Consider the following 230686-nt stretch of genomic DNA (forward strand, 5'->3'; position numbering starts at 1 on the left):
GCCTTCTCTACGGGACGGGATTCAGTGTCGAAGATGGCAACGGGATCCAGAAGGGTTGGGGCGGCAGATCCCGGTGAGGACCAGTGCCGACACGCCCTGCCCATACACACAATTTGGCCTATAACCCACCTCGGCGAGGGGGTACCGGTCTCCGATGTGGACCCTGAGGTCTCCGCGGCGGATCCAGTCGAAGATCTCGTCCGTGCGTGAGCGCAGCTCTGCCGGAGTACGCACATGGTCGACGACGGTCGGGCGGGTGAGGAAGAGGGAGCCGGAAGCGCTCAGGGTGTTGACGTCGACGGCTGGGACGGGACCGCTGGCGTTGCCTACGACGACGATCGTGCCTCGGGTGCGCAGGGCCTTCAGGTCTCCGTCGAATGTCGTCGCTCCGACGCCGTCGTAGATCACGGATGCTCCTCGACCGTCCGTGACCTCGAGTACACCATCAACGAAGTCGTCGTAGCCGAAGACGTGTGCGGCACCGTTGGCGCGGGCGATCTCGGCCTTCTGTTCCGTCGAGGTCGTGCCGATTACGGTGGCTCCCTTGAGCGCGGCGATCTGCGTGATCATCTGCCCGAGTCCTCCTGCCGCGGCGTGGATGACCACGATGTCGCCGGATGCGACCGGGAAGGTGTCCGTGGTCAGGTAGTGGGCGGTGATGCCCTGCATGAGGGCGGCAACAGCGGTCTCGTCATCGATGTCGTCCGGCAGCGGCACTAGCCTTGTCGGCATCGACGAGCACAGTCGCTGAGAAGCTTCCCTGGCCTCCGGTCATCCACCCAACGCGATCGCCGACGGAGAAGCCGTCGACTCCATTCCCCACAGCAGTGACCGCACCGACCCCTTCGACACCGGGTGCGAACGGCGCTGTGACCGGTGTTCCTCCCCTGCGCTGGACAACGTCGAGGAAATTCACCCCGGCCTTGCTCAGAGCGACCTGCAGTTGGCCCTCGGACGGCGCAGCGGATGCGCTGGAGTCATCAGCGGTGACCACATATTTTTCGGGGCCCCCGGGTTCGTTGACGATGATCGATGTCATTGCTGCCTCCTCGAAGTCGAGATCGATGCGGACTATAGTCCGGATATGGATGAGATTACCGGACCGCAGTCCGCTTATGGAAGAGGGAACGAGAAGGCTCTCCCCTTGGTCCCCTCTCAGGCGCCTCTGCGCGCCGATGCGCAGAGAAATCGGCAGAAGGTCCTCGATGCGGCCGCTGACATCCTCGCCGCACAAGGAGTGGACGGGCTGACGATGGACGAACTCGCTCGGAGTGCCGGAGTCGGCAAAGGAACTCTCTACCGCAATTTCACCGACAAGGCGGGGATCGCCTCCGCCTTGCTCGATGACCGCGTCAGGGACATGCACGCCAGAATGCTGCAGGGGCCGCCCCCGCTGGGGCCCGGCACCTCGGGACGCGAGCGCCTCCGAGCATTCGTCGCCGCCTACCTCGACCACATCGCGCGCAATCTCGACCTCGTGCTCCTCACCGAAAGCAGCTCCCCGAAAGGACGCTTCGACCGACAGAGCTACCCCTTCTGGCGGCGCCACGTGGAGATCCTCATCACCGACATCTGGACGAATGGGACTCCCGAGCCGGCAGACGCGAATTCGCCGGAGCCCGATCTGATCCGGACCCGCGCCGAGGCGATCCTGTCAGTTCTGTCCGCCGCGCAGATCGATCAGTGGCTCCACAGGCAGGGCCGCGCACTCGACGAGCTGATCCCTCAGCTTCAGACGATCGTCACCGCGATCGCCTCACGGCAGGGACCGACACGCCGACTCCTGCATCACTGCGACAACATATAGTGCGAATAGACTGACAGGTGTAATCCTGGTCACACTGCGAAGGGGTGGGTGTGGGCAAGTACATCCTCCGGCGTGTGCTGCTGATGATTCCGATCGTCCTCGGTGTCGCCACGCTGTCCTTCATCCTCATGAAGCTTGCCCCCGGCGATCCCGCCGCCGCTTATCTGGGGGACAAAGCCACTCCGGAGAACGTTGCTCAGCTTCGTCAGGCCTGGGGCCTCGACGAACCGATGATCATCCAATATCTCCAGTTCCTCGCAGGTCTCCTCGTCGGTGACTTCGGGCAGTCATTCATCTTCCAGACCTCCGTGCTCGAGCTGCTGAAGCTGCGGATGCCGGCGACGCTGCTGCTCATGCTCATGTCCTTGGTCTTCGCTGTCGTCATCTCCGTACCGCTGTCACTGTGGGTGGCCGCGAAGAGATCGGCTGCCTCGGCGATCGTGTCCAGAGTCTTCGCCGCCACCGTCCAAGGCATGCCGGCATTCTTCGTCGGCACTTTGCTCATCCTCGTCCTCGGCGTGAACCTGGGAGTCTTCCCGGTCGGCGGCTACGGCAGCAGCTTCGGCGAGCACCTCTATTCCCTCGTCCTCCCCGGCCTCGCAGTCGCGCTGACGATCTGCCCCGTGCTCATCCGCAGCCTCACGGCGGCCCTGAACGATTCGATGTCGGCCGAGTACACGAACTTCGCCCTGTCGAAGGGGCTGAGCCGGAAGCGGACAGTCATCGACTATGCCTTCCGCAACGCCGGAATCACGGGCGTCTCGATCCTCGGCATCCAGGTCGGCCACCTCGTCGGCGGTGCCCTCGTCGTCGAGAACGTGTTCGCGATCCCCGGAGTCGGCTCACTCCTCATGGAGGCCGTCCTCGCCCGCGACTACGACGTCGTGCAGGCGCTGACCGTGATCTTCGGCGTGCTCGTCGTCCTCGTCTACCTGCTCACCGACGTCGTCTACAGCATCGTCGACCCACGAGTGCGGCTGGGGGCATGATGAGCGAACCGATGACGTCCCCCGCGACCGGTACCGGTGGGCCCAATGGCGGCAGACCACCTCGGACTCGCGGAGGCACTGCATCCCGGGCGACGCCGACCGCACGGTTCACGCTTCCCCTGCCCGCGTTCATGCGGCGGCACAACCTGCAGCTTTGGATCGGCGCGATCATTCTCGGTGCGATGGTGCTGCTGCTCGCCCTCGGTCCGCTCTTCGTCACCGACGACCCCAATCGGCAGGACCTGCTCAACACCTTCGCCCCGTCTTCGGTCGCGCACCCACTGGGCACCGATCAGCTCGGGCGAGATGTCCTCTCGCGCTTCCTCCACGGCGGTCGCGTCGACCTCATCGTCGCCGTCGTCGCCGTCATCGTGCCGTTCCTCCTCGGCACGGTCCTCGGTTCGCTGGCCGGATACTTCGGCCGCTGGGTCGACATCGTCATCATGCGCCTGGCCGATATCGTCTCGGCCTTCCCGTTCTACGTTCTCGTCATCGTGCTCGTCTTCGTCATGGGCAACGGCATGGGCAGCATCTTCGTCGCCATCAGCGCCGTATCCTGGGTGGCCTACGCCCGCATCGTCCGCGGCGAGGTGCTCGTCCTCAGGGAGCAGGAGTTCATCTCCGCCTGCCGCGCCTCGGGGCTGAGCACACCCCGGATCCTCACCCGACACATCATTCCGAACACCGTCAGCCAGGGCGTCATCTACGCGATGAGTGACATCGTTCTCAACATCGGCGTCGTCGTCACCCTCAGCTACTTCGGCATGGGCATCGTCCCACCCACCGCCGACTGGGGTCAGATGATGAATGACGGTCAGCAGTACATGGGCACCGGCAACTACGGCCTTATCCTGTGGCCGGGCTTCGCCGTCGTCATCGTGTCCTTCGCGCTGGCGCTCATCGGTGACGGGCTGACGAACACGCTGAAGCCGAAGAGGTGATCATGCCTATCCTCGAAGTGAACTCCCTCACCGTCGACATCGACGGAGAGGCCGGACGGCATCGGATCCTCGACGACGTGTCGATCAGCCTCGAGGCCGGCGAGCCGATGGGACTCGTCGGTGAATCGGGTTCGGGTAAGTCGATGACGCTGCGCAGCATTCTCGGCATGCTCCCGCCCGGTGCCTCCGTCGTCGACGGAGAGATCCGGTTCGACGGTCGCAACATCCTCAGCTCCGGATCAGGAGGGCGATTCGACCAGCGCATCCGCGGCACCGGCATCTCGATGGTGTTCCAGGAACCTGCCATCGCGCTCAACCCGGTGATGAAGGTCGGCCGTCAGATCACCGACGCCATCGCCGAGCACAGAGGACTGTCGAAGAAGCAGGCACACGACCTCGCCGTCGAACTCATGGACCGCGTCGGCATCACCGATCCCGACCGCAGAGCATCGAACTACCCGTTCCAGCTCTCCGGAGGGATGCGTCAGCGCGTGATGATCGCCGCCGCGCTGGCCCAGGAGCCGCAGGTTCTGCTCTGTGACGAGCCGACGACGGCGCTCGACGTGACGATTCAGGCGCAGGTGCTCGATCTCTTCCGCACCATGCAGCAGGACGAGGGCCTCGGTCTGCTCTATGTCACCCATGACCTCGCGGTCGTCGCTCAGCTGTGCTCGACGATCAGCGTGATGAAGGACGGACAGATCATCGAACACGGAGTGCTGCAGGAGGTCTTCGATGACCCCCAGGAGGAGTACACGCGTCGACTGCTGACAGCGACTCCGCGAATCGATGAGGACGTTGCCGAGGAAACGCGATGACCGAGACCGAGACTCAGCCATCAGCGGCGCCGGCACGAGGCCTTCGCGCGAAGAACGTCACTGTCACCTTCGGACGTGGTGACCGCGCCTTCACCGCGGTCGATTCCGCTGACCTGCTGGTCCGCCCCGGCGAGATCGTCGGACTCGTGGGCGAATCGGGCTCGGGAAAGTCGACGCTGTCCCGCGTCATCTGCGGACTCCAGCGTGAATATGATGGCAAGGTGAGCGTCGACGGCCGAGAGTTCGCGCAGAAGCGCACGAGCGCACAGTGGCGGATCGTACAGATGGTCTTCCAAGATCCCTTCGCCTCCCTCGACCCCCGTTACACGGTGCGGGCGACCCTCGCCGAGGTGATCCGCCACCACCGTCTCGCCTCCGGTGCCGCACTCCGTTCTCGGTGTCGCGAGCTCATGGAGATGGTACGGCTGCCCGAGGAGTTCCTCGACCGCACCCCGACCGCGATGTCGGGGGGACAGAGGCAGAGGGTGGCAATCGCCCGAGCGCTGGCCGTCGAGCCCAGCATCATCGTCGCCGATGAGGCCGTCTCCGCCCTCGACGTCAGTGTGCAGGCGGAGGTCGTCGCGCTCTTCGCTCGACTGCGCGAGGAACTCGACCTGTCGATCCTCTTCATCTCCCATGACCTGGCGGTCGTCAAGAAGCTGTGCGAGCGGATCTACGTCATCCACAACGGACGTCTCGTCGAAGAGAACTCCACCGAGGAGATCTTCACGTCCCCGCGCGACGACTACACGAAGACGCTGCTGAAGGCGATACCCACCTTCGACAGCGCCTACCTCGACCGGATCCGAAGAGGGGAAGGGTGATGGCCGCAAAATTCACTGCAGTGACTGCCGCACTCTGCGCCTGCCTCCTGGTCCTCGCCGGGTGCGGTTCGGGCGGAGAGAAGACCGCCCGGCCCGGCGGCGACCTCATCTTCGCCCGCGCCGCCGATGCCACTACTCTGCTGCCACCGACGACGACTCAGAATGAAGACATCTGGACGCTGCAGCAGGTCTACGAGACTCTCACGCTCAATAGGCCCGACGGATCCGGGGTCGAACCGGGTCTGGCAACCGATTGGGAGGAGTCGAAGGACAAGATGTCCTGGACCTTCCACCTGCGCGAGGGAGTGAAGTTCCACAGCGGCAAGACACTCGACGCCGACGACGTCGTCTTCTCCCTCAACTATGCGCGGGATCAGGAGGATGAGAACAATCTCTGGGCAGCCGAATTCGAACCGATCAAAGACGTGAAGAAGGTCGATGACCGCACGGTGCGCATTGACCTGAAGCAGCCGTGGGGTCCCCTGCCGAGCTATATGGCACTGTTCGCCGCATCGATCTACCCAGATGACTTCGGCGGACACGACGCCGACTACATGGCAGCACATGCAGACGGAACCGGACCGTTCAAGGTCGGCCGTTGGAACAAGGGCCAGAGCCTCGAACTGGTGAAGAACCCGGACTACTGGGACGAAGGAGTCCCGTCACTGGATTCCGTGACCTTCAACGTCGTCGCCGATGACAACACTCGTCGCCTGCAGCTGCAGGGCGGTCAGGCCGATATCAATCAGGAGCCTGCGCCGTTGAGCATGAGTCAGCTCTCGCGTTCTCAGGACATCAACGCCCAGGCATTCACCTCGACGAAGATCCTCTACTTCAACGTCAACAACAAGGAAAAGGGCCTCGACGATCCCAAGCTGCGACGCGCCCTGTCATACGCTGTCGACCGCAAGTCCATCGTCGATGTCGTGTACGCCGGCTATGCCGAGCCAGCGACCTCGTTCATCTCTCCCGGCCTTGCGGGTCACTCGGACGAGGTCGACAGCAGCCAGTTCGACATGGATAAAGCGAAACAGCTGGTCGAGGAGTCCGACCATCCTGACGGCATCGACATCACCATCCAGATCCCCTCGGGAGTCGCTGATCGCGAGCTGCTAGCACAGATCGCCCAACAGGCGTGGCAGGACATCGGGCTGACCGTCCACGTCCAGAAGCTCGACGATGCGACGCTGACGACGAACCGGACGAACGGTGACTTCCAAGTCCAGGTCAGCTATGCGACTTCCGACGTCTCCGACACCTCACAGATGATCAACTTCCTCGCCGTCACCGATGACTCGGGAGTCCGATCGGGCTATGCGAATCCCAATGTGGAGAAGTGGGCCGAGCAGGCCGTGGCCGAGGAGGACCCGGAGAAGCAGAACGAGCTGTACGCCCAGATCCAGCAGCAGGTCGCCGATGACGCACCGATCGTTCCCATCGCCTACCAGCGAGCGCTGTACGGGATGAGCAGGGACGTCGTCGACTTCGAGCCCTATGTCCTCGGCACCTACGGGCTGAAGGAGACGAAGCTCAAACACTGAGCCGGTTGGACCATGCGATCACGACCCCGACCAGCGCAAGTCCGGACATCACAAGGTAGCCGACGACGAAGCCCGAGCTGCCTGCGGACGAAGCCAGGACGATTCCGACCACGGCGAGCAAGGTGGTCGTGGTCATGCTCTCGGAGACCTGCAAGGATGAGCTGAATTCCCCGTGCCGCTTCTGATCCGTGATCCTCAGAGTCGCCGAGGCGATGCGCGGGTAGACAATCCCCATTCCCAGTCCCATGAGGACGCAGCCGATGACCACGCCGGCGAGAGGGAACAGCTCGGCGATATGGACGAGAACGGCTATCGGCCCGCATGCGACCAAGGGCGCGCTGGTCGCGAGCAGCAGTCCGTCGGTCGCCCCTCGGGAGTCGAATCTGCCCTGTGCCCATGAGCCGACCGCCCATCCTCCGGCACCACTGGCGACGACGAGACCAGCCGTCGTAGCTGAGTGGCCGTTGTGACTCTGGAGGAACAGCGTGAGGTGGACATCGCAGGCGGTCACCGTGGCGCCGAGGGCCCCTCGCAGCCCGATGAGCCGAGCAGCGGGGCCCCTGAGCCGCAGGGTTCCGGCCGGAAGAATGGCCCTGGCAGCGAGCACAAGGATCACACTGGCCAGCATAAGCGCAGCGACGGCGGCTCCCAGAGGGAGATGACTCGCAGAATGCAGAGCCAGGAGTGCCGCCGCGGCCACCACCGCCGAAAGAATTCGGCGGCGACCCCGCTGCGACACTGCACCGGAATGGGCCGGACCAGTCTCTGCTGTGACAATTTGTGGAGCGTCACCGCCTGACGTCGGAGAGACGGTGGTCGAAGTGAAGAGCGCGATGATCGCAGCCGCCGACCCGACGACCACGAACCAGAAGACCACGCGCCATGACGTCGCCTCAGCGAGGTAACCGGCGGCCAAGGGCCCGGCGAGCGACGGAACGAGCCAAGCAGCACTGAGCAGACCGAACATCCGCGGACGCAGGTCCTCCGGCAGCACACGAGCGATGAGCACATAGATGACAACGGAGTCGATGCCGCCGCCGAGACCTTGGACGAGACGGCCGAGCACGAACATCTGCGGATCGGTCGCCAACGCGCAGGCGACGATGCCCAGGACGAACAGAGTCCCGCCGAGGGCAAGCGGCCTCCGCACTCCATGGATGTCGATCCACGTTCCCGCGAGCACGTAGCCGACCAGTCCGGTGGTGATCGTTCCCGCGTAGGCAGCCGAATACCATGTCCGACCGTCCAGATCAGCCATCGCAACCGGCAGCACAGTCGTGACGGCGAAGGACTCGAAAGCGATGAGCGCCATGAGAGTGAGGGCACTCAATATGAACGGTGCCCTGTTCGTCGTCCACAGTGCGCCTCTTCGACTCACCGCACCGCGCCGCTTCCCCGGCCCGACTGAGGCCGATCTCATGGTTCGCCGATTCGCAGGGCGATCTTGCCTCGCCCGTGCCCGGTCTCGACGTCCCGATGCGCCTCCGCGGCTTCGTCCAATCGGAAGGTGCGCCGAATGTGGACTCTCAGTCGGCCGTCGGCAACGAGTCGAGCGAGATCGCCGAGGCGCTCGGCCGTCCTCCGACTGCGGACGATCCGACACCCCAGTTCGTCGGCCAGCGACATGTCCACGATCGTCGCGATGCGTGCTCTGTCGTCGACGAGGCCCACCGCCAGACGCAGATTCTCGTGACCGGCGGCATCGAACACGGCGTCGAAGCCGGCCACGACGTCCCTGAGCCGATCCATCTCGCCGGGACCATAGCTCACCGGGTGCGCCCCGAGAGCGCGCAGGTGATGGTGATTGACCTCCCCTGCGGTCCCGACAACCTCGGCTCCCGCGAGAACGGCCAGCTGGGTGAAGATCGTCCCCACCCCACCCGCGGCTCCGTGGACGAGTACGCGGTCACCCTGCGCGATCCCGAGATCCTCGAAGGCGGTCAGAGCGGTCTGTCCGGAAGCCGAGAGTGCCCCGGCCTCGTCCCAGGACAGCGCTTGCGGTTTGAGGATGATCTGGGAAGCAGGGACCGCGGCGTACTCCGCATAGGAACCGAGCATCGAATACCCGAGCACCTCGTCGCCGAGGTTCAAGTCCTCGACGTCGGACCCGAGTGCGACGACGATTCCGGAGAAGTCGTTGCCCGGGATCTGGGGGAAGACGATGCGGGCCCCCGGCGGAGTCCAGCCTGCCCGGATAGCGGCATCGGTCAGCTGCACTCCGGCGGAAATGATGCGGACGAGCACCTCGCCCCGTTCCGCAGAAGGGCGTTCCATCCGCCGAGTGCGCAGGACCTCAGCGGGCCCGAATTCGTCGAATGCCGCTGCCGTCATCAATGTCGCGTTCATCGTGATACCACCTTGCCGTCGAGGAATGCTGCGATGTCCTCGGCAGTCCGTGCCCCGGAGAGTGAATGGTCGCCGAGGAGGTAGGTCGGAACCGAGGGAAATCCTCGGCGGACCGCTTCGTCGTGATCGTCTCTTACCGCTTTGTCCAGTCGTGGGCTGTCGACGGCGGCTTCCACGTCCGATCTGTGCAGTCCCATCCGCCTGCCGAGTTCTGCGAGCACCTGCGGGGACGAGATGTCGAGGTTCTCGGTCAGATGTGCGGCGAAGACGATCTCCCAGGCGGCTTCAACGTTCAATGCGCGCCGCTTCGCAGCGTGGAGCAGTCGGTGCGCGGCTCGCGAGTCGACTCGCAGTGCGGTGTCGATCGAGATGTCGAGACCGACTTCTCTGCCGGCATCCCGAATCGTGGTCGAGAGTCGCGCCCACTGCTGTTCCGTCATCCCCCATTCGGATGTCGCCACCTCCGGCAGCGTCTGTCCAGTGGTCAGCGGTCCCTCCGGTTCGAGCAGGAAGCTTCGATGGCGGACGATCAGTCCTTCGCCGAGATGCGCCCTGGCCTCTTGCAGCCTGCGGTGCCCGATCCAGCACCAGGGGCATCGCACATCCGCCCACAGTCGTATGTCGATCATCGATTCGTCTCCTCTTCGTTCGGTTGGTCATGTACAGTCGACTACATGAAGTGAACTTGACGTCAAGGAGATCGTCGACGATGCCGCAGATCCATGAGGACGTGGTCTGGCTGAAGCCGGGACAGGTCGCCGAACGTGCGGGCATTGCGGTCTCGGCCCTACACTATTACGAGAGTCTGGGACTGATCCGAAGTCGGCGCACCGCCGGGAATCGACGAGAGTATCGCCGTGACACGCTCCGAGTCATCGCCTTCATTCGCGCATCCCAACGGGTCGGAATCGGGCTGGACAGGATCAAGGAGGCTCTCGACGAGTTGCCGGAAGAAGGCACTCCGACGAAGCGTGATTGGGCGCGGATCTCTCGGCGTTGGCATGATGATCTCACCGAGCGGATCGAACACCTCACTGCGCTGCGTGATACCTTTTCGAATTGCATCGGCTGCGGGTGCCTGTCCCTGAAGTCATGTCCCTACTCGAATCCCGATGACATCCTCGGCACCGATGGGCCAGGGGCACGGCGGCTTCGCGGATCCAAGAGGAGCTGATCGTCGCAGGTCGACTGCTGACTCGCTCAACTTGCCGCGAACCTGCTCACCGCTCGACAACGAGGTCAGTCAGGGGGGTCGAGCAGCAGGGCAAGAACTTTCCGGCGGCGATCTCCTTCGGCCGGATGCCTCCGGCATGCTTCATCTCGACCTCCCCGCTGATGAGCACGGACTTGCAGGTTCCACACGCCCCTTCCGAGCAGGATGAGGGCACCGACAGTCCGGCGTCCAAAGCGGAATCGAGGACGGTCGTGGACTCATCGCAGTCGACCACGCGCCCGGAGATCGCAAACTCGACGGCATGACTCACACCGGCGACGCCGGCTCCGGCAGCTTTGGCTCTCGCACCGGCTCTGGCCAAACGGTCGGCAGGTGAAGTGGCGAAGACGAACGATTCCTCATGCGTCCGAACCGACGGCACTCCCGCCTCGGCGAGGAGGGGACGCACTGCGTCCATATACGGACCTGGCCCACATACGAAGGTTTCGCGATCGGCGACGTCGGGGACCACCTCGGCGAGGGTGACCGTATCGATCCGACCACGCCGCCCCGTCCAGGTCTCCGACTCTCCGTCCCGGGAGCAGAGGATGGTGACGCTGACCCCGGCGACCTCAGCGAGCTGTTCGAGCTCGGCACGGAAGATGATGTCGGCCGGTGTGGCGGCGCTGTGGACGAACGCGATGTCCATGACCGGCCCGCCCTGCCTGGCCAGCAGGCTGCGGACCATCGCCATGATCGGAGTGATTCCCGATCCGGCCGAGAGGAACAGGTGGCGTTCGGCCGGGTGGAAGCTCGTGCTGAACAGTCCGTAGGGGCCGTCGACGTGGAGTCGATCGCCGACCCGGATCGAATCGTGCAGATAGGTCGAGACCGCTCCTCCAGGTACGCGCTTGACCGTGATTGTGAAGATGTTCGTGCCGAAGGGCGCCGAGGAGAACGAATAGCAGCGCTCGAGTCCGAGCTCGGGGATGCGCATCGTCACGTACTGGCCCGGTGCGAAGTCGACGGCGGACATCCACCCCGCCCGCAGCTCGAAGGTCTTCACGTCGTGGGTGACCTGAGTGATGCCGGTGACCTCGACGGGACCGGTGAGCAGTTCCGGGTCGAGCTGAAGTTCGGCGAACACGGGGTCAGCTGAAGCAGCGTGCACTCGGTCGACCGGTGCGGCGAGCGCGGACTCGACTGCCGCATCGACGACCGGCGGGGCGGCGGCCGCGAGTGCAAGTCGCCTGCCCCGAGTGGGCACTCGGAACGTCGCCTTGCCTACGGGAGTGGATGTTGCCTGGACGAATGTCGAATGGCGATACCTCATCGTCTCTCAACTCCTTCCAACTGCACGGTCCGCTGCTCACGATGAGCCTGGAGACGTTCGATATACCAGGTGACGAAGTCATCCACCTGCGATTCGGTCGGTGCGTAGGGTCCGGGCTCATACGCCGGCGACGAGATTCCCAGATGCCCGCGTTCGCAGAAGGTCGCGTCCTGTTCGTTCGTCTTGATCCACACCTTTGTCAGGTTGTCGAGGTCGTAGTCGACGCCTTCTTCCGCATCGGCGTGGACGAGCCAGGTTGTGCGCACGAGCGTCTTGTCCTCGGCCATCGGCAGCAGGCTGAACGTCACCACATGGTCGCCCATCGCGTGGAACCACATGTTGGGCTGAACGTGCAGCGAGGCCCGGCCCAGGACGAAGGTGTCGAGCTCGCCCAACAATTTCGCCGAGGCGGCCGATCCGTCCATCGTGTACGACTCACCCAATCCGTCGAGGGCGGCCCGTTCGATTCGGAACCCGGTGGGCCGTCCGCTCAGTTCCTCGACGAGGGCATAGGGCAGCCCGTTGCGGTCGGAGTTGGCATGCAGCTGATCTTCGGCGTCGAGGTAGCGCTGGTAGGCCGGCTGCAAACGCTTCGGAATCTCGTCAGGCTCGTAGCCGTAAGTCGGGAAGAACGTGCAGGTCAGCTCGGGGTGACCGGCTTCGCAGTGGTAGCACTCGCGGTTGTTCTCCATGACGAGCTTCCAGTTCGAGTCCTCGATGAGGTCACTCTGCGCGGCTACCTTCGTCCCGGCGATGTCATGCCCCGCCAAGTAGGGTTCGATGACCTCGGCCACCTCGTCGATGTCGTCCGGCGGGTTGGGGCTGAGGCAGATGAAGATCAGCCCGCCGATGACGCGCACGTTCACCGAGCGCAGCGAGAAGCAGGTCCGATCGAAACCGGGAGCTTGGACACCCGCGGAGATGAGCTCGCCCGAGGGGGTGTACGTCCACTGGTGGTAGCCGCACACGATATTGCCCACTGAACCGGACAGGTCGTTCAGCAGCCGAGTGCCCCGGTGGCGGCAGACATTGTGATGGGCGCGGATCTCCCCGTCGTCATCACGGATGACGATGACCGAGTAGGTGCCGATGTCGATTGTGAGGTAGTCACCGGCTTCGGGCACTTCCGCGCTTGAAGCGACGAAGATCCACGTCGAGGCGAAGATCGCCTCAACGTCGCGCGCGAAGAACTCCGGGCTGATGTAGAACGGTGCCGCCAACGAGTAGCCGGGTACGCGTTCGTCGATGAGCCGGTCGATGTCGGTTCTGCCGTGTCCGCCCGATCCTGCCGCCGTGGCCGCGCCGCTCACTCCGGAATCGGTTCTCTTCTGCTCTGGTGCCAGAGTCAATTCGTCCACCACCTCGTCGTGTCTCGGCCGCACCTGATGTCGGCCCCTTCGCCGACCGCGACCGTGGAGTTCGTGCTCCTGCCCCCAGTGTCCGCCAGAGGTTTGCTGAAGAAAAGCGAATCTTCTTCATCCGAAACGTGCAATACTATTGCATGATCGATCCGCGTCTCCACGTCCTTCGGGTCCTGGCCGAAGTCGGCACCCTCACCGAGGCGGCACACCGCCTCGGATACACTCCTTCGGCCGTCTCGCACCAGCTCAGAGGCTTGTCGAAGGATCTCGGTGTGCGCGTCGTCGAACCACGAGGCCGCGGCCTCGTCCTCACTCGCGCCGGTCAGCTCCTGCTCGAGCGATCGCAGGAGCTCTTCAACCGGTGGGAGGAGATCCGCGGTGAGCTCGACGGCCTCGGCTCCGGTCTCGATACCCACAGCAGGCGGCTGCGTCTGTGCGGGTTCTCCACTGCCGCGGCGGCTCTGCTGCCACCGACGGCTCTGACGGTGATGAAGCGGTTCCCCGGCGCCGATGTCACGATCATCGAAGCCGATCCCGAGGAGTGTTTCGACCTTCTCGTCTCCGACCATGCCGATGTCGCGGTCGTCGTGGCCACCGACCCGCTGCCGCCGCGCAGCGATCCTCGTTTCGAGCAGTCGGCTCTGTTCAGTGATCACCTCGATCTTTTGGTTCCTGTGGGGCATCGTCTCGCCGACAAATCGGCGGTGCCGTTGAGCGAAGCCGCCGAGGAGTCCTGGATCCTCGATCGGTCTGGTTCGCCGTACCACCGCCTGGTGCGCACTGCGTGTGCGGCGGCCGGCTTCCAACCGGAGCAGGCACACCAGTCACGCGAGTGGGAGACGGGGGCGTCGCTGGTCTCAGCGGGGCTCGGGGTCGCGCTCATTCCTCGTCTGGCACGCCTGCCTGACGGCTTCGATGTGGTGCGCGTGCCGCTGCGCGGTGATCCGGTGCCGTCACGGAAGATCCTCGCCGGCATCCGCCGCGGTTCGGGCGCACAGCCGATCATCGCCTCGGCGTTGGAGATCCTCCGGGAGGTTGCTGAATCTGCGGCCCGCCGAGAGGCCTGACCATCCAGACCTGCGGTCGCATTCTGCGTCGTTTTCTAGCGACGACGGTGGTGAGGACGATCCCCGCGATCAGCACCAGAACGGATGCGACGGCCACAACGAACCCGGTGGTGTAGAAGCCGGAGGCGAAATCGTCGAAGGCGTCCACGTTTCCGCCGCCCCCGAGGAGGAACAGGAACATAGGGATGACAAGAATGCACAATCCCACACCGAGCCCGAGGACTCCGGCGATCATCAGGAGGATTCCCGGAACCACGGACGGCTTCTTCTGGGGCACACCACCGGGGTGAACCATGTGCGGGCGCTGCGTCATCCGGGCCTCCTTCGTCTTCTCCGATCCTATCGGGGCGAGCACCAGCACCCTGCCTCGCGCGTAAAGTGGAGGGGCACACTCACCGATCGCACAGAGTCGGCTGTTCCCAGCCGATTCGGTCGCACCTCGAAGGACGGACACCACGATGGATGACCAGACTGCTGACGAACGGCCCGAACAGAGCAGCGCGGTCCCGACGCACGAGGACACGGCCGCCTCGGCGAAGGGTGGGAGCCTGCGAAGGACGATCGGCCTGAGCGAACTCGTGTTCTTCGGTCTCGTCTTCATCGGTCCGGCAGCCGCTGTCGGCGTGTTCGGGACTCTTGATGCCCGCTCAGGCGGTGCAGTGGCTCTGGTCTACATCGTTGCGACGATCGTCATGGCCTTCACCGCGGTCAGCTATATGCGCATGTCACGGGAGGTCCCACGCGCGGGCACGGTCTTCGCCTACGCCTCGGCGGGCATCGGGAAGACGGCCGGCTTCGTCGCCGGGTGGATGATCCTGCTCGACTATCTCTTCATCCCCTCGGTCGCCTATCTGTTCACCGGCATCGCTCTGAACTCGATCTTTCCGGCGCTGCCCGTCTGGGTGTTCGTGGCCGTGGCCGTCGTCCTCACCACCGGCCTCAACCTCGCCGGGGTCAAGATCGCCTCCCGCGTGATCACGGGAGTCGTCCTCGCCGAGTTGGCCGTCCTCGCCCTGGTCCTCATCGTCGGCATCGCCTACCTCGTCCAGAATGGGCCGACACGTGGGTGGATGACACCGCTGACCGGGGTCGATGCGTTCTCCGTGACCGCAGTGCTCGCGGCCGTGTCCGTGGCTGTGCTGTCGTATCTCGGCTTCGATTCGCTCGCGACGTTCTCCGAGGAGGCCAAGGGCGGGCCTCGCATCGTCGGCCGGGCCACGCTCATCTGTCTCGTGCTGGCCGGCGTCTTCTTCGTCGCCCAGACCTGGGTGGGCAGTCTGCTCTCGCCGCTGACGCCCGCCGATCTGCAGACCGATCCCTCCCTCGAGGGCGCCGCCTACTACAGCGCCGTCGATTCGACGCTGGGATCGTGGCTGCACTGGCTGCTCGCCTTGGCCAAGGCCGTCGGAGCGGCGTTCTCCGCGATGATCGGGCAGGCCGCCGGCTCCCGCATCCTCATGGACATGGGGCGGTCCCGGCAGGTCCCGTCCTTCCTCGCCGAGGTGGCCCCGAAGACCGGTGTTCCGTGGAAGGGGATCCTCGTGGCCGCGGGCGGCAATGTCGTCGTGGCCGGGTGGGCGGCGACCCGTGCCGATGGCCTCGATCAGCTGACCTCGATCGTCAATGTCGGGGCGCTGACGGCGTTCGTGTTCCTCCAGGCCTCTGTGGTCGGATACTTCCTTGTGAAGAAGCAGGGCAGCGAGGCTCCGAGCTGGTTCAACCACGGGCTGGTTCCCGTCGTCGGTGCGGGCCTCCTCATCGCAGTCTTCGTCAGCGCCAATCCCCTGGCGCTGGTCATCGGCAGCGTCTGGCTCGCCATCGGCATTGCGGTCTTCGCGGTCAACAACCGGCGCAAGCTCCGAGCTTGAGATCTCGATGTCCTGGCGAACCCACGGCTGCCGCCCCGGCGAGGGGGTCGTCAGTCCTGCAGTCGGGTGATCAGTCCTGCAGTCGGGTCGTTCCGTCGTGGCCGCCGGAGGTATTGAGCTGTTTGGCGTAGCAGCTGTCCGGGCCGAGTCCGTGCGATGAGCACCAGGACAGGGCATCGTCGGGGTCGTCATAGCCGATGCCGACGACGGTAACCCAGAAGTTGTCTTCCTTGAAGCTGCTGAAATCACCGGACCAGATGAGTTTCACGCGGGGAAACTCTTCGCGCAGTCCTTCGAACTCTTCGAGGATCGCTTCTTCGTCCCAGGTCTTTCCCTCGGCTTCGAGGCCCACTCTCTTCGAGCTCAGCTGAGGCACCCATTTGCCGTCGAGTTCACTCTTGGCCATCTGTCCGTCGGAGTCGGCAAGCTGCTCGAGTGCCTTCTTCGGGTCATCAGGAAGCGCAGATTCGGTATCGGTGGGTTCGGGGGATGTGCTGGCCGCAGCCGAACCGTCCTCACTGTCGGCGTTTGTCGGCTCATCGGTTGAGGCGACAGTGGCGGGGTCCTCGGAATCCTTGGAGAAGAGGGTCGCCGCACCCCATCCGATGCCCACGGCGAGGACGATGACGACCACGGCGAGGAGGGCGATCAGTCCGCCGCGCTTCTTCTGCGCCGGTGGCCCGGCCTGTTGGTACGGTCCCGGTCCATAGGCGAAGGGCTGCTGGTGCGCGGGCTGGCCGGACTGCGGCGGCATGCCTGCTTGGCCGCCGCCAGGATGGGCCTGAGCGCTCTGAGAATGAGGCGGGCCGCTCTGGTGCTGCTGGGGAGGCTGCCCGGCGCGGTGAGGCGGACCGCTCTGCGGGTGCGGGGTCTGGATATACGGGCGCTGCGGGGACTGAGCCGGCGGAGGCGGTGCGCCCCAGCCGTTGTCCGATTGAGGTCCCGGCTGCGATCCGGGCTGCGACGACCATTGGCTTCCCGACCGGTCGTTGACGTCCCATTCGTTCTCATCCCCGCGCCCGGGAGGGTTCGTACTCATCCGCAACTCCAGATCGATCACGCAGTGTTTCAGAAAAAGTCCCAATTGAGAACTTCTCTTGCATTAACAGCCTAATATAAGTTGTGAACTACACATGCTTGATCTGCTCAGTTGATTGTTTCGAGTTGAACTACATTGCGGAGCTGTCGGGCAACGGCACTTGAGGACTGGGTATGGACGACGAATCCGACGAGACGACACCGACCGCCGCCGAGGATCCGAAGGATCGCAGCGCCGAGGACTCCGTTGATCAGGCCACCGAAGTGGTGGAATCGGTCGACTCCGACGCCGAGGACTCGGAAGACACTGATTCCGCGGCCGACGATCAAACCGATTCCACCGAGGCGACTGCTCGCTGGGCACCGCCGGAAGACGGGATACCCGCAACCCCGCAGACGGTCGATCCCTATCAGCACGCAGCCGGGCCATACGCTCAAGGGCCCGGGTCCCATCCCCAAGGTTCCGGACCTGACCAACCAGGGCCCTTCCAGCCCACCCCCTCCCAACAGGGCGCCCACCCTCAGAGTTCGGGCCCCTACCACCACGGCGCCTACCCTCACAGCTCGGGGCCTCAGCAGCAGGGCCCCTATCAGCAGGGTCCGCATCAGCAGGGTCCGCATCAGCCGGATCCGTATCAACAGGGCCCCTACCAATCGGGTCCCGTGCCGTATCCCGCGCCACCGGGATACCCGGCAAACGCCCCGAAATCGAAGGTCGCCTCGGCACTGGCGAAGGGCGCCACGTGGAAAGCGGCCCTGATCCCGCCGGGGATCGCCCTCCTCGGCGGGATCATCGTCTCCATCGTCCTCACCGTCATCCTCACCTCGATGTCAGAATTCAGCTCCCTGACCGAGGAGACCGGCTTCAACCTCGACAGCCTCAGCTACGCTCTGCCGTTCATCCTCATGGCGCTGTCACTGTTCGGTTCGGCGGCGCTGCGTCTCGATATCAATGCCTCTGAGAGCTTCAACGCTCAGCTGAGCATCTTCACGACCGGAGCGCCCTTGGTGGTCACGATCGTCATCGTGGGTCTGCTGTGGTGGACGACGAAGATCAGCGAACGCCGCACCCCTGCGTCCAACCGGGTGTCCACGTGGATCCGCATCGGGGTCTCGACCCTGGCGATGACGCTCGTGCTCTTCCTCCTCCAGGTCATCTTCGCCGCCCGCTTCTCCTCCTTCGAAGAAGACGGTGCTCTCACCTTCTCTTATTCAGCGGTCACCGTCCGGTCGTTCTTCCTGCCCCTGCTCGTCATCCTCATCGCGAGCATCGCTGGTCGGGTCGCCGGGCACTTCAAAGGCACCGAAGCCATCGGCGCACCATTCCTGCGCTGGGCTGTCCCGCCGCTGTTGGTGACGTGGATCCACCTTGCCATCTGCGTCGTCGTGTTCTCGATCGTTGCGCTCTTCGTCCTGCCGCTGTCCGTCGAGATGCCGGGCCAGCTGGTGCCGCTGACGTTCATCAACATGGGTCTCATCCTCACTTCGCTGACCCACCTCGGTGGAATCAGCGCCACCGCCCAAGGCGACTTCGGCGTCTATTCGGACTCCTTCTCCGAAAGCCTCACCCTGTTCAGCCGCGACGCGCCCGGCCTGCTGTGGCTGGGACTGCTCGTCGTGGCGGTCGCGGTGCTGATCGCTGCGATCGTCGCCACCGTCACCCGGCGTCCGGCTTGGACCGTGGTCGAGCAGGACAAGCAGCAGTGGGCGAGCGCCTGGAAGCTGCCGGTGGCCTTCTGCCTCGTATGGGGTCTGCTGTCGCTGCTGGCCATTCCCGCGCACCTGTCGATGTCCGGATCCGCCGAGGCGGCCATGTACTTCGGCGGTTCCGGTGCAGCTCGTGCCGGGATCGGTCCTCTGGCCTGGACGTTCCTCATTTTCGCTGTCTGGGGTGGGGTCATCGAGGTGCTCTCGCGCACGCTCGGCCCACGGCTGGCTCTCACCTTCCCGTCCGTGGCTCGGATCGTCGCCGGACGGACCGTGCATCCGCACTGGGGGCCGTATCTGGGCATGAGCGAACCGCGTTTCGCCTTCGTCCATCCCGATCTGGCAAAGGCAGCCGCTCCGACACCGCCGCCGGTCGCTCCCGGACCCGGCGAAGTCGGACCACACGGGCCCGCTGGTCATCAGGGTCAGCCTGCATCTGCATCGCCGGAACCGTTCGGTTCCCAGGGCCGACCGCAAAGCCAACCGCAGGGCCTGCAGCAGTTCTCCGCCCCGGTCGGGCCGCCGCAGCATCCGAGCCAGCAGCCTTATTCCTACCCGCAGGGTTCCGCCGGGCAGCAGGCCCATTCGGTGCAGCAGGGCTCGGCCGGGCAGCAGGCCTACTCTGCTCCGCAGGGAATGTACCCCGCGCAGCCGAATGCAGGTCCGGCCACACCCTTCGACAAGAAGAAGACGACTCTCGTGTCGGTCGTCGCCGGTGGTGCCGTCCTCCTCCTCGTGGCCGCGCTCATCGTCGTCACCCAGGTCAATGGACACATGTTCGGACCCGAAGCGACAGTGGAGAAGTACTTCGCGGAGCTTTCCGACGGTGACGCCGAGGGCGCACTCAAGGTCGCCGATGTCGATGTTCCGCAGGAGTCACGGACCCTGCTGACGAACGACGTCCTCGGCGGATCCAAGTCCCTGCCCGACGATGTCACCGTCGAGGATGCCGAGGTCTCGGGCGACACGGCGAAGGTCGCGGTCACCTATGACGTCGGCGGATCCAAGGGCAACAGCACCCTGACCCTGCACAGGGCCGGGAAGAAGGCGCTGTTCTTCGACGACTGGGCGCTCAAGAGCCCGGATCTGCTCACCCTCACCGTCGACACTCCCGGCCTCAAGCAGGTCAAGGTCAACGGAATCGACGTCGACAGCGACGGATCGGCGCTGTCGCTGCCGGCCTTCCCCGGTCTCTACACGATCGATCTGGCTGAGAAGTCGGACCTCATCACGGCCGACGAGGTCGAGGTGCGAGCGTTCCTCGGTGATGACGCGGACATGGAGGGTGAGGACACGCCGCGGCTCTCCGCCCACCCCTCGGATGCGTTCCGCAGCGAGGTCGACAAGCAGGTCAAGACCCTCATCGACAGCTGTGCGAAGAAGACCGTCGCCCAGCCCGACGGGTGCCCGTTCGGCTCCTCGATGGCCGAAAGCTTCGATGCCACCGGCCTCACATGGTCGATCTCCTCGTATCCGACGGTGACCGTCGCCGATGACTCCATGGGCGCCGACCAGTATTCAGACCCCGCAGACGCGACCGGTCCGAACGGCGGACCCGCGTGGCTGATCTCCTCCGACACCTCCGGCGAGGCCCTCGTCACCGGCAGCTACGAGGGCTTCGACGATGATGAGCCCTTCGATGACACCGTCACCTTCGACCTCACCGGCACGGCTGAGATCGTCGACGGCAAGGTCGTCATCACTGTCACCGACGACCCCTGGGACTGGTGAGCAGCGCCGCGTGCCCCGGCCGTCACCGGGGCACGCGGCTCGGGTTCCGGAGCGTGAACCTCAGTCGACGAATATCGCCGAGGCGGCGCCGCCGATACTGCCCACCAGTCCTCGTCCTTCATCGACGTAGGCTTCCCGCTCTGCGTCGGGAACCATCGCCCCACCAGTGAGCCAGACCAGGTGGACGCCCGCCGACGCCTCAGCCGCTGCATCGCCCATCCGCCACGGAATGGTCAGTCCTGCGGTTGCCGAGGGTTCGACATCGATGCCTTCGGTCTCGTGAAGCACACCGACTCCGGCGCGGATCACCTCGTCGGGCACCGACGCGAAACCGGAGATCAGCGGCCCGATCGTCGGTCCGATGAATCGGGATGGGCGGGCGACTGCCAGCCCATCGGCGGCGGTGGCACCGGACAGCCCGATGTCCTGAACGGAGATATCGCTGTGCCGACCAGTCCGGACGCCGACGAACATCGCCGGTGCCTGGCTCGGTTCGACGAACACGCAGCGCACCGCGGCACCGAAGACTCGTTTGAGCCCGAAGGTCACTCCCCCGGGCCCGCCGCCGATTCCGCACGGCAGGTAGACGGTGAGCGGATTCTGCTCATCGATGGTCACCCCGGCGGCGTCGAACTGACGTCTGAGCCGCAGTGCGGCCACTGAGTATCCGGCGAAGAGACTCACCGAGTCCTCGTCGTCGACGAAGTGAGTGTTCTCGGCGGCCTCCGCTGAAGTCCGGCCGACTTCGACGGCCTCGACGAAGTCACCGGAGTGTTCGATGACGTCGACGCCGTGGTCGCGCAGCATCGTCTTCTTCCAGTCACGGGCGTCGGCGGACATATGCACCGAGGCGGCGAAGCCGAGGCGAGCGCCGAGGATCCCGATCGACAGCCCGAGATTGCCCGTCGAGCCGACGACGATCCGGTGGTTCGCCGCAATCTCACGGAACTGCGGGCTCGAGTAGGTGGCGGGATCATAAGCGTCGAGACCATGCTCGGCGGCGACCGCCTCGGCGAATTCGAGGACCTCGTGAAATCCTCCTCGCGCCTTGATCGACCCGCTCACCGGCAGGCTGTCGTCACGCTTGAGCCACAGCTGTCCGACCAGGTCCGATCCGAACAGACCGTCGAGGCGCCTCTGCGCCGCAGGAGCCGGGACCAGGGCCGATTCGATCATTCCGCCCGCAGCCTCGGGGAATTCCGCTGCAAGCGCGGCTGGGACGGTCGCCGTCTCCGGGAAGGTCTCAGCGAACCAGGGGGCGAAGCGGTCGAACCGGGCCGACGCGGAATCCATGATGTCCGCGAGGGCCGGGAGGGCCGCCTCGGCGAGGCTGGACCGCAGCCATGTGGTCGGTCGGCCCGCTGCCAGGGATCGGATGATCTCATCGGTGCTGAGTTCGTCAGAGAGTTCGGTCATGGACCGATCGTACCGGCGACCGTCGGGCTCACTTCTCGACGATCTCCTTCGCGCCATCGATGACATCAGCGAGTTCGCCGAGCCATTCGGCGTAGCCCTCGTAGGTGTAAGCGCGCTTATCGTCCCAGGTCCCGAGCTGTCCGGCCTTGACAGCGGGCAGGCTCGTGTACACCGGATTGTCTTCGTAGTCGGCGGACGCATCGTGTACGAGGAGGACGTCGGCGGGGTAGTCGGACATCTTCTCCCATGACACCTCCGCCCAGCTGGAGTCATCGCTGGACTCGGGGCCGACGAGGGTGATGCCGTCCTCGCTGAGCATGTCCGCGATCCCGGAGCTCTTCGAGGTGTAGTTCATCTCGGAGCTGAAGTTCGCCAGAAGCACGGTCAGCCGCCCCTTCTTCTTCGCGACGTCGCGCACGCGCTTGCGGGCGTCCTCGTAGGCCTTGCGCTGATCGGCGATCTCGCCTGTCTCGGTGTCCTTGCCGAGTGCCTTCGCGATGGCCGCGTACTGGGCGAACATCTGGTCGGGCGTCTGGTCGCCGAGCTTGACCGGAACGAATTCCACGAGTTCGGTGACTTGGTTCTTCACCTTGTCGTCCCACCAGGTCCACCCGTCGCCCTTCTCATTGCCGTAGGCGACGAGGATGTCCGGCTCGGCGACGGCGAGGGCTTCGATATCGAGTTCCATATCCGTTCCGACCACTTCGACGCCTGAGGAGTCGAAGGACTTGCCCGGCGATTCGTTCTGTCCGAAGCCGAAGACCGCGACCGGTGTGATCCCGTACTGAGCGAGACCGGCCGCTGAATAGAAGTCCGCGGCGATGCGTTCGGCGGACCTGTCGAGTTCGATCGTCAGCCCGCCATAGCCTTCGGGCGAATAGGAGAAGTTCCGTGTGGAGCCCGTGGCTGCGCCGTCCCCGCCGTCCTTGCCTGTACAGGCGACGAGGGCGAAAGGAGCGAGAACGGACAGGGCGAGGAGCTGACGACGATGCATCGAGAGCCTTTCGGTGGTCGAATGGTGGTGTCTTATGCGGATGGGGCTGTTTCGCGCCGGTGGGGTCGAGGCTGAGGGCTGAGCTGCGCCCGCGGGCTTTGCCGCAATCCTCTGCCCGGGCGGTGAAGTTGCTGGTGGCAGGGTCGGCGGTCGCGACGATCGCGGTTCGGATGTGAGCGATCTCAACACGTCCGCGATCACAGTAGCATTATTTGGAAAGGCTTGCCTTACTGATTTGGCGTAGAGTGTGGGTGGACGTTCAACGATCCCTCGACTGCTGCGCCTGAGTTCCACCGCTGGTCGTGGGACGAGCCCGAGGACCTCGGGTAGTGAAGGAGAAACTGTGTCACGAGCACCCATCGGCGGCTTCGAAGCCACGGTCATCGCCGTCGAGGACCTCAGCCCCTCGTTCCGCCGCATCACATTCGGCGGCCCCGGCCTGTCCGGCTTCGGCCCCAAGACGCACCCGCGCGATCTGCGCATCAAACTCATCATCCCCCCGGCTGGTGCCACCGCCCCCGAGTTCGACCTCCTCGGCTTCCTTGCCGAACAGGAGGAGGCCGGCGTCTCCTGGTACCAGGCCTGGCTGCAGGTCGACCCGGCCGTCCGTGGTGCGATGCGCACTTACACCGTGCGGGAGTGGCGCGATGACGAGCGCGAGCTCGTCGTCGACATGGTGATGCACACCGATGAGGCCGGGCATTCCGGTCCCGCCGCACAGTGGGCCGAAGCCGCCGAGGTCGGCCACTCACTCCATATCATCGGACCCGCCCGAGACTTCGACGGCCCGTACGGCGGCATCGAATTCGCGCCCGGTGATGCTCACCAGATCCTCCTCGCCGGCGATGAGACTGCAGTTCCCGCGATCGCCTCGATCCTCGATTCGATCAAGGACAGTCGGGCCCGAGGCAAGGCCGTTCTCGAGGTCCCGAGCGCCGAGGACATCATCGACATGACTGCTCCCGCCGGTTTCGAGATCGAGTGGCTGCCGCGCGGCAAGGCCGATTTCGGACAGCTGCTCGAACCCGCTGTCCGTGAGGCGGTGCGCTCTGAGACCCGGATCCCTGCTCAGGTGGGGGCCGGTGCTGCCGGCGGTCCGGATGGTCCGGTGGGCGAACTCGACGATGTCAACATCGACGAGGAGATCCTCTGGGATGTTCCCGCGGCCCTCACGGAGGCGGCTCAGGGCAGTTCGAGTGCGACGGAGAAGGACGACCGTCCTTTCTATGCCTGGATCGCCGGAGAGGCCGGACCGGTCAAGCGCCTGCGCCGGTACCTTGTTCAGGAGGTCGGGGTCGATCGCAAGCAGATCGCCTTCATGGGCTACTGGCGACAGGGCAAGGCCGAGGGCTGAGTCCAGCAGGGCCCGAGCCCTGACACCGCCAGCGCTCAGCCACCTCGAGGCTTCCGGCTGGACCCGATCTCAGCTCAGCGCCGTCGCAGTGAACGGATGATCTGCGGTCCGATCGCACAGCCGGCACCGGCGAGGCAGAGGACTCCGCCTGCCGCCGCCAACGGCGGCGGCACCTCGGCGAGCAGAAGCCACGCGAGAACGACGACGATCGCCGGAACCAGCAGGCTCGACGAACTGAGCAGACCGGCCGGCAGCACGCGGATGGCGTAGCCCCACAGGTTGAAGGCGATCGCGGTCGGCACCACTCCCAGATAGATCACCTGCAGAGTGATCGACAGGGGTGCGACCGTGATGTCGCCGATGAGGTTCGGGGTGAAGATCAGGCAGGCGAGGGTTCCGGCGAGGATTCCCGCCCACGTCACCGTCACGGAATCCTCGTGCGAGAGGAAGTGCTTCTGAACGAGCACGCACCCGGCGTAGAGGAGTGCAGCCGCAACGCTGAGCACCAGTCCGGCCATCGTGAAGACGCCGGTGAAGCTGGCGGCGGTGATCATCCCGATGCCGGCCAGCGAGATGAGAACACCGATGATCAGTCGCTTCGGCAGTCCCTCGCCGAGGACGAGGCCCGCGAACACCGCGACGATGAGCGGGGCGATATTGACGATCATCGAGGCGGTGCCGGCGTCCATGGAATGTTCGGCGGCGTTGAGCACGACGACATAGGCGCCGAACCACGCCACACCCCAGAGGATGACGATCAGCCATACCCGCTTCGATCGCGGGAACCGAGGACGACGGAAGAGCATCCAGAGCGAGAGGACCACGGCGGCGGACAGGCTGCGCAGGAGTGCCATCGCACCCGGGCCGAAGTGGGGTGCGGCATCTCGGATGACGACGAACGATGAGGCCCAGAAGACCATGGTCAGCAGTGCCGCCGCCCACGGGAGTGCGGAGATGCGGCTGCGGCCGGCATCGGTCCGCTGCACCGGTGAGGTTTCCAGGTCGGGGTTCGTTCTCATAACAGTGATTATTGTGCGCACAACCGTATAAGAAAAGCGCACACTATTGCACACGTGTGCGTGAAGTCCGTACAGTCGGGTGATGGACACCGTCACGCACCTCCAGTCGTTCAAGTCGGTGGCGACGACCGGCTCCGTACGCTCGGCCGCACAGCACCTCGGACTCTCGCCGTCGGCCGTGAGCCACCACATCAAACAGCTCGAGAGAGAGACCGGACTCGCGCTCTTCGCCCGACGTGGGCGAGGACTGTGCCTGACCGACACCGGTGCGTCCATCCTCGGCGAGGTCGATGCGGTGCTCGAAGCCTCGAGTCGGTTGCACCAGCGGATCTCCGAACTGCAGGAGAGCCGTATCGATCGACTCTCGATCGGATACTTCGCCTCGGCGGGCACGAGGTGGCTGCCCGAGCTCGTCGCCTATCTGGAGAACCGCTATCCGCACACCTCGGTCCAGCTCAACCTGAGCGAAGGACCGTGGGCGGAGCTGTCATCGGACATCCAGCTCGTCATCTCCTCGTCCACCGCGCTCGAATTCCCCGCCGAGGTGGACGCGTCCTTCCTTGTCGAGGATCCCTACGTCGTGGCCGTGCCCGACGATCATCCGCTCGCGCAGCGCTCGTCGGTCGGGCTCGGTGAGCTCGCCGACCACCAGTGGATCGACAACGACACCGGTGACGGACCCTGCCGGACGATTCTCTTCGACGCCTGTGCGCGTGCGGGGGTGCAGGTGAGCTTCAAGCACGAGGCTCACAGCTTCACCACGGCCCTGCACATGGTCAGCCGCGGGCTCGGCGTGACGATCCTGCCGCGCCTGGGAATCGATCCGCTGCCGGCAGGGGTGACGATCGTGCCGATCGCCTCGCCGGTGCCGATCCGATTCCTCCACGCGATCAGCGATCCCGGCCACCCTCAGCAGGCGCTCATCGCCGATGCGATCGGGGCCCTGCGGGACCTCGCCGTCGATGACGCCGCACGTGTCGCCTGAGTCCACGGCTGTTCGAGGGTCGCCTGAACCCATGGCCTAGCCTGGTGTCATGACGGAACGCGACGGCTCGGCCGGAGATGCCGACTACGGGGTCATCGGAGGCGGCTACAGGAACTACCGTCAGCCCGAACCCGCCTTCGCTGCGGCGATCACCGCGGCTCTCGGTGATGCGGCACGGGTCCTCAACGTCGGTGCCGGAGCCGGTTCGTACGAGCGGACCGACCGGGAGGTGACCGCGGTCGAACCCTCGGCGGCGATGCGCTCTCAACGGCCGGGCCACCTCGGTGAGGCCATCGATGCGACCGCCGAGTCGCTGCCGTTCGATGATGACGCCTTCGACGCGGCGCTGACGACGTTCTCCGTCCACCAGTGGAGGGATCTTGAGGCGGGCCTGGCCGAACTGCGGCGAGTGGCGAGAGGTCCGGTCGTCATCATGACGTGCGACCCGGATCTGCTCGAACGGTTCTGGCTCACCGACTACGCTCCCGAGGCGATCTCGACCGAGGCGAGGCGCTATCCGTCGATCGAGAGCATCGCTGCGGGTCTCGGCGGCTCGGTCGATGTCACACGGCTGCCGATCCCCCTGACCTGCGTCGACGGGTTCTCCGAGGCCTATTTCGGTCGACCCGAGATGCTCCTCGACCCCGGCGCGAGGAGGGCGAACTCCGCCTGGAGCTTCGTTTCAGACGAAGCGGTCGCACGCTTCGAAGCGGATCTTCGCCGCGACCTCGACGACGACACCTGGGACGCACGCTTCGGACATCTGCGGACCCAGCCGAGCTTCGAGGGTTCGCTCGTCCTCATCGTCGCCACGCCCTGACGGCAGTAAGTCAGCAGTATGACGGCGCTGGGCAGGTGGTGGGCGCTCGGCGCACGGCCGCTCCGGTCTGACGTTCGTGCGGGGTCGAGTCCGCGCCCGCTCCGGCTCAGATCTCGGCGAGCATCTTTCCCGGGTTGAGGATGCCCTGCGGGTCGAGGGCGTCCTTGACTGCCTGCTGGATCCTCCGTGAACCCTCGTCGAGTTCGTTCGGCAGCCAGGCCCGCTTGAGGAACCCGACCCCGTGTTCGCCGGTGATCGTGCCGCCGAGTTCGAGGCCCACGCGCATGATCTCTGCGAACACGTCCTCGGCCCTCCCCGTCTCGACCGCGTCCGAGGAATCGAAGAACACCGACGGGTGCATATTGCCGTCACCGGCGTGGGCAACGAGGGCGATCTCGAGTCCGGAGGAGGCCCGCAGCTCGGCCAGTCGGTCGCAGAACTCGGGTACGGCGGTGCGCGGCAGGCACACATCGTCGAGCAGCTGCCCGCCGCCGTGGGCGTTGGCGAACTTCTCGTAGGCCGGTTGGATCATTCGTCGTGCGGTGATGAGTGCCGCGGAGTCGCTGGGATCGTCGGAGTACGCAACGTCGAGGGCACCGCAGCGCTGGGCCACCTCGGTGAAGGCCGACATTGCAGCTTCCGCATCGGTCGGGTTGTCGTCGACCTGCATGATGAGCATCGAACCGGCGTCACCGTCGAGGCCGAAGTCGCCGTAGTCGTTGAGCATGCGCAGGCTTGCCCCGTCGAGGAATTCGAACAGGCTCGGCACCCCGCCGTCGGCCATGAAGTCGGCGACGGTCTGCAGTCCGCTGCGCTCATCCGGGAAGGTCGCGATCGCGGTGAACGGCTCGGGCAGGGCGGGCACGAGGCGCAGCGTCGCCTCGACGACGATGCCCAGGGTGCCTTCGGAGCCGATGAAGAGGTGACGCATATCGAGCCCGGCCACGCCCTTGGCCGTCTGCGGGCCGAGCGTGGTGATGGACCCGTCGGCCAGAACGACCTTGAGTGAGCGGACATAATCCCTGGTCACACCATATTTAACGCAGCAGAGTCCGCCGGCGTTCGTCGCGATGTTCCCACCGATCGATGACAGTGCCACCGACCCCGGATCCGGCGGGTAGGACAGTCCGAACGGGGCGAGGTGGTCCTTGAGGTCCTGGTTGATGATGCCCGGTTGGACGGTGACGAGACGTTCGGCCTCGTTGACGGCCACGACGTCCTTCATCTTCGACACGTTGAGCAGGATCGCCCCTGGTGAGGCGTTCGCGCCGCCCGAGATCCCGGACCGAGCCCCCTGCGGGACGACCGGCACCCGATGTGCGCTGGCGAACCGCATGACCTCTTGGACGTCTTCCGCCGAGGCGGCCCTGACCAGGGCGATCGCCCCTTCGCGCGGGCAGAACAGGGCTTCGTCGCTGGAGTGGGCGTCGATGACGTCGGGATCCGTCGTCAGCGCTCCGTCGCTCAGCCGTGCGGCGAGATCCTCGAGTGCCGCCGGGTCGAGGGCGGGGAAGTCGGGTGCGGTGGACGTCGGGGTCGTCAATTGTGCTCCTCGGATCGGTGGGGCGAAGGCGGACGGCGGGCGAGTACGGAACGGTCGGCCGCCTCGGCGAGGTGTGGTACCGCGAGGACCGTCACTTCTGCTTTGCGTCCAGGTTATCCGGTGCGGGAGCGGCCCTGAGGATGAGGGTGACGATGCCGGCGGCGACCATGGCTGCGCCGACGACCCACATGCCCGCATTCTGAGTGCCGGTAAGATCGGCCAGCCAGCCGGTGATGTAGGGGGCGAAGAAGCCCGCGGAGTTGCCGAGCGAGTTGATGAGCGCGAGTCCCGCTGCGGCTCCGGCTCCGGCGAGGAAGGTCTGCGGCAGCGGCCAGAAGGTCGGCAGGGCCGCGCAGATGGCCATGCAGGTGATCGTCACGGCGATCATCGTCGTGAACGGCGAGGACAGGTAGAGGGCGATCGGGATCGCCACTCCGCCGATGAACAGCGGCAGGGCGACATGCCAGACTCGTTCGCCGGTGCGGTCGCCGTGGCGGGACCAGAAGTACATGGCCAAGGCGCCGAAGATGTAGGGGATGGCCGTGATGAGGCCGATCTCGACGATCGAGTATTCGACGCCGAAGGACTCCTGGAAGCCGGCGATGATCGTGGGGAGGAAGAAGCTCATGGCGTAGAGGCCGTAGACCATGCCGAAGTAGACGAAGGACAGGGCCCACACGCGCGGCTGCAGCAGCGAGCGGCGGACCGGGTAGTGGAAGGTCTCTTCCTTGCTCCTCTCCTCGGCGTCCATCGTCGCCTGCAGCCAGTTGCGCTCTTCGGCGCTCAGCCACTTCGCATCGCGCGGACGGTCGGTGAGGTAGAAGATGCACATGATGCCGAGCAGAATCGCGGGCACACCTTCGATGATGAACATGAAGCGCCAGCCGGCGAAGTTCTCGAAGATCGCGTTGCCGCTGGAGATCAGCCACGACGACAGGGGCGACCCGACGACGCTGGAGAGCGGGATGGCGAGCATGAACAGGGCCGTGGCCCGGGCGCGCATCGAGGTCGGGAACCAGTATGTGAGGTAGAGGATGATACCGGGGAAGAAGCCGGCTTCGGCGACGCCGAGGAGGAACCGCAGGACGTAGAGCCACCCGTGGTTGGGCACGAAGGCCATGGCCGCCGCGACGATGCCCCAGCTGATGAGGATGCGGGCGAGCCAGATGCGGGCGCCGAACTTGTGCAGAGCGAGGTTCGAGGGCACCTCGAGGATGAGGTAGCCGAAGAAGAAGATGCCTGCGGCGAACCCGAACTGCGTCGCGTTCATCGCGAGGTCTTCGTTCATCCCGCCCGGCCCCGCGATGCCGATGTTCGTCCGGTCGAGGTAGTTGATGAAGTACATCGCGATGACGAACGGGATGAGGCGCATGAGGACCTTGCGGAGGGCCCTCTTCTCCAGTGCCGAATCGGCGGGGGTCTGTCCGCTGGTCGGCGGGCTCACCTCGGATGACATTCGATCTCCTTCGATCAGGTCGGGCCACGGTGGTGGCTCGAACTCGTGCCGCGTCGGCGGTTCGGTGCGGGTGCGTTATCGGGTGCGTTGGGGTACCGGTAGTCGGCATTATTCGCCAAGGTCGAGTTCCTTGCACTCCCGGGTTCTCAGCTCCGAGTATATTCCCCAGTCGGCTCGCGTGTTCGCTGAGTGACGCATCGCAGTGTTGACAGTGAATCCGGTGATGTCCGCGACGATGCTGGCTGGCAGCACCTGTACGAGGTGATCGAGTCTGGCGTGTTTGATCTCTCGAGCGTGAAGCCCGTGCTTGGCCAGATTGAACCTGACGCTGGCATCGCTTAGGTGCTGTTGCGGCATGACGCCCTCGAAGAGCCAGCCAGGTGGTGACCCTGCATAAGGCGGGCGGTCACACGTGTCGTCGAGGTAGCGCACAAGGAGCTCGGCGATCGGCGGAGGCAACACGACCGGGGTGCTGCCGAACTGGACCTTGACGTTCTCTCCGGTGAACTGGACATCGTCGCGTCTCAGCCGCACGGAGTCTCTGATCGGCTGGGCGAACACCAGTAAGAACAGACCGATGATCCGACTCGACATCGGGGTGGACTCAGTCTGGAGCAGAACATCGACCTTCTCCCAAACAGCGTCCTCAGCGATGGTGGCCGGCGATACTGTCGACTGGGCACGAGGCACGTCAAAGTGTTGAGTAATCCGGTGTCGGACCACCCAGGCAAGAAACCTCCCGATGATCAGATTCGGGTCGTGGTGAGCGAGGTAACGATCGACGGCCACCTGATTGAGTGTGGGGAGTTTCAGGTGATTCTCACCGAGCCAAGCAAGGAAGGCGGCGACCTTGCGAACCTCGGTGGCGCGGGCGTTGGCCACCCCCACGCTGATGGGTCGGTCGACCGGCCTGCGGCGCAGCTTCCGTAGCGTCTCCCAGTTGAAGAATCTCGTGATGATGATTGCGTACTCGGCTGGAAGGCCGTCGATGAGTGCTCTGCTTCGGAGCTCCAGATCGTTGAGTCGAACGTCGATCTCGGGCAAGGAGCCTGCAGCAATCAGCATCCGCCGGAAGTACCGAATACGAGTCGACCGCCCCAGCTCGTTAACTGTCTCGTGGCTGAGGGGTTTCGCACCCTGCGCCATGGCTCGAAGCGTGCGCCCAATTGGTTCAATGCGAAGCCACCGAACCGCCGAGCGTGGATCCCTAGCGCTGAGGAGGTGTTCGCGCAATGGCACGAGACGTGGATGCACACGGCCGTTGGCGTCAGCGAGGACGTCGTCGAGCCGGTCCTCGAGGCGGCAGCGCCCGCAGTGCGATCCGGTCAGATGTTCCTCGCTCCCGCATCGGTCGCATCCGAAACGCGACGGAACACCCGCGCACGCGGCGCACACGATCTGGCCGTCACCTGAGCGGAAGGCCAGAACCTTCATCTGGGCGCACGCCGGACAGGGTGCTGCGTTCCGGCGCAGGCGGGAGTAGCAGGCGTTGCAGATGCGCTGCTCGAGGATCTCGTACCTGGCCTTGACATCACGGCCACACGAATCGCATTTGCGTTTCCATCCTGGGCTCATGCCGGCGCTTTACTCATTCTGTGGGGCGGCGGAGCTTCGCAGGGATCGGCCGCAGCGTGCCAATGGAAGGCCCGGAGCTGCGCGGCTCACCGACGGCGCGAGGTACACGAGCTATAGCAACCGGTGCGACCTCGATGAGGTCGTTGGGTGTGCAGTCGAGAATGCGGCACAGCGCGGCGAGGACTTCGATGTTGAGGCGCTCCGGCGTCTTCGAAACGAGACGGTAGATCTGCTCGCGAGACAGCTGCACGCCCTGTTCGCGAAGCGGTTCAATGAGGTCGGTGGTCTGGAACATCCCCGCGGCGGCCATCACCTGCCGCAGCTGCCAGGCGATGGGACTTTGATCAGTGGTTGTCGGCATCATTTCCTCCGTAGATTCGGGCGAGTGCTCGGGTCACCATGCGGGTCGTGTAGTCATCACCGAGCGAGGTGTAGATCGCGGTGGTGGACGCGTAGGCGTGGCCTACTTGGTCCTGGACGAACTTCTCCGAGTACCCCCACTCGATGAGGTTGGTGACATAAGTATGGCGAAGCGCATGCACGCTAAGCTCCGGTGGAAGGCCCAGCTGGTCGCGGAGATCAGCGAACCTCGAGTTGATGTAGCGGACACTGACCCGGCTTCTGCGCTCCGTCGGCCAGAGCATGCCAGGCTCATCGGCGAACCGTGGCCGTGCGTGATCGACCCATTGCGCGAGCACTTCGGTCACCCAGCCTAGCTCCGGGACGGTCAGGACTGAACGCCGGCGCGGCCCTGAGCCTCGCGAGCCCTTGCCCCATCGGACCTCGACGGCGCCGAATCGGCCGAACCGAGGAGCAGCACCATTGGGGCGCAGGTCCGCGACATCGAGTCCGACGGCCTCGGCACGGCGCAGCCCGTAGGCGTAGATGGTCTTGAAAATCTGAGCATCTCGCAGTGCAGCAAGCGCACCCTTGCGTCCCTGCGTGAGGATGGTCTCGACTCGGGCATCCGCGGCGTCGAAGAACTGTTCGAGCTCGTTGTAAGTGAGCGCTCGGCGTTGCGCACGCCCTTCATAGTCGACGAGGTGCGCGGAGGTATTCCACTCGTAGCAGACCTGCTGAGGTGCCTGACCGAAGCGACGTTCACACTCGGAGGCCCACTCGTAGCGCCCGTCACACAGATAGCCGCAAAAGAGCCGGATGATCGCCTGGAAGGCACGGATGGTCGACCGCGCCGCAGCACGCGATCCCGACTTCGCGCGCGCGGTGTAGTCCTCGACGTCACCAGCTGACCACTCCCACGGATAGCGCCCTGTGAAGGTTTCGAATCGGCGGATCACGAGTACTCTGCTGTAAATCGTCGAAGCCGCAAGCCCACGACTGGACTGCTGATCGCTCCAGCCCGCGAGCATCGCGTCATAGACAAACTGCTTCTCATCCAGCGGCCGCACGTTCCCCAGCAGCCGCAGAGCAGTCGCACCGCTATTTCCAGAATTCACACCACCATTATTGCATTCAATGCATCATTGATGCACCTATATTCTGATGTCGAGGAGGCGGCATCGGACAATTGAGCGCCTCAAGCTGATCCGCGGTACCACGGGTAGTCGGGCACAGATCACTGTCGCACCTGTCGATGTTTCACTCCACAAAAGCGCAACAGCGCCGCTCAGCGGAAACCAGATCACGCCCCTGTCTGATCGAGCCGTCGACCTTGGCATGGTGGATTATGAGCTCAAGGCCGATGCGCTCCGATGAGAGCGCGTACCCGGCATCGAATGCACGTCACAACCCACCTTCGCTCTACCTTCCGTAAGGCTCGGAAACCTGCAAGCGATCGGGACATCCGCGCCATGCGAAGCGCGTAGGAGTACCAGCTCAGTTACTGGAAGTGATGTTAGACCGTGATGCGTTGCCCTTGAACAATGTCGGCAGGTGGTGCGGGAACGCGACGCTATTGTCTCCTGCCCCGTATGTCGTCGAAGCCTGTCTTGTGATCTAGTCGTTGGGGCTGATGCAAGGTTTGGTTGCATCTACGATGGCTTGCTCACAGCCCCGCGCGTAAGCGATACCGTCGGACTGATTCAAAACAGTAATACCAATTGCATCGGAGCCGCGATCTATAGCGATCGCCGAAACCACGGCTCCGATGTACGAATCTTTCTGTGCCCTAAGTTCCCCTGAGGTTAGAAACGCGAGATGATGTCATCCGCTGTAACTATCTCGGCGAACAGGCCCATCGAAGCGATCGAAGCAGAGTGCGCCCCCTCATCCGTTGAGGAACAGGCGTCTTCAACGAGAATGATCTGGTAACCGAGATCTGCCGCAGCACGCACTGTGCTCTCGACCGACACATTCGTAGCGACTCCGAAGACCACAAGAGTCTGCACGTTGCTTGCACGGAGCAGCACATCAAGTCGAGTGTTCGAAAACCCGCTAACACGCTCATGAGTAATCACGTGGTCGGAATCGGCGACAGGTATGCCCTCGAGGAACTCGGTCTGCCAAGTACCATTTGTGAGGCATCGTTGCTCTTCGACGATCTGGAGTAACGGGTAATTCGCTACTAAGTCCTCGTGGCCTGGATCCCACCCTACTCGGGTGAGGAAGACTGGGCGCCTCGAGTCATGAGCTGCGTCGATCACTTTCGCCGCTTTGGCCACAACCCCTCGCTCCGCAGCGCTGGCCGCGAAGAAGCCGGAGAACGCACCCTTGGCATGAACTACGTCATTCTGAAGATGGATACCGACTATCGCAGTATGTGCGAGATTGTTCATGTTGTACGACCCTTCCTGTTACTTGCCCGGACAGACGACGACATTGGTGAAACCACCCGCGCGGTTCTCGAGAGAGTCAAGAGCTTCGTTAACCTGCTCGAGCGGGTATACATCGTGATCGAACACGGAAAGGTCGAGCGTCCCTGCCGCGGCCATTGCGGCCATGTCTTGGCCATCGCCAACGGTGAACCAGAGCGAGGCAATGATTGTGATCTGGAAGCACATGAGCTGGAACATCGGCAAGGGCAGGTCCTCGGACATGCCCCCGATATCGGCCATGCGGCCCCCTCGACGCAGGGAGTGGATTCCGGCAAGTGTGATTTCCTTGGGGGCGCCGGGGCCGACAGCATCGACGAAGACATCGGCGCCGAGGCCACCAGTGTGTGACCGCACCCAGTCGCCGATCGGTTCGTCGCCGTGAGCGAGAGTGATCACGCGCCGGGGGTCGAAACCCCGTACTCTCTCGAGGAGTTCCCGGTTGCGTCCCATGACGAGCACCTTTGGTGCACCCATGGCGAGGGCGTTGAGCACGGCGCCGACTCCGAGCGTCCCGGTGCCTCCGTTCACGAGAACCGTGGTGCTGGATCCGGTGCCGGCTTTGCGTAGCGCGGAGTATGAAGTGCCTAGGTAGCCGAAGCGGCACGCTTGTTCGAAGCTCACCTCGTCGGGGAGGACCACGACGCCGTCGGCGGGGGCCTTCTGATATTCGCAGAGGCCACCCTCTGGATAGTCGTCAAAGATTTCTTGTGAGCCCTGACCGAAGCCGAAGTAACCCTGGAAAGTGTAGGCCGGGTCGTTGATTCGCTCACCTCGCTGAGAAGCATACGAGTCTCCCGAGTCACGGCCGGGATTGAGATAGACGCGATCGCCCACCTGGACATTACGCACCTGCTCTCCTTTATCGACAATGCTGCCAGCGGCATCAAGTCCGAAGATCGCGGGGAGCTTGGGTAGCGGGAGGAATGGGAACCATTCGGGATAGCTATTAATGACGTTGATGAGGTTGGGGACGAGGTTGCAAGCCTCGACCTTGATAATGACGTCCCGCGGTCCCGGCGTGGGCCTTTCGATCTCGTCGATGGACAACTTGCCGCCGATCTCGTGCAGGCGTGCTGCTCGCATTTTTGACATCCCTGGACTCCTTCGTCTATGTCAGATGGTCGGTGCTTCTCGACCCGGATTTACTGTGATCCGCGTCTCAGTCTATTTATTGGCATGCAAGCATGCAAGCAAATTGTTGGAAGAGTATTTCGTCGCCTGGAGGAGGCAGAACGGGAGCGGATGTACTTGCCGTCATCGACGAGCTAAGGAAGGTTCGCTGTTGCCTGCGCAAGGCAACAGCCACCACGATGTTGGCGACTACTTGGTGAGGAGTCTTTAGCAACTCTTGTTCTGGCGAGAGCGTCAAACAGACGCCGAGGTCGTATCGACAGCCAATAGATGAGGTGTTTGAGAGATTCAACGACACTGCTGATGCGGAGGAGTCGCAGGCGCCCGTGCTCAGTGAGTGACGGGACGCCTGCGAGGTGTGGTTGCACGACGCGACTTCCATTGTCCTCACACTGATCGGTCGACATCGTCAGTACGTGGGAGGATGATCACGAATACAGTGAGGATGGTTAGCTATCCAGCGGCGGTAGGTTCCTGCAAAACGCCTCTGGAAGAGCCGACGCCGGTTCTGTGAGAGCCGAAACTAGTCGTTTAGCACCCTGGCGGTGGCGAGAGCGCGCCGGCTGGTTCCGGGCAATCGCTCTCGCCGCCGCTAGCGGCCGTTACTTTCCGTTTAGATAGGGGTGACTGAGACCGGCACTGTTGGTTGTATCGCGACCGCGGCTACCGGGAGTGACGTCGATCGGGTCGCCATACCAGGTGAGACCCTCGGGGAAATCGACGGGCTTCCATTCGATAGCTTCCCAGTCTTCGTCGAAGATGAGGTAACCACCGGCGTAAAGTTCAACGCGGTGGTCCGAACCGGGATCGTGGACGTAGAGGTACATGGCCTGACCGATGCCGTGTTTGCCGGGACCGACGCCAAATGAAACATCGAGATCTCGGAGGATGTCGGCAGCGGTGAGAGCATCGGACAAGTTCTCGAGGTTGTAGGCCACATGGTGGAGTTGTCCACTCTTTTCCTGCGCGTTGGCGACAATCGCGAGGTCGTGCATCTGCGGGGTGACCGACGTCCACGAGGCCATCAGTGTCTCGGGGTGATCAGGGAGGTAGGCAAATTCCCTGCGCTTAAAGCCAAGCGTCTCTCGCACCCATGCTTCGGCTTGGTTGATAGTCGATGGCGATGTCTGCACGTTGAAGTGATCCAGACGCCTGACCCCGAGGCCGCGACGACGCGAGCTATTGGAAGGCAGCCTAGACTGAAGTTCATCAGGAGCTTCGGTCTTATCCATGTCAAAGTACAGCTCGAAGGGATGGTCGCCTCCGGGGAGCTGGAAACGGATCGCAGTGCCGCGACCGCGCTCGGTCCCAGAGGGGATTTCGAGAGTCTCTATCTCCTGACGCTGCAACTCTTTGTAGAAGAGCTCGACGTCTTCAGGCCGCTTGGTGCGGAAGCTATAAGAGTTCACGGCCGTCTCGTCCTGCTGGGTGAGAACGAGCGAGTGGTGGCGTAGCTCCTGGTAGGCGCGCAGGTAGGCGATATCTCCATCGCGCTCCACCTCTTCCATGCCGAGGATGTCGCGGAAGAACCAGAGAGATTTCTCGATGTCCTTTGTGCCGAGGTTTATGGCCCCAGCGTGCGAGATCTGAGGGCCTGGATCATACTGATCGGATAGTTTCGTCATAATGACTCCTTGATAATGTGATGCACTACTACTGGGCTGAGGCGAGGCCGTGAGAGGTGAGATACTGCGTCACGACAGCGTTGAAGTCCTCTGCGCGTTCCACCTGCGACCAATGTCCGCACTGGGAGAAGATATGAGCGTCGGCGTGTGGCACGACGTTTAAGATCTCCCAGGTACGAGACACTGGGATGACTGCGTCTTGCACCCCGTGAATGAGGAGTACAGGGATGTCGAGTTTCGAGAGCACGTCGAAGTCCAACGGCAGTTCAGTACGGTCGCGATCGCGGGCAGCGACGACCTCGGCAAGCCGATCTGAGGCCGTGTCGTTGACCGCGGACTGATAGCGCAGCTTCACGAGGTCATCGGTGATGAGAGTCTTGTCTACGACGAACAGCTCGAGGGTTTTACGAATGCCTTCCTCAGTGAGCACCGGGTTCGAGTGGCCCTTGAGTGCCGTGGTGAGCTGAGCTCCTCCGGTACCCATCGACACGATACCCAACAGGCGTTCTGGGAAATCGATAGCGAACTGGAAGGCAAGCCACCCGCCGAGGGAATTCCCGACGATCCAGGTCTTCTCAATCCCAAGTTCGTCAAGTACCCGGACCGCATGGCGCACCCACTCACGAATCCCGTACTGAGTATCGGAGGACGGGACACTTTGTCCGTACCCGATCGAATCGATCGCGATGCAACGGCCGAGTTTGCCGATCTCTGGGAGGTTAAGCCACCAGTTCGCTGCGGCAGTGACGCCCGTTCCTGAACCATGTAGAAACAGGATCGGAGTGCCCTCGCCAACCTCGTGATAATGGGTGAGCTCGCCGGGGGCGGTTTCCAACCAGTGGTCCTCAAGGCCGAAGAACGGGTCGGTGGTGTAGTCAGGAATCTTTACAGCGCTCATTAGGTGTCCTTTCGTGCGCCCGCGAGGTCGAGGGCGATATCGGTAATCATGTCTTCCTGGCCGCCGATCAGGTGGCGTCTGCCCACCTCGACAAGAATGTCGCGGGCATCGAGACCGTAGACTTCGCTTGCCTGTTCTGCATGTCGCAGGAAGCTCGAATAGGTGCCGGAGTAACCGAGGGTAAGAGTCTCTCGGTCTACCTGTACTGGTCGGTCGTGCAGTGGGCGAACGAGATCGTCAGCGGCGTCTTGCAACGCGAACAGGTCGGCAGTAACGTCCCAGCCTTGCAACTGCGCGACAGCAACGAGCGGTTCGATCGGAGTGTTCCCGGCCCCTGCACCGTGGCCGGCAAGCGATGCGTCGACCCGGTAGGCTCCTTCTTCGACCGCGGTGAGAGAGTTGGCAACTGCCAGAGACAAATTTTGGTGAGCATGGATCCCGATCTGAGTGCCCTCGTCGAGGACGTCGCGGTAGGCGTGAATGCGGTCTCGGACTCCGTCGATGGTCAGACGGCCGGCGGAGTCAGTGACGTAAACGCAGTTCGCGCCATAAGACTCCATCAGCTTCGCTTGCTGAGCGAGACTGGCGGGGTCGTTGAGATGAGACATCATCAGGAAGCCTGAAACGTCCATTCCCCATTCACGGGCAGTCTCGATATGTTGCTTCGACACATCGGCCTCGGTGCTGTGGGTAGCGATGCGCACCGAACGGACTCCCAGATTGAAAGCCTCTTTCAGATCGTGAAGCGTGCCGATGCCCGGCAGCAGCAGAGTCGTCAAAACGGCGTGCTCGACGACGTTGGCTGCAGCGGCGATCCATTCCCTGTTCGTATTCGATCCCGCACCGTACGTTAGCGAATTCCCGGACAGGCCGTCTCCGTGGGCGACCTCGATAGCGTCTACGCCTGCCTGGTCAAGGGCCTTCGCAATCTCAGCGACCTTGTCTGGGGCCATTCGGTGGCGAATTGCGTGCATGCCGTCCCGGAGGGTGACATCTTGCAGATACATCTGATGTGAGCTCATGCTGGCTGCTCCTTAGCGCGCTTCGCGGCAAGACTCTCCGCTGTGCGCAACGCGGCGGAAGTCATGATGTCAAGATTGCCTGCATAGGCGGGTAGGTACATGGCGGCACCTTCGACCTCGAGGAACACAGCCACTCGGGTGTACGCACCCGAGCGGCGCTCATCCGGGATGAGCTGGTCAAGTTCGGTCCCATCGTCGAGGAATTGGACCTGCTGTTTGAGGCGGTAGCCGGGAACATACTCGGCGACGCCTGCGACGCGGTCTTTGACTGCCTGCGAGATCGCTTCACGAGTAGCGTTGTCGGCACGGTCGATGATGACCTGCACTGTGTCGCGCATGATCACCGGCGGTTCGGCCGGGTTAAGTACAATTATCGCTTTGCCGTTGGCGGCTCCACCAACAACCTCGAGCGCGGTTGAAGTGGTTTCGGTGAATTCATCAATGTTCGCCCGTGTGCCAGGACCAGCTGAGGCTGAAGCGATCGAGGCAACGATTTCCGCGTAGTGCACCGGCACGACTGATCCCACGGCGGCAACGATGGGAATTGTTGCCTGCCCCCCGCAGGTGACCATGTTTACATTCGTCGCATCAAGATGCTCTTCGAGATTCACCGACGGCACCACGTACGGGCCGATGGCGGCGGGAGTGAGGTCGATGAGTTGCTTGTTGTAGGGGGCAAGCTTGGCGGCGTTGTGCTGGTGTGCGCCTGCGGAAGTGGCATCAAACACAATGTCGATCTCGTCGAACAGGGGGGACGCGATCAATCCGTCGACCCCCTCAGCGGTGGTCTCGAAGCCGAGTTTTTTGGCACGGGTGAGTCCGTCGGAGGTCGGGTCGATCCCCACCATGATCGCGAACTCCAGCGTCTTGCTGAGCCGCAGCACTTTGAACATGAGGTCGGTGCCGATGTTCCCTGACCCGATAATGGCCACTTTGCTGGACATGGCTACTCCTTTCCAATTGCGGTGACGGAAACCGACCCGAGAGGGCCGATCCGGGCTTCGTAGGTATTTCCTGCTTCGAGCGGAACCATGGGACCGAGCGCTCCGGAGAGCACGACCTCGCCAGCTCGCAGCGGGTCACCCAGCCGTAGCGCAGTCTCGGCAACCCAGACGAGTGCGTTGAGGGGGTCATCGAGGCAGGCGGCTCCTGTCCCGGTTGATACGGGCTCTCCCGAGGCTTGCAGCTCCATCGCAACTTCGCGAGGCTCGAACTCATCGAGTCGCAGTCGGGTGGAACCGAGGACATATCCGGCGCTCGAGGCGTTATCGGCGACGGTGTCCACGATGGAAATGTCCCAGTTCCGTATTCTGCTGTCGACAATCTCGAGAGCTGCGACGGCGTAATCAACGGCCTGTCGTACGTGTTCAGGGTCGGCATCGTTGATGTCGTGGGAGAGGACAAAGGCGACTTCGGCCTCAACGCGGGGGGCGACGAGGTGAGCCGTGTCGATGGTGCCCCCGTTGTCGGTCTCCAGTCCGGACAAGAGGACTCCGAAATCGGGTTGATCCACTCCGAGTTGCTCTTGCACCGCTGGCGAGGTCAATCCGACTTTCCGGCCTGTGCGGTAGCCGTATGTGTCTCGCAAGTTGCCGATGAGTTCCGTTTGTACTCGGTAAGCGGAATCGAGGTCGGTGCCGAGCGATTCGCGCACCGGCGCAATGGCGGTCGCAGTGGCATGCGCAGCGGAGAGAGCTACTGCTACCTGATGTTCGTGGTCGTTGAGGGGTTCTGGTGTCATCTGTGTTTCATTCCTCCTTGTGTCCGGCGGTGTGCGTTGAAACTGGGCGGGAAAGCACTTGCGCAAGGGCGTCTCGAAGTTGGGCTTGCGCGTCGGCGGCCTGCTGGGGAGCCTGGTGGGAGCGCCAGGCGACGGTGCCGTCGGGGCGAACGAGGACCGCACCGGCCTCATCGATCTCTCGGGCCTGTGCCCATTCGAGGTACAGGTCTTCCGCTCCCGGGTCGCCGACGACGATTGACTTCGCCCAGTCGTGGCCCAAGTCAGTCAGAGCATGCGCCCACGCGCGTCCGGACGGCCCGGTGAGGAGGGTGAACTGGCCCCCAGCGACGAGGTCGAGGGTGGAGACGCGACGCCCATTTTCACCGACGAGCCAGGCGTGTGGGATCTTCGCGCCGGGTCTCGTGGTGGACTGCGCATACAGCTGGGGGTCGCGCTCCCAGACTTCGGGTTCGGCTCCATCATCGGGTATGACTGCAGTGGAAACGTAGCGTTGGTTCATCTCGACGCCCTGCGCGTTGAACTCGTAGTGTTTGAGGTCGAAGGCCTTCACGAGTGCAGCTCTGGCATGGATGCCATCAGGAGTATCGCTGCGCACCTTTTCCAAGCCATGTATCCCTTCGGAGGTTTCAGGTGCAAGCGCCTGCTGGATGGGGGCGTAGTCGCGGCGGGATTGGTTCGCGCGGTCGACGATTTGTTTGCCGACCGGGGCGCGTTCGGCACTGTAGGTTGTGAGAAGTTCTTCGCCGGCGTCACCGTTTACGACGTACGCGAGCTTCCAAGCAAGGTTAAAAGCATCCTGTACGCAGGTATTGGATCCCAGCCCGCTCGATGGCGGATGCCGATGGGTGGCGTCACCGCCGCATAGGATTCGCCCATTTGAGTACTGCGAGGCGACCGCCTCGTTGACGTACCACGGATTGATCGAGAGAATCTCGGGCTCGAAGTCAAGGTCGCCAACGTAGGCGCGAATACGTTCACGAGCGGTCTCTTCGCTCAAATCAGGGCGACCCTTGCTGACGTCGAAGCCCCAACCAGCGATCCAGTGATCCCAGGGGTGCACCGCGCGCAAAAGACCCAAGCCGATTTCTCCGACGGCTGCGTCCTCGTTCACGATCCAATTAAGAATGCTCGGACGGTGCGCGACGTACTGGGAGAGGTCACCCCGGAATTGCGCGTACACGGTTCCGGCTCGGGCAAGCTCGCCTTCTACGGTAAGCCCTGCGTCATCCATTACCTTGGATTTCGCGCCGTCGGCGCCTACAACGTATCTGTAGCGGTGCACGTATTCATACCCGGTGATCCGGTCGCGAAGCGTGACCGATACCCCAGTTTCATCCTGACGGCTCGAAAGATACTCGGTGTTGAACGAAATGCTGGCGCCGGCGCGGCCCGCGGCGTTGACAAGGATCGGTTCCACCACCGTCTGCGGGATGTCGACCATGGTGCATGGGCTGGATTTGAGGTAATCGCCGTAGCGTTGATCTCCGGTGCCCCAGGTGCGCATGCGAGCGACCTCGGGTCCAGTGAGGCTGGTCGTGAAAAGAGTGTCGCCCATCCACTCCCACGGTGTAGCTTGTTGCTTCACCTCGTCCTCGATGCCCAGACTTCTCAGTACCTCCATCGCCCGTAAATTGGTGATGTGCGCGCGGGGCGTGTCTGCAAGCCACCGCTGCCGTGTGACCGCACGCACCGATACACCGTATTTAGCAAGGGCAAGGGCAGTTGTCGCGCCCATTGGTCCGAGCCCGACGACGAGAACTTCGGCGTCGTATTCCTGCTCATTTTCAGCCATGGATCTCACTTCCAGCTATGTTGTATTCGATGTGATGCCATTAGTAAGGACTGGTCATATCGACGCCGTCTCAGCAGCATGGGCGGCTTTCTGGGCATCCGCTTCCCGCTTACCCCACGGGCCGCCGACTTGCAGCAGCGAGACCACAGTGATGAGACAGATGATCGTGAGGTAGACGAAGAGCGGCACGATTGACCCTGTGGCGCCGTAAAGGGCCGCTGCGATCGTCGGTGCAAACGCGGATCCCACGATCTGGGAGATCGTGTATCCGATAGATGCGCCGGAATAGCGGACCTCAGGCTTGAACAGCAGCGAGAAAAGGGAACCGGTAGCACCGCCCGCCGGTGCCATTGCCAGCCCAAATACTGCGATCAGCGCGACCCCGAACAGTAGTGCGTTGCCGGTGTTGATCAAGAGAAGAGCAGGTCCAATTACGATTGTCATTGCCGCGGCGCCCACCATGTAGGTAGTCTTGCGTCCCCATTTGTCCGAGAGTGCACCAAATACAGCGTAGAGAACGGTTCCAATGACGCCGGCGATGAACACGGACAGCAATGCGTTGCTACGGTCAATGCCGACGACGGCGTTGCCATATTGCACGAAGTAGGACATGCAGATATAGGCGAATACGCCCTGGCTCAGGTAGATGCCAGCAACGAGGAAAATCTGTTTCGGATGTGTACGGAACGCTTCGGCCGCGGGCACTCGTACCCGTTGCTGCTGATCACGCACGCGCTTGAAGTCCGGGCTTTCGTCCACGGCGACACGGATGACCAAACCGACGACTACCAGGAGGGCGCTCACGAGGAATGGGACGCGCCAGCCCCACGAGAGGAATTCTTCATCGGGCAGACCGGCAACGACCAAGAACGCTAAGGTCGCAATTGCGACTCCTGCAGGAGCTCCCATCTGCGGGAACGCGCCGTAAAACCCTCTACGTCCAGCAGGTGCGTGCTCCACCGCCATCAACACAGCGCCGCCCCATTCGCCGCCAACGCAGAATCCTTGGAGTAAACGCAGCAACGTCAGCAAGACCGGGGCCGCGACGCCTATCATCGCGTGAGAAGGCAACATTCCCATTAAAAACGTTGCGACTCCCATCCCAGTCAGAGAGATGACGAGCATTCGTTTACGACCGATTCGGTCTCCGAAGTGTCCGAAGACCACACCGCCCAACGGGCGCGCAATGAACCCGACGCCGAGAGTGGCAAACGCGAGGAGTGTGCCCATTAACGCCGAGGAGTCTGGGAAAAAGATCTGTGGGAATACCAGCGCTGCTGCTGTTCCGTAGATGAAGAAATCGTAGTATTCGATCGTCGTACCGATAAAGCTCGCAAGAGCCACCTTCACCGGTGAACGTCGTGGTGTGTCTGTCGCCATTGACTTGCCTGTCCTTCGTCGTCGAGTGAGTCCGATCACGATATGACTGGCATGCTAGCATGCCTAAGAGATGTCGGACAAGAGAAGGGCAGCTCGAAGCCAGAGCAGAGAGGAACAGTCCTGAACTGCTAGCATTTTTGATGTATCTTGGTCGAAAGAGAAGAGAGTTTTGATGGCGTTGACACCCGTAAGAGACTCACCGCGGGCGGCGGGGGTTGTCTATGAAGAACTACGCGGGCGACTCATCTCTGGCCAGTTTCGTCAAGGGGAGAGAATCTCCGTCGAGCCACTCAAGGCAGAGTTCTCAGTTTCCAAGCAACCAATCATGGAAGCACTTCGCTTGCTCTCCGCCGATGGATTGGTCGATATCATTCCCCAGGTTGGTTCGGTTGTCGCGACCTACCCACGGAGGGAGATCGCAGACTTCTTCGACATGTTTGCCGGCTTCGAGGGTGCAATCGCAGCCGCTGCTGCGAATCGCCGATCTGTCGATCAATTAGATGAGATTGATTTGGTCTCCAGACGCCTCGAGCGGCTACTGTCCGTCCCAAACTCGCATGAGCGTTCCGTCGAGTACCTGAAACTGAACCGAGACTTTCACACGACCATTCACCGTATGTCGGGGTCTCGTATCATGGCGTCTTCAAGTCGACGGCTATGGGACCTCAGTGACTTTCTGATTAATACGTCAGGGTCAACTGATCCCCTCAGTACTGCGACAGGCAACCGGCACGGAGAGCATGAGGAGATCCGGCAGGCACTTATAGACGGCGACGCGGAGAGGGCCCGAACTGAAATGGAGCACCATATCCGCGAAACTGTTCGCGTCCTCGAGCGCGAAACACCAGCTCCTGTAGCCTCGAACACTTGAGATGGGGTTTATAGCTCACACTCTTCGTCGCGGTGCCCGAGATTCGGATTCCCCACGTGACCAGCGAAAGCCCGTTCCATCGGTGTTCCTGCTGCGTGAGTTCGACCATCCGGTCTGATGTGTAAACGCTGGTTAGACGGTTGCCTCGGGTTTGCAGATTCTCTTTAGGACGACATAGTGAAACAGCTAGTTTTCAAAGCCACCTCGATGTATGAACGAGGCGGGCGTAAAGCATCGGAAGCCCGTCTGCACGCCCTCGCGGTATTCTTGCTGACTTTGGGCCACGGTGTGTGGGCTGCGCTCACTGAACGGCACATGTACGCGGCACTCGGAATTCTCCTTGTCGGCCTGTGTACTGCGGCTTTTCTCAACCAAGTCGGGCAGGAACTTACCCGACGACGCGGGCGAGATACGAAGAAGCGAGTTCAATCCTAAGGTTGCGACGAAGTGGTGCTGTATGAAGTTCGACGTTCCGTTGCTTGGCGTTGCGCTGTGAGGTCCAGCGGACTACGTCAGAGCGCTGGAAAGTCGTCGGACACTGTTGTGCGAGTTGACGTTCTCAATGTGGCTGTCGTGCCAGTCGAGCTGATGAAACGCTTGTATGCCCCGATCGGCCTGGACCTCGGAGCCGAGACTCCACAGGAAGCGACGATCTCGATCAAGTCAGAAGTCATCCGGCGCTAGCGGCGTGGAACCGGTAGCTCTTTGAGCGAACTCGACGGTCCGGTACACCGGAAAGCAGGGGTGGCAGCTTGCCGCGGTGTGGCACGGCACATCTTTTCACCGGTTGAAGAGCATCTGCGTAGGCAACTGGCTCGCTCTTCAGCAACGGATGAGAACTCGGCTCTACTTGTTTAACTTTCTCGACAGCGCATCAGAGCCTCGCGCTGACTATGGCTCTACCCACACCGACATTCCGTATTTGTCGAGGTCCTTTGCATCGTCAATATCATCCCCCAACTGATCCCGAAGAAATCTTCTCGACTCAATGTCGCATAGGTCAGAATCGATCTGACCCAGCTACGTATAACCTCTCTGTTGCATCCGATGATTAATGCTCAGACCGGCGGCCAGCGCATCACGGCAACACATTACGACAGCGGCTCGGTCACGCCTAGAGTTCGCGGCGAAAGTACCGAATACCGGGACGCGGCTACGATGAGACCACGCCGACGAAGGGAAACCGATGCAGCCGATGACCGAGCTCGAAGCCGAGACTCTGCGCGACTACTACGGCAAGTTCGCCCGCCTCGAGGCGTCCGGAACCTCCCCGATCTATACCGCTTGGGCTGAAGGCGTGGCCGCCGATGACGAGGTCATCGCCCTGTTGCTCGAGCTTCCCCGACCGAAGCGCCAAGCCAACCTTCTCTTCGCCGCGGCCCGCCACCTCGGCGCCGGTGAGGGCACCTATGCTGACCTGCGCGCATGGCTGCTCAGGCATTGGGACGACGTTCGGGAGCTCATGCTTGCCCGGTCGACACAGACGAACGAGGCCGGTCGCTGTGCGACGCTGCTCCCCGCGCTCGCACGGATTCCCGGCCCGCTCGCGCTCATGGAGGTCGGCGCCTCGGCGGGGCTCTGCCTCTATCCCGACCGATACAGCTACCGATTCACCGTCACCGGGGCGGTCGGCGCGGAGTTCGCGCAGTCGACGACGCTCGACCCTGCGGATGGTCCGAGCGCGGTCGTGCTCGACTGCGAACTGACGAATGTCTCGGTGCCAGAGCGCCTCCCCGAGGTCGCGTGGCGCGCCGGAATCGATCTCAATCCCCTTGATATCACCGATGTTGACCAGCAGGAATGGCTGACGTCGCTGATCTGGCCCGAACATGAGGCGAGGCGGGAGCGCCTCCTCGCCGCTGCCTCGATCGCGGCCGCCGATCCCCCGCATCTCGTCCGCGGCGACCTGCTCGACACCGTCGAATCCCTGCTTGCCGAGGTGCCCGCCGGGACCCAGCCGGTCGTCTTCCACAGCGCGGTGCTGGCCTATGTCGACGCCGAGGTGCGTGCCTGCTTCGCTTCGCTCATGCGATCGCGTGATGACGTCGTGTGGATCAGCAACGAGGGAGCGGGCGTCCTGCCTGACACTCCTGCGCAGCTCGAGACGCTCGGAGTCGAAGCCGATGGGCGATTCGTCCTCAGCGTCGACGGCCGAGCTGTCGCTCTGACTGGACCGCACGGGCAGAGCTATACCGGACTGCCGTAGAGCTAGCTGAGCGCTGGTCTGCGGTCAGACGCCCTCGCTCACACCCCCTCGCGACGTCGAATCTGCGACGGCGGGCACACCCGCGGGTTCAACGTGCAGATGCCCCACGCAAATGCTGCGCAAACACACTTTGAAGCAGTTGTTGCACCGGAATCCGCAACCCGCCCGGCAGCTCACGCCCAACCGACGACGAGGCGGGCCGCCTCGGCGGGGATCATCGGATCGACTCCGGTGAGTTCGGCGAAACGGCGCAGACGATTGGCCACCGTATTGCGGTGACAGAACAGCTGACCGGCAGACGCACCGATGCTGCCCGAGGCCAGATAGGCGCGCACCGCTTCGACGAGGCGCTCCCGCTCAACCGGACCGCAGGCAGCGAGCGCCGACTCGACATCGACGAGGATCGGATTGCCGGCGGCGTTGAGCGACCGGGCCGCCAGCCGCGCCCACCCGCTGCGCCACGTCATCGCGGACGTCTCATCAGGGGTGATGACATCGGCGAGGTCACGCGCGGTCAACGCCGAACGCCGCAGGGTCCCGATCCCCTCGGCGCGCACATACCCCACCCTCGCCTCGGCGATCCTGGTGGCGAGCGCCGTCGACGGATGACCGCCACCGCCTCGTACCGACGTGGCAGGATCCCCGATCCCCCACACCTTCGTGAACGCAATGAGAACCTCGCCGAGGTGGTGCGTGAACATGGTCCCGCCCGCGCGGACATGATCGGAGATGATCACCCGCAGGGCCCGGACATCGTCCCCGGTGGCGGCGACGACGAGCAGCGGTGAGTCCACATCGAGTCCGAGGCCGGTCGCGATCCTCGACAGACGCTCACTCGTCGGATCGGGGTCGTCGAAGAGGCTCGCGATGAGTCCGGCGTGCACCGAATCCTCTTCCGCCCGCATCCGAGTGAGCTCAGCGGTATAGGCCTGTTGGACCTGGGAGACGTACTCATCGACGGTGGACAGGACGATGCCGGTGTGCCTGATGACGAGTTCAGCGTCCTCCTGGTTCGCCACTCGGGTGAGCACCTCCCAGAGCACATTGAAGTCATGGCGGATCGCGGTCATGAGCGCCTCGAGCGGGATGCCCGCACGAGCCCGCGACACTCCGACCTCGGTCGAGACTGCCACCGGTCCGTCGAAACCGCCGGCGCGCAGCCCCTCGACGAGAGTGGAGAAGGAGGCCCGACCGGTCCGCCGCAGCTCCGAGACCGGAATCGGGGCGGGATCGTAGCCGGAGACCGTGACGACCCGGGTCATGAACCGGTCGGTCAGCTCATCGAGGTCGAGGGCGTCGAGGAGTTCCAGCCACCGGCGTTCGTCCCCGGGCACCGGGCGGTCCCGCAGCTGTCGTGTGCCCGCAAAACGATCCTGTTCATCCATCACATCCTCTAGATTATGTGCATTCGCACAAGAAAAGTCCGCGTTTCGGCGACAAATGCGCCTGGATCGGGACATGCGGCACTCTGTAAGGTCGATATCTGCCGGTCGAATGCAACGATCGGCCGACGCACCACCCGCACCCGGATTCGGCCGACCAGGCCCACATCCCCGGACTCGACGGAGAGAACCATGAGCGAGCAGAACACCACGGCGTCCGCCGAGCTCAACGCCACCACGGAACTGAGCGTCAAGGACGCGAACAAGGTCGCCGCCGGCGCCCTGATCGGCACCGCCCTCGAGTGGTACGACTTCTTCCTCTTCTCGGCAGCGGCCGCCCTGGTCTTCAACGTCCAGTACTTCACGAGCGAGAACGCCACGGCCGCCGCCATGGCCTCCTTCGCCACCTTCGGTGTCGGACTGGCAGCTCGTCCCATCGGCGGTCTGATCTTCGGCCGCATGGGCGACAAGATCGGTCGGCGCAAGGTCCTGCTCATCACGATCATCGGCATCGGCATCGTCACCGGCCTCATCGGCCTCCTGCCGACCTATGCGGCGATCGGCTTCGCCGCTCCCGCCCTGCTCGTGCTCCTGCGCATCCTCCAGGGACTCTTCGTCGGCGGCGAGTGGTCGGGCGCGATGACCCTCGTCGTCGAGAACGCCCCGCTCCACCTGCGCGCCCGCTACGCGGCGATCCCGCAGATCGGCTCCCCGATCGGCACGATCCTGTCCTCCGGCGGCTTCTTCGTCATGACCCTGGTGTTCTCGCAGGACAGCTTCGACTCATTCGGCTGGAGGATCCCGTTCCTCATCGCTCTGCCGCTGCTCATCGTCGCCATCTACCTGCGCGCCCGCCTCGAGGAGTCCCCGGTCTTCCGTCAGCTCGAAGAGTCCGGCGAGGTCGAGAAGAGCCCCATCCGCACGACCTTCCGTGACTCGTGGAAGCAGATCATCATCGGCATGGCCGCGGCTCTCCTCGGCGTCGGCGGCTTCTACCTCGTCACCGCTTTCTGCGTCTGGTACGGCGTCAACGTCCTCGGCTACGACGATTCGCTCCTCCTGCTCGGCAGCATGGTCGCGGCCGCCGTCGAAATCCTCGCCCTCCTCTGGGGCGGTGCCCTGGGTACGAAGTACGGAGCCTCGAAGGTCATCCTCTGGGGCGGAGTCGCCTCGGCGGTCGTCGCGGTTCCCGCGTTCTTCATGTTCGAGTCCGGGGTTCCGGTCCTCGTCGTCATCGCCATGACCCTGGCCGTGTCCACCCTGTCCCTGCCCTACGCGGCCTCGGGCACCGTGCTCACCGGGCTGTTCCCCGCCACCACCCGCTACACGGGTGTCGGCATGGCGCAGAACGCCGCAGGTATGCTCTCCGGGTTCATTCCGCTGCTGGCCACGAGCTTCGTCGCCTCCGCCGGAGACCACTGGTGGCCGGCCGCCGCGATGCTCGTCTTCCTCTCCCTGTTCACGGCGTTCGCCGGCTTTGTCGCTCCTCGGATGAGCGTCGACCTCCCCGGCTTCAAACACTGAGAACCGCACAGCGCTGAGAACCCAGCGCAGCACCGGGCCGGGAGCCCCGGACCTCACACCGTTCGATCGTCGAAAGGACACCCCCCACCATGTCGCGTTCCGCCGGCCACCTCATCGTCGACACTCTGGAGAGCGCGGGCATCGAGCGCGTCTACGCGGTCCCCGGCGAGTCCTACCTCGACGTCCTCGACGGACTGTATGACGCGAAGATCGAAACCGTCGTGTGCCGGCAGGAGGGCGGTGCGGGGTTCATGGCGCTGGCCGAATCCCGGTTGACCGGCCGTCCGGGCATCGCCATGGTCACCCGCGGACCCGGGGCGGCGAATGCGATGATCTCTGTCCACACCGCCTGGCAGGACGCAACCGCGCTCGTCCTCTTCGTCGGCCTCGTCCCCCTCAACGATCGCTCCCGCGAATCCTTCCAGGAGTTCAGCCTGTCCGAGTGGTTCTCCTCGACGGCGAAGCGCGTGCTCACCATCGATGATGAGGACCGTGCCGGTGAGATCACCGCCGATGCCCTGCGCATCGCCGCATCCGGTCGCCCCGGCCCCGTCGTCGTCGGCCTGCCCGAGGATGTCCTCGTCCGTCTCACCGAGGCCCCCACTCCGATCCTCCCCGAGGTGGCCCCACCGACCCCTGCCCCCGCCGTCATCGATGGCTTGGCTTCCCGGATCGCGGCGGCGAAGCGTCCCGCATTCGTCCTCGGCGGGGATGGGTGGCACAACGGCTGCGGAGCCGAGCTGGCCGGTCTGGCCGCCTCGGCAGGGGTGCCGATCTTCTGCGATTGGCGCGCCTACGATGCGATTCCGCATTCCTCGCCGGCGTGGGCGGGGTGGCTCGGCTACGGTCGCGCCGATGCGGTGGCGGCCGGATTCGCCGCGGCGGACCTCATCGTCTTCGTCGGCTGCACCCGCTCCGATGTCTTAAGCGACGGGTACACGATCGGCTTCGACGCCGAGACCGTGCTCGTCTCCCTCGACATGGAGGCCGCCCAGCACGCAGGGCGCATCGACGAGCACATCATCGCCTCCCCGGACTCCTTCACTCGAGCCTTGACCAGGACCGAAGCCGGCGCGGCTCGGGATGCGAGCCAGCTGCGCGGAACCCGAACGGACGAGTGGATGCAGGGGCGAGCGGACGTGCAGTTCCGGTTCGCCGCTCATCGCCCCGACGCCGAGGCGGCACCGGAGAACGCGGACCGTGCCGGGGTCGATCTCGGGGTGGCGTTCGGGATTCTCGATGACCGCCTCGGCGGGGATGCGATCCTCACCTACGGGGCGGGCAATGCCACGATCTGGGGGCACCGGTTCATCCGGCATGAACGTCCGGCCAGTCTCGTCGGAGCCCGCAACGGGGCGATGGGTCTCGCCGTTCCCGCGGCAGTCGCGGCTTCTCTGGCGTACCCGGAGCGGCGCGCGGTCGCGATCTGCGGCGATGGGGACTTCCTCATGAACGGCCAGGAGATCGCGACGGCCTTCGCCCACAGCGGATCACCGCTGATCATCGTCATCGACAACGGCGTGTACGGCACGATCGTGTCTCACCTGGAGAATCACTATCCAGGGCGGCCCTCGGGCACGCGGATGGTCAACCCGAACTTCGCCGCGTGGATGTCGGCATTCGATCTCAGCAGCTCCGGGGCCGCCTCGGCGAGCGAGGCGGACCTGACCGCGTCCGTGTCCGGACCGACCGGGCATGGGGAGCGCGTCGAAACGACCGAGGAATTCGGGCCGGCGCTCGACCGAGCACTTGCCCACGACGGGCCGGCGCTCATCCATGTGCTCATCGACCCGGCGACGATGCCGCCGGCCGCCGACGAAACCGCCTGACACCGGCACTGCCGGCGCCGCACCCCTCCATCCCACCGTCGCAGGTCACCCCGCCGGCGACACCGTCTCGAAAGGACCCCTCATGACCGTTTCACCCTCTCTGATCAGCGCCGATCGCGAAGCAGAATTCCTCGCCGATTGGGCCGTGCATTCGCGTTTCGGTGCGGTCGAGGGCACGAACGGGGTCGACCGACAGGCGGCGAGCGCCGCCGATGGTCAGCAGCGGAAATGGTTCGAAGACCTGCTGATCAAGCACGGTTTCAGCGTCCACCGGGACGCGATCGGCAACCAGTTCGGGCTCCTCGAGCTCGTTCCCGGCGCCCCGTACGTGCTCACGGGTTCGCACATGGATTCCCAGCCGACGGCCGGGCGCTTCGACGGCGCCTATGGGGTGATGTCCTCGGCACATGCGTGCTTCGCCGTCGCCGATGAGCTGCGGGCGGACCCGTCGAAGGCGAAGTTCAACCTCGCCGTGGTCAATTGGTTCAACGAGGAGGGATCCCGGTTCAAGCCGTCGATGATGGGGTCCAATGTCTTCACCGGCAAGGCCGAGCTCGAAGCGGCCCTGACCACCCGTGATGCTGCCGGGACCACCGTCGCCGAGGCGCTCGATGCGATCGGTGAGCGCGGGGACTTCACCGTTCCCGAGATCGCCTCGTATGCGGAGATCCATGTCCAGCAGGGTCGGAGCATGGAAGAGGACGGGGTGACGATCGGCCTGGTCAACGCCACGTGGGCGGCCCACAAGTACGAGTTCAAGGTCACCGGTGCTCAAGCGCACAGCGGGTCGACTCTCATGGCCGATCGGCAGGATGCTCTGCTCGGTGCGGCGCGTCTGGTCGTGGCTGCACGTGAACTCGTCGACGACTTCGAGCCTGGTGCTCTGCACACCGCATGCGGGCAGCTCACGGTGTACCCGAATTCTCCGGTCGTCGTCGCCAGCGAGGTCAGCCTGCTGCTCGATCTGCGCTCCCCCAGCGCCGAGGTGATCGCCTCCGCCCATGAGAAGCTCATGTCCAGGATCGCCCAGGTCAGCGAGGACGACCGGGTGGAGATCGAGATCGTCGCCGAACACAGCTGGGATCAGAACCCGTACTCCGAGGACGGGGTCGAGCTGGCACGGTCGGCTGCGAATGATCTGGGACTCACCTCGGCGAAGGTGATGACCGTGGCCGGACATGATTCGACGAATATGAAGGACGAGGTGCCCACCGTCATGCTCTTCATTCCCAGCGTCGACGGGGTCTCGCACAGCCTGCAGGAATTCACGAAGGACGAAGATCTCGTCTCGGGTCTCCATCACCTCACCGAGGTGGTTCGCCGGCTCGCCGCCGGCGCCCTGGCCTGACGGTCGGAGTCAGTCGATGGCGTCGACGTCCTGGTTGTCGTCGACGAGCTTCTCGGCCAGCGGCTCCCACTTGTCGTAAGCGTCGGGGTATCCGGAGTGCTGCACTTCCTGTGCGGCGTCACCGGGTTCGATGCTCTCCCAGTTGTCGATCTGGGTCAGTCCCGGATTGTCGGTTCCGGAGTCGACGCCGTAGAAGGCTTTCGATGCGTACACGGTGTCGGAGACTTCGTCGGCCGATCCCCAGTTCATCGAGGGACGCTGCTGGAAGGCACCGGCGGAATCGCGGTCGCCTCCGTCGAGGTCGTTGAGGCTCGATTCCTGCAGCGCGGTCATCACAGCGATCGTCTGCGCCTCCTTCGACAGGTCCGCGCCCTTGCCGACGCCGATGATGGTGCGCGCGTTGTCGATCTGCTCCTCGCTCAGCTCATCGGGGTCGTCGATCCCTCCGGTCGAGCCGGCGTCGGACTTGGCTGCTTCACCCTCCTGGCTGACGCCACCGGAGATCGGGTCGGCCGAGGCCGAAGTCGCCGTTGCCAGGGAGACTCCCCCGGCGAGGACGGCTGCGGAAAGTGCAGTCACCGCAAGTGTGCGCGCACGTTTCATCTGTTCTCACTTTCTCTTGATCGGGTCCACGACCCGGTCGGCGATTCCTGGTGCGCGGCACACGTGGTGGGTTCTGCGGCATCTGCCCTGTGGTCGGCACAGGAACACCAATGCAGAAGGTGCCGTGGAATCGCCCCACACAACACTGACGGACCGATCGGCCCTGTTCAATGCAGAGAGACTTCGAGATGACTTATTCTCGCCGCAACGAATCGTCACGGATCCGGGTGCATGCGATCAGAGTTCGCTGAACGCCGCGCGGTCACCAGCAGTGCTCCCACCCGACCGTGACCGGGGTCTCGATCCGCTCGTCCGGCGGTTCGCAGGCGCGAGCCAGGGAAATTTCAGGCGCTGGCGGCGATCGATGGGGGTCGATCCTCGGCGATCCTGCACTCCGAGGTCGGCCCTGTTCCTCCGAGGCGGCCCTCCTCGTCGGACGCGTCGTCGCCGCGTCCCATGGGAGGGGCGCGGCGACGTTGTGCGCTCAGGTGCGCGGAGTACGGTCGGCGGATCGGAGCCGCCGGATCGGCATCGGATCAGTGCCGGATCACGGGCAGTTCAGATCACAGACCGTTCAGGCGGTAGGGGACGAAGCTGTCGTCCTGGTCATAGGGGTAGGAGACTTCGTGGGCGACCGAGCCGAGCGAACCGTTCTCCTCGAGGGCGTGGTAGGCGGTCTTGTCGTCATTGGCCCAGCCGTTGAAGATCACGACGTGGCCGTTGGCGCCTTCGGTGCCGGGGCCGCCCTTCATCAGGACGTCGCCGGGCTTCAGTTCGTCCTTATCGATCTTGTGGGAGACATCCGGCAGGGTCACGGTGTTGAGGCTGTCGTCGAGTCCCCAGGCCATCGAGACGAATCCCGAGCAGTCCATGCGGTACTGCTTGCCCTGTGGATCCGGATGGGTGGCGTCCCAGTTGTAGGGCACTCCCTGGTCGACCCAGGTCTGGGCGCGACTGATGATCTCGTCGCGGCGGTCATCTGACTGCGCCGAGGCGGTTCTGCCGGATTCTGCCTGTGCGGCGGAGGACTGTGCAGCGGGTGCCTGAGCGGCGGGTGTCTGGTCGGCCTGTGCCGGTGCGGTGGTCATCATGGTTCCTCCTGCGAGGATTCCCGCGGTGAGAACGGTGGTCGTGAGTGTGCGCGAAATTGTCATCTTCTCTCCTGATGCTTCTCGTGTGTGCACGTGTGATTTCAGAACAGACTTTTCGGGGACGGGTACGACCCGGATCAGCTGATCGGGGCGACGTCCTGGTTGCCCTCGACGAGCTCGGTCGCCAGGGGCTCCCACTTGTCGTACTCGGCGGGGAAGGCGGAGCCCTGCACTGCTTGAGCTGCGGCTCCCGGAACCATCGTCTCCCAGCCTTCGATCTGGATGAGGCCGAGGTTCGAGCCCTCGGGGTTGACGCCGTAGAACGACTTCGAGGCGTAGACCGGGTCGGTCACCTGAGCCAGAGTGCCCCAGCCCATGGACGGACGCTGCTGGAACAGTCCGGCGGAGTCGCGGTCTCCGCCGTCGAGGTTGTAGAGGCTCGATTCCTGCAGGGCCGTCATCACGGCGATCTTCTGTGCCTGCGTCGACAGGTCCGCGCCCTTGCCGACGGCGATGATCGTGCGCGCATTGTCGATCTGCTCCTGGGTGAGCTGAGTGGCGTCCTGAGCGCTCGGAACCTTGCCGCCGTCGAGTGCTTTGCTCGTGAACGGAGCGGCCTCCTCTGAGACTGCAGCCGGCTTTGCGGACGCGGCGGTCGCCATGGAGACTCCGCCGGCGATGACCGCCGCGGAAAGGGCTGTCACAGCGAACTTGCGTACGAGTTTCATCAGTTCCCACTTTCCAGTTGTATCGGGCGTCGGGTCCTCTCGGCTTCCTTCCACCGAGTTCAACGTGACCCTGATCTCGTGCCCGCAATCCAGGCTGTCGCTTCAGCGGATCTTGCTCAACAAACAGACAGTCAACAGCCGATCAATGGGAATTCGACGCGACTTGAACTACAAGTTTCCCTGAGCTGACTGTTCGCTCGGCGTGAGTTCGGTTGGGTTCGCTACGCTGATCCCATGTCCGCGCCGCTGCCGCCAGACGCCGCAACCGCCATCAGGTCCTACCTGCGTACCGCCGATCGGGTCCTGCCAGGCGGCATCATCGCCTGCGCCGTCACCGGATCGATCGCCCTCGGCGCCTATCGTCCGGGCCGCAGCGACATCGACCTCGTCGCGGTCATCGCCGATGAGTGGCTGGACCGTCCGGATCTCATTCGGCGACTGCGCCTGCTCCACCTCTCGCAGGTGCCCCGCCTGACGGTAGGGGCGACGCGCGGGCGAGGTGTGAGTGCGTGCTGCAATACCGTCTTCATCGCCGAATCCGAGGTCAGTCGCCCCGTCACCGAGATCCGTCCGATCGCCTCCCATACGGGTGAGATCTTCGATGCGCACGGCGCGTTCGACGTCAATCCAGTGATCTGGAAGGAGCTCGTCGACGGCGGCATCACGGTGCGGGGACGACCGATCGCTGCATGGGATCTCGATGCGCAGCCGGAGGCTCTTCAACCGTGGACCCGTACGAATCTGCGCGAGTACTGGACTCCATTGGTCGCACAGCTGCGCGACCGACCGCAGAGAACTCCACGCGCGCTCGTCCATCGTCTCCTCACGTCCCCTCTGGGACTGAGTGCCGGCACCGTCGAGTGGTGTGTGCTCGGTCCCGCGCGCATGCATCACACGCTCAGTACCGGGGAGATCATCGGCAAGGACGAAGCCGGACGTCACGTGTTGAACGCGTTTCCGCAGCATACCCCCATCACCGAGGTGGCCTTGGCCAAGGTGCGCGGCGCGCGGATCCCGTCCGCACCGTCACGTGAGCAGTGGCGAGGACTGACTGCCTCGGCGATGGAGGACATGATCACCGCATCACTCGGCTGACCGACGACCGCAGTGGGTTGAGCGGCCGCCGGGAGCTCGACGACGGTTGCTGTGGTCTTGGGGTGAGCCGAACTGCCCTTATTTCGCGATGAAGTGGAGGCGCTTATTCACGAACTCGCCCATCCCGATCGGACCCATCTCACGACCGAAACCAGACCGCTTCACCCCACCGAAGGGCAACTCAGCCGCCTCAGCAGCAATCGTGTTCACATGCGTCATCCCCACCTCAAGACGAGACGCCACACGATCAGCACGGCCCTCATCAGACGAGAACACCGATCCACCCAAACCAAGGGCACAATCATTCGCCAATTCGAGAGCCTCCTCGTCACTGCTGACCTTGAACACAGTCGCCACCGGTCCGAAGAGCTCCTCACCATACGACTCCGAGTCTCGGGGCACATCGACGAGCACCGTCGGCGCATAATAAGCCGCCGGGCCCTCACCCAACTCACCACCGATGAGCACACGAGCACCTTCAGCAACGGCCTTCTTCACCTGCGCATCAAGGGTTTCGGCAGCGGCACGACTCGACAACGGCACATACTCACCCTCACCCAGATTCAGCGGATCCCCTGGCGTCAACCCGGTCCCCAACTTCACGAGCTCGGCAACGAAGTCGTCATAGATGTCGTCCATGACAATCAGGCGCTTATTCGAGTTGCACACCTGACCGGCGTTATACGTCCGAAACTCCCACGCCTCACGCGCCACAGCTGCAACATCGTCGGCGTCGAGAACAACCATCGGATCGATGCCACCAAGCTCGAGCACAGCTTTCTTCAGGTTCTGTCCGGCCTGGGCACCGATGATCGCACCCGCCCGCTCCGACCCGGTCAACGACACTCCCTGAACCCGGGAGTCAGCGATCATCGCAGCGATCTGATCATGGTTGGCAAACAAGTGGCTATATCCGCCGGCGGGGACTCCGGCGGCGTGGAAGATCTCCTCGATCAGCAGTGCCGACCATCCACAGATATCGGCATGTTTGAGCATGATCGTATTGCCCAGCACCAGATTCGGGGCAGCGAACCGGGCCACCTGGTAGTAGGGGAAGTTCCACGGCATCACACCCAACAGAGCACCGACCGGCAACGATTCGATCCGTGCGGTACCGGGGATGGTCGATGGGATCTGGTAATCCGTGACCAGACTGGGTCCGTGGACGCCGTAGTAGTCGATGATGTCGGCAGCGAACTCGACCTCGTCAACAGACTCGGCATACGACTTGCCCATCTCCACCGAGATCGTTCTGGCAAGTTCGTCCTTGCGCTCATGGAAGATCTCCGCAGCCCTGCGCACAACCGACGCCCGCTCCTGAATATCGGTGTCCTTCCACGTCAGGTACGTGGAGTGGGCGGCAGTCACGGTGGTTTCGATCTCGGCATTCGTTGCCTCGGGGAAGGTCTCGACGATCTCGCCCGTGGCGGGATTCTGAACACGATAGTTCGACATGGTTGCTCCTTCGGAAGTCTCGGGTCGGAATCGCATCTGCGCGACCGGAGACGGTCAATGGTGAGAATTTCTGGTGGACGGTCAGTGCTGCGATCAGGGCAGCGCGCCCGGATATGGGGATCATGAGGCGATGAATGGCGTCGCTGCGGCCCCATCACCGCAGTCAGTTATCACCCATACCATCGACGGAAGCGCCCGGATCGGCGCGAACGATCATTCCGACTTGATCGTAATACAGGTCACTGAGTTTCGCCGAGGCGGCCGCCCACCGACCCGGCGATCGGTTCGTCGTCGTGGCCGCACATCCGATAATGCCGCGAGGGTCCTCAGCGCACGACTTCGCGGTGTGTGGTGTCGAGTCGGCGCGTCCAGCCCCGGCCGTCGAGATGTTCGAGGAGAGGGATGACGATGCGTCGGGTCGTCCCCAGCGCCTGCCTCGCCTGGCTCGTGGTGAAGGGCTGGGCGAGACCGGCGAGGATCCGCATCGCCTGCGCGGGAGTGCGCGGAGACACGATGATTCCGTCGCCGAGGCGCAGGATCCGTCCCGCCTTCTCGGCGACCGCGAGCTCCCGCGCTCCGAGACCGAGTTCGCGCAGGTCATCGGCTTCCGGGGCTGCGAACGGGTCGGCTGCCAGTCGCCGTTCGATCTCGGCGATACCGGCTTCGGCCGCACCGAGTCCCGCGGTATGCCCGGGCGGGCGAACCATTCCGTCGACGGCTTCGAGCCCGGCGCGAAAGATGACCTGGTTGAGCAGTCGGCGAGTCGCGGCGTCCGTGCCTTTGGGCAGGGGCAGAGTCGGCCCAGCGTGCGCTGCCGACGTGGCATCGCTCGTGGTCTTGCCACCAGGCCTTCGATCGGAGTCCGAACCTCGGCGCAGTGTCTCGGCGACGGCCTTGACGGGCACTCCCGCGACCATCGGCGAGGCGGCGAGCTCGCGGCTGACCAGGGAGTTCGTCGCCTCGACCCAAGCGGTCAGCCTCGGCGAGTGGACGAGCCAGCCGCCCACATCCTCAACGTCGGCAGGCAAGGATTCGTCGACGGGCACCTGTAGACCGAACCGGGTGAGGACGGTGCGTTCGACGGCTCCGCGACGGGCCACCTCGGCGAGGACATCGCCATTCACGGGACGTTCGGAGAGCTCCCGAGCCCGCCTGGCGCCGTCGCCTCGTCGGGACAGTTCAGGCGGATCGACATCGAGCACGAGGAGTCCTGCGAAGACGTTGCGGCTGCCCGGGGCGCGAAGCACGATCCGGTCGCTGACCTGCAGCGGAAGGGGCCGATCGAGGGTGAGCCGGGCGTGGTCGGCGTCGAAGGATCGCAGCCGGGCGGGCACGGCGGCGGTGCCGATATGGGCCATGAGTTCGTGGATGCCGGAGTCGAGGGCCTCGCCCATGGTGCGGCGCACATCGATCGCATCGACGATAGGCCAGGCCCCACTCGTGAGCAGGGCGTCGCCGCGGTGAAGGTCGTCGGCGGGGACGTCGCGGAGGTTGACGGCCACGCGGGCCTGTGGGGCCACCTCGTTGGTGGTGGAATTCCGGGATTGCAGACCGCGCACACCCACGGTCCGGTCGATGGTCGCACCGCGCAGTTCGACGGTATCGCCGGTGGTCAGGGTGCCTGCGGTGAGGGTTCCGGTGACGACGGTGCCGGCGCCCCTAATCGTGAACGCGCGGTCGACCCACAGTCGAACCCTCCCCGAGGCGGCCGGAGGCTCGGCCGTGGCCGTGACCTCGTCGAGGACGCGGATGAGTTCGGGCAGGCCCTGCCCGGTCGTGGCTGACACCGTGACGATCGGCGCTGCTTCGAGTGGTGTTCCACGCAGCTGCGCTCTGACCTGAGCCTTTGTGATCTCGACAGAGTCAGGGGCGAGGTCGGCCCGGGTGATGACGACGAGGCCGTGGGTGATGCCCAGTGCATTGATCGCATCGCGGTGGTCACTCGACTGGGCTTGCCAGCCTTTGTCGGCGGCGATGACGAAGCAGGCGATGGGGGCGGGACCGAGACCGGCGAGCATGTTCGCGAGGAACTTCTCGTGCCCGGGGACATCGACGAAAGCGAGTTCGCGCCCCGAGGGCAGGGTCGTCCAGGCGAAGCCGAGGTCGATGGTCAACCCGCGCTTCTTCTCTTCGGCCCACCGATCAGGTTCCATTCCGGTCAGGGCACCCACCAGCGTCGACTTCCCATGATCGACGTGTCCGGCGGTGGCGATGACGAAAGTGTCAGGCATTGTCAGCACGGACTCGCTTGATGGCGGTAGCGATGCGGTTGTCTTCGCTATCGGGTACGCAGCGCAGGTCGACCAAGCATCGTCCCTGGTGGACTCGGGCGACGATCGCAGGATCGCCGCGGCGCAGCGGCTCGGCGAAGACTTCGGGCAGTTCGACGGCCCACCCGGACAGGGGCACTCCGGGGGCTCCCCCGCCGCCGACTCGTCCGTCGTGGTCGACGATCGTGGCACCGACCGCCTCGGCGAGAGTTTCGGTGCGTTTCCGCAGGTGATCTGCGTCGATGTGGAGGGCGTCGTGGATCGGGTTCGCCGTGTGCGTGATCGTGGCTTCGAGTGCGGCGAGGGTGAGTTTGTCCGTGCGCAGCGCTCTGGCCAGGGGGTGTTTGGCCAGTGTCTGCACTGCTTCGGTGCGGCCGAGGATGAGGCCGGCCTGCGGGCCGCCGAGGAGTTTGTCGCCGGAGACGATGACGAGGTCGGCGCCGGCGCGCAGTGCGGTGTCGATATCGGGTTCGTCGGGCAATGCCGGGTCGGGAGTGAAGAGCCCGGAGCCGAGGTCGACGATGAGCGGCAGGTTGTGCTCGTCGGCGAGTCCGCGCAGGTCGGCCACCTCGACGGAGGAGGTGAATCCTTCGACGCGAAAGTTGCTCGTGTGCACCTTGAGCAGGCAGGACGTGTCGTCGCTGATGGCCTCGGCGTAGTCGGCCACGTGGGTGCGGTTCGTCGTGCCGACCTCGCGCAGCCTGGCGCCGGTCGTCGTCATAAGGTCGGTGAGACGGAACCCGGCACCGATTTCGATGAGTTCGCCGCGGCTGATGATGATCTCGCCGGAACCTGTGCCGCGGCCGCGCAGTGCAGTGACAGCCAGCAGCAGGGCGGCGGCTCCGTTGTTGACGACAAGGGCGTCCTCGGCCGCCGGGCAGGCCCGCAGCAGGGCGGCTTTCGCTCCGGTCCCCCGCTTGCTGCGTTTGCCGGTGCCGAGGTCCATTTCGACGTCGACGTAGCCGGCCGCCTCGGTGATGGCCTGTGTCGCCGCAGGTGAGAGCGGTGCCCGGCCGAGGTTCGTGTGGACGAGGATGCCGGTGGCGTTGAGCACCGGGGTCAGGGAGGAGGCCGAACGGGAAGCGAGCGAGGAGACAATGGCGGAGGCCACCTCGGCGACGGGGATCTCACCGGCCCGGGCGGCGTTCTGCACCTCGGAGATGATGGCCTTGATGGTCGCCTGGTTGAGGCGCTCACCTGCTGCGATGACCTCGGGAAGGGCGAGGAGATGATCCGTGCGCGGAATGGATCGACGCGGGTCGGACTCGACCATCTGACCTCCTCCTCTGTGCGGGGTCATGGCGGCGCCGCTTGGTCGGCGGAACCGCGAAACGGTTGGCGGAGGCGGACGGGAATCGAACCCGCCAGACCGAGATACTCGGTCTCACTGGTTTTGAAGACCAGGGCGCCCACCAGGACACGGACGCCTCCATAAGGAATCCTATCGCGGGTGTGAGCGAGGTGAAGCGAAGGGCCGATGCGGCCGGGGCGGCGCTCGTTTGACCAAACGAACCAGTATCGAGCGCGCCGGTACCGATCTTCCGACCGAGTTCACTCACCATTCGCTCAGGCTTCTCCGAGCGCGGCTTAAGGTGACAAGGTTCCCAGCCATCACCGCTCGAAGGTCGTCATGCCCTCTTCGCTTCATCCTGCCTGGTCACACCGCCGATCCCATCCCACCGGAGCGCGACTTTTCATCCCCGCCATCCTCGCCACACTGGCGGTCCTCGCTGCCCCTGTCGCACCCACCGGATCGCTTCCCGGTCTTCCGGGTCCCGCCTCAACGCCGGCCTATGCGGCACCGCCGAGTGATGACGACCTCAGCAGGGACGGGTCGGCACTGCGCGACGTCGAAACCAAACGCGTGGCTCCGGGACTCGACCTGACGAACTTCTCCCGTCTCGAGGACGGAGGGTGGAACAACGGCAATGTGCTCACCGCGGACCTCACCACGGACTCCCTGTCGATGGACGTCCGCGACACGGGTGAGGTCGCCGGCGCCGGTACCACCAGCGAGATCATGGCGGGCGGACCCGAAGGGAAGAAGGCCGTGGCCGCCGTCAACGGCACGTTCTTCGACATCAACCAGTCGTGGGCACCGATCTACACCTCGGTGTCTCGGGAGGGCATGCGCATCGGCTCGAAGGAGGCCAAACCGGCGCTCACGCTCGAGGACAAGAAGGCAGCCGTGTCGATGCTCTCCGCGGCGGGAACGCTGACCCATGACGGGCAGGAGACGGAACTCGGCGGATTGAACAACCCGGAGCTGAGTCCCGACACCATCGGTGTGTACAACGAGGCGTGGGGAGACCATACGCTCGACCGTCCGGTCGGCGGCCCCGATGACATAGCCGCCGAGATAGCCCGCGTCACTGTCGTCGACGGAAAGGTCACCGAAACCTCGGGCATGGTGGACGAAGCGGGCGACCCGGAAATCCCGGCAGACGGACAGGTCCTGCTCGGCCGCGATGCCGGGGCGAAGACGCTGTCGGAACTCGAAGTCGGCGACGACGTCGATGTCGAGATCGGACCGAGCGAGGATGTCGACATGGGGATCGCGGGCAGCCACCAGATCCTGGCCGACGGCTCGGTTCCCGACCTCCCCGCCGGCGACCTCGAAGACACCGAACACCCGCGCACCGCGGTGGGCATCAGCAAGGACGGTTCGGAGCTGTTCGTCACCACCATCGACGGACGCAGCGAGTCCTCGGGAGGCATGAGTCTCGAGGACATGGGCGAGTTCTTCGCTGACATCGGCGCCTACAACGCGGTCAACCTCGACGGCGGCGGGTCGACGACGATGCTCGCCCGCACAGCCGGCGCAGATGCTCCGGCACTGCAGAACGACCCGTCCGACGGTAAGCAGCGCACCGTCGCCAATGCCCTCGTCTTCTACTCAGACGCCCCCGCAGAGCAGCTGGCCGATGCGCAGATCGAACCCGAACTCGACGGACAGACCACCGTGCTCAAGGGGCTGAGTCGATCGATGAGGGGTACCGGGCTCGGTAAGAATCTCGAACCGATCGCCTCCTCCGGAACGTTCTCCGCCGACTGCGGAGTGAAGCTCGCCGACTCCGATGAGTCGAACGCCCGCGTGACCGGTGAGACCACCGGCAAGGGTCGCGTGAGCTATGCCGTCGACGGGCACACCGCGCGACAGGACCTCGATGTGCTCGGCGAACCGGTCGGACTCTGGCCGAGCGCGCGGAGCATCAACCTCGAGCACGCCCAGGACTCGCAGACGGTGTCCCTGACCGGCTTCGACTCCGAGGGCAGGCGTTCTCTCATCGAAACCGGCGACATCGACGTCGACGCCGACGAAGGGCTGACGGTCGACACCGACGGACTCGGCGAACTCGTCGTCTCCGCCGATTCGTCGACGGCTGGGAAAGGCAAGGACTCCCGCGACGACGAACCGACGTCCGGGAACGTGAAGCTCACCGTCGGAGACGTGACAACGACGATCCCGGTGACCGTCGGCACCGAAACGACCGAGGTCCTCGACTTCTCCGACACCTCGGCGTTCACCGACGGCCACGATCGGGCCACCGGCTCATTCACCGCAGGTGAGCCCAGCCCTGATGGCAAGCCGAGCATCGATCTCACATATGACTTCTCCACCTCCTCGGCGACGCGCGGCTACTACCTCATCCCGAAGGAGCCGGTGAAGCTGGAAGGCAACACGGTGGCGTTCGAGATGATGGTCCGCGGCGACGGCACCGGGGCCTGGCCGAGGCTGCAGGTGAGCACTCCCGACGGCACAGTGACGAACATCGACGGCGACCACATCACCTTCGACGGGTGGCAGAAGGTCCGCTTCACCGTCCCCGAGGGGCTCTCCCAACCGCTCACCCTCGAACGAATCCGGATGATGGAGACCCGGTCTGCCGAGAAGTACAAGGGGGACATTTCGATCTCCGACCTCCAGGCGATCTCCACGCCTGAGACCGACGATCCGGCCACCTCGGCGCGGCATGATCCGGCGCTGCTGACGACCGGGACCGTCGCTGACCGTCCGCAGAACATCGCCGTGATGAGCGACGCCCAGTTCGTCGGCACCGACCCGGATTCCGAAGCTGTCAAGGGTGCTAGGCGGACGCTCAAGGAGATCCGTGCCGCAAAGCCGGATCTGCTCGTCATCAACGGCGACCTCGTCGACGAGGCCTCTCAGGAGGATTTCGAGCTGGCGAAGACGATCATCGACGAGGAGTGGGATGAGTCGATCCCCTACATCTACGTGCCCGGCAACCACGAGATCATGGGTGGGGAGATCGACAACTTCGAGGCCGCATTCGGTTCCCCGACGGGCGAGCGCACCGTGGGGCGGACGAAGATCGTGACCCTGAATTCCTCGGACGGGACCCTCAACGGCAGCGATGATTCGCAGTTGAACATGCTCGAAGACGCCCTCGACGAGGTGGCCGAACGTGACGAGCTGACCGGCATCACCGTGTTCTTCCACCATCCCCCGCAGGATCCGCTGCCGTCGAAGACGAGCCAGCTCGGGGACCGACGGGAGGCCGCGGAACTCGAGAAGAAGCTCGGAGAGTTCCGCAAGGACAGCGGGAAGTCCGCGGCCGTGATCAACGGCCACGTAGGAGCATTCCACGGGTCCGCGATGGAGGGCGTGAGCTACCTGATCAACGGCAATTCCGGGAAGGATCCGGCCGGCACCCCGGCGACCGGCGGATTCACCGGGTGGACGATGCTCGGCATCGATCCCGGCGTCGGCGACGTCGGGGACGATCCGACCACAGCCGATAGGGTCGGCTGGCTGGCCGCGGAGACGAAGCCGCGCGTCGATTCGATCTCACTCGAGGCACCCGGCTCCCTGGCCCCGGGCCAGTCCGCGGACGTCGCGGCGTCCTTCACACAGGGTGAGCGCACCGTTCCCGTCGGGTGGCCGGCGACCGCCCAATGGGGCGGCGACGGTGTCGTGGTCGATTCCGGCGCCGAGGTGGACATGCAGCAGGCGACGGGTGCGAAGGTCAGTGCCCAGTCAGTGAAATCAGGGGTCCCCGAGGCGGCCTCCGACGTCGTCCGCGTCAACCCGGCGACGGGTCAGATCACCGCGGAGAACCCGGGAACCGCGGCCCTCGAGGTCACCGTCAACGGCAAGACCGCGAAGGCCACCGTCGAGGTGGCGGGGGAAGAACCGCCTCCGGGTCCCGGCGATGACGACGGATCGGCCGACAGCGGCGGATCCGCCGACAGTGCGGGAGCTGAGGACGGCTCCGACGCTTCCTCCACGGGAGGCGAGGACGGCTCATCGGAGGGGTCGGACGATGACGGCGCCTCGACCAAGGCCTCGGCCGGTGCCGATGAGGATTCCTCGGCGGGAAGCGGTTCGGCCGGAGCCTCGTCGAATGCCTCTTCGAGTGCCTCGTCAGGAAGCGGCGCAAACGTGGACGGATCGTCCGACGGGGGCGGATCGTCCGACGGGGGTGGGGATCTGCCACGCACCGGCGGACCGGTTCTGCTCACCGCACTGCTCGGCGCGTTGCTGGTCATCGGCGGAATCATCGCCGTCCGCGCGGCCCGCGCGCGGCGGGCCGGCCGTCCGGCGGGGAGGCACTGACCCGGGCGAACGACCGGCCGTGCGCCCGTACGGAGGTGCACGGTCGCCTCGGTGACAGAATGGAATCGGGCGTCCGTCGACGGCCTTGACCGCCGGTGTTAGTCTCGCAGTATGACTGCGATTCAGGACCGTCTGACCTCGTTCGCCCACGGTGGAGGATGCGCCTGCAAGATTCCCCCCGGCGAGCTCGAGGACGCGGTGCGCGGGCTGATCGGCCAGCCTGGTCCGGATGTCCTCGTCGGCCTCGATGACGGCGATGATGCTTCGGCGGTGCGGGTCCGAGACGACCTCGCGGTGCTCTCGACGGCGGACTTCTTCACCCCTGTCATCGACAATGCCTACGACTGGGGGCGCATCGCCGCGGCCAATGCCCTGTCCGACATCTACGCGATGGGCGGGACCCCGGTCACGGCGATCAACCTCGTCGGATGGCCGCGGGAGAAGCTGCCGATGGAGCTGCTCACCGAGGTCCTGCGCGGCGGGCTCGATGTTGCGGCGCAGGCGAACTGCCCCGTCGCCGGCGGCCATTCGATCGACGACCCCGAACCGAAGTACGGCATGGCCGTGACCGGTGTGGCGCATCCGAATGAGCTCATGCGCAACGATTCCGCCGAGGCGAGGCTGCCCCTGACACTTACCAAGCCGATCGGCGTGGGGATCCTCAACAACCGACACAAAGTCACCGGTGAGACCTTCGACGAGGCGATCGCCACGATGACCGCGCTCAACGCCGAGGCCTCACGGGCGGCTGTGGCTGCAGGCGTGCGGGCAGCCACGGATGTCACCGGTTTCGGCCTGCTCGGGCACCTGTTCAAGATGGCACGGGCCTCCGGAGTCGGAGCGGTCATCGATGCGGCTGCGGTGCCCCGCCTCGGCGGAGTCGATGAGTCAATCGCAGCCGGATACGTGTCCGGTGGGACCAGGCGAAACCTCGACTGGGTGCGGCCCCACCTCACCGCCGAGGATTCCGTGACCGAGGACGACCTGCTGCTTCTGGCCGATGCGCAGACCTCCGGCGGACTGCTCGTCGTCGGCGAACTGCCCGGCCACCCAGTCATCGGAGAGATCGTCGTCGGCTCCGGCGTGCACGTGAGGTGAGGGGCTAGGGCTGGTTTATCCCAGCCTCGATGCCGGCGATGATGAAGTCGAGACCGCGTCGGTAGAGCCGATGATTGCGCTCGGTGCCCGCAGGGTGATTCTCAATCAAACTGGTGAGCCGAGAGTCCTCTGACGCAGGAGCGAAGATCACTTGCGGCGACAGCGCATCGAGTGCGGCTCCGAAGGCAAACGCATCGAGCACCTCGATCGTCGTGAGAAGCTCGGTCTCCGGCACACCCGCATCGGCCAACACGTCGATGAGGGACTCGTAGAGAGTCAACGTCCCGGGTTCCTCGACTGTGACTCCGAGCAGGTGGATCATCACCCGTGGATGATCCGAATACAGCCGCCACAGCGAATCCACCATTGCCTTCAGGTTGTCTTTCCATGACCCCTGATCAGGGATGTTCAGGGCGTATTCGACGCTGAGAACCTCACGCATCGCGTGGATGACCCCTTCACGTCCGTCGACATGATGGTAGATCGAGGACAGACTGACCCCGAGCTTCTTGGCCAAGGGCTGGATCTTGAGCTCACCGCCGCCATCGATCATCCCAATCGCTGCGCGTCCGATCTTCTCCCGGCTCAGCAGTGGGGAACTAGGTCGTGCCATGAAGCGCTCACTTCCTCAAGGACGTCCGGACGCCCAGGCGCTTAAGGGGCCCGAAATCTGGACTAACGCTACTCGTCTACGCATTGACAAGGTCTCGGTGTACGGGCACCATTCTATATAACCGAAAACTTTTCGTTTAATTCGCGAAACTCGCACTGGCAAAGGGGCCGACCTATGAGTTCCACTTCCACCTCCGCACCGCCGACACCGGATGATCCGCGGGTCCCCCTCGGGCCGCGGAACGGATCTGCAGTCTTCCTCGTCTCTCTCGCCGGACTCATGCTTGCCAACCTCGCTCCGCTGATCATGTCGGTCTTCGAGCAGATCGGATTCGACGTCGTCGCCTCAGGCAACATCCTCACGTGGGGACTCTTCACTTCGGCTCTCATCGGGTTAGCGACCTCCCGTGCCGCAGCCGGGACCAGGAGACGCACCATCGCCGCCAGCGGACTCGGCATTGCGACTATTGCCTTTCTCGTCGCTGCGCTGGTCACCGGACCCACAGCGCTCATCGTCATCAGCTTCCTCATCGGCTCGGCGGGACTCGGCACTGCGGTATCGACCTCAGGTGCCGCGATTGCCGCACTGCGGAACCCCAACCGGGTCAGCGCATCGTCCGGAGTCGTCAACAGACTCCTCGTCATGGTCGTCCTCGCCGTCATTCCCATCCTCGGCCTGGCCCAGATCACCGTCTTCGGATCACTGGCCCTGCTATCGCTGGTCAGCTTCGCCGTGACGGTCTGGTTGCCGAGCACACCTGAAACATCGACGACCGAGGTGCTCGCCGAAACCCGAGCCGAGGCGACACCCTTATCGAGTCGACCACGCACACCGCGCACAGTCCTCCTCGCAGGAATCGGCGTGCTCATAGTATTCCCCCTGTGGGGAACCAGCGAAGATTCTGTCTGGACACTTGCCCCGACTCTTGGTGATGCGGTCGGCATGTCCGATCAGACCCTCGGCTTTGCGCTCAGCGCGGCTGCGGGCATCGGCGCCGGAGCAATGCTCGTTGTGACCCTGCTCGGCAGCCGAATCGGACGCGCCCTGCCCTTGGGCATCGCACTGGCACTCGGAGGAGCGATCAAGATCTGGATCGGTGTGGAGACGGACCCCGCAATGCTCGCCACTCTCATCATCGCGGTGAACACCATCTACGCCTTCGCCTTCACGCTCTTCATTGCCACTGCCGCCGGTCTCGATGCGCGAGGAAACTGGTCAGGACCGCTGATCGGGGCCTATATCGTCGGTTCGAGCTTTGCCCCGATCATCGGAGCCTGGATCATCGACGGTGTCGGAATTCCGACCTTCGGACTGATCGTGGGTCTCGTCAGCTTCGTCCTCATCATTCCGACGATGCTCATCGCACGCGTATCAACCCGCGTAGAGAAGACGCTCAACAGCCTCGACGAGGCCGCAGTAACCCACGAAAGGACACCATGACCACGGTCTATGAGAATGCCGTTGTCTTCACCGGAGACGAACACGCACCGATCGGCCAGGCAGTGGCGATCGACGCCGGCCGTATTCTCGCGGTCGGAGACACCTCAGCGGTCCTCGATATCGCGGGAGACTCCGCGCAGCGGATCGACCTCGAAGGCAGCCTCCTCGCTCCCGGATTTGTCGAGGGACACACGCACCTGATGATGCTCGGCCAGACGCTCGACAAAGTTCAGCTGCGGGACTGCACGAGTCTCGAGGAGATCCAAGAGCGCTTGGCGCTCAAGCGACAGGAGCAGCCCAAAGCCCCGTGCGTGCTGGGCTCGGGTTGGATGTTCGACGCCATCCCCGGCGACCGGCCCACGGCTGACATGATCGACGAGGTGGTCAGCGACGTCCCCGTGCTCCTCGACTCCAATGATGTGCATTCCGCTTGGGTGAATACAGCAGCGCTTGAGGCCATGGGCATTACAGAGGCGACATCGAACCCGCACGGCGGCGAAATCGTCCGTAATGGGCAGGGGCAGGCGACAGGGTTCCTCCTCGAAAACGCGGCGATCGAGTACGCATGGTCCTATCTCGAGTCCGTCACGACCGATGAGGATCGTGATCGGTTCCTCGACAGCGCCTTCCGCGTCTATCTGGAGAACGGAGTTACCTCGGCGACCGACATGGCGGTGGGCGAAGCAGAGGCGGCGACTTTCCGCCGTCGACTCGAGAGGGACGGACGACTGCCGTTTCCCATCACTGCTCACTGGCTGCTGCGGCCCACCGGCGATCCGGCCCGCGATCTCGCCGCTGTCGCACGAGCCGCCGAGATTCGCGACCAGTTCGCCGACCTTCCCGGCTCCGAATGGTTCCGCATCGTCGGCGTAAAGTTCATCCTCGATGGCGTCATCGATGCCTGCACTGCAGCCATGCGCGACCCCTATGTCGACGGAACGCAGGCCGGGCCGATCTGGTCGTTCGAATCGGCGGCTCCGGTCGCTGTCGCTGCCGATGCCCATGGACTCGAGCTTGCCATGCACGCCATCGGTGACCACGCCAGTGAGATCGCCCTCGACCTTGTGGCCGAATGCGTGCGCGTCAATGGACCCCGAATCCGGTCCCCGCGGATCGAACACCTCGAGTCGGTGACCGATGAGACGATCGCACGCATGGCCGGCCTCGGCGTCGTTGCATCGATGCAGCCGGTGCACTGCGATCCGGCGATCATGGGCAATTGGATGACGGTGCTCGGAGGGCAACGCGCCGAGAACGGGTTCCCGTGGCAGAAGTTCCGTGAGGCCGGAGTCCACATTGCTCTGGGCACGGATGCGCCGACGGCACCGCATCAGATGTCGCACAACCTCTTCATCGCCTTGACCACCCGCTCGGCATTAGAACCTGGGGATACCAACTATCATCCGGAGCGAGCCTTCACGCCAGCCCAAGCATTGGGTGCGCTCACGCATGCCGCGGCGCGGGCAGGGGGATTCGCCGACGGCATTGGCCGGATCACCCCAGGGGGTCGTGCCAACCTCGTCGTTCTCGACGTCGATCCCTTCTCCGATGATCAGGACCGACTACTCGAGGCTCAGGTACGCGCCACCTTCGTCGACGGTGAGGTGGTGTGGCAGAACAGAGAAGCAGTCGTAGATGGCTGACTTGGAAGAAGAGCCATTGCCCACAGTCCGTTTCTTCAAATGACGGTGCTGCGACTCGGCGTCGCTCCGATGCCTACTCAGCGCGGGGTGATGTCCTCGTCCCAGAATTGGCGGAAGCTGGCCATACAGAACCAGAAGATGACCCCCTGGACGAGTCCGAACAACAGTGTCTCCCACCAACTGAACATCCCATTGCTCAAACCAAGGAAATTCATTAGGAAGTAGATCAGCGGAAAGGCCACCGCGACCGCCACACCGAACCTAAGGCTCTGACGATCCTTGAGCAGCTTCTTCATAGGTCTCTCTCGCTACCCGACACACTTCAAATTGCAAGCTATGTTGCTGAATATGGTGTCTGGTGAGGCTGTTTTTGACGCCGATCGGCGTTCGCAGAGGGAAGTTTCGCGACGATTTCGAGCATCCCTCATCGGTGCTCGCACACCACCCCGTTGCACCGAGGTGTTTTGGCACGAAAGCCGAGGGGTTCCATAGGAACTGTAGGAAGACCCACTCGCGAGTGGGTGCTGGCACTACCGGCGCCCAGCAACACGAACGGTGAGGGATGCTCACGGTGAGGGGCGCTCGCGCTTAGCGGTGATGCCTTGCCCGCCCGTCTAGCGGCCGGTGGTGATGGAGTCGTCGGTGATGCCGGCTGCGCGACGTTCTTCGAGGCGAGCGCGCTGCGGTTCGACGACGTGACGCGGGTCCTTCGTCGATTCGATGCCGGCCTCGAGCACTCCGAAACGCGTGTACGCCGAGGCGGCAGCGAGAGCCGCACCGGAGACGACTGACAGCCCACGCAGCACGGCACGCGTCTTCCAGCTCCGTTTGGCGACTCCAACAGAGCCAGCACTTCCGACAGCCTCGGCAACTGCACCAGCCACACCCGAAGCACCAGTCGTACCGGAACCCCGTGCCAGCTTCTTCGCGAACACACGTGCCCCCACCTCGACGGCGGCGGCACCGACGGCCCCGGCGATGAGCAGCTTCTCGGCACGGTGGAGCTTGTGGCCCGGCTCGCCGTCGTCCATCGGATCGACCTCGGCCGGGTGCATGCGCTTCCTCATCGCCGACATCGCATAGGCTTCACCAGCGGTCCCGGCGAGCGCGAGCAGCCTGGCCGGTCCGGTCTCGGCGACGGGCGCCAATGCCATCGCGGCACCTCCGGCGGCCATCGACGCCGAGGACACGAAAACGTACGGCAGACCATTGCGACCAGCCGCGTTCCAGGTCGGAACGGCCGTCGCCCCCAGAAGCACGGCGGTATAGGCAGCCAGCGGTGTGGCAAAGAACGCGGACTCGATTGCGGCAGGAGTCTCCATGCCATGGAGCACCTTGCGAAGCGGGCCCAGGGGCAGCAGCTTCTCACCCGTGATTCGGTCGAGTTCGATCGCGAAGGTCACACCCGATCCGACGCCGAAGCCCGAGAGGATCCACGTGCCCAAGCTCATCGGCGACGACACTTTGACCACGCGCATCATGTTGAGGAACCGTTCGGGCCGGCCGAGGTCGGCCACGAGTGCGGCACCGCCGATGCCGGTCGCGGCGATCGCGGTCATCCGGGAGGCGATGCGCATGCCCGGCCGATCGGTCAGCTGCGCGCCGAATCCCAGCAGCGACGAACCTCCGGCCAGACCGCCGAGGAACAGGTACGTCCCGATCTCGTCGCCCCACGGTGGGGCCTTGACGATCGGTCGACCGTAATACGAGGTGAACTCGACGTCCTCGACCATCGGCATCTCACGATTGCCGTCGGCTCCGCGGTTCTTCCATCCGCCGCCGCGTCCGCCCCGTCGGCCACCGGGACCCTCAGGTCCGCCGGAACCTCCACGTCCGCCTCGGCGACGTTTTCTGCGTCCGCCTTCCGGCTCGGGTGGGCGGTAGGAATCGTATTCTGATGTGCTCATGAACGGCGGCTCCCGAGGAACGCGAGTCCGGCGGCGGCGACCATGCCCAGCGCCGCGATCCCGGCGTTGGCGTACATCTTCGGCAGGTCCTTCGTCGCGACCCGCGGGTCCGGCGGCAGGCCGTAGACCTCGGGTTCGTCGAGGAGGAGGAACACGGATCCGGTGCCGCCGACTCCGTCGTTCGGGTTCGCCCCGTACAGACGGGCCTCGGTCAGGCCCTTCGCATGGAGTTCGGCCACGCGGTCATGTGCCTGGTCGACCATGTCCGACCGGTCGCCGAACTTGATCGACTGGGTCGGGCAGGTCTGGGCGCACGCCGGTTCCTGACCCTCGACGAGGCGGTCATAGCAGAGGGTGCATTTGTTCGCCGTGCCCGCATCCGGCACGTCCATGTCAGAGGCCTTGCGATCATCCCGGTCGGTGGGGGTGTTGATCGTGCCGTCGTCGCGGCGTTCGATGACCCCGAAGGGGCAGCCGGCCACACAGGTGCCGCAGCCGTTGCAGACATCGTTCTGCACGACGACGGTGTCGAATTCGGTGCGGAAGAGCGCGCCCGTCGGGCACACGTCGAGGCAGCCGGCGTGGGTGCAGTGTTTGCACACGTCAGAGGACATCAGCCACCGGAAGTCCGCGGTGTCCGGCGGTGTCGTGTCGACGTTCGACAGGTCGGTCGGCTCCAGCGCTCCGGGGGCCAGCAGGTCGACGCCCAGCTCAGGAGTCGTCGGCAGTCCCGCACTCGTCTGCCCTTCCGCAGCGGCACCGAGGGCTCCGTCGAGCGGCTGCGCCCCGGAACTCTCATCGGTGCGCGGACGGATCGTCGGCATCCCGAGGTTGACGAGTTTGCGCCCGGATTCCCGGGCCTTCTCGATGCGTTCGGAGTCCTGTTCGATGAAGGCCACGTGCCGCCAGGTGTTCGCGCCGAGGCTGCCCGTGTTGTCGTAGGAGGAACCCAGCAGTTCGAAGGTGCCGTCCTGCGGGTTGTTGTTCCACTCCTTGCACGCGACCTCGCAGGCCTTGCAGCCGATGCAGATCGAGGTGTCGGTGAAGAAGCCCTTGCGGCTGTGGGGCGAATCGTGCCAGTGCCCGTCCGCCAGCGCGCCCCCATCGATCGTCGGTGTCGACATCAGTCGTCCTCCTCCTCGTTCTCCTGCCGTGCCCTGGCTGCGCGGGCGCGTGCTTCCGCGGCGGCCACCTCGGTGTCGGCGATCGCGCTGCCGTCGGCGTGCCGTCCGTGGTCGGGGTCGCCGTCGCTGGGGTCACCGTCGTCAGCGCGGTTGGCCACGGCCGTCTCAGTGGGTTCGGCGGGTTCGATGGTGATCCTACCGCTGCGGTCATCGGCACTGTCGACCATCGCCGCAGTGTCCGTGTCCTGATCCGATCCACTCGCCGAGGCGGCCGCGCCGTCCCCGTCGGAGGCTCCCTCCGGTGCCCCGTCCAGGGTCCTGCCCGGGGTGACTCCGACGGCCGAATCGCCGCCGCGGTGAGCGTGCCCACCTGCGCTGTGTCCCTGTCCGGCTTCATGGGAGGCCTCGACCTCCTCGGCGGAGACCGTGACCTGCTGGTTGCCCGATTCGGGGCTCAGTCCGGCCTCACGCTGGTACTTCTCGACGAAGTCGACGAGTTCGGGACCGCGCGGACGCCTGCCGGGAACGATCGTGCCCGCGACGTACTTGCTGTTCTGGATGTAGACGTTCGGATCCATCGTCACGCCGAGCAGGTCGTTGGCCGAGTCGCCCTCGACCACGGCACCCGTACCGCCCACACCCCAGTGGTAGGGCAGGCCGATCTGGTGGACCGTCTTCCCACCGATCGTCAGCGGAGTCATTCGGCGGGTCACGAGCACGCGGGCCTCGATGGCCGCCCGCGGGGAGACCAAGGTCGCCCAACCGTAGGGCTCGAGCCCCACCTCGGCGGCGAGCTCCGGTGAGATCTCACAGAACATCTCCGGCTGCAGCTCGGACAGGTACGGCAGCCAGCGGGACATTCCTCCGGCGGTGTGGTGCTCGGTGAGCCGGTAGGTCGTGAACACGTAGGGGAAGACCTCGGAACCGGGCAGCCCGGCACCGGGTGCGGACAGGTTGTCCTCTCGGCGCATGACCATCCGAGTGGGGCTGTTCTGCTGTGAGTACAGCGGGTTCGTGACCGTGGATTCCTGCGGCTCGTAGTGGGTGGGGATCGGTCCGTCGATCATGCCGCTGGGTGCGAACAGCCAGCCCTTGCCGTCGGCCTGCATGATGAATGGATCATCGCCGTCGAGGTTGGCGGGACCTCCATAGGCGGCATCTGATCGTGCGGCCGGTGCGCGGTCGATCGGGAAGTCGGGCACATCCTTGCCCGTCCACTTCCCGGTCTCTTCGTCCCACCACACGAACTTCTTCCGCTCCGACCAGGGAGTTCCGTCGGGTGCGGCCGAGGCGCGGTTGTACAGGACCCGGCGGTTCGCCGGCCACGCCCACGCCCATTCGGCGGCGGTCTCATCCTGTTCATCTCGCGGTTTGCGGCGGGCTGCCATGTTCTGACCACCCGCATAGACGCCGGCGTAGATCCAACAGCCGCCGGCGGTGGATCCGTCGGAGGCGTACTGGTTGAAATTCTCCAGCGGCTGCCCGTCGTCCTCGCCGCCGACCCGGTAGCCGTTGATCTCCTTGACCACGGCTTCGGCGTCGACTTCGCCGTCTTCGTCGACCGGATAGTCCCAGGTCATGTCGAGCAGCGGCCGATCGCGCGGATCGTCGGAGTCCTTGAGCTTCTCGCGCACCGCTTGGCCGAGTTCATAGAAGAAGTCGAGTTCGCTCTGTGCATCCCCGGGCGGGTTGACGGCCTTGTGGCGCCACTGCACGAGACGCTGGGTCTGCGTGAAGGTGCCGGCCTTCTCCGTGTGGTTGGCCGCAGGCAGGAAGAACATCTCGGTGTCGATGTCCTCGGTCTTCAGCTCCCCGGTCTCGATCTCGGGGCCGTCCTTCCACCAGGTGGCGGATTCGATGAGGCTGAAGTCGCGCACGACCATCCACTTCAGGTGGCTCATCGCCATGCGCTGCATGCGCCCGTTGGCCGATCCCACGGCCGGGTTCTGGCCGAGCAGGAAGTATCCGTCGACACCGTCATCCAGCATCCGCACCGCGGTCTGGTACGTCCCGTGAGCGCCGTTGATGCGCGGCAGGTAGTCATACGCGAAGTCGTTGTCCGCGGTGGCCGCATCGCCCCACCAGGCCTTGAGCAGACTCGTGGCGTAGGCACGGCCGTTGGCCCAATACCCCTTGTGGGTCTCCGGCGTGCCGACGGCGGCGACATAGTCGTCGAAAGTGTCGTGGACTCCCGCACTGGGCATCGGCAGGTAGCCGGGCAGCAGGTTGAACAGGGTCGGAATATCGGTCGACCCCTGGATCGTCGCGTGCCCGCGCAGCGCCATGATTCCTCCGCCCGGTCGACCCATATTGCCCAGCAGGAGCTGGAGGATCGAGGCGGTGCGGATGAATTGCGCACCGAGGCTGTGCTGAGTCCAACCGACCGCGTAGGCAAAGCACGTGGTCCGCTCCCGGCCCGAGTTCTCTGTCACCGATTCGTACAGGTAGTCGAAGTCTGCAGGTTTGATCCCGCAGTTCTCTTCGACCATTTCCGGCGTGTACCGGGAGTAGTGGTGTCTGAGGATCTGGAAGACCGTCTTCGGGTCCTCCAGGCTCGGGTCCTTGAGCGGAGCACCGTTCTCATCCGTCTGGTACGACCACGACGAGTTCTCGTACGAGTGCGTATCCCGGTCGAAGCCGGAGAACAGTCCGTCGAGGTCTTCGGTGTCGACATAGTCTTCGCTGATGAGGTTCGCGGCGTTGGTGTAGGCGCGCACGTACTCGTCGAAGTGTCGGCCCTCGGACAGCACGCGATTGATGAGCGCACCGAGCAGCACGATGTCGGAGCCGGCCCGGATGGGCACATGCCTATCGGCGATCGCGGTGGTCCGCGTGAAACGAGGATCGACGTGGATGATGCGGGCACCACGGGCCTTGGCCTCGGTCACCCACTGGAAGCCCACGGGGTGGCACTCGGCCATATTGGAACCCTGGATGATGATGCAGTCCGCATTCGCCATATCCTGGACGGGTTGTGTGGCGCCGCCGCGCCCGAACGAAGTTCCCAGACTGGGAACTGTGGCGGAGTGTCAAATGCGCGCCTGGTTCTCGATCTGTATCGCCCCGGCGGCGGTGTAGAGCTTCTTGGCGAGGTAGTTCTCTTCGTTGTCGATCGTCGCCCCGCCGAGGCTGGCGATGCCCATCGTGCGCCTGAGCGGGTGGCCCTTGTCGTCGAAGTCCTCCCAGTGGTTGCGGCGGGCTTCGAGGAACCGGTCGGCGATCATGTCGATCGCAGTCGACAGGTCGATCTTCGTCCAGTCCTTGGCCTTCGGGGCCCGGTAGAGGACGTCGGTGACGCGGCCGGGGGCGTTGACGAGCTGTTCGCTGGCCGCACCCTTCGGGCACAGGCGCCCGCGTGAGATCGGCGAATCCGGGTCGCCTTCGATCTGGACGACCTTGTCGTCCTTGACGAAGATCTTCTGTCCGCAGCCGACAGCGCAGTATGGGCACACGGATTGGACGACCTTGTCGGCCGTGACGGTGCGTGGGGTGGTGTCTCGGGTCTGCTGAGACACGACGGATTCGCCGCGTCCCGTCTTATCCGACGTGCGGAACTGCCGGAGTACCGGCCACTCGAGGAAGCTGAACCGAGCCATGGCACCAGCTTAGACCCTCAGTGGGCGGAAATGCACCTGGTGAGACCGGTGGTTCGACTCTGTCTCGGGTTGTGGGAATCACCCGTTCACCGAGGCGGCTCCGCGGTCGGTCTTGACCGCGGAGCTCTCGGTGCTGGAAACCGGAATCGGACCGTGGAGCTCAGACCCTGCGGGCCAGAAGAACGGCGTCATCGAGTTCGGCGGGTTCGCCGGACGGTGAGGTCACCTGTCGTGTCCGGGTTTCGGCGAGTTCGATCTCCCACCGGTTCGGACTGGCGCCGATGAGGAGGGCGAAGTCTCCGTTCGGGCTGACGAGTTCATGGTGGTGGTCCATGCCGTGCTCGAACTTCTCACTGTGTTCTTCCGCCCACGGCGGCATCGTCGCATGGGACACGAGCAGGAGAGCCCCGCCCGGTGCCACGTGTGCGGCGACTCGGGCCAGCAGTTCTTCTCGGGTGTCGGGCAGCCGGGTGTGGAGGAAGGAACCGGTGACGAGGTCGAAGCCGCCTCGGCGGTCGTGGTCCTCCGGTTCCCAGGTGGAGATGTCGGCGACGGTGAGTTCAGCGGAGACTGACCGGGATTCGGCCGCCTTGCGGGCACGGTCGATGGCCGTGGTCGAAAGGTCGATCCCGGTGGCGTCCCAGCCGTTCTCGGCCAGCCAGATGACGTCGGCCCCTTCACCGCAGCCGACGTCGAGGACGCGACCGGGGGTCATGGCGGAGACGATGGCCACAAGCGCCTCGTTCGGGTTTCCTGACCAGATGGTGTCGTCGGAGTCGGCGTAGCGCTCCTCCCACGCGGCCACGGAATCGGGCACGCCGGTATCGTCAGCGCTGGTGTGGTCGTTGTGGCTGCCGGTCGCGGTCACTTGTCGACGCCCGGGTCAGCCGGGATCGAATCAGGTGCGGCATCGTCCGCGTCGTCGGTCTCTGCGGCGGCTTCCTGCTTGGCCAGTTCGGCACGGACTTCGTCCATGTCGAGGCCCTCGACGGCGGTGATGACCTGTTCGAGCTGCGGAGCGGCGAGCGCACCGGGCTGGGCGAAGACGACGATGCCCTGGCGGAAGGCGACGAGCGTCGGGATCGACGAGATCGCGAAGAGTCCGGCCAGCTGCTGCTGAGCTTCGGTGTCGATCTTGCCGAAGACGATGTCGGGGTTGGCCTCGGCGGCCTGTTCGAAGACCGGGGCGAACTGTTTGCAGGGGCCGCACCAATCGGCCCAGAAGTCGAGGAGGATGATCTCGTTGTCGTTGATGGTCGACTCGAAGTTGTCTTGCGTGATTTCGATCGTAGACATGCGGCCCAGTCTAGGGGCCGACCATGAATGCTCACTGGACGGCGGTGGTCGAACGGTCGTTTCGGCCGTCCGATCGGTGGCCGGGAGCCGAGCGTCACTGCTCCGGTGCCGGCAGGACGCGGGCACCGGCGGCGATGCGGGTGCCGAGGACCGCGGTGATCGCACCGGCGAGGATGAGCGCGGCGAGCACGACGATTTGGAACTCGGCGGCTTCCAGCGGTGAGGCGCCACCGAAGAGTGCACCGACGAAGGCACCGGGCAGCGTGACCAACCCTGTGTTCTTCGTCTGATCGAGGTTCGGCAGCAGGGCTTCTCGGATGGATTCGCTGCGCAGACGCTGTACCGCCCGTCGAGGCTTTGCACCGAGGGACAGCCACGCCTCGACCTCTCCGGCCCCGGTGCGCAGGTTCGCGGCGAAGCGCCGCATCGACAGGGTCGCCACGGTCATGCAGGTGCCGGTGACGATTCCGGCGATGGCGATGACCCGCTCGAACTCACGGTCGACGAGGCCGAGGACGAGCACGAGTCCCAGAGTGGTCAGGGATCCGACGATGACCCCCACAACAGCGCCGAGGCGACCGCGCGGCATCTGCCTGGCTCGCCGCAGGGAGGTCACCGAGGCGGAGGATGATCACCGCGATGACGACGAGCACGGCGACGCCCAGCAGCAGGGGCAGGACCTCGGCGATCAACACGAGGTCAGTCTATGGTCGATCTCCTCCGCTGCTCATCGGCGAACCCACCTCAGTCGGTGATGTCGGTAATCGGCTCGTCGGCGTTGATGGCGGCGAAGACCTCGTCGGCCTGCGCGGATTTGACCACGCGATTCGGGTTCTCCGGGGCCGGCGTCCAGGGCATGATGTCGAAGGTGATGTCGTCCCTGGGCACCGCGGCCACGGTCTTGGCCAGCGAGGCCAACGACGGGACCGAATCGAGTTCATCATCGACTTCGAGCGAGGAAGTCACCGCGTCGAGGAACCCATAGAGACGGTCCGGGCGGGTGAGCACCTTGGAACTCTTCGCCCGGTCGATGATGGCCTCCATGACCATCTGCTGGTTGTCCATGCGGGAGATGTCGCTGCCGTCGCCGACGGCATGCCGGGTCCGAGCCAGCGCGAGGGCGTCGGTCCCGCCGAGAGTCTGCTCGCCGGCGGGCAGGTCGAGGTTCGCTTTCGGGTCCTGCAGCGGTTCGTCGAGGTCGACGGTGATCCCGTCGAGGGCGTCGACGATCGCAGCAAAGCCGTCGAAGTCGACGTTGATGAAGTGGTCGACGCGCACGCCGGTGAGCACCTCGGCGGCCGAGACCGAGCAGGCGGGGCCGGCGTTGAGGGCCGAGTTGATCATCCCGTGCATGGCCTCTGATGCGCCTAGTCCGGTGTCGTCGCAGGCGGGAATGTCCAGGATCGTGTCCCGCGGAATCTGCACGGCGTCGATGCGGCTTCCGTCTCCGGACACGTGGGCCAGGATCATCGCATCACTGCGCGCCCCCTCGGCGTCGCCGTACCCCGGCGCCGAGGCGGATCCCGAGTCCTGTGCGGAAGCGAGATCTCTGGTGTCGGAGCCGATGATGAGCACATTCGTCTCATCGGTGAGCTTCTCCGGAACATCGGCACCGTCATGGGCGCGGAGAGCCGATGAGGAGATGTTGGCGCCGAGGTTGTGCACCGCGATCGCGATCGTCAGCGGGGCGGCGATGACAAGGACCGCGGCTACCGCCACGAAGGTGCTTCGCCTGCGGTACTTCGCGGCCAGGCGGCGACGGCGTCGCGGTCCGATGGTCAGCGGTTCGTCTCGGTCGTCCACTATTCGGGCGGCTCCTGCGTCGGGGATAACGGCGGATTGCATACAAAATGCTTTGCATACAATCCTAAACACGAGGAGTGCGGCTTGTCAGTGATTCCACGTCACTGTGTGCCATCTCTCGACGTTGATCTCGGTCGATGTCACCGACTGCCAAAGTTTCTGTTAGGCTTAAATCGTTCTCGCACATCATCGTGCGGAGCAGGTGGTGCCTCACAGAGTAGGTAGATTCGCTCGGCACCATGTGTTTGCCCATCGGCGCGTGTCTGCCTTCCGCGCCCCTCATGATTTTCATATTTCCCATCTCAGTCGTATGACTTTCAGTCACTTGACGACTTCCATCCAGCACTTTCGAGTGCATGATCGAAACCGAGCATCCCCGCGATGTCGCCTAAGACTCACGACCTCTCACCAGAGACTCATGATCACACCGGACTCCGAGCGCTCGGTTCACCCACAGTTTTTCGTTGGACCTGGATCCAGAATTCAGTTCATCCAGCGGGAAAGCCGGATCCAGCAATGGGTTCGACCATCACGATCGCATCAGCGGTCATCAGTTAAAAAATAAGGATACAAAGATTATGGCAACAGGTACCGTGAAATGGTTCAACGCGGAAAAGGGTTTCGGATTCATCCAGCCTGACGACGGTTCGGCCGACGTTTTCACTCACTTCTCTGCGATCGAGGCCTCCGGCTACCGTGAGCTCACCGAGGGTCAGAACGTCGAGTTCGACTCGGAGATGGGCTCCAAGGGCCTGCAGGCGACTCGCGTCCGCGGCCTCTGAGACTCCCTGAGAGTCTCTCCTAGAGACTTTTCGGGTCTCATCCGAGACCTCTGAGCAACACCGGCGACCCTTCGCCCGGACAACCGTCCGATCCGGTACTCCCGGACTCGGTCGGCTACCGGGCGGAGGGTCGCCGTTTTTTGTGCCCCGATCCGCAGGCAGTCCGCGCCGTTGGCAAGGCGCGCAGCCGCCGTGTGTGGTCACTGAACAGAGCCGCGCATTGACAGGCTTCCCTGTTCTTTCTATGCTCAGCCCCACAGGCACCATGGCGACGGTCGATCGAGCAGGAGGAACGATGAGGCATTCGAAGCTCACTCGCTGGATCCTTGCCCTGATCATGTTCGCCGCCGCGTGTTTCCCACTATCCCAGACTCCTCAGCTGCAGAACTTCGCTGCTCTTCTGTGGCTCCTCGGACTCGGCCTCATGATCACTGCGCTGGTGCTCGCCGTCGTTCGCTCTCGACGACGGTCCTCCCGCACTCGCCGCTGAGACCGGTTCGCGGCCGACCGCGTCTGCGCTGAGCATTTCCGCCTTCAACGCCTCATGGCACACAGTCGAGGGTGCCGAAACAACCGAGGCCGCTGCGATCGGCCCCTGCCCTCACCCCTGTTCGAGCAGCTCGAGGAAGTCGTCGACACCGCTGAGTTCGATGTCGTCGCGCCTGCGAGTCTCCCAGGCTTCACGGGTGAGCCTCCACCGCTGGATCAGCCCGGGCTCGCCTCGGCGGATATCCCATTCGACTCCATTGCGTTCATAGCCGAGGGCCTCGGAGACGCGGTTCGACCCGACATTGTCGATGAAGGCATCGGAGGCGGCTTCTCGAGCATCGAGCCCGGCGAAGGCGAGGTGGAGCATGGCGCTGCGCATCTCGGTGCCCAGTCCACGCCCGCGCACATCTGTCGAGAGCCAGGAGAACGAGAGCACCGTACCGCACGTGTCAAACTTCTCTGCGATGAGGTCCTGCATGCCGACTGCCTCACCGTCGACGAGGACGGCGAAGGCCAACCGGAATTCTGCGGGTCCGAATCGTCCGCGGCCCCGCCACACGCTCTGCAGCCACTTGCTCACCCGTGCGCTGGGGTCCGATTCGTAGAAGGACATCGGGTCGTCATAGGGGGCAGGTTCGGCGAAGACCTTGCCATCGCGCACCAGCGGGGCGAGCGCCGCGAGCATATCGTCACCGGCACCGACGAGCTCGAGTCGGGGCGTCTTCACCCGGATCTGCAGTGGCGCGTAGCCGATCATGACTCCAACCTAAGCGAGCGCCGGATATTCCACAATGGTCCGCGGTCCGACGATCACCTGTGCCGCGAACATCGTCCACGACAGCCCGGATGTTCTGTAGCGTAGGAGTCCGAGGCCTAATACTGAACGAAAGAGACCACGTGATGCCGCAGTCCAACGACCAGACACCCACGACCGTCGTCTTCGATCTCGGAAACGTGCTCATCGGGTGGGACCAGACCGGTCCGCTCGCTCACCGGATGAGTGCCGAGCAATGGCATGCCTTCGCCGAGGAGGCCGACTTCGCCGCGCTCAACACTGCCTCGGACAGCGGCGTCCCGGTCGCCGAGGTCGTCGCTCGGGCGGCCGCATCAGATCCGCGACACGGTGAGATCGTCTCCCTCTACTACGAGCACTTCGAGAAGTCACTGACCGGTCCGATCGAGGGAATGGCCGAGATCGTCGCCGAGCTCAAGGACTCGGGTGTCAGGCTCCTCGGCCTGTCTAACTGGGCGGCGGAGACCTTTCATCACGCTCCGACAGCCGCACCCGCCGTCGACGAGCTCGAAGACGTCGTGGTCTCCGGACGGGAGAAGCTCATCAAACCCGATCCGGCGATCTTCGAGCTCCTCCTCGAGCGCTTCGATCTCGACCCGACCAAGACCCTGTTCGTCGATGACCTGCCGTCAAACATCGAGGCGGCCAGGAAACACGGCATCATCGGCCACGTGTTCACGGACGCACAGTCGCTGCGCCGGGAGCTTCTTGACCTGGGGCTGCTCGATTCGACCGATGTCTGACGCATTCGAATCCACGCTGGTAGCGTAAGTTTCGTCCGCCTCCGGCCAGGCCGGGCGCAACCGCAGCGAGGAGAAGTGATGACGACACCGGAAATCCTGGACAATATCGACTCACAGCTCGAGTGGCAACGTGATCTCTACAAGCACTTCCACCAGCATCCGGAGCTCAGCCTCGACGAGCATCAGACCGCCGAGCGCATCGAATCCGAGCTCACCGGTCTGGGACTCGACGTCACCCGCATCGGAGACACCGGCCGGGTTGCCGTCATCGAGAACGGGGAAGGGCCGACGGTGCTGGCGCGCGCCGACATCGACGCACTCCCGGTCACCGAGGACACCGGACTCGACTACGCGTCCACCGTCGACGGGGTCATGCACGCCTGCGGACACGATATGCACGCGGCTGCCCTCCTCGGCGCGGTGAGACTCCTCAGCGAGAACCGAAACGCCTGGTCGGGCACGTATATCGCACTCTTCCAGCCGGCCGAGGAGAACGCGGCCGGCGCGAAGGCGATGATCGACGACGGTCTGACGTCGGCGGTGCCGAAGCCCGATGTCGCCCTCGCTCAACACGTCATGCCGTTGCCTGCGGGACGAATCTTCACCGCCTCGGGTCCGGTGATGTCGGCCGGCGATTCGGTGAAGATCACCGTCTTCGGACGAGGTGCACACGGGTCGATGCCGCACCTGTCGGTCGATCCGGTCGTGCTCGCGGCCTCGATCGTGCTTCGTCTGCAGACGATCGTGGCGCGGGAGACCGACCCGGGCGAGTTCGCCGTCGTCACCGTCGGCGCCTCGAACGCGGGCTCGAAGTCGAACATCATTCCCGACCGCGCCGAACTCCTGCTCAATGTGCGCACCTACGACACCGCGGTGCGGCAGCGTGTGATCGACTCGATCGAGCGCATCGTCCGCGGTGAATGCGCTGCGGCCGGAACGCCTAAGGAACCGACCTTCGAATACTTCGACCAGTTCCCGCTGACGGACAACGATGAGGCCGTCAACGACACGGTCACCGAGGCGCTCACCGGCTACTTCGGCACCGAGGTGGTCCAGCTGGCCACCCCGGCGACCGCCTCAGAGGACTTCAGCGAACTGCCGAACGCCTTCGGGATCCCATACGCCTACTGGTTCGTCGGGTCCTTCGATGCCGAGAAGTATCGCGCCGCCGAAGAAGCGGGCACTGTGCTCACGGACGTACCGGCCAACCATTCGCCGTTCTTCGCACCCGAAATAGATCCGACTCTCGAGATCGCGACGAAGGCACAGGTCATCGGCGCGCTGGCCTACCTCGGCGGCTGAGCCTCTCACTCATCGATCGTGCGCACGACGTGCGCCGGTGATCCGACCACGACGGCGCGAGCGGGAACATCCCGGGTCACCACAGAGGCCGCAGCGACGATCGCGTCATCACCGATGGTGATCCCCGGCAGGACCGTCACGTTGGACCCGATCCAGACGTTGCGGCCGATGACGATGGGGTCCGGGTGCATATCGGCTCGGCGCTCTGGATCCATCCCATGGTTGAGAGTGGCGAGGACGGTGTTGTGCCCGATGAGGGAGTCGTCCCCGATCGTGATGCCGCCTTGGTCTTGGAAGCTGCACCCGGAGTTGATGAACACACGCTGGCCTACGGTGATGTTCTGCCCGAAGTCAGTGTGGAATGGTGGGAACAGCGTCACTGACTCGTCGATCGGCCGCGCGGTCAGCTCTGCCAGCAGGGCCCGAACCTCATCGGGTTCGTGATAGCTGCCGTTGATCTCGGCCGTGATGCGCAGGGCTCTCTGACTGCTGCGATGCATCACCTCGTGCAGGGGTGATCCGCCCGTGATCGTCTCTCCGGCATTGAGTGCTTTCAGCAGATCTGCTGTTTCCATGGTGTCCCTTTCCTCTGCTCGGCAGTGATGGTTTCAGGGTCGCAGCAGAACCTTGATGGCTTCGCGGCTGTCCATCGCCGCATAGGCGGCCGGGGCGTCGTCGAGGCTCATCGTCTGGTCGAAGACCTTCCCCGGGTCGATTCTCCGCTTCCAGATGAAGTCGATGAGGTCAGGCAGGTAGCGACGTACCGGAGCCGGCCCGCCGTGCAGATGAACGAGGCCGAAGAACAGCTCCCCTCCGGGCAGCTCGACGTCGTGTGAGACTCCGACATAGCCGACGTGGCCGCCAGGCCGAGTCGAGCGGATCGCCTGCATCATCGACTCCTGGGAACCGACTGCTTCGATGACGCTGTCGGCCCCGAGCCCGTCGGTGAGCTCCTTGATCTTCGCCGCACCGTCGTCGCCGCGCTTTTCGACGATGTGGGTGGCACCGAATTCTCTGGCGAGATTCTGCCGGTCGGTATGGCGGCTCATCGCGATGATCGTCTCCGCACCCATCTGCGCCGCGGCGAGGACTCCCATGAGACCGACTGCCCCGTCGCCGATGACGGCGACCGACTTGCCGGGTCCCACCTCGGCGGCGTCTGCGGCGAACCATCCGGTGCCCAGCACATCGGAGGCGGCGAGCAGCGAGGGGATGAGGTCGTCATCGGGCTGTCCCGGAGTGGCGACCAGCGTGCCGTCGGCGAAGGGGATGCGGGCGAATTCGGCCTGAGTCCCGATTCCTCCGTCGACGAATGTCCCGTTGACGCATCGCGACTGGTAGCCGGCTTCGCAGATCGGGCAGGTGTTGTCGGAGATGACGAATGATCCGACGACGAAGTCTCCGGGTTCCACGGTGCGCACCTCGCCTCCGATCTCCTCGACGATGCCGACGTATTCGTGGCCCATGAGCTGCTGATCCGGTGTGTCCGCTCCGCGGTAGGGCCAGAGGTCGGACCCGCAGACGCAGGCGGCCACGATCCTGATCACGGCATCGGTGGGCTCTTGGATCTCGGGATCGGGTCGTTCCTCGACCCGGACGTCGCCGGGTCCGTGCATGATGATTCCGCGCATAGGTGTCTCCTTGAGTGTTCAGTCTGGTCTGTTCGGGCCTGTCACAGACGGTGCGGTGGCAGTACCGGCCCGGTCAGGGTCGGTGGTAGTCCTCGGCAGCCACATGTTCGAGCCAGGTGGTCGTCTGGCTCGGGTCCTCCGCGTTCTCGAGCATCGCGATGTGCTCCATGAAGTTTTCGGGCGTCGCTCCGTGCCAGTGCTCTTCACCGGCGGGGCAGTAGACCGTCTGCCCGGGCTGAGCCTCGATGACCTGGCCGTCGCGGGTACCGAAGAGTGCGGTTCCGCTGGTCACATGCAGTGTCTGGCCTCTGGCATGGGAGTGCCAGGCGGTGTGGGCTCCCGGGGCGAAGCGGACGCGTGCGACGACCATCGCCTGCCCATCTTCCTGTGGCGAGGCGATGGGATCGACCCAGACGTCTCCGGTGAATTGTTCAGGCGGATTCTTCGCTGTGGGCGCCGAGGTGAGGATGGTGTGCGACAAGGGTCAGTTCCTTTCGTCGGTAGGTGTTTCGCTCGCCGAGGTGAGCACCGAAGTCGGTGTGGTGCTCCACGAGGCGAGCAGCTGAAGTCGCTGGTAGGAGTCCGAACCGGGTTCGGCTGTGTAGATGTAGAGAGCCAGCCCCGACTCGGCGGTTACGCTCAGTTCCTCGTAGGCGAGGTTGAGTTCGCCGACGACCGGATGGTTGAAGCGCTTCGTGCCCGACCCATGGGTGCGCACATCGTGGGCCGCCCACAGTTCGCGGAAAGTCTTCGACTGAGTGGAGAGTTCGCCGACGAGGTCTTGAATCGCTCGATCGTGCGGATCCTTCCCGGCGGCGTTGCGAAGGATCGCCACGCACATCTGGGCGAAGATCTCCCAATCGGGGTAGAAGTCCCGCGAGGCCGGATCGAGGAACTGGAATCTCGCGAGGTTCGGAGTGCGTCCGCCGTCCCCGATGATCGGCGAGTAGAAGGCTCGGCCGAGTTCGTTGATCGCCACGATGTCCTGCACATCATTGCGGACGAAGGCGACGGCGTCCTTGATCGATTCGAGCACCCAGAGGAGGGTTTCATGAGGTGGCTTCGCCGGCGAGGTCGGACGTCGGCGTCTGCCCGATGCAGGGATGCCGTCGGCGGCTCGAGCCAGATCGACCAGGTGACTGCGCTCGGTGTCGTCGAGCATCAGCGCGGTGGCGAGAGCGTCGAGGACCGAGGCGGAGGCGCCGCCGATCGCCCCTCGTTCGAGTTTTGCATAGTATTCGACGCTCAGCCCGGCGAGGGCTGCCACTTCGCTGCGCCGCAGTCCCGGAACTCTGCGGGCACCGCCGGCGGGCAGACCAACTCTCTCAGGCGTGATCTTCGCTCGGCGCGACATGAGGAATTCGCGAACCTCGGCACGGTTGTCCATGCCTTCCAGGCTAGAGCCGATTGCGCGATCGAGGGATACCCTGATGTGGCACCCCTCGCCGAGGCACTCACCAACTGCTTCGGTTCCGGGCAGTTTTCAGTACGCCTCTGGTCACCGCCGTTCGACGTCATCCTTCGCGTTCGAAGTCATCTTTCAATGCTGTGAGCGTCCGACGGATGTTCAGGCGCTGAAAGTCTGCGAAGCTCCGCCCACGTGTGACGATGTGGTCGAAGACCCAGGCCAGCGCGTCGGGCCACTTCCGCCGGTCATCGGTCCACGTCTCGGTCACTCGAGTCGCCCCACCGAGATCTTCGAACTCATACGTCCAGCTCGCATTCGCGCCTTCGAGGATCGGCGATCGGGGACCGATCCGGCGCACCGTGAAGGCGAAGCGCTTCCCAGGGGTCGAGTCGGTGACGACAGATTCGGTCACCCACGTCGCCGGTCCGCGACGATTCGTCCCCTCGAAGACGTCACCCGCGTGCAGGGGTCCCGCAGCTGAGGGTGTGCGGGCTCCGGTGTTCTCCGGGCTCCACCGAGGCATCTGCGTCGGATCGGCCACCTGCTCCCACAGCGCGGCGGCATCCGCCTTGATCACCAGACTGTCGCTGACCTGCATGATTCGTGTCATCACTGTCCCTTCGTCTCTCGTCCCAGCCTAGGGGCTCACGTCTGAAGTTCCGTGAGATGTCGATGACCGACCTCGACGACATGGCCGCAATGCTCGGCGATCCGAGAGTCATGGAGTTCTATCCGGGGCCCAAGGACCGCGACAGGGCCGCGGCATGGATCGACTGGAATGTGCGCAATTACGCGGAGCACGGTTTCGGACTGTGGGCGGTCGAGACCCATGACGGCGAGTTCATCGGCGACTGCGGCCTCACCTGGCAGACCGTGAACGGGACTCCTCATCTCGAGGTCGGGTATCACGTGAAGGCCACGGCTCAGGGGAAGGGCTTTGCCACCGAGGCGGCTCTGGCCTGCCGTGATCATGCGTGCAGGCTCGGACTCGGCCCGCTTCTCGTCGCGGTCATCCACCAGGACAATCGGCCGTCCCAGCGGGTGGCAGATAACCTCGACATGCGACGAGACCCGTCGCTGCGGCATGCCTCGCCGATCCACCAGGTGTTCTCTCTGGACCTGTCATCGACGTCTCCGTCCGAATCGGGACGCGACGGATGACCATCCGAGTCTCCGATGACGAGGTCATCGCCTTCCGGCTCGCCGCTCACAATCTCGGCGAGCGATTGAGCAGTGACGAGTTGCTGTCTGCGGCCGGCGCCTGCGGTATTCAGAACAGCCCGCCCGGCTCGGCGCTTACCGCGCTGAATGCACGGATGAAAGATGTTGATCGGGACCTCTTCGAGTCAGCAGTGAGCGAGGAGGAGACCCTGGTCCAGAGCTGGTCCATGCGCGGGGCACCGTTCTTCTTCCCGACCGCAGATCTGCCGACTTTCACCACCGGTGTGCTCCCGATGACGGAATCATCGATGCGTCACTTCGTGCTCGGAGTCGAGCGCTCGCTTGACGATCTCGGCGTCGATCTCACCGACCTCGTCGACGCTGCCCGAGCAGAGATCCGCGACGTGCTTGCGGGGCGGAGACTTCCGGTCGGTGAGCTCGGTCGCGAACTCGCCGACCGTGTTGAGACCTCACTGACGAAGGCGCAGCGAAGAACCTGGAGGAGCGAGGGACCGTACGCCAAGGGGCAGAGCCTCGGCGAGGGTGTCGCGCATTTCGGCCTGCGGATCCTCACGCTCCAGCGCGTGCTCTGCTTCGCCCCACGCGAGGGCAACACGGCTCCATTCGTCCTCCTCGACGAATGGCTGGGGAATGCGCCCGGGGGCATCGCGGTCGGTCCGGACGCGGACCCTGTCTCCGACTCCGACCGGGATCGTCACCGTGCCGAACTGCTGCGGCGCTACCTCCACTGCTATGGACCATCGACCCGCGCCGACTTCGGGGCCTGGCTCGGCATCCGGTCCACCGAGGCTCAGCCGTGGTGGGACCTGCTCGACGCGGAGATCACCGAAGTCGATCGAGGGCGGCGGGCATGGATGCTCGACGAGGACGTGGAGTCTCTCCGCTCGGCAGCAATGGCCCGCGGCGTCCGCCTCCTGCCGCCGCGTGATCCTTACACGCAGATGCGTGATCGCGAGACGATCGTGTCGAAGGAGAACCGCGCCGAGGTGTGGAAGACGGTCGGCGAACCGGGTGCCGTCCTCGTCGACGGAAGGATCGCAGGCACCTGGCGAGCAAAGAAGAGCGGGCAGCGGCTCAAGGTCGACGTGACGACATTCGCCTCCACCTCGGAGCGGGTGAAGAAGGCGATCAGAGCCGAGGCGGAGGCGATCGGTACGCTGCGCGCGGCGAGCGACGTCGATATCGGGGTCTCCTCGGACTGAGTTCGGTTCACCTGCGGCGATCGGCCTCAGATCGCCGCGAGCCGGCGAGTTCGCTGACCAGAGTGAATATAAGAGCTCCGGAAGTGCGCGACAACATCATTTGCCCCGGCCAGGCGGGAAATCTTCCATGTCGATGACGATCGGATCGTAGTCGTCGGCGCGATAGACGACTTCGACAGTCTCGGAAGTGTCCCAATTGTCATGGTTGTCTTCGAGAATGTTGCCGGCGATGATCGCGAGAGCGGCACGCTGCGCTCCCCGACGGTTTCCATGCGCGACGATTGCATCCGAGCTGTTTTCCTCGACTCGGTCTGCGAGTCCGCGAACGTCGAAGCTGAAATCGACGAGCGAACCGTCTTCATCCCGCATCGGGAAGGTCACCTCGGCCCCTCTGACCTCTACATCTCCCATGGCTCCGATCAATTCGGCCAGACGCCCGGCGAGGATATAGTCGAGGTCTCGAATCTTCTTTGTCATTCACACTTCTTTCGTGGCATCAGAAGCTGACCCCCGTGCCGAATCGGCGAGTTCGCTGACCAGGATACGGGCGAGAGCTCCGAGACGGAATCGCTCCGGGATCACGGTTCTGATTCCGCGGTCCCACAGCGGGGCCGCGGTGACATTGCCGACCGCCGCAGCGACAACACCCTCGTTGAACGCTTCGACCACCGTGGGCAACAGTCCCTGCTCCTCGGCCACGGCGAGGAAGGCCGCGGCACCAGGGGCCGAGGTGAAGGCCACGGCGTCGCACCTGCGCTGGGCAACGAGACGGACCGCGTCGACCACGGCCTCAGGGTCGGGTGCCGGTCCCCAGCGATAGATGATGAGTGAGCGTACGTCGGCGCCCGCCGCGGCAAAGGCCTCATCGAGGCCGTCGGCTCCGGCTCCGTGATGCTGCACCGCGATCCGCAGGTCGTTGACTCCCTCAGCCAACAGCATCTGTTCGATCTCGGCGCTGGTCTCGGACTCGGCGACCCAGTCGGCCGCCAGCCCGGCTGCCTGAATCGCCCCGCGCGCCTTGGGGCCGCGCGCGACAATCCGTGCTCCTGCAAGCATCTGGTGCCACTGCTCTCGCACACCGGCGGCCTCGGCGACTTCACCCCAGCCGGTGAATCCGACCCCGGTCGTGACCACAACAATATCGGGACGGTGGTCGATGAGATCGCGGGTGCGGGCAGCGAGCTCAGGATCGTCGCTGTGCGGGATGACGGACAGGCTCGGTGCGTGCACGATCTGCGCTCCGTGCCTTTCGAGAGCGGATGCGAGCTGTTCTGCCCGGCGCTGTGCGGTGAGCACGATACGCCGACCGGAGAGTTCGTCGCCGAGATTGCTGCGGGGTTGGTCCATACTCATATTCTGCCTGCGGCACGTCCTTCCAGGGCCCCGCGGCAGACGAACATCTCATCCTTCAGCGCCTGTACGAGTGCCGCAATGGCTGGCCGGCGCATCGAGTCGGGGCGCAGGACCATCCAGTACGGCAGGCGTTCGGCCACCGTATCGGGGAAGAGGCGCACGAGGTCCGGATGCAGGTCGGCCATGAAACAGGGCAGGAACCCGATGCCCGCACCCGCTCGCGTGGCTTCGACGTGGACGAAGACGTTCGTCGAGGTCAGGGCATCTTTCATGGTGGGGAAGAGCCGCCTCGGCGCGTCGAGGTCATCGACTTGGAGCATGGAGTCGACGAAGTAGACGAGGCGGTGGTCGCTCAGTTCGTCCACCGAGGCGGGAGTTTCATTGGCCTCCAGATAGTCGCGCGAAGCGTAGAGGCCGAGTTCGTAGTCACCGAGCTCGATCGCCTCCGCCCGGTGCACCCGTGGTTCGCCGACGACGACCTCGATGTCGAGACCCGAACGCTGCTGCAGAGCCTGCCGGGTGACGGTGACGATCTCGACGCTCAGCCCCGGATGCCGACGTCGCAGCTTCGCCACTGCCGGGGAGGCGATATAGGCGCTGAAGCCGTCGGTCGCGGTCATCCGCACCACTCCTGTGACCGCATCCGGTCCCTGCCCCGGGTTTCCGAGATCGGCGACCGCGGTCTCCATCTGTTCGGCCACCGCGACGGCTCGCTCCCCGAGATCGGTCAGCTCCCACCCGTCATCAGAACGGACCAGCACACGTCCGCCCAAGGATTTCTCCAAAGCGGTGATGCGGCGGGAGACAGTCGAATGGGTGAGCCCGAGGTTGTGGGCAGCCGTCGTGAACTTCGCGGTGCGGGAGACGGCGAGCAGCACGAGCAGATCGTTGGGCGTGGTGTCCATGCCTGCCATAGTAGGCACACCCGCCATCCGTTCGGCTTCTTCAGCGCACGTACTGCGGCGAAGGCGAACGCGTCCACCTGACCAGCACGACGATTCCGCAGATGAAGAACACGATCCCCGAGGTGACCAACCCGGTGACGAGGACACCGATGTCGGCCCCGAAGTCGATGTCCTCGGCAGGTTTGGTCGGTGCCTTCCCCTCCGGATCGATGAGGACAGAGATCGTATCGCCCTCGTCGAAGTCATCGAATCCGTTCTTGCCGCGGTAGATCATCGGTTCGTCGACAGGTCCGCCATCGGTGCGTTCGAGAGAGTAGGTGTGCGTGTAGACCTTTCGTGGGTGTCTGCCGTTCGGGTTGTGCTCGACCTTTACCTCGACGTCATGGTCGACAACGACCACCTCGGTGAGATCACCCGCCTGGGATAGTGCCACATCCTCGGCGAGCATCACCGTGCCGACGAGTGCAATGGCGACGAACGGTCCGGTGTACCAATACGCCCAACGGGTGCCCATGAACCGGTGCATCGCCACGGTGACGCCGACGAACACGAAGCATCCGAGGATGATGGTCACCAGCAGCACGGACGGGAACAGATACCCGATCGCGAAGACCACGCCGATGGCGATGAGGAAAGCGGCTCCCGTGATGACGATGCTCAGCGGGTTCCGGCTTCCTTGATTCCTACGGCGGTTCGTCCCGCCGCCGTCCATCCAGACGCCGCTGTATAGATGCCTTCGACTTTACACATGACTCGCCGGTGTACATTGCCCAAAACCGACTCCGCTACGATCACTGTGCAAAGTACCGGCAGAACGGTCGGTTCAGATCCTCGAGGTCACGGTGGAATTCAATGGCCCTTCTTCTGCTGTTTTCGTTGTAACTCATGATCGACCGCTTTCGGTGGATGCTCGCGCCGCTTGAAGTCGTCGACACTTCGCCGGATGAAGTTCTTCTTTTGCTCGAAGCAGTTAATCTCAAGGTAGTCACCGACGGACGACACCGGGGTCTGGGCATTCGGCCAGTACCACCACGGTGTCCTCCACCATGCCGGGTTCACCCCGCGAAAATGAACCGGAGAATGTTCACATTCTCTGCTCGTGGAGGTTGAACTCGGTGCCATATTTAACTGGCAGTTTTTATTCCAGTTCCCGGAGGCGCTGGGCGTGGGCACGCACTTTCATCCGATTCCCGCAAGTGGACATAGAGCACCACTTGGCAGTTCCCGGTCTGCTGTGGTCGAGGAGGAAGAGATTGCATTCGGTGTTCGCGCAAGCGCGCAGGCGGCCGGGGAGCTCCTGCATCACGCGCGACCAAGCCAACACCACCCTGGCGGCGAGCAGTTTATCGGCCGGAGCGTCGAGCACCCAATGAATGCCCTCATGAGTAACCTCTGGCAGCAGGGCAGTCTTATCAATAGCAGCGGCGAGGCGTTCAACGGCCTCAGGCTCCCCACGAATCATGCTTTGAAGGGCATCACGCACCTGGTGCAGGTGCTGAAATTCGGCGCCCGTGCCGGCACCCCCGAACCGGTTCACCAAGGCTGCGCCCGCCTCACTATCGAGCTGCTCAGTGGGTAGACCATCGACGACGGGGGCGCTGTTGAGCACTGCTATAAGCAGGCCTTCGTCTTCAATCAACATCTCCCTCTCCTCCATCGAAATATCCATGCTACCATCAACATAACCAGTTATTCTTTATTAGGAGGTTAGCGGTGCCATCTGTCCACCACCGCACAATATCTGTCAATGGCCTCGAGGTGTTCTACCGTGAAGCGGGACCTCGAGGCGCCCCCGTGATCCTTCTGCTCCATGGGTATCCCACGAGCTCTCACATGTTTCGCCATCTCATCCCGGCGCTCGCTGATAAATACCGCGTCATCGCTCCGGACCACATTGGCTTCGGTCGCTCCTCTGCCCCCTCCATGGATGAGTTCGCCTACACTTTCGACGCCCTTACTGATGTCACCGCGGCCTTCCTCCGCACCGTAGGGGTCTCGAAATACTCCGTGTATGTCCAGGACTACGGTGCACCGATCGCATGGCGCCTGGCCCTGGCACAGCCGGAAGCAATCGAGCGCGTAATCTCGCAGAACGGCAACGCCTACGAAGAAGGTTTCGTCCCAGAGTTCTGGGAGCCGATTTGGGCCTACGGGAAGAACCCGACGCAAGCCAACGAAGCCGCACTGCGTCCTGCCCTGGAGCAGGAGGCGGTGCAATGGCAGTACACCCACGGAGTCTCCGACCCCACCACCGTCTCCCCCGACACATGGGAATACGACATCGCCCTGCTGCAACGTCCAGGCGTGGATCGGGCGCAATTGGCTCTGTTTGCCGACTATGCCAGCAACCGCGCTCTGTACCCGAAAGTCCACGCGTGGTTGCGCGACTCCGGTGTTCCCGTGCTGGCCGTGTGGGGAAAGAAGGATGAGATCTTCGGACCAGACGGAGCCACATTGTTCCGCCGCGATGCCCATAATCCGCAGATCGAGTTGCTCGACGGCGGTCACTTCCTCTTGGAATCTCACTTGGATGAAGTCAGCCACATCATCCGTGACTGGCTCGCCAGCACACGAACACGCCAGTGAACGCATCCGACCATGAGGCAAGGAGCCACCGCTTCTCGGCAGAGACTCCACCGCATCACGCAATCAACTGGCAGCGGGCGGAGAACGCACTGATCGCAACGGCCATCGCCCTCGCCGTGGCGGCCTGGAGCTCATCATGGTGGATACTGCTACTTGCTTTCCTCGCCTTCGACCTCTCCACGCTGGGGTACCTGGTCAACCAACGGGTGGGAGCGTTCTGTTACAACCTGGTGCATAACTACACCGCCCCGGCCGTATTGATCGCTGGCTGGGCTGCGCTGCAGTTCGGTGACGTCAACGCCGACTGGATGGTGATGCTGGCTGCCTGCTGGGGCTTCCACGTCGCCGTCGACCGCGCCTTAGGCTTCGGCCTGAAACTCGGCCCGTTCACCCACACTCATCTCGGCAACATCGGAAAAGCTCGATCCGACGGCTCGTAAAGAAGCCCCTGGATACGCCGTGGGCAGCTAGAACCGCGACGCCTCGATATTCGATATCTGCACATCTTGCCGCCACTGTGCTCACGCCAACACGCATAGAACTAGAGCGTGCCTGAGAAATATGTGAAGGGTGATCAGGGAACCTGGGGAACACGTCTCGTTTTCAAAGTCTCACAGATGCCCAGCGGGAGCTGGTCGCACGTCAGCTCCCTAACCTCAATGCTTCATCGGCGTCGTGAGCGAGGATGGTCGGTGTCGTTGCTGCTATCCAGTCGCTGAATCTGGCATGCGGGCATGACGACCCGCCGCAGTCTCCGTTGCGGGCGGTCGGGCTCCACTCCCGAGAAGAGGGTGCTGCCGGTTGTAGGGACGGATGGACTCGCGAAGTCAGGTCTGTGCGACGGCAGTGTGGAGCCGGTTGACGCCGGTCAGGACGGTGAGCGCTTCCGGGGCGTGTTGGGCGAGGTGCAGAATCTTGTGGCGGGCGCGGCGCACCAGGGTCGCGGGAATCTCGAACAACCGCGCGGAGCCGCTTGGGCTCCCACTTCCTCGCGTCGAGGCTGGTGAAGGCGACGGTCTGCATCCAGGCGACTGTCTCGTAGGCGAGCTGGACGAGCTGACACCAGATCTAGTTCTGTGCGAAGCCCTGCAGCGGGAGTTTCAGCAGTCCCATATCCATGGCGCCCCGGATTCGGTCTTCGCAACGGGCGCGGCGACGGTGGCGGAGCTCGAGGACGAGCAGTTGGGCGCGCGAGATATTGGTCGCGAACGCGGTGATGCGCAGGCCTTCGTGGTCGGTGATCCGCAGCCGCGCCCCAGGATGAGGACGCTCCTTGCGCACGATCACCCGCATCCCGGCGGGCCACCCTTCAAGGTCCAGCAGCCCGGTCAGCTCCGCCACCCGTGCCCCGTCCCGGATCCCGTCGTCATCGCTGTTGTAGGCGGGAGTCCACGCCTGTGCCGTATCGGTCCGTTTCAGCATGTCAGGAATGTTGGCGGGGGGAGAATTCAAAGAGTAGGCCAGGTGCCGCGTGGTCAGCCACTGGAGAAAATCCTTGGTTCCGCCGACCCTATCAGTGCGGATCAAGATCTTCTTCCCAGTGCCCAGCAATCTTGCGATCCTCGGCCTCTTCTGGCCGCTTGGACAGCACATTCTCGGCTGTGACCTGAGCCCACGCTTCGCGACGAGTCCGAGCTCGAGGCATATGCTTGGTTCGACTCTGGTGCCATACCTGTTTGCCGTCAAGGCCACCGCGGGACTCGACGCAAAGGGCCTGGTAGATCACCTCATGAGTGATCCTCATCGTCGGGTCATCGGGAAACTCCACAGGCAGCCGTTTCAGGATCTGCTGCGGACTCCATGCCGTGACCCACTCACGGTCCCCACGGTGTGCCTTGCTGTTCCCATCCAATGCTGGCCCACCGAGGCCGATGATCTCGCCATCAGCAATGACGATGTCTCCGCTGAGCTTGCTCTGGACATACTCGCGCAGTCGTTCATTGGTTACCATTTTCGCTACCTTCGGACGTCGGGCATGGCGTTCAGCGTGCACCTGAGCAGTCGAGCCCCTGTACGACAGGCGATACCCGGCAAGAGTGATGCTGGCTTGGTTGCGCCTCATACACGAACTACCCGGCCGCCTGCCTGTCTTTGCCAACACCGAATGCAATCTCTACCTCATTGACCACAGCCACCCAGGTACTGCCAAGTAGCGCTCCATGTCGACCTACGGGCACTATATGAAAGTGCGGGCCCACGCCCGGCGCCTCTGGGATCAGGAGTAGGGCGCGTCAGTCGAGTAAAGCTTCGGCTTCCACCTCCACGAGAACATCGGGCTCGAACAAGTGATCCATACCAATGCATGACAGCGGAGGCAACGTGTGGGATCGACAGTTCCTCCACGACGCTTTCGAGGCCGGCCATGAAGCCTGCACACACCGCAGGCTCCCAGCCCGTGGCATAGAACCGGAGGCGAACGACGTCGGTGAAACTTGCACCCGCCCCTGCGGGGCCCTTCGCCGTATCGCGAAGAGTGTGGGCCAATTGACCTGCGAAGTCGCCGGGAGCGAGCTTGTTGGCATCTTCGTCGCGGGCGATCTGGCCTGCGACGTTGACATAACGGCTGCCCGTGGCCACCGAAACGTGGTGGTAGGGAACGGGTTGGAACATGCCCTGGGGGTGGAGAGTGCAACGGCCATGGGGTAATTTCCTTTCGTAGAGTCATCAGGTTTCTCATGTGTACCTGGTGTCAGAAGAGCACTTCAACGGAACCAGGCGCCATGAAGGAAACCAGTCCTGATGAGGCTGTCCACTCGCAGATCACTGGTGAGCACCGCGAACTGATTGACCAGATCCTGGATAAGTGGTCGTTGCTGGTGCTGGATAAGCTCTGCAAGAGTCCGCGGCGCTTCAATGAACTGCGCCGGGCCAGTCCAACGGCCTCGCAGAAGTCACTCACGACCTCGCTGCACCAGCTCGAACGCAACGGCATGATTGAGCGGATGGTGCTCGATACCCGACCGGTTGCCGTGGAATATCGCATCTCAGACCTCTGTGGAAACTTGCAGGATCTCAAAAATGCGCTTCTGATCTGGACCACCAATCACATGGCAGCAGTGCAGGAGTCTCATGAGATGTTCGATGCCGAGGACGACGCCTGAGCGTCTCTTGGCTCATTTCTGCAGCACGAATCCGGCGTGCGGTGCAGGGTTCCGTGGTACTGGCCGAATGACACTCCCTCTTCTTCAGCGGCGATGTGTCTGTCTCTTCGTCGACTCAATGCCCAATACGTAATGATTCATTTACGAGGCGAGGGCCCCGGCTGCCTCTCGACAATAGATGTAACGGGGCTGCCAGAGACCGAAGCGCTCTCGGTGGAGATCGCTCCAGGCGATACCGGTCCGATATTGGTATGCGATGACCACGCCGATCCGTCGGTATGTCAGCCTGAAGGTCGTCGATAAGGGAGACGCACTGTAGCCTCCGGGACCTATGAGCACTCCCGCGCCCGCCTTCTCGTCCGCTTGGCGGAACATGAGGCCCACCGGGAAGGGGTTCACAGCGTGATCACCGGCGGCCAGAATCGCTGAATCGACGATGTGTAGTAAACCCCGTCTTCGAGGGGTCACCACATACCGTCGAGTCCTGAGCGCGCCGAGCAAGCGATGGTACTCCTCAGATGAAGGGTGGATTGCTTCGATTTCTGGTGCTACCTGTGGGATAGAAGTTTGTCCGTATCGTCGAGGGCGACTGTGATACGGCTGTAGACGCGAGGGTTGAGGAGCGTGGTGCCGTCAAAGTCGCCGGATGAAGCGAACACACCGATCGGGAGAGTGTGTGCTTGGAAGGACGCGAAGAGCGGCCGGAGGGCATGGTCCAGGGCAAGTGCGTGCTTCTCGCCGCCTCCGGTGGCCAGAAGCAGGACTGGCTTCTCGGCTAGGGAGTACTGTTCGATGAGATCGAAGAAGTGCTTGAAAAGGCCGGTGTACGAGCCGCGATAAATCGGGGTCGCGGCAATGAGCAGCTCGGCCTCTTCGGCGGTGCGGAGCTCATCTTCAATCTCAGGGGTGACGTCTTCCCGGTTGTTAGCCTCGCTAAAGCCTCGGCCAAGGCGATAAACGTCGATCCGACGTGTGTCGATTTTCCTTCCTATCTGTGAGAGCCCGCTCAGAGTGGCCGTAACCAATCCCCTCGTTTTTGATTGTTCGTTTGGGCTGCCGTTGATGACTACGACACGGAGCGGTTGAGGATCAGTCATCACCGAGCTCGCTGCGGATAGCGGGGACAACCTCTGTGCCGAGGCGCTCGACTCCTGCGAGGAGGTCTTTGTGAGACATGCTGCCCATCCCGATCTGGATGATGATGCGGGTAAGTCCGTACATCTCTCGGAATCGGAGGATCTTGTCCGTGACTTCTTCGCCGTCACCGACGATATAGCTTCCCCCAGGTGAGGCTCCGGCATCGAAAGCCTCACGTGACAGGGCCATACCGCGGCCACGTTGATGGTTGTGCTCCATCATGAACGCTGCAAAGTGCGGGTACATGATGTCGCGTGCTCGTTTCGGGCTGCTGCCGACATAACCACCTACGCTCATGCTCAGGGGGAGTGAGACGGAGTCGTGCCCGGCTCTCTCGGCGGCTGCACGGTAAAGCCGCGCTGAATCTTGAAGCATGTGCATCGGTCCGAACAGGATGGCCATCGCCAGTGGCAGACCGAGTGTTCCTGTGCTGAGGGCCGAAGCGGGGGAACCGCCGGCACCTACCCAAATCGGGATAGTTTCACCGTAGGGCCGCGGCGCGATATCTGCGTTGACGATAGGAGGGCGGAGCTTCCCTGTCCATGTCAGCGGATTCTGTTCACGGATCCGCAAAAGCATATCGAGCTTCTCGCGGAAAAGCTCTGAATAATCTGCAAGGTCGTACCCGAAAAGCGGGAACGACTCTGTGTAGGAGCCTCTTCCAGCGATAATCTCCGCCCGGCCGGCAGAAAGCAAGTCGATGGTGGCGAACTGCTCCCATACGCGGACGGGATCGTCAGAGCTAAGTACGGTAACGGCGCTGGAGAGTCTGATTCGTTTAGTTGCTTCGGCTGCTGCTGCGAGCACGATGGTCGGAGCAGAACCTACGAAATCACTGCGGTGGTGCTCGCCCATGCCGAAGACATCGAGGCCAACCTCATCGGCCACGGTAGCGAGTTCGATTGTTTCCCTGGCTCGTTGATGGGGTGTACGTATCGTGCTGTTTGTGGGGTCTTGTGTGACTTCACCGAAAGTCATGATTCCGATCTCGAATGTCATTGCCTATGTCCTCTCCATAGTGGGTGTACCAAGTAAAGATGCGTGCGCACGCAAATATTCCCGGATATTGTGCACCAGGTAGATTTGATACATGGCAACGCAGCGACTGACTGAGCTCGAAGACAAGGCGTGGCGAGGTTTTCTCGTCTCACACGAGCATATTTGGCGTGAACTGGAGAGAACTTTGGCTCCGCTCAATGTGAGCATGACTGAGTACAGCGTCCTTGGGTTATTGGGGGAGGCTGGTCGGAACGGATTGCGTCTGAGTGAGTTGGCTGAGCGCAGAGGAATGTCGGGCCCAGGACTGTCGCGCCTGGCAAATCGGCTAGAGCAGCGCGGCCTCATCGAGCGCTCCCGCGCAGCCGGCGACGGGCGCGGTTACGAACTGAGGCTCACCCCGAAAGGGGAGTCACTTCTACGCAAGGCGTGGAAACTGCAGTATGACGATATCCAGCGCCTCTTCCTAGACAGGCTGAGTCACGATCAATTGAAGGCACTGGCAGGTATATGGGTCAGCCTCGCCGACCAGGGTGAGAGATGAGTTGGCACCTCCGTGTGTATCAGTCACCAAAAAGTCGGCGGCCCGGACGCACATTGATAGCCAGGAAACGTGTCCGGGAGTGCAACACAACATCAGGGATACCAGCCCTCGCCCTCCCGAATGCCCGGTTGTATCTCTAGGCAGATCTCTCGAAGCTGGGTTTTCTCCTTGATGAGCCGACTGAAGACCGGCTAGAGAATCAGTGTTGCATGTTTTGGGAGCGCGGCAGAAGTGACAGAGTCGCCTTCGTCGATGTGGCCAACCAATATGAAACGAACATCATCCGGGACAGATGAACGGCTGACTCCTTCTATCCGTTCAAGTCGCGAAACCCCGCGTCACAGCCTGGAGAGTACAATACTGGAGTAGCCGACTAGCAGGCTCATGCGGACCGCGTGATCCTCGGCAGCGGCGAGGGCGTATAGAAAGGCTGCACTCGAAATGAGTCAGTTGTGAGTCTGAATTGCTCCGAGGATGACAGAGGCAGAGAGATTCGAAGAAGGAGATTCTCTCGTGCCAGTGAAATAGACCGACGAACTCAAATCTCATCGGACAATGCGACGGATGCTCATCAACGCCTGAACCCAACGATCACTAGAATAGGCCGACCAGCGATTATGCCGGTCGGCCTTTTCGCTGTCACCGAATTGGTGGCGTGAACGCATGAATGCGTTCGCATCAATAGTGACACCTAGGCGATGTTGACTCCATCGGAGGAATTAGGGCAGAAGTGCACTGATGACAATCGCGGCTCGATGGGTATTCGGGAGTTCGTCATTCGGACACAGCAGTCCGCAGTTGGTGCTTAAGAATCTTGCCGCTGGGGTTTCGCGGGATATCCGTTGAGATGCGGACTTCGTGCGGCACTTTGTATGTCGCAACGTGCTCGCGGCAATGGTCCCGTATCGTCTCCGAATCGAGTGAGGAGCCTTCTGTCGTCGTTACGATCGCTATGATACTTTCACCATAGTCTTCGTGGGGCCGCCCGACGACAGCGGCTTCGACGATTTGGGGATGAGCTAACAGCGCATTCTCCACCTCGACTGAGTAAACATTGCGACCACCGGTGATGATGAGATCCTTCATCCGATCAACCACGGTCATGTATCCGTCGGCGTCAAGACGGGCCAGATCACCCGTGTGCAGCCAGCCATCGCGAATTGCTTCCGATGTGGCTTTGGGCTTGCCCCAGTACTTCTTCATCACGGTCTCTCCACGCAGCACAAGTTCTCCGACGGTGCCGGGTTCGGCCTTATCGCCATTCGGATCGACGACTCTCACCTCGGTTAATGGCAGCGCCTGCCGCCCCGAAGAGTCGGGGCGTTCCTTGACTTGTTCGCCGTTGCAGTAGATGCCGCCGGGTCCGGCCTCGGTCTGCCCACACAGCTGCATGAGTTCAACGTCAGGCAGTGCCTGCGAGAGCCTCTCGACTACGGTCGCCGACATCGGCGCCGCTCCGAACATTCCCGTACGCCACGCGCCGAGGTCGGCTGTTGACAACAATGATGTACGCAACATGAACTGATACATGGTCGGCACCCCGAAGAAGATCGAGACTTTCTCTCGTTCCATGACTTTGATGGCCTCGACCGGGTCGAAGCTGCTCATCACAACGTGACGAATACCGATGTGCACGCCCGGCAGCAACATGATGCACAACTGAGCGGCGTGATAGAGGGGCGCGACATGCAAACAAACATCGGATTCCCGCATGCCTGAAATGAGTGCGGAGTTCATACCGGTCCACATGACTCGGTGGTGATCGAAGAGTGCGCCCTTGGGTTTGCCGGTCGTTCCCGAGGTGTAGAGGATCAACGCATCGTCATCCTCCTGCACGTCCTGCGCCTCGGCAGTTGTTTCCCAGGGTATTGCTTCGAACCGTGCGGACTCGGCGAGAAGGTCACCCTGTCCGACCGCAGCCTCGCAGATATGCTCTCCCAGGCTCAAAGCCGTCTTGAGGGACAACGGAGGCGAGCCGAGCACAGGGGTGACAGCGGCCGCCAGTGCCGGATCGTAGACGAAGACCCGGGCTCCGGAATCCTCGAGCAGATACTCTATCTCTGGTGGCGCAGAGGCCGGGTTCACCGGCAGGACGATTGCTCCGATGCGCAACGCGGCGTAGAGAGTCACGATGAAGCGCTCCGAGTTGCCGAGCATCAGCGCCACCCGGTCGCCGTGAACCAGCCCATGGGCAGACAAAGCATGTGCTGTTCGGTCGACTTCGGCGTCGAGCTCGGAGTACGTCAAACTGAAATTTCCGCCGAGTACGGCCTCCTTATCGGGGAAGCGAGCAGCCGTGCAACGTAGTGAGAATGGCAGTGTGGCCATGATCTGTAACCTTACTGGCTCAACGTTGAGCCTGCTATCAGGAACGCATTTGGTCCCAAATGGTGCGCTTAGAGACTGCGCGCGATAAGTTCCTTCATGATCTCGTTGGTTCCTCCATAGATTCGCTGGACGCGGGCTGCCGCATACGAGCGAGCGATGGGATATTCGAGCATGTAACCGTATCCTCCGAAGATCTGCAGGCACCTGTCGATGATCTCTCCCTGCTTGTCCGTCAGCCAGTACTTGACCTGGGACGCATCTGTTGCGTCCAGCTTTCCGACCGTGTGTGCTTCGACGCACCGATCGATGAACGCACGGGCCACGTCAGCCTCGGTACGGCACTCCGCCAACACGAATCGTGTGTTCTGGAACTCAAGCAGACTGCGCCCGAACGCGTTGCGCTCCTTTGCGTAAGACACGGCATCATCGATCGCGCGTTCGATCGCTCCCATCGCGGTGGCTGCGATGATGAGCCTTTCCTGGGGCAGCTGCCGCATGAGCTGGGCAAACCCCTGACTAGGTTCACCACCGAGAATGTTCTTCGCCGGAACGCGCATCTCGTCGAAGAAGAGCTCGGCAGTATCCTGTCCTTTCATTCCGATCTTATTGAGAACTCTGCCTCGTGAGAAACCTTGAGCCTCGGTCGTGTCGACAAGGAGCAGCGAGAGTCCTTTGGCGCCCTCGCCTCCGGTTCGAGCCACCACCAGTACAAGGCCCGCATGATGGCCGTTGGTGATGAAGGTCTTCGCCCCGTTGACAACGTACTCATAACCGCCGAGCTTGGCCTTCGTCGAAATGGACTGGAGGTCCGATCCCGTTCCGGGCTCGGTCATGGCGATAGCCCCGACGACTTCACCGCTGGCCAGCTTCGGCAGCCAAGTCTTCTTCTGCTCTTCCGTACCGCAGTTGAGCAGATAGTGCGCCACGATAGGGCTGTGCACATGGTTGCCGAAGGCGAAGTCACCGGCATAGGCCTGGGCCTCCGCCAGTGCGGCTTCATGGACGAAGGTTCCGCCCCCTCCGCCGTACTCCTCAGGAATCGACACGCACAGCAGACCCGCCTCGCCCGCCTTGTTCCACAGTTCGCGATCGACGTGCTGTTGGTTTTCCCACCGTTCGGTGTGGGGCAATGACTCACGTTCGAAGAAGCCGATGGCTGCTTCGCGGAACTCGCGGAGCTCTTCGTCCATCCAGGATGTTCTCAATGTCATCACACCTCCTCAGGCACTCGTACGTCTCGAACATTCTGCTGTCCGCGCACCGCCACCACTGGCAGGTCGTGCTCGCGCCCCCAGGCTTCCCAATGGTCAGCCGTGCGCTCACGAATTCGGGCAGTGAGCTCGGATCCGCTGGGATCGAGGTCGAGCAAAGCGCACATCCGTTGCCAGAACTGCGGTTCTAGAGCAGCCACTGCCACCCATCCCTCAGCTGCCTCATGCAGCCCATATTGGGGGGCCCCACCGCCGAGTGGCCCGTCGGCGCGGGTCACTCCGAATGTCAGCGGTGTCGCGAAGTCAGCCGCAACATCGGCAATCGCGACCTGTGAGAAGACTCCCTCACCCGCGCGGGCTGCGGCGAGCATGGCGGCCGCGCCGATCCCGGCGGCACGTTCCCCTCCTGCGAGGTCCGCCAGCAGTGTGGTGGGCATGTCAGGCGGGCTGACAAGGCCCGCGACGGATTGATAGGTGAGATCATGGCCGGGCACATCGGCTGCCTCACCGGAGTGTCCGAGGATCGCGATCCAGCTCAGCTTCGGGTGCTTCGCATGTAGGCTGTCCCACTTAACTCCGAGGCGGCCCAGTGCAGTAATCCTACTGGAGGTCAGGAGCAGGTCCGCTTCAGTAAGCAGTCGGTCGAGCTCAGATCGACCTTCATCAGAGCGAAGATCGAGTGTGAGCACATGCTGCCCGGCAGCCAACTGCTCGTAGTAGGGGGGACAGGCCACGGCCAGCAGGTCTCCGGCCGGAGGTTCGATCTTGGTGACCTCCGCCCCCAACTCCTGGAGCCGATTCGCTGCGACCGGTCCGGGTAGGTTTGGGGCCAACGACACCACCTGCATGCCAGAGAGGAACCCGCTCACTGTGTAACCCCTTCGCCGGACTCCGCCCGATCGGCGAGCCATTGCGGTGGTTCGAACCGTTCGCCGTAGAGTCGAGCGAGTTCACGGGCGCGAGAAACAAAGCCAGGAAGTCCTCCTTCATACTTCTCCATGAACTGTATGACACCACCTTCATTCGGAGGGAAGCCGATGCCGAGAATTGAGCCGACATTGGCCCCCGCCGCGCTCGTGATGACTCCCTCTTCGAAGCATCGTGCCGTATCCACCGCCATGGCGAACGTCAGTCGTTCCTTCAGGCTTTCAATCGGAACATCGAGTTCGGGCTTCGTGAAGTACTCGTATAAGCCTGGCCAGAAGCGTTTGGTCCCATCGCTCGGGTAGTCGTAGAATCCCCCTCCGCCTGAGCGTCCCGTACGGCCGTGAACATTGACCATCGCCTCGAGCATGGAGATCCCGTGAGGCTCTGTCATTTCTCGGCCGGCCTCCGCAGCGGCTCTTTTGGCCTCATCATTTGCATGGATCGGTAATGAAAGTGTGACCTCGTCGAGGATAGACAGGGGCGTTCCGGGGAAACCGGCTTGATGGCTGGCGCGTTCGATAGATGACGGAGCAATTCCCTCTGCAACCATCGCCGCTCCTTCCAGGACGTAGGACAGGAAGACGCGACTGGTGTAGAAGCCACGACTGTCGTTGACGACGATCGGCACCTTGCCCATCTGCTTCACAAGGTCCATGGCACGGGCCAGTGCCTCATCGCTCGTCTTCTCGCCGACAATGAGCTCAACGAGCTTCATCCGATCTACCGGGGAAAAGAAGTGCATCCCGATGAAATCCTCCGGCCGGTCAACACTGCGTGCAAGGTCCGTGATCGGCAGAGATGACGTATTCGAGCAGAGGAGAGCGCTGTCGGGCAACGCTGCCTCCGCTTCGGCGAAGACTCGACCCTTGAGGTCGGCGTCCTCGAACACCGCTTCAATGACTGCTTCGCACTCCGAGAGATCTGAGTTCTCGGTGCTCGGGTGAATTCGGCCGAGGACTTCAGCAGCGCTTTCCTCTGTCAGACGGCCGCGCCCGACGCTTTTGCTGAGAAGCGCCTCGACCTGCTTGCGTCCCTTTTGCGCATTGTCGAGGTTGACGTCCTTGAGGACGACGCCGATGCCTCGACTGGCACAGGCGTGCGCAATTCCGGCTCCCATCATGCCAGCACCAAGCACGCCGACCTTGGTCACCTGTTGGCGGGGCAAATCAGTCGGGCGCAGTTTGTCGCTGGAGACTGTCTGCAGGTCGAAGAAGAATGCCTGGATCATCTTCTTTGCGGTCGGTGAACTCACTAGAGTAAGGAACCACCGACTCTCGATCTTGCTGGCCGCAGCGAAATCGACGTAGGTGCCTTCGACTGCCGCGCTCAGTATGGCGCGTGGAGCAGGGTGATGGGCGCCTTTGAGCTTCTTGTGGAGGAAGCTCGTCAGTGGTGAATAGCTGGCGGCAACCTTCGGGTTTGAGGGTGAGCCTCCAGGCAGGAGCCAGCCTTCCCGGTCCCAGGGAGCGGATGCGTCAGGGTTTCCATCGATCCACGTTTCGGCCGCAGGCAGCAGCGACTCAGCGTCAGTGACGAGCTCGTCCACTAGGCCCTTGTCTTTGGCGTCGGCCGCCGAGCGCTGCTGGCCCTCGATGAGCCAATCACGCAGTGCCGGTTGCACACCGAGTAGGCGTACGGTTCGGGTCACGCCACCGCCGCCGGGAAGCAGGCCGAAGCCGACCTCGGGAAAGCCGATCTTGACGCTGCGATCGTCGACCGCGATCCTATGGTGGGCGGCCAGCGCGATCTCAAGACCACCGCCGAGTGCGGCGCCGTTGATTGCGGCAACAACCGGAACACCTATGGTCTCGAGCTGTCGAAGCTGATCCTTGATTCGACTCACAAAGGTAAAAGTGTCGTCGATGTGATCGGGATCCGTCTGTGCAATCATGTCCAGGTCTCCACCAGCGAAGAAGGTCTTCTTCGCACTGGTCAGTATCACCCCGCGCAGCTCACCGGCATCATGCTTTGCCACGATTTCGCTAAGTGCCCAGTCCATGCCTTCGAGATATGACTCGTTCATCGTATTGGCCGAGGCGTTCGGTTGGTCGAACGTCAGGACGGCGATACCGTTTCGGTGGTCGATGCGCAGTGCGCGCTGCGTGGTGTCATTCTTTGTCATCACTTGTCTCCGATCCGTTCAATGATGGTAGCGATGCCCATTCCGCCGCCCACGCACAAGGTGACAAGCGCGAAGCGCTGTTCACGGCGCTCGAGTTCGTCGAGCGCTGTGCCCAGGAGCATGGCGCCGGTTGCTCCGAGCGGGTGTCCCATGGCGATGGCTCCACCGTTCACGTTGACCTTCTCATGTGGGATCGAGAACTCGTCCATCACACGCATCGGCACTATAGCGAAGGCCTCATTGACCTCCCACAGGTCGATATCAGAAGCCTCGAGCCCGGACAGCGCTAGCGCTTTGCGGCAGGCAGGAGCTGGGCCCGTGAGCATAAGCGTCGGATCGGCGCCGGAGACAGCAGCGGCGAGGATTCTCGCTCGCGGCTGCAAGCCGAGGGACTCACCGATCTTGGGCGAGCCGATCACCGTCAGCGCGGCCCCGTCGACAATGCCGGAGGAGTTACCGGGGTGATGGATGTGATCAATGGATTCAAGCCAGTGGTATCGGTCGAGAGCAACCTCGTCGAACCCGACATCAGCGCCCATCTTCGCAAACGACGGGCGCAGCTTAGACAGCGTCTCTACCGTCGTTTCAGGGCGGATGAGTTCGTCCCGGTCAAGTATGGTCAGACCATTTTGGTCGAAAACCGGCTCGATGGAGCGGGAGAATCGCCCTTCCTTCCAGGCTTGGGCGGCTCGGCGGTTGGACTCTGCAGCATACGCATCGACGTCTTCGCGACCGTACCCGTCGATAGTCGCCAGGAGGTCGGCGCTGATGCCTTGAGGGACGAATCCGGTGGCCATCGACGTCGCAGGGTCATTGGCCCAAGCACCACCCTCCGATGCGATAGTGACATGGGACATGGACTCGACTCCGCCGGCGAGAATGAGATTTTCGAATCCGGAGCGGACGCGTCCGGCCGCCTGGTTGACGGCTTCGAGACCTGAGGCGCAGAAACGATTGAGTTGGACGCCTCCCACGGTGTCGGGCAGTCCAGCGCCAATGGCTGCTATCTTCGCTAAGTCCATTCCTTGCTCGCCAATCGGCGTCACGACACCGAGCACGATGTCGTCAATGATGCTCGGATCAAGCTGGGGACAGCGTCTCTTGAGAGCATCGAGCAGTCCAACCACGAGATCGATCGGTTTTCGCTCGTGGAGAGCTCCTTTTGCCTTACCTATTCCCCTCGGCGTGCGAAACGAATCGAAAATGACAGCTTCATTGCTTTGAATCATGCGGCCTCCTGTGGTGGTGAAACCTATAACATTAGTAACAGTAACACTGTCACTGTTAGTGTCAACGCCTTGACTGGGGCACCCACGGCCGGTTGAGAATCCACCGACTCGCGATACATTCACGACAGATTGGCCTGAGTGAGGAGCTCTTTACTGCCCGTCTTACACCACCGATAGCACGCCCGGTTCTGTGCGACAATGCTGTGTATGCCTGCCTCTAGCCACACGCAATTTAGTTTGGATGAGCTTGCTGGGCGCACGGGAATCAGCTCGCGAACGATTCGCTTTTACACCTCCCGTGGCCTCATCGCACCCCCGCAGCGCCGAGGCCGTTCGGCCGCATATAACGAGGAGCATCTCGTCCGCCTCGAACTAATCCGAGAGCTCCAAGAACATGGCTTCGGACTAGCCGCGATCGAGAGCCACCTCGACCGTATTCCGCTGGACGCACCGGTGAGCTCGGTGGCTCTCCACGGCACGCTACTGGCCCCGTGGCTGGCCAACCGCCCGGAGCTGCTTAGTTCAGATGAATTGGTTGAGCGCTCGGGGCGCAGTCTGACGGATGGAGACCTGCACACGCTTGAGAGCTTCGGGGTCATCGCCCCTTCCGCCGGGGGATACAGCACTGCTACCGCCCTCCTGCCTTTGGCAATGCAGCTTATCGAGGATGGATTCGACTCGACTACTGCGCGCTCTGTCCGCGATCTATTCGAACGATACGGACGCGCAATGGCAAAGGAACTCGCTTCGATCTATAATGCTCAGATCCGTCCCGCCGCCTCGAAACGCGGAGCAACTCTTGATGAAGTATCCGAAATTGTTGATCGCTTCAAGCCAATATCGGTCGCCGCGCTAGTAGATTCATACGAACGGGCCGTAGAAGACATCCATAGCCGAGCGAAGAGCGAGGGAAGGAAGTCTGCGCCGAATAGCTAAGTCAACGTACCATCGATATTCACGACGCAGCCACTTCCGCTGGCATCTTCTTCACTCAGTATGCCGAACAGAACCAGCTTCGTAATCGTCATCCAACCTACTGACGAGCAGAGCGGAAGAGCGACGATAATCAAGAAAGGCTCACTGTCTTAATTCAACGTTGAGGTCGCGCCTGCCTAAACCTTGATCCACCGATTCGGTTGATTCTTGGCCGTTCGTTCGGGTTCGAGTGCGAACATGACGTGAGGGCAGGAAGTAGTGTCCCGGTCTCTCACCGGTCTCTTCCACAAATGTTTCCCAAGGTCTCCTCCAGACCCTGCGGCCTCGTGCTCGAGCAGGAGCGGATCGGTCAGGACAATACTGTCCTTGGTGGGCTCAACGCTGCTTGCCAGAGTCGTGCGAAGTCCGTCGCCCACGGCCACTTCGTGGGCAGGTGCAGGATCAGCTTCCTGGCCCGGTGAGCAATCCGGGCCGGGATGCTGATGATGCGTGTGCGCAGCGTCTGGGCGCGTACTTTGCTCATCCTGCCACCGATGAGTCCGGCCGCAGCCCGCATCAGGTTGTGCGTGATCGCTGCGATCGCGACCCAGGCGGCGTTGGCGTTGAACACTCCGGAGGGCATATGCGCCAGCGCCCCGTTCTTCAACTCCGCATTGATCTGCTCGATGATCGCGTGCTTGCGGTGCATCTGGTCAGCAGCGACAGTGTCGAAACGATCCCGGTCGATGGTGGTGAAGAACGCGTGGTACCGGTACAAGTCGAACAAGGGGTCCTGTCCGGCAGTGCGTTTGGTCTCGTTGAGCTCCGGGATGCGGCGGACGACCAAGCGTCCGGGGGCGTGCAGGGACTTCTTCTTCGAGGTGAATGCGGTGAACGGGACCTCGGCGACTTCAGCCTTGCTGATCCAGGCCCTGGAGTCTTCGTCGTAGATTGCTTCAGGGTATTCGATGCCAGTCCATGCGTCGTCGCTGATCGTTCCGATCGCTGCTTTGACCTTCTTATCCATACGCACGGTGATCGACACATGAGCCCCGGCATCGTGGGCGGCTTTGGCCACTTTTGAGGAGTAGTACGCCGAATCAGCCCTGACCAGGACCGGGAGGTCGGAGTTGATTCGGGCCGTGGTGGCCAAAGCGTCGGAGACGAACTTGTCAGCACCCCGGGCTGACGAGGTCGAGCCTTTGCGCAGACGCTGGCCGACGATGATCTGGCTGGAGTCGCGGGTCGAGGCTGTGGCCAACAGCGTGTTGAGTCCACGACTGCCTTGGTAGCCGAACCCGGCTCCCTGCTTCGACGCGGAGTGAACATCGATGACGGTGTCGTCGACATCGACGAAGATCATCGAAGTCTGTGCCGACTCCTGGTTGGTGGGCAGCAGTGGTGTGTGTTCGTTGAGGTTGGTCAGGAAGCGGGAGGAGATCGCGTCGAGTTGCCGAACGTGGCCGAAGGCGAACGAACGCAGAAACGAACCCAGCGTCGAAGGGGCGTAGACACGGTCGAACAGGTGTGTCATGCCGCCGTGGCGGAGAAGGTTCATGTCATCGATCGAGTCAGCCCCGGCGGCAATTCCGCCGACGAGGGTGGCGAGTTTCGCGGCTGGGTTCGCGCCTTTATCAGCGCCGGTGGTCGACACGGTCAACCTGTCGTCGGCGAGGTCTGGCAGGCCGGCTTTCTGGGCGAGGCCCATGATCGGGACCAGCCCGGTGGTCGCGGTGAGGTTCTCATCATCGAAGGAATGAGACACAGCCGTGGGCGTGTGATTGAATAGCACCTGAGAGGTGCCCCTTTCTTGGCCGGGAATGTTGACTTAGAACATCACCATTTTCCCAGCTCAGGAGGGGCATTTCCATTCCACGAACGGCTTGATCCGGCTACTTACATCGGTGGATCAAGGCTAAATTGTGACAGGATGACGCCAAGCTCATCGGCTACGATACCTCGGATCACATCGGCAGCCCGTCGGTGCGCGGCCCACACATCGACATCACGCAGAGTGAGGCGGAAGTGGCCAGCTATGCGAACTTTGCGAGAATAGAAAGAACTTTGATTACAACACCGTCGACAGCGCCCTGCGCCGCGTGAAACTTCCCCAACACGGGACACATCAAACTGCCCTCTGCCGAGTTGCGAGCTATCCGGTGTGTTCCGAGTTCAGGGACTCAGTACGGTGCTGCGCGGGCCTAAAACCATTCAGCTTCAGTGCTGGCTGACCTGGACTATGAATCGAGAGCAAATCAACAGTATGAGTCTTCGCCTTTTTGGGCGCGACTGAACTCGGTTTTCAGCACCACCTCGCTTGGATCTCTGACGGTGCCGTGAGCGCCACCGAATATTCGACTTCAGCGCCGCCTGCTTCTAGACCCCCTTATTGGCGGAGCCAATGAAGGAGACATGGCCTAACTGGCAGGCTTGGTGTAGGTCGCCGCTTCGAAACTGTGATTCAACACACCCTCAGCCCCTTGTGGGAGCCTGGGGTCCGGATTGGCCGGCATCGAAGCTGGCGGTCGACACCGACCCTGTCCACACCGGCGGATTGATCAGAAATATTGCCCAGCCTGCATGGTCGTCGTGCGAATGGCTCATGTTCCTGCAACTCATGGCTACGCGGACCGACGAACAGCTGAGAGCAAGACGCTGCGAGAGATCCGTCGATGCCTCAAGCTCTACCTCGCCCGCCACTTGTATCGATCGCTCAATGCACTGCATGCGAGTACCGAAAATGGTCATTGGCGGATATAGAAGACTCGGACCATAAGCGGCAGGGAATATCAGCCGTACCGGCACCAGCGACCAGGCCCTGTTTGGGGCCTATGCTTAAATATAGGCATCCCCCGGCATTGCACTCGCCTTCGAACCGCCGTGAATTGATCTTGGTGACTGCCAATGATCTGCTTTCCACACGAGGCTTCGAACACGTAGTCATGGGTGATGTCGCCGAGGCGGTCGCCATCGGTCCTTCGGCTCTGTACCGCACATTTCGGCCAGGCATCAGTTGTTGCTGAACGCTATCGAAGCACAAATCCGTCAGTTCTTTTCGGTGATCGAATCCGAGAACCACCGCGGCCTCGATGAGGCCTGCCGCGCAGTCATTGCGCACTGCCGGGATCACCGCGACCTGGGATTGCTGTGGCAACGTGAGGCTCGCCAGCTCGCACCAATAGACTGCGAACCCAGCTCCGCGACACTATGGACCTCGGCATCGTTCGACAGCAGTAATCGCGGCCCGGCTACGAGACCTTAATGTTTCGGCTGACGCGCGTGCGCGCTCCATCGATCCCTTCCCAGACCTGGGTGAACAGGGCGAGCCAGCCGGTACCCTCCGTTGGAACAGCAGCCGCGTGCTAGTCTTCGGATGTGTCGCCAAGCCGTTCACTGAGCGCACTTACGCATCGGTGACCTTCAAGGACATCGGAGAGGCGGCAGGAGTAGCAGTATCGAGCATCAACACTCACTTTTCCAGCAAGCTCGACATGCTCAAAGCGGCGTAACTGCGTGGCAATGCCAACCTTCAGATCAGTGTCGCGGCGGCCCTGCGACAGTCGAGTGATCCGAGCCAGGCTCTGTGGCAGATTGTGCGCTACCACGCCGAGTTCGCTGTCATCCACTTTGATCTGGTACGGATCACGATGGCCGTTGCGCGCAATCTTCCCGATCCAGAACGGGAAGTCATGGTCCAGATGCTACGCGATCACATCGATGATTGGACGCACCTGCTTCGTTAGGCGCACCCCGAGTTGGACGTCTCTGACGGACGAATGATTAGACAAGCGGTGATCATCATGATCAGTCACCTCGGGCTGACGTGTCGCCTCGGCGGTCAATCCGGCGCAGCCGCTACCCTCTCAGCTTCCACGCCGAGGCAGTCTTCGGTGTATGAAGGAACCAAGGTCCAACCTGAGGTTCTCCCCCGCGCATAATCACGCGTGTTCATCACGGTCAATCCTTCTCGTAAAGGCTTTCGATCTCCCTGGCGTAACGTTCGGCGATCACTGCACGTCTCAGTTTCATCGTTGGCGTGAGCTGTTCGCCGGGCGACCAATCCTCGGCGAGGATCTTGAATTTCTTTATTTGCTCGACTCGCGAGAGGGTCTCGTTGGCTCTGCCGATCTGCGCACGCACTAGTTCCACTAGGCCCGAGTCGTCGCTGGTTCGCCCCGCACTCGCCGCGGGCTCGACGACGACCAGGGCAACGTTATACGGCCGGCCGTCTCCGATCACGCACACATGGTCAATAAGGCTTCCCGCTGATCGCATCGCCAGCTCAATGTTGGCTGGGGACATGTTCTTACCGCCAGCGCTGATGATGAGCTCCTTCTTGCGATCGACGATCCAGATGAAACCCTCCTCGTCAATGCGAGCGATATCGCCGGTGTGCAGCCAACCGTCACGGTCGACAGTCTCGTCCGTGCGCTCAGGCAGTCCCCTGTATCCCCGCATGACCTGGGGGCTCCGGAGTAGCAGCTCACCATCTGTATCGAGCTTCACCTCGACATTCTCGAACGGTCTGCCGACACTCCCTGGTCGGAACGAGTCCGGCGTGTTTCCCGCTGGACATCCCGAGGCCTCTGACATGCCCAAAACCTCACAGACCGGCAAGCCCAGCTTCGTGAAGAAGTCCACCACCGCGGATGGGGTCGGCGCCGCACCGGTGATGAGCCACTGAGCATCATCGAGACCAAGCTTCTCCCGAACCCCGGTTGCCACGACCGGCGTCGCCGCGGCGTCTTGAGTGAGGCCCTCTCCCGGATATGATGCTTCGACCGCCGCCTTAAGCTTCTCCCACACTCGCGGCGGAGCACCGAAGATCGTTGGCCGGGTCGCGGCCAGCGCCTTAGCAAGGTTGGCAGCATCGGCGACGGTCACCAATGTGTTGCCGTAGGACATGAAGGCCGAGTAGTGCGAGCTCCACCGATCAGCGACGTGGGCGGCCGGAAGGAAGCTGAGTTGTCTCCCGCCGCCAGGAAGCGGCATGGACGCATGCACACTACGCAGCTGTGCGAGCATGCTGGCATGAGTCAGCTCGACGCCTTTGGGCGGTCCCATCGTGCCCGACGTGTAGATTAATGTCAGCAGCTCATCGGGCCGCACCTCGGCGGCGCACGCGAAGTCGAAGGTCGTCTCCTCACGTGCCAGCTCTCGAGAGAGTTCAGCGCATCCGTCGACCGGCGCGTCGATCGACACAAGTTGTGTGTTGGAATTTCCGAGTGCCTGAGCCTGGCGAACCACAGGGACGAACAAGGACTCCGCCACTACGATGTCGGCTCCTGCATCGGATAGCAAGAACTCGACCTGATCGGGCGAGGAGGTGTTGTAAACGCTGAAAGGAACTGCCCCGATGAGCATCGCGGCAGCATCGATGACATGGAACTCCGGAAGGTTGCGCATCATTAATGCCACGACGTCTCCCCGCCCCACGCCCATCGACTGCAACCGTGCTGCGACTTCGCCGATTCGCGCATGCGCTTGGGCATAGGTCCACTCCGTTCCAAATTCGTGCGAACGAAGCGCGATGTGATCCGGATTGTCGGCGACGCCCCACAGAAGGACGTCGCACATTGTCTGTGCCTCCGCGAGGCGTGTCGCGATGACTGCGGAGCTGGGTCGTTCAGTTGACATGATCGGTTCCTTCTCGGTGTTGTTGCGGGTGACATGTTTCGTCACAACCAGGGTCTCGAGCTGGTGGTTTTCATGCGCTGGATTTATCGATGTAGAACTGATCCCAAGATGGCGGAAAGTCGTTTCAGCAGGTTCACTATTTCTGGAGTCGAGTCGTTCTATCGCCTTTACGATGATTTGATGGTCTTTGGCTAATCTTGTGTATCGGCAACGGTCTGATTGAGCCAGTCGAAGAGCGCGGCATGGAATCGGTTGAGGCTTCCCGCGTTGCAGTGCTCCCCGGCTCCATCGTCTGCGGGCATCCGAATGATTTCGTAGGGGGCGTTAAGGTGTTCGGCAAGCATGTCGGGTTGGCCGCCCGCAAAATGGTCGTTATCCGCGTCGAAGACCAGAACGGGGCATTGGATGCGTTCCGCGAGTCCGTGAGACAGACTGTAGTTGCGCATCAGGCGTATATACTCTGAGGGTTTCGTTGCACCGTAGGTCCACATGCCGTTGCCAATTAGCCACCTGAGGCTAGGATTCTGCTCTGACGTCTGAATAACGGCGGCATCGACTTCGGCATCACGTCCCTGGTCCAGGAGCTCATAGGGTGAAGCCCCGGGCATCAGGTGGCCCATTGCGGCAGTGCAGTCATAGACGCCGTCCCAGGCGACGACAGCTGCAGGACGGTCGTCGAAGGCCGCTGCGCGCGGTGCGAAGTATCCGCCCTGGCTCATTCCAATCAGTGCGATGCGCGCAGTGTCGACCCCCGGAAACGTCGACACTGCGTCCAGGACGGCTGCCATGGGGGCCTCCCAGTCATGTCGGAAGGGCGTACCCTGCTCGCGAATGACCCGTCCCTGCCCAGGGCCGTCGAAGATGAGACAGTTCCAGCCGTGAGCAACAGCGACGCGACCCACGGTGAAGAACATCTCCTCGGCCGTCGAGTCGAAGCCGCCGATGGATATTAATGTGGGCCGATCCTTCGGTGTCGACGGAGTCAGCCACCATCCCGGTAGGAACGCGTCGTTGAAGGGTATGGCGAGTTCGCTGATGGCTAACTCGGTTGAGCGCGCGGCCCGAGGCTCCAATTCGATTGAGTGGGGGAGCCCTTGGTGTCCGGGGTGCAGTCGGGCGAAGTTGCGGAAGGATTCGACTGCCTGGGCGGAGGTGTCGCGAATGCGCGGGTCACCTGGATCACCGTGGAGAAAAAACTCAGCTGTGCGGTAGTAGTTCGAGGCACGCAACCAGGATGCGGCCGCCGTTGCCCACCTTTCATCTGCGGCGGCCTCGTCTCCAAGCTGGCGGATACGCTCAGCCAGGGCGTTCCACTCAGACCACCACGCATCGGGCGACGAGTCCTCGATCTTCGTGGCTGTCGTGACGATTTCCCCGATCTCCGCACCCCCCGTGGCGGTGTACCCTACGGCCCTTAGCGTCTCGTAGTCAGCGGCTCGGTCATCGAACAGAAAGCGCATCTCATCTCCCTCAAATGGGCCGGCGCAACATTTTGTTGCTTCTTATAGGCTACGTCCAACCGATCGTCGACGCAACGAAAAGTTGCTAATCTAGAAGGATGGCCCCATCGGATCCCAATGCTTCAACTGCTCGGGGGAGGATTCTCGCTTCCGCGCTGTTAGAACTCTCGCAACGTGGACCCCGGCTTTCCTATGACTTGCTCGCGGAACGGGCGCGTGTAAACAAGACGACGCTGTACCGCAACTGGCCTGACCCGATCGAACTTATTGTCGAGGCGCTCGACTCGGAAAGTGGCCGACCGGATGTCGAGCTCTCAGGCAACTCCGCTGAGCGGCTACGTGGTCTCGCGCGTGATGCACGTGCCAAGTTCACACAACGTGACGTAAGAATTGTCGCCGTCGTGATTGCCGCGGCGCAGAACGATGGCCGCGTTGCTGAGGCATTCGAACGTTACTGGCAACGACGCTTTAGTGTCGCCGGAAAGGATGCTGGCGCCGCTCAATTGCTTGCCGCTCAGACCATATTCCATGTACTCGTCCTGGGGCGGGAAATCACGGATGAAGACATCGATCGGTGGGTTGCTATTGCAATTCGATCTGCTCCTTGAGGCTACGCGTACCTCAGGACCCTGGCGTTGACTGTGCCACGTCTGTCAGCGAGCATCCTGGTCCTGCACCGACTATGAAGAAGGGTCTGCCTTGGTCTGCTTTATCGTCTCTCACGCCTTACTGATAATACCAAGGTAGGTTTGAGCGAAGGGGCCAAGTTTCAGCCCGTAACCCAGGCCGCGGTCGACAGCGATGTGGAAATTCCAGTAAGCGGCGATCGTTATCATCCAGTCTGACTCAATGTGTCCGAGGTGAAGTGCTGACCGGGCCGAAAGCAAAACCGCCGGTGGGGCATAGTCGTGTACCAGGTTGTAGAGAGACTCCTCGAGACGATAACACCGATGAAGACGCTGAGTGCGATCAGCCCATTTTCTGCACGCTGCTATGCCACCGCTCGTCGGTGAGACCATTCCTCCGCTGACATGTGGCTCCTTTCCTCTTGCTCTGGATAGCTGTGCAGTTGGGTTCAGAATGCCGAACGCTGGTTCCGAATGATCTGTACGAGGCTGTCAAGGTGGGGACTCCAATAGAAGGTGGCCGCGGTCAAGGAGTTCAATACGTGCTTGCGGGGCATTTTGCAGAAGAACTTTTACCCTGTCAGCCCGAAGTTCTCAACTTTCTGTCTCGAGGCCGCCGGCCCGAGGACGCCATAGGTGCGCAGCCAGCCATTAACCTTCGGATACAAGGCTCGATTGTTGGCAGAGTCGACGAAAAGCACGATTGAGCCCGGCGGGGCCAACAGCGCAATGTCGTGCTCCCCTACCTCGGGAGGGATAGTGGACACATCGGACACGCCGTGCGTGTACTGCCATTGGATCGCCTCACGCCCGAGCGCAGGACGCAGGGTCGCCTCAGTGACTGCTATCGGGGCGTTACCGTAAATCCAGATGGGCATCAGGATTCCGGAACGAACCCTTCCTCGTAGGCGATGCCGTTCTCCGAGATCAGGCCCTTAACAGCTGCTGGGTCTGTCAGAGCCAATCGCCAAGCAATCGGGGCCCGTGGTCCCGGACATTCATCGTTGACATGATGATGCCGATCGGCCCGAGGGAACGACGGGCTTCGAACTGATCGAGCAGTTTGGCAGGCAAGGTACCGCGATGAGGGGCGGCTGTCTACACGAATCGATCGTGTCTGGTCGCGGGCTCATGAGCGAAACGCCCGGGCATCTCCATGATGCGCCAACATAGAATGTAATCTCCTCCTAATGGGCATATCCGTCGGAAGCTTCGCCGTGGTCAGCGGCGTCGGAGTGCGGGATCAAGGAGCGCAGGTGGCATATCGTTCTTTTCCCCTGGAGCAAGATCGAGACCAGGCGGGACGATCGCATCGATCGCGTCGAGAATCTCTGACGACAAGACAATGTCAGCGGCGGCCAGCTGCGAGTCCAGGTGTTCCAAAGTGCGCGGGCCGATTAGTGCCGCGGTCACGGCCCGGTGCGTGGTGACGAAGCCCAGCGCCAGCTGAATCATAGTCAGGCCAACGCTACCGGCCAGTTCGGCCAGCTTCTCGACGGCATCGAGCTTGGCGCGATTGGCAGGCACAGTGAGATCGAAACGCGGCTGCATGAACGTTGAACGGCTGGTCGTGATCTTTTGCCCATCACGCACCGCGCCAGACAGCCACCCCGAGGCTAAAGGGCTCCACGCGAGTACGCCGAGGCCGTGTTCCTCGGTGACCGGCAGTACGTGACCCTCAATGCTGCGTTGGAGGATGGAGTAATTCGGCTGTTCGGTGACGTAGCGGCCAAGGCAGCGGTCGTGGGCGGTCCACTGTGCCTGTACGATCCGGTGTGCGGGAAAGGTAGAGCTGCCGAAGTAGCGGATCTTTCCCGCCTGCCGCAGGTCTGTCAATGCTGACAGCGTCTCCTCGTCGCTGGTGTTTGGGTCCCACCGATGCATCTGGTAGAGGTCGATGTGGTCGACGCCGAGTCGGCGCAGGCTGTTCTCGAGTGCGGTGACCAGCCACCGGCGTGAGCTCCCGCGGTGATTGCGCTCGTCTCCCATAGGTAGTGTCGCCTTGGTCGCCAGGACGACGTCGTCGCGTCGGTTACCGAGGGCCTTGCCGATCATCTCCTCGGATTCTCCGCCACTGTAGGCGTCGGCAGTGTCGATGAGATTAACCCCCGCATCGAGCGCAGAACCGACGATGGCTTCGACGTCGCTCTGGCTGGTCCGGCCGATCTGGCCGAAGTTCATTGCACCGAGTGCGAGGGTGCTGATCTGGACGCCGGTGCGTCCGAGCGTGCGGTACTGCATGTGTGAAGTTCCTTTCATCGGGCCGAGCTCCTTCGGCCAAGTGCGCTTCCTCTGGCATGATAGAAGCGGAGCAATGCTCCGAATCAATTATACGGAGCGCTGCTCCGTTTATCAATATCGTCATCAAGAGGTTCTATGGCCGACAGTCAGAAGCGATCCGCTCGGGCAAAGCGCGCGGACGCCCAGCGGAACGAAAATGCGTTGCTTGATGCGGCTGCGGCGGTGTTCGTCGCTTCGGGGGTCGATGCGCCGGTGCGCGAAGTTGCGGCGAGGGCGGGTGTTGGAATGGGCACGATCTATCGTCACTTCCCGACTCGCGCGGATCTCATCGTCGCCGTCTACCGACACCAGGTCGATGCCTGCGCAGACGCTGGCCCTGCCCTGCTGGCGGGCGGCGGTTCGCCTCATGCTGCGCTTGCCCAATGGGTCGACCTCTTCGTCGGCTTCCTCGTCACCAAGCATGGGCTCGCCGCTGCCCTGCGGAATGACCAGGCGAGCTTCGACACCCTTCACGCCGATTTCGTCGACCGCCTCGTTCCGGTATGTGCGCAGATGCTCAACGCTTCCATCAGGTCGGGCGAAATTAGAACCGATGTCGGCGCCTATGAACTTCTGCGAGGGATCGGCAATCTCTGCATCTTCGCCGATCAGGACCCCCGCTACGAGGCACGCCGACTCGCGCGCCTACTCGTGACCGGCCTGCTTCAGGCTCCCTCGACCTGATCTCACTGCGAAAGTGCAAAGATAATGAGTACGTAGTTCGCCTCACCGGCGCGGTTTCCTCTCGTTGTTGAGCGAGTGCCGATCGGGCGGCCTCTTACTTTGGTGGAAGCACGCCATTCATCGTCTTGTCCGGTCCTGGTCAACATCGTCGGCGGTGCCCCGAGAATCGAGGTCCGTGACCGTGGCGACGAGATCACGCTTCGACCCCGCCGACGGCTCATTGATGTCTAAATCGTCGATCCGGCGTCCGATTGAAGTTCTTCTTTGAGATTCTCTGGCCACTGGGCCATTGCGGTTCGCGTGTCTTCATGCATGAGGTCGGCGTTGACTGCGCCTCCGAGTGCTGAGCCCGCTCCCATGGACATGGGGACGTTGGCATAGATATTGGCGAGGTTGCCGGCGGCCCATATGCGTGGGTGGCTGGTACGCCCTGATGCGTCGACTGCTAAAAACGCTCCGTGATCGGTCACGGTTCGTTCGAGGTCCGGGGGAAGGAAATCATCTCGTGGGGTCAATGTCGTACCGAGGAAGATCGCATCCACCGCCGTGAGGCTGCCGTCCTCGGTGGTGATTTGCAGTGTTCCGTCCTGGGCTTCGGCAACCGACGCGACCCGAGAGGGGTTCACGATGGTATTCCGAGCGCGCAGTCGTTTTCGTGTGAGTTCGTCGAGGGGCTCTGCGGCGGCGGTGAATGCCGTGAGCGAATCGGTCCACTGCCGGACCAGCTGGGCCTGGTAGGGGCTCATGGTGTCGGTTGCAATGACTGCGAGGTGCTGGCCGCGAACTTCCCAGCCGTGGCAGTAGGGGCAGTGCAGCACGCGAGTGCCCCAGTGCTCGGCCAGGCCCGGGATGTCGGGAAGACCGTCCCGGACGCCGGTCGCCGCGATCACCCTTCGGGCGGAGAAGGATCGGTCAACCAGGTCGACGATAGCCGCGTCGTCGTTTGCGACAGCCCGAGTCACCCACCCATCTACGAAGGTCACGTTATAGGGCGCGAGCTCGGAGCGTCCGATGTCCCGCAGCTTCTGTGTGGGCAAGGTGTCGAGACCGAGGACGCCGTGCATCCGGTCGGCGAATCGGTTACGCGGCTCGCCCGCATCGATGACGAGTACGCTTCTCTGGGCTCGGCCGAGCATGTGAGCGGCGCTGAGGCCCGCAGGACCTGCGCCGATGACGATTGCTTCAAAATCTGTGTTCATGCCCCCACTCTCGAAGAAGCTCCTCCTTCCTTGCAAGAATTTTTGCAATACTGCAAAGCACTGGGTCTCAGACCTCAGCGACGTGGACACGTTCGCCTTGGATGCCGTAGAGAGCGATGATCTCTGCGGATCGCTCCGGGTGGGCGTTGGCGATCCAGTGCGGTGTCATAGTGTCGAACTCGGCGGCTTCGCCGGCGTAGAGCACGGTGCGCTGATCAGACAGCGCAAGGGTTACCGCACCACTGAGAACGTAGAACCACTCGCGACCGGGGTGCGTGTTGAATTTCGGCAGACGGGACTTCGAGCTCGGCGGATAAATCACCTTGAACCCTTGCAGACCTCCGGTGGGAACACCGAGAGGGATGAACGTCAGCCCATACCTGCGAACCGGTTTAAGGTGCACCCTCGGATCACCGACCCGGGGGGCTGCGACGAGGTCGTCCAAAGGCAGTCCGTAGACCCGAGCGAGGGGCAGCAGCTGTTCCAGGCTCGGCCGGACTAGGCCCCGCTCCAGACGAGAGATCGTGCTAGCGGTGATCCCACTGCGCTCAGCCAGTTCCGTCAGATTCAGTCCGAGCACCTGACGACATCCCCGGAGTCTTGGGCCCACTGCGTCAAGGACCTCGTCGTCATCCATCGTTTTCCTCCTCGCCTACAGAATCAGCAATTGCAATTCTGCAATTGCGCTAGCGTCTCTGCAAACCAGGGTGAGAGCGTAGCTCGTGTAACCAGACGACAGGAGTACCGAAGGCCATGACCGAACCAAACGAATACGGGGTGGCAGCTGGCTATCCACAGCCGAACACGCGACTGATCGAGATCGCTTCCCACTTGATACCAGGCGATGCCTTGGAGGTGGGCTGCGGCAATGGCGGCGATACGCTCTGGCTCGCCCAGCGCGGCTGGAGCGTCACTGCGGCCGACATCGCCGCGACAGCAGTGCACCGGTTGACACAGCTGGCCCAGGAGACCCACCTGGAGCACCGAATAACCTCGTTGCGCTGGGATCTCAACCAGGGTCTTCCTCCAGGTGACTTCGACCTGATCAACGCCCACTACCTTCACGCCGGGCCCGGACTGGACAGGCCCGGAATATTCAGAACTGCAGCTCACGCCCTCCGGCCCGGAGGCCACCTCGTTGTCGTTGATCACGGCTCCATCGCCCCCTGGTCGTGGGACCAGGACCCAAATGTCGGCTTCCCCAGCCCGCGTGAAGTCCACACAAATATCGAGTTGGACCCGTTGTCATCGCAACTCGTGCGATCTGACGCCCAACAGCGCGTGGCTAGCGGGCCGGATGGACGCATCGGCGAGGTCACCGACCACATTCTCATGATCCAACGCACCGGACTCTGACGACAACGAAGAACTTCACACACGACAAGGAAAGCCACCATGATCGCACCCCGACGACGCCGAGACACGCCTCCCCCGAGGACCGGAAAAGCAGAGGCCGACGTGCTGCGCGGATTCCTCGACTACCTCCGCGAATCTATTGCAACGAAGGTGGAGACTACACCGGAGCCCGACATCAGAACAGCCCAGGTGCCCACGGGAACCAGCCTCTTGGGGCTGCTCAAACACCTCGCCCATGTCGAGGAAGCGACCTTCCTCGGCCACAAAACCACCAACTGGCCATCAACGTTTCACTGCACCGCAACCGACACGCGCGACAGCATAGTTGCCCGCTATCGTACCGCGGTGAAGCGGGCCAATATGGTGCTGGATGAGAACACTGATCTCTCTGAGCCTGTTCCTTACAACAACGACCGCCCAGGGCCCACCGCACGCTGGGCACTGGCACATATGATCGAAGAGACTGGCCGTCACGCCGGACACGCAGATATCCTGCGCGAACTCATCGACGGAACTACAGGACGATAGGATGCACGCAAAAGAACGTGGTAGCCGGCACAGCTGACGGAAGCAGGAGTCCGACGAGGAGGTTGCGGATTGCGCATCCGACGAGAACAACGCCTTCCGCTGTGAGGACAACACCACAGCCATGTCGAGAACCAGGGTGTTCTCGATCGTTAGGAATTCTCGGGCTTCGGCGTCGTTGGGGTCTCGTCGGGTTCTTGTGCGTTCCGCTCGTGCAAGAGCCCGATAGCTTTTCCCAAAGCCGCGTTCGCGGCTTCGAGCTGAGCATTGCGTTCTTCGAGTTCGGCGATGCGTTTGGCTTGGTTGTCTTCGATTGCTGATTGCATCAGTTGCCTCGGATTGTGGGGGATTCTGCCGACCCTGGACCATGGGATCAGACCACGGTCAAGATCGCCGTTGAATGCTGCCAGTCGCCATTTCCTGAACTGGTCACGGGTGAACTCTTGTTCGGCTAACCATAGGGCTCTGTACCCATATGGGATCTTCTCGTATTGGTAGACGAAGTTACGGATCTCTTCGACAGTGTATCCAGGGGTGATGGCCACAGTGCTCCGGTTCCTCTCTCATCCGGAGTGGCTCACAACCAGCCTGACACAGAGGGCTGCGGCAAGGTTGACGACACGATTGCAGCCCTCATCGAGAGCAGCCAGGACGAGATAATCGATGAGCTTCGTCCGCGCGGTCATCCACCATCCGCTTCGCGCAATCGGCTGGGCCCGGGTCATAGCAAACCCTTCCTCACCAGCAAGCGCCCGTGCCAGAGGGTCTGTGAACAGCGCGTCCGGCCGATCTGATTCGATGGCTCGATAGGCTGCCACCAGCCGGGCAGTGTCGGTGACATCCGAAATCAGTGACTGTTTGCGAGTCATGGTGGAGTCCTTCTCACGTCAACGCAGTCAGGAATGACCAGAGTCGCTGTTCGGGATCGCGGGCTCCGTACTCGCGATAACCATAGGGCTGATCGATCGGTTCGTAGACGATCTCTGCGCCGTGCCGAACAGCGTGCCGATAGTGGGCATCGACGTCGTCGACGATGATTGACATCTGCGCGGTCGATGCCCCCAGCGTCTGCGGAGTCTGCAGGCCGAACTGCTCAGAAGCCTGGTGCAGCTAGATGACTCCGTCGCCGGCAGTGACCTCAGCATGGAAGATGTCTCCGTCCGGCGAGCGGGCCAGACGTCCGGGTTCGAAGCCGAAGGCGGTGGTCAAAAACTCGGCTGCTGCCTCGATGTCGTCGTAGACGAGTGTCGGTATGCGTCGTTTGATCGTGCTGGTGAGCATGGACATATCCTCCAGAATGTCGAGGAAATCGTGGATATTGAGAGCGCTGCTTCGTCGGTCAAGCGCATCGGAGACGGCAGCGAGTCGGTTGCGCAGCCGGTGTTCGACGCTCAGATGGTCGTCGATGCGTTCGAGGTGGTGACTTATTGTGGCTGGGAGATTCCACTGGGGATCGTCAAGGGCGGCAGCGATGTCGTCGAGTCCGAAGGCGAGTTGGCGCAAAGCGACAATTCGGTAGAGTCGATGCACATCCTGGGTCGAATAGAGCCGATGCCCTGCCCTTGAGCGCTCAGACGGAGTGAGCAGCCCGATCTCGTCATAGTAGTGCAGAGTGCGAACGGTCAGGCCCGTCGCGTCGGCCAACTCCCCGACCCTGACGGAGTTCTGGCCCGATAGTTCGTCGATTGCTTTCTTCATATTTCCGACACTGGGCCATGTCTCCTTTATCGGCGGAGCCATGTCAGGATCGCGCTGATCACGACTGCCGCCCGGTAGGTGGTGGGGAGCTTGTCGTATGTCGTCGCTAATCCTCGCCATTGCTTGACGTACGAAAACGAACGCTCCACCACGTTGCGGTTCCGATAGGCACCGGCGTCGAATTCCGAGGGCCGTCCACCTTTGGTGCCGCGTCTTTTCCGAGTCGCGATCTGGTCCTGCTTCTCCGGGATAACCGCCCGAATGCCATGGGAACGCAGGTATTTGCGGTTGCGTTTGGGCCCAAACTCACGATCAGCCAGAATAGCGTCTGGACAAGTGCGAGGGCGACCGCCGACGGCCCGCGGTACTCGGATGTCAGCCAGGGCCTGCGGCAGGATCACCCCGTCATGGCACTGTCCACCAGTGACTACCACTGCCAGCGGCCAGCCTTTACCGTCGACGGAATGGTGGATCTTCGTCGTCAGCCCACCACGTGAGCGACCAATGCCATGCCCGGCTGGTTCACACTCCTGATCGGGCAGATTCTTGCAATTCGACGTAGCCCCCTGTGTCCTGGTCAGGGCGCGTAGTGTTGGTCGCGTGCTGGTGGGCACGATTGATGGTGCCGTCGACGGAGATATTCCAATCGATGCCACCGGCCGCGTCGGCTTCAGAGAGCACTCGGACCAGCACACGGTCCCACGTGCCATCAGCGGCGTAGCGGTGATGGCGTTTCCATACCGTCTGCCAGAGTCCGAAGTGCTCACGAGGCAGATCGCGCCAGGCGATGCCTGCACGATATCGATAGACGATTCCTTCGACTATCCGGCGATTGTTCTCAGATGGTAGGACTCTCTTGCCGATATTCGAGGGCAGAAGAGGTTCGATTCGCGCCCACTGCTCATCAGTGAATACTCGGAGTCATTGCTGTGTCGTCACGACTCCACCGTGCCAGTGCTGGATTGGTCAATAAAGGAGACACACCCTGATGCGCGACGGACTCCAGTTCACAACCGGAGTGCCTCATGTCAAGACCCCCGGGAAATGCAGGCCGTGCCTCACACATATTTCCCCCGCCAACCGGGTCTCAGCCAGCCCGGGTGTGGTGGACCTTGATGCCCGCGGGATCCGGTAGCGCCTGAGCCTTCTCGATCTCGCGTTCAAGTCTCGCGGTCTTGCCTGCGGCGAGCTTGATCAACCGTTGTTGGATCTGGTCAATCCCGGCAGCGAGGTCGACCAAGTCCAGGCCTGCCCGGTATTTCTCAAGCTCTCGTTTCTGCTTGGCGTTGAGGATCCCGGAATCAAGCAGTCGCCGGTACGGGGTCTTCGGGGTGTCGTAGAGGCGTTTGCGTCGGCCGACACGATCGGTGGAATACCCCGTCGGTTTCTTCGTCGGGGTGAAGTAGTTGAGCCGATCATTGACCAGGGCCCATAGGCGTTTGAGCAGATCGAGTTCGGTCGGGGTGTCGTAGCGGTAGTAGAACCCGTATCGGCGCACGAGGTGGTTGTTCTTCGACTCGATCGTGGCCTGATCGTTCTTCGTATACGGCCGTCCCCGGGTGAAGAAGATCTTCCTCTCAGCGGCCCAGTCGATGAGGTTGTAGTTGATGAACTCGGACCCGTTGTCGAAGTCGAGTCCAGTCACCAGGTAGGGCACGGTATTGACGAATTGTGTGCAGGCATCGACGACGTGGGTCGCAGCGTTGTTCCTGATCGCGTGGGTATAGACCCACCCAGTGTGCATGTCGGTGTAGTTCACAGATCGGGCGAACTCACCCTTGAGCGTCGGGCCGCAGTGGGCGACGGTGTCGACTTCGAAGAAGCCGGGTTCGTCTTCGACTTCGTCACCGGCTTTGCGCACGGTGATGGAGTTGCGCAGCAGGCTTCCGGGTTTCGTTGCTGATTTCCCGCGCAGGGGGTCCTTGTCGCGGACGGGTTTGAGATACCGGTCGATGGTGGCCGGACTCATCGCCAACAGTTCCCCACGCACGATTTCGCTGTAGCGGCCTTTGCCCGGGATCAGGTGCCGGTGGGTTTCGAGGGAATCGAGGAGACCGTCCATGGCCGCGGCGAGGTACTTGCCGCAGATGCCACCGGCGATCGACCACACGTATTGCAAGATCTTGACCGCATCGTAGGAGTATTTGCGGGCTGTCAAGCCCCGGGTTTCGTAGAGGCTCCTTTTCTTGGTTTCCTAAGCAGCCGCGGGCTCTGCCGCGGACTGGTTGATCCATTCAGAATGAACCTCGGTAGGCGGTCGGTAGCCAATCGCTGAATGCAACCTGGACTGGTTGTACCAAGCCACCCACTTCGACGTCTCCGCCATCACCTCAATCAGCCCCGACCACACCTTCCGGTCGATGAGCTCTGCCTTGTAGACCGAGTTCAATGCCTCGGCCATGGCATTGTCGTACGAGTCCCCACGCGACCCCACCGACGCCACGACCTCGGATTCTGCCAGGGTCTCCCCATAGCGAATCGACCGGAATTGCACCCCGCGATCCGAGTGGTGGACGAGCCCGGAGACGTCTTCGCCGGCCCGGTATTTCGCAGCGAGAGCCATCGTCAGAGCGTCCCTGGCCAGTGACTCCCGCATATGGTTCGTCACCTGCCAACCGACGATCTCCCGGTGGAAGACATCAAGGATGAACGTCGTGTACACCCACCCAGCAGACGTCGGAACATAGGTGATGTCCGCGACCCACAAACAATTCGGTGCCGGCGCTGCGAACTCACGTTCAACCAGATCATCCGGACACTCCTCAGCCCTAGCCGAAGCCGTCTTCGGACGCTTCCTCCTGCGTCGAATACCGTCGATGCCCAGCTGGCGCATCAACCGCTCCACCGTGCAGCGGGCCACCGGCCCGAACTGATCGGCGTACTCGCGGTTGATCGCCTTCCACATCTTCCGCACCCCGTAACAGGAATAGTTCGCCTCATAGACATCCTGGATCACCACCATCAGCGCCTGGTCCCGACGGGCCCGGGCTGATAGTTGGGACTGCTGAAGGTTGAGTTGACTCCGGGGTTTATGCCGCCAGGGCGACGGCCTTGTGATGAACAAACTCGTATTCAACCGGAGTCAGTTTACCTAACCTCCGCTGTCGACGCTTCCGGTGATAGGTCCGCTCGACCCAGTGCACGATCGCTGTGCGCAACCTCGCTCGCGTGTCCCAGCGGCCCCGGTCGAGGACGTTCTTCTGCAGCACGGCGAAGAACGATTCCATCGCCGCATTATCACCAGCAGCACCGACCCGGCCCATCGATCCGACGAGCCCATAATGCCGTAAGGTCTGCTGGAACTTCCGAGAACGAAATTGCGACCCGCGGTCCGAGTGGACCACGCAGCCGGCCACGACGCCAGCCCCGCCACGACGGGCTACAGCATCGTCAATCGCTTCCACAGCCAGTCGGGATTTCATCCTCGAATCGATGGCATAGCCAACGATCCTGTTGCTGAACACATCCTTGACCGCGCACATGTACAGCTTGCCCTCACTGGTGTGATGCTCGGTAATGTCGGTCAACCATAGTTCGTTGATCCCTGTCGCTGAGAAGTCGCGTTCGACGAGGTCATCACACACCGGCGGGCCAGGCTTCTTACCGTGTTTCCGGGCCCGTTTGATCGTGTGGGAAAACAGCTCCTCCTGGGAGCACAATCGCCACACACGACGTTCTGACGCCTCGTGCCCAGACGCCTGGAGTTCATCTGCGATGAACCGGTGCCCGAATTCAGGATCGTCCATGTGCACGTCGTAGGCGGCATTGATCACGTACGCTTCGTCCCAGTCCCGGGCCGGGACCGGATTTGCACACCACTTGTAGAACCCCTGCTTTGTAAAGCCGAGCACCCGACAGGTCACTGCCACCGGCACACCGGCAGCAGCAAGGTCACGGACCAGCGGGTACATCATTTTGGGTGGTTGCCACCAAGTTTCAGATTCGCTTGCGAGAGATAGGCGGCGGCCTCGCGGAGAATCTTGTTCTCTCGTTCAAGTTCCCTGATGCGTTTCAGCGCTACCGCTTGAGCGCGTGACTCGTCGGGCTCGGTCGCGGGCTCGAGTCCGTGGTCGCGTAGCCGTGAGTCGCGGACCCAGGCTTGCAGGGCTGATTTCGAGATGCCGAGGTCGGCGCAGACCTGCTTCTGGGTCATCCCGTCGCCCAGGAGCTCGAGCGCTGACTGCTTGAACTCATCGGTGTAGATCTTTGGCATGACTTCCATCCTTCCTGGAACTTATCCAGTCGTGAAGTCAACCAAACCTTCAGCAGTCCCGTTCGCGTTTCTTGAACGCGTAATACGAGCTCACAGCAATCCGTGCCGCAGTCCCTTTCAGGGCGCGCACGATTGGCTCGACTCCGAACTCGTGGCGATTGTCGTCGATGAAGGCGACGATCACTTCGATGGGCGGTCGAGCTCCGCCGCGAAGAAAGCCGATGCTCTCTTCAGAATCTCGTTGGCCCTCTTCGCTTCGGCCAACTCAGCCCGCAGCCGACGATTCTCCGCTTCCAAGTCGACCGACTCGGCCGGGGTGGCTTTGCCGGAATCCTTGTGCTTGCGCACCCAGACTCGCAAGGTCTCTTTACTCAGACCGAGTTCGTTCGCGACGCGGGTGATTGCTCCGTTCGCGGTGTCCGGATCGGCCTGGGCATGGATGACGAGCTCGACGGCACGAGCCTTGAGTTCGTCGGTGTATTTCACTGGCAAGAGAGAAACTCCTTCTTCCAATCTCCCTGCCTCTATTATCCCCGGGGCGATTCAGGCCTTCGTCTTCCTGCCGTCGATGACCGCGACTGTCGCTTGCGCCCGTCCTTTGGGCTGTCGGGTGCGGCGGGTCAGTTGCTGGCGTGCATGGTCGCGATTCCAACCGGTGAGGTCGGTGACGGTGTCGAGGATCGCGGCTTTGCGCTTCTTCGAGGCCGTCGTGTAAGCGGTGGCGTACTTCTTTGTGATCTCGATTCTCGTGGTCATCGAAACGTCCTTGTCGGCCATGACCCCATCGTCGTCGTGCCTCGTGGCGCGGTGGAAGTGTTTCGCGGGGATATTTCTGTGAGGCACGACCCCTTGCTACGCGGGGACTTTCTACGAGTCTCGTCGACAACTACTGTTATTGCTGAAGATGCAATACGCTTGGGTTGCTGGGCGAGAGCAACTTCGTATCGACACCGGCAAGCACCACAACCCGATCAGGCTCTGACGAATGAGTAGTATGCCAGCAGGCGCCCGCGGCGATCCTGGTTGGATGATCCGAGATACCGAACTGCGCCCTCACATTACGGAACTCAATGCTTTCCGGCAAGTTTTCCAGCTTGACCCATTGGCGGAGGCAATGTCGACCCTCGCTTTCGGTTTCATCCTGCCTTCACCGATGCAGTGCAGGCACTTTCTGCCACCGGTTACAAACCTGTCAACGCAGATAGAGGTCAGAAAGACTTTCACCTACGAGGTGTTCCTTGATCGGGTCGAAAGTGATTCGATCGTAAGTTCCATTTGCCCTGGTCACAGGAAGCGTTCTCTCTATCGCCGCCGCTACAGGCCCTCCGGCATCGGTGGATTCAGGCTTAGATACTGCGCTTAGAAGCCTGTATCCGCGTGTCGGCGGGGCTACAGAGTTTGGTCACGATGCGGGCGTTTCGAACCCCTGGCACTCCATCTACTCCTGTAGCAGCGTGGGCAGATTCAACACTCTCAACCTTCAAGAACCGGAATACCTGCTGATAAGCTCACGGTCATAGGCAGAGGCGCTGAGCCTCGCGACTAACAGTAAATCAACTATTGAATTGATTCTCATGGCGCGCACTGAACTACCCTTTTCTCTGCAGCTTGACTTCTCTGGTGAGGGCACGCTAGCTAGACGGCTAGCACGATCTATCGTTCAGGCACTGGCGGAAGGTCAACTATCCGATGGAGATCGGATGCCGTCTACACGAGCGTTGGCGAAACACAAGAGAGTTTCCCGTTCTGCAGCTGTTGATGCCTATGAAGAATTGATCGCCTCCGGTTTTCTTGTTGCTCGAGCAGGAAGCGCAACAATGGTCGAGGAAGGTGCCCGGCGAGCAGCACTTTCAGGAGTAAGAACATCCTCGATGCCTCGAACTACCCCTCCTCGGGGTGGCGAGCCGTCACAGTGTGCAGATAGCCCCCGTTATAATCTATTACCCGGATTCCCAGACCCGGTCTTGCTAAACAATCAGAGCTGGAGATCCGCGTGGCGTAAAGCTGCGGCTGGGTCCACCGCTGACTGGGACGATAGCCATCCAAAAGAACATCACGCGCATCAATCGCCATATCATTTTTTCCCCGACTTGAGGTTAGCTCTGGCTGACCATATCCGCCGCACTAGAGGCATCGTCTGCGCCCCGGAAGATATTTTCATCTTCCCAGGATTCGCCGTGGCTCTGCGCATCCTAGTGCCGACGCTAGTCAACCATGCAGGTCCTATAGCGTTTGAGAATCCAGGATTTGTTAGCGGACGTCGTGCACTGGAGCAGGTCGGCTACAGGCTGAGGCCTATCACCGTCAACCATGACGGGATATCTGTGGACCACTTGAAATCCGCAGATGTTGCAGTCTATGTAACCCCTGCACATCAGTACCCACTTGGAGCACGAATGAGCGTGGATCGCCGCCGCAAGCTACTTGAATGGGCTGCCGCAGACGACAGACTCATTTTCGAAGATGATTATGATGGCGAGTTCCGATACGACGTTCCTCCGATGCCCGCACTGCGCAGCATGAACCTCGGCGGCAATCACGTTGTCTACCTCGGCACAGCTTCCAAGGTCCTATCGCGCGACCTGAGAATCGCTTGGGCAGTGGTACCAGAACGTTTTCGAGAGATTGTCCGACAGCGTGTAATCAGCCAGGGTGATTATGCGAACCCGGTGGCGGCGAGAGCTCTCACTTATATGCTGGAATCTGGATCGATGATAAGACAAATTGCTTCATCTCAGCGCACCTATGGTGCTCGACGAGCCGCCCTTACCGCTGCGCTGAACAAGCAACTACCTGAAGCGACACTTCACGGAATCGACGCCGGATTGCACCTAGTGCTCACACACCCGAGACTGCGCGACGATGTCGCAATAGTCCGCAAATTGGCCTCGCAAGGTCTCATTTGTGTTGCTCTTAGCGAGACCTATCTGAGCAACGAAGAAAGTAGGAGCGGGCTAATCTGCGGATACTCTCGGTTGCCTGAGTCCCTGGCTGCCAGTGCAGCGGGTCTACTTGCCGATGTCATCAACAACTAAGCCTGGATCCACCGATCGGGTTACGTTCGTGACAGTGCGTTAACATCGAGGATGACCCTGTGGTCAGGGTAAATGGAACTTACCGCAGCTCGTCTTCTTTCAGACCAAAAAGCATCTCTTAGATGCAACTATCTAATCGCCCCGGCGAAACGTCAGCGACCTTCTACGATCCGAATCTCGTGTCGATCGCCGGCTCGTACCTAACGACAAAAGTGCCAATCCAGGCGAAAGCGTCACTTCTCTTGTGGCCGGGATGGTCGGCGGCGCGGATTCCATTGATGACATAACCCTACTCAAACAAGACAGCACTGGCGCAGTCTTCACGAACCGACACACGCAGTCGATGCCGTCGACTCCAGGAGCCTGACCAAATTGAGCAAACAGCTCCCGCGGGCGACCAACAGCCCGGCGAGGTGGATCCAGGCTTATATGACCGGCCAGTATCATGATCTAGCTCAGTACCGGAGAGAAGCTGTGGCTATCACCGAGTCTATGAGATTGCGACTCATTCACGACCCTGTCGCGAAGGTCATCGGCGGCCAACTGCCAAGTTTAGCTTCGGAGCAATAGATTACTGGTCTGCCGTTTGTAGATCAAAGTGGATCTTCCTTAATACCACTTAGGTCTTGCAAGATTGAGGGACCAATTCGGCTTACCTGCACGGAGCAGTGCAGCTTCCGTCAGGGTCAGCCGATAGCCAAGGTCCGCTCATTGTCTTTAAATGGAGTAGCACTAAATGACATCGACACCACTTTCGAATACATCACGTACCACGATATCAAGCAAAGGGCCAAGGGAACTCCTGGCACAAACTGAACGACAAAATCTTTATGACGTGCTTGACGCTGGCTTCATCGGCAATCTTGGAGTGACGCTTGACGAGCGTCCCCTCGTGGTCCCGACTGCATATGCACGTAACGGGGACAAAATATATATGCATGGGTCAAGCGGAGCAAGCACTTTGCGTGCTGCTAATTCAGGGGCCCTAGTCTGCTTCACAGTCACGCATGTAGACGGGATTGTCTACGGACGCGCCGTTTTCAACAATGCAATGAACTATCGCAGTGCTGTAGTTTATGGAGTCGCTCGGGCATTAACGGATTCGGACGAACGCCTCGTTGCACTGCGCCACTTCAGCGAGCGACTCGCCCCAGGAAGTTGGGATACTGCACGCAAACCGAATTCGAAAGAGCTTGCACAAACAACTCTTCTGGAACTATCGCTCGAGGAAGCAAGTGTAAAGATCAGCGATCGGTTTTGCAGAGTAGCAGATCAAGATCTAGACAGAAATCAGACATGGTCGGGAGTGTTGCCAATTCCAGCACCGCAGTTCGGAGAACCCATCACGGACCCAAGTCTTGCTCACCCGGTCCCCTCGGTCCCAGAAGCGGTTTATTCGCGCAACTACCCAGAAGCGCCGCCTCGCAAATACTCGGGTACGGCACAGGCCAAAGAGAGCAGTGTAAGTCAAGTATGACTCTAGAGAGCGATTCCACAAGCGCCCCGACCGTGGCGCCTGATTTCGCGGTCCACGTCCGTAAGTTGGGTAAAAGCTTTGGTTCACAAGAAGTATTGCGGGATGTTGATATCGAGATAGCCGTGGGTGATGTCGTCACACTTATCGGACCAAGTGGCTCGGGGAAGAGCACTCTCATCCGCTGTCTGAATCTATTGGAAACACCGACTACTGGCTCAATGACAGTATTGGGCGAGTCCGTGTTGCGTAATGGGCGTGTACTACTGAGTGGGTCGAGACAGCAAGGCTACAGGGCAAAAGTTGGCATGGTATTTCAATCATTCAACCTCTTTCCAAACTTGTCCGCGCTCGAGAACGTGACACTTGCTCAAGTGCATACCCTAAAACGCAGTGCTAAAGAAGCGAAGGAACGTTCAGCACAGTTGTTGGAATCCGTGGGGCTGGGCAACCGAATGAGCCACAAGGCTAATGAGCTCTCTGGAGGACAACAGCAGCGTGTCGCGATCGCCCGGGCATTAGCTATGGATCCACAGGTTATGCTCTTCGACGAGCCGACTAGCGCGATTGATCCTGAACTTCGAATCGAAGTGTTGCGAGTGATGAAGGATCTCGCTACAGCAGGCATGACCATGGTGGTCGTGACTCACGAACTGAAGTTCGCAAGAACTATTGCTGATCATGTGATCTTCTTGGCCGACGGATCAATCGTCGAGCAAGGACCGCCTGAGCAAATCTTTGAAGCGCCAGAGAATGAACGTACACACCAGTTTATCGCGGCGCTCGAGGAGACCGAATTGTGATCTGGTTAATAGACCTGCTCAGAGTAGTACCGCTTACATTGATGCTATGGGGTGTCTCCTTCGTCACCGGGGCCATCATCGCCGTGTTTGTAGCGGCAGCAAGGATGAGTACGTACCGAATGCTGCGGGTTTCCGCAACCGTCTTCATTGAAACCCTGAGAGGGATCCCCACGCTGGTCTGGTTGTTCATCGTCTTCTTCGGGATAGTCCAGTTTGGATTTAGCCCTACCGCGACCGCATCGGCAATCATTGCCCTATCTTTATCTTGCTCGGTGTATTTAGCGGAAGTGTACCGGTCTGGCATCTCCTCAGTAGATAAGCAACAGCGGGAAGCGACCCAGGCTCTCGGCCTACCACGGTTGATATCGATGGTAAAAATCATCCTTCCGCAGGCCAGGCCTATAATTCTTGCGGGGATGGGAACGTTCGCCATCCATCTGCTTAAAGAGACCGCTTTAGTGTCTCTGCTGGGTGTTGTCGACATCATGAACATCGCGAACTATTTAGTTCAACAGGGCGAAAATGGTCTTTCCGTGTTCTTCGCAGCAGGACTAATATACATGGTTTTATGTGTGCCGATTGCCATCGTTGCTCGATTACTGGGAGATATCCAAATCAAACGTGGTGGGAAACCAGCCGTCCGAAACGATGCCGACTCAGGATCGCAAATACTAAAGACAGGTTAAAAAATGCAGTATGTATCTGACCTGCTTCCCGGATTAGCAACAACGTTCAGTCTATGGCTTTTTATTTTAGCAATTGGAGTTCCGGGGGGAATAGTTTTTGGCTATCTTCTACGCTATGGGCATTCGGTCGTCAAAATTTTTATACTTGTCCTGACAAACTTCGGTCGTGGCTTTCCCGGGTTGGCTGTTGTCTACTTGGTATACACCGGGATGCCAGGTGTCGGCATTCTGTTGTCTGGCTTTCAAGCGGTTGTGATCGCGCTGGGATTCATGACAGTTGCGTACACTGCGGAGATTTTTCGTTCCGCAATCCATAAGGTGCCCCAGTCGCAGACGGAGGCAGCGATGGCCTTGGGATTGAGCTTCTGGAAGACACAGATAAAGATCATACTCCCCCAAGCTCTTCGGTCAGTGCTTCCGAGCCTGTTGGCCTTCTCTGTGCTTGTTCTTCAGGCCACCGCGCTCGGTTATGCGGTAGGGCTTCGAGAGTTGACTGGGTTGAGCTACAACTTCGGATCCATCACTTTTCAAGCACTTCCCTACATGGTTGCTGCGGGAGTCATCTATCTTGCAGGGTGCTTGTGCATCTCGACCTTCGCAAGCCGACTGAAGCTTGAGTATAGAAGACCGAAAGGACGCTCAAGAAGAGTTGATAGAGCGTCGGCAAGTGCGTCAATCGCTTCCAACGCGTAAATTTAGAGTTAAATTTTTAGGAGAGGAAATACGATGCGTATCACCTCACGCGTGATTACCGTGTGTTGTATATCTACCATATTGTATGCTTCAGGATGTAGTGAAAGCGGGTCTTCGGTATCCACAGACGTCCCAGGCAATTGTGAGCCCAAGGCCGAGTTTAACACTGTGGTCGAAGGAACTCTCACCGTGGCCTCGATTCAACAATTACCTGGAAGTAATGTCAATGCGGCTAACGGGGAGTATTCCGGTGTCGATTCTATTTTAATGCCTCGCTTCGCTGAAGAGAACTGCCTAAAACTGGATGTCAAACCCCTAGATGGCGCCGCCGCAACTGCGTCTCTGACCGAAGAGCGAGCTGACATTGGTGGTGGCGGCTGGACCAAGACAGAAGATCGCGCAAAAATCCTTGGCTTGACGAAAGAAACTCTCTGGTATTCGCAGACGGGCATACTGGCACACCAAAAAATGGCGCCGTCAGTGGAGTCACTGCGTGGGCAGAAGGTAGGAATAATAGGCGGGTCTCTCTACGAAGAACCCTTGAGTAAATTCCTAGGTGAAGGCTCCGTGACGACCTACTCTTCTATGGATTCTATTCTCAACGATCTTGAAATTGGTCGCCTTGACGTGACATTGGCAAGCGAAGAGACGATGAAAACCACCGTTGAGAAGCGCAATGATTCTGAAGAACTCCAATTCGTGCCGTTCGATTACGATCCTGATCACGAAGCTGTGACCGCGGTACGTGAAATTGGCTACGTCTACACTGACGGAAATGACTCACTTGGTGCAGCATTGGATGACTTCATCATACGTTCCAAAGACGAAGGCCTCATTTCCAATGAGCTTGAAACCTACGGACTGAATTCTAAAACCACGTTGGAGGGACCAGATCAGTGATGCATGAACAACTTGATAGACTAACTCAACAGCAAGAGAGAACTGACAGCGATCAGCTCTATTATAAAGACGCTTCAAGTCTCTGCGATGGCTATTCCAGAGGATCTTTCACTCCTGTGGACGTGGTTAAGGCTTGCATAGATCGCATTGCAAAGCTGGACGGAACCTTGAATGCAATGGTCCATTTGGACGCAGCTCGAGCCATTCGTCTTGCAGAAGAATCGGAAGATCGATACGCTAACGGCCTCTCGCTAGGGCCGCTTGACGGTGTTCCCGTGACGTTGAAAGAAAGCGTCGCCGCCGCTGGTTGGCCAGTAAGCGTGGGGTCTGCAGCCCTCGACGCAAAAATTGTTTCTGAGAACGCGCCACTTGTCGATCGTCTGCTGGAAGCTGGAGCTGTTTTGGTGGGTACAACTAGGATGCCCGACCACGGCTGGAAAGGCGTGACCAACGGGCCCCTAGGCGCAGTACCCAGCCCGTGGGATTTGAATACCAATGCGGGGGGTTCGAGTGGTGGTGCCGCAGCAGGACTCGCTGCTGGTTACACTCCGATAGCCATTGGGTCGGATGGGGCCGGCTCGATTCGCTTTCCGGCCGCATACTGTGGGGTTGTGGGTCTAAAACCAACTTATGGACGAGTGGCAGCCTTTCCACGGGGCGCCGCCGGCACCTTGACTCATTATGGTCCTATGGCTAGGTCGGTGGGTGACGTCGAATCTTTGTTCAAAGTAGTTGCCCAACCCGATGAACGAGACTACACATGCTCGCCTGTGCCGGATAGAGAATCCCTTCCGCCACTGACAGGTAGTTTGAAAAAGTTGCGAGTCTATCAATGGGTCGCTCCAGAACTCACGGTAGAGAAAGATGTCCTTGATGCGGTCAACCACACAGCAGAGCTTCTAGAAGCGCACGGTGCGACTGTTCATAGAGGCCAGATCGACACCACTGGCATTCTGGAGGCACATACAGCTCTTTTCGCGGGGCCGATGCAGGCCATTATTGATTCTGTAGGACCTGATCGTGTTGCTGACCTCGATCCGGAGATGGTGAAGTTCTCCAGACGTGCTTCGGATATCAGCGTCGTTGACTTCATTCGGGCACAGCAGTATCGGTCAAAACTGGCTGAACAGCTCACCCATCTACAGCAACATTACGATGTGATCCTATCACCGGTCTCGACAACCTCGACTGCCCCCCTTAACGCTCCTATCCGACCGGATGCAACGCCTGATCGCTCACCGTTTGCGTTTGTTCACAATCTGACAGGGCGCCCCGCACTGACAATACCCATACAACTGTCGCAGGGGACCAGGCCGGTTGGCATTCAACTGTCCGGTCGTCGTTTTGAAGACGAACACCTACTTCAGGTGGGTCGCTGGTTGGAAAGATTCGAAGGGACCTTTCTGCAGCAAAGCTCAAACGGGAAACTACTGGATATTAATGCATGAACATACAAAACTACGGTCGACTGCACCAACTCGAAGAAGGTGCTGTGGCTTCGTTGTCTATCGTCCCTCGTGAGCCAGTCGCCACGCTGCCAGCTTATTCTGCTGGCAGCGCGGCACCTGCATCCCTAAAGTTTACCAGCTATAAGCTGTCATCCAACGAAAGTCCGCTGGGCCCGGTGCCGGCAGCCGCTATGGCCGCTTCTAGCGTCACCTCCCTGAATCGTTACCCGAACCCTGGTGCCGAATTATTGCGCGAGGCTCTGGCTGATCATCTAGCGGTACCGTTTGATGACATCGTTGCTGGGGCTGGAAGTCTCGGGGCATTGACTCAGATCGTCTCCGCATTCGCAGGGACCAATTCGAACGGAACACTTGACGAAGTTATCTACTCTTGGCGCTCTTTTGAAGCCTATCCAATCGTAGTTCGTACTGCTGGAGCCAAGCCGGTCGAAGTCCCAAACGATGAGGATGGGAGTCACGATTTAGAGGCGATGAGCAGCGCTGTCACGCAACGTACCAAGATAATTATATTGTGTACTCCGAATAATCCAACCGGACCAGCCCTGACTCACGCCGAAATCGTTGCATTCTTGGATAGTATACCGAGACATGTAGTAGTAGTAATCGACGAAGCGTACCACGAATTCGTTCGAAGCCCAGACCCTGTGGAGACGTTGAAGATCTACTTTCAACATCCGAACGTGGCTGTACTAAGAACCTTTTCCAAAGCTCACGGTCTGGCAGCCCTCAGAGTTGGATATTCCATTGCCCAGAACGAAATTACTCAGCACTTGAGGAAAACCGCCACGACCTTTGCAGTCAGTTCTGTTGCCGAATCTGCTGCGATAGCTTCGTTGGAACATTACGATCAAGTGAATGGTCACGTTTCTGAAATTGTTAAGGAGCGCAATCGTGTCACAACCGCGCTTTCAGGTGATGGTTGGGCGATTCCATCAGCACAGGGAAATTTTGTGTGGTTGCCGTTGGGGGCGAAGTCCCTTGATTTCTCTAAAGCCGCTTGGCGAGAGGGCCTGGCTGTTCGCGCGTTTGATGGCGAGGGTGTCCGAGTAACCATCGGGGAGTATGAAGCGAATAGCCGCATTATTGAGCTGTGCCGCGCGTATATGGCTCTTGACAATTGAGAGTGTAGAACTGGCGCATGTCGCAGTTCTCACTTTCATGAACTACGACCAGTAAACTCTGATCTGCGCTGAAAAGCGACAAACCGAGCGCAGTACTGATCGGGGAGGTGGATTAATCGCGTGAAGGGTGACCGCTTGCCGCATGCAGAGTGAAGTCGGTGTTGATTGTAGTGATGCGTGTTCGGAAGCGGCATTCGGTAGCACCTGTGTAACGAATGCCGCGTCCGAACACTGGGGCAGCACGACAGCAACGATCTCGGAGCCTGTGAGCCCCTCCGCCGGTTCCCGGCTCCCCTTCCAGCAGCCCCGACAGGTCGCGGGCAGTCTGCTGGTCCGTCGCATCCCCGATGCTTAACACGCAACACGTCGAGATTGTTCGGAAGTGCCATTCGGTAGCACCTGTGTAACGAAGTGGTAAGGACCCGGTAGCAGTAGAGCAGGATTGCTTTCACCCACGACAGTGAAGTCGTGATCAGCGAAAGGAATCCTGCTCATGGCCGACTACCGGCTCATTCTCTCCCTGATCGTTCAGGGATACTCCTACAGACAGATCGAGGCGATGGCTAGTTGCTCTCATCGCGCGATCGCGAAGGCTCACACGATCGTCAAGAACGAAGCGTTGACGACAACGGACCAAGTCGACGACCTCGACCGGTTCTTCACCGACGGCCGCAAAAGCACCGACGAGGACTTCGCCCCAATCGATATCGATGCCGTCATCAACGCCCGGATCGGGCGGAAAAAGCCACCCTTGAAAGTGTTGTGGGCCCGCTACCTCAACACCCCAGCACCCACCCCAACAACGCGGCATTACAGGTATGAACGGTTCTGCCAGATCATCGCCGACCACGTCCGCACCCACGACCTCACCAGCCCGATCACCCACATCCCGGAGCATACGATGCAAGTCGACTGGGCCGGAACCCCGATGTGGATCACCGACCCGATCACCCGCGCAGCTACGAAGGTTTCGATCTTCGTAGCTACACTGCCGTATTCGGGAATGATCTTCGCCTACGGGTGTCTCGATGAGAAACTCTCTGCCTGGTGCGACGCCCACAGGCGTGCCTTCGAATACTTCGGCGGTGTCGGTCAGGTCGTCATCCCCGACAAAGCTTCAACAGCGTCGAAACAGATCAGCAAGTACGACAAGACCCGTGACGTCAATGCCTCCTACACGGGGTTCCTCGAGCACTACAACAATGCGGCCGTGCCCACCCGGGCCTATAAGCCGAAGGAGAAAACCAACGTGGAATCCGGTGTCAAGATCGTCACGAACTGGATCATCCACTACCTCGCCGACCGACACTTCGCCGACATCGATGACCTGGGTGATGCTGTCGTCGACCGGGTGGATTGGATCAACGACCGCACCCCGTTCCGTAGCCAGCCGAAGTCCCGGCGGGACTGGTTCACCGCCGATGAAGCCGGCGACCTGCTCGGCCTGCCTGATCAGCCTTGGCAGGACGTGAGTTGGAAGAAGGCGAAAGCCTCTCGCGACTGGCGCATCCAGGTTGAGACCATCAAGTACTCCGTGCCCGCAGCCTTCGTCGGTACTATCGTGGATGTGCGCATCATCGGTACCCGGCTCGATATCCTCGCTGCCGGCGACATTATCGCCAGCCACCGAGTGGCTACGAAGAAGCATTCGTATGTCACCGATGCCGACCATGCCCCAGCATCTCAAGGCCAAACAACGGGGTTGTGGACTCGCAGCTACTTCCTGCGCCAAGCCGCGAAAGCGGGACCGAACACAGTCGAAGCGCTCACCCGGCTGTTGGATGCCAAGAAGATCGAAGCCCAAGGGTTCAGAGCCTGTATGAAAATCCTCTCCCTGGGCAATGGCGATAACCGTCCGTTGCTGGAACAGGCCTGCCACACATTGTGTGCCGATGAGCGTCGGCCGATTAGCTACACCGCGGTCAAGCACCAGCTGACCGCTATTCGTGCTCAAGCCAAGCAACGACCAGCAGTCACACCACCACCATCACCGGTGCCAGTCCCTGCAATGTCGAGGGATACCAGCCGGGCCCACCTGAGCGGTGTTGATCAGTTTCGGCTTCAGGCGCTGACGAACGATGAGGAAGGATCCGACCAATGAGTAATCATCTGACCACATCAAATGCCACATCGATGCTGTTAAATGACGGCACCATCCTGGACAACCGAACGTACGAGATCTTGCATCGTCGACAACCATTCAGGGCACCGCCGAGCACCCGATAACCAACGAAGATTCAAGGATGCACGAATGGAGAGACTCGCAAAAACCTGAAATACCACCCGACATCAGCACAAGACCGAGCGGTACGACGAGAAGCTAATAAAAACCCTTCATCCTGCCGAATCTCAGCGCGAGCATCCCAAACAGTGACTTCGCCTTCAGAATCAACCGACAACAGATCTGGAACATGTTCGAGGCCATCGAGCCACCTCAACCTCAACGGTTGAGAACCAAGGTGCCTCGTCGCGGGCAAACGGTCAAGTGTCAACATCAACTCGAACTCGAGCCCAGACTCGAGATCCAATGATGCACCCGCCACCTGGGAATACCCCTGAACTGGGATATGTCTCGAGTGGGCGTACGATGCCGGACTCCGAACTGCACCCAGTTGCTGAATATCCGGCGGACCCTTGGCCCAGTCCCATTCCACCATCTGAGCTTCGAGACAGAACATCCACGCCTTAACACCCGGGTCGATGGCGCCAGCGACGGCAGTGATGATCTCATCGGTCACTTCATCACGACCATTGACCAAACTGTGTTCCGTGTCACAAGACCATCGAATCGCGAACCTGGTTGGAGATCAACACTTTCCAATTTGCGTCATGTCAAGCAAAACAGGCCGTTTTCACGAAGGTAACCTTCAGAGCAGTTTGAGCAAAGTAGGACGCATCTCTACACACCGCTCATCACTGCGGCATATTGACGAACCGGGACTTCGCGCCCTGGAACGCCACGGGGATGTCCATCGTCGGTCCGGCACGGTGCTTGGCGACGATGATATCGGCCTCGCCGGCGCGTTCGTGCTCCTTGTCGTACATGTCCTCACGGTGGATGAGGAGGACCAAATCGGCGTCCTGCTCGATCGAACCGGATTCACGCAGGTCCGAGATCATCGGCCGCTTGTCGGTGCGCTGCTCGCTGCCGCGGTTGAGCTGGGACAAAGCGATGACCGGCACCTCGAGCTCCTTGGCCAGCAGCTTGAGCGAACGGGAGAACTCCGAGACCTCCTGCTGGCGAGATTCGACGCGTTTGCCCGAGGACATCAGCTGCAGGTAGTCGACGCAGACCATCTGCAGATTGTGCTGCTGCTTGAGCCGCCGGCACTTCGCACGGATCTCGGTGAGCGCCATGTTCGGAGAATCGTCGACGAACAGCGGCGCGCTGTTGATCCGAGCCTCGGTCGCGGCCAGGGTGGTCCAGTCGTGCGGGCTGAGTTCGCCGCGGCGCAGATTCTGCAGAGGGATCTCGGATTCGGCCGAGAGCAGACGCATGACGAGTTCGTTCTTTCCCATCTCGAGTGAGAAGAACACGGCGGCGGCATCGTTGTGGATCGCGGCCGATCGGATGATGTCGAGCGCCAGCGTGGACTTGCCGACACCGGGACGGGCGGCGATGACGATCATCGTGCCGGGATGCAGACCGTTGGTGAGGTTGTCGAACTCAGTGAATCCGGTGGGCACACCCGCGGTCTGACCATCGGTGTTGCCGTTGCGTTCGATCTCCTGGGCGACCTCGCCGAGGATGTCGGAGAGGATGACGTAGTCCTCGGTCGTATGCCGTTCGGTGACCTTGTAGATCTCCGCCTGCGCGGAGTTCACGACGTCATCGGTGTCGCCTTCGGCATCGTAGCCCATCTGCACGATGCGGGTTCCGGCCTCGACGAGGCGACGCAGCACGGCCTGTTCGCTGACGATCGCAGCGTAGTAGCCGGCGTTGGCGGCGGTCGGGACTGAGGAGATGAGGGTGTGGAGGTAGGCGGCACCGCCGACGCGGGCGAGGTCGCCGGTCTTCGTCAGGTAGTTCGCCACCGTCACCGAGTCGGCAGGTTCACCGCGGGAGTAGAGGTCGAGAACCGCCTCGTAGATGGTTTCGTGAGCGGGCTTGTAGAAGTCGTCACCATTCATCGTCTCGACGCAGTCGGCGATGGCGTCCTTCGACAGCAGCATCGCACCGAGCACGCTCTGCTCGGCCTCGACGTCCTGCGGAGGGGTCCTCAGACCGTCATAGCCCTGGTCGTTGCTCACTCGATTTCCTCTTTCTGATCCCTCGTCCGCGTGGTACGCGACGGCGGTCACCCGCTTTCGGCGCCCTCCAACTGTACCCGGGTGGCGGTCCTGGTCTCAGACACCAGGGTAGGAGATGCCCCTGACACAGGGACTGTTCACGACACCGCCTCGGTGACGGACCGGGACCGCCTCGGCGACGGTCCCGCCATGGGCCCGCCGAGGCGGTGGGCACTCACTCTCGAGAGCGCCCCTCTGTCGCGACGGATACGAGTATCGGCTTCGCCGCTTGGAGTCCGAGGCGAATGATGAGCACGCCGATGACGACTGCCGCGATGATCGTGAGGAAAGTGACCGGTTTGAACACGAGCGCCGCACCGGCCAGCGGCAGGACGAGTACGATTCCGAGGCCGCCCGCCAGCAGTGAGACCCAGATGACGGGACCGATCACCGCGCGCACCATGGCCCGGTGCATGGCTTCGGGATCCATCCCCGCGGCATAGAGATCCTGGAAGGTGTCCGTGCGGTCGTAGATGTCGGCAACCTGGTTGATCAGCGCGGAGACGGCGATGAGCAGGATCGAGATCCCCAGGACGAGCAGGACTCCGGTGAACACGTCCTCCATGAGGTTCATCTCGGTCTGGGACATCGGATACTCCGAATCGTTCGCCGATTCGGAGCCGACCTGCATCAGTGAGACCCCGGTGCCGCCGACGGCAGCGACGAAGGCGGTCATCGCGACTCCCGAGACTCGGCGCCAGAAGCGCTTGGGCTCGTCGGAGACCAGGCGTGCAGCGATCAGTCGGGCGGGTGTGGCCGCACGATTGCCGCTGAGATGCGCGAACCACCTCATGAGCAGACCGCCGACGAGGTCGACGACGAGGAGGCCGATGAGGAAGACGGAGAGGACCGCCGACATCATCACACCGAGCCCGAGGCTGCCCGTCTTGGCGATCTGGAGAGCGATCGGCAAGGCGATGATCAGCAGCACTGCGAGACAGACGCGGACAACGGGGAACCTTCGTTCGAGCGCCTTCGTCCGCACTCCGAGAGGTGAGACCGCGACCTTCCGCAGACCGATGAGCGCCGAGATGATGCAGACGAGGATCAGGAAGACGACGACACCGGCCACGAGCAGAGGGGGCATGAGCATATCGCCGTAGCCGATCGGCTCGCCCATGAAGTGGATCAGGCTGACGGGCACTGACAGGACGAGGTATCCGAGCACTCCGAGGACGATCCCGCAGATTGCGGGGACCAGCGGTTCGGCGACGGCGAGCGCGACGATGGACGATCGCTTGGCTCCCAACAGCGACATGGTCGACAGCCGTTCGTCCTGGCGACGCGCGGACAGGGTGGCCGACGCCGAGGCCAATGTACTGGCCGGGATGACCAGGAGCACCGTGGCCAGGCCGGCGAGGAACTTGTAGACGAAGTCGATTCCTTGGAGATCAGGATCCGTCGAGGGTGGGAGCTGGAAGAACATCCACGCTCCGGCGGCCACCGTGAGGAACAGTGTGGCGCAGGCGAAGAATGCGGCGGCCACGAGGACTGAGCTCGCCGAGGTCAGCGAGCGTCGCCCGAGGACGAGGGGGATCGTGCGAAGTGAAGTGGACATGAGTGCTCCTTTCAGGCCGGGACCGCGGTGACGCGGCGGACGAGAGGACGGGTGAACTGCAGACCCAGCCACACCATCGCCACCCCGGCGACGAGGACGATGGCGACGGTGCCGATGGTGAGCGGATCACCGAGGTCGCCGACCGACGCCATGAGAACGGCGAGTCCTCCTCCGAGCAGCAGGGAGACCACAGTGACGAGCAGGATCGGCGACATGACGGCTCGGACGGTGACCCGGTGCATCATCGTCTGCGGCATCCCGGCGGCATGGAGTTCGCGATAGGTGTCGGCCCGGTCGAGGATGTCCGCGGCCTGATTGATCGTGGCGGAGACGATGACGAGGATGAAGGCGATGGTCAGGGTGAGGATGAGTCCGGTGAAGATATCGTCGCCGAGGTATTGGTACGGACCCATGATGGCCCGTTCTTCCGCGGTGAAGTCCGCTTGACCGCCGCGCATCATCGCTGTTCCGGTCCCGCCGACGACGGCGATGAAGGTGATCATCGCCAGCCCAGCGACCCGGCGCCAGTACTGTCCGGGGGCGTCGGCGACCATTCCGGCGGCGATCACCGAGGCGGGACCGCGCGCGGTCTTCCTCGCGATTCCGGCGTGGATGCGGATGCACAGCACACCGATGACGCTGATGAGCAGGAGGGCGAGTCCGGTCGTGGCGATGCTCGAGACGATCGTGGCCGTGGTCGACAGTTCCATCTTGGTGGAGACGTAGGTGGCGATGGCCACGACGAGGACGAGCAGGATCGCCGTGATCACGCGGGCCAGTGGGAATCGCCGTTCCATGGCGCGGGTGCGCACACCCAACGGAGAGACGGTGATCCTGCGCAGGCCCAGCAGTGAGGCGAGCAGGCAGATGAGGACGAGACCGGCTGCGACTGCTGCGAGCAGCCAGGCCGGCATGACGAGCGCCTGGTAGCCCAGCGCCGCTCCGGTGAAGGTGATGAAACTGAGCGGCCAGGCGGCCAGCAGGTAGCCTCCGATGCCGGCCACGATGCCGATTGCGGCGGGGATGACGGGTTCGGCGACGGCGATGAGGCGGATCGTGCCGCGGCCGGCACCGAGCAGGGAGAGGGTGGAGAGGCGTTCGTCCTGTCGGCGGGCGCTCAATTTCGCCGAGGCGACTCCGAGGCTGACGGCGGGAACGACGAGGAACACGGTCGCGAAGATGGCGAGCAGTTGGTAGAGCTCGGCGATTTCGGAGTATCCGGGGACATCGGGACGGTCGGTGAATGCCCAGGCACCGCCGGCGACGGTGAGGAAGATCGTCGAGCATGCGAAGAAGGCGATGCCCACGAGCTTCGCAGTCGTCGAGGTCAGGGACTGTCGGGACAGGAGGATGGGAAGGATGTTCATCGCGGTGCTCACCTGTGGTTCTGGGTGGGAGCCTGCTGTGGCGATGTCGTCTGCATCCCAGGGTTCTGTATGCCCTGATTCTGTATGCCCTGGTTCTGTGCGGCAGGGTTCTGCATTGCTGAATCGGCGACGATGCGGCCGTCGGCGAGCCGGACGACTCGGGAGCAGCGGGCGGCGACGTTCTCATCGTGGGTGACGACGACGAGTGTGGATCCTCGGCCGGTCGTGGAGCCCAGCAGCTCGGTGAGGACTTCGGAGGAGGTGCGTGAGTCGAGGGCGCCGGTCGGTTCGTCGGCGAAGGTGACGACGGGCTGGGTGACCTGGGCACGGGCGATGGCCACTCTCTGGGCCTGACCGCCGGAGAGCTGCCCGATCCGTTTGTTCAAGTGCTCGGTCAGGCCGAGTCGGTCGAGCCAGGCTCGGGCGTGCGCTGTGGCATCGGCTCGGTTCATTCCGGCGAGCATGGCGGCGAGTGCGACATTGTCGACGGCGGTGAGTTCGGGCAGGAGCAGTCCCTGCTGGAAGACGAAGCCGAAGACCTCGCGGCGCAGGGCCGTGCGGCCGGATTCTTTGAGGGACGTGATCTCGGCGGCGGCGCTGCGGTCGGTGGCCGAGAGGCCGATGCGGCCGCCGTCGGGGCTGATGATTCCGGCAAGACAGTGCAGGAGGGTGGTCTTGCCCGAGCCGGAGGGACCCATGATCGCCAAGGACTCGCCGAGGCCGATCGTGAGGGCGACTCCGGCGAGCGCATACGTCTGGTTGAAGTGTTTCGAAACGTTGCCGGCGGTGATGATTGCGGGGTTCTGGTGAGCGGCCTGCTGCGCAGCATTCGGTGAAGAAGTCATGTCTCTATGATTTCTCGCGGCTTCTGCGCCGACCATGAAGTCAGCCCACGAGTGGGGGAAGGAAAACCCAACCCCTGTTGATGGAAAGCCGAAGCCGGGCACTGGGCCTGATAGTCTCCAGACTCCGCGACATCGACCGAGCCGGCGCACGACCGGAAGCTGAGGAGCCATCATGAAGGTCAACTGGACATCCATCTTCGTCACCGATCAGCAGAAAGCCCTGGCCTTCTACACGGACACTCTCGGCTTCGTGCTCAAGCACGATATCGACCTGGGTGGTCCGCGCTGGCTGACCGTGGTCTCACCGGAGGATCCCGACGGAGTCGAGATCGTCCTCGAACCCAACTCGCACCCGGCTGTCGTGCCCTTCACCGAGGCGCTCGTGGCCGACGGGATCCCGATGAATCAGTTCGCCGTCGACGATGTTCAGGCCGAATACGAGAGGCTGAGCAGCCTCGGCGTCATCTTCACTCAGGAACCCACGACGATGGGACCGATCACCACGGCTGTACTCGACGACACGGTCGGCAACCTCATTCAGCTCGTCCACCAGGACGAATGACCGGCCGAGCCTCCTGCAGCAGCTCGTCGCGAATGTCGACCTTGAGCACCTTCCCGACCTTGGACCGCGGCAGGTCCGACCAGGCTTCGATGAGCTTCGGGGTCTTCACGCTGCCGATCCGAGCCTTGACGTGAGCGCGCAGATCCTCCATCGACGCCTCACCGCCTCGGCGCAGCTGGACGACAGCGGCGACCTTCTCACCCCAGTGGTCGTCGGGAAGGCCGATGACGGCACAATCCTGCACATCCGGATGTGAGAGCAGCGCCTGCTCAACCTCGGTGGAGTAGACATTGAACCCTCCGGTGATGATCATGTCCTTGGCCCGATCGACGACAAAGAGGTAGTCATCCTCGTCGAGGTAGCCGATGTCACCGGTGTGGTGCCATCCGAAGCGTGACGCCTCCTCGGTGGCTGCGGGATTCTTATAGTAGCCGTCCATGACGAGTGAGCCGCGGACGACGATCTCCCCGCGCTCACCGCGGGGCAGGATCGAGCCGTCGACATCCATGATCGCCACCGTGCACAGCGGAGTCGGCCTGCCGGCCGAACTCAAGCGATCAGCAGCCACGGAGCCGTCGGGCAGGAAGTGGTCCCGGGGAGCCAGAGTCGAAATCATCATCGGCGCTTCGGTCTGCCCGAGCAGCTGCGCCATCACCGGACCGATCCTTGTCAGCGCCTCCTCGAGGCGCACGGGAGACATCGGAGCAGCTCCATACCAGAGGCATTCCAAAGAGCTGAGATCTGTGGAATCGAGCCCCTCCTCGGCGAGGATCATGTACACGATCGTCGGCGGGAGGAACGAATGCGTCACCGCGTGCGTTTCGACATTCGTGAGGAACTGCCCGACGTCGGCGGTGCGCATGATGACGATCTGACCACCCAGGGCGAGGATCGGAAAGCACAGCACTCCTGCGGCATGGGTGAGCGGAGCCATCGTCAGATAGACCGGCCGCCCGGTGAACGGGTAGGACATCAGAGTCAGCGCCGTCATCGTCTCGAGGCTGCGATTGGACAGCATGACCCCCTTCGGGCGGCCGGTCGTGCCGCCCGTGCCGACGACCATCGCGAGATCGTCGACCGGCTCACCCCCGACCGAAGCATCCCGTCCTCCGTCGAGGAAATCCCTCCAGGTCAATGCCCCTTCCGGTGCCTCATCGAGGCACACCCATGTGTGGACCAGCGGCAGATCTGCCCTGATCCTCTCGACCAGGTCGGCATATGCGCCTGCGAAGATGACGACTCGACAATCCGAGAGCTCCAAAAGCTCCCGATTCTCCCCGGCTTCGTTCCGCGGATTGATCGGGCACCACACTGCTCCGAGACGACTGATGCCGAACACACAGGTGAAAGCCGTGGGGTCGTTGCTCGAGATGATGGCCACCTTGTCACCGGGCTCCACCCCTCTCGCAGCAAGCGCGGCTGCGATATCGTACGACAGCGACACCACCTGTTCGTAGCTGCGTGTCTGACCATCCGTGGTCAGACACGGAGCATGAGGGTCGATCGTCGCTCCCTTGTCGAGGAAGTCCGCGAGTCTCATAATTCTCGATCCCCTGACTCAGTTCTGCACCGTGAGCACCGGTTCGGCGACGAGGCCGAACTCCCGCAGCACACCCAGGAGCTCCAGGTGTCCGAACGCCTGGCATCCCGAGGCGAATCCCACTCGCCGAGGCGGTTGTTGGATGAGGTGATACGCGAAGTAGGCCTGGAGCAGTCCGGTCTGCTGATAATTGCTGTTGCCGTGGATGACACAGTGCGCTCTGCCGAGCGGTCCGCTGGCGTGGACCGAGTCGAGTGACTTATTCACCAGTGGATTCTCCCGCGGCGGCATCTCGCTCATCACCTGTGCAGCCGTCTCGGTGAGCACCGCATCGCGTTCGTCATCGGACATGTCCTTCGTCTGTTCGAGGGCGTTGGCCACGATGACCGGTACCCCGCGCATGAGCGGTGTGTTGAAGACTCCGCCCTGGGCCTTGACGTTGGCGACCCGCGGGTCGTTCTTGAACCACACCGGGTGACTCGTCCCGCCCCAGGGAAGCGACTGAGCCAACTCATGCTGGCCGGGAACGACGAGCGGAACGAGACCCTCGTTCGGATCGAACTCGGTGTAGGCATTGCGCTCGAGGTAGTACGCCCTCGAGGTCGCTGCGTTGACGAGGATCGTCTGCGTCGAGGCGATCGTCGGACTGCCGCCCCAGAACACCGCGATGTCCAAGGTGTCGAGGCCGGGCTTGTCGAGGCAGAGGTTCGCGGCGATCTCGCCGATCGTGTACATCTGGGCCAGACCGGGAGAGAGCAGACGGTCCTTTGCGGCGAACTGCTCACCGAACTCCTCTTGGCAGGTGATCAGCCAATCCTGCTCACCCGAGGTGTCGGAGTAATGGACACCGGCGTCGAGAGCCGCCTGGACGACCGTGGGCCCGTACTTGCTGAAGGGTCCGACGGTGTTGATAACGACTTCGGCGTCGGAGAACAGCTCGGTGAGGGCGCCGAGTTCGTTGTCGACGGCTCTGACCTCGAAGTCAGCGGTCTCGATGCCGGGAACGTTCGTGGCCATCGAGTCCTTCAGTCGCTGCTCGTTGCGCCCGGCGGCGATGAACGGCACACCATACTGACGCAGGTATTCGCAGACGATCCGGCCGGTGTAGCCGCTTGCGCCGTAGACGATGACGGGTTTGCTGGATGCTGACATATCTGTCTCCTTCTTCGTTGCTGTCTTTGTCGTTTCTCTTGGGGTGGTCACATGCCCATACCTCCGTCGACTTGGAGGGCGGCGCCGTTGACGAACCGAGACTGGTCGGAGGCGAGGAACAGGAGGGCATCGGTGATGTCCTGCTCCTCGGCGAGACGACCCGACGGTGTGAGTTCGACGACTGCTGCGACCGCCGCCTCGGGGCTTTCGAAGAGACCGAGCTCCGAGACGTCGTTGGCCAGCCCCGCGCCCATCTCATTGGGAACGAGACCGGGGAAGATGCAGTTGACCCGAACTCCGTAGCCGAGCTTGCCGCTCTCCATCGCCGCGACCCTTGTGAGCCGGTCGATGGCCGATTTGGTCGCCGAGTACACGGAGATACCGGGGAATGCGATCGTGGCTGCCACCGAGGCGACGTTGATGATCGTCCCGCCGCCTTCGGCGGGACCGCCTGGCCGCATCGCGCGCAGGCCGTGCTTGAGCCCGAGAACCGTACCCAGGACGTTGACATCGAGCATCGTCTTCGCTTCGGCCGGGTCGATCTCAGTGACCAGGCTGGTGATCTCCACTCCAGCGTTGTTGATGACGATGTCCAGACCGCCCAGTGCCCCGACCGTCGATTCGATCGCTGCCTGCCAGGACGCGTCATCAGTCACGTCGAGCTTGACGAAGTGATGGCCGACGCCGAGGTCGGCAGCCACCTCCGCGCCGCGTTCCTGCAGGTCAGCGACAGCGACCTTCGCCCCTGCTGCGGATAAGGCGCGAGCGTAGGACTCTCCCAGCCCCTGCGCTCCACCGGTCACCAATGCGCGCCTTCCGGTCAGATCATAGGTAGACATTGCGGCTCCTTTGCCGTCGTTTCCATGTTGGGTGTTCAGCGTCACATTCATTCTTGACAACTGTCAAGACCATCTGTCCAAACCAATTGCCCAGGCAGAGCGGAAAAGCTACCATCGAGACGTGGCCAGTACTGAGTCTCAACAGAAGCCTGCCCGCAGCAGACGGGGCACGGGCAGCTATGACGAGCGTCGGATCAAGCTCGCGGAGTCCGCTCTGCAGACGCTCGGCGAGCTCGGCTATGCCCGGACGAGTCTGCGCGAGATCGCTGCCAATTCAGAGTTCAGCCACGGGGTCATCCACTACTACTTCCGCGACAAGACCGAGCTCATCGTCTGCTGCGTCAAGCACTATAAGACCCAGTGCATGCACCGCTACGACGCGGTCGTCGAGGAAGCTGCCACTGCCGAGGGCCTGCTCGCGGGCTTCGCCGACAAGCTCGTACAGACGCTGACGGAAGAGCCGTCGATGCATCGGCTCTGGTACGACCTGCGGTCGCAGAGCATGTTCCAGGAGGAGCTGCGGGAGGACGTCTACGACATCGACCGTGGGCTCGAGGACATGATCTGGCGCGTGGTCAGCCGGTATGCAGACCTCGCCGGAAATCGGCCACTGGTCGGATCGCGCGCGGCCTATACGATGTTCGATGGCATCTTCGAAAGCGCGCTGCGCGATCACATCGCCGGCCGCGCGGGAGCGGTGGAATGGATCAGGGAGCAGATCGCCACTCTGATACCGGCGCTGTGTTCACAGAGTGCAGAGACCAGGCCCACCTGACCTCGCAGTCACGACTGTCATTTCGAGGGAGCGAAATCGCGGCCGACCTCTTCAGCGGCGCGAACGAGTCTCTTGTCACGAGTCCACAGACGAGCGCCGTCTACGACCAACGCTGAACCGAGCAGGTGAACGTCAGCTGCGCTCAGTCCTCGGCCCCACAATGACCTCATCGATATGAAGCTCATGAGCTCCTCGTGAGCCAAATCAGGAAACCGGAACAGTGCTTCGAGGCCGTTGAGAACCTCTTCGCGAGACTTCAAAGTGCCGAGGGCCAACTCTTCGACAACAGCGGAGTGGCTTCCGACCTCATCGATCTCCAGCAGATGCTGGAGCAGAGGATCAGCGCGATGAAGATGATCGATCCACACCGAGGTGTCGACGAGGATCATGCGACTTCGTTACGTCGTCGTGGTGCGGCGGAGCTCTCCGGATCAGAACCCCCCAGAGCCGCAAGGCGACGTGCACTCTCCACCCTGACAAGCGTCTTCAGCCCTTCGCGGATCAGAGCAGAACGTTCGGTGATTCCGCTGACTTCGACGGCCTTGTCCACGAGATCATCATCGATGGTGACTGTCGTTCTCATCGCATCTCCCTCCCACGGAGCCATCGGCAACCCAAATTGCAGCTGGCTGTGAACATCAATTCTAGCATCAGTAAATTCTGGTTATGATGCTCGAATGACGACCAGGGGACTGCATCAAAGTCATCATCAGACAAATAGCCAAGATGGCCTGAACCTCACCCCGGCAGGAGCACGATGACGGTGTGGATCACGAGTCCGACGAGTGCGCCGATGACGGTGCCGTTGATGCGGATGTACTGGAGGTCGCGACCGACGTAGAGTTCGATGCGCTCGGCGGCTTCCTTCGCATCCCACCGTTCGATGGTGTCAGAGATGACGCTGGCGATCTCGGGCCCGAAACTCTCGGCCAGATCACCGGCGGTGGTGGCGATCTGGTCATCGATGCGGCGGGAGAAGTCCGAGTCGGTCTGCAGTCGTTCGGCGAATTCCCCGATGAGCTGCCAGATGCGGGCACGGACCTCTCCATCGGAGTCGATGATGGCCTCGCGCAGAAGCTGTTTGAGCGAACCCCAGATCTCGAGGACCGAGTCGACGACTCCGTCTTGGCTGAGGAGATCGTTGATGATCTCTTCGGCCCTTTGGGACAGCGACGAGTCGGATTCGAGGTCGTCGGAGAGATCGACGAGCCAGGCATCGAGGGCCTGCCGAGCTTTGTGGTACTCGTTGTCGCGGACATCGGCGACCCAGCCGAGGACTTCACGCTGCAGCCGGTTCGCCAGCTGTTCATTGACGAAATCGGGCACCCAGGACGGTGCCCGGTTGTGAACGATCTCGTCGATGACCTGCGGATTGTCACGCAGCCAGGAGTAGGCCTCGGTGACGACGAGGTCGACGAGTCTGTGGTGAGCACCGTCGAGCACGATCTGACGCAGCAGCTGCGCCAGTACCGGAGTCTTCCTTGTGGCCACCAGCCGAGGGATGATGACGTTCCTGGTCAGCGCCTTGATGGAATCGTCGTCGATGCGCGCGAGCACATACTCGAGGCCTCCTGCGGCACGGTCGACGACGATGTCACGGTTGCCGGGTTTGGCCAGCCATCCTCCGGCACGATGGGAGATCTCAGCGGATCGGATCTTCGTCGACACCGCCTCGGCGTGGAGGAAATTCGCGGCGACGAACGCCGACAGACTCGCACCGAGAGTGTCCTTCTTGCGCGGGATGATCGCGGTGTGCGGGATCGGCAGACCGAGAGGGTGGCGGAAGAGCGCGGTGACAGCGAACCAATCGGCGATCGCGCCGATCATCGCCGCCTCCGAGGCTCGGGAGACGAAGCCCCAGATCCCGGTGTTGTCGGTGAAGATGTGGGTGGAGAGGAAGATGAGCGTGGCGAGGATGAGCAGAGACAGCGCGAGCGTGCGCATCTTCCTCAGCCCGCGAGCGCGCTCTTGATCCTCCGGCGTGAGCTCTGACGGTCCGCCGGTTCCGCCTCCGGCGCCGAAGCGCGGTACGGATGGTGTCTTCTCGATCGACATCGTTACCCCCTGCTCCACGACTTTAGCGAAATCGGCGGCCTCGACCCGCATCCGCCGGCGGGTTCACAGCTGAGAATTCGGCGTGCAGTCCGGGCGCGAGATCAGCTGAACCGCAGTCAGACATCCGACACCGCACGCAACACCCCATCCCACCCGCATCCAACACCGTTGCCCTCACTCCCACTCGCAAGCGGCATCGGCCACTGTTCGCGACATAACGCCCCGGTGCACCGGGTGGCTGTGCCGCTAACTGTAGGTGTTGAACACAAAAGCACACCGCGCCAGGTTCGAGCCAGGGCCTGCCCCACACCCATCGAGCTAGAGTAGCCACCATGGCTCGCCCCCTGAGTACCCGAGAACGCAGCGTTGCGCTCTTGATGATCCGCTCGGCCACGACGTCTCCCGACGAGGCCGACTATGCGAAGTTCACTCCTGAGCAGCGTGAAGGATGGGATCCACCGGTGCCGATCACCACCGAACAGAGACGACTCTGGGAGAGCAGCCTCGGCGAGGTCCTGGTGACTAGCGAATGCGATTGCGGGACCTGCCCGAGCATCGGCATGCGTCCCCACCTTCACGTCGACGATGAATCGCGCGATGATCAGGGAGGCGACGGAGATTGGTCGAATCGCGTCGTCCTCGCCGCTGGCACCGCTGGGGCGATGCTCCTCCTCTTCATCGACGACGGCTGCCCCAGCTATCTCGAACTGGCACCGATCGATGACGATCTGAGCTTTGGGGAGTTCCCCGATCCTGCATCGGTCGAAGTCTGATGAGGAAAGGGGCCGGGAGACGTCCGGCGAATTCCCTGAAGGCCGATAGGCTCGGTGGATGGAGTACTTCGAGAATCGTGAGCGAGCGGAATCCTTCGGCGAGGTGGCCACGGACTACGACGCCTACCGACCGAAATATCCTGCCGCGCTCGTCTCGACCATGATCAACGCCGCCGAGGCGGGGGCAGGTTCACGTGTTCCGCGCATCCTCGATGTCGGTTCGGGCACGGGCATCCTCGCCGTCCAACTCGGAGAGGCCGGTGCCGACGTCCTGGCGGTCGAACCCGACGCGGGGATGGCTGACGTCGCCCGGGCCAAGGGCCTCGACGTCGAGATCTCGGGGTTCGAGACCTGGGACAGCCGCGGCCGCACTTTCGACCTCGTCAGCTTCGGCCAGTCCTTTCACTGGGTCGACCCGATGATCGCTCTGCCGAAGATCCGAGACCTGCTCGAACCGGGCGGGAGTCTGGCTCTGGCCTGGAACGATATTGAGCCGTGCGGGGAACTGCGGACCCGACTCGACGCCATCACCGCAGGCTTCCATTCCGAGGGAACCACAGCGAGCCTCGGAACTGCAGCGAGCGCGGGGTCGGCTGCAAGTGCAGAGATGACGGCAAGTGCAGAGACGGCGGGGAACCAAGGACCTGCGGGGAATTCGGCAACGACGACGTCGAAGAACAATTTCGAACCCGTCGAGCACCCGGCACTCGCCCAGCTGCGCGCCATGAACCTCACCCCGCGGGAGTCCACTTTCACCGAAGACCTGCACTATTCACGGCACGGTTGGCTGTCGATGGTGTTCACTCATTCGGCTCAGCTGACGATGGACCCGGTCAAGCGAGCAGTCATGCGCGAAGAGATGAACGCCGAAATCCCCGCAGAGGGCCTCGCGGCTCGCAACGAGGCCCTGCTCATCCTCGCTCATAAGTGAGTACCCCTCACTGTCACCGACGCTTCGCACCGTTACCAGCACACCAGACTGGTGCAAAGGGAGGTTACGCGACCACCAGGACGTTGTGCGGCCGACGGGAGGATGAGGCCCTCACAGTGCGGGACGCATAGGACCACACCGTAAGAGCTCCGCACCCGTGCTCAACCCGTGGTCCGGTTCCACGCGGCACGAGCACGACACGTAGAGTGGGAGTGTCTGGTCACCGCAGTCCTGCACGGGGGCCACGGCCCTCTGGGGACCATCATGGCCCTTCGCCGCAGCCGACGCGAGACGACCGGATCGACGCCAACCGCATCCGAGAGTCAGGAGCAGTCGTGCCAGCGACACCCGCAGAGGCCACCATCACCGAGATCACGAATCTCATCACCTTCGATACGACGAGCCGGGACACGAACCTCCCACTCATCGACCACGTCGAAGCTCGCCTCGAGGCCGCCGGAATCGAATCCCGCCGGATCCCGAACTCGGAAGGCACGAAGGCGAACCTGCTCGCGACCATCCCCGCAGCCGACGGCACCACGACCGGCGGCATCGTGCTGTCCGGCCACACCGACGTCGTCCCCGTCGACGGCCAGGATTGGGCCTCGGACCCGTTCACCCCCGAGATCCGCGACGGAAAGTACTTTGCCCGCGGCAGCGCGGACATGAAATCCTTCATCGGCGTCATCCTCTCCCGCCTCGAGACGCTCAAGTCCGCGAACCTGCGCGAACCCATCCACCTCGCCTTCTCCTATGACGAGAAGATCGGATGCGTCGGCGCCATCGACCTCGTCAAGGCCGTCACCGAGGAGGGACTGGCTCCCCGCGGATGCGTGGTCGGCGAACCCTCGAGCATGCGCGTCATCCGCGGCCACAAGTCGATGAACGTCTTCCGCGTCGACTTCCACGGCGTCGCCGCCCACTCATCGCTCACTCCCGAAGGCGTCAACGCCATCTCCTATGCCTCCGAGTTCGTCGCCTTCGTCCACGCAGTCGCCGCGGAATTCCGCACCGAAGGGCCCTTCGACGAGGCCTATGTCGTGCCCTTCACCTCGGTCACGGCGAACACCTTTAACGGCGGCATCGCCGTGAATACGATCCCCGCCGAGGCGACCGTGCAGTTCGAGTTCCGCTCACTCGGATCCGTCGACCGTGAAGCTCTCATCGCCCGTTTCCGCGACGAGGCCGATCGTCTGGGCCGCGCCATGGCCGCCGAGAACGAGGCCGCCGGTGTCGATTTCACCATCGAGGCCGCCGCCCCGGGCTGCGAGACCCCGGCCGATGCCGACATCGTGACACTCGCCGCGAACTGGGGCGGCATCGCCACCGACGACAAGGTCACCTACGGCACCGAGGCGGGACTGTTCTCCGAGGCCGGCATCCCCACCGTCGTCTGCGGCCCCGGAGACATCGCCCAGGCCCACGCGCCCGACGAGTTCATCGAACTCGACCAGATCGCCGCCTGCGAAGCCTTCATCGACGCCCTCATCACCGACCTCAGCGAAGCCTGAACCAGCACGACCGTGCAGGACTGGTCCGAACTCTGATTCGGGTCAGTCCTGCTGTCTGGGTCGCCAGGATCGCAGCTGCCGGAGTCCTGGGCCTGAGCCGATCGTGCCGGCGCAGTTCCCAATGTGCGATCTTCGTGTTTGGATGGAAGAAGTTCATCCGGCGCAGGCAGGAGGCATCATGGCACACGACTTCTTCGTCGGCGACCACGTGGGATGGAACTCGGAGGCCGGGCAGGTCTCGGGCACCATCACGAAGGTCCACACCGCCGATTTCGACTATATGGGCCACACCCGTCGCGCCTCGGCCGATGACCCGCAGTACGAGATCAAGAGCGACAAGACCGATCACATCGCGGCTCACAAGGGCAGCGCTCTGCACCTCATCGACCACGAATGACAGACAGAACTCCCGACCGAGAACCGAGCACGACCGCCCGCGCAGAAAACAGCACGGAGCCGCCCAGCCTGCCGCCGTTCCTCACCGTCGGGCACTCGAATCGTTCACTCAACGAGTTCATCGAGCTCCTCACCGACACCAGCACCGAGGTGGTCGTCGACGTCCGCAGGCTGCCCGGATCGAACAGGTATCCCCAGTTCAATGCCGACACCCTCGAGACCGACCTCGCCGAGCACGGCATCGAACTGCGTCGCCTCGACGGGCTGACCGGCCGTCGACCTGTCAGCCGCACGGTGCCCTTCGACGTCAATGCTTGGTGGCAGAACCGCAGCTTCCACAACTATGCCGACCACTGTCTGACCGACGAATTCCGCACCGACCTCGACACCCTCATCGACTGGAGTGAAGACACACGTTGCACGCTGATGTGCTCGGAGGCCGTCTGGTGGCGCTGCCACCGCCGGATCATCGCCGATCAGCTGCTCGCCCGAGACCTGCCTGTCGCACATATCCTCGGCGCGGGTCATATCGACTCTGCCGAACTGAGCGAAGGAGCACGCCTCAACACCGGTCGTGAGGCCGGTCCAGAGGGAAACAACGCCGGCCCAGTCACCTACCCAGCCGACACAGATCACCCGGACTCCTGACCATCCATCACCGTCAGCGGCACACCTCACCGATGCAACGAGAGGTTATGCCACCCCCGCGATGATCTGAGAGCAACCCCGTCTCTGCGACGGCCACGTCGATATGAGGATCCGACCGCCCACCCACACCCACCCCACAAAAAACGCCGAGGCGGCACCTGAGTTCAGGTGCCGCCTCGGCGGTGGTGCGGTGTTCGGATCAGGCCTTGCCGATGACCTCGAACTTGATCTTCGCGGTGATCTCGTCGCCGACGCGCACAACAGCGTTGTAGCTGCCGGGAGTCTTGACGTGACCGGTCAGAGCAATCTGGCGGCGATCGAAATCGCGGCCGGTGGCCGTGTGCAGGGCCTCTGCCACGAGGGCGGGGGTGACGGCGCCGAAGAGGCGACCGTTCTTGCCGGCCTTCATATCGATGCGAGCCGTGGCCGACTCGAGTTCGCCCTTGACCTTCACTGCTTCGTCGTGATCGGCGATCTGCTTGGCCTGGCGGGCCTTGCGCAGAGCCTCGATGTGCTTCTCGGCGCCAGCGGACCAGGCCGAAGCCCAGCCACGAGGCAGAAGCAGGTTGCGTGCGTATCCGGCACGAACCTCGACGACATCGCCGGCGGCACCGAGGCCGTCGACTTCCTGGTTCAGAATCACTTTGCGGTTAGGCATGTCTGTCTCCCTCCGATCAGCGAGCTGAGCTCGAGTAGGGCAGAAGTGCCATCTCGCGGGCGTTCTTGACAGCCTTTGCGATGACGCGCTGTTCCTGCACGGTCACGCCGGTGACGCGACGTGCACGGATCTTGCCGCGGTCGGAAATGAACTTACGGAGCGTAGCGGTGTCCTTGTAGTGGATGGTCGCCGCTTCGCCCTTCTTGAGCGGATTAGCCTTCTTCTTGATAGGCTTCCGGATCTCTGGCTTTGCCATGAGTATCTCCTGTTAACGAATGTCTCGAAATGTCTTCAGACGTGGATCAGAACGGTGGTTCATCGGCGCCGGGGTTGCCCCAGCCGCCGTTGCCGCTCTGCGGGTTCGATGATGCCCACGGGTCGTTGGCGGGACCGTTGTTGCCCTGACCGTATCCCTGGCGCTGACCACCCTGCTGGCCGCCCTGAGGGCCGCCCTGCTGGGGGTTGTTGCCCCATCCGGAGGACTGCTGGTTGCCGAAGCCGCCCTGCTGGCCGCCTCCGCCCTGGCTTCCGCCGAAGTTGCCGCCGCCGAAGTTTCCTCCGCCGCCGGGGCTGTTCTTCGTCACCTGGGCGGTGGCGCGTCGCAGGCTGGGGCCGACTTCGTCGACGTCCAGCTCCATGACCGTGCGCTTCTCGCCTTCCTTGGTTTCGAAGGACCGGGACTTCAGTCGGCCCTGAACGACGACCCGTGTACCGCGCTGCAGAGATTCGGCGACGTTCTCTCCCATTTCACGCCACACCGAGCAGCGCAGGAACAGGGTCTCCCCGTCCTTGAACTCGTTGGCCTGACGGTCGAAGATACGCGGCGTCGAGGCCACGGTGAAGTTTGCGACTGCCGCACCGTTCGGTGTGAAGCGCAGTTCGGGATCGCTGGTGAGGTTCCCGACGACCGTGATGACTGTTTCGCCTGCCATTGGATCTCCTTGAAGCGAGGTAGCTGAGAGGCCTTACTTGGCGTCTGGGCGGAGGATCTTCGTGCGCAGAACGGACTCGTTGAGTCCGAGCTGACGATCGAGTTCCTTGGTCGTTGCAGGCTCGGCATGGAAATCAACCACGACGTAGTAGCCTTCGGACTTCTTCTGGATCTCGTACGCGAAGCGACGACGTCCCCAGATGTCCACGTTGTCGACGGTGCCGTTCTCAGCCGGGACAACCTTGATCAGGTTGTTCACGGTGTCAGCCAGCGTCCGCTCTTCGAGGTCGTTATCAAGAATGAGCATGAGCTCGTACTTGCGCATATGTCACCCACCTCCTCTGGTCTTTGCGGCCATGGTCGGTCCATGGCAGGAGGGTATATGCCTGTCCGTCCCGAATCCGCACTGTTTACGAAATGGGAACAGACCACACTAGTCTAGTCGACCGGTGCGCACGCTGTCATGTCCGGATTCGTGCTCTTCCTTACGTCCCTCATCGTGGTGATCCCCGCCTGCGGCAACGGAATCATCCGTGGGCATGCCCCCGGGTTCTTCCCCTCGCCGAGGCGGCCCTGGCGTGGCCATGGGACCGCGGATCCGTCGCCGGTAGAGGTTCTCCCCGGCCATGATCACAACGAGGACGAGCGCCAGCAGCCGCAGCAGGGTGAACAGGGCGACGAATGTGGAGTCGAGTCCTTTGTCCGCTTCGAAGCCGGAGACATCGCCGAGCTGGACGGCGATGGCGAAGACCGCCTCGGCGAGAGTCCAGACGATGAGCACCCACCAACGGCTGATGGACAGCGCTATGAAGGGCAGCAGCCACAGGCTGTCCCAGGGCATGAGGCCCGGTGCCAGCAGCAGACAGCCCCCGATGAGCAGACAGGTGGCGACTGCCGGATCGAGGCCGGTGCGGCGGACCATGTAGAGGGAGATCGCGACGGCGAGGATGACTCCGCCGCAGGCGATGATCCACAGCGGCGCCCAGACGGAGACGTCGCCGAGTTCGGCCATGAGCAGGATCGAGGCGAAGGATCCGCCGTCGACAGCATCGGAATACCAGTGGACGATCCGGTCGATCGCCGTCAGGTCGACGACCAGCAGCAGCGCCGAGGTGATCGTGGCCGCGGCCAGCAGCATCCGCGGATCCCGCGACTTCAGTCCCCGCGCCGGGTTCGGCCCGGCCAGGGTCAGTGCCAGGAGGACGAGCAGGGCGAGCGGGTTGATGAATCCTGCGATGCCCAGCAGCACTCCGGCCAACCAGCCGCGCGGGCGCAGCGGCGGGGATCCGAAGAAGAGGAGCATCGCCCACACGGCCAGGGCGAGAGCAAGCGGATCGAGAGTCGAACCGAGTGTGAAGAGGATGAGCGGGGAGGCGAAGACCGCGACCAGCCATCCCCGGTGGCGGGCAAGGACGAGGAGTCCCGCACCGAGGGCAGCGATGCCTGCGGTGTTGAGCAGGAGCACGCCGACCATGAACAGGGAGACATCGTTGGTGAACAGGTGGAACAGGTCGACCAGGCGGGCTTCGATAGGCGCCAGTGCTGATGCTCCGCCATGGGCGCGTCCGAGCACTTCGGGGTTGGCCTCACCGACGAAGGCCGTGGACAGAGGCCCTGTACACAGCCTCGCCGAGGCGGCCGGCTGTGCATATCCCGAGCTCAGACACGGGCCCTGCAGAGCCAGGGCGAGGAAGGTCGTGACGCCGAGGACAGCAGCCAGCGCATAAGCCTGGGAGCTGCGGAACCGGCGCCCGGCGACACCCAGATGAATGCCGACCGGACCGCCGAGCAGAGGCTCGGCGATCCGGGTAGACGACTTCGAGGACATGACTCGAGGTTACTAGCCAATACTCTCGAAACTAGTCATCTTCTCCAGGGGGCTTTGGCGGCTCAATCGGGAGCCCACCTGCTGGCCCATCATCCTTCGAGGATTCATCACCTTCCGATGATCCACTTCCGCCGTCTTCGGAGTCTTTATCACCGTCTCCGCCGTTGCCGTTGTCGGAGCCGTCGTCGTCGCCGGAGCCGCCGTCGTCGCCTCCGTCATTCTCATCATTGCCTTCGGAGCCGTCCTTCGAGCCTTCTTCCCTGCCCTTCTCGTCGTCCTTGGAGTCCGAGTCCTTGTTCTTGTCTTTGTCCTCGTCGTCCTTCGGAGTCTCGACAGGTGCCTCGTCCTCGCCCCCATCGCTGCCGTCGTTGCTGCCCGACGGCGCCTTGGGCTCGGGCTTCGGAGCCGGGGCCGGGTTCGTGTTCTTCGGCTTCGGCTTATCGGGCAGTTCGCCGCGAGCCGGGAACTGTTCGACCTTCTCGCCCTGCAGCGCGTCCTGCATGTATTCAGTCCACACCTGCACGGGGAAGGATCCACCGGTGACCTCACCGCGTCCGCCGTAGGCACCGATCGACGTCTGCTTGCCGTCGACTTCACGGTAGAGGACAACCGACGTCGCGAGGTTCGGGGTGTAGCCGGAGAACCAGGCCGCGGTATTCCCGTTCGTCGTACCGGTTTTACCGGCCGCGGGGCGTCCGAGGTTCTGAGCGTAGCTGCCCGAACCGCCGTTGACGACCTGGCTCAGAGCGTAGGAGGCCTCGGCACCGACAGCTTTGTCGAAGACGCGCTTGCCCTTGCCCTCGGCCTTGTAGACTTCCTCATCCTCGGCGCCCTTCATGACCTTCTTGATCGAATGGGTCTCGTGGTGAACACCATTGGCGGCGAACGTTGCATATGCCGAAGCCATGTCGAGGGGCTTGACGCTCGGCGTACCGAGCACATTCGAGGGGTTCTTGGTCAGCTCGATCGTACAGCCGCCGGTATCGCCGGATTTCATCTGCGCTTTCGTGCAGTTCGGGCTCAGACCCGCGCGTTCGGCGACGTCGACGGTCTTCTCCGGCCCGACCTGCACATTGAGGGCAGCATAGGCAGTGTTGATCGAGGACTGCGTGGCCTTGAGCAGGCTCACGGGTCCGTAGCTGGTGTTGCCGAAGTTGTTCACCGGCCAGGGAGTGCCGTCGTTGTTCAGCGTCGTCGGGCTCGAACCCGGATAGCTGTCCGTCAGCCGCACACCGTTCTCAAACCCGGCAACCAGTGCGAAGGGCTTGAACGTCGAACCGGCCTGCACATGGCTCTGCGTCGACGCGTTGAACGCCTGGTCGAGGTAGTTCTTGCCGCCGTAGAAGGCTTCGATCCCACCGTCGTCCGGGTCGATCGAGACGAGTCCGGCCTGCATGCCTTCCGGCTGGTCCTGCGGCAGAGACTTGATGGCCTGTTCGGCGGCCTTCATCCGATCCTTGTCGAATGTGGTGACGATGTTGTAGCCGCCGCGGTCCAGCTGAGCTTCGTCGATGTCGAGCTTCTTCAGCGCCTCACGGCGGACGAAGTCCCACATGTAGCCCTTCTGACCCGACAGCGAGGACTCCTTGTTCTGCTTCCTCACATCCGGCAGCTCGACCTTGGCGGCCTGCTCCTCGGTGAGGAAGCCTTCCTCGACCATGTTCTCGACCACATAGTCGAAGCGGTCTTCATAGGCCTCGGGGTTGTCCGAGGGGTCGGCTGCACCCGGGCGCTGGATCATCGCGGCCAGCAGAGCGGACTCGCTGACGTTGAGTTCCGAAGCCGACTTGTCGAAGTAGTTCTGGGCGGCCACTTCGACACCGTAGGAGCGACGGCCGAGGTAGATGGTGTTGAGGTAGTTCGCGAGGATCTCGTCCTTCGACTGCTGCTGGTCGATCTTGAGCGAGATGAACATCTCCTTGATCTTGCGATCAAACGAGTGCTCGTTCGTGAGGTAGAAGTTCTTCACGTACTGCTGGGTGATCGTCGAACCGCCACCCGCGTATTTGTTCGTGGCCACGCCGACGACAGCGCGGGAGAGACCCTTGATCGAGATGCCGCGGTTCTCATAGAACGAGGTGTCCTCGGCGGCGATCGCGGCTTTCCGCATGGGTTCGGAGATCTCATCGATCTCCACTGACTTGCGGTCCTCGACCTTGTACTGACCGATGGGCGTCTTGCCGTCGCTGTAGTAGATCGTCGAGGTCTGACCGGTCGCCTCGAGGTTCGGCTCAGGGATGTCGGTGGCCGCATATCCGACGGCGAAAGCCACGCACAGAGCGATGACGAGGCTGAGCCCGCCGACGACGAGCACGCGGATGCTCGGCAGGAAACGAGTCCATCCGCTCACACCCGCTCTGGGGTAGTTGAGCAGGTTCTTCGTATTCCTGCCGATGTTCTTGGCTGTGTGTTGTCCCTTAGCCACCCAAGGTCCTCCAGGTCAGTCAGCCTGCCGCAATGCGTGGCGACGAGGTCCGAAAAAGGTCAAAGACGCCAATCAGTCTGGCACGCATTCTTTAGTAGAGGGTGAAAAAGTGCTGAGCCTGACACCCTGCACAGGCACCAGGTTACCGAAAGGTTCTGTGAGTAACCCAGAATTCGGCGTCTCACCAGGCATTTTAATTCATGGCCGGAGAATCAACTATGACAGGTGCGTTCTTGCTCACATTCACCTGCCGATCCGGGCTTCCGCCAGCACCTCGTTCAAGCGTACGCCCACTTTTCGGCTCCCACCGACAGTCTGCGCCCCGATCAAGCGGGAGCTCACTTTTCGGCCCGAGTAACGATCGAAAAGCGAGCTCCGGCTTGAACGAGCGCCGCTGCGCCCTCAGCTCTTGAGGTCGAAGTCCGTATCGGCGTACTCATTGCCCTCAACGGCGGGTTCGCCGCTGAAGGGGTGGAGCTGGTCTTCGCGGGCCCGCAGCTCGACGCGACGGATCTTTCCGGAGATCGTCTTCGGCAGCTCCGCGAACTCGAGTCGGCGAATGCGCTTGTACGGTGCCAGGTGCTCCCGGCAGTAGGCGAGGATCGACCGAGCGGTCTCGGCATTCGCCTCGAACTTGCTCGACACGACCACATAGGCCTTGGGCACCGCCAGCCGCACCGGATCCGGCGAAGGCACGACAGCCGCCTCAGCGACGGCCTCGTGCTCGATGAGCACGCTTTCGAGCTCGAAAGGGGAGAGGCGGTAGTCACTGGCCTTGAACACATCGTCGGCGCGACCGACATAGGTGATGTAACCGTCCTCATCGCGAGAGGCCACGTCACCGGTGTGGTAGACGCCGCCTTCGAATGCCTCAGCGGTCTTCTCCGCATTGCTCCAGTAGCCGGTGGTCAGTCCGATGGGACGAGGATCGAGGCGCAGACAGATCTCGCCCTCATCGCCTTCCTCACCGGTCGCCGGATCGATGAGCACGACATCGAATCCGGGCAGAACCTTGCCCATCGAACCGTATTTGAGTTCCTGATCAGGTGAGTTGCCGATCTGGAGGGTCGACTCGGTCTGCCCGAAGCCATCGCGGATGAGCACACCCCATTCGCTGTGAACGCGGTCGATGATCTCGGGGTTGAGCGGCTCACCGGCACCGAGGGCCTTCGTCGGGGGATTCTTCAGGTGGCCCAGGTCGGCCTGGATGAGCATGCGCCATACGGTCGGCGGGGCGCAGAAGCTCGTCACTCCCACGCGATCCATGGTCTCCATGAGGTCGTTCGCGTCGAAGCGGGAGTAGTTGTACAGGAAGACGCAGGCCTCGGCGATCCACGGGGTGAAGATGTTCGACCACGCGTGCTTGGCCCACCCTGGTGAGGCCACATTGAGGTGGACGTCGCCGGGTGTCAGTCCCATCCAGTACATCGTCGAAAGATGACCGACAGGGTAGGAGACATGGGTGTGGGCGACCATCTTCGCCTTCGAGGTGGTGCCCGAGGTGAAGTAGAGCAGCATCAGATCATCGGCGCGCGACGTGCCCTGGGGGTCGAATTCGGTGCTCTCATCATCAGCATCGGAGTAGCTGTAGTCCTGCTGGCGAGTGGGCTCTCCGCCGACGACGATGCGGACGACATCGACATCGACGTCATCGAACTTCGCGGCATCCTCGGTGCCGGCGACGACGAACTCGGCATGACCGCGCTCGGCACGGTCGGTGAGGTCGATGGGACCCAGCTGTGTGGTTGCGGGCATGAGCACGGCACCGAGCTTGATGCCGGCGAGCATCGTCTCCCACAGCTCGACCTGGTTGTTGAGCATGACCATGACGTGGTCACCGCGTTTGATCCCGGCGCGGCGGAAATGATTCGCCACCTGGTTCGAACGCGCGGAGAGCTCCGCGAAGCTCCACTTGCCCTCGGAACCGTCCTGTTCGACGATCCACAGGGCCGGATTGTCGTTGTTGACCGCGACCTTGTCGAACCAGTCGAGGGCAAAGTTGAAGTGTGTGAGACGCGGCCATTCGAACTGATCACGGGCGGCCTCGTAGTCGGTGCGAAGCTCGATCAGCTTGTCGCGGGCCGCGCGGAATTCCTCGGTCACTGTCATTGTGGTCTCCTCACCTCTCGCCGCCGTCACCGCCTGTGACGTCAGACACAAATCTAAACGATTACGAAACTATCAGCACTGATCAGTCGGTGAGTAAGCGGGGTCGGTCACTGACCGTGGGACTCCCACCAGGCTCGCAGCTCCGCTTCGGCGCGTTCGGGCCCAAGTGGTCCGTGCTCCATCCGCAGCTCGAGCAGATGCTTGTACGCCTTTCCCACCAGCGGCGATGGTTCGATATCGAGGATCGTCATGATCTGCCGACCATCGAGATCCGGCCGGATCGAATCGAGCTCCTCCTGTTTCGCCAGGGCCTCGATGCGCGTTTCCAGGTCGTCATAGGCGAACGCCAGCCGGTCGGCTTTGCGTTTGTTGCGCGTGGTCACATCCGCACGGGTGAGGATGTGCAGGCGCGAGAGCAGCCGTCCGGCGTCCGTGACGTATCGGCGCACTGCCGAATCCGTCCACCCGGCATCGCCGTAGCCGTAGAACCGCAGATGCAGTTCGACGAGGCGGCCGACCGCCTTCGTCGTGTCCTTGTCGAAGCGCAGCGCCTTCATCCGCTTGGCCGTGAGCTTCGCACCCACCGCATCGTGATGGTAGAAGGTCACGGCACCACCGGGCTGGAAGCGGCGGGTGGCGGGTTTGCCGACGTCGTGCATGAGCGCTGCGAAGCGGACGACGAAGTCCGGCACTCGCAGACGCTGCGGGTCGTCGTCGGTCATTCCGGCTTCTTCCTGAGCCGCGGCGTACCGGCTCTCGAGCTCGAGAGCCTGACGCAGCACGGTCAGAGAATGCTGGTAGACGTCCTTGTGCCGATGGTGCTCGTCGGTCTCGAGCTGCAGTCCGGACACCTCGGGAAGAACGTGATGGGCGATGCCGGTGCGCACCAGCAGGTCGATTCCGGCGACCGGATCGATGCCGGTCATGAGCTTGACGAGTTCGACCTGGACGCGCTCTGCGGAGATGATCTCGATCCGATCGGCCATCGCCGTCATCGCCTCTTCCACGTCGGAGACGGGATCGAGCCCGAGCTGAGACGTGAACCGAGCCGCGCGCATCATCCGCAGCGGATCATCGGAGAACGAGTCCGCTGCCGTCCCAGGGGTGCGGATGCGACCGGCGATGAGGTCGTCGAATCCCTGGTGCGGGTCGACGAAGGTCTTCGAGGGCAGACGCACCGCCATCGCCCCGATCGTGAAGTCACGACGGACGAGGTCGGCATCGAGCTCCGAACCGAAGGCCACCATCGGTTTGCGTGAATCCTCTTCATAGGCTTCGGCACGGTAGGTCGTGATCTCGATCTGCACACCGGATTTCACGGCCCCGATGGTGCCGAATTCGCGTCCGATGTCCCAGTGCGTGTCGACCCAGTCCGCGATCAGTCCGAGGATGTCGTCGGGGTGGGCATCAGTGGTGAAGTCGAGGTCGGGCATGGGACGACCGAGCAGCGCATCACGGACGGAACCGCCGACGAGGGCGAGTTCGAAACCGGCTGAGGAGAACCTCCGACCCAGTGGGCCGAGGATGTGCTCGAGCTCATCGAGCTTGTCGTGCAGTCGGTTGTGCGCGGTCTGCGGATCCACCGAGCTCCTTCAATTCTTAAGATTTCTGCTCTTGCCCACGGGAACTCACCTCCCGCGTCCAGGCGCAAGTTCCGGTATCCATAAGCCTACCGGGAGCCGATGACACGAAACTTCCAAGCTTCGCCTACTAAGGTAGGAGAATGACCACACCGATGCCCAAGCCGGGACCCCGCACGTCCCGCCGCACCACAGTGGAGGAGATCTCCGCCGGTGGCATCGTTGTCGACTTCTCCCATCCGCTGCTGGCCGTGGCCGTCATCGCCCGCATCAATCGCGCCGGGCGGATCGAATGGTGCCTTCCCAAGGGACATCTCGAAGGTACGGAGACCCCCGCCGAGGCGGCCCGCCGTGAGGTCGAAGAGGAGACCGGGATCGCGGGGCAGATCATCTGCCCGCTGGGAACCGTCGACTACTGGTTCACCGTGACCGGAATCCGGATCCACAAACTCGTCCACCATTTCCTGCTGCGTGCACAGTCGGGGACTCTGACCGTGGATAATGATCCTGACCAAGAAGCGATCGATGCGGCGTGGGTGCCCTTCAATGACCTGCGTTCGCGACTGTCGTTCGCCAATGAGCGCCGAATCGTCGCCGCCGCCCGACCGATGGTGTCCCGACTGGAGCAGTGAAACCCATTCCCATCCGCCGACTGCGATTCCTCACCGCCCTGCTGAGCACGCTCCTGCTGCTCGCAGGGCCGGTTTTCGCATACCCGCTGCTGACCGCCGCCCCGGCCGCTGCCAGCAACGATGCGAACAAGGACGATGTCTCGATCACCCTCGACGAAGTGACTCCCTGGATCGATGACAAAGGCACACTGACCGTCCGCGGAAAGATCTCGAACACGACGAAGAAGGCGATCGAGAAGCCGAGCCTGAGTCTGCAGATGTCGACCCGCAAGCTCGATTCAGAATCCCGTCTGAGCTCCTGGAAGCAGGGACAGGCCCAACACCGCACCGTCGCCGACCTCGAACACGATGGAACCGAAGCCAGAAAGAAGGCGGAGAAGGACAAGGAGGCCGATTCCGACGACACCTCCGGAACCAGCCTCGGCACCTCCTTCGACGACACCATCGATCCCGGCACCACCGCGGAGTTCACCTTCCGAGTGCCCGCCGATGACCTCGACCTGAGTAAGTCCTCGCCCGTGAGTTCCTGGGGCCCGCGGGGACTTGCGATCCAACTCGGCGACGACACCGGTCTGCGGGCCTCTGCCCTCGGCTTCACCACGTGGTACCCGGACCCGGATTTCGACCAGACGAAGATCAGCCTGCTCGCTCCCGTCACCCTGCCCGGCCATTCCGAGGCCGGACTCATCCCTTCCGACCGACTCGATGCCGCCATCGCCGAAGGCGGTTCGCTCGACACGATCGCGAAGCTGCTCCGACACAAGGAGCTCGCTCTGGCGATCGACCCCAGAATCATCGCCTCCTTCGAAGCTGCGATCGCCGAACCGCCCCCCGCCGACGCACCGGAGGAGACCGAAGAGTCCGACGATGACAAAGGTGAAGAGACCCAGTCGCCGCCGGTCGCGGCCCCCGACAACGATGACGCCGATTCCAGCGCCGCCGAGCTCGAAGCCGCAGAAGACCAGCGCAAACGCCTCGACTCCTGGTATCAGGACTTCGTGGAGGCAGCACAGAAGCATACGATCGTCGCTCTGCCCTATGGCGATCCCGACCTCAGTGCTCTGCGCGGAACGAAGATCGACCTGCTGAGCACCTTCGCACAGAAGCAGCGCGAGATCGTCAAGGACGTCTTTCCCGATGCCCGCACGGACATCGCCTGGCCGGTGGCCGGAAGCGCGACGAAGAACGGGCTGCGTGCCCTGAAGAAGTCCGGCAATTCCACCGCGATCATCAGCGATGGTCAGCAGCCCTCGATCACCGGCATCCACGATGATGCGCATTCGCAGACGACGGTCACCGATGACGGGGAGTCGACGATCGACACTCTCATCTCCGATTCGAAGCTCACCGACTTGAGCGCCGAAGTGATCGCTGAGGACGACCCGGCCGGACCGATGTCCGAACTCGTCGCAGAGGCCGCAGTGATCCAATCCGAGGCGCCCTATCGCACTCGCAGCCTGTTCGTACCGCTCCCACGCGCGGCCGCCTCGGCGAATTGGGAGCAGACCGTCGAGGAACTCAGCTCGGCGCCGTGGATCGCCCCCACCGGGGTCGACGAGATCCTCGACTCCGGCTCCGAGGCGCGCGGACTGCTGCGCACCGATTCCGACGCTCCGCACATCCGGAAGAAGGCCGTGGAGTCCCTGGTCGAGACCCGGACGAACCAAGAGGACTTCAACAGCGTCTTCAGCGACCGCGACAGTGCCGATGTCCGGCTCGACCGCGAGCTGCTCACCTGCACCTCGGCGGCGTGGACGCTGGGCCGGAACGCGAACATCTGCGCCGGCCAGGCCCGTGAGCAGAGCCAGAAGCTCATGGACAGCCTGCACCTGCGCAAGGGATCGTCCGTCCTCCTCGTGACCGGTGAGAAGACGACGATCCCGGTGACGATCGTCAATGATTCCCCCGCCGAGGCGACCCTGCGGATCCGGATGAGACCGAACACTCCGCAGCTGCGGGCACAGGAGACGGAGACCGTGAAGGTACCGGCCGCGGAGACGACGCGTGTCGACGTGCCCGTCGAGGGCCTCGCCAACGCCGATGTGCCCACGACGATCGAGATGGTCACCGCCGACGAGGTGGTCCTGCCCAATCACGAATCACTCATGGTTCGGGTCCGCGCCGATTGGGAGAACATCGGCACCGCTGTGATCGGATTGGCTCTGGCCGTTGTGTTCGTGATCGGCTTGGTCAAGACCATTTCGCGCGGGCGCCCGAAGATCCCGGAACAGCAGCTGGCCGATGCGATGGCCCGCGCCAAGACCGACGAGAGCGAAAAGAGGTAGCGCTTGTCCAGCTTCTCATCCCTGGCCCGGTCCTCGGCGATCATGACCGCAGGCACCATGACCTCGCGTGTGCTCGGCTTCGTCAAAGCCTCGATGCTGGCCACCGCGATCGGGGTCAACTTCGTTCAGGCCGACGCCTTCGACATCGCGAACAAGGTGCCCAACACCCTCTACATGCTGCTCGCCGGCGGTGTGGTCAATGCCGTGCTCGTCCCGCAGCTGGTGCGCGCCTCGAAACGTGAGGACGGCGGCGAGGACTACACGAACCGCCTGCTGACCTTGTCCTTCCTCATCCTCGGCGTGGTGAGCGTTATTGCGACTCTGGCGGCACCGGTGCTCGTGTGGCTCTACTCCTCGGGATGGAGCCATGAACAGCTGGCGCTGGCCACCGCTTTTGCCTTCTGGTGTCTGCCGCAGCTGTTCTTCTACGGCCTCTACACGCTGCTGGGCCAGGTCCTCAACGCGAAGTCGTCCTTCGGTCCCTATATGTGGGCACCAGTGCTCAACAACGTCGTCGCGATCGCCGGGCTCGCCGCCTTCATCCTCATCTTCGGCACGAATAAGGTGTCTCCGCACGGACTCGACACGTGGACCCCGGAGAAGATCGCTCTCATCGCCGGGACGGCGACCCTCGGCGTCGTCGCTCAGGCACTGATCCTCATCTGGCCGCTCAAGCGGATCGGCTTCAAATACAAGCCGACCTTCGGATTCCGCGGAGTCGGACTCGGCTCGGCCGGAAAGGTCGCGTTCTGGACGTTCGCCGCGATGCTCATCGGACAGATCGGCTTCCTCGTCATCTCCCGCGTCGCCTCGGGCGCGTCGATCCCCGGCGATGGGAACGCCGCAAACACGGCATACACGAACGCCTACCTCGTGTTCATGCTCCCGCATTCGCTCATAGCGGTCTCTCTGGCCACGGCGCTATTCACCTCCTTGGCCAAGAACGCGACGAACGACGATACCGAGGCCGTCGTCGGCGACTTCTCCATGGGCGTGCGGATGGTCGGAATGGTCAACGCCTTCGCCGTCGCCGCGCTCGTCGTGCTCGCTTCGCCGGTGGCGATGATCATCGCAGGCGAGGGCCGGGAGCAGGCCACGGCCATCGGTCTGGTCATCATCGCCATGGTCTTCGGCCTCATCCCCTTCAGTGCGAACTATCTCGCGCAGCGGGTGTTCTATGCCTATGGGGACGCGAAGACCCCGTTCCTCATCCAGCTGCCGCAGATCGTCTTCCAATCCCTGGCGGTGCTCTCGGCGACGATCTTCCCGAAATCGGTGACGGTGGCGATCATCGGTCTCGTCATGAGCCTCGGCTACCTGTTCGCGATGGTCCTGTCCTTCTCCCTCCTCAAGAAGCGCCTCGGCGCCATTGATCTGCGTGAGATCCTCACTTCGCATCTGAAGTTCCTCCTCGCAGCGATCGTCGCCGGCGGGGCAGGGTTCGGTCTGCTCTACTTCTTCCCGGACTTCGCCTTGGCAGGACGATTGCCGGCGTTCATCACAACGGCCATCGTCGGCACTGTGATGCTGCTGTTCTTCATCGGAGCTTGTTATTTGCTCAGAGTCAGAGAGTTGCATTCGATTATTGGCGTGGTTGCTGGAAAACTAAGAAAAACAGCCTGAGCCCTGTCAATCCCCACCGGAGGTGGTCGCCCTGATCGATATCGAACCCGGCATGGTGGTGGCCGGCCGTTATGTCGTATCGACCGTCGACCGCCGGTGGCTGCCCGAGAAGCCCGAAGTCGGTGCCGTCTGCACAGGGCTCGATGCGATCCTCGATGAACCCGTGCTCATCCTCGTCGCCGATGCCGATGGGTCCAACGACGTCCTCGAAGCCGCCCGCCGCGTATCGATCCTCGGTGACCCGCGAATCGCCCCGACGCTCGACGTCGGACATTCCAATGGGCTGGACTACATCGTCATCAAGCGCATTGCGGTGACGCCGTTCAACCAGATCCTGCCGCGTTCGCCGCTGCCGGTCGACGCTGCGTGCGCCCTCATCGGAGAGGTCGGTTCAGCACTCGTGACCTCGGCCAGGCGAGGACTGTTCCACATGTTCCTGCGGCCGAGCGTGGTCGGCCTGACCTCGAAGGGTGCGGTGGTCATCGCAGGCATCGGCATCGATGCGGCATTGGCGCTGGACACCGGGCTCGTCGAGCAGAAGGACTACACGCCGACGAAGGCCTCACGTCGAGACGCCCTGGCTCTCGTCCAGCTCTTCTATACGGCTCTGACCGGGTATTGGCCCGGTGAGGAGTCCTTCGACGGCATTCCGCCTGCGGAGAAGGAGAATGCCCGGATCGCCCGGGCCCAGGCTCTCAATCCCGAGGTCCCTGACAAACTCGATGATTTCGTCAGTGGAACCATCACGGGTTCGGACCCCGGTCCTGGCTCCGTCGCTGAGGTCCTCGGCTATATCGACAGCTGGGACCCCGAGCTTCTGCGCTACGTCAATCGTGCTCCCGCGGCGGAGAACGAGAACCTGTTCGAGCAGTCGCCCCGCAGCTTCGACGAAGCCACCAGCCTGCCAGCACCCCGCGCTAAGACCATCGGACCCGGTCCCGGCGGTTCGGCCAGTGCCAGCGAAGATCAGGTGCAGGCTGCCCTCGTGCGAATCGGCATCACTCGTCCGGGCACGCGGGGACTGGCTGCCGGAGTGGTCGGACACACCACGGGGCGCTATGCCGACCGGATGCAGATGCGCGAAGCCTCGAGCTTCCCGATCGCCAAGGAACAGCTCGACAGCGCGGCTCAGGACTGGGAGGAGTGGCAGCCCGAGCAGACGTATTCGGAGTACTCGGAGTACGCCGAGCACGAGTACGACGAGAACCTCACGACCCCGATCATGAACCGGGACGACGATTCTGATCCCGATACTCAGGCGCTCGAGATCGTGCCCGAGGACGAGGGCGATGAGAACGATACTCGCGTGATCATGGACAACGACGAGGATGAGGACGACGGTTCCTGGTTCCTCGGCGGCATGTTCGAAACCAATGAACAGCAGCGCGAGCATCAGCGGCGTGAGTATGAGCGAGAACGTCGGATCGCGAAGGCCAAGGAGGAAGAGGCGCGTAGGCGTCTTGCCGCCTTCGAAGCGAGTTCGGCCACCCGTCAGCAGGAAGCCAACGCCGCCGCACCGCCCAAGGAGATGCGTCGGCTGTCCCCGGACACCGTTGATGATCACGGCTCCGTTGATGACACCGCCGAGGAGGCTGAGAGCTCCTCATCTGTCCGTCCGGCCGAGCGCAAGGCTGGGAGACCACGCCAGCAGCACAGCGATTCGACCGATACAGCTCAGTCTTCGACTGCGCAGAAACGTTCGGCAGCCGCCGGGACAGCGGGCGTTGCCGGTGCTGCTGCAGCAGGAGCCGGAGTGAAAGCCGGGGCGAACAAGTCCGGGCGCTCGAGTGGAGCAGGCAACGGATCGAGCAGACCGGGTGGCTCTGCGAGTGCGAGTTCCGCAGCCGCGGGTGCGTCGGCCGGGCCACGAACTGCTGGCTCAGGCGCCGGCAGCGCTGCTGCGGGCGGCGCAGCCAGCGGCTCCGGTGGTTCCGGTTCCGACGAGCGTGATCCCGCGGCCACACGAAAGCCCTTCCTGTGGTTGGTTCTCGGCCTCGCGGTCGTCGCGGCCATCGTGGTCGGAATCGTCGTCATCGGCTTCAACTCAGGCGACGAGGATTCCACCCCGGTGAGCGAGACCTCGGCTCCCAGCGATCAGCCGACGAAGAAGGAAGAGAAGACTCCGAAGGCCGATCCGCCGAAGATCGAATCCGTCGAATCTCTCGATCCGGAAGGCGATGGAGAAGAACACGACAGTGAGACCGAGAACGTGATTCCCAAGACCGAAGGGTCATGGAACACCGACCGGTACAACTCGGCGAGCTTCGGCAACCTCAAAACGGGTGTCGGTCTGCTCTTCGGATTCGAGGATGAGACCACCATCAGCGAGGTGAAGGTGGCGTCGGAGAGCTCCGGAGGCAAGTTCGAGATCCGCGACGGCGACGATCCTGCGGATGCGAAGGTCATCGGCGAAGGCGTCTTCGATTCCGAAGGGGCTGTCACCGTCGAATTCGACGAGAAGGTCGAGACCGACGAGCTCATCCTCTGGGTCACTGAACTGCCGCAGACCGATGGCGGCTATAAGGCCACCATCAGCTCCGTGAAGTTCTCCTGAGCGGACCCACGCCCACGTTCGGTCGACATCATGCTGCCTCATCGCTGCGGCCAGGAGAGGGTGTCGGCCCAGATGCAGGTGCGGAATAGTCCTCGGCACCGTACCGTTATAGATACGAACGTCATTTCGCGCGGCAGTCCGTGGCGCGAGCAGCAGAGCAGATAGAAGCAGGGAACTTTTCACATGACTGATACTCAACTGGTGATCATCGGATCGGGTCCGGCCGGCTACACCGCAGCCGTCTATGCCGCCCGCGCGAACCTGGCACCGGTCGTCATCGCAGGTTCGGTGACCGCCGGCGGTGAGCTCATGAACACCACCGATGTCGAGAACTTCCCCGGATTCCCTGCCGGCGTGCAGGGCCCCGAACTCATGGAGAGCATGCGCGAGCAAGCTGAGAAGTTCGGTGCCGAGGTCATCTACGACGATGTCGAGACCCTCAAGCTCAACCCCGGTGCCCATGAGATCGAGACCGCTTTGGGCGCTCGCTATACCGCCAAGGCCGTGATCCTCGCGACCGGCTCGGCCTACCGAGAGCTGGGACTGCCCAATGAGAAGAAGCTCTCAGGTCATGGAGTCAGCTGGTGTGCCACCTGTGACGGATTCTTCTTCCGCGATCAGCACATCGCTGTCATCGGCGGCGGCGACTCCGCTCTTGAGGAGGCGACCTTCCTCACCCGTTTCGCGTCAAAGGTGACCTTGGTTCACCGTCGTCAGGAGCTGCGCGCTTCGCAGGCGATGCAGGATCGTGCGAACGCCGATGAGAAGCTCGAGTTCCTTCTCGACTCCGAAGTCGCCGAAGTCCACGGTCAAGATTCGCTCACCGGCCTGACCATCCGCAGCACCGTCACCGGAGAGACCTCTGAACTGCCCGTGACCGGAATGTTCGTGGCCATCGGTTCCGATCCACGCACGAGCCTGTTCGCTGATCAGCTCGAGATGCGCGCCGACGGATACCTCAGCGTCGATGGTCGCACCTCGAAGACCTCAGTCGAAGGCGTTTTCGCTGCCGGCGATGTCATCGACTCCGTCTACCGGCAGGCGATCACCGCGGCCGGTTCGGGATGCTCGGCAGCACTCGACGCCGAACACTACCTCGGTGATCTCGAGGCGGCTTCCAAACCGGCCATGGCGGAAGCAGCTGTTGCGGAAGCATCCATCGCTTCCTGATCTCCAATCAGCCGCATGTATGCTGCTCTCCCGCGTCGATCGGGCACAGCAGACCCATCGGGGAATGAAAGACCCAACACCACTGTTCTGGTAGAGACATTCGTTGTGAAGGAAGGTTACCCATGTCGACAGAAGTCACTGACGCAACATTCGAAGAGAACGTACTGAAGTCCGACAAGCCTGTGCTCGTCGACTTCTGGGCTCCCTGGTGTGGCCCCTGCCGTATGGTCAGCCCGATCGTTGACCAGATCGCAGAAGAGCACGCAGACAAGCTCAACGTGGTCAAGGTCAATACCGACGAGAATCTTGAGACCGCGAGCACCTACGGAATCACTTCGATTCCGGCACTCTACGTCTTCAAGGACGGCGAGGTCGCGAAGACCATCATCGGCGCGCGTCCTAAGCCTGCTCTCGAGGATGAGCTCTCCGACTTCATCTGATCGAGTTCTAAGGCGCCTGTTGTAGTATCAACAGGCGCCTTAGGCATATCTGAGCGCCACCGAACACTGACCCTCGAACCGCATCACCGAAGATTGGCACCGCATTGACGAACACGAACCTACCGCGCTACTCGCGCGGCGATATTTCTGAGATGCTGCCGAATATCAAAACTCAGATGGCCCGCCTGGGGCTCAGCGTCGGTGATACCGAAATCGCAGACTTCGATCGTGACTTCGAGCTCGGAGTCAGGCAGTTCCAGCAAGACCGTGGAATCCTCTGCGACGGCGTGCTCGGCCCTGAGACGTTATCAGAGCTCGAACAGGCAAGATATCAGCTCGGCGACCGAGTCCTCCGATTCGACCCCGTCAGGGTCCTTACAGGTGACGATGTCGTCAACCTCCAAACCAAGCTGGCAGGACTCGGCTTCTATCCGGGCCGGATCGATTCCGAGTATGCCGCTCGCACCGAGTCGGCTGTCAAAGAGCTGCAGATGAGTCTGGGAACAAAGGTCGATGGAGTGACGGGACCCCAGACCCTTCGAGGACTCACTGCCATCGACCGCAATCAGGACACAGGCAATCTCTTCGCGCTCCAGGAGCGAGCCCGCGTGGCGGCGTCGGGAACATCTCTCGTCGGCAGAACGTTTGTCATCGAAGCTGCTACTACAGTTGTAGATTTCCAGACCTTGCCGATGACTGATGAGCAGTCCGCCCTCGAACGCCAGATCACTCTTGATATAGCAAGCCGCCTTGTTGGCCGATTGGAGGCCATCGGCGCGGGTGCACTCCTTTTGGAAGGCGACGCCGTTGAAGTCAACCGGGCGGATACGCTTGATGCATCAGCCGTCATCACAGTCACAGCTGACGTGAGCAAGTCCAAGGACGCCAATGGCGTTGCAACCTTCTACTTCGGTCACGAGCGTCAGTCAGACCTCAACTCTCCGACAGGACAGAAGCTCGCGCAGCTCATCCAGGGTGAGGTCGTCGCTCGCACCGGAATGCTGGACTGTCGCACACATGCTCGTACGTGGTCATCTCTCAAGCGACTGAGAACCCCCAAAGTTCATGTCGTCAGCGGCTATCTTACGAACCAAGGGGACCGAGAAAGCCTGCAGGACCCCCATGTCAGGGATGCAATCGCTGACGGCATCGCAGCCGCCCTGCAGCGCCTCTACATCCTTGAAGACAAGGATCCGCAGACCGGCACGCTCAGCCTGGATGCCATCAAAGCTCTGAGCTGATCGACCAGTCGTCACCGGCGCCGTGCTCCGTTGTCGGAGCACGGCGCCTCTCCTGGTGCGCCGAACCAAGATTCCTATACGCTTGTTCGTCTACCGGATCGGTCCGAACAAACCTCACCGAACTCAGATCTCGGTGAATGCCCCGACTTGGTTGTCTGCACTGGTCACATTGCGAACGCTGAGCAGCAACACCGACCAGAACGCTACATCGGACGATAGCGTATAGCTCGCCTTCAGCCGGGTCAGAAACCGCAAGAGCTGCCGTTTCACGTGAAACATACTTTGAGAGCGTGTTGCTTCGCCACAGAAGTCTCGATCTAATCGAGCACGTCATAGAATGACTTGTAGGATCGAGCACTCGAATAGGAGACCGATCTGCGGACAGTCTCTACTAATGTGGACATTTCGCCAGTCACAGCCCATGCTGTTTCACGTGAAACTGCCCCTTCACCTTCCAATCCACGTGAAGGGGCGGATCTCTACCACGAAGCAGATTTCAGTGGCAGACGATGTTTCACATAAAACACGGCGCCGGCACAAAGATTGCCAGGATTCCAGCGCCTCACGTCCTGTTCTCGCCAGGACACTCCGGTGTACATCCGCTCCGGCCTCCGCGACCCTCTGAAATCGATTTGTACGTACTCTAAGGCTGGATCAGGATAACGCGATGACAGTGGCCCGCCGATTACGCAAACCAGCTCCCAACGCACGGAGTACTTCTCAACAAGTTCAATCTCAGACCGGGAGTGTCAGTCTGACTGATTCGGGAACGAGATAGGCGCGGGCACATCTACCTCGGTCAGAACCGCACCTAGAGATGGTCAATCTAACGTCCTCTGCAAGGCCATTATCAACAAGAATCCTCGACAACTACGCAGGCGGCTCCTGGGCACTCATCATTAAGATACCCTCAAATGCAGTTCACCAGGCCCGTCGACTCCCAAGTGTATGATCTGAATGGATTCAAAGCACTCACCGCGTTTCACGTGAAACGCGACCCGATCTTGCGGGTGGGAGGCACGAATCGACGCCAATGATGCACTGCCCGCTCCAACCGGTCTTTAGGCATCCTCGCTTCCGTCTTCGGCAGCTCAATAGACACGACCAACGGAGGTATTGAAGAATCTGAGTGTCGTTTCACGTGAAATATAGATCTACGGACGTTAGGCCAGACGTCGACCCCAGAGCTTAGCCGACTATGTACCCACCTGATGTTACTAACTACCCTCGGGTTGAGCTCTACAAGATAGTCCGCCAGCGGATGAATCAAACAAACACACCTGGTCACCGAGATCTTATGGTTGCCAAGACAACCTAAGTAATGTCACAAAGCGCGGTCTCTAACGGAACATGACCTAGCGTCGTTACCGTTCGGACAAGTCCATGACCAATCGCCCAATCTTCGACAACTGAAGGCACTACCCATAACCATTCCCCAGTGAGTGCCTTCTCCTCCTCGTACCTCAGCGCGTGGTTCTACCCGAGGTTTCACGTGAAACATTCGTCAGACCATGCGGTTGTCGATCCCGGTGGGGCTAACCCAAACATATATTCGAACCTATCGTGGTGAGAGCCATGTGGCTGACTGGTCGGCGCCCAAATGAGAGAATACTCGCCCGAAGCCCGGGACCGCTATGTCCTTGTCGAATCATCCTAGTCACAATAGCCTCACTGACCAGCAAACGTTGCCGGGCACCGAGCGACTACCTGTACAAGAGTAGGAACCATATACCCCGTTTCACGTGAAACGAACACGTCTTCTGTCCAATTTTCTAGAGCCGAGACGCGCGTTGCGATAACCGATCGACAGCAATAGACGGGACCACCGTTGAGCTTCTATTCACGACACCCCGCGCTCCGACGCAATCTCTCGTCCGTGGCCGGCAAAGGGGGAGAGAGACAGACGATAGACCTGTGCATCAGTGAACATTCCATATCAGGTTCTCTCACCTGCGCTACCAAACTGCTTCTAGCCAAACCGGACTCTGCCATCATCATCGAGCTATTCTCAACCGAAGGGTCGAGACTCAAACAAGGAGCGTTTCACGTGAAACGGTATCCGCCTTCCAAACATGAGCCGCGCGGCAACATACAAGCAGGAAGATTGAAGACACGACACTCGCCAGTTCCAGCACACAAGTATCAAACGAGGTACGTTCATTACCCGGATAATCCGGCGACATCATTCAGAAACCATCACTCGCGGACATACGGTGCCGCATCTGCAGGGAATAGTTTCACGTGAAACACACAATCTCAACACCGAAATCGACAGCACCGCAGACTCGTCAAAGCCTAGACAAAGATCAATGGTAGTTCGCAGGTACACCGACATATCAAACACGAGCAGTCTCTGCGAGTCCTGGTCGCTGCATAAACCAGATCAGCATAGTCATAAATACCACCCGTCAGCCAATGGACCGAAGACTATCTGATCCGCGCGTTCACGTGCAGTCTTCAACGTGCGCGAGGCTTGGTAAGCAAAGGGGCCGAAACGATGGGACGACCCGCAACCCCCTGCCGTGATGGTCTCAACCCGTTCCGCCCTTCGTGCAAACAGAGGCACGTTAACCCCAATTTAGGGGGCAGCCAACTACGAGAAGCCAGGGTGTTTCACGTGAAACGACCATCGCGCCACTGAATACAAATTGAGACTCAGCCAGATCCTGCCGAATTCGTCGGCCCACCTATGCCTGAGCCATCCAACTCGATGTATTCAGATCGGTTTGAATGCGAATGGGCCCCGCGAATACTGCAGCGGGGCCCATGCGGATAATATTGGTGCTTGGTTACAGGGCATCCTCATTGGAAATTCCGAGTAAGCCAAGAATGCGATCTAGATCCTCTTGGTTAGCAAATTCCACACTCAGCTTGCCCTTCTTCTTCCCAACCGAAATATTCACCTTGGTCTCGAGCCGATCACCCAAGCGTTCCGCCACAGCTAAGAACTCCGGTGCAACCTTCGTCGTTGCACGTGAAACATTGATCGAATCGCCCCGATTGAGGAGGACAACGGCTTCCTCGGAAGCGCGTACGGACAGTCCTTCTGCAACGATTCGCTGCGCAAGAACTTCCATGTGCTCAGGATCGCGCAACCCCAGAATCGCACGAGCGTGACCGGCCGAGATGACACCGGCGGCTACCCTTCGTTGCACCAGAGGAGGAAGGCGAAGCAGCCGCAGCGTGTTCGAGATCTGAGGTCGAGACCGTCCGATGCGCTCAGACAGTTCTTCCTGTGTGCATCCGAAGTCCTCGAGCAACTGCCCGTACGCAGCTGCTTCTTCAAGGGGATTGAGCTCTGCGCGGTGGAGATTCTCCAACAGCGCATCCCGGAGAAGATCAGTGTCTTCGACATATCGGATAATCGCCGGAATGGTCGAGAGACCGGCATCTTTTGTCGCACGAAGACGACGCTCACCCATAATGAGTTCGAAGCGCGATCGGTCGCTTGGCTTCTGCCTGACGACGACGGGCTGAAGGACACCGATCTCACGGATGCTGTGAACGAGTTCCGCGAGCAGATCTTCGTCGAAGACCGTACGAGGCTGTCTCGGGTTCGCATCGATGAGATCGACATCGATCTCCCCGAATTCCGTGTCAGGGATCGACTCGACGCCTTCGTAGTCATCTACGTCGCCTTCTTCGGAGTCCACCGGCTTTTGATCCTGGCCCTCCTCAGCGATTGCGGAAGAAGACCCGCCTTCTTCCGGAGCCTCGGATTTCATCTTGGAAGGATTCGTACTTGCCTTCGCACGGACCTCTTCGTCCTTGATCTCAGCCACGCCTGGCACTTCATCTGTAGTTCCCGGCTCGCCGGTCGTTCCCGATGCGTCCTCTTCGTCGCTGTCATCCTGGCGACCGGAGGAGGTGTAGACACCGGGATGCGTCTCACGAACATCTTCGTCAGCCGATGGAGCAGTGGCAGTGGTCGCAGCTTCAGCGCCTTTTATCGCCGACTCAGAGTCCACCGGCGGGGATTCCATCCGAATATCAGTCGTCGGCTCGTCGGACGCGTTCGCTGACTTCTCAGCAGGGGGCGAAGCGGGGGACGAAGCGGACTTCACCTTCGATGCGTTTGCCTTTGTCGTCGATGACTTTGACGAAGTCGGCGTCTTAGCAGTGGCCGCATTCTTTCCTGTGGTCGTACTCTTGCCAGTGGTCGTAGTCTCGGACGCGCTCGTTTTCGATCTCGAGGAGTTGGATCCAGAGGTCTGATGAGCAGAGGACGTGGACGCTGCCGACTTGGAGGAGGTTTCCTTCGCCGAACCTGCCTTGGCCTGCTTGGTGTTCGCCGTTCCCGCTTTCGATGCGGTCGACTTCGCAGTTCCCGATTTGGATGCGGTCGACTTCGCAGTTCCCGATTTGGACGTGGTCGACTCAGCGGAACCAGTCTTCGCGCTGGCGGCCTTGCCCTCTGCAGCCTTTTCGGAGGACGTGGTCGCCGTCTTCGTCGTACCCGCGGCCTTCGGCTTCCGTCGGCGAGAAGACTGCATAGACGCTGCCGGATCGGTGCGCGCAGCACGCGAAGTCTTCGCCTCGCCCTCACTATGTCCATCTTCCGTGTTCCCGCCGGAGAAGAAGACATCAACCGGACGATCATTCGAGTTCGCGTCGGGGATCAATGCTCCGAGCCCGCGGCCGAGGCCCCTCTTCTTGCGTTCAACCACGACTTACTCCTCGATTCGCAATTTCTTCAGCAGCTTCCCGATACGAGAGGGCACCGCTGGAATGTGGGTCATAAGAGATCACGGTCTGTCCGTAGCTCGGCGCTTCGGAGATCCTCACCGATCGAGGAATCGCCGTGCCCAGCACCTGCTCCGGGAAATGAGTGCGCACATCCTCGGCGACCTGAGCGCTGAGATTCGTGCGTGCGTCATACATCGTCAGCAGAATCGTTGTGATCGCAAGTTCAGGATTGAGATGTTTCTGAATGAGCTGAATGTTCTTCAGCAGCTGGCTGAGGCCTTCGAGAGCATAGTATTCGCACTGGATCGGGATGAGGACTTCGCGGGCGGCCACGAAGGCGTTCACGGTCAGCAGACCCAGGCTGGGCGGGCAGTCGATGATGATGTAGTCGACGCGGTCTCCCGCCGCCTCCTCTTCCTTCAGGTAGATGCCCAAGGCACGCTGGAGTCGCTGTTCACGCGCAACGAGCGATACCAACTCGATCTCCGCACCGGCAAGATCGATGGTGGCCGGCACACACTTCAGTGTTTCGAAGTCAGGACACTGAGCCACAGCCTCCCGCATCGGCACATCGTCGATGAGGACGTCGTAGATGCTCGTGACCTCGGAATAGTGGTCGATACCCAAGGCGGTGCTCGCGTTGCCCTGCGGATCGATGTCGACGAGCAGGACATTGAGCCCTTGATTGGCAAGGGCCGCAGCGATGTTCACCGCCGTCGTGGTCTTTCCGACGCCACCCTTCTGGTTCGCGATCGTGAAGATACGGGTCGAGTCCGGCCGTGGAAAGGTTGTCTGCGACAGTCGATCCGCACGCCGGTTGTCCCGTGCAATCGCGGCACCAATGGGAGACGACTCATCCATGATCGGCATAGGGCGCACTCCATCATCCATCGGTTTCACAAGACTCTGATCCAGCCTAGACCAACTCTACTTCGTACTATTTCTTGGCGATCTCGACGACACGACTCGGGACCTCGAGGAGGCCGCCTCCGTCGACGATATGAATCTTCGGCTGAGACAGTCGATATCGCTTGATCAGCTTCTTCGCCTTGACCAACTCGTCCTCGACCGAGGCTCCCTTCAGGGCGAGGATCCGGCCTCCGGGGCTGATGACCTCACGGGTCCATTCGATGAGAGTCGTCATCGCTTTGACCGCCCGTGCGGTGACGACCGTGAACATCTCCTCGTCGACGAGTTCTTCGACGCGTGCCCGAACGATTCGCACGTTGTTCAGTCCCAGATCATCGACCACCATACTCAGCCATTCGACGCGGCGCTCCATCGGCTCGATGAGGACGACCTTCGCCTCAGGGCGCATCAGTGCGATCGGGATACCCGGCAGGCCGGCCCCGCTGCCGACGTCGCCGACGACTTCGCTCTCGTCGATGTGCTCGGCGACAACGGCGCAGTTGAGGATATGGCGGGTCCACAGACGGTCGACTTCGCGAGGGCCGATGAGTCCCCACTCGATTCCGGTCGTGGCCAGGTGCCAGGCATACCGCTGGGCCGCTGGGTAGGCGGCACCGAAGTAGGCCTCGGTGCCGGCCGGAGGCGTTTCGATCTCCGCTGTCGTCGATTCGTCCGCGAGCTCGGCGTCCTTCTCAGGCTGATCAGTCATCTGCGAGCCGAATGACGACGTGGCGACCGTCGCCCTCACCCTCGGACTCCGACGCCAGACCTGCGCGAGCTGCCTGGTCATGGATGATCTTGCGCTCAAAGCTGTTCATCGGCTTGAAAGCGAACTCTTCGCCGCCGTCCTTGACTTCGTCTATCGCAGCCTTGGCCTTCTTGATGAGCTCATCGCGACGGCTGTTGCGGAAACCGTCGATATCGAGCATCAGCCATGACCGCTGACCCGTCTGCGTCTGCACGGCCAGACGGCTGAGTTCCTGCAGAGCACCGAGAGTGCGCCCTTCTCGACCGACCAGAGTGTCCAGGTTCGAGTCCTCGTTGTCTTCGCAGACGATGGACAGCTGTGCACGGCCGTCGGCGACATCGATATCGATGTCGCCATCGATATCGGCCACGTCCAACAGCTCTTCGAGGTAGTCCGCGGCGATCTCGCCCTCTTCTTCGAGGAGTTCGGCACGGCTCGGCTTCGTCGAGGTCTCCTCAGGAGTCTGTTCGGGGGTCTCGTCGATCTTCTCTTCGGTCATGTCTGTCCTCAGCGCTTCTTGTTCTTCTTACGGTTCTTGCTCACAGGCTGCTGCCGCTGGCCGCTCTTCTTCGGGGCCTCCTCGGTGACGGTCGATCCCTTGAGCTCGTCCTGCTTCACAGTCTTGCCCTTGCGAGCCTTGCGCTCAAGCATCTCCTTCTCGGCCTTCGAGCCAGGAGCGGGCATATTGCGGATGACCATGTGCTGCTGGGCCATCGTCCAGGTGTTCGAGACCAGCCAGTAGATGAGGACACCGAGCGGGAAGTAGATGCCGCCGATGCCGAAGACGAGCGGCATCACATAGAGCAGCATCTTCTGCGACTGCATCATCGGGTTGGCCATCGCCGACTCCGACATGTTCTTCGCCATCATCTGCTTCTGCGTGATGAACATGGTGCCGGCCATGACGACGATCAGCACACCGGTGAGCAGCTTGACTGCGAAGCCCGGGTCGGTGAAGACCGCCGACAGGCTGATGCCGAAGATCGAGGAGTTCTCAGCCTGGATCGCCAACTGCTGCGTGAAACCGCCGATGGCCCCGACATCACCGGACGCGACCTTCGGCATGTTGTGGATGACGCGGAAAAGGGAGAAGAAGATCGGCATCTGCACGAGCAGCGGCAGGCAGGACGCCCACGGGCTCGTCTTGTTGTCGCGGAAGAGCGACATCTGCTCTTCGGCCATCGCCTGGCGCGAGTACTGGTCCTTCTTGCCCTTGTACTTCGCCTGCAGGCGCTGGATCTCCGGCTGAAGCAGCTGCATCTTGCGCTGCGATTTGATCTGGTAGACGAAGAGAGGGATGAGGAGAGCACGGATGACCACGGTCAGTCCGGCGATCGAGAGCACCCAGGTCCAACCGCTGTCGGCGGGCAGGCCGATCGCGGTGAAGATCTCGTGGAAGATCGCGAGGATCCAAGCAACTACCCACTGCAGCGGGTAGAGCAGCTTGTCCATCCAGTCCATTCAGTTCTCCTCGTTACAACGATGCTTGCGCGTCGTTCATTTTGCCATTGTTCACAGGTCTGCGCGACACATCATGTGCCCCGAGGCAGTCCGTCTGCTCGCGTCCGCGCGCGGACGGTGAGTTCATTATGTTCAGCTGTGTGCCTGACCGCGGTGGATGGTCTTCGACCTGGCCTCCCGCGCTGAGCCCGGCACATGGTCGACACCGCCGTGCGACCACGGATTGCAACGCAGTATGCGCCACCCAGTTAACACCATGCCCTTGAGAACTCCGTGTATCTCGAACGCCTCGAGACCGTACATTGAGCAGCTGGGATAGTAGCGGCACACCTGGCCGTAGAGTGGCGAGATCGCGATCCGATAGGCCCGGATGAACCAGACGAACGGCATCCTCGGACCGATCCGGACGATCCAGCCCAGTGTGGGCCAGAAGCCGGCCGGCCGCCGGGGCACTTCGGAGACATGTTTCAGATCATGTTCGGCGTCCACGGCGATCCAATTTCTTCTCCGCCTTGAGCAGCAGCTCATCCACCTCCGCCGACAGACCGGCGAAGTCCGCCTGGCCGGCATGCGGCAGCGCCCGGATGACGAGCAGGTCTCCTGCTCTCAGCTCACCGAGGCGGGCACGTATGATCTCCCGCAAACGACGTTTGGTGCGATTGCGCACCACTGCGTTCCCGACGGCCTTGGATACGATGAAACCCACGCGCGCAGCGTGGGTATCATCGGTGTCTCTCAGGCTGTGCGCCATGAGATGCTCTGAGCGCACCCGGACCCCGGCCCTGAAGATTCGTCTGAAGTCTTCGCCGCTGCGGATCCGATGTGCCGCGTCAAGCATGCTCAGGCCGAAATGTCGGAACGTCCCTTGCGACGACGTGCGGCCAGGATCGAACGGCCCGCACGGGTGCGCATACGCAGACGGAAGCCGTGCTTCTTGGCGCGCTTGCGGTTGTTGGGCTGGAATGTACGCTTGCTCACTTCAGTCTCCGATTTCTAGGTTGCGGGTGAACGCCGGTGCGTTCTCACAAAAAACGGCGGTGAGAGTCTCGACCGCCGAGCACTCCTGTGCATAAGAGCCAAAGATGATCAGGATAATCGGATGAAGCCCGGTACACAGGACACTCCATCTTAGCGAGGTGGAATCCGAGCGGTCAAACGGGATCCCCATGTTTCACGTCACGCTCGCCCGAAATTCATCACCGTTCGCGTTCCCGCCACCGGAGCTCGTCCACAAGTCACACCCATGTAGTTTTCCACAAGCTTATCCACCAGTGTGGAGATTCACTGGGCTGAGTCGGCAAGAGTCCACATTCTGTGGAAAACTATGTGGAAGTCATGCACAGGTGTGGATCACGCCAGAACGAATTTTTTTGAAAGCTGAGGAAATGTGACGGTGTCGAATTCCAAGAATGAGCTCATCAGCCGCTGGCGCACGGTGGTCTCAACCCTGGATCAGGACCCGGAGCTCACGGCCCACCAGAAGGGATTCCTCTCTCTTGCCGTGCCCAAGGCCCTTGTCGACAACGCACTCGTCCTTCTCGCCGTGCGCGACGAACATACCCGCCGCACCATCGAGACCCGGCTGCTGGGACCGCTGACCAGGGAGTTCTCCAAGGTTCTCGGTTTCGAGGTGACCTTCGGCTTCGTCGTCGACCCTGAGCTCGACGTGCCGATCCGCTTCGAGGATCTCATCGGCGAACCGACTCCGGGACCGCAGGTTCCCATCGATCCGGTCACGTCCACCTCGGCGATGGGATCGCCTGAACCCACCCCCGCTGAGGCGGCCGAACCGGTGCGCCGGATCTCCGCCGATCACTCAGAGTCCGGTATCGGTCAACCGACTCAGGACCGGCAGCCGGCCCAGCACAGTCCGAATGCTCGGATCCCGCATGAGCAGACGTCGGCGCCCCAGGCGCCGGAGCCGCAGACCCCGCATGAGCAGACGTCCCAGTCTCCGGTCGAATCGGGGATGACCGACCGTGAGATGAAGATCGCCGAGGCGACCGCAGCCCCGATGGGACCTCCCGTCGATGCACCCGGTGTCGCTCAGCTCAACCCGAAGTACACCTTCGACACCTTCGTCATCGGCGCCTCGAACCGATTCGCCCATGCCGCGGCCTTCGCCGTCGCCGAAGCGCCGGCCAAGGCATACAACCCTCTCTTCATCTATGGGGACTCGGGACTGGGCAAGACCCACCTGCTCCATGCGATCGGCTACTACGCTACGCAGCTGTTCCCCGAGATCCGCGTGAAGTACGTCTCCAGCGAAGAGTTCGTCAACGACTTCATCAACACGATCGGCTCCTCGAAGACCTCGAATGCGCTGCGTCCGGCCTTCCAGAGACGCTACCGCGAGGTCGACATCCTCATGATCGATGACATCCAGTTCCTGCAGGGCAAGGATGCGACCGTCGAGGAGTTCTTCCATACCTTCAATGCTCTGCACAATGAGGCCAAACAGGTCGTCATCACCTCCGATCAGCCGCCGAAGATGCTCAAAGGCTTCGAAGAGCGGCTGCGATCCCGGTTCGAGTGGGGTCTGCTCACCGACGTGCAGCCGCCGGATATGGAGACCCGGTTCGCGATTCTGCGTCGCAAGGCCGCAGCCGAACAGCTCGATGTCCCCGACGATGTCCTCGAATACATCGCCTCCCGTGTGTCTTCGAACATCCGCGAGCTCGAAGGCGCCCTCATCCGCGTCACGGCCTTCGCCAATCTCAACGATCAGCAGATCGACGTCTCCCTGGCCGAGACCGTCCTCAAGGACTTCATCACCCCCGATGACACTCCTGCTGTCTCGGCCGCAGACATCATGGGGCAGACCGCTGCCTACTTCAGCCTCACCCTCGATGATCTGTGCGGGACGTCCCGATCACGGACGCTGACCACGGCCAGGCAGATCGCCATGTATCTGTGCCGTGAGCTCACCGATCTCTCCCTGCCGAAGATCGGCCAAGCATTCGGTGGACGCGATCACACCACTGTGATGCACGCGAACAAGAAGATTCGAACTCAGATGGCCGAAAGACGGGCCGTCTATACGCAGGTCACCGAACTCACAAACCGCATTAAACAACAGCACCGCTTATAGAAGACGTCATACACATCTGTGGATAACCCTGGGGACAATTGCTCACAGCTGGGGACAGAGCGGTGGACAGAACCGCCGCAGGGGTGGAAAGATGTGAACTACATGCTTGTGTTTACCCAAGCGCCCACCGACCCTCCCGTCGCGGTGCACAGGGCATCCACAAGCCCATAATCGGTTGGGACCCTTGATTACTCTAGGGTAGGCGGCACTTATCCACAGTCTCCACAAGTGCTGATACTTCTGCCAAGTGAATTCAACTCTTAAGAGGGCGACCGCCACCGACTGCTGAGGTCGGTGAGCATCCTGCTCGAGCTCGTGAGCTCAGCTCAGATTCAGCGATGGAAAATATTCGAACACAGAGTCTCGGGTGATTCTCGAATGCGAGATTCACTCTCTGGGCACCCTTTTCGGCCCGCACTCCTGAGGTGGGCACAAATCGGATAGGCTGTGTAAAGTTTTCCGAGCAGTATCGAGCCTGTGACTCGCAACCCGGAATCTTGTGCCAGATGCCCAGTGCAGGTCGGGTGGCCACCCCCGAAGGAGTAAAGTGAACGCGGAAGCATCCCCCTTGAAGTTCAAAGTCAATCGCGACGTTCTCGCTGACGCTGTTGCCTGGGCGACCAAGACTCTGCCCAACCGTCCTTCCGCTCCAGTCCTCACCGGCATCCTCATCACCGCCGAAGCCGGCGGCACAGTGCGCCTGGCGGTGTTCGACTACGAAGTCTCCTCTCGCGTCGAGATCGTCGCCGATGTCGCGTCTGCCGGAACCGTCCTCGTCTCCGGTCGTCTGCTCGCCGACATCTCCAAGGCGCTGCCGAACCAAGAGGTCACCCTCGAACAGATCGATGCGAAGGTCGACGTCACCTGCGGATCCTCACGCTTCTCGCTGATGACGATGCCGGTGGGCGAATATCCCGCACTGCCGCAGATTCCCGAGGACTCCGGCACCGTTTCCGCTGGTGAGTTCCAGAATGCGGTGTCTCAGGTCACGATCGCGACCTCGAAGGATGACACTCTGCCGATCCTCACCAGCGTCCGGGTCGAGATCGAAGGCGAGAAGGTCACGATGCTCGCCACCGACCGCTACCGTCTGGCCGTTCGCGAGTTCACCTGGAACCCGGGACGCCCCGACGTCTCCGCTGTGGCCCTGCTGCGCGGACGCACACTCTCCGACGTTTCGAAATCCCTCGGCGGCGATGTCACTATCGGTCTGAGCACCGATGCGGGCAAGGACCTCATCTCCTTCACCTCGGCGGGCCGAGTCACCACGTCGCTGCTCATCGAAGGCGAATACCCGAAGGTCCGGTCGCTGTTCCCGGATTCGGTGCCGATCCATGCCATCGTCGAAACCGCTGTCCTGCGTGAAGCCGTGCGCCGTGTCTCGCTCGTAGCGGAGCGCAACACCCCGCTGCGCTTCGAGGTCACCGACGGCATGCTCACCCTCCACGCAGGAACCGGTGACGACGCACAGGCCTCCGAAGCCGTCGAAGCGACGCTGCAGGGCGAAGAGATCACCGTCGGCTTCAACCCGCACTACATCGCCGAGGGGCTCGCCGCTGTCGAGAGCCCGTACGTCAACTTCTCCTTCACCCAGCCGATGAAACCGGTCATCATCTCCGGGCAGAAGGAGCTCGACGGTCCCGCCGACGAGTCGTATCGCTACCTGCTCATGCCCACGCGCATCTGAATGTGGATATCCCGGCTCTCCCTGCGTGACTATCGGTCGTATCCGGAACTCGACCTCGAGTTCTCACCCGGAGTCACCACATTCGTGGCCGACAACGGGACCGGGAAGACCAATATCGTCGAGGCGATCGGGTACCTCGCTCATCAGCGCTCGCACCGCGTCGCCTTCGACGCCCCACTCGTCTACGAGGGCAGACCCGCCGCGACCGTGTCCGCTCTGGTCAATCGGGATCAGCGGCACGCCACCGTCGAAGTGACCATTCAGGCCAAGGGCGCCAACCGGGCCCGGGTCAATCGCAACGCGGTCAAACTCAAGGACATCCTCGGCCTCGTGTCCTGCGTCGTCTTCGCTCCCGAGGATCTCAGCCTGGTGCGCGGTGAACCGGCCGAACGTCGGTCCTGGATCGACACCCTCGTCGTGGCGCGCAACCCCCGCTTCGCCTCGATCATCACGGACTTCGAACGCGCACTCAAACAGCGCAACGCGCTGCTCAAACGCCTCCGCGAAGACCGCGATTCCGGACTCGAGGCGACTCTCGACATCTGGAACATGGCCTATGCGGACTCCGCTGCCGAGCTCGTCTTCGGTCGGCAGCGGATCCTCGCTGACATCGTGGAACCGCTGCAGGCGAACTTCGCTTATATCGCCGCCGACGCACGGCTCGAGCGGCAGGGCGCCCATATCGCCTACGACTCGCGCATCGACTACTCGCAGGCCCAGTCGGCTGCCGAATGCAGGGAGCTGCTGCTCACAGCCCTCGATCGCCGCCGGACGACGGAGATCGAACGTGGACTGACCCTGCACGGACCGGGTCGCGATGACCTCTCCCTGATGATCGGAACCCATCCGGCGAAGGGCTACGCCTCTCACGGAGAGACCTGGTCACTGGCACTGGCCATGCAGCTGGCCGGGTGGGACCTGCTCTCCGCCGACGCCGGGAGCACCGCCGAACAGCCGATCCTCGTCCTCGACGACGTCTTCGCCGAACTCGACACAGGGCGACGGCAGCGTCTGGCCTCACGGGTGACTTCGGCCGAACAGGTCTTCATCACCGCAGCTGTCGACTCTGATCTGCCCGACGGCTTGGAAGGCACCCGGATCGATCAGTCCCGGCTCGTGGCGAGCAGCGCATCATGAGCGGCGTCGCCCGCGACTTCTCCACTCCCGTCGCCGCCCTCGAAGCCCTCGACCGAGTGCGGCGCATGGAGGTCACCGAAGCGAAGTTCGTCCGCAGCCGTCGCCGCTCCCGCCTGCGCGGTGAAGTCGTCTACTCGGGTTCGGGCAGAGACGGCCGTGACCCGAAGACTGTGTCATCCGTGCTCGGTTCGCTCATCTCCGACCGCGGCTGGTCGTCCTCCCTCGACATCGGCAAGGTCCTCGGTCGATGGCCGGATCTTGTCGGACCCCAGGTGGCCCAGCATGCGACGCCCGTCGACTTCTCTCCTCCGCTGCTCGTCATCGCCGCGGACTCGACGACCTGGGCGACGCAGCTGCGGGTGCTCAAACCGACGATTCTGCGCAAGCTCGAGGAAGGACTCGGCTCGGCGACGATCACCGAGATCGAGATCAAGGGGCCACAGGGTCGCAGCTTCAAGAGGGGCCGACGATCGGTGGCCGGACGCGGACCGCGGGACACATTCGGCTAGGTCGGGGCCGCCTCGGCGAGGTTCTGAGGTCGATGATGAGGACCAGCGAGATCCGACGAAGTCAAGAGAACACAGAAGGCGCTAAACGGCCACAGCCGCTGCCTCACCTGTCCGGGGGTACATCTGCGGCACGAAAATTCGGGAAATACGCCTTCACAGGCCGCTTACGGGCATTTCAGCGTGCAGCGCGGTAGAATGGGGAGCTGATAGCGACCATCCGAACAAGGAGTCATATGACGACCGAGGATCAGCCTCATTATGATGCCGGCGACATCACTGTGCTCGAGGGTCTCGAGGCAGTCCGGAAACGACCCGGCATGTACATCGGTTCGACCTCGGAACGTGGTCTCCACCACCTCGTTCAGGAGATCGTCGACAACTCCGTCGATGAGGCGATGGCCGGCTATTGTGATCATATCGAGGTCACCATCCTCGCCGACGGCGGCGTCCAGGTCTCCGATGACGGCCGTGGAATGCCCGTGGCCATGCACCCGACGGAGAACAAGCCGACCGTCGAGGTCATCCTCACGATCCTCCACGCCGGCGGTAAGTTCGGCGGCGGCGGATACGCCGTGGCCGGCGGCCTCCACGGTGTGGGTTCGACCGTTGTCAACGCTCTGTCCGAACGTCTCGCAGTCGAGGTCAAGCGTGACGGCCATGTGTGGACGATGGACTTCGTCCGCGGTGTGCCCACAGGTGAACTGCGGCGCGGTGAGGCGACCGAGGAGACCGGCACGACCGTGACTTTCTGGCCGGACGGCTCGATCTTCGAGACCACGGACTTCTCCTATGAATACCTGCGTGCGCGCTTCCAGCAGATGGCCTTCCTCAACAAGGGCCTGAAGATCAGTCTCACCGATGAGCGCCACAACGAGGTTGATGACGACGAGGTCCAGATCGACGAGGACGAGGCGAATGAGTGGAAGCCGCGCACCGTCACCTACCAATACGAGCATGGTCTGCTCGACTACGTCGAGTACCTCAACTCGACGAAGAAGGCCGATCTCGTCCATCCCGACGTCATCGTCTTCGAAGCCGAAGAGGGCGAACAGACTCTGGCGCTCGAGATCGCGATGCAGTGGACGACGTCGTACAACGAGTCCGTGCACACCTACGCCAATGTCATCAACACCCACGAAGGCGGCACTCACGAAGAGGGCTTCCGCACCGCACTGACCTCGCTGGTCAACGCGTATGCGAAGGATCAGAAGCTGCTGCGCGACAAGGATCCCAACCTCACCGGTGACGACATCCGCGAGGGTCTGACCGCCGTCATCTCCGTCAAGCTCGGCGATCCGCAGTTCGAGGGTCAGACGAAGACGAAACTCGGCAACTCCGAGGTCAAGGGCTTCGTCCAGCGCGTGGTCCGTGACGAACTCGGACACTGGTTCGAGTCGAACCCGGCCCAAGCGAAGGACGTCGTGCGCAAGGCCCTGCAGGCCTCCCAGGCACGTATGGCCGCCCGCAAGGCCCGTGAGGCCACGCGCCGCAAGGGTCTGCTCGAATCCTCCGGTATGCCGGGAAAGCTCAAGGACTGTCAGTCGAAGGACCCGACGATCTCCGAAGTGTTCATCGTCGAGGGTGACTCGGCCGGCGGCTCGGCGACGCAGGGCCGCAACCCGAACACTCAGGCGATCCTGCCGCTGCGCGGAAAGATCCTCAACGTCGAGAAGGCGCGACTCGACCGCGCGCTGGGCAACAATGAGGTCCAGGCGATGATCACCGCCTTCGGCACCGGCATCGGAGAGGAGTTCGACCTCGAGAAGCTGCGCTACCACAAGATCGTGCTCATGGCCGACGCCGATGTCGACGGTCAGCACATCACGACTCTGCTGCTGACATTGATCTTCCGGTACATGAAGCCGCTCATCGAACACGGCTACGTCTACCTCGCGACCCCACCGCTCTACCGCCTCAAGTGGTCGAATGCCCCGCACCAGTTCGCGTACACGGACAAGGAGCGCGACGGACTGCTCGAGACCGGGCGAGCCGCAGGAAAGCGTCTGCCCAAGGACCTTGCGATCCAGCGCTACAAAGGTCTGGGCGAGATGAACTACGAGGAGCTGTGGGAGACGACGATGGATCCCGACCATCGTCTGCTCAAGCAGGTCTCCCTCGACGATGCGATCGTCGCCGACGAGATCTTCACCGTCCTCATGGGCGACGACGTGGATTCGCGTCGCCGTTTCATCCAGGAGAACGCGAAGGACGTCCGCTTCCTCGACATCTGATCATTCACCGGCACCGAGTCACCGCCTCGGTGCCGGTGAATGTTCGGTGCCGCACCGACCTCCACTCTTTGAACTCACCAATCGCCGCCGTGCACGGCTGAGATCCAGCCGGACACGGTTCGAACACAAGGGAAGAGCCCACATTGGCCGACGAGAACGATATCGGAACAGAAATCAACCGGGTCGAACAGGTTGATCTCAACCTCGAAATGCAGAGGTCCTACCTCGATTACGCGATGAGCGTGATCGTCGGACGTGCTCTGCCCGACGTCCGTGACGGACTCAAGCCCGTCCACCGCCGCGTGCTCTACGCGATGTTCGACGGCGGCTACCGCCCCGATCGGAACTTCTCGAAGTGCTCACGCGTGGTCGGCGACGTCATGGGCCAGTACCACCCGCACGGTGACACGGCGATCTACGACGCCATGGTCCGCCTCGTGCAGCCGTGGACGATGCGCTACCCGCTGGTCGCCGGACAGGGCAACTTCGGCTCTCCCGGTGACGATGGTGCGGCCGCGCCCCGTTATACCGAGTGCAAGATGGCGCCGTTGGCCATGGAGATGGTCCGCGACATCGAAGAGGGCACCGTCGACTTCCAGGACAACTACGACGGGCGCAATCAGGAACCGATGGTTCTGCCCTCCAGATTCCCGAACCTGCTGGTCAACGGCTCGGCGGGCATTGCCGTGGGCATGGCCACAAACATTCCTCCGCACAATCTGCGCGAGGTCTCTGCCGGTGCCCAGTGGCTGCTGTCGCATCCGGAGGCGAGCAAGGAAGAGGCGCTCGAGGCGCTGCTCGGCATCATCAAGGGACCCGACTTCCCGATGGGTGCGACGATCCTCGGCCGCAAGGGCATCGAGGACACCTATCGGACCGGCCGCGGATCGATCACTCAGCGCGCGGTCGTCGAGGTCGAAGAGATCCAGGGTCGCACCTGCCTCGTCGTTACTCAGCTGCCGTACATGGTCAACCCGGACACCCTGGCCGCGAAGATCGCCTCCTATGTCAAGGACGGCAAGGTGGCCGGCATCGCGGATCTGCGTGACGAGTCCTCGGGTCGTACCGGTCAGCGCCTGGTCATCGTGCTCAAGCGCGATGCCGTGGCGAAGGTCGTGCTCAACAACCTGTACAAGCACACTTCGCTGCAGGAGAACTTCTCCGCGAACATGCTGGCCCTCGTCGACAGCGTGCCGCGCACGCTGAGCATCGACTCGTTCCTGCGGCTGTGGGTCAAGCACCAGATCGAAGTCATCGTCCGCCGCACGCAGTTCCGACTGCGCAAGGCCGAGGAACGTGCGCATATCCTGCGCGGCTACCTCAAGGCTCTCGACGCCCTCGATGAGGTCATCGCTCTGATCCGCCGCTCGCCGTCCTCGGATGAGGCGCGGACTGGTCTGATGGAGCTGCTCGAGGTCGATGAGATCCAGGCCAATGCGATCCTCGACCTGCAGCTGCGCCGACTGGCCGCCCTGGAGCGTCTGAAGATCCAGGAAGAGGCCGACAAGATCGAAACCCTTATCGCCGAGTACAACCACATCCTCGAAACCCCGTCCCGCCAGCGCGAGATCGTGTCCGAGGAACTCGACGAGCTCGTCGAACGCTACGGTGACGACCGCCGCACGAAGATCCTCGCCGGCTTCGACGGAGACGTGTCCATGGAGGACCTCATCCCCGAAGAGGAGGTCGTCGTCACGATCACCCGCGGCGGCTACGCGAAGCGGACCCAGACGAACCTCTATCGCGCCCAGCACCGAGGCGGCAAGGGCATCAAGGGTGCCGCGCTGCGCGGCGATGACATCGTCGAACAGTTCTTCGTCACCTCCACCCACAACTGGCTGCTGTTCTTCACGAACACCGGCCGCGTGTACCGGGCCAAGGCCTACGAGCTGCCCGAGGGTTCACGCGATGCCAAGGGCCAGCACGTGGCGAACCTGCTCGCCCTGCAGCCGGGTGAGTCGATCGCACAGGTGCTGTCGATCCGTGACTATGAGGAAGCCGACTTCCTCATCCTCGCCACGAAGTCCGGTGTGGTGAAGAAGACCCGCCTGAGCGAATACGACTCGAACCGCACCGGCGGTGTCATCGCGATCAACCTGCGCGAATACAAGGGTCAGCCCGATGAGCTGGTCTCGGCCCGCATCGTCGGCGCCGATGACCATCTGCTGCTGATCTCGCGCAAGGGCATGTCGATCCGCTTCGCCGCCGATGACGAGTCGATCCGCCCCCTGGGCCGGGTCACCGGAGGCGTCACCGGTATGAAGTTCAAGGACGACGATGAGCTGCTCACGATGGACGTCGTCCAGCCCGACACCTATGTCTTCGTCGTCACCGAGGCCGGCTTCGCCAAGCGCACCCCGGTCGACGAGTACCGTCTGCAGGGCCGCGGAGGTCTGGGAATCCGGGTTGCGAAGATCACCGAACAGCGCGGAGACTTGGTAGGCGGGCTCATCGTCGAAGACGGTGAGGAGGTCCTCGTGGTCATGGAGCGCGGTAAGATCGTTCGGTCGAGCATCGATGAAGTTCCGGCGAAGGGACGCAACACCATGGGTGTGGTGTTCGCGAAACCGGACAAGAAAGACCGTATTATCGCAGTGACCCGTGGGCCCGAGGCCGAGGTCGAAGACGAAGACGATGCCGAAGTCCCGGAAGATGGAGTTCCCGAAGGCGAGGTTCCCGAGGGTGGAGTTCCCGAAGGTGAGGTCGCAGAGCCTCAGACCGGCAACGAGGATGTGGAAGAGTGAGCGATAGCAAACAGCCAGGCTCAGGCAAGATCATACGCACGTCGAGCGGCTCGACCCGTCTGACGGCTGGGTCGTCGAAGGCGGACGAGAAGTCGGCCGACGCCACCGGTTCCGGCTCGAACAAACGGTCCGGTTCGGGCACCAAGCAGGGATCCGGCTCCGGCAGCGGTTCCTCGGGACCGAACAGCCAGAATGCCACCGTCGTCGCTCCTCCGGCGCCGAAGCCCAACCGGGCTCCCTCCGCCGGTTCGACACCATCTGCACAGACCGGTTCGCAGGGAACAGGTGCAGCAGCGTCCGGTTCGCAGGGCTCGGGCGCACAGACCGGTTCGCAGGGCTCGGGCTCCCAGGGAACGGGCGGCGGCAACCGCAGTGCCACCTCGGTGATGGGAAACGCCGCGAACACCGTCCGCGCCAGCTCCGGCGGCGTGAAGATGGGTGTGAAGAACATGGTCGACAGCGGCCAGGGCAAGAAGAAGAAGGGCCCCCGCACCGTCCGCCTCACCGTCTCCGCGGTCGACCCGTGGTCGGTCATGAAGATGTCGTTCCTCATGTCCGTGGCGATCGGCATTGCGACCATCGTCGCCTTCATCGTGCTGTGGGTCGTGCTGCAGGCGACCGGCGTGATGAGCGGCCTCGAATCGACGATGAGTGAGCTCGCCGGCGCGGAGTCGGCTGAGCGGATCATCGGCATCTTCGGCTTCGGCCGGGTCGTCGCCGCAGGCTTCATCATCGCGGTCATCAACATCGTGCTGATGACGGCTCTGTCGACCTTGGCGGCGTTCATCTACAACATCGGGTCCCTCATCGCCGGCGGCTTCAGCCTCACCCTCACCGACGACTGAAATTACTACCTGACGGCGGCTCAGCAACCTCGCGCAAGGTTGCAGAGCCGCCGTCAGGTAGTTCTGGGAGGGTGTGAGGGGTGTCACTGAGCATCGATTTGTGTTTGTCTGCAGTGGATGGGTATTGTTTTACTTCGGGTTCACCCGATGAGGGCCTATAGCTCAGGCGGTTAGAGCGCTTCGCTGATAACGAAGAGGTCCCTGGTTCAAGTCCAGGTAGGCCCACGTCCTGTCACAACAGGATTTCCTTTCGAGGAGGATCATGAGAAGATGGATTCTCAGCGGTCTCACTTTAGTGGGGCTGGGAGTGTTCTTCGGGTGGCGGCACCAGAACCAGAGTGTCCAGACCGAATGGTCCCAGCACACCGACTCGGTGTGAGGGTGTGAACCCGTTTCGGGGGTATGGCGCAATTGGTAGCGCATCTGCTTTGCAAGCAGAGGGTTAGGGGTTCGAGTCCCCTTACCTCCACTCGAGTAGTTTTGAGACAGCACTCGTAACACGAAGGCTCCGAACCAAAGTGGTTCGGAGCCTTCGTCGTTGCCGGCCCGCGTGAGCCCCACCGGTCCGAAACCCGCCCGTGTGAGTCCCACCGGTCCGAAACCCGCCCGCCTGGACTCCAACGCCCGATTCCGTTGTGACCTCGCCGAGGCGGGGCCAGCCGTCACCGGTGCCCGCAGTGACGAAGATCGCCGCGGTTTCGGGTTCTCCCCACTGTCGGGCGGAGATGGGAATACGTTAGTGTGAGTTGCTGTTGACTCTTTCGTCTGCGCGTCGATTCGGCATCTGCGTGCGACCTCCGCCCACACCCAGGGCCCAACAGATACATCCGAACGGAGCCCCGTCTTGTCCAGCGACAGCTCACCCGCACACGCGCAGACACATCAGCCCGAGACCATCGACCCCGCAGGTATGAAGGTCATCTGGCTGCTGCTGGTGGCCGCCTTCGTGGCCATCCTCAATGAGACCACGATGGCCATCGCCATTCCCGAACTCAATAAGGCCCTCGGCATTCCACCCGAGCTCGGTCAGTGGCTGACCAGCGCATTCATGCTCACCATGGCCGTCGTCATCCCGACGACCGGCTTCCTCCTCCAGCGATTCACGACGCGCCAGATCTTCTTGGCCGCGATGATGCTGTTCTCTGCGGGCACGCTCATCTGTCTGGTCTCGCAGGGATTCATCCTGCTCCTCATCGGTCGGATCGTCCAAGCTGCAGGCACCGGCATCATGATGCCGCTGCTGATGACCACGATGATGAACGTGGTCCCGGCGCACTCACGCGGTCGGATGATGGGTCGAGTCGGCCTCGTCATCTCACTGGCCCCGGCCATCGGACCGACGATGTCAGGCATCGTGCTCGATTCGCTGGGCTGGCGCTGGCTCTTCGGCATCATCCTGCCCATCGCGCTCATCGCACTGGCACTCGGTGCGAAGTGGATGACCAACCTCGGCGAGTCGACGCACGCCCCGATCGACGTCGCCTCCATCGTCCTGTCCGTGTTCGCCTTCGGCGGCATCGTCTACGGCCTCAGCCAGTTCGGCGGCGGCCACGGCGGTGAGGCAGGCGGCGGATCGACGAGCACCCTGGCCTGGGCGACTATCGCCGGCGGCCTCGTCTTCCTCGCCCTCTTCGTCTGGCGTCAACTCGTCCTGCAGAAGGGCGATCGCGCCCTGCTCGACCTCCGTGTGTTCAGTTCCCGCAACTACGTCTTCTCGGTCATCATCATGGCCATCGTCGCCCTGTCGATGTTCGGCACCTTCTCCCTGCTGCCGCTGTACCTGCAGAGCGTCGTCGGACTCGGCGCCACGCAGTCCGGCCTCGTCCTCCTGCCGGGTTCGGTGATCATGGGTCTGCTCGGACCGGTGATGGGACGGATCTACGACGCGCAGGGACCGAGGACGCTGCTCGTGCCCGGCACCATCATGATCGCCGCCGCGATGTTCGCCTACTCGACAGCCGGGGTCGGAACGCCGATCTGGCTGCTCATCATCGTCCAGATCATCATGTCGGTGGGCCTCGCCGCATCGTTCACCCCGCTGTTCTCCGCTTCGCTGGGATCGCTGGAGCGCCACCTGTACTCGCATGGTTCGGCTGCGCTGAACACCCTGCAGCAGGTCGCAGGTGCCGCGGGCACCGCGCTGCTCATCTCGATCTACTCCGCGGCCCTGCACTCGGGACAAGCGGAGGGCAAGTCCATCCCCGAGGCGGGTGCCCCAGGTGGCCACGCCGCGTTCCTGCTGGCGACGGTCATAGCGATCGTTCCCGTCGTCCTCGCCTTCTTCATCCGCAAGCCCGAGGACCAGGAGGACTACCCCGCCGAAGTGGTCGAACCGACCGCGGCCAGCCCCGCCGAATAGAGGGAAACGTCGCCGAACGACAGGTGCCCCCGTCAACAGACGGGGGCACCTGTCGGCTGTCAGCCGTTCCTGAGATCCGGGATTACCGGGGACTCCGGGAACATCGTGAATACGGCGGCCGCCTCGGCGATTCGAGATCTCGCCTTGGTACGGTGACCACATGACCTCATCTGTGCCCTCGGACCCGATGTCCTCACCCCAGATCCAGCCGGACGTGCGGGTCCGCGGGGCCAGGGAACACAACCTGCGCAATATCGATCTCGTCGTGCCCCGGGACGCACTCGTCGTGTTCACGGGAGTGTCCGGATCTGGAAAATCCTCCTTGGCGTTCGGCACCCTCTACGCCGAATCCCAGCGCCGGTACCTCGAATCCGTGGCCCCCTATGCGCGCCGGCTCATCGATCAGGCCGGCGTTCCGGACGTCGATTCGATCACCGGGATGCCGCCGGCCGTGGCGCTGCAGCAGCAGCGAGGCGGTCGCAGCGCCCGCTCGAGCGTCGGCAGCATCACGACAGTCTCCAGCCTCGTCCGGATGCTCTACTCCCGCGCCGGGCTCTACCCCGACGATCAGCCGATGCTGCTGGCCGAGGACTTCTCGACGAACACCGTCCAAGGAGCCTGCCCCGAATGCCACGGCATCGGCCGCGTCTATGCCGTGCCCGAAGAGCGGATGGTGCCCGACCCGAATCTCACGATCCGTGAACGGGCCATCGCCTCCTGGCCGAAGGCCTGGCACGGCCACCAGCTGCGTGATGTTCTCGTGGCGCTCGGCTATGACGTCGATGTCCCCTGGAAGGATCTGCCGCGAGAACACCGCGACTGGATCCTCTACACAGAAGAGACCCCGCACCTGCCCGTCCACTCGCGGCTCACCCTCGCCGAGGCGCGGGAGGCGATCGCCGCCGGTGAGGAGCCGACCTATTCCGGGACCTTCGTCGGCGCCCGGAAGTATGTGCTCGATACGTTCGCGAACACGAAGAGCGCCGCAATGAAACGGCGAGTTGCGGAGTTCCTCACTGCCGCGCTCTGCCCGGTCTGCCAGGGCAAACGCCTCAAACCCGAGGCCCTGTCGGTGACGATCGCCGGACTCGACATCGCCGAGTTCTCCGCTCTGCCGCTGCACGAGCTCATGACCGTCGTCGACGATGAGGTCGCCGCGGCGAAAACGGTCATGGAGACAGACCGAGACCCCGCCGATGCCGCCTCGGACACGGCAGGCGGCGATCATCCGTCGGCGGAGAAGTCGGCTGCGTTCGTCCGCCTCGGCGAGGGCCTCATCGATCGTCTGCGGCCCATCGTCGACCTCGGCCTCGGGTACCTCTCACTCGGACGGACCACTCCAACTCTGTCCGGCGGCGAACTCCAGAGACTGCGGCTGGCAACCCAGCTGACCTCGGAGCTCTTCGGCGTCGTCTACGTGCTCGACGAGCCTTCCGCCGGACTCCACCCGCAGGACATCGATGCACTGCTGGGCATCCTCGACGGGTTGAAGAAGCGCGGAAACAGCCTCTTCGTCGTCGAACACTCCGTGGACATCATGCGCCACGCCGACTGGCTCGTCGACATCGGCCCCGGTGCCGGCGAACGCGGCGGCGAAGTCCTCTTCAGCGGACCCACGGCGGGCCTGGCCGACGTCGACGAATCGGTGACCCGGGGCTATGTCTTCGGAGGGCGCGGACTCGAACCTCGCGAACCCCGCCGGCCCCGAGGCTGGATGCACCTGGAGAACATCCGCCGCAATAACCTCGACGACATCAGCCTCGACCTGCCGTTGGGCGCATTGACCGCAGTCACCGGAGTGTCGGGATCGGGAAAATCCAGCCTCGTCAGCCAGGTGCTCCCAGAGGTCGTCGGCGACCGTTTGGGAACCTCTGCCGCTGACGAACCCGCACCCGACGATGACGAACTCCTCCTGGTCGACGAATCCGAGGAACTCGAAGGCGCGGTGACCGGTGAACTCACCGGGATCCGCCGAGTCGTGAGCATCGACCAGAAACCCATCGGCCGCACACCCCGGTCGAATGTCGCCACCTACACGGGGCTGTTCGACCATGTTCGCCGCCGCTTCGCCAAGACCCCCGAGGCTCGGGAGCGCCGATACAAGCCCGGACGCTTCTCCTTCAACGTCTCCGGCGGACGCTGCCCCACCTGTGAAGGTGAAGGATCGGTGATGGTCGAGCTGCTGTTCCTGCCATCGGTCTACGCCGAATGTCCCGATTGCCACGGCACCCGCTTCCAGTCGAGCACCCTGGAGATCCTGTGGCGTGGACGCAATATCGCCGAGATCCTGGGCATGAGCGTCGAAGATGCCCACGAGTTCTTCGTCGGCGAATTCGACATCATGCGATCGCTGACCGCCCTCATCGACGTCGGACTCGGCTATCTGCGTCTGGGACAACCCGCCACCGAACTCTCCGGCGGCGAGGCCCAACGGGTCAGACTCGCCAGCGAACTCCAACGCTCTGAGCGCGGTGACACCCTCTACATCCTCGACGAACCGACCTCCGGGCTGCACTGCGCCGATGCCGATCGACTCGTCAATCACCTGCAGTCACTCGTCGATGCCGGCAACACCGTCGTCATGGTCGAACTCGATATGCGCGTCGTCGCCGTGGCCGACCACGTCGTCGAACTCGGTCCCGGAGCAGGGGAGGACGGAGGCCGGGTCGTCGCGACCGGCACGCCCGCCGACATCGTCGCCGCCGGAGTGGGGCCGTCCGCGAACTACCTGGCTGCCGCACTGCAGGAATGAGTTCGCGAGTCCAGTGATCTGAGGCACACGCCGCCATTCCGGGAGGCCATCCGATCCGCATGAGACCGCGGATCCCGAGACTTTGCGAAATTGTTGGACGCGTCTAAGTCTCAGTTGTCCGTAGACACACCCGATTGGCGGCGGGAAGTCTGGAAGACATGCCCACCGCACTCATCCGCCGAATCGTGATCTGCCTGATCATCGCCGCACCCGCCGTGGTGCTGCGCATCTCCGGCACCGAGGTGGCCCCCGTCATCGAACTGCTGACGTTCGGCGGCGCCATCGTCGCCGCCGCCTTCCTGCTCGCCTGGGCTACGGAGGCGGCGCAGAAGGACATCTCGGGAGCCCTGGCGATCGCGCTGCTGGCGCTCATCGCGGTCCTTCCCGAATACGCCGTGGACCTCTACTACGCCTTCCGATCCGGATCGGAGCCCGAGTATCTGCACTTCGCTGCGGCGAACATGACCGGGTCGAACCGACTGCTGCTCGGATTCGGCTGGCCGCTGGTGGTCATCATCGCCCTCCTCGTCGCCCGCCGGATCTCGAAGCGCACGAAAGCCCCTGTCCAGACCTCCCTGCGCCTCGGCGCAGACAGCCGCATGGACATCGGCTTCCTCATCATCCTCGGCGTGCTCGCTTTTGCCATCCCCGTCTTCGGCAGCATCCCCATCTGGTTCGGCATCGGCCTCATCCTCATCTTCGGCGCCTACCTCTGGCGTGCCGGACAGGCGGCAGGAGATGACGAAGAGGAGTTCGTCGGCGCCGCCGCACTCATCGTGTCGATGTCGACGAAGGCCCGCCGGACCACGGTGATCGCCCTCTTCGCCGTCTCCGCCGGAATCATCCTCCTCTCCGCCGAACCCTTCGCCGAGGCGCTCGTGGCCTCGGGTGAGAGTCTCGGCATCGACAGCTACTTCCTCGTCCAATGGCTGGCTCCGCTGGCGTCGGAGGCACCTGAGTTCATCATCGCCGCGATGTTCGCCGTCCGCGGCATGGGGGCGGCAGCGATCGGCACACTCATCGCCTCGAAGGTCAACCAGTGGAGCCTGCTCGTCGGATCCCTGCCGATCGCCCACCTCGCCGGCGGTGGCGGCCCCGGACTGCCGCTCGACGGGCGCCAGATCGAGGAGTTCACGCTCACGGCCACGCAGACCATCCTCGGTGTGGCGATCATTCTGGCCCTGCGCTTCCACTGGGCCCCCGCACTGGGACTCGCTGGGCTCTTCGGGCTGCAGTTCTTCGTCACGGATACGTCCGGACGCTACGTCCTCTCCGCGATCCAGGCGATCCTGGCGATCGTCTTCCTCATACTCCACCGGGGCGACATCCTCCCCACCCTCGCAGCTCCGTTCCGTCGTCCCCCGCGTGAGACCGCAGGTGAGAGCGGGACCGAAGCCCTCGCCGAGGCGGCTTCCACCGACCGCCTTTCGCACAGTCACTCTCGGGCTGGGTCCGTGAGCGCATCCGGTCCTGAGAAGGCCGATGCGTAGAATGAGGACCATGCCGCGCCCCAGTGTCACTCGCATGGTCGAGGACTATGTCACTCTCATCTGGAAAGCCTACGAATGGCCCGGCGGTCGTCCCGCCACCACCGAGATGGCCGAGCAGCTGGGAGTCACCGCCTCGACGGTATCGGCGAATCTCAAGAAGCTCGCGCGCGACGGCTATATCGACTACGAACCCTACGGCAGCATCGTCCTCACCGAGACCGGCCGCGAGATCGCTGTGGCCATCGTCCGCCGCCACCGGATCGTCGAGACTTACCTCGTCGATGCCCTCGGGCTGAGCTGGGATCAGGTCCACGAGGAGGCCGACCGCCTCGAACATGCGGTCTCCGACCTCGTACTCGAACGGATGAACGTCGTGCTCGGGCATCCGGAACGGGACCCGCACGGCGACCCCATTCCGGATACCCACGGTCATACGACTCCAGTGCCGAGCCGTCGGCTGGAGGAGACGACTCCCGGTGTCGTGGTCGAGGTGGTGCGGGTCTCGGACCGCTCGCCGGAGCTGCTGCGCTATCTCACCGAGCGGGGAATCGTCATCGGCTCTCGGCTGATCGTTGAGTCCGTGAGCTCGGCCGCCTCATCGATCGCCATCGACATCGACGGGGAGCACATCGAGCTCGCCCTCGACGCCGCCGAGGCGATCCGCGTCGAACCCCAGCCCTGATGCTGCTCGAGGTTCGGCGAACTGTCCTCACAGCACCTTGTTGAGGAAGGACTTCGTCCGCTCTGACTTCGGCGCCTTGAAGATCTGCTCAGGGGTGCCCTCCTCGACGATGACTCCGCCGTCCATGAACAGCACTCGATCGGCGACCTCGCTGGCGAAGCCCATCTCATGGGTGACGACGACCATGGTCATCCCCTCCTCAGCCAGCTGCTTCATCACGGCGAGGACCTCGCCGACGAGTTCGGGGTCGAGAGCACTGGTCGGCTCATCGAAGAGCATCATCTTCGGCTCCATCGCCAACGCTCGAGCGATCGCAACGCGCTGCTGCTGGCCGCCGGAGAGCTGAGCCGGGTAGGCGTCGGCCTTGTCTCCGAGTCCGACCTTGTCGAGCAGCTTCGATGCTCGGTCACGGACCGCCTCGGCACTGAGACTGCGGACCTTGAGCGGTGCCAGGGAGATGTTCTCGAGCACGCTCATATGCGGGAACAGGTTGAACTGCTGGAAGACCATGCCGATCTCCGTGCGCACCTCATTGATGTTCGTCTGTCTGTCGGTGAGGCTCTTGCCGTCGATGACGACCTCGCCGCTGGTGATCTCTTCGAGCATGTTCAGACAGCGCAGGAACGTTGACTTGCCGGAGCCGCTGGGGCCGATGACGCAGACGACTTCCTGAGGTTCGACATCGCAGTCGATGCCGCTGAGCACCTCGTTGTCACCGAAGGATTTGTGCAGATCGGCTACGTGGATGATCATCAGTGAGTCAGCCTCTTCTCCATGACGTTGAGGACCTTCGACAGGGTCAGCGTGATGACCAGGTAGAAGACTGCGACCGTGGTGTAGATTTCGACCGCATTGAAGTGGTTGGACGCGACGAGGCGGCCCTGGAAGATGAGCTCGGGAACGAGGATGACCGACAGCAGCGACGTGTCCTTGATGCTGATGATGAACTGGTTGCCCAGCGGCGGGATCATCCGTTTGAAGGCCTGCGGCCAGATGACATAGCGCATCGTCAGATGCTGAGAGAGCCCAAGGGATCGGCCCGCCTCCATCTGGCCCTTCTCCACGGATTGGACGGCGCCGCGGACGATCTCGGCGATATAGGCTCCCGAATTCAGCCCGATGACGATGATGCCCGCTGTCAGTGAGGGGATGTTGAAGCCGATGATGAGCGGCAGGGCGAAATAGATCCAGATGGCCTGAACCAGCACCGGGGTGCCGCGCAGCAGCTCGATATAGGCCGTCGAGATCCCGTAGACGATCTTGCTGCGCGAGATCCTCCCGAGTCCGAAGACCGCTCCGAGGACGAAGCCGATGATCAGCCCGATGACGGAGACGAGCAGAGTGTAGTAGAGGCCCTGCAGCAGGGCCGGAATGTAGTCGATGACTCCGAGCCAGTTGAATTGGGCTAATCGGGACATATCTTCCTTCCACAGGACTGCGGGCACGGGATCACTCCCCTGCCCGCAGTCCGCTGTGCACTCACATCAGAGCTGGACTCATAGCACGCGTGTGCATCTGCAGGATGTCAGTCTTCGGCCGGCGGCTCTTCGCCGAACCATTCCTTGTACATCTCTGCGTATGTGCCGTCTTCCTTGATCGTCGCCAGTGCTTCGTCGACGGCCTTGACGAGGTTCGGATTGTCCTTGGAGATGGCGATTCCGTAGTCCTGCGCTTCGAGCAGGTCGCCGACCATCTTCAGCTTGTCCTCACCTTCGGTGCGGATGTAGTAGGCGACGTTCGGCTGGTCGTACAGGACTGCGTCGGCGCTGCCGGATTCGACCGCGAGGTAGGCCTGATCGAGCTGTTCGTACGTCTTTGCCTCCGCACCTTCGATGTTGTCCTCGATATAGGCGGCACTCGTCGATCCCAGACGGGTCGCGACGGTCTTGCCGTCGAGGTCGTCGATGCTCTTGATGTCATCGTTGTCGGTGGGCACACCGAGGATGAGGCCGGACTTGTAGTACGGGTCGGAGAAGTCAATCGTCTGCTTGCGTTCGTCGGTGATGCTGATGCCGGCCACGGCCAGATCGAACGACCCGGTCTGGAGTCCGGGGATGATGCCGTCGAAGTTGGTCACTTCCTGTTTGAGTTCGAACCCGGCTTCTTCGGCGACAGCGGTGATGAGGTCGATGTCGAAGCCGACGTACTTGCCGTCCTCCTTGAACTCGAAGGGGACGAACGAGGTGTCGGTGGCGTAGGTGTAGGTATCCTCGAGCGGCGCATCTTCGTCGCTGCCGGAGGAGCAGGCCGAGAGTCCGGCCGTCAGGGCCAGGGAGGCCGCGATCGCAATTCCCGAGAAGAGCCGCTTTCTGACGTTCACATCTGCCTCACATTCAAAGAACATCCATTGGTCTTTAAGAATTTTCACAGTATGTCGAGGGGTGCAGGAGAGTCAAAGTGACTCAGGTCTCATACTACACCTGACACCTCCGTCTGCTCTGTCCTCGAGGGCCCGGGCGGTCACTGAGAAAGGGCCGTGAGGAAACCGGTCATCCGGACCATCGTTGCAGGTCATGGCCTCGAACATGGGTTGATCAGAGCGAATGTCCGCCGAGGTTGTCCACCGTTGCCGCGCCCACTTGAGAAGCGTTATACAAACGCAACTTGATGTGCCGAGCCGATCCCTGATCGATCTCACGGAGCGAAACGACGAAGGCCCGGCCGGCAGCGATGGGATCGCTGCCGACCGGGCCGACCGGTCGCCTCGGCGCCGGAGTTCTCAGGAATGAACCTGAGGTCTCACACCTGCTCAGACGCGCGGATCCGGACCGCCGGTGCAGCGGGACAGATTTGGGACCGCTCTAGGTCTGCAGCACGCTGCGGTTGTGAGGACGATCGGTTCTCGGCGGGTATTGCCACGAAGTCATATTCTCAGCTGCGAGAAGCTGCATGACTGGTGGGACCTGAGATATCAGCACGTAGGAGGATAATGGGGCTGTGGACGATTTCCGGACAGAAGCCAACCTTTCTGATGTTATGCGGGCTGTCGGTATCCTGTATCGGCGCGCGGCACGCACGTTCGCGCAGGACCGCTCCAGCTTGCCAGTCGGCATCCGCGCCGTGCTCGAACTGCTTGCGTTCACAACACCACAGACTGTGCCCCGCATTGCGGAGGCGTTGATGTTCAGTCGTCAGTTCGTACAGCGCAATGTCGACCACGGAGTCGATCTGGGCATCTTTCGGTTCCAAGACAATCCGGCTCACCGCCGATCGAGGTTGGTATTCGTCACCGCTGAAGGGCGGACGGCAATTGACCGTGTGCTGCAACGTGAGCAGCGACTCCTCGCGGCAGCCGGAGAACAGTTGACCGAGGACGAGATCTCGACATGTCTGGACGTGCTCGACACCATTCGGGAACGCACAGACTGGGGATCAGCTGCTGAGGGCGGCGGACTAGTCGGCGACGAAGGCGCGTGATCCGAGATCGACGAGCCAGGTCCGCCATTCGTCGAATGTCCAACCGCATTCAATGACGAGTGGACCAAAAGAGGCGACGCTTGCACAGGCATAGAGCAGATCGGCGACACGTTGCTGCTGAGCCTCGGGCCGTACTCCGGGAAGCTTGAGCAATCGGTCAGCGAGGGCCCGGCTGAATTTGTGGCGCTGCTCATGCAGATCTTCCAGAAGCACCGCCACCTGGGGATCTGCTGCCGCTGACTGGATCACGAAATAGATGGAAGAAACCTTCTCGGTCGCCACTGCGACTTGATCCGCGACGATCCGCCACGCATCCTCAGCAGACGGCATCTCCTCAATGCTCTGTGCCCACTCTCGGTCAAGCAGCGGACGCACATCACCGCCGCCGATCGCATAGTCATGGGCGGCTTTGAGTACTCCGACTTTTGACGTATATGCCGAGTAGATCGTCTGCACGCTGACGTTCGCCTGAGCTGCGATATCCGCGATCGTCGTTGCGACGTAGCCCTCATTGACGAATAACGCACAAGCAGCTTCGGCAATGCGTCGTCGGGCCTGTTCATCCTTCGGCCTTCCTCGCCCACTCACTGTTTCGACCTCAACAGGCGTCCGATCTGAGTTCCGAGGAATTCAGGGTCCTCGGCGTGAGCAAGATGCCCGTGACCTTCGAGCACGGTGACTTCGGCAGAAGGTATGGCTGCGGAGGCACGTTCGAAGGCAGGGCCATATGGCGATACGCCTCGGCAATATTCTCCGACAAGGAATGATGCGTCGATCGAACCCCAGTCAGCCGTGGTTGAGAAGCTGTTCAGTGCTTCGAGCTCTGCGGCCAGTGGTGCGGCCAATTCGCGAAGATGCGTCCAGGTCGGGGTTTCCCGAAGCGCAGCGATTTCGACTGCAGGCATTTTGGAGATGTCCCGATTGAGGATCACGACTCGTTCGTCGAGGTTGGCAGCGGCTAGCGCTGGAACCGCCTCACCAGCGAAGGGCGGCAGGACCGGGTCGTAGGCAATAACGGAAGTGACGCGGCTGTCGCGAGCGGCGGTTTCCAGAGCGATTGTGCCGCCCAGGCTCCACCCCACCAGAATGATCGATCCACCAACTTCGTCGATCCATGCACGCAAGTCGCCGACCTCGGTGAATAGGTCGTAATCCGTACCCTGAGGACCGCTGTCTCCGCGGCCGCGGCGGTTGACGATCAGCATCGGTCCGGCATGGCCGATCGCTTCTGCGACCGGCACGAAATCGGCTGCGTCGGCCATCGCTCCGGCGACGATGATGATCGCAGGTCCGTCGCCCGAGCGCCAGAGTGCGTGCAACCGTACGCCGGCAGAGCGGATGATGCGCGATTCCATATCTCACACATCCCTTTCCAGGTGTGGGAATGAATTTCTAGAATTATAGTATCTAAATTCGTTGTCAGCGTCGAACTGAAGTCTCACCCCTGTTGACGTCACGGACCAAGCTGGCTAGATTACTAGAAACAGATTCTAGAAAAGGATTAAATTTATTATGACGCGATTGGCAATCATCTACTATTCGTCGACAGGATCAGTGCACGATCTGGCGCAGGCATACGCTGCCGGTGCACAAGCGGCAGGAGCTGAAGTCCGACTGCGTCGCGTGGCCGAGCTCGTCCCGCGTGAGATCGTCGAGAGAAACAAAACGTGGCAGGTTCATCTTGAAGCGACAGCACACATCCCGACTGCTTCGGTTGAGGACCTGATCTGGGCAGACGGCTTTGCGCTCGGCACACCGACTCGCTTCGGCCAGCCTGCGGCGCAGCTCAAACAATTCATCGACTCCGCCAGCTCTGCGTGGAGCGCCGGTCATCTCGCGGGCAAACCAGCCTCGGGTTTCACCAGCGCCCACGAACGTCACGGTGGGCATGAGGCGACACTCCTCGCCCTCTACCACACCTTCTGTCATTGGGGTTCGCTCATCTTGCCGACCGGATACGAGAACTACGAGGTCGCGCATGCGGCTGGCGGCAACCCTTACGGTGTCAGCAGCATCGGCGGTGACGGAGCGCCAGGGTCAGCTGTGCTCGAGCAGGCTCGGCACCAGGGTCACCGCCATGCAGTGTTGGCCCGTGCAGTGCAGGACACCAGGGCCGAGGCAGCATGAGAGCCGATATGGGCTCGTCGCCTACGGACTCCGAGCCGAGTACGTCAATCAGCAAGCGTCGGTGGTGGGCTCTGAGTTTCCTCACCGGTGCGAATCTGCTGGCATTCGCATCTGTCACCATCATGAACGTGGCCCTGCCGCAAACCCAAACTCAACTGAGTATGACGGACGGCTCTGCTCACGCCGTCCTCACCGTCTACTCTCTGACATTCGGCACACTGATCCTGGTCGGTGGACGGATTGCTGACACATTGGGCCTGCGCCGGTGTCTCACAGGCGGGCTCATCGCATTCGCGCTATCTTCATTGCTCGGCGGATTCGCTGCCGTACCGGCAGTCCTTCTGGTGGCACGGGCACTGCAGGGCGGAGCCGCTGCCTTCATCGCAGCAACGGCGATTCCACTCATGTCAGTGATCTTCTCCAGCGGCCGGAATCGCAGTATCGCCTTCGGCACGCTCGGAATAGTCATGGGCATCGGCACAGCCGGGTCATTCGTGCTCGGAGGGGCCATGGCGGACATGCTGTCTTGGCGGTGGAGTCTTCTCATCAATGTACCGCTGGCTCTCCTCACCGCGGCCGGCATCCACATGACGGTTCCGAAGCACAGAAGCAGCTCGAACACAGGACTCGATCTCCGTGGAGCGGTTCTTGCAAGCCTTTCGCTCGGATTGTTGGTTTTCGGCTTGGATCGAGCGAGCGAATTGGGCTGGCAGCATTCCGGCGCTCATGCATCGCTTGCCGGTGGCATTCTCGGTATAGGACTTTTCGTCGTCTCACTTCGTCGAGCGAAACAGCCGCTCATTCCGCTGCACCTCCTAAGCAGTCGAGCGCGAGTTGCGGGCTATCTCGCTGCCTTTTTCGCAGGAATAGCGATGTTTGCGGGGATGTTCGTCCTGACGTCCTTTATGCAGAGTGCTTGGCACGTTTCGTCCCTGCTAATGGGGCTTGCGTTTCTGCCCTTTGCAGCCGGTGCCACCATCGTGACAGTGGTTCTGCCACGCATCCGTTCCTATATCGCGCCCCCGCAGGTGCTGGCTGCCGGACTGATGCTCGCTGCCGGCGGATTGGCCAGTCTGGGATTTCTCAATTCTGAATCAGGCTACAGTGGGGGAATCCTGACTGCCATGTTGCTGCTGGGCGCCGGCGGCACCGTCGTTATGGTCACAGCCGGTGATGTTGCAACTGCAGAGGCAGCAGACGATTCCGGTGTCGCGGGCGCGCTTGTGAATTCATCTCAACAGGTAGGTGCGGCTCTCGGAACCGCGGCGGTCGGAGCTGTGATCCAGTCAGCCATACAGGGAGCAGAAACCGGGGAATCAGAACCAATTGCTGCGACAGTTGCCGGCTACGCCCAAGGGGGTCTGATCGGCGCCGCCATTGTGACCGCTGCCGCGATCGCAATGTTTGCCATTCGAGCACCAGCAGTTTCTGAGGCGTCGTGACAAGAATGGTGTCATTCATGCCTGGCTTCACCCGCCTGATGAGAATGTGCTCTTCTACGCACCCATGGCACAGGGCAGGACGGAGTACAAGCAGACAGTGCCTGAGTGGGCGCCCGAATCCAACCCAAGGAGACGATCCCGCTCGTATTCGGCCACAGAACAGTGCCTCACTCAACTCTGTGCTCAAGGCAGGGCTTTTACGCGACCCGATGCTTGATGATGGTGGTGAAGACGGACTCGACCTGATTTTCAGAAGTCGGCTGAAAGCGAACCGACGCGCTGGTTTGTGATGGCAGCCGCAGACCGCTGTGAGTCGAGGGTTACGCGGTCGAGCGATCGGTCTCCTCGGCCGTGGCGTAGAAGTCGGCCATGAGCTGCCAGAATACAAGAGTCAGCGACATTTGAAAGACAACGGCCGGAACGGTCTGAGCAGCTGATTTTCGCCAAGCGCCAGCGATCGACACAGCCATCGCTGCAGTGGACACAGCGTTGACGGTCGAAGCTTTGTCAAAGCGGAGTCGCTCACTCCAAAGTTCTTCACCCAACATAGCTCGTGTCGCCCACGCACGCTCATCGCGCGGGCTTCGGAACACGATTGGATTCAGCACCATCCACGCAGCGACTGCCGCACCCGCCCGCGGGCTGCGCTTCCAAAAGGGTAGGACAACGAGTGGAACAGAGGCCCACCGGGACCACGCACTGAGCGGATTCGAGTGCCGCGCGAAGACCCAGCGTTTGAGCCGGGCCGAACCGGTGCACACGGTTGCACCCGGGCGATTTGTACTGCTATTCATAGTTTTTCGTCACTCCTGAAAGCTGATCTTCTCGGCTGTTGACGAGAAGCTGACCAGCCGGCCACGATCGGGCGCGGAACGGCTGTCAAAGTGATCCCAGCCGCAGAGTCTGCAACGTGGTGTCTGCGATGTGTCGATGACCGACAGCATTGGGGTGGGTGCTGTCGTCCATCCAAGCAGTTGGAATCTCAGTGCCGAAGCGCTGACGCCAGTGCTGGTCATGGTCGACGAGGATGGCACCTTCGACTGTGGCGATGGTCCGAATCACTTCGGCATATGCGGTGAGCCATCGCTGTCGTTGCGCAGGGGCATCCGGCATGACGAGGGCCGGGGTATGGAGGACGACCGTCGAGCGGATCCTATTGCCCCTTCGCACGATCTCAGTGAGTTGGCTATGAAAGCCGGTGAGTCCGGACTCGCCTTCCAGAGCATCGTTCGTACCGAGCGATACGCTGAGCACCTGTGGTTTGAAGCGACCGACGAGATACTCGAAATCAGCGTTGATGTCGTGGGCTGTCCAGGCGGAGACACCGGAGTTGATCACTATGTCCCGCACCCGACCGATTTCCCAGCGAATCTGCTCGCTGACCAGTTCTACCCAGGAACGAGCGCCGTGTGTGTGATAGACCCCTTGAGTGATGCTGTCGCCGGTGAATACCCAGGTGGCTTGGGAAGGGAGGTCGAATTCGAGCCCTTTCATGGCTCGGGGACCTCAGACAGCGGACCGCCGGTGGGAACAACCCGATCCAGTGTGTCGTGGCTGACCCAGATATTGGGTTCGACATACGTTGCGATGTCGTACTCAACGTCGCAGCTTACTGGAGTCAAAGCGTGCGGCACGTGGACCGGGCCCGAGGCGTCGAATGGCAGGTTCGTCCACTCCTGCCATTCGCTGATTCTCCCGGTGACGACCATGGATCGCAGCGCCACAGCTTCAATGGTTCCCCCGGCGCGAACGTGTGTGCGTAGCCATGGGTCGAGAGGAAGGCCGTCGTCGCGGGTTCGCAGGGCGTATGTCTGCATGTCCTCAAGCGGATCCCTCTTGCCGTTGGGGCGAACTGGGGCCAGGAGCTGGGAGAAACCGAGTTGTCGGGCATTGGCGCGCGCAGCCGCCAGGATTTGGGCAGAGATTCCTCTGCCTTGCGCGTCTGATCGCACTGCGATCTCCAGCGCAGAAATGGCGTTCGGTGTACTCCCGGTCAACAGACTGTGTAAACCGCGACGAATCACTCCGTCCCAGCCGTCTGCAGGAAGCTCACCGCTGGAGGGCAGTTGAAAGGGTATGGAGTGAGCTTTGGCGATGATCGTGCCGTGGTCATCCAACGCCAGCAGAGTGTAATCGGCGAGCCGGAGCAGGACGTCGGAGTTGTAAAACAGCTCGCCGAACGGATCCTGACGGATGAACTCTGGCCAGGTGTTCTCCATATTCAGCAGATCATGAAGCAACTCGGGGTGAGACTTGAGGCTTACGAATCTCAGTTCCATGCTTCCACCCTAGTGCGAGAGAATATTTTGTGCATTATAATTCTAGAAAATAATATAGAAAACTGACAAAGAGTCGTTTTGGTCGTGTCTGACAGCGAGACTGGCTGTGCCGGCGAGCTTCACTCGCGACCGCGATTCCCAACGTGATGGGCTCATTGGATCGCTTCCGGCATATGCGGGTCCTGCCGGTGCTGAAGCGCCGCTGTCCGCGCTGTGCCGAAGGGGTTGTCGATGAGATACCGCCAGAATCCGTCGTCTCCGCGGCGGGCGACGTCGGTGGCCGTGCCGCGGATATTGACCAACTCGCCTTCTGATGTAGTTCCCGAGATCGACCAGTCGACGATGAGGAGGGCTATGTCACCCGCTTCGTACAAGTGGCGAAGACGCACGTCAAGGGGTAGTCCAAGCGACTGAAACGATGCGTTCGCGGAGATTCGGTCCTGACCGAAATGCGCAGTGCCGGGGGGCGAGACAAATGTGCTGGATTCCTCGTACATGAGTTCAATCTTCAGAGGGTCTCCGCTGTTGAAGGCGCGGGCGAATGCTGCGGGATGATCGGCAGCTGTGGTCGAAAGTGATACGTCGGAGGTATCGATGAAATGGTGATCAGTCATAGGAACAGTGAAGAGTGTCGCGCTGTGACTAACCAAACGGAGAGTGACGCCGGGTGGGACGACGGCCTCGTTCCTGGAGTGATCGGGCGCACCGTCGAACCTCATCACGAGTGTCCTGTCGAAGTGGCGCTTGAAGCCGTCAAAGGACGATGGACCACGCTTGTTCTGCGGGATCTGATGCATGGAGTCAGAACGTATAGCGCACTATCGCAGGGATTGCCGAAACTGAGCGACAAAGTTCTCGTCGATGTTCTGGCTCACCTGCGCAAGCAGGGTCTGGTCTGCCGGACCGTGGTTCGGGGTTATCCAAACCGAACGCTCTATGGAATGACGGCGGACGGATGGAAACTTCGTCCACTGCTCGTCGAGCTCTATCGAACAGGTGAACGGTTGAGGCAGCGGCCCTGAGGCGTATTGTGCGACCCCGGCGGACCTGCAGCGGCAGTCCGGCTGGCAGAACTGCCTTCGGTGAGTTGGTGCGTCTGCTGCCGAGGAAGCAGGCAGCTTTCGTCGGTGTGTATCGACTGCCGCGAGGAGCCGACTCAGGAGTGTGTCACGGAGGTGACGTATCGGTCAGCGGTGGAGAGTCGGCACTGGTGGCCGTCCCTGCCGTTGGTACCGACTCAACCACAGACTTGGCAGCGCTTCTGTGTCGTCGAGGTGTGAAAAGCCGAGTGACTCATAGAGCCAGCGGGCCGGTTGGTTTTCGCGTCCAGTCGACACATCTATCGGCCCTGAGCCAAGGGAAAGGATGAGCCTACGGGCCAATCCGCGGCGGTGCCAAGATGGTGCAACAAACAGGCGATCGACTTCGAGCGAGGATCCGATGTCAGAATAGGCGATCGCCGCAACGATCGCAGTTTTTGTCCATGCGACATGCCATGTCAGGCTCTTGGCAATGAGCAACTCTGCGGACTCGCCAAGCTGAGGGATGCGGTAGTCACCGATGAGTGCCGCTTCAACGGCAAAAGCATGTCGCTGCACGTCGTTCAATTCGTGGGAGGCTTCGACAACCTCTTGGGGTGGAAGACGGGCGATGTCCACGCCATCATGCGGGCTATTCATTGGGGCGGGCTCCCGTCTGCGACGATCTCGGGGTTCGGGAGATCTGCATCGGACGAAGGGCAATATAGCCCCAGGGCGCATCGATGGTGATGGCACCCGGGATGCCGCATCACGTTCCGAGGCTCATGTGTGGAGTGCATTGCGCTGGAGGTAGCTGTGCTCAAGGTTTATGCGTATCATGACAACCAGGGTGTCAGAAGTTTGATATTCAGTTCAATCGCAGTCGGTATCAGAATTCGCTCTTCTGCGGCTCTCCTGGGCGGCGGTGCCTCACTGCTTCATTGATGAAGAGGTGGCGGCGCATGAGTCCTGGTGATCTCTTGAACGGGTGACGCGGCACTTACTATTGTAAAGTATAAATATTACTTTACTGCTGATGGGAGATATGCATGACGTACATCGCCGGCAGCACTCGCAATTGTCGTCGGGGGCGTCTCGCAGCTGTCTGGGTGCGTGAGTAGGATCGCACGCTCTCAGCTGTCGATGTCCATTTCGATCTGGTCGGCTTGTAGGAATTCCTCTTGCCTGTTCTCGACGAACCCATTCTCGCCGCGCGGTGGGTGCACCCGAATGACCACACACAGCGATGAGCGGAGACAGTCGCTGACTTCGATCATGCGGAGTCTGACATTGCTCATCATGCAGCGGCCAACGCGTGTGCCCCTGAAGTTCGCCATGCGGCGATCCTTCTTCCACTCTGCATTCAGTCGCCGTGTGGGCCGGAGCTCTCGTCGCTGTCCGAGTTTCGAATTCAGTATGAACGACACTGCGGGCAGCGAACGGAACAACGAGTTGACGATGACGGCCATTCTGTTCGGCGCCCTACCGCGGACCATGGCGGTGTCAGGTTCGAGAATGGCAACTGCCTCAATCGGTGCTGAACCCCTGATCGCTGGGGACGGCACCCCAACGGTTCCGTCAGCGATATGAATTGCCGGATTGAGCTTGCTGGTCCTGAGACATGGATGACCGTTTCCACCACGGGAGTTCATCACCGACAACGTAAGCGGTCATCCTGGTCCGGCACCACCGCTGGACCGCACACCAGCAATCTGCACCGGTGCGCGGGATCGACACAACTACGATTCGCAGAAAGACGCTATGAACGCATTCACCTATCCGGCCATCCAGCTTCGCGGACTCTCCAAGAAGTTTGGAGACGTCACAGCAGTCGATTCCATTGACCTGACCGTAGAAGCTGGCAGCTTCTTTGGCATCGTCGGACCAAACGGGGCCGGAAAGTCCACTGCTCTGTCGATGATCGCTGGTCTGTCGGCTCCGACGTCCGGCACAGTCAGCCTCGCGGGCTACGACACGCTCCGAGATCGGGAGCAGGCTCTTGGCGCCCTCGGCATCATGATGGAGGGACTGTCGTTGCCCGAGCGTCTGACAGGGGCAGAGCTGCTCGAATACACGGCCGGTCTGCGCGGCATGGACGCGGAGTGGCGGGATCGGTCGGATGATCTGCTGACGGTTCTTGAACTGAACCGCACGCCGAATACGCTCATCGTCGACTACTCCACCGGTATGCGGAAGAAGATCGGTCTTGCAGTTGCGCTGCTGCACCGCCCACCTGTACTCGTGCTCGATGAGCCGTTCGAAGCGATCGACCCGGTTTCCGCTCATTCGATCGAAGCGCTCCTTCGGCAGTACGTCAACGGGGGCGGAACTGTGTTGCTCTCCAGCCACAACATGGATGTCATCGAGCGCACATGCACGCGTGTCGCGCTCCTGAGCCGTGGCCGAATCTTGGCCGACGGAACAGTTCCCGAGGTAGCTGCCGGCAAGACTCTCAACGAGGCTTTCGTCGACTTCATCGGTGTGGCTCCCCAGCGCGAGCTGGACTGGTTGTGATGAGCATGTGGCACCGCTTTGCTTCGCTGAAAATCCGCATCCTTCGGCACGGCCCTCATGGTGACCGAGCTTTCGGGCTCATCGCCGGCTTGGTCGTAGCCGCTGCCGTGGTGACATCTGCGGCTCTCGTCAGCACCGGCACCGTCGACGACAGTTGGCTGACCGCCGCTGTGAGCATTCTCGGATTGACGTGGCTGCTCGGACCGATTCTGCTGCCCGGCGCGGTCCCAGTACTCAATCCACAGTGGTTTCGGACGTTGCCGACCCCTCCGTCTTCAATCGCTGCAGCCATGTCTCCCAGCGAGCTGCTGAGTGTAGGAACAGTCGTCACCGGTGCTTCGCTGAGCAGCTTCGTTGTCGTCGCCGCGGGGCACGACGGCATCACGATCATTGCGGCTTTTGCGGCCGCTGTTGCGCAGCTGTTCTTCTTAGTATGGTTGGGCCGCAGCGTTGGTGCCCTGGTGGCGTTCATGCTGAGGACCCGTCTCGGCGGGTGGGTCGCAGCATTCCAAATGTCTGCTCTTCTGGCAGTGTCCTTTGCCGGGTGGGTTCCGGTCGCTGCGTTCCTGATACCAGATCTGGGAAGCGGTCGCATGGCAGCCCATACGGGTTCAGTCTGGACTGAGTTGCCGGATCAGCTGGAACATGCCCTGCTGATTGCGCCGACTGGCTGGGGACTTGCAGCCGTCCGCGCCGCAATGACTTCGGGTCCCCTGGCATCGGTGCTGCTGCCGCTGGGTGGCCTCCTGGTGCTCGGCCTCTTGCTTTGGACCGTGTGGATGATGCTGACCGCAGCGGCATTGAGACAGCCCCCTGCCCAGGTCGGCAGCCGGATCGTCGTGCGAACTGGGCAGGCACGATTCAACCGGGGAGACGGAGACTCACAGCGTCCAGATCCGATGACCGCAGTTGCCAAGCGCGAACTGAAGACATGGTTGCGCGACCCCCAACGGTCGCTCGAGTTGCGCCACGCTTGGATGACACCGTTGCTCATGATGCTGCTTGTCGCTCCGACCGCCTGGTCCTGGAGCCTACCGTTTATCGGTGTCGCTGCCGCTGTTTTCGCGGCTATGGTGGCCATCAACACCTACGCACTCGACGGCACAGCAGTCTGGCAGCTATTGACGACCCCAGGCGCTGTTCACGCTGACGTGCGTGGGCGGCAGCTTGCCTGGATGCTGATGTTCGGGTTTCCGATAATCGTAGTTACCACAATACTCGGCCTGGTTGCGGATTCGTCTCTGGCATATGTCGCGATGGGCGCTGTCCTTGCTGCGGTCGGGGCGGCCTGCGCCTGCGCGCCCCTGCTGAGCGCACTCATGCCAGCGATCGGCCGCGATGCCCGTGAACGGATATCGACCGGACAGAATGCTGGAAACCCAGCAGGGGGACAGATGATGTCCTTCACTTTCGTTCTCTTTGCTTCGGCACTTCCAGGAATTCTGGCGGCGGTGTTGCAACTGGAGGACGTCTGGGCCGTCCACCTCGGCTTCGGTCTTGCCGTCTTGATGATCAGCATTGCCGCAGCCGGGCCGCTGACAGTCAAACGTCTGACCATTGCTGGACCAGAACTGTTGGCTTCAATGAAGTCTGTGTGACCAGACGGTTCACTTGTGTTGGTTCTGCCGTCGGGATCGAACCGAAATCGGCGTGTCCGCTGGAAGTCATTGTCGTCGCGATCGTGGTCGTCCGTTTCGTCAATCAGAGTCACGATAACGATATGACAGTTCAAGGGATTGATCCCGCATGCCGCTGGGACCCGACCTGTTCCTGGGCACCCATCGCACAGATCTTCGGCGCTGGAACTCGAAGCCCTTCTGAGAGCTGCGCGGACAGGGAGTCATCTCCTTCCGTTGCAGAAAGGGCATTCGTTGAACTGTGACGCTCGGAGTCCCACCAAGTCCAGGAGCACGGGGTCAGCGAACCGAACACTTCCTGAGTCCCAACAGTTTGATTCGTAGGTCCGGCCCATCAGCTGGAATCAACGCAGAAGCGGCGATCCCGCCGACAGCAAATGCTGCCGGCGGGATCGCCGCCTAGTGCGGGCTGAGGAGCTGTCTCAGACGTGGACGCGGATGAGGTGCTCATTGGTGAACGCCTGGAACGCCCACTGAGCGTTCTCGCGGCCGTAGCCAGAGCGGTTGATTCCGCCGAAGGGGTATTCCGGTCCGGACTCCATGTGGCTGTTGATCAGGGTCATTCCGGCATTGATCTTCTTGCCGAACTCCTGACCCTTCTCCAGGTCATCGGTCCACACCGAGGACATGAGACCGTATTCGGTGTCATTGGCCAGACGCAGAGCATCCTCTTCGTCCTTGGCGCGGTAGATCATCACGGCCGGTCCGAAGAGCTCGTTGCAGCCCAGGTCCGAACGCGGGTCGATGTCGGTGATCACGGCCGGGGACATGAACCAGCCCGGGCGGTCGAGCTTCTTGCCACCGGTATGCAGGGTCGCACCATCGGCCACGGCCTTCTCGATCATGCCGATGATCTCTTCGCGGGCGCCTTCGGAGGACACGGGTCCCATGCCGACCTCGGGGTCATCGAAGTCCGAGACCTTCGTGGCCTCGGCGGCCTTGACGGCTTCGGCGACGAATTCGTCGTAGAGCTCGTCGACGACGATCATGCGCTTGGGCGAGGTGCAGACCTGGCCGGCGTTCGCCAGGCGCAGTCCGACGAGCTTCTGAGCCAGAGCCGGCACGTCCTTCGAATCGAGGACGACAGCAGGGTCGTTGCCGCCGAGTTCGAGGACGGCTCGCTTGTAGTACTTCGCGGCGATTGCGGCCACAGAGGCACCCGCGCCCTCGGAGCCGGTCAGCGAGAAGCCCTTGACGCGGAAGTCCTTGAGGACCTCCTCGGCGTGGGAGGAGTCCAGGTAGATGTTCTGGTACACGCCCTTCGGCAGTCCCGCCTCGGTGAGGAGGTCCTCGAAGTACTGCGAGGATTTCGGGCAGATCGACGCCTGCTTCATCATGATCGAGTTGCCGACCATGAGGTTGGGCAGCACGAAGCGGGCGATCTGGTTGTACGGGAAGTTCCACGGCATGATGCCCAGCAGCACGCCCAGCGGCTGATGCTCGACATAGCTGCTGGCGGCCCCGGCAGCGGCCAGATGAGTGGTGGACAGATTGGTGGCGGCGTTGTCGGCCATCCAGCGGGCGGTGCGGGCGACCTTGTCGACCTCGCCGAAGCCCTGCTTCTTGATCTTGCCCATCTCGCGTCCGATGATGTCGGTCATCTCATCGGCGTTCTCATCGACGAGATCGGCGAACTTGCGCAGGATCGTCGCACGCTCATGAAGCGGTGTGTCCTTCCACGCCAGATGCGCCTCATGAGCACGATCGATGTAGTTGGGAATCTCTTCTTTCGGTACGGAGGCGAACTCCTCCTCGACCTCGCCGGTGTTGGCATTGGTGACAGCGAACTTGCTCATGGAACGTCCTTTCACGGATTGACGATCTGTGCCCTGTAACAAACTACAGTCTCGCGACATTCCGCGACACTTGAGTCCATGCCTGGGACAGTGTCAGTCGTCGACGGGAGCGATGTGGACGGTCGTGGGACGTGTGGCGGCATCGAATGCGGCAGTCGTCCCAGTGGCTCCCATCCCGCTGGCCCGCGCCGGTTCGTACGTGCGGATGCCGCCGCCACCCTGCCAACCGTTGATCCAGATGACTCCGGCGGGAATGCGTGAAGCCTCGTCGAGGTGGTCAGGGTCATGCGAGTACACGGTGGCTGCGAGGCCGAATGACGACCGGGACGCGAGTTCCACCCCCTCGGCGAAGGACGAGACGACGCTGATCGGCGCGATGGGTCCGAAGGTCTCCTCGCTCATCAGCGCCATCGATTCGTCGACGTCGGTGATGACGGTGGCCGGATAGAAGAATCCGGTTCCTTCGGGCAGTCCTCCGCCGGTGAGCACCGTGGCACCCTTGGCGACGGCGTCGACGACCTGAGCATGCACCGACCGGCGCTGTCGATCATCGACGAGCGGTCCCATCATCACACTCGGATTGAGACCGTCACCGTAATCGAACCTCTCGGTGGCCGAGACCAGCTCCTCGACGAACTCCTCGGCGATCGCCTCGTGGACGTAGATGCGCTCCATCGACGTGCAGATCTGGCCGGTGTTGACGAAGGATCCGAACGCGACTGCCTGCGCCGTGGCTGCGATATCGACATCCTCGTCGACGATGACGGGATCCTTGCCGCCCAGCTCGAGCACCGCACGGTGCAGAGCCTGCCCCGAGGCGGCTCCGACCGCGCGCCCCGCAGCGACCGACCCCGTGAAGTGGACGAGGTCGACGTCGTCGTGGGCGACCAGCGGTTCGCCGGCGTGGGCGTCGCCGAGCACGAGGTTGAGCACTCCGGCGGGCAGGTCGAGCAGTTCGACGAGCTTCACCGTCGACAGCGGTGAGCGCTCCGAGGGTTTGACCACCAGGGAGTTGCCTGCTGCCAGCAACGGGCCCAGCGCTCCGAGGACCATGGCGACGGGGAAGTTCCACGGAGTGACGACCGCCGCCACTCCCACCGGGTGCCGAATGATGAGGGTGCGCCCGCCGTCGGGATCCTCGGTTCTGGTCGTGAACGGGTAGTCGAGCGCCTCCGCGGCCGCTGCGCGCAGACCCGCGACTCCGGCGGCGATGAAGCCGCGGCCGATGCCGATCGGCTTGCCCATCTCCCGGCATTCGAGTTCGGCGAGTTCGTCGGTGTGCTCTTCGATGCGATCGGCCCAGCCGCGGATGAGGGCGACTCTGTCCTCGAGCGCGGTCGTCGCCCAGGTCGGCTGGGCCCGCTTGGCTGCGGCGATGGCCGCGTCGACGTCGGCCGGGCATCCGCGACCGAATTCGGCCTCGGCGATCTCGGTGGCGGGATTGACCACGCTGAGACGGTGCTCATCGTGAGAATCGGTCCAGGCGCCGTCGATGTGGTTCTGCAGGGTCAGCACTGTTGTTCTCACTTCCTGATGCGATCGGCCATGAGTTCGCCGACCATGATGGCTGCCAGATTGGTGTTCGCCCTCGGCACCGCCGGGAAGACGGAGGCGTCGACGACGTGGAGGCCCTCGATTCCGTGCACCCGACAATCGGCGTCGACGACGGTGGTCGGATCCTCAGCTCGGCCCATCCGGCATGTGCTCGTGCCGTGCTGCGCGTCGGCGACGGTGGCCAGCAGGTGGGCATCGAGAGCGTCGTCGTCATCGAGTGCGGCGAAGAGCTCGGGATTGCACTCCTCGACGGAGCCGCCGAGGACGGCTCGGACAGCGTCCTCGTCGAGCAGCTCCGCCAGGCGTCTGATCCCCACCCGCAGCCGCGTACGGTCGCTGTGGTCGGAGAGCATCTTCTCGGCGACTAGGGGTTGGTCGAGAGGATCGGCCGAGACCAGGCTGACGCTGCCGCGGGAGTCCGACTGATTGAGCCAGACGCCGAGGGCGCCGTATTCGGCGCCCGTGTTCGCCGTCGCCATGGAGATCACGCTCTGGTTCATCGACACGAACATGAGATCGTTGAACCTCCCGTCGCCGCTCGACCAGCGCACGCAGACATTCGTATGCCGATCATTCGGAGTCGAGACCCCCGCCGAGGCGGTGAGCGGAAGCGTGATCGACGCCATCGCGTGGTCCTGCAGGCCCTGCCCGACGGGCAGATCGGCCCGGCAGTCGATCCCGAGCGACCGGAGATGCTCGCTGGGCCCGATGCCCGAGCGCATGAGGATCGCCGGGGAATGGATGACACCGGCACTGAGCACGATCGTCGCGGCGTACCGGTCCTCGGGCACCCCGTCGACGAGGACCCGGACACCGACGGCTCTCTCGCCCTCGAAAATGACACTGTCGACGGTCGCCTCGCCGAGGATGGTCAGCGTCGGCAGCTCGCGTGCCCCTTCGAGGTAGGCGTCGTTGACGCTGACCCGGCGCGAATCGCGGGAGTTGATCGGATAGGGAGAGACCCCGGTGGCCTGCGGTGCGTTGACGTCGGCGGCCCACGGGAATCCGGCGGCCAGTGCCGAATCGGCCAGGGCGGAATCGACCGCTCCCCACTTCTCACGAGGCGCACGGTAGATGGGAGTGGGTCCGGAGTCCCCGTGATAGTCGGCCGCTCCGAACTCCTCGTCGTCCTCGAGGGCGACGAAGGCGGGAAGCACCTCGGCGCCCGACCAGCTCTCGCAGCCGGTCTGCGCCCATTCGTCGAAGTCCTCGAGCGGAGGGCGGATGGCGATCTGCCCGTTGATCGCGGAGCTTCCGCCCACTCCTCGTCCGCGCCAGTACGGTGCCGTCGGCTGTGCCTCGGTGCGGGTGGCCTCGAGATCGGTCCACATCATGCCGTCGATGGCAGCGGGGTCCATGATCGCGACCGCGGGATTCGGCGATCTCCAGGCCTCGTGCATCTGCGCTGACCGATAGTCGCGACCGGCCTCGAGGAGGAGGACGCGTTTGCCCTGCTGTGCCGAGCGCACGGCGAATGCTGCGCCGGCTGAGCCTGCTCCGACGACGATGATGTCCCAGTTGTCTTCTTTCACGTCACATCTTCCTTGAGAACGAGTAGTTTGGGAGCCAGTGGCGGATCGTTCCGCTCAGCACCTAGAATGACTGACATCACAAAGTTCAGTCAATAGTGAATGTTCATCAAGGACTGAATTGTTACGAAGGGGATCGATGTGACGGCATCCGTGCCGGAAGGCAGCCCAGACGTGGAGGAGTCGCTGGTCGAGAGCTTCGGTCGACGTGTCGGCGAGGCGATGAGCTGGCCTCCGACGGCCGGTCGTGCGGCCGGAGTCCTCATGCTCAGTGAGTCACCGCTGACCATGGCCGAGCTGCAGGAGCGGCTCGCCGCCAGTAAGGGTTCGGTTTCGGAGACCACGCGTCTGCTCATCGACAACGGAGTCATCGAGAGGTTCAAAGAGCCCGGTCAGCGGCAGTTCGTCTACCGCTGGCGAGCCGACGCCTGGGTGGGCTGTCTCGAGCACCAGCGGCAGACGACGACGCAGCTGCTCGAGTTCGCGGAATCGGCCGGACGCGCAGGCCGGGGACTTCCCCCGGTGCAGAGGGAGCGCATCGAGCAGATGAACGAGTACTACCGCTTCATGGCCGACCGCCTCGACGGGCTGCTCACGGAGTACTCGCAATCACCGACATCGGGCGTCGAGGGGCGGTAGCGGGGAGAGTCCTTTCAGCCGAGAATGCAGAATTCATTGCCCTCGGGGTCTGCGAGGACGATCCACGGTTCGTCACCGGTCTGGCCCACATCGACACGACGTGCTCCGAGCTCGAGGAGGCGGGCCACCTCGGCGGCCTGATCATCGGGGCGGAAGTCGAGGTGAAGGCGATTCTTGACGACCTTCTCCCCTCGGTCGATGCCGACGATGATGCCCGGCAGGCGATCGGGCGACTGACGGATCTCGATCTCCGTGTCGTTCTCGTCGACGATGACCCAGCCGAGCGCCCGTGCCCACCATCGCCCGAGCGTGAAGGGATCGGGCGAATCGATGACGATCTGTTCCCACGTCAGTGCCATGTGCTCAGCATAGGCCCGGGTGGCTGGACTGGGTAGATGCGCTGCACCGGCGGGGTCCGGGGCCGACCGCCCGGGACCCCGCGGTGTAAGTCGTGCAGCCGGGGCGCTTCAGCCTTCGCGGATGGTCATCCTGGTGATCTGGTCGCCGTCGAGGTCGAAGGCGAACGAGGAGCGCCCATTGGCATGAGTCGAAGCCCAATCGCCGATCACGGTGACGCGGTCGTCCTCAACCGTGACCTCTTCGGGAGAGATGGTGCCGGTAGCGCCGATGAACTCCACGTCGCTCCAGCTCTTGATGGCGGCGCGACCGACGAATTCGCGGCCCCAGTCGTCGACGACGCCCTCTGGCGCGAAGGAGTCGAGGAAGCCCTGCTCGTCATGGTCGTTGACGACTTCGATGAAGGTCGCGATCGTCGTCGGTATCTGTGGTTCTGTCATGATGACTCCTGATTCTCTGTGTCCGGTGCGGAACCTGTGTGTACGGGTGTCCGTGTGGTTCGCGGGTCTTTCGGTCGCGGCACCTTTCGGTCGCGGGGCCTCAGCGGGTGGTGTATCCGCCGTTGGCGAAGATCGTCTGGCCGGTGATCCACCAGCCGTCGGTGGCGAGGAAGCGGACGATGGGTGCGATGTCCTCGATCTGGGTGAGCTGGTTGCCCAGCGCCTGGGACTTGTGGAATTCGACGCGCTCCGGGGTCTCCTGACCATAGAAGAACGGCGTATCCATCGGCCCCGGCGCGATGGCCGTGACCGAGATGCTGCGCTCGCCGAATTCCTTTGCCGCTGCGCGGGTGAAGTGCTCGACGGGACTCTTGCCTCCGGCGTAGGTCGAATAGCCGTCGGTGAAGGCCGCAAGCAGGGCCGTGACGATGGTGATGATCTTGCCGCCGTCGGTCAGGTGCCTGCCGGCTTCCTTGATGAAGAAGTAGGCGGCCTTCGAGTTGATGTCGAACATCGAATCGTACTCGGCTTCGCTCGTCTCGGTGATCGGCTTGCGCAGGACCTTGCCCGTCGTATTCACGGCGATGTCGATCGGACCCAGAGCCGCCTCGGCGTCGGTGAAGAGCCGTTCGACCGCGGCCGCCCGGGTGAGGTCCCCGCTGAGCAGGACGCCGTTGACGCCCTGGTCCTCGATCGCGGCGAGTGTGTCCTCGGCGTCGGGGCGGGAGGATTCGGAGTTGTAGTGGATGGCGACATTCGCTCCGGCCGCGGCGGATTGGCGAGCGATGAGTCCGCCGAGGTTCTTTCCGCCGCCGGCGATGAGGATGTTCTTGTTTCGGAGTGTGCGTTCGGTCATGATCGCTCCGTTCATATCGTTGTTATATGTCTGTATATCAACAGTACACGATAATATAGCGGTATGACAGAATCCCCGACCGCTGATACACGGACTCAGCTGCTCAACGCGGCAGCCGACCTCATCGCAGAGTCTCCCGGGGAGGACTTCTCCCTGCGGGCGGTGTGTGACGCCGTCGGGGTGAAGATGCCGACGCTCTACCATTTCTTCGGCAGCAAGCAGGGGCTCATCGATGCTGTGATCACTCGCGGATTCGATATGTATCTCGGTGAGAAGTCAGCGATGGAGTCGAGCGAGGATCCGATCCATGACCTCCGCAGGGGTTGGGATGCCCATGTGGAATTCGGACTGCGGAATCCCGGCTTCTACACCCTCATGTACGGCAAGGTCCGACCCGGGCATTCTCCCGTCGATCAGTCACGCCCGAGCGAGATCCTCAGGGCTCTCACCGCCGAGGCGGCCGCACAGGGTCGATTGGTCGTCGACTCACGACAGGCTGCAGCTCACGTCCTCGCGACGAATGTCGGACTCACGCTCCGTCTGATCGTTCTCGGCCACGACGACCAGGAGCTCTCGGCCGAGATCCGTGAAGGGGTGCTCGCCTCGATCACAGGCACATCGGCATCTGAGTCGCCTGAAGCGAGGTTCGGTCATTCGGTGATCGAGTATGCGGTTGCCCATCCCGGGGTGCTCGGACCCACGGAGACCCAGCTGCTCGTGCAGTGGACCCGACGCCTCAGCGAGCACGCCGAAGGATCAGACAGGAACACCCGTTAGCGGGCACAGTCGAATCGTCGAGTCCGCAGAATCGAGTTCCACAGCCTGTGATGTCAGGCAGTCTGTGATGTCAGGCCGGTTCCACAGCCTGCGTCGTCGGGTTTCGGTCTCTCAGCCTTCGACGTCGCCGAGGTGGTGGTGGACTTCGTGCCAGCCGTAGCGTGTGAGTGAGGCGATCGTGAACTCCCGGCCGTCGGCGCGCAGTCCCGTGCGCTGCCATTGTCCGTCTTCGAGCGCAGCCAGCGAGCCGGCATAGGCGGCTGCGGCCTCCTCGAGTCCGGCAAGCACCTCGGCGGCGGGTTGGTTCCTGTAGTCGGACTCCAGGGCGACGGCGTCGCCGTCGAAGTTCGGCAGGGTCGGGGCCTCCTCGGCGAGCATGAGGAGGGTGCGTCCGCGGAACTCGGTGAGGACGTCGCGAAGGTGGGCGGCGTATTCGACGGCGGACCAACGGTCCTCGCGGGGACGGTCGGCGGCGTCAGCGCGAGTGAGGACGGGAGACCAGGAGGCGGGCGCCTCGGCGATCCGAACTCTGAGCTCGATGACATCCTCGTCCCCGGTGAAGCCGCATTGGGCGCAGCCGATGTCGAGCACCTCGGCCCAGTCCCTCGTGTCCGGTTCGATCGGACTCATCCGTGCCTCCCACTGTCGAGGGTCTTCTTGAGGACCGCAGCCTGGCTGATGTCATCGCGTTTCGACGCCGTGAGCAGGGTGAGCGTGCCCTTCGCGGCGATGTTCTTGAGCTGGTCGAGCGCCTCGGCGCGGGTATTGTCCTTGAGCTCCTCGCGATATCGGCGGGCGAACTCGTCGTACTTGTCGGGATCGTGTCCGTACCACTGGCGCAGATCGGTCGAGGGGGCAACGTCCTTGAGCCACTCGTCGAGGTGGGCGTGCTCCTTGCTCACTCCGCGCGGCCACACGCGATCGACGAGCACTCTGCTGCCGTCGGACGACTCAGGGTCGTCGTAGATGCGGCGCACCCGGATCCGGGGATCGTTCGAGGTGGTCATGGTCGTTCACTCCCTCCGCTCGCTTGGCTCCCAGTGTAGGACGAAGGACGGACTCATGGGGCGCGGTCTTGCGGGCAGGTGATGGTTCAGCCCAGGGAAGGGCCATGGTGTCGACCGTTGCCTTGGCTTCGGACCCCGAGCGTATAGTGGGGACCCTCAGCACGATGATGTGGTCTGCTGTGGGCCGATGGCGAACCTGCAACTCGAGGAGATGATGCAGTGACTGTCCAGAGTGAGGCGTTTCCCAACGGTGCGAACCCCCAGCATGTGCTCGGTCCGCCGGCCCCGTCGGCGATCTTCCTCGTCCTCTCGGTCCGCCCCGGTGCGGAGGAGACGGTGAAGGACTTCCTCGGTGACATCGCGGGAATCGTCCGGTCGGTCGGATTCCGCGCGCGGGAGGACCGCTTCAGCTGTGTGACCGGCATCGGCGCCGAATGCTGGGATCGGATGTTCCACGCTCCCCGACCGGCTCAGCTCCACCCCTTCATCGAACAGCGCGGCGACGTGCACACCGCCCCTTCGACCCCTGGTGATCTGCTGTTTCACATCCGTGCCCGGCGGCAGGATCTGTGCTTCGAACTGGCAAGGCAGCTCATCGCTTCCCTGGGAGATGCTGTCGCCGTCGTCGACGAGGTGCACGGATTCCGATACTTCGACGAGCGGGACATCATGGGCTTCGTCGACGGCACCGAGAACCCCGAGGACCAGGAGGCCGTGGACTCGGTCTTCCTCGGCCCCGAGGGTGAGGAGTTCGAAGGCAGCACCTACGTCATCGTCCAGAAATACACCCACGACCTGTCCGCATGGGAGTCGCTGCCCGTCGAAGAACAGGAGGCGGCCTTCGGTCGGCACAAACTCTCCGACATGGAGTTCCCCGACGAGGACAAGGCGCCGAACTCGCATCTCACGCTCAACTCCGTCGAAAGCCCTGATGGCACGGAACATAAGATCGTCCGCGACAACATGGTCTTCGGCTCCGTCGAATCCGGTGAGTTCGGCACCTATTTCATCGGGTACGCCGCTGACGTCTCGGTGACCGAGCAGATGCTCGAGAACATGTTCATCGGCAAACCCCGGGGGACCTACGACCGGATTCTCGACTTCTCCACAGCGGAGACCGGAGGACTGTTCTTCGTCCCCACCCAGGACTTCCTCGACGACCCCGACGGCCAACTGGGCGCTGCCGACGCGGCGGTGACCGGGGACGCCGGTCCTGAAGCGGCGGGCGTCGCCGCTCCGGGTGGACCGGCTTCCGTCGATCCCGACGATGATGCGACGGACGGCGAAGTAGGGGACGGCAGTGATCCCGCGGCAGGGACAGTCTCGTCGGGAGGGGCCGCCTCGGCGGGGGATGAGCCCGGTGAGGGAGCGGGATCCGACGAGAATCCAGCCACCACTGACGAACCACAAGTGGACGACGGCAGCCTCGGAATCGGCAGCCTGAGAAGGAGAAGACAGTGAACAACCTCTATCGCGACATTGCTCCCATCACCGGCCCTGCCTGGGCGGAGATCGAGGAGGAGGCCAGGCGCACGTTCAAGCGCAACATCGCCGGTCGGCGCGTTGTCGACGTCGAGGGGCCGACCGGCTTCGAGACCTCCTCGGTGACCACCGGACACATCCGCGACGTCCAGTCGTACTCATCGGGACTGCATATTCGGCAGCGCATCGTCCAGGAGTTCGTCGAACTGCGGGCTCCATTCACCGTCACCCGGCAGGCCATCGACGATGTCGCGCGCGGCTCCGGTGATTCGGACTGGCAGCCGGTGAAGGACGCGGCGACGACCATCGCCATGGCCGAGGACCGTGTGATCCTCCATGGACTCGACTCTGCGGGCATCGGCGGAATCGTCCCGAACTCGTCGAACGCGACCGTCACCCTGCCCGATGCGGTGGAGGACTATGCGGACGCGGTGGCGCAGGCCCTGTCGAGTCTGCGCACGGCCGGAGTCG

General features: G+C 62.4%; 208 protein-coding genes, 3 tRNA genes, 5 pseudogenes and 1 other annotated feature (1 of these 217 cut by a window edge). Of the genes and pseudogenes, 88 read left to right on the plus strand and 128 right to left on the minus strand.

All coding sequences use genetic code 11. The features are described 5' to 3' along the window. Nucleotides 1–21: 21 nt before the first annotated feature. Nucleotides 22–732, minus strand: coding sequence for a zinc-binding dehydrogenase (locus EB835_RS02310; protein ID WP_135807881.1), 711 nt, complete (start codon nucleotides 730–732; stop codon nucleotides 22–24). After that, nucleotides 692–1039, minus strand: coding sequence for an alcohol dehydrogenase catalytic domain-containing protein (locus tag EB835_RS02315; protein WP_135807882.1), 348 nt, complete (start codon nucleotides 1037–1039; stop codon nucleotides 692–694). Before EB835_RS02315 ends, EB835_RS02310 begins: the two co-directional genes overlap by 41 nt. A 45-nt stretch (nucleotides 1040–1084) precedes the next feature. Between EB835_RS02315 and EB835_RS02320 the strand changes: the two genes are divergently transcribed. Genes EB835_RS02320 through EB835_RS02345 form a run of 6 tightly spaced genes read left to right on the plus strand, consistent with a single transcriptional unit; the run spans nucleotide 1085 to nucleotide 6920 of the window. Then, nucleotides 1085–1807, plus strand: coding sequence for a TetR/AcrR family transcriptional regulator (locus EB835_RS02320; RefSeq protein ID WP_135807883.1), 723 nt, complete (start codon nucleotides 1085–1087; stop codon nucleotides 1805–1807). Between the two features lie 50 nt (nucleotides 1808–1857). Continuing rightward, entirely contained in the window at nucleotides 1858–2796 is a 939-nt protein-coding gene (locus tag EB835_RS02325) for an ABC transporter permease (RefSeq protein ID WP_135807884.1), read from the plus strand. 11 nt (nucleotides 2797–2807) lie between these two features. Beyond that, a complete protein-coding gene (locus tag EB835_RS02330; RefSeq protein WP_168216607.1) occupies nucleotides 2808–3737 on the plus strand; it encodes an ABC transporter permease in 930 nt (309 codons plus the stop codon). Between the two features lie 2 nt (nucleotides 3738–3739). Beyond that, complete coding sequence (locus EB835_RS02335) at nucleotides 3740–4555, plus strand: ABC transporter ATP-binding protein (protein WP_135807886.1); 816 nt, start codon at nucleotides 3740–3742, stop codon at nucleotides 4553–4555. Next, entirely contained in the window at nucleotides 4552–5379 is an 828-nt protein-coding gene (locus EB835_RS02340; RefSeq protein WP_135807887.1) for an ABC transporter ATP-binding protein, read from the plus strand. The genes EB835_RS02335 and EB835_RS02340 overlap by 4 nt, the downstream gene beginning before the upstream one ends. Beyond that, the gene (locus EB835_RS02345) at nucleotides 5379–6920 is read left to right on the plus strand and encodes an ABC transporter substrate-binding protein (RefSeq protein ID WP_135807888.1); all 1542 of its coding nucleotides are present in this window, start codon (nucleotides 5379–5381) and stop codon (nucleotides 6918–6920) included. The genes EB835_RS02340 and EB835_RS02345 overlap by 1 nt, the downstream gene beginning before the upstream one ends. On the opposite strand, the gene EB835_RS02350 is transcribed toward EB835_RS02345, so the two are convergent. The 3 genes from EB835_RS02350 to EB835_RS02360 form a co-directional block, all read right to left on the minus strand. Continuing rightward, nucleotides 6910–8232, minus strand: a complete 1323-nt coding sequence (locus EB835_RS02350; RefSeq protein WP_168216608.1) for an MFS transporter — start codon at nucleotides 8230–8232, stop codon at nucleotides 6910–6912. The genes EB835_RS02345 and EB835_RS02350 overlap by 11 nt on opposite strands. Before the next feature lie 104 nt (nucleotides 8233–8336). Further along, nucleotides 8337–9266 (minus strand): NADP-dependent oxidoreductase, encoded by a 930-nt coding sequence (locus tag EB835_RS02355; RefSeq protein WP_240688504.1) that lies wholly within the window; start codon nucleotides 9264–9266, stop codon nucleotides 8337–8339. After that, the gene (locus EB835_RS02360) at nucleotides 9263–9895 is read right to left on the minus strand and encodes a DsbA family oxidoreductase (protein WP_135807890.1); all 633 of its coding nucleotides are present in this window, start codon (nucleotides 9893–9895) and stop codon (nucleotides 9263–9265) included. The genes EB835_RS02355 and EB835_RS02360 overlap by 4 nt, the downstream gene beginning before the upstream one ends. A gap of 80 nt (nucleotides 9896–9975) precedes the next feature. Between EB835_RS02360 and soxR the strand changes: the two genes are divergently transcribed. Beyond that, complete coding sequence (gene soxR, locus EB835_RS02365) at nucleotides 9976–10440, plus strand: redox-sensitive transcriptional activator SoxR (protein WP_135807891.1); 465 nt, start codon at nucleotides 9976–9978, stop codon at nucleotides 10438–10440. 46 nt (nucleotides 10441–10486) lie between these two features. Here the strand turns inward: soxR and EB835_RS02370 are convergent, their stop codons facing one another. Both EB835_RS02370 and EB835_RS02375 read right to left on the minus strand, forming a co-directional pair. Then, complete coding sequence (locus tag EB835_RS02370; RefSeq protein ID WP_135807892.1) at nucleotides 10487–11752, minus strand: FAD-binding oxidoreductase; 1266 nt, start codon at nucleotides 11750–11752, stop codon at nucleotides 10487–10489. Continuing rightward, nucleotides 11749–13101 (minus strand): SRPBCC family protein, encoded by a 1353-nt coding sequence (locus tag EB835_RS02375; RefSeq protein ID WP_205749840.1) that lies wholly within the window; start codon nucleotides 13099–13101, stop codon nucleotides 11749–11751. The genes EB835_RS02370 and EB835_RS02375 overlap by 4 nt, the downstream gene beginning before the upstream one ends. 152 nt (nucleotides 13102–13253) lie before the next feature. On the opposite strand from EB835_RS02375, the gene EB835_RS02380 reads away from it, so the two are divergent. Beyond that, on the plus strand, nucleotides 13254–14180 hold the full coding sequence (locus EB835_RS02380; protein WP_135807893.1) for a LysR family transcriptional regulator: 927 nt from the start codon (nucleotides 13254–13256) through the stop codon (nucleotides 14178–14180). Here the strand turns inward: EB835_RS02380 and EB835_RS02385 are convergent. After that, a complete protein-coding gene (locus EB835_RS02385) occupies nucleotides 14116–14493 on the minus strand; it encodes a hypothetical protein (RefSeq protein WP_135807894.1) in 378 nt (125 codons plus the stop codon). The genes EB835_RS02380 and EB835_RS02385 overlap by 65 nt on opposite strands. A 145-nt stretch (nucleotides 14494–14638) precedes the next feature. On the opposite strand from EB835_RS02385, the gene EB835_RS02390 reads away from it, so the two are divergent. After that, nucleotides 14639–16048: an APC family permease gene (locus tag EB835_RS02390; RefSeq protein WP_135807895.1), complete on the plus strand. Its 1410-nt coding sequence runs from the start codon at nucleotides 14639–14641 to the stop codon at nucleotides 16046–16048. 70 nt (nucleotides 16049–16118) lie between these two features. Here EB835_RS02390 and EB835_RS20510 read toward each other — a convergent pair whose 3' ends face one another. Further along, nucleotides 16119–17087: a hypothetical protein gene (locus tag EB835_RS20510; protein ID WP_240688505.1), complete on the minus strand. Its 969-nt coding sequence runs from the start codon at nucleotides 17085–17087 to the stop codon at nucleotides 16119–16121. Between the two features lie 173 nt (nucleotides 17088–17260). On the opposite strand from EB835_RS20510, the gene EB835_RS02400 reads away from it, so the two are divergent. Next, a complete protein-coding gene (locus EB835_RS02400) occupies nucleotides 17261–20524 on the plus strand; it encodes a zinc ribbon domain-containing protein (protein WP_240688506.1) in 3264 nt (1087 codons plus the stop codon). Nucleotides 20525–20584: 60 nt separating this feature from the next. On the opposite strand, the gene EB835_RS02405 is transcribed toward EB835_RS02400, so the two are convergent. After that, on the minus strand, nucleotides 20585–21940 hold the full coding sequence (locus EB835_RS02405; protein ID WP_135807896.1) for a D-serine ammonia-lyase: 1356 nt from the start codon (nucleotides 21938–21940) through the stop codon (nucleotides 20585–20587). 28 nt (nucleotides 21941–21968) lie between these two features. Then, entirely contained in the window at nucleotides 21969–22934 is a 966-nt protein-coding gene (locus tag EB835_RS02410) for an ABC transporter substrate-binding protein (protein ID WP_168216609.1), read from the minus strand. 343 nt (nucleotides 22935–23277) lie between these two features. On the opposite strand from EB835_RS02410, the gene EB835_RS02415 reads away from it, so the two are divergent. Next, complete coding sequence (locus tag EB835_RS02415; protein ID WP_135807898.1) at nucleotides 23278–24288, plus strand: siderophore-interacting protein; 1011 nt, start codon at nucleotides 23278–23280, stop codon at nucleotides 24286–24288. Nucleotides 24289–24362: 74 nt separating this feature from the next. Here the strand turns inward: EB835_RS02415 and EB835_RS02420 are convergent, their stop codons facing one another. Next, the gene (locus tag EB835_RS02420; protein ID WP_135807899.1) at nucleotides 24363–25307 is read right to left on the minus strand and encodes a DMT family transporter; all 945 of its coding nucleotides are present in this window, start codon (nucleotides 25305–25307) and stop codon (nucleotides 24363–24365) included. Between the two features lie 82 nt (nucleotides 25308–25389). Between EB835_RS02420 and EB835_RS02425 the strand changes: the two genes are divergently transcribed. Both EB835_RS02425 and EB835_RS02430 read left to right on the plus strand, forming a co-directional pair. Then, nucleotides 25390–26292 (plus strand): LysR family transcriptional regulator, encoded by a 903-nt coding sequence (locus EB835_RS02425; protein ID WP_135807900.1) that lies wholly within the window; start codon nucleotides 25390–25392, stop codon nucleotides 26290–26292. A 49-nt stretch (nucleotides 26293–26341) separates the two neighbouring features. Beyond that, on the plus strand, nucleotides 26342–27112 hold the full coding sequence (locus EB835_RS02430; protein ID WP_135807901.1) for a class I SAM-dependent methyltransferase: 771 nt from the start codon (nucleotides 26342–26344) through the stop codon (nucleotides 27110–27112). A gap of 106 nt (nucleotides 27113–27218) precedes the next feature. On the opposite strand, the gene EB835_RS02435 is transcribed toward EB835_RS02430, so the two are convergent. The 3 genes from EB835_RS02435 to EB835_RS02445 form a co-directional block, all read right to left on the minus strand. Next, nucleotides 27219–28655 carry an FAD-binding oxidoreductase gene (locus EB835_RS02435; protein ID WP_135807902.1) on the minus strand — a complete coding sequence of 479 codons (1437 nt, stop codon included), beginning with the start codon at nucleotides 28653–28655 and terminating at the stop codon, nucleotides 27219–27221. Nucleotides 28656–28746: 91 nt separating this feature from the next. Next, nucleotides 28747–30111, minus strand: a complete 1365-nt coding sequence (locus EB835_RS02440) for an MFS transporter (protein ID WP_135807903.1) — start codon at nucleotides 30109–30111, stop codon at nucleotides 28747–28749. 108 nt (nucleotides 30112–30219) lie between these two features. Further along, a complete protein-coding gene (locus tag EB835_RS02445) occupies nucleotides 30220–31344 on the minus strand; it encodes a hypothetical protein (protein ID WP_135807904.1) in 1125 nt (374 codons plus the stop codon). A gap of 15 nt (nucleotides 31345–31359) precedes the next feature. Between EB835_RS02445 and EB835_RS20215 the strand changes: the two genes are divergently transcribed. Further along, nucleotides 31360–31524: a hypothetical protein gene (locus EB835_RS20215; protein WP_168216610.1), complete on the plus strand. Its 165-nt coding sequence runs from the start codon at nucleotides 31360–31362 to the stop codon at nucleotides 31522–31524. 175 nt (nucleotides 31525–31699) lie between these two features. Here the strand turns inward: EB835_RS20215 and EB835_RS02450 are convergent, their stop codons facing one another. From EB835_RS02450 to EB835_RS02500, 11 genes are all read right to left on the minus strand, one after another. Further along, complete coding sequence (locus EB835_RS02450; protein WP_135807905.1) at nucleotides 31700–32047, minus strand: helix-turn-helix domain-containing protein; 348 nt, start codon at nucleotides 32045–32047, stop codon at nucleotides 31700–31702. Next, the gene (locus EB835_RS02455) at nucleotides 32031–33143 is read right to left on the minus strand and encodes a tyrosine-type recombinase/integrase (RefSeq protein ID WP_240688507.1); all 1113 of its coding nucleotides are present in this window, start codon (nucleotides 33141–33143) and stop codon (nucleotides 32031–32033) included. Before EB835_RS02455 ends, EB835_RS02450 begins: the two co-directional genes overlap by 17 nt. A 687-nt stretch (nucleotides 33144–33830) precedes the next feature. Further along, on the minus strand, nucleotides 33831–34421 hold the full coding sequence (locus EB835_RS02460) for a cysteine hydrolase family protein (RefSeq protein ID WP_135807906.1): 591 nt from the start codon (nucleotides 34419–34421) through the stop codon (nucleotides 33831–33833). A gap of 18 nt (nucleotides 34422–34439) precedes the next feature. Beyond that, nucleotides 34440–35552, minus strand: coding sequence for an alcohol dehydrogenase catalytic domain-containing protein (locus EB835_RS02465; RefSeq protein WP_205749841.1), 1113 nt, complete (start codon nucleotides 35550–35552; stop codon nucleotides 34440–34442). Between the two features lie 641 nt (nucleotides 35553–36193). Continuing rightward, nucleotides 36194–37216 carry a VOC family protein gene (locus tag EB835_RS02470; protein WP_135807907.1) on the minus strand — a complete coding sequence of 341 codons (1023 nt, stop codon included), beginning with the start codon at nucleotides 37214–37216 and terminating at the stop codon, nucleotides 36194–36196. Nucleotides 37217–37244: 28 nt separating this feature from the next. Then, nucleotides 37245–38114: an alpha/beta fold hydrolase gene (locus tag EB835_RS02475; protein ID WP_135807908.1), complete on the minus strand. Its 870-nt coding sequence runs from the start codon at nucleotides 38112–38114 to the stop codon at nucleotides 37245–37247. Beyond that, entirely contained in the window at nucleotides 38114–39136 is a 1023-nt protein-coding gene (dmpG, locus tag EB835_RS02480) for a 4-hydroxy-2-oxovalerate aldolase (RefSeq protein ID WP_135807909.1), read from the minus strand. The genes EB835_RS02475 and dmpG overlap by 1 nt, the downstream gene beginning before the upstream one ends. Then, nucleotides 39133–40080 (minus strand): acetaldehyde dehydrogenase (acetylating), encoded by a 948-nt coding sequence (locus EB835_RS02485; RefSeq protein WP_135807910.1) that lies wholly within the window; start codon nucleotides 40078–40080, stop codon nucleotides 39133–39135. Before EB835_RS02485 ends, dmpG begins: the two co-directional genes overlap by 4 nt. A gap of 2 nt (nucleotides 40081–40082) precedes the next feature. Next, a complete protein-coding gene (locus EB835_RS02490; protein ID WP_135807911.1) occupies nucleotides 40083–40877 on the minus strand; it encodes a 2-keto-4-pentenoate hydratase in 795 nt (264 codons plus the stop codon). Nucleotides 40878–40884: 7 nt separating this feature from the next. Beyond that, nucleotides 40885–42669 carry an FAD-dependent monooxygenase gene (locus tag EB835_RS02495; protein WP_135807912.1) on the minus strand — a complete coding sequence of 595 codons (1785 nt, stop codon included), beginning with the start codon at nucleotides 42667–42669 and terminating at the stop codon, nucleotides 40885–40887. A 54-nt stretch (nucleotides 42670–42723) separates the two neighbouring features. Then, nucleotides 42724–44049 (minus strand): MFS transporter, encoded by a 1326-nt coding sequence (locus EB835_RS02500; protein WP_135807913.1) that lies wholly within the window; start codon nucleotides 44047–44049, stop codon nucleotides 42724–42726. Between the two features lie 172 nt (nucleotides 44050–44221). On the opposite strand from EB835_RS02500, the gene EB835_RS02505 reads away from it, so the two are divergent. The 3 genes from EB835_RS02505 (at nucleotide 44222) to EB835_RS02510 (ending at nucleotide 47126) form a co-directional block, all read left to right on the plus strand. Further along, nucleotides 44222–44920 (plus strand): GntR family transcriptional regulator, encoded by a 699-nt coding sequence (locus EB835_RS02505; RefSeq protein ID WP_135807914.1) that lies wholly within the window; start codon nucleotides 44222–44224, stop codon nucleotides 44918–44920. Between the two features lie 543 nt (nucleotides 44921–45463). Further along, nucleotides 45464–45604, plus strand: a complete 141-nt coding sequence (locus EB835_RS20805) for an XdhC family protein (RefSeq protein ID WP_346763133.1) — start codon at nucleotides 45464–45466, stop codon at nucleotides 45602–45604. A gap of 511 nt (nucleotides 45605–46115) precedes the next feature. Beyond that, complete coding sequence (locus tag EB835_RS02510) at nucleotides 46116–47126, plus strand: DUF2332 domain-containing protein (protein WP_346763134.1); 1011 nt, start codon at nucleotides 46116–46118, stop codon at nucleotides 47124–47126. A 173-nt stretch (nucleotides 47127–47299) separates the two neighbouring features. Here EB835_RS02510 and EB835_RS02515 read toward each other — a convergent pair whose 3' ends face one another. Continuing rightward, on the minus strand, nucleotides 47300–48511 hold the full coding sequence (locus EB835_RS02515; RefSeq protein WP_135807916.1) for a helix-turn-helix domain-containing protein: 1212 nt from the start codon (nucleotides 48509–48511) through the stop codon (nucleotides 47300–47302). 189 nt (nucleotides 48512–48700) lie between these two features. Between EB835_RS02515 and EB835_RS02520 the strand changes: the two genes are divergently transcribed. The 3 genes from EB835_RS02520 (at nucleotide 48701) to EB835_RS02530 (ending at nucleotide 53209) form a co-directional block, all read left to right on the plus strand. Beyond that, nucleotides 48701–50032 (plus strand): MFS transporter, encoded by a 1332-nt coding sequence (locus EB835_RS02520; RefSeq protein WP_135807917.1) that lies wholly within the window; start codon nucleotides 48701–48703, stop codon nucleotides 50030–50032. Nucleotides 50033–50121: 89 nt separating this feature from the next. After that, nucleotides 50122–51861 (plus strand): thiamine pyrophosphate-binding protein, encoded by a 1740-nt coding sequence (locus tag EB835_RS02525; protein ID WP_135807918.1) that lies wholly within the window; start codon nucleotides 50122–50124, stop codon nucleotides 51859–51861. An 82-nt stretch (nucleotides 51862–51943) separates the two neighbouring features. Further along, nucleotides 51944–53209 carry a M20 family metallo-hydrolase gene (locus EB835_RS02530; protein WP_135807919.1) on the plus strand — a complete coding sequence of 422 codons (1266 nt, stop codon included), beginning with the start codon at nucleotides 51944–51946 and terminating at the stop codon, nucleotides 53207–53209. A 9-nt stretch (nucleotides 53210–53218) separates the two neighbouring features. Here the strand turns inward: EB835_RS02530 and EB835_RS02535 are convergent, their stop codons facing one another. The 3 genes from EB835_RS02535 to EB835_RS02545 all read right to left on the minus strand — a co-directional run bounded on the left by EB835_RS02535 (nucleotide 53219) and on the right by EB835_RS02545 (nucleotide 55631). Next, a complete protein-coding gene (locus EB835_RS02535; protein ID WP_240688508.1) occupies nucleotides 53219–53788 on the minus strand; it encodes a hypothetical protein in 570 nt (189 codons plus the stop codon). 587 nt (nucleotides 53789–54375) lie between these two features. After that, entirely contained in the window at nucleotides 54376–54966 is a 591-nt protein-coding gene (locus EB835_RS02540; protein ID WP_135807921.1) for an NlpC/P60 family protein, read from the minus strand. A 74-nt stretch (nucleotides 54967–55040) separates the two neighbouring features. Then, nucleotides 55041–55631: a hypothetical protein gene (locus EB835_RS02545; RefSeq protein ID WP_135807922.1), complete on the minus strand. Its 591-nt coding sequence runs from the start codon at nucleotides 55629–55631 to the stop codon at nucleotides 55041–55043. Between the two features lie 234 nt (nucleotides 55632–55865). On the opposite strand from EB835_RS02545, the gene EB835_RS02550 reads away from it, so the two are divergent. After that, entirely contained in the window at nucleotides 55866–56726 is an 861-nt protein-coding gene (locus EB835_RS02550) for an aminoglycoside adenylyltransferase domain-containing protein (protein WP_135807923.1), read from the plus strand. A 78-nt stretch (nucleotides 56727–56804) separates the two neighbouring features. On the opposite strand, the gene EB835_RS02555 is transcribed toward EB835_RS02550, so the two are convergent. The 4 genes from EB835_RS02555 to EB835_RS02570 form a co-directional block, all read right to left on the minus strand. Beyond that, nucleotides 56805–58181: an NAD-dependent succinate-semialdehyde dehydrogenase gene (locus EB835_RS02555; RefSeq protein WP_135807924.1), complete on the minus strand. Its 1377-nt coding sequence runs from the start codon at nucleotides 58179–58181 to the stop codon at nucleotides 56805–56807. A gap of 326 nt (nucleotides 58182–58507) precedes the next feature. Continuing rightward, entirely contained in the window at nucleotides 58508–60412 is a 1905-nt protein-coding gene (gene selB / locus EB835_RS02560; RefSeq protein ID WP_135807925.1) for a selenocysteine-specific translation elongation factor, read from the minus strand. Then, complete coding sequence (selA, locus tag EB835_RS02565) at nucleotides 60405–61724, minus strand: L-seryl-tRNA(Sec) selenium transferase (protein ID WP_135807926.1); 1320 nt, start codon at nucleotides 61722–61724, stop codon at nucleotides 60405–60407. Before selA ends, selB begins: the two co-directional genes overlap by 8 nt. A gap of 63 nt (nucleotides 61725–61787) precedes the next feature. Then, a tRNA-Sec gene (locus EB835_RS02570) sits at nucleotides 61788–61882 on the minus strand. Between the two features lie 199 nt (nucleotides 61883–62081). Between EB835_RS02570 and EB835_RS02575 the strand changes: the two genes are divergently transcribed. Together EB835_RS02575 and selD are read left to right on the plus strand one after the other, a co-directional pair. Next, nucleotides 62082–66029 carry a phosphodiester glycosidase family protein gene (locus EB835_RS02575; RefSeq protein WP_135807927.1) on the plus strand — a complete coding sequence of 1316 codons (3948 nt, stop codon included), beginning with the start codon at nucleotides 62082–62084 and terminating at the stop codon, nucleotides 66027–66029. Between the two features lie 111 nt (nucleotides 66030–66140). Beyond that, nucleotides 66141–67127 (plus strand): selenide, water dikinase SelD, encoded by a 987-nt coding sequence (gene selD, locus EB835_RS02580; protein ID WP_135807928.1) that lies wholly within the window; start codon nucleotides 66141–66143, stop codon nucleotides 67125–67127. A 4-nt stretch (nucleotides 67128–67131) separates the two neighbouring features. Here selD and EB835_RS02585 read toward each other — a convergent pair whose 3' ends face one another. Next, the gene (locus EB835_RS02585; protein ID WP_135807929.1) at nucleotides 67132–67740 is read right to left on the minus strand and encodes a TetR/AcrR family transcriptional regulator; all 609 of its coding nucleotides are present in this window, start codon (nucleotides 67738–67740) and stop codon (nucleotides 67132–67134) included. A gap of 174 nt (nucleotides 67741–67914) precedes the next feature. Here EB835_RS02585 and EB835_RS02590 point away from each other — a divergent pair, with 174 nt between their 5' ends. After that, nucleotides 67915–69180, plus strand: coding sequence for an MFS transporter (locus EB835_RS02590; RefSeq protein WP_135807930.1), 1266 nt, complete (start codon nucleotides 67915–67917; stop codon nucleotides 69178–69180). After that, on the plus strand, nucleotides 69177–70823 hold the full coding sequence (locus tag EB835_RS02595) for an amidohydrolase (protein ID WP_135807931.1): 1647 nt from the start codon (nucleotides 69177–69179) through the stop codon (nucleotides 70821–70823). The genes EB835_RS02590 and EB835_RS02595 overlap by 4 nt, the downstream gene beginning before the upstream one ends. Before the next feature lie 77 nt (nucleotides 70824–70900). Here the strand turns inward: EB835_RS02595 and EB835_RS02600 are convergent, their stop codons facing one another. The 7 genes and pseudogenes from EB835_RS02600 to EB835_RS02635 form a co-directional block, all read right to left on the minus strand. After that, the gene (locus EB835_RS02600) at nucleotides 70901–71119 is read right to left on the minus strand and encodes a hypothetical protein (RefSeq protein ID WP_135807932.1); all 219 of its coding nucleotides are present in this window, start codon (nucleotides 71117–71119) and stop codon (nucleotides 70901–70903) included. 318 nt (nucleotides 71120–71437) lie between these two features. Further along, a complete protein-coding gene (gene nrfD / locus EB835_RS02605; protein WP_135807933.1) occupies nucleotides 71438–72730 on the minus strand; it encodes an NrfD/PsrC family molybdoenzyme membrane anchor subunit in 1293 nt (430 codons plus the stop codon). Then, nucleotides 72727–73854, minus strand: a complete 1128-nt coding sequence (locus EB835_RS02610; RefSeq protein ID WP_135807934.1) for a 4Fe-4S dicluster domain-containing protein — start codon at nucleotides 73852–73854, stop codon at nucleotides 72727–72729. Before EB835_RS02610 ends, nrfD begins: the two co-directional genes overlap by 4 nt. 425 nt (nucleotides 73855–74279) lie before the next feature. After that, nucleotides 74280–77450: pseudogene (gene fdnG / locus EB835_RS02615) on the minus strand (formate dehydrogenase-N subunit alpha); the annotation flags it as partial. Nucleotides 77451–77610: 160 nt separating this feature from the next. After that, complete coding sequence (locus EB835_RS02625) at nucleotides 77611–78267, minus strand: class I SAM-dependent methyltransferase (RefSeq protein WP_240688509.1); 657 nt, start codon at nucleotides 78265–78267, stop codon at nucleotides 77611–77613. A gap of 47 nt (nucleotides 78268–78314) precedes the next feature. Next, complete coding sequence (trxA, locus tag EB835_RS02630; RefSeq protein ID WP_135807938.1) at nucleotides 78315–78746, minus strand: thioredoxin; 432 nt, start codon at nucleotides 78744–78746, stop codon at nucleotides 78315–78317. Nucleotides 78747–78840: 94 nt separating this feature from the next. After that, on the minus strand, nucleotides 78841–79308 hold the full coding sequence (locus EB835_RS02635; RefSeq protein WP_240688510.1) for an ABC transporter permease: 468 nt from the start codon (nucleotides 79306–79308) through the stop codon (nucleotides 78841–78843). Here EB835_RS02635 and EB835_RS20225 point away from each other — a divergent pair. Further along, nucleotides 79298–79501 (plus strand): hypothetical protein, encoded by a 204-nt coding sequence (locus EB835_RS20225; protein ID WP_168216606.1) that lies wholly within the window; start codon nucleotides 79298–79300, stop codon nucleotides 79499–79501. The two genes, EB835_RS02635 and EB835_RS20225, sit on opposite strands and share 11 nt — an antisense overlap. On the opposite strand, the gene EB835_RS02640 is transcribed toward EB835_RS20225, so the two are convergent. Then, nucleotides 79491–80591, minus strand: coding sequence for an LCP family protein (locus tag EB835_RS02640; RefSeq protein ID WP_135807939.1), 1101 nt, complete (start codon nucleotides 80589–80591; stop codon nucleotides 79491–79493). The two genes, EB835_RS20225 and EB835_RS02640, sit on opposite strands and share 11 nt — an antisense overlap. A 536-nt stretch (nucleotides 80592–81127) precedes the next feature. Between EB835_RS02640 and EB835_RS02645 the strand changes: the two genes are divergently transcribed. Continuing rightward, a complete protein-coding gene (locus tag EB835_RS02645) occupies nucleotides 81128–81331 on the plus strand; it encodes a cold-shock protein (RefSeq protein ID WP_062240453.1) in 204 nt (67 codons plus the stop codon). Between the two features lie 295 nt (nucleotides 81332–81626). After that, entirely contained in the window at nucleotides 81627–81821 is a 195-nt protein-coding gene (locus tag EB835_RS02650) for a hypothetical protein (RefSeq protein ID WP_135807940.1), read from the plus strand. A gap of 111 nt (nucleotides 81822–81932) precedes the next feature. Here EB835_RS02650 and EB835_RS02655 read toward each other — a convergent pair whose 3' ends face one another. Beyond that, nucleotides 81933–82577 (minus strand): GNAT family N-acetyltransferase, encoded by a 645-nt coding sequence (locus EB835_RS02655; RefSeq protein WP_135807941.1) that lies wholly within the window; start codon nucleotides 82575–82577, stop codon nucleotides 81933–81935. A 143-nt stretch (nucleotides 82578–82720) separates the two neighbouring features. On the opposite strand from EB835_RS02655, the gene EB835_RS02660 reads away from it, so the two are divergent. Continuing rightward, on the plus strand, nucleotides 82721–83356 hold the full coding sequence (locus EB835_RS02660) for an HAD family hydrolase (protein ID WP_135807942.1): 636 nt from the start codon (nucleotides 82721–82723) through the stop codon (nucleotides 83354–83356). 78 nt (nucleotides 83357–83434) lie between these two features. Next, on the plus strand, nucleotides 83435–84658 hold the full coding sequence (locus EB835_RS02665; RefSeq protein ID WP_135807943.1) for an amidohydrolase: 1224 nt from the start codon (nucleotides 83435–83437) through the stop codon (nucleotides 84656–84658). Between the two features lie 5 nt (nucleotides 84659–84663). Here EB835_RS02665 and EB835_RS02670 read toward each other — a convergent pair whose 3' ends face one another. From EB835_RS02670 to EB835_RS02690, 5 genes are all read right to left on the minus strand, one after another. Next, entirely contained in the window at nucleotides 84664–85233 is a 570-nt protein-coding gene (locus EB835_RS02670; protein ID WP_135807944.1) for a sugar O-acetyltransferase, read from the minus strand. A 33-nt stretch (nucleotides 85234–85266) separates the two neighbouring features. Continuing rightward, complete coding sequence (locus tag EB835_RS02675) at nucleotides 85267–86289, minus strand: zinc-dependent alcohol dehydrogenase family protein (RefSeq protein WP_135807945.1); 1023 nt, start codon at nucleotides 86287–86289, stop codon at nucleotides 85267–85269. Between the two features lie 73 nt (nucleotides 86290–86362). Further along, nucleotides 86363–86770, minus strand: a complete 408-nt coding sequence (locus EB835_RS02680) for a (R)-mandelonitrile lyase (RefSeq protein WP_240688511.1) — start codon at nucleotides 86768–86770, stop codon at nucleotides 86363–86365. Nucleotides 86771–86773: 3 nt separating this feature from the next. Continuing rightward, nucleotides 86774–87676, minus strand: a complete 903-nt coding sequence (locus EB835_RS02685; protein ID WP_135807946.1) for a helix-turn-helix transcriptional regulator — start codon at nucleotides 87674–87676, stop codon at nucleotides 86774–86776. Nucleotides 87677–87803: 127 nt separating this feature from the next. Continuing rightward, nucleotides 87804–88307, minus strand: coding sequence for an SRPBCC family protein (locus EB835_RS02690; RefSeq protein WP_135807947.1), 504 nt, complete (start codon nucleotides 88305–88307; stop codon nucleotides 87804–87806). Here EB835_RS02690 and EB835_RS02695 point away from each other — a divergent pair. Both EB835_RS02695 and EB835_RS02700 read left to right on the plus strand, forming a co-directional pair. Continuing rightward, nucleotides 88301–88858 (plus strand): GNAT family N-acetyltransferase, encoded by a 558-nt coding sequence (locus tag EB835_RS02695; protein ID WP_346763135.1) that lies wholly within the window; start codon nucleotides 88301–88303, stop codon nucleotides 88856–88858. The two genes, EB835_RS02690 and EB835_RS02695, sit on opposite strands and share 7 nt — an antisense overlap. Then, nucleotides 88855–90081: a winged helix DNA-binding domain-containing protein gene (locus EB835_RS02700; RefSeq protein ID WP_135807949.1), complete on the plus strand. Its 1227-nt coding sequence runs from the start codon at nucleotides 88855–88857 to the stop codon at nucleotides 90079–90081. Before EB835_RS02695 ends, EB835_RS02700 begins: the two co-directional genes overlap by 4 nt. Nucleotides 90082–90177: 96 nt before the next feature. Here EB835_RS02700 and EB835_RS02705 read toward each other — a convergent pair whose 3' ends face one another. The 5 genes from EB835_RS02705 to EB835_RS02730 form a co-directional block, all read right to left on the minus strand. Continuing rightward, on the minus strand, nucleotides 90178–90558 hold the full coding sequence (locus EB835_RS02705; RefSeq protein WP_135807950.1) for a hypothetical protein: 381 nt from the start codon (nucleotides 90556–90558) through the stop codon (nucleotides 90178–90180). Beyond that, a complete protein-coding gene (locus EB835_RS02710) occupies nucleotides 90559–91428 on the minus strand; it encodes a uroporphyrinogen-III synthase (RefSeq protein ID WP_135807951.1) in 870 nt (289 codons plus the stop codon). A 2-nt stretch (nucleotides 91429–91430) separates the two neighbouring features. Next, nucleotides 91431–92339, minus strand: a complete 909-nt coding sequence (locus EB835_RS02715) for a LysR family transcriptional regulator (RefSeq protein ID WP_135807952.1) — start codon at nucleotides 92337–92339, stop codon at nucleotides 91431–91433. A 40-nt stretch (nucleotides 92340–92379) separates the two neighbouring features. Continuing rightward, nucleotides 92380–93051, minus strand: coding sequence for a hypothetical protein (locus EB835_RS02720; protein ID WP_135807953.1), 672 nt, complete (start codon nucleotides 93049–93051; stop codon nucleotides 92380–92382). 426 nt (nucleotides 93052–93477) lie between these two features. Continuing rightward, nucleotides 93478–93981: a CGNR zinc finger domain-containing protein gene (locus EB835_RS02730; protein ID WP_240688512.1), complete on the minus strand. Its 504-nt coding sequence runs from the start codon at nucleotides 93979–93981 to the stop codon at nucleotides 93478–93480. A 152-nt stretch (nucleotides 93982–94133) separates the two neighbouring features. Between EB835_RS02730 and EB835_RS02735 the strand changes: the two genes are divergently transcribed. After that, nucleotides 94134–94925, plus strand: a complete 792-nt coding sequence (locus tag EB835_RS02735) for an alpha/beta fold hydrolase (RefSeq protein WP_346763136.1) — start codon at nucleotides 94134–94136, stop codon at nucleotides 94923–94925. Beyond that, the gene (locus EB835_RS02740) at nucleotides 94922–95365 is read left to right on the plus strand and encodes a DUF4260 family protein (RefSeq protein WP_205749842.1); all 444 of its coding nucleotides are present in this window, start codon (nucleotides 94922–94924) and stop codon (nucleotides 95363–95365) included. The genes EB835_RS02735 and EB835_RS02740 overlap by 4 nt, the downstream gene beginning before the upstream one ends. A gap of 387 nt (nucleotides 95366–95752) precedes the next feature. Here EB835_RS02740 and EB835_RS20745 read toward each other — a convergent pair whose 3' ends face one another. The 4 genes and pseudogenes from EB835_RS20745 to EB835_RS02755 form a co-directional block, all read right to left on the minus strand. After that, complete coding sequence (locus EB835_RS20745) at nucleotides 95753–95884, minus strand: hypothetical protein (RefSeq protein ID WP_276605976.1); 132 nt, start codon at nucleotides 95882–95884, stop codon at nucleotides 95753–95755. Nucleotides 95885–96050: 166 nt separating this feature from the next. Beyond that, a pseudogene (locus EB835_RS02745) lies at nucleotides 96051–96464 on the minus strand (transposase); the annotation flags it as partial. Continuing rightward, nucleotides 96451–96951, minus strand: a pseudogene (locus tag EB835_RS02750) (IS30 family transposase); the annotation flags it as partial. The pseudogenes EB835_RS02745 and EB835_RS02750, both read right to left, overlap by 14 nt. Before the next feature lie 92 nt (nucleotides 96952–97043). Continuing rightward, nucleotides 97044–97535: a Rid family hydrolase gene (locus tag EB835_RS02755; RefSeq protein WP_240688513.1), complete on the minus strand. Its 492-nt coding sequence runs from the start codon at nucleotides 97533–97535 to the stop codon at nucleotides 97044–97046. A 110-nt stretch (nucleotides 97536–97645) separates the two neighbouring features. Here EB835_RS02755 and EB835_RS02760 point away from each other — a divergent pair, with 110 nt between their 5' ends. Continuing rightward, nucleotides 97646–98026, plus strand: coding sequence for a winged helix-turn-helix transcriptional regulator (locus EB835_RS02760; protein ID WP_135807956.1), 381 nt, complete (start codon nucleotides 97646–97648; stop codon nucleotides 98024–98026). A gap of 548 nt (nucleotides 98027–98574) precedes the next feature. Here EB835_RS02760 and EB835_RS02765 read toward each other — a convergent pair. Beyond that, nucleotides 98575–99123, minus strand: a complete 549-nt coding sequence (locus tag EB835_RS02765) for an NAD(P)H-dependent oxidoreductase (protein ID WP_135807957.1) — start codon at nucleotides 99121–99123, stop codon at nucleotides 98575–98577. Then, entirely contained in the window at nucleotides 99116–100162 is a 1047-nt protein-coding gene (locus tag EB835_RS02770; RefSeq protein WP_135807958.1) for an LLM class flavin-dependent oxidoreductase, read from the minus strand. Before EB835_RS02770 ends, EB835_RS02765 begins: the two co-directional genes overlap by 8 nt. A gap of 91 nt (nucleotides 100163–100253) precedes the next feature. On the opposite strand from EB835_RS02770, the gene EB835_RS02775 reads away from it, so the two are divergent. Next, nucleotides 100254–100703: a MarR family winged helix-turn-helix transcriptional regulator gene (locus EB835_RS02775; protein WP_135807959.1), complete on the plus strand. Its 450-nt coding sequence runs from the start codon at nucleotides 100254–100256 to the stop codon at nucleotides 100701–100703. 774 nt (nucleotides 100704–101477) lie between these two features. On the opposite strand, the gene EB835_RS02780 is transcribed toward EB835_RS02775, so the two are convergent. The 5 genes from EB835_RS02780 to EB835_RS02800 all read right to left on the minus strand — a co-directional run bounded on the left by EB835_RS02780 (nucleotide 101478) and on the right by EB835_RS02800 (nucleotide 108520). Next, the gene (locus tag EB835_RS02780) at nucleotides 101478–103031 is read right to left on the minus strand and encodes a class I adenylate-forming enzyme family protein (protein ID WP_135807960.1); all 1554 of its coding nucleotides are present in this window, start codon (nucleotides 103029–103031) and stop codon (nucleotides 101478–101480) included. A 68-nt stretch (nucleotides 103032–103099) separates the two neighbouring features. Continuing rightward, nucleotides 103100–104242 carry an acyl-CoA dehydrogenase family protein gene (locus EB835_RS02785; protein ID WP_135807961.1) on the minus strand — a complete coding sequence of 381 codons (1143 nt, stop codon included), beginning with the start codon at nucleotides 104240–104242 and terminating at the stop codon, nucleotides 103100–103102. Continuing rightward, complete coding sequence (locus EB835_RS02790) at nucleotides 104242–105111, minus strand: CoA transferase (RefSeq protein ID WP_240688514.1); 870 nt, start codon at nucleotides 105109–105111, stop codon at nucleotides 104242–104244. The genes EB835_RS02785 and EB835_RS02790 overlap by 1 nt, the downstream gene beginning before the upstream one ends. Further along, nucleotides 105108–107291, minus strand: a complete 2184-nt coding sequence (locus EB835_RS02795; RefSeq protein ID WP_135807963.1) for a 3-hydroxyacyl-CoA dehydrogenase NAD-binding domain-containing protein — start codon at nucleotides 107289–107291, stop codon at nucleotides 105108–105110. Before EB835_RS02795 ends, EB835_RS02790 begins: the two co-directional genes overlap by 4 nt. Then, nucleotides 107291–108520: an acetyl-CoA C-acetyltransferase gene (locus tag EB835_RS02800; protein ID WP_135807964.1), complete on the minus strand. Its 1230-nt coding sequence runs from the start codon at nucleotides 108518–108520 to the stop codon at nucleotides 107291–107293. The genes EB835_RS02795 and EB835_RS02800 overlap by 1 nt, the downstream gene beginning before the upstream one ends. Nucleotides 108521–108727: 207 nt before the next feature. Between EB835_RS02800 and EB835_RS02805 the strand changes: the two genes are divergently transcribed. After that, entirely contained in the window at nucleotides 108728–109456 is a 729-nt protein-coding gene (locus tag EB835_RS02805) for a MerR family transcriptional regulator (protein ID WP_168216612.1), read from the plus strand. 349 nt (nucleotides 109457–109805) lie between these two features. Here the strand turns inward: EB835_RS02805 and EB835_RS02810 are convergent, their stop codons facing one another. Beyond that, nucleotides 109806–111200, minus strand: coding sequence for an IS1380 family transposase (locus EB835_RS02810; protein WP_135807966.1), 1395 nt, complete (start codon nucleotides 111198–111200; stop codon nucleotides 109806–109808). Nucleotides 111201–112021: 821 nt separating this feature from the next. Here EB835_RS02810 and EB835_RS20520 point away from each other — a divergent pair. Beyond that, nucleotides 112022–112195: pseudogene (locus tag EB835_RS20520) on the plus strand (IS110 family transposase); the annotation flags it as partial. 1197 nt (nucleotides 112196–113392) lie between these two features. On the opposite strand, the gene EB835_RS02825 reads toward EB835_RS20520, so the two are convergent. Together EB835_RS02825 and EB835_RS02830 are read right to left on the minus strand one after the other, a co-directional pair. Then, on the minus strand, nucleotides 113393–115117 hold the full coding sequence (locus EB835_RS02825; protein WP_205749844.1) for an AMP-dependent synthetase/ligase: 1725 nt from the start codon (nucleotides 115115–115117) through the stop codon (nucleotides 113393–113395). 146 nt (nucleotides 115118–115263) lie between these two features. Next, the gene (locus EB835_RS02830) at nucleotides 115264–116532 is read right to left on the minus strand and encodes an alpha/beta hydrolase family protein (protein WP_135807967.1); all 1269 of its coding nucleotides are present in this window, start codon (nucleotides 116530–116532) and stop codon (nucleotides 115264–115266) included. 98 nt (nucleotides 116533–116630) lie between these two features. Here EB835_RS02830 and EB835_RS02835 point away from each other — a divergent pair, with 98 nt between their 5' ends. Further along, nucleotides 116631–117140, plus strand: coding sequence for a TetR/AcrR family transcriptional regulator (locus EB835_RS02835; RefSeq protein ID WP_135807968.1), 510 nt, complete (start codon nucleotides 116631–116633; stop codon nucleotides 117138–117140). Nucleotides 117141–117730: 590 nt separating this feature from the next. Here the strand turns inward: EB835_RS02835 and EB835_RS20390 are convergent. Beyond that, nucleotides 117731–118036, minus strand: a complete 306-nt coding sequence (locus EB835_RS20390) for a hypothetical protein (protein ID WP_205749845.1) — start codon at nucleotides 118034–118036, stop codon at nucleotides 117731–117733. Between the two features lie 343 nt (nucleotides 118037–118379). Then, nucleotides 118380–119399, minus strand: coding sequence for an aldo/keto reductase (locus EB835_RS02845; RefSeq protein WP_135807970.1), 1020 nt, complete (start codon nucleotides 119397–119399; stop codon nucleotides 118380–118382). 135 nt (nucleotides 119400–119534) lie between these two features. Between EB835_RS02845 and EB835_RS02850 the strand changes: the two genes are divergently transcribed. Next, nucleotides 119535–120122 carry a TetR/AcrR family transcriptional regulator gene (locus EB835_RS02850; protein WP_135807971.1) on the plus strand — a complete coding sequence of 196 codons (588 nt, stop codon included), beginning with the start codon at nucleotides 119535–119537 and terminating at the stop codon, nucleotides 120120–120122. Nucleotides 120123–120349: 227 nt separating this feature from the next. On the opposite strand, the gene EB835_RS02855 is transcribed toward EB835_RS02850, so the two are convergent. Further along, entirely contained in the window at nucleotides 120350–121321 is a 972-nt protein-coding gene (locus EB835_RS02855; protein WP_135807972.1) for an NAD(P)/FAD-dependent oxidoreductase, read from the minus strand. A 67-nt stretch (nucleotides 121322–121388) separates the two neighbouring features. Further along, nucleotides 121389–121958 carry a helix-turn-helix domain-containing protein gene (locus EB835_RS02860; protein WP_135807973.1) on the minus strand — a complete coding sequence of 190 codons (570 nt, stop codon included), beginning with the start codon at nucleotides 121956–121958 and terminating at the stop codon, nucleotides 121389–121391. 116 nt (nucleotides 121959–122074) lie between these two features. On the opposite strand from EB835_RS02860, the gene EB835_RS02865 reads away from it, so the two are divergent. Both EB835_RS02865 and EB835_RS02870 read left to right on the plus strand, forming a co-directional pair. Beyond that, nucleotides 122075–122677: a class I SAM-dependent methyltransferase gene (locus EB835_RS02865; protein ID WP_135807974.1), complete on the plus strand. Its 603-nt coding sequence runs from the start codon at nucleotides 122075–122077 to the stop codon at nucleotides 122675–122677. Between the two features lie 102 nt (nucleotides 122678–122779). Further along, entirely contained in the window at nucleotides 122780–123205 is a 426-nt protein-coding gene (locus tag EB835_RS02870) for a DinB family protein (protein WP_240688515.1), read from the plus strand. 149 nt (nucleotides 123206–123354) lie between these two features. On the opposite strand, the gene EB835_RS02875 is transcribed toward EB835_RS02870, so the two are convergent. The 10 genes and pseudogenes from EB835_RS02875 to EB835_RS02915 all read right to left on the minus strand — a co-directional run bounded on the left by EB835_RS02875 (nucleotide 123355) and on the right by EB835_RS02915 (nucleotide 129869). Beyond that, nucleotides 123355–123747 (minus strand): hypothetical protein, encoded by a 393-nt coding sequence (locus EB835_RS02875; protein ID WP_240688516.1) that lies wholly within the window; start codon nucleotides 123745–123747, stop codon nucleotides 123355–123357. A gap of 18 nt (nucleotides 123748–123765) precedes the next feature. After that, the gene (locus tag EB835_RS02880) at nucleotides 123766–124071 is read right to left on the minus strand and encodes a class I SAM-dependent methyltransferase (RefSeq protein ID WP_135807976.1); all 306 of its coding nucleotides are present in this window, start codon (nucleotides 124069–124071) and stop codon (nucleotides 123766–123768) included. Nucleotides 124072–124084: 13 nt separating this feature from the next. Next, complete coding sequence (locus tag EB835_RS20395) at nucleotides 124085–124246, minus strand: VOC family protein (RefSeq protein WP_205749846.1); 162 nt, start codon at nucleotides 124244–124246, stop codon at nucleotides 124085–124087. A 66-nt stretch (nucleotides 124247–124312) separates the two neighbouring features. Then, entirely contained in the window at nucleotides 124313–124900 is a 588-nt protein-coding gene (locus tag EB835_RS02885) for a MerR family transcriptional regulator (protein WP_135807977.1), read from the minus strand. A gap of 26 nt (nucleotides 124901–124926) precedes the next feature. After that, nucleotides 124927–125788, minus strand: a protein-coding gene (locus EB835_RS02890) for an IS5 family transposase (protein WP_135807978.1) whose coding sequence is annotated in 2 segments (ribosomal slippage) — nucleotides 124927–125466 and nucleotides 125468–125788 — 861 coding nt in all. Because the reading frame shifts where the segments join, the coding sequence is not laid out codon by codon here. Between the two features lie 199 nt (nucleotides 125789–125987). Continuing rightward, on the minus strand, nucleotides 125988–127058 hold the full coding sequence (locus tag EB835_RS02895; RefSeq protein WP_240688517.1) for a transposase family protein: 1071 nt from the start codon (nucleotides 127056–127058) through the stop codon (nucleotides 125988–125990). Nucleotides 127059–127094: 36 nt separating this feature from the next. Continuing rightward, nucleotides 127095–127976 carry an IS3 family transposase gene (locus EB835_RS02900; protein WP_135807979.1) on the minus strand — a complete coding sequence of 294 codons (882 nt, stop codon included), beginning with the start codon at nucleotides 127974–127976 and terminating at the stop codon, nucleotides 127095–127097. Next, a pseudogene (locus EB835_RS02905) lies at nucleotides 127930–129113 on the minus strand (IS3 family transposase). The gene EB835_RS02900 and the pseudogene EB835_RS02905 overlap by 47 nt, the downstream one beginning before the upstream one ends. Nucleotides 129114–129204: 91 nt before the next feature. Beyond that, nucleotides 129205–129333 (minus strand) — a sequence feature (AL1L pseudoknot). Further along, nucleotides 129294–129599, minus strand: a complete 306-nt coding sequence (locus EB835_RS02910) for a transposase (protein ID WP_164742795.1) — start codon at nucleotides 129597–129599, stop codon at nucleotides 129294–129296. It overlaps the preceding feature by 40 nt. A 57-nt stretch (nucleotides 129600–129656) precedes the next feature. Further along, nucleotides 129657–129869 (minus strand): hypothetical protein, encoded by a 213-nt coding sequence (locus EB835_RS02915; RefSeq protein ID WP_205749847.1) that lies wholly within the window; start codon nucleotides 129867–129869, stop codon nucleotides 129657–129659. Between the two features lie 1115 nt (nucleotides 129870–130984). Between EB835_RS02915 and EB835_RS02920 the strand changes: the two genes are divergently transcribed. The 9 genes from EB835_RS02920 to istA all read left to right on the plus strand — a co-directional run bounded on the left by EB835_RS02920 (nucleotide 130985) and on the right by istA (nucleotide 141395). Continuing rightward, nucleotides 130985–132148 carry an aminotransferase-like domain-containing protein gene (locus EB835_RS02920; RefSeq protein ID WP_240688533.1) on the plus strand — a complete coding sequence of 388 codons (1164 nt, stop codon included), beginning with the start codon at nucleotides 130985–130987 and terminating at the stop codon, nucleotides 132146–132148. Nucleotides 132149–132884: 736 nt separating this feature from the next. After that, nucleotides 132885–133625, plus strand: coding sequence for a pyridoxamine 5'-phosphate oxidase family protein (locus EB835_RS02925; protein ID WP_135807982.1), 741 nt, complete (start codon nucleotides 132885–132887; stop codon nucleotides 133623–133625). Further along, a complete protein-coding gene (locus tag EB835_RS02930) occupies nucleotides 133622–134425 on the plus strand; it encodes an amino acid ABC transporter ATP-binding protein (protein ID WP_135807983.1) in 804 nt (267 codons plus the stop codon). The genes EB835_RS02925 and EB835_RS02930 overlap by 4 nt, the downstream gene beginning before the upstream one ends. Next, nucleotides 134422–135111: an amino acid ABC transporter permease gene (locus EB835_RS02935; protein ID WP_135807984.1), complete on the plus strand. Its 690-nt coding sequence runs from the start codon at nucleotides 134422–134424 to the stop codon at nucleotides 135109–135111. The genes EB835_RS02930 and EB835_RS02935 overlap by 4 nt, the downstream gene beginning before the upstream one ends. A gap of 3 nt (nucleotides 135112–135114) precedes the next feature. Continuing rightward, nucleotides 135115–135804 carry an amino acid ABC transporter permease gene (locus tag EB835_RS02940; RefSeq protein WP_135807985.1) on the plus strand — a complete coding sequence of 230 codons (690 nt, stop codon included), beginning with the start codon at nucleotides 135115–135117 and terminating at the stop codon, nucleotides 135802–135804. 189 nt (nucleotides 135805–135993) lie between these two features. Continuing rightward, complete coding sequence (locus EB835_RS02945; RefSeq protein WP_168216616.1) at nucleotides 135994–136704, plus strand: substrate-binding periplasmic protein; 711 nt, start codon at nucleotides 135994–135996, stop codon at nucleotides 136702–136704. Continuing rightward, the gene (locus tag EB835_RS02950) at nucleotides 136704–138152 is read left to right on the plus strand and encodes an amidase (RefSeq protein WP_135807987.1); all 1449 of its coding nucleotides are present in this window, start codon (nucleotides 136704–136706) and stop codon (nucleotides 138150–138152) included. Before EB835_RS02945 ends, EB835_RS02950 begins: the two co-directional genes overlap by 1 nt. Further along, nucleotides 138149–139294 (plus strand): histidinol-phosphate transaminase, encoded by a 1146-nt coding sequence (locus EB835_RS02955; RefSeq protein WP_135807988.1) that lies wholly within the window; start codon nucleotides 138149–138151, stop codon nucleotides 139292–139294. Before EB835_RS02950 ends, EB835_RS02955 begins: the two co-directional genes overlap by 4 nt. 493 nt (nucleotides 139295–139787) lie before the next feature. Continuing rightward, entirely contained in the window at nucleotides 139788–141395 is a 1608-nt protein-coding gene (gene istA / locus EB835_RS02960; protein WP_135807989.1) for an IS21 family transposase, read from the plus strand. 136 nt (nucleotides 141396–141531) lie between these two features. On the opposite strand, the gene EB835_RS02965 is transcribed toward istA, so the two are convergent. The 5 genes from EB835_RS02965 to EB835_RS02985 form a co-directional block, all read right to left on the minus strand. Further along, nucleotides 141532–142032, minus strand: a complete 501-nt coding sequence (locus EB835_RS02965) for a hypothetical protein (RefSeq protein WP_135807990.1) — start codon at nucleotides 142030–142032, stop codon at nucleotides 141532–141534. 175 nt (nucleotides 142033–142207) lie between these two features. Then, on the minus strand, nucleotides 142208–143545 hold the full coding sequence (gene dnaB / locus EB835_RS02970; RefSeq protein WP_135807991.1) for a replicative DNA helicase: 1338 nt from the start codon (nucleotides 143543–143545) through the stop codon (nucleotides 142208–142210). A 214-nt stretch (nucleotides 143546–143759) separates the two neighbouring features. Beyond that, nucleotides 143760–145142, minus strand: a complete 1383-nt coding sequence (locus EB835_RS02975; RefSeq protein ID WP_135807992.1) for an FtsX-like permease family protein — start codon at nucleotides 145140–145142, stop codon at nucleotides 143760–143762. A gap of 11 nt (nucleotides 145143–145153) precedes the next feature. After that, entirely contained in the window at nucleotides 145154–146509 is a 1356-nt protein-coding gene (locus EB835_RS02980; protein WP_135807993.1) for an FtsX-like permease family protein, read from the minus strand. Between the two features lie 8 nt (nucleotides 146510–146517). Then, nucleotides 146518–147354, minus strand: coding sequence for an ABC transporter ATP-binding protein (locus EB835_RS02985; RefSeq protein WP_135807994.1), 837 nt, complete (start codon nucleotides 147352–147354; stop codon nucleotides 146518–146520). Between the two features lie 172 nt (nucleotides 147355–147526). On the opposite strand from EB835_RS02985, the gene EB835_RS02990 reads away from it, so the two are divergent. Further along, nucleotides 147527–147916: a VOC family protein gene (locus EB835_RS02990; RefSeq protein WP_135807995.1), complete on the plus strand. Its 390-nt coding sequence runs from the start codon at nucleotides 147527–147529 to the stop codon at nucleotides 147914–147916. Here EB835_RS02990 and EB835_RS02995 read toward each other — a convergent pair. Genes EB835_RS02995 through EB835_RS03005 form a run of 3 tightly spaced genes read right to left on the minus strand, consistent with a single transcriptional unit; the run spans nucleotide 147888 to nucleotide 151447 of the window. Next, nucleotides 147888–149456, minus strand: a complete 1569-nt coding sequence (locus tag EB835_RS02995) for an AMP-binding protein (protein ID WP_135807996.1) — start codon at nucleotides 149454–149456, stop codon at nucleotides 147888–147890. The two genes, EB835_RS02990 and EB835_RS02995, sit on opposite strands and share 29 nt — an antisense overlap. Nucleotides 149457–149474: 18 nt before the next feature. Continuing rightward, complete coding sequence (locus EB835_RS03000; RefSeq protein ID WP_135807997.1) at nucleotides 149475–150608, minus strand: DUF5938 domain-containing protein; 1134 nt, start codon at nucleotides 150606–150608, stop codon at nucleotides 149475–149477. A 47-nt stretch (nucleotides 150609–150655) separates the two neighbouring features. After that, nucleotides 150656–151447 carry an SDR family NAD(P)-dependent oxidoreductase gene (locus EB835_RS03005; RefSeq protein ID WP_135807998.1) on the minus strand — a complete coding sequence of 264 codons (792 nt, stop codon included), beginning with the start codon at nucleotides 151445–151447 and terminating at the stop codon, nucleotides 150656–150658. Between the two features lie 121 nt (nucleotides 151448–151568). Between EB835_RS03005 and EB835_RS03010 the strand changes: the two genes are divergently transcribed. Continuing rightward, nucleotides 151569–152222 (plus strand): TetR/AcrR family transcriptional regulator, encoded by a 654-nt coding sequence (locus EB835_RS03010; protein ID WP_135807999.1) that lies wholly within the window; start codon nucleotides 151569–151571, stop codon nucleotides 152220–152222. Between the two features lie 17 nt (nucleotides 152223–152239). On the opposite strand, the gene EB835_RS03015 is transcribed toward EB835_RS03010, so the two are convergent. From EB835_RS03015 to EB835_RS03025, 3 genes are all read right to left on the minus strand, one after another. Next, entirely contained in the window at nucleotides 152240–152611 is a 372-nt protein-coding gene (locus EB835_RS03015; RefSeq protein ID WP_135808000.1) for a type II toxin-antitoxin system VapC family toxin, read from the minus strand. Beyond that, the gene (locus EB835_RS03020; protein WP_135808001.1) at nucleotides 152608–152805 is read right to left on the minus strand and encodes a type II toxin-antitoxin system VapB family antitoxin; all 198 of its coding nucleotides are present in this window, start codon (nucleotides 152803–152805) and stop codon (nucleotides 152608–152610) included. The genes EB835_RS03015 and EB835_RS03020 overlap by 4 nt, the downstream gene beginning before the upstream one ends. Before the next feature lie 155 nt (nucleotides 152806–152960). Next, nucleotides 152961–154277, minus strand: coding sequence for a DUF445 domain-containing protein (locus tag EB835_RS03025; RefSeq protein ID WP_135808002.1), 1317 nt, complete (start codon nucleotides 154275–154277; stop codon nucleotides 152961–152963). A gap of 332 nt (nucleotides 154278–154609) precedes the next feature. Here EB835_RS03025 and EB835_RS03030 point away from each other — a divergent pair, with 332 nt between their 5' ends. From EB835_RS03030 to EB835_RS03050, 5 genes are all read left to right on the plus strand, one after another. After that, nucleotides 154610–155050 carry a hypothetical protein gene (locus EB835_RS03030; protein WP_135808003.1) on the plus strand — a complete coding sequence of 147 codons (441 nt, stop codon included), beginning with the start codon at nucleotides 154610–154612 and terminating at the stop codon, nucleotides 155048–155050. Between the two features lie 58 nt (nucleotides 155051–155108). Further along, a complete protein-coding gene (locus EB835_RS03035) occupies nucleotides 155109–155981 on the plus strand; it encodes a class I SAM-dependent methyltransferase (RefSeq protein WP_135808004.1) in 873 nt (290 codons plus the stop codon). Between the two features lie 335 nt (nucleotides 155982–156316). Then, on the plus strand, nucleotides 156317–157492 hold the full coding sequence (gene argE, locus EB835_RS03040; protein ID WP_240688518.1) for an acetylornithine deacetylase: 1176 nt from the start codon (nucleotides 156317–156319) through the stop codon (nucleotides 157490–157492). Between the two features lie 178 nt (nucleotides 157493–157670). Then, on the plus strand, nucleotides 157671–157889 hold the full coding sequence (locus EB835_RS03045) for a hypervirulence associated TUDOR domain-containing protein (RefSeq protein WP_135808005.1): 219 nt from the start codon (nucleotides 157671–157673) through the stop codon (nucleotides 157887–157889). Next, a complete protein-coding gene (locus tag EB835_RS03050; protein ID WP_135808006.1) occupies nucleotides 157886–158536 on the plus strand; it encodes a DUF488 domain-containing protein in 651 nt (216 codons plus the stop codon). Before EB835_RS03045 ends, EB835_RS03050 begins: the two co-directional genes overlap by 4 nt. A gap of 199 nt (nucleotides 158537–158735) precedes the next feature. On the opposite strand, the gene rplI is transcribed toward EB835_RS03050, so the two are convergent. The 8 genes from rplI to EB835_RS03090 form a co-directional block, all read right to left on the minus strand. Further along, nucleotides 158736–159194, minus strand: coding sequence for a 50S ribosomal protein L9 (rplI, locus tag EB835_RS03055; protein WP_135808007.1), 459 nt, complete (start codon nucleotides 159192–159194; stop codon nucleotides 158736–158738). Nucleotides 159195–159210: 16 nt separating this feature from the next. Then, entirely contained in the window at nucleotides 159211–159450 is a 240-nt protein-coding gene (gene rpsR / locus EB835_RS03060; protein ID WP_135537718.1) for a 30S ribosomal protein S18, read from the minus strand. Nucleotides 159451–159496: 46 nt separating this feature from the next. Beyond that, a complete protein-coding gene (locus tag EB835_RS03065; RefSeq protein WP_135808008.1) occupies nucleotides 159497–160126 on the minus strand; it encodes a single-stranded DNA-binding protein in 630 nt (209 codons plus the stop codon). Nucleotides 160127–160159: 33 nt separating this feature from the next. Continuing rightward, a complete protein-coding gene (rpsF, locus tag EB835_RS03070; protein ID WP_025779601.1) occupies nucleotides 160160–160450 on the minus strand; it encodes a 30S ribosomal protein S6 in 291 nt (96 codons plus the stop codon). 108 nt (nucleotides 160451–160558) lie between these two features. Further along, nucleotides 160559–161953, minus strand: a complete 1395-nt coding sequence (locus tag EB835_RS03075; protein ID WP_205749848.1) for a hypothetical protein — start codon at nucleotides 161951–161953, stop codon at nucleotides 160559–160561. Nucleotides 161954–161984: 31 nt separating this feature from the next. Further along, on the minus strand, nucleotides 161985–164378 hold the full coding sequence (locus tag EB835_RS03080; RefSeq protein ID WP_240688519.1) for a transglycosylase domain-containing protein: 2394 nt from the start codon (nucleotides 164376–164378) through the stop codon (nucleotides 161985–161987). Between the two features lie 402 nt (nucleotides 164379–164780). Then, complete coding sequence (locus EB835_RS03085) at nucleotides 164781–166487, minus strand: AMP-binding protein (protein ID WP_135808009.1); 1707 nt, start codon at nucleotides 166485–166487, stop codon at nucleotides 164781–164783. 107 nt (nucleotides 166488–166594) lie between these two features. Continuing rightward, complete coding sequence (locus EB835_RS03090; RefSeq protein ID WP_135808010.1) at nucleotides 166595–168070, minus strand: CCA tRNA nucleotidyltransferase; 1476 nt, start codon at nucleotides 168068–168070, stop codon at nucleotides 166595–166597. Nucleotides 168071–168210: 140 nt separating this feature from the next. Here EB835_RS03090 and EB835_RS03095 point away from each other — a divergent pair, with 140 nt between their 5' ends. The 7 genes from EB835_RS03095 to EB835_RS03125 all read left to right on the plus strand — a co-directional run bounded on the left by EB835_RS03095 (nucleotide 168211) and on the right by EB835_RS03125 (nucleotide 178012). Continuing rightward, nucleotides 168211–168699 (plus strand): NUDIX domain-containing protein, encoded by a 489-nt coding sequence (locus EB835_RS03095; RefSeq protein ID WP_135808011.1) that lies wholly within the window; start codon nucleotides 168211–168213, stop codon nucleotides 168697–168699. Further along, a complete protein-coding gene (locus tag EB835_RS03100) occupies nucleotides 168696–170984 on the plus strand; it encodes a DUF6049 family protein (RefSeq protein WP_240688520.1) in 2289 nt (762 codons plus the stop codon). The genes EB835_RS03095 and EB835_RS03100 overlap by 4 nt, the downstream gene beginning before the upstream one ends. Nucleotides 170985–170987: 3 nt before the next feature. Continuing rightward, nucleotides 170988–172607: a murein biosynthesis integral membrane protein MurJ gene (murJ, locus tag EB835_RS03105; protein WP_135808012.1), complete on the plus strand. Its 1620-nt coding sequence runs from the start codon at nucleotides 170988–170990 to the stop codon at nucleotides 172605–172607. A gap of 22 nt (nucleotides 172608–172629) precedes the next feature. Beyond that, complete coding sequence (locus EB835_RS20750; RefSeq protein ID WP_135808013.1) at nucleotides 172630–175161, plus strand: protein kinase family protein; 2532 nt, start codon at nucleotides 172630–172632, stop codon at nucleotides 175159–175161. A 183-nt stretch (nucleotides 175162–175344) separates the two neighbouring features. After that, entirely contained in the window at nucleotides 175345–176331 is a 987-nt protein-coding gene (trxB, locus tag EB835_RS03115; RefSeq protein WP_135808014.1) for a thioredoxin-disulfide reductase, read from the plus strand. A gap of 122 nt (nucleotides 176332–176453) precedes the next feature. Next, the gene (trxA, locus tag EB835_RS03120) at nucleotides 176454–176771 is read left to right on the plus strand and encodes a thioredoxin (protein ID WP_025779581.1); all 318 of its coding nucleotides are present in this window, start codon (nucleotides 176454–176456) and stop codon (nucleotides 176769–176771) included. A 104-nt stretch (nucleotides 176772–176875) separates the two neighbouring features. Then, nucleotides 176876–178012: a peptidoglycan-binding protein gene (locus EB835_RS03125; protein ID WP_240688521.1), complete on the plus strand. Its 1137-nt coding sequence runs from the start codon at nucleotides 176876–176878 to the stop codon at nucleotides 178010–178012. Between the two features lie 123 nt (nucleotides 178013–178135). Here the strand turns inward: EB835_RS03125 and EB835_RS20235 are convergent, their stop codons facing one another. Continuing rightward, on the minus strand, nucleotides 178136–178282 hold the full coding sequence (locus EB835_RS20235; RefSeq protein WP_168216617.1) for a hypothetical protein: 147 nt from the start codon (nucleotides 178280–178282) through the stop codon (nucleotides 178136–178138). A 2519-nt stretch (nucleotides 178283–180801) separates the two neighbouring features. After that, complete coding sequence (locus EB835_RS03130; protein WP_205749863.1) at nucleotides 180802–181995, minus strand: ParB/RepB/Spo0J family partition protein; 1194 nt, start codon at nucleotides 181993–181995, stop codon at nucleotides 180802–180804. Between EB835_RS03130 and EB835_RS03135 the strand changes: the two genes are divergently transcribed. After that, nucleotides 181931–182227 (plus strand): hypothetical protein, encoded by a 297-nt coding sequence (locus tag EB835_RS03135; RefSeq protein ID WP_135808015.1) that lies wholly within the window; start codon nucleotides 181931–181933, stop codon nucleotides 182225–182227. The genes EB835_RS03130 and EB835_RS03135 overlap by 65 nt on opposite strands. 444 nt (nucleotides 182228–182671) lie before the next feature. On the opposite strand, the gene EB835_RS03140 is transcribed toward EB835_RS03135, so the two are convergent. The 7 genes from EB835_RS03140 to rpmH form a co-directional block, all read right to left on the minus strand. After that, complete coding sequence (locus EB835_RS03140) at nucleotides 182672–183568, minus strand: ParA family protein (RefSeq protein WP_240688522.1); 897 nt, start codon at nucleotides 183566–183568, stop codon at nucleotides 182672–182674. A 67-nt stretch (nucleotides 183569–183635) separates the two neighbouring features. Further along, nucleotides 183636–184316 carry a 16S rRNA (guanine(527)-N(7))-methyltransferase RsmG gene (rsmG, locus tag EB835_RS03145; RefSeq protein ID WP_135808016.1) on the minus strand — a complete coding sequence of 227 codons (681 nt, stop codon included), beginning with the start codon at nucleotides 184314–184316 and terminating at the stop codon, nucleotides 183636–183638. Beyond that, nucleotides 184309–184854, minus strand: a complete 546-nt coding sequence (locus tag EB835_RS03150) for a Jag family protein (protein WP_135808017.1) — start codon at nucleotides 184852–184854, stop codon at nucleotides 184309–184311. Before EB835_RS03150 ends, rsmG begins: the two co-directional genes overlap by 8 nt. An 8-nt stretch (nucleotides 184855–184862) precedes the next feature. After that, entirely contained in the window at nucleotides 184863–185816 is a 954-nt protein-coding gene (yidC, locus tag EB835_RS03155) for a membrane protein insertase YidC (RefSeq protein ID WP_135808018.1), read from the minus strand. Between the two features lie 132 nt (nucleotides 185817–185948). Continuing rightward, entirely contained in the window at nucleotides 185949–186386 is a 438-nt protein-coding gene (yidD, locus tag EB835_RS20810; protein WP_346763137.1) for a membrane protein insertion efficiency factor YidD, read from the minus strand. Next, the gene (rnpA, locus tag EB835_RS03165) at nucleotides 186289–186654 is read right to left on the minus strand and encodes a ribonuclease P protein component (protein WP_135808019.1); all 366 of its coding nucleotides are present in this window, start codon (nucleotides 186652–186654) and stop codon (nucleotides 186289–186291) included. The genes yidD and rnpA overlap by 98 nt, the downstream gene beginning before the upstream one ends. 2 nt (nucleotides 186655–186656) lie before the next feature. Beyond that, nucleotides 186657–186794 carry a 50S ribosomal protein L34 gene (gene rpmH / locus EB835_RS03170; protein ID WP_039211706.1) on the minus strand — a complete coding sequence of 46 codons (138 nt, stop codon included), beginning with the start codon at nucleotides 186792–186794 and terminating at the stop codon, nucleotides 186657–186659. 415 nt (nucleotides 186795–187209) lie between these two features. Between rpmH and dnaA the strand changes: the two genes are divergently transcribed. The 13 genes from dnaA (at nucleotide 187210) to EB835_RS03235 (ending at nucleotide 205343) form a co-directional block, all read left to right on the plus strand. Continuing rightward, on the plus strand, nucleotides 187210–188907 hold the full coding sequence (gene dnaA, locus EB835_RS03175; protein ID WP_135808020.1) for a chromosomal replication initiator protein DnaA: 1698 nt from the start codon (nucleotides 187210–187212) through the stop codon (nucleotides 188905–188907). A 547-nt stretch (nucleotides 188908–189454) separates the two neighbouring features. Continuing rightward, nucleotides 189455–190594, plus strand: a complete 1140-nt coding sequence (gene dnaN, locus EB835_RS03180) for a DNA polymerase III subunit beta (RefSeq protein WP_205749849.1) — start codon at nucleotides 189455–189457, stop codon at nucleotides 190592–190594. Further along, nucleotides 190595–191731, plus strand: coding sequence for a DNA replication/repair protein RecF (recF, locus tag EB835_RS03185; RefSeq protein ID WP_135808021.1), 1137 nt, complete (start codon nucleotides 190595–190597; stop codon nucleotides 191729–191731). Beyond that, nucleotides 191728–192240: a DciA family protein gene (locus EB835_RS03190; RefSeq protein ID WP_135808022.1), complete on the plus strand. Its 513-nt coding sequence runs from the start codon at nucleotides 191728–191730 to the stop codon at nucleotides 192238–192240. Before recF ends, EB835_RS03190 begins: the two co-directional genes overlap by 4 nt. A 233-nt stretch (nucleotides 192241–192473) precedes the next feature. Further along, nucleotides 192474–194471 carry a DNA topoisomerase (ATP-hydrolyzing) subunit B gene (gene gyrB, locus EB835_RS03195; RefSeq protein ID WP_135808023.1) on the plus strand — a complete coding sequence of 666 codons (1998 nt, stop codon included), beginning with the start codon at nucleotides 192474–192476 and terminating at the stop codon, nucleotides 194469–194471. Nucleotides 194472–194614: 143 nt separating this feature from the next. Continuing rightward, nucleotides 194615–197215 (plus strand): DNA gyrase subunit A, encoded by a 2601-nt coding sequence (gyrA, locus tag EB835_RS03200; RefSeq protein ID WP_135808024.1) that lies wholly within the window; start codon nucleotides 194615–194617, stop codon nucleotides 197213–197215. Further along, nucleotides 197212–198060 carry a DUF3566 domain-containing protein gene (locus tag EB835_RS20530; RefSeq protein ID WP_240688523.1) on the plus strand — a complete coding sequence of 283 codons (849 nt, stop codon included), beginning with the start codon at nucleotides 197212–197214 and terminating at the stop codon, nucleotides 198058–198060. The genes gyrA and EB835_RS20530 overlap by 4 nt, the downstream gene beginning before the upstream one ends. 151 nt (nucleotides 198061–198211) lie before the next feature. Beyond that, nucleotides 198212–198285 (plus strand) — tRNA-Ile (locus EB835_RS03210). 171 nt (nucleotides 198286–198456) lie between these two features. Continuing rightward, a tRNA-Ala gene (locus tag EB835_RS03215) sits at nucleotides 198457–198529 on the plus strand. 441 nt (nucleotides 198530–198970) lie between these two features. Beyond that, a complete protein-coding gene (locus EB835_RS03220; RefSeq protein ID WP_135808197.1) occupies nucleotides 198971–200419 on the plus strand; it encodes an MDR family MFS transporter in 1449 nt (482 codons plus the stop codon). 160 nt (nucleotides 200420–200579) lie between these two features. Beyond that, a complete protein-coding gene (locus EB835_RS03225) occupies nucleotides 200580–203171 on the plus strand; it encodes an excinuclease ABC subunit UvrA (RefSeq protein ID WP_135808025.1) in 2592 nt (863 codons plus the stop codon). Between the two features lie 158 nt (nucleotides 203172–203329). Continuing rightward, nucleotides 203330–204661 (plus strand): sodium:proton exchanger, encoded by a 1332-nt coding sequence (locus EB835_RS03230; protein WP_135808026.1) that lies wholly within the window; start codon nucleotides 203330–203332, stop codon nucleotides 204659–204661. A gap of 10 nt (nucleotides 204662–204671) precedes the next feature. Then, entirely contained in the window at nucleotides 204672–205343 is a 672-nt protein-coding gene (locus tag EB835_RS03235; RefSeq protein WP_135808027.1) for a metal-dependent transcriptional regulator, read from the plus strand. A 27-nt stretch (nucleotides 205344–205370) separates the two neighbouring features. On the opposite strand, the gene EB835_RS03240 is transcribed toward EB835_RS03235, so the two are convergent. The 3 genes from EB835_RS03240 to EB835_RS03250 all read right to left on the minus strand — a co-directional run bounded on the left by EB835_RS03240 (nucleotide 205371) and on the right by EB835_RS03250 (nucleotide 207663). Next, nucleotides 205371–206096, minus strand: coding sequence for an amino acid ABC transporter ATP-binding protein (locus tag EB835_RS03240; RefSeq protein ID WP_276605977.1), 726 nt, complete (start codon nucleotides 206094–206096; stop codon nucleotides 205371–205373). After that, the gene (locus tag EB835_RS03245) at nucleotides 206096–206761 is read right to left on the minus strand and encodes an amino acid ABC transporter permease (RefSeq protein ID WP_135808028.1); all 666 of its coding nucleotides are present in this window, start codon (nucleotides 206759–206761) and stop codon (nucleotides 206096–206098) included. The genes EB835_RS03240 and EB835_RS03245 overlap by 1 nt, the downstream gene beginning before the upstream one ends. A gap of 107 nt (nucleotides 206762–206868) precedes the next feature. Next, nucleotides 206869–207663: a transporter substrate-binding domain-containing protein gene (locus EB835_RS03250; RefSeq protein ID WP_205749850.1), complete on the minus strand. Its 795-nt coding sequence runs from the start codon at nucleotides 207661–207663 to the stop codon at nucleotides 206869–206871. Nucleotides 207664–208280: 617 nt separating this feature from the next. On the opposite strand from EB835_RS03250, the gene EB835_RS03255 reads away from it, so the two are divergent. Further along, on the plus strand, nucleotides 208281–208760 hold the full coding sequence (locus tag EB835_RS03255) for a MarR family winged helix-turn-helix transcriptional regulator (RefSeq protein ID WP_205749851.1): 480 nt from the start codon (nucleotides 208281–208283) through the stop codon (nucleotides 208758–208760). Here EB835_RS03255 and EB835_RS03260 read toward each other — a convergent pair. Continuing rightward, nucleotides 208737–209348 carry a TetR/AcrR family transcriptional regulator gene (locus EB835_RS03260; RefSeq protein WP_168216618.1) on the minus strand — a complete coding sequence of 204 codons (612 nt, stop codon included), beginning with the start codon at nucleotides 209346–209348 and terminating at the stop codon, nucleotides 208737–208739. The genes EB835_RS03255 and EB835_RS03260 overlap by 24 nt on opposite strands. Continuing rightward, complete coding sequence (locus EB835_RS03265; RefSeq protein WP_135808031.1) at nucleotides 209345–210115, minus strand: alpha/beta fold hydrolase; 771 nt, start codon at nucleotides 210113–210115, stop codon at nucleotides 209345–209347. Before EB835_RS03265 ends, EB835_RS03260 begins: the two co-directional genes overlap by 4 nt. 157 nt (nucleotides 210116–210272) lie before the next feature. Here EB835_RS03265 and wrbA point away from each other — a divergent pair, with 157 nt between their 5' ends. Further along, nucleotides 210273–210887 (plus strand): NAD(P)H:quinone oxidoreductase, encoded by a 615-nt coding sequence (gene wrbA / locus EB835_RS03270; protein ID WP_205749852.1) that lies wholly within the window; start codon nucleotides 210273–210275, stop codon nucleotides 210885–210887. Next, complete coding sequence (locus tag EB835_RS03275; RefSeq protein WP_135808033.1) at nucleotides 210884–212329, plus strand: MFS transporter; 1446 nt, start codon at nucleotides 210884–210886, stop codon at nucleotides 212327–212329. The genes wrbA and EB835_RS03275 overlap by 4 nt, the downstream gene beginning before the upstream one ends. Nucleotides 212330–213208: 879 nt before the next feature. Here the strand turns inward: EB835_RS03275 and EB835_RS03285 are convergent. From EB835_RS03285 to EB835_RS03310, 5 genes are all read right to left on the minus strand, one after another. Beyond that, nucleotides 213209–213823, minus strand: coding sequence for an SGNH/GDSL hydrolase family protein (locus EB835_RS03285; protein WP_135808035.1), 615 nt, complete (start codon nucleotides 213821–213823; stop codon nucleotides 213209–213211). Next, nucleotides 213820–214608, minus strand: a complete 789-nt coding sequence (locus EB835_RS03290) for an N-acetyltransferase (protein WP_135808036.1) — start codon at nucleotides 214606–214608, stop codon at nucleotides 213820–213822. Before EB835_RS03290 ends, EB835_RS03285 begins: the two co-directional genes overlap by 4 nt. 152 nt (nucleotides 214609–214760) lie before the next feature. Continuing rightward, nucleotides 214761–215405, minus strand: a complete 645-nt coding sequence (locus tag EB835_RS03295) for a YybH family protein (RefSeq protein ID WP_240688524.1) — start codon at nucleotides 215403–215405, stop codon at nucleotides 214761–214763. A gap of 390 nt (nucleotides 215406–215795) precedes the next feature. Continuing rightward, nucleotides 215796–216266 (minus strand): GNAT family N-acetyltransferase, encoded by a 471-nt coding sequence (locus EB835_RS03305; RefSeq protein WP_168216621.1) that lies wholly within the window; start codon nucleotides 216264–216266, stop codon nucleotides 215796–215798. Nucleotides 216267–216760: 494 nt separating this feature from the next. Then, the gene (locus EB835_RS03310) at nucleotides 216761–217096 is read right to left on the minus strand and encodes a hypothetical protein (RefSeq protein WP_135808040.1); all 336 of its coding nucleotides are present in this window, start codon (nucleotides 217094–217096) and stop codon (nucleotides 216761–216763) included. 292 nt (nucleotides 217097–217388) lie between these two features. Between EB835_RS03310 and EB835_RS03315 the strand changes: the two genes are divergently transcribed. Next, nucleotides 217389–218141 carry an ABC transporter ATP-binding protein gene (locus tag EB835_RS03315; RefSeq protein WP_135808041.1) on the plus strand — a complete coding sequence of 251 codons (753 nt, stop codon included), beginning with the start codon at nucleotides 217389–217391 and terminating at the stop codon, nucleotides 218139–218141. After that, nucleotides 218141–219739: a hypothetical protein gene (locus EB835_RS03320; protein WP_135808042.1), complete on the plus strand. Its 1599-nt coding sequence runs from the start codon at nucleotides 218141–218143 to the stop codon at nucleotides 219737–219739. The genes EB835_RS03315 and EB835_RS03320 overlap by 1 nt, the downstream gene beginning before the upstream one ends. A gap of 461 nt (nucleotides 219740–220200) precedes the next feature. Here the strand turns inward: EB835_RS03320 and EB835_RS03325 are convergent, their stop codons facing one another. The 3 genes from EB835_RS03325 to EB835_RS03335 all read right to left on the minus strand — a co-directional run bounded on the left by EB835_RS03325 (nucleotide 220201) and on the right by EB835_RS03335 (nucleotide 224660). Beyond that, the gene (locus EB835_RS03325) at nucleotides 220201–221574 is read right to left on the minus strand and encodes an aldehyde dehydrogenase family protein (RefSeq protein ID WP_135808043.1); all 1374 of its coding nucleotides are present in this window, start codon (nucleotides 221572–221574) and stop codon (nucleotides 220201–220203) included. A gap of 93 nt (nucleotides 221575–221667) precedes the next feature. Then, on the minus strand, nucleotides 221668–223101 hold the full coding sequence (locus EB835_RS03330; protein WP_205749855.1) for an aldehyde dehydrogenase family protein: 1434 nt from the start codon (nucleotides 223099–223101) through the stop codon (nucleotides 221668–221670). Beyond that, nucleotides 223098–224660 (minus strand): GMC family oxidoreductase, encoded by a 1563-nt coding sequence (locus EB835_RS03335; protein WP_135808044.1) that lies wholly within the window; start codon nucleotides 224658–224660, stop codon nucleotides 223098–223100. Before EB835_RS03335 ends, EB835_RS03330 begins: the two co-directional genes overlap by 4 nt. Nucleotides 224661–224798: 138 nt before the next feature. Here EB835_RS03335 and EB835_RS03340 point away from each other — a divergent pair, with 138 nt between their 5' ends. Further along, the gene (locus EB835_RS03340) at nucleotides 224799–225296 is read left to right on the plus strand and encodes a GbsR/MarR family transcriptional regulator (RefSeq protein ID WP_205749856.1); all 498 of its coding nucleotides are present in this window, start codon (nucleotides 224799–224801) and stop codon (nucleotides 225294–225296) included. A gap of 14 nt (nucleotides 225297–225310) precedes the next feature. On the opposite strand, the gene EB835_RS03345 is transcribed toward EB835_RS03340, so the two are convergent. The 3 genes from EB835_RS03345 to EB835_RS03355 form a co-directional block, all read right to left on the minus strand. Further along, the gene (locus EB835_RS03345) at nucleotides 225311–225655 is read right to left on the minus strand and encodes a VOC family protein (protein WP_135808045.1); all 345 of its coding nucleotides are present in this window, start codon (nucleotides 225653–225655) and stop codon (nucleotides 225311–225313) included. Nucleotides 225656–225763: 108 nt separating this feature from the next. Continuing rightward, nucleotides 225764–226093, minus strand: a complete 330-nt coding sequence (locus EB835_RS03350) for a nuclear transport factor 2 family protein (protein WP_135808046.1) — start codon at nucleotides 226091–226093, stop codon at nucleotides 225764–225766. Nucleotides 226094–226193: 100 nt separating this feature from the next. Further along, the gene (locus tag EB835_RS03355) at nucleotides 226194–226949 is read right to left on the minus strand and encodes an SDR family oxidoreductase (protein ID WP_135808047.1); all 756 of its coding nucleotides are present in this window, start codon (nucleotides 226947–226949) and stop codon (nucleotides 226194–226196) included. Between the two features lie 63 nt (nucleotides 226950–227012). Between EB835_RS03355 and EB835_RS03360 the strand changes: the two genes are divergently transcribed. Continuing rightward, nucleotides 227013–227726, plus strand: coding sequence for a TetR/AcrR family transcriptional regulator (locus EB835_RS03360; RefSeq protein WP_135808048.1), 714 nt, complete (start codon nucleotides 227013–227015; stop codon nucleotides 227724–227726). Nucleotides 227727–227837: 111 nt separating this feature from the next. Here the strand turns inward: EB835_RS03360 and EB835_RS03365 are convergent, their stop codons facing one another. Together EB835_RS03365 and EB835_RS03370 are read right to left on the minus strand one after the other, a co-directional pair. Next, nucleotides 227838–228356: a DinB family protein gene (locus tag EB835_RS03365; protein WP_135808049.1), complete on the minus strand. Its 519-nt coding sequence runs from the start codon at nucleotides 228354–228356 to the stop codon at nucleotides 227838–227840. Continuing rightward, complete coding sequence (locus tag EB835_RS03370; RefSeq protein WP_135808050.1) at nucleotides 228353–228733, minus strand: DUF488 domain-containing protein; 381 nt, start codon at nucleotides 228731–228733, stop codon at nucleotides 228353–228355. The genes EB835_RS03365 and EB835_RS03370 overlap by 4 nt, the downstream gene beginning before the upstream one ends. Before the next feature lie 219 nt (nucleotides 228734–228952). Between EB835_RS03370 and EB835_RS03375 the strand changes: the two genes are divergently transcribed. Then, entirely contained in the window at nucleotides 228953–230194 is a 1242-nt protein-coding gene (locus EB835_RS03375) for a Dyp-type peroxidase (RefSeq protein WP_135808051.1), read from the plus strand. Continuing rightward, nucleotides 230191–230686 carry the 5' portion of a family 1 encapsulin nanocompartment shell protein gene (locus tag EB835_RS03380; RefSeq protein ID WP_135808052.1) on the plus strand. 326 nt of this gene lie beyond the right edge of the window, so only the first 496 of its 822 coding nucleotides appear in the window; its start codon is at nucleotides 230191–230193; the stop codon falls past the right edge of the window. The genes EB835_RS03375 and EB835_RS03380 overlap by 4 nt, the downstream gene beginning before the upstream one ends.

Origin of the sequence: Brevibacterium sp. S22, from assembly GCF_004745485.1 — a bacterium.
In the GTDB taxonomy this organism is placed as follows: domain Bacteria; phylum Actinomycetota; class Actinomycetes; order Actinomycetales; family Brevibacteriaceae; genus Brevibacterium.

Coding starts and splice junctions, on each gene's coding strand:
- EB835_RS02310 (WP_135807881.1), bottom strand. CDS start 732: ATGCCGACAAGGCTAGTGCCGCTGCCGGACGACATCGATGACGAGACC.
- EB835_RS02315 (WP_135807882.1), bottom strand. CDS start 1,039: ATGACATCGATCATCGTCAACGAACCCGGGGGCCCCGAAAAATATGTG.
- EB835_RS02320 (WP_135807883.1), top strand. CDS start 1,085: ATGGATGAGATTACCGGACCGCAGTCCGCTTATGGAAGAGGGAACGAG.
- EB835_RS02330 (WP_168216607.1), top strand. CDS start 2,808: ATGACGTCCCCCGCGACCGGTACCGGTGGGCCCAATGGCGGCAGACCA.
- EB835_RS02335 (WP_135807886.1), top strand. CDS start 3,740: ATGCCTATCCTCGAAGTGAACTCCCTCACCGTCGACATCGACGGAGAG.
- EB835_RS02340 (WP_135807887.1), top strand. CDS start 4,552: ATGACCGAGACCGAGACTCAGCCATCAGCGGCGCCGGCACGAGGCCTT.
- EB835_RS02345 (WP_135807888.1), top strand. CDS start 5,379: ATGGCCGCAAAATTCACTGCAGTGACTGCCGCACTCTGCGCCTGCCTC.
- EB835_RS02350 (WP_168216608.1), bottom strand. CDS start 8,232: ATGGCGCTCATCGCTTTCGAGTCCTTCGCCGTCACGACTGTGCTGCCG.
- EB835_RS02355 (WP_240688504.1), bottom strand. CDS start 9,266: ATGAACGCGACATTGATGACGGCAGCGGCATTCGACGAATTCGGGCCC.
- EB835_RS02360 (WP_135807890.1), bottom strand. CDS start 9,895: ATGATCGACATACGACTGTGGGCGGATGTGCGATGCCCCTGGTGCTGG.
- soxR (WP_135807891.1), top strand. CDS start 9,976: ATGCCGCAGATCCATGAGGACGTGGTCTGGCTGAAGCCGGGACAGGTC.
- EB835_RS02370 (WP_135807892.1), bottom strand. CDS start 11,752: ATGAGGTATCGCCATTCGACATTCGTCCAGGCAACATCCACTCCCGTA.
- EB835_RS02380 (WP_135807893.1), top strand. CDS start 13,254: ATGATCGATCCGCGTCTCCACGTCCTTCGGGTCCTGGCCGAAGTCGGC.
- EB835_RS02385 (WP_135807894.1), bottom strand. CDS start 14,493: ATGACGCAGCGCCCGCACATGGTTCACCCCGGTGGTGTGCCCCAGAAG.
- EB835_RS02390 (WP_135807895.1), top strand. CDS start 14,639: ATGGATGACCAGACTGCTGACGAACGGCCCGAACAGAGCAGCGCGGTC.
- EB835_RS20510 (WP_240688505.1), bottom strand. CDS start 17,087: ATGAGTACGAACCCTCCCGGGCGCGGGGATGAGAACGAATGGGACGTC.
- EB835_RS02400 (WP_240688506.1), top strand. CDS start 17,261: ATGGACGACGAATCCGACGAGACGACACCGACCGCCGCCGAGGATCCG.
- EB835_RS02405 (WP_135807896.1), bottom strand. CDS start 21,940: ATGACCGAACTCTCTGACGAACTCAGCACCGATGAGATCATCCGATCC.
- EB835_RS02410 (WP_168216609.1), bottom strand. CDS start 22,934: ATGCATCGTCGTCAGCTCCTCGCCCTGTCCGTTCTCGCTCCTTTCGCC.
- EB835_RS02420 (WP_135807899.1), bottom strand. CDS start 25,307: ATGAGAACGAACCCCGACCTGGAAACCTCACCGGTGCAGCGGACCGAT.
- EB835_RS02425 (WP_135807900.1), top strand. CDS start 25,390: ATGGACACCGTCACGCACCTCCAGTCGTTCAAGTCGGTGGCGACGACC.
- EB835_RS02430 (WP_135807901.1), top strand. CDS start 26,342: ATGACGGAACGCGACGGCTCGGCCGGAGATGCCGACTACGGGGTCATC.
- EB835_RS02440 (WP_135807903.1), bottom strand. CDS start 30,111: ATGTCATCCGAGGTGAGCCCGCCGACCAGCGGACAGACCCCCGCCGAT.
- EB835_RS20215 (WP_168216610.1), top strand. CDS start 31,360: ATGCACACGGCCGTTGGCGTCAGCGAGGACGTCGTCGAGCCGGTCCTC.
- EB835_RS02450 (WP_135807905.1), bottom strand. CDS start 32,047: ATGCCGACAACCACTGATCAAAGTCCCATCGCCTGGCAGCTGCGGCAG.
- EB835_RS02460 (WP_135807906.1), bottom strand. CDS start 34,421: ATGAACAATCTCGCACATACTGCGATAGTCGGTATCCATCTTCAGAAT.
- EB835_RS02465 (WP_205749841.1), bottom strand. CDS start 35,552: ATGTCAAAAATGCGAGCAGCACGCCTGCACGAGATCGGCGGCAAGTTG.
- EB835_RS02470 (WP_135807907.1), bottom strand. CDS start 37,216: ATGACGAAACTATCCGATCAGTATGATCCAGGCCCTCAGATCTCGCAC.
- EB835_RS02475 (WP_135807908.1), bottom strand. CDS start 38,114: ATGAGCGCTGTAAAGATTCCTGACTACACCACCGACCCGTTCTTCGGC.
- dmpG (WP_135807909.1), bottom strand. CDS start 39,136: ATGAGCTCACATCAGATGTATCTGCAAGATGTCACCCTCCGGGACGGC.
- EB835_RS02485 (WP_135807910.1), bottom strand. CDS start 40,080: ATGTCCAGCAAAGTGGCCATTATCGGGTCAGGGAACATCGGCACCGAC.
- EB835_RS02490 (WP_135807911.1), bottom strand. CDS start 40,877: ATGACACCAGAACCCCTCAACGACCACGAACATCAGGTAGCAGTAGCT.
- EB835_RS02495 (WP_135807912.1), bottom strand. CDS start 42,669: ATGGCTGAAAATGAGCAGGAATACGACGCCGAAGTTCTCGTCGTCGGG.
- EB835_RS02500 (WP_135807913.1), bottom strand. CDS start 44,049: ATGGCGACAGACACACCACGACGTTCACCGGTGAAGGTGGCTCTTGCG.
- EB835_RS02505 (WP_135807914.1), top strand. CDS start 44,222: ATGGCGTTGACACCCGTAAGAGACTCACCGCGGGCGGCGGGGGTTGTC.
- EB835_RS02510 (WP_346763134.1), top strand. CDS start 46,116: ATGACCGAGCTCGAAGCCGAGACTCTGCGCGACTACTACGGCAAGTTC.
- EB835_RS02515 (WP_135807916.1), bottom strand. CDS start 48,511: ATGGATGAACAGGATCGTTTTGCGGGCACACGACAGCTGCGGGACCGC.
- EB835_RS02520 (WP_135807917.1), top strand. CDS start 48,701: ATGAGCGAGCAGAACACCACGGCGTCCGCCGAGCTCAACGCCACCACG.
- EB835_RS02525 (WP_135807918.1), top strand. CDS start 50,122: ATGTCGCGTTCCGCCGGCCACCTCATCGTCGACACTCTGGAGAGCGCG.
- EB835_RS02530 (WP_135807919.1), top strand. CDS start 51,944: ATGACCGTTTCACCCTCTCTGATCAGCGCCGATCGCGAAGCAGAATTC.
- EB835_RS02540 (WP_135807921.1), bottom strand. CDS start 54,966: ATGACAATTTCGCGCACACTCACGACCACCGTTCTCACCGCGGGAATC.
- EB835_RS02545 (WP_135807922.1), bottom strand. CDS start 55,631: ATGAAACTCGTACGCAAGTTCGCTGTGACAGCCCTTTCCGCGGCGGTC.
- EB835_RS02550 (WP_135807923.1), top strand. CDS start 55,866: ATGTCCGCGCCGCTGCCGCCAGACGCCGCAACCGCCATCAGGTCCTAC.
- EB835_RS02555 (WP_135807924.1), bottom strand. CDS start 58,181: ATGTCGAACTATCGTGTTCAGAATCCCGCCACGGGCGAGATCGTCGAG.
- selB (WP_135807925.1), bottom strand. CDS start 60,412: ATGCCTGACACTTTCGTCATCGCCACCGCCGGACACGTCGATCATGGG.
- selA (WP_135807926.1), bottom strand. CDS start 61,724: ATGGTCGAGTCCGACCCGCGTCGATCCATTCCGCGCACGGATCATCTC.
- EB835_RS02575 (WP_135807927.1), top strand. CDS start 62,082: ATGCCCTCTTCGCTTCATCCTGCCTGGTCACACCGCCGATCCCATCCC.
- selD (WP_135807928.1), top strand. CDS start 66,141: ATGACTGCGATTCAGGACCGTCTGACCTCGTTCGCCCACGGTGGAGGA.
- EB835_RS02585 (WP_135807929.1), bottom strand. CDS start 67,740: ATGGCACGACCTAGTTCCCCACTGCTGAGCCGGGAGAAGATCGGACGC.
- EB835_RS02590 (WP_135807930.1), top strand. CDS start 67,915: ATGAGTTCCACTTCCACCTCCGCACCGCCGACACCGGATGATCCGCGG.
- EB835_RS02595 (WP_135807931.1), top strand. CDS start 69,177: ATGACCACGGTCTATGAGAATGCCGTTGTCTTCACCGGAGACGAACAC.
- EB835_RS02600 (WP_135807932.1), bottom strand. CDS start 71,119: ATGAAGAAGCTGCTCAAGGATCGTCAGAGCCTTAGGTTCGGTGTGGCG.
- nrfD (WP_135807933.1), bottom strand. CDS start 72,730: ATGAGCACATCAGAATACGATTCCTACCGCCCACCCGAGCCGGAAGGC.
- EB835_RS02610 (WP_135807934.1), bottom strand. CDS start 73,854: ATGTCGACACCGACGATCGATGGGGGCGCGCTGGCGGACGGGCACTGG.
- trxA (WP_135807938.1), bottom strand. CDS start 78,746: ATGTCTACGATCGAAATCACGCAAGACAACTTCGAGTCGACCATCAAC.
- EB835_RS20225 (WP_168216606.1), top strand. CDS start 79,298: ATGACCCCCACAACAGCGCCGAGGCGACCGCGCGGCATCTGCCTGGCT.
- EB835_RS02640 (WP_135807939.1), bottom strand. CDS start 80,591: ATGCAATCCGCCGTTATCCCCGACGCAGGAGCCGCCCGAATAGTGGAC.
- EB835_RS02645 (WP_062240453.1), top strand. CDS start 81,128: ATGGCAACAGGTACCGTGAAATGGTTCAACGCGGAAAAGGGTTTCGGA.
- EB835_RS02650 (WP_135807940.1), top strand. CDS start 81,627: ATGAGGCATTCGAAGCTCACTCGCTGGATCCTTGCCCTGATCATGTTC.
- EB835_RS02655 (WP_135807941.1), bottom strand. CDS start 82,577: ATGATCGGCTACGCGCCACTGCAGATCCGGGTGAAGACGCCCCGACTC.
- EB835_RS02660 (WP_135807942.1), top strand. CDS start 82,721: ATGCCGCAGTCCAACGACCAGACACCCACGACCGTCGTCTTCGATCTC.
- EB835_RS02665 (WP_135807943.1), top strand. CDS start 83,435: ATGACGACACCGGAAATCCTGGACAATATCGACTCACAGCTCGAGTGG.
- EB835_RS02670 (WP_135807944.1), bottom strand. CDS start 85,233: ATGGAAACAGCAGATCTGCTGAAAGCACTCAATGCCGGAGAGACGATC.
- EB835_RS02675 (WP_135807945.1), bottom strand. CDS start 86,289: ATGCGCGGAATCATCATGCACGGACCCGGCGACGTCCGGGTCGAGGAA.
- EB835_RS02685 (WP_135807946.1), bottom strand. CDS start 87,676: ATGGACAACCGTGCCGAGGTTCGCGAATTCCTCATGTCGCGCCGAGCG.
- EB835_RS02690 (WP_135807947.1), bottom strand. CDS start 88,307: ATGACACGAATCATGCAGGTCAGCGACAGTCTGGTGATCAAGGCGGAT.
- EB835_RS02700 (WP_135807949.1), top strand. CDS start 88,855: ATGACCATCCGAGTCTCCGATGACGAGGTCATCGCCTTCCGGCTCGCC.
- EB835_RS02705 (WP_135807950.1), bottom strand. CDS start 90,558: ATGACAAAGAAGATTCGAGACCTCGACTATATCCTCGCCGGGCGTCTG.
- EB835_RS02710 (WP_135807951.1), bottom strand. CDS start 91,428: ATGGACCAACCCCGCAGCAATCTCGGCGACGAACTCTCCGGTCGGCGT.
- EB835_RS02715 (WP_135807952.1), bottom strand. CDS start 92,339: ATGGACACCACGCCCAACGATCTGCTCGTGCTGCTCGCCGTCTCCCGC.
- EB835_RS02720 (WP_135807953.1), bottom strand. CDS start 93,051: ATGGACGGCGGCGGGACGAACCGCCGTAGGAATCAAGGAAGCCGGAAC.
- EB835_RS02730 (WP_240688512.1), bottom strand. CDS start 93,981: ATGTTGATTGAAGACGAAGGCCTGCTTATAGCAGTGCTCAACAGCGCC.
- EB835_RS02755 (WP_240688513.1), bottom strand. CDS start 97,535: ATGTTCCAACCCGTTCCCTACCACCACGTTTCGGTGGCCACGGGCAGC.
- EB835_RS02760 (WP_135807956.1), top strand. CDS start 97,646: ATGAAGGAAACCAGTCCTGATGAGGCTGTCCACTCGCAGATCACTGGT.
- EB835_RS02765 (WP_135807957.1), bottom strand. CDS start 99,123: ATGACTGATCCTCAACCGCTCCGTGTCGTAGTCATCAACGGCAGCCCA.
- EB835_RS02770 (WP_135807958.1), bottom strand. CDS start 100,162: ATGACATTCGAGATCGGAATCATGACTTTCGGTGAAGTCACACAAGAC.
- EB835_RS02775 (WP_135807959.1), top strand. CDS start 100,254: ATGGCAACGCAGCGACTGACTGAGCTCGAAGACAAGGCGTGGCGAGGT.
- EB835_RS02780 (WP_135807960.1), bottom strand. CDS start 103,031: ATGGCCACACTGCCATTCTCACTACGTTGCACGGCTGCTCGCTTCCCC.
- EB835_RS02785 (WP_135807961.1), bottom strand. CDS start 104,242: ATGACATTGAGAACATCCTGGATGGACGAAGAGCTCCGCGAGTTCCGC.
- EB835_RS02795 (WP_135807963.1), bottom strand. CDS start 107,291: ATGACAAAGAATGACACCACGCAGCGCGCACTGCGCATCGACCACCGA.
- EB835_RS02800 (WP_135807964.1), bottom strand. CDS start 108,520: ATGATTCAAAGCAATGAAGCTGTCATTTTCGATTCGTTTCGCACGCCG.
- EB835_RS02805 (WP_168216612.1), top strand. CDS start 108,728: ATGCCTGCCTCTAGCCACACGCAATTTAGTTTGGATGAGCTTGCTGGG.
- EB835_RS02830 (WP_135807967.1), bottom strand. CDS start 116,532: ATGCGCTTTCTGTTCGATGACCGAGCCGCTGACTACGAGACGCTAAGG.
- EB835_RS02835 (WP_135807968.1), top strand. CDS start 116,631: ATGGCCCCATCGGATCCCAATGCTTCAACTGCTCGGGGGAGGATTCTC.
- EB835_RS20390 (WP_205749845.1), bottom strand. CDS start 118,036: ATGCCCATCTGGATTTACGGTAACGCCCCGATAGCAGTCACTGAGGCG.
- EB835_RS02845 (WP_135807970.1), bottom strand. CDS start 119,399: ATGCAGTACCGCACGCTCGGACGCACCGGCGTCCAGATCAGCACCCTC.
- EB835_RS02850 (WP_135807971.1), top strand. CDS start 119,535: ATGGCCGACAGTCAGAAGCGATCCGCTCGGGCAAAGCGCGCGGACGCC.
- EB835_RS02855 (WP_135807972.1), bottom strand. CDS start 121,321: ATGAACACAGATTTTGAAGCAATCGTCATCGGCGCAGGTCCTGCGGGC.
- EB835_RS02860 (WP_135807973.1), bottom strand. CDS start 121,958: ATGGATGACGACGAGGTCCTTGACGCAGTGGGCCCAAGACTCCGGGGA.
- EB835_RS02865 (WP_135807974.1), top strand. CDS start 122,075: ATGACCGAACCAAACGAATACGGGGTGGCAGCTGGCTATCCACAGCCG.
- EB835_RS02880 (WP_135807976.1), bottom strand. CDS start 124,071: ATGACTCGCAAACAGTCACTGATTTCGGATGTCACCGACACTGCCCGG.
- EB835_RS20395 (WP_205749846.1), bottom strand. CDS start 124,246: ATGTCAATCATCGTCGACGACGTCGATGCCCACTATCGGCACGCTGTT.
- EB835_RS02885 (WP_135807977.1), bottom strand. CDS start 124,900: ATGAAGAAAGCAATCGACGAACTATCGGGCCAGAACTCCGTCAGGGTC.
- EB835_RS02915 (WP_205749847.1), bottom strand. CDS start 129,869: ATGACCACGAGAATCGAGATCACAAAGAAGTACGCCACCGCTTACACG.
- EB835_RS02920 (WP_240688533.1), top strand. CDS start 130,985: ATGCCTCGAACTACCCCTCCTCGGGGTGGCGAGCCGTCACAGTGTGCA.
- EB835_RS02925 (WP_135807982.1), top strand. CDS start 132,885: ATGACATCGACACCACTTTCGAATACATCACGTACCACGATATCAAGC.
- EB835_RS02930 (WP_135807983.1), top strand. CDS start 133,622: ATGACTCTAGAGAGCGATTCCACAAGCGCCCCGACCGTGGCGCCTGAT.
- EB835_RS02940 (WP_135807985.1), top strand. CDS start 135,115: ATGCAGTATGTATCTGACCTGCTTCCCGGATTAGCAACAACGTTCAGT.
- EB835_RS02950 (WP_135807987.1), top strand. CDS start 136,704: ATGCATGAACAACTTGATAGACTAACTCAACAGCAAGAGAGAACTGAC.
- EB835_RS02955 (WP_135807988.1), top strand. CDS start 138,149: ATGAACATACAAAACTACGGTCGACTGCACCAACTCGAAGAAGGTGCT.
- istA (WP_135807989.1), top strand. CDS start 139,788: ATGGCCGACTACCGGCTCATTCTCTCCCTGATCGTTCAGGGATACTCC.
- EB835_RS02975 (WP_135807992.1), bottom strand. CDS start 145,142: ATGTCCACTTCACTTCGCACGATCCCCCTCGTCCTCGGGCGACGCTCG.
- EB835_RS02980 (WP_135807993.1), bottom strand. CDS start 146,509: ATGAACATCCTTCCCATCCTCCTGTCCCGACAGTCCCTGACCTCGACG.
- EB835_RS02985 (WP_135807994.1), bottom strand. CDS start 147,354: ATGACTTCTTCACCGAATGCTGCGCAGCAGGCCGCTCACCAGAACCCC.
- EB835_RS02990 (WP_135807995.1), top strand. CDS start 147,527: ATGAAGGTCAACTGGACATCCATCTTCGTCACCGATCAGCAGAAAGCC.
- EB835_RS02995 (WP_135807996.1), bottom strand. CDS start 149,456: ATGAGACTCGCGGACTTCCTCGACAAGGGAGCGACGATCGACCCTCAT.
- EB835_RS03000 (WP_135807997.1), bottom strand. CDS start 150,608: ATGTCAGCATCCAGCAAACCCGTCATCGTCTACGGCGCAAGCGGCTAC.
- EB835_RS03005 (WP_135807998.1), bottom strand. CDS start 151,447: ATGTCTACCTATGATCTGACCGGAAGGCGCGCATTGGTGACCGGTGGA.
- EB835_RS03015 (WP_135808000.1), bottom strand. CDS start 152,611: ATGATCCTCGTCGACACCTCGGTGTGGATCGATCATCTTCATCGCGCT.
- EB835_RS03020 (WP_135808001.1), bottom strand. CDS start 152,805: ATGAGAACGACAGTCACCATCGATGATGATCTCGTGGACAAGGCCGTC.
- EB835_RS03025 (WP_135808002.1), bottom strand. CDS start 154,277: ATGTCGATCGAGAAGACACCATCCGTACCGCGCTTCGGCGCCGGAGGC.
- EB835_RS03030 (WP_135808003.1), top strand. CDS start 154,610: ATGGCTCGCCCCCTGAGTACCCGAGAACGCAGCGTTGCGCTCTTGATG.
- EB835_RS03035 (WP_135808004.1), top strand. CDS start 155,109: ATGGAGTACTTCGAGAATCGTGAGCGAGCGGAATCCTTCGGCGAGGTG.
- EB835_RS03045 (WP_135808005.1), top strand. CDS start 157,671: ATGGCACACGACTTCTTCGTCGGCGACCACGTGGGATGGAACTCGGAG.
- EB835_RS03050 (WP_135808006.1), top strand. CDS start 157,886: ATGACAGACAGAACTCCCGACCGAGAACCGAGCACGACCGCCCGCGCA.
- rplI (WP_135808007.1), bottom strand. CDS start 159,194: ATGCCTAACCGCAAAGTGATTCTGAACCAGGAAGTCGACGGCCTCGGT.
- rpsR (WP_135537718.1), bottom strand. CDS start 159,450: ATGGCAAAGCCAGAGATCCGGAAGCCTATCAAGAAGAAGGCTAATCCG.
- EB835_RS03065 (WP_135808008.1), bottom strand. CDS start 160,126: ATGGCAGGCGAAACAGTCATCACGGTCGTCGGGAACCTCACCAGCGAT.
- rpsF (WP_025779601.1), bottom strand. CDS start 160,450: ATGCGCAAGTACGAGCTCATGCTCATTCTTGATAACGACCTCGAAGAG.
- EB835_RS03075 (WP_205749848.1), bottom strand. CDS start 161,953: ATGTCCTCGAAGTCGTCTACCCGGATCGCCGAGCCTCTGCTCGGCGGT.
- EB835_RS03085 (WP_135808009.1), bottom strand. CDS start 166,487: ATGACAGTGACCGAGGAATTCCGCGCGGCCCGCGACAAGCTGATCGAG.
- EB835_RS03095 (WP_135808011.1), top strand. CDS start 168,211: ATGACCACACCGATGCCCAAGCCGGGACCCCGCACGTCCCGCCGCACC.
- trxB (WP_135808014.1), top strand. CDS start 175,345: ATGACTGATACTCAACTGGTGATCATCGGATCGGGTCCGGCCGGCTAC.
- trxA (WP_025779581.1), top strand. CDS start 176,454: ATGTCGACAGAAGTCACTGACGCAACATTCGAAGAGAACGTACTGAAG.
- EB835_RS03130 (WP_205749863.1), bottom strand. CDS start 181,995: ATGGAATCCCCGCCGGTGGACTCTGAGTCGGCGATAAAAGGCGCTGAA.
- EB835_RS03140 (WP_240688522.1), bottom strand. CDS start 183,568: ATGCCGATCATGGATGAGTCGTCTCCCATTGGTGCCGCGATTGCACGG.
- rsmG (WP_135808016.1), bottom strand. CDS start 184,316: ATGACTGATCAGCCTGAGAAGGACGCCGAGCTCGCGGACGAATCGACG.
- EB835_RS03150 (WP_135808017.1), bottom strand. CDS start 184,854: ATGACCGAAGAGAAGATCGACGAGACCCCCGAACAGACTCCTGAGGAG.
- yidC (WP_135808018.1), bottom strand. CDS start 185,816: ATGGACTGGATGGACAAGCTGCTCTACCCGCTGCAGTGGGTAGTTGCT.
- yidD (WP_346763137.1), bottom strand. CDS start 186,386: ATGCCGGCCAGGCGGACTTCGCCGGTCTGTCGGCGGAGGTGGATGAGC.
- rnpA (WP_135808019.1), bottom strand. CDS start 186,654: ATGCTTGACGCGGCACATCGGATCCGCAGCGGCGAAGACTTCAGACGA.
- recF (WP_135808021.1), top strand. CDS start 190,595: ATGTGGATATCCCGGCTCTCCCTGCGTGACTATCGGTCGTATCCGGAA.
- EB835_RS03190 (WP_135808022.1), top strand. CDS start 191,728: ATGAGCGGCGTCGCCCGCGACTTCTCCACTCCCGTCGCCGCCCTCGAA.
- gyrB (WP_135808023.1), top strand. CDS start 192,474: ATGACGACCGAGGATCAGCCTCATTATGATGCCGGCGACATCACTGTG.
- EB835_RS03220 (WP_135808197.1), top strand. CDS start 198,971: ATGAAGGTCATCTGGCTGCTGCTGGTGGCCGCCTTCGTGGCCATCCTC.
- EB835_RS03225 (WP_135808025.1), top strand. CDS start 200,580: ATGACCTCATCTGTGCCCTCGGACCCGATGTCCTCACCCCAGATCCAG.
- EB835_RS03230 (WP_135808026.1), top strand. CDS start 203,330: ATGCCCACCGCACTCATCCGCCGAATCGTGATCTGCCTGATCATCGCC.
- EB835_RS03235 (WP_135808027.1), top strand. CDS start 204,672: ATGCCGCGCCCCAGTGTCACTCGCATGGTCGAGGACTATGTCACTCTC.
- EB835_RS03240 (WP_276605977.1), bottom strand. CDS start 206,096: ATGATCATCCACGTAGCCGATCTGCACAAATCCTTCGGTGACAACGAG.
- EB835_RS03245 (WP_135808028.1), bottom strand. CDS start 206,761: ATGTCCCGATTAGCCCAATTCAACTGGCTCGGAGTCATCGACTACATT.
- EB835_RS03265 (WP_135808031.1), bottom strand. CDS start 210,115: ATGGAATCGCGCATCATCCGCTCTGCCGGCGTACGGTTGCACGCACTC.
- wrbA (WP_205749852.1), top strand. CDS start 210,273: ATGACGCGATTGGCAATCATCTACTATTCGTCGACAGGATCAGTGCAC.
- EB835_RS03275 (WP_135808033.1), top strand. CDS start 210,884: ATGAGAGCCGATATGGGCTCGTCGCCTACGGACTCCGAGCCGAGTACG.
- EB835_RS03285 (WP_135808035.1), bottom strand. CDS start 213,823: ATGAAAGGGCTCGAATTCGACCTCCCTTCCCAAGCCACCTGGGTATTC.
- EB835_RS03290 (WP_135808036.1), bottom strand. CDS start 214,608: ATGGAACTGAGATTCGTAAGCCTCAAGTCTCACCCCGAGTTGCTTCAT.
- EB835_RS03295 (WP_240688524.1), bottom strand. CDS start 215,405: ATGCATCAGATCCCGCAGAACAAGCGTGGTCCATCGTCCTTTGACGGC.
- EB835_RS03310 (WP_135808040.1), bottom strand. CDS start 217,096: ATGGCCGTCATCGTCAACTCGTTGTTCCGTTCGCTGCCCGCAGTGTCG.
- EB835_RS03315 (WP_135808041.1), top strand. CDS start 217,389: ATGAACGCATTCACCTATCCGGCCATCCAGCTTCGCGGACTCTCCAAG.
- EB835_RS03320 (WP_135808042.1), top strand. CDS start 218,141: ATGAGCATGTGGCACCGCTTTGCTTCGCTGAAAATCCGCATCCTTCGG.
- EB835_RS03325 (WP_135808043.1), bottom strand. CDS start 221,574: ATGAGCAAGTTCGCTGTCACCAATGCCAACACCGGCGAGGTCGAGGAG.
- EB835_RS03345 (WP_135808045.1), bottom strand. CDS start 225,655: ATGGCACTGACGTGGGAACAGATCGTCATCGATTCGCCCGATCCCTTC.
- EB835_RS03350 (WP_135808046.1), bottom strand. CDS start 226,093: ATGACAGAACCACAGATACCGACGACGATCGCGACCTTCATCGAAGTC.
- EB835_RS03355 (WP_135808047.1), bottom strand. CDS start 226,949: ATGACCGAACGCACACTCCGAAACAAGAACATCCTCATCGCCGGCGGC.
- EB835_RS03360 (WP_135808048.1), top strand. CDS start 227,013: ATGACAGAATCCCCGACCGCTGATACACGGACTCAGCTGCTCAACGCG.
- EB835_RS03365 (WP_135808049.1), bottom strand. CDS start 228,356: ATGAGTCCGATCGAACCGGACACGAGGGACTGGGCCGAGGTGCTCGAC.
- EB835_RS03370 (WP_135808050.1), bottom strand. CDS start 228,733: ATGACCACCTCGAACGATCCCCGGATCCGGGTGCGCCGCATCTACGAC.